The organism is Pseudomonas sp. FW300-N1A1 (genome assembly GCF_058789115.1).
The window spans coordinates 54,153-267,695 of sequence record NZ_JBYTBK010000002.1 but is presented as its reverse complement, the minus strand read 5'-3'; the positions used below and the strand labels follow the sequence as shown (position 1 = coordinate 267,695).

The window sequence follows — 213,543 nt, the reverse complement described above, 5'->3', positions numbered from 1 at the left end:
GCTGATAATCTTGTTGACTATCAGTCTGACTGCACAAGCACCCACACGAATTGCTTGATTCAGTTGTTAAAGAGCGGCTGGTTAAGATCTTTCGTCTCAACCGAGGGGCGCATTCTACAGCAGCCTCTGTTGCTGTCAAGCGGTTATTTTCAGAAGTTTTCAAGGTTTCCCTTGTAACTTCAACCACTTGCGCTTTCGATCTCTCGTCAGCGGGAGGCGAATTCTACAGCGTTACACGCTGCTGTCAACACCTCTTTTTCAACTTCCTTTTGGCTTCGATGACCTGAAGCAACCTGCTGCCGAAAACTGCGTAACTCTTTGTTTACCAAGGAGTTTTCCGTTTCGACTGCGCCGGAAGTGGGGCGAATTATAGACAGATAAAATTCGCCGTCAACTGCTAATTCAGGGTTTCTATCAATAAACTGCACAAACGGGCAAAAGCGATGCTTTCCCTCCCGGACAAGCAAGGAAAAACATCGCTTCTATATAGAAGAACCCCTCAGAGCACACCGGCCTCTTTGAAAGCAGCAACGGCCGCCCCATCAAGCCCCAGCACCCGCTGCAACACCTCAAGCGTATGCTCGCCCAGTAGAGGAGGAGCGCTGCGGTACTCAACCGGGGTCTCGGACAAGCGAATCGGGCTGGCAACCTGCGGCACCAACCCTGCCAAAGCATGAGGCAACTCTATCGCCAGGCCACGAGCCTGCACCTGCGGATCGGCGAATACCTGCGACAGGTCGTTGATCGGCCCGCACGGCACACCGGCCAGTTCCAACTGCGCCACCCACTCGGCAGTGGTCTTGAAGACCGTCGCCTGGCGAATCAACGGAATCAGCACCGCACGATTGGCCACCCGCAGCTTGTTAGTCGCAAACCGCGGATCATCCGCCCACTGCGGCTGGCCAGCCACTTCAGCGAACTTGCGAAACTGCCCGTCATTACCCACTGTCAGGATGAAGTTGCCATCCGCCGTCGGGAAATCCTGGTAAGGGACGATGTTCGGGTGTGCATTGCCCAAGCGCTTGGGCGCCACACCCGTCGTCAGGTAGTTCATCGCCTGGTTAGCCAGGCACGCGACCTGCACATCCAGCAACGCCATATCGATGTGCTGGCCGCCACCGTCATGATCCCGGTGAGCCAAGGCCGCCAGGATCGCCACTGTCGAGTAGAGGCCCGTCAGAATATCCGTCAGCGCCACACCGACTTTCACCGGCCCGGCACCGTCATCCCCCTCGGGTCGCCCCGTCAGGCTCATCAGGCCGCCCAGCCCCTGAATCATGAAGTCATAGCCAGCGCGCTTTGCATAAGGACCGGTTTGACCGAAACCGGTGATCGAGCAATAGATCAGGTCAGGATTGATCGCCTTCAGCGACGCATAGTCCAACCCGTAAGCCGCCAGACCGCCGACCTTGAAGTTTTCGATCAGGATGTCGGACTTCGCCGCCAACTCACGCACCAGGCGCTGACCTTCAGCCTGGGTAAAGTCGATGGTCACCGATTGCTTGTTGCGATTGGCCGACAGGTAATAGGCGGCCTCGCTGGTGTTTTCGCCGTAGGCATCCTTCAGGAAGGGCGGCCCCCAGGCGCGAGTGTCATCGCCATTACCGGGACGCTCGACCTTGATTACCTCGGCGCCAAGGTCCGCAAGGATCTGACCGGCCCAAGGCCCGGCCAGTACCCGCGACAAATCCAGTACCCGCAAATGCGATAACGCACCCATGGCCGCTCTCCTATTAATAGAACGCCTGGAGACCGGTCTGCGCACGACCCAGGATCAGCGCATGGACGTCATGGGTGCCTTCATAGGTGTTAACCACCTCAAGGTTGACCAGGTGACGGGCAACACCGAACTCATCGGAGATGCCGTTGCCGCCCAACATGTCACGGGCCATACGGACGATATCCAGCGACTTGCCACACGAGTTGCGCTTCATCATCGAGGTGATTTCGACAGCCGCCGTGCCCTCATCCTTCATACGCCCCAGACGCAGGCAGCCTTGCAGGGCGAGGGTGATTTCAGTCTGCATGTCGGCCAGTTTCTTCTGGATCAACTGAGTGGCAGCCAGTGGGCGACCAAACTGCTGACGATCCAGGGTGTACTGACGAGCGGTGTGCCAGCAGAACTCGGCCGCACCCAATGCGCCCCAGGAGATGCCATAACGGGCAGAGTTGAGGCAGGTGAACGGACCTTTCAAGCCGCGCACGTCCGGGAAGATGTTCTCTTCGGGAACAAACACGTTGTCCATCACGATCTCACCGGTGATGGAGGCACGCAGGCCTACTTTGCCGTGGATGACTGGGGCACTCAGCCCTTTCCAGCCTTTTTCCAGCACGAAACCACGAATGTCGCCGGCATCGTCCTTAGCCCATACCACGAACACATCAGCGATCGGGCTGTTGGTGATCCACATCTTGCTGCCGGTCAGGCTGTAGCCGCCTTCCACTTTGCGTGCACGGGTAATCATCGAGCCTGGATCGGAACCATGGTTTGGCTCGGTCAGACCGAAGCAGCCAATCCACTCACCGGTTGCCAGTTTCGGCAGGTACTTCTGCTTCTGGGCTTCAGTACCAAACTCATTGATCGGCACCATGACCAGGGAGGACTGCACACTCATCATCGAGCGATAGCCAGAGTCGACACGCTCGACTTCACGGGCAATCAGGCCGTAGCTCACATAGTTCAGGCCGCTGCCGCCGTACTGCTCGGGAATGGTCGCGCCCAGCAGGCCGATCTCGCCCATTTCGCGGAAGATGGCCGGGTCGGTTTTCTCATGGCGGAACGCTTCAAGAATGCGTGGCGCCAGCTTGTCCTGCGCAAACTGAGCAGCGCTATCGCGCACCATGCGCTCTTCTTCAGTGAGCTGTTGATCCAGCAGCAGGGGATCGATCCAGTTGAAGCTAGCTTTACCGGCCATGAGAGTGTCCTCGCGAGTAAGTCAAATATCGTGGACTGATCCTAGGCGCCGTTTAGGCATTGGGCAAACGAGGATTTTGCATGCTGTTGTGCTAATTTCTCACTCCTTAACAGCCTGAAACCCTGAAAGCACCAATAACGTGTGAGGTTGCCGTACATGCGCCGCAAGATACCCAGCACTGCCGCACTGATCAGCTTCGAAGCCGCCGCCCGCCACGAGAGCTTTACCAAGGCGGCCCAGGAGCTTTCGCTGACTCAAGGCGCCATCTGCCGACAGATCGCCAGCCTGGAGGAATTCCTCAGCGTCGAACTGTTCCGACGCTCGCGGCGCGGAGTGAAGCTGACGGAAGCCGGTCTTTCCTACAGCCGACGCGTCGCCACCCAACTGGACGCCGTTGAACGCGACACGCTGTCGGTGATGGGCCAGCAGGGCGCCAATGTCATCGAACTGGCGGTTGTCCCCACTTTCGGCACTCAATGGCTGCTGCCACGACTCAAGGACTTTCAGCAGCAACACCCGGAAGTGACGGTCAACCTCACCAACCGCACGCGGCCCTTTCTGTTTGCCGACACCGAATTCGACGCGGCGATCTACTTTGGCGATGCCGACTGGTCCGGCACCGAATCCCACAGGCTGATGGGGGAGAACCCAATGCCGGTGTGCAGCCCGACCTTGCTGGGTGATCGCACTCACCTGAGTGCCGAGATGATTGCCGACCTGCCCCTGCTGCAGCAGACCACGCGCCCCTATGCCTGGCGTCAATGGTTCAACTCACAGCACCTGAACATCCCCCGCGACATGACAGGCCCCCGTTACGAGCTATTCTCCATGCTCGCCCAAGCAGCCATGCATGACATGGGTATCGCCTTGATCCCACCCTTCCTGATTCAACGCGAACTGGCAGAGAAACGACTGGTCATTGCCAACACCCAGGCACTGTCGAGTATCAAGGCCTATTACCTGATGATTCCTGATCGAAAGGTCGAATCAGCCTCTTTACGCGCATTTCGAGACTGGCTGATCAAGCAGGCTCACAGCTACAACGTAGAAGGACAGGGGCTGCCCGACATTAGCTGACCCCGTAGTCAAATAACCAAAAGCCCTACAGATATAACTATTTGTCGCATATCCGTAGACTGTACCCACAACCGGTACAATCGTGCCACACGCGCCTAACGACGCGGCTTTGCGGCCTTGAAACGGGGTCATGGCGCATCATTCATACGGCCGATGTGTAAATTCTTGAATTTCGGCCAGAATCCTTGAGAGGCACGGCCTGCAAGGGATTGAACAGTTCAGTTGCGACATTCGGTCACGGGGTGACTTGTAGTTAATTTTCCGTCACCCGTCATAATCCCTTGAAGGGCACAAAGTTCGCCTGCAAAATGCCGCGCCCCGCCCGAAATACGGCGGAGTCGTGCTGATCGGCCGCCCCAGTGCACCCTCCGCAGTGCGCTGGACTTCCAAGAAAGATCAAAGCAATAAGATCAAGCAGGAGATTTGACGTGCACATTGGTGTTCCTCTCGAAACCCAGACCGGTGAAACGCGGGTTGCTGCAACCCCGGAAACCATCAAGAAGCTGATCGGCCAGGGTCATACAGTCACTGTGCAAAGCGGCGCCGGCGTCAATGCCAGCGTTGTGGACAGTGCTTATGAAGCGGCAGGTGCGGTGATTGGCAGCGCCCAAGATGCATTTGGCGCGGAGCTGATTCTGAAGGTGGTCGCCCCCAGCGACACCGAACTGACCCTGATCAAAAGTGGAACCGTGCTGGTTGGCATGCTCAACCCGTTCAGCAATGAAACCATTGCCAAACTGGCCGAGCGCGGCATTACCGCGTTCTCCCTGGAAGCCGCGCCGCGTACATCCCGCGCACAAAGCCTCGACGTGCTCTCCTCGCAAGCCAACATTGCCGGCTATAAAGCCGTGCTGCTGGCCGCGCATCACTATCCGCGCTTCATGCCGATGCTGATGACCGCAGCGGGCACCGTGAAAGCCGCGCGCGTGCTGATTCTGGGCGCCGGTGTCGCGGGCTTGCAGGCCATCGCCACCGCCAAGCGCCTGGGTGCCGTGATTGAAGCGTCCGACGTACGTCCGGCCGTGAAGGAACAGATTGAATCCCTGGGTGCGAAGTTCGTCGACGTCCCGTACGAAACCGACGAAGAGCGTGAGTGCGCGGTCGGTGTGGGCGGTTACGCTCGCCCGATGCCGGCCAGCTGGATGCAACGTCAGGCCCAGGCCGTGCATGAGCGTGCCAAGCAGGCCGACATCGTCATCACCACCGCACTGATCCCGGGTCGCAAGGCGCCAGTCCTGCTGAGCGCGGAAACCGTCGCGCAAATGAAACCGGGCTCGGTAGTCATCGACCTGGCGGCGGCGCAAGGCGGTAACTGCCCGCTGACCGTGGCCGATCAAGTGATCGTCGCGCATGGCGTGACGATTGCCGGCCCGACCAACCTGGCCGCACAGGTCGGTGCAGACGCCTCGGCGCTGTACGCCCGCAACCTGCTGGACTTCCTGAAACTGGTCTTCACCAAAGAAGGCCAGTTCGAGATCAACCTAGAAGACGACATCGTCGCCGCGTGCCTGATGTGCCGCGATGGCCAAGTCATCCGCAAAAACGCCTAAGCAGGGATTCAGACGATGGAAGAGCTTATCTCCCCCGGTATCTACAACCTGATCATCTTCGTGCTGGCGATCTATGTCGGTTATCACGTGGTCTGGAACGTTACACCCGCCTTGCACACGCCGCTGATGGCGGTGACCAACGCCATTTCCGCAATCGTGATCGTCGGCGCCATGCTGGCGGCCGCCCTGACCGTGACACCGCTGGGCAAGACCATGGGCACCCTCGCCGTGGCACTGGCTGCGGTCAACGTGTTCGGTGGCTTCCTGGTCACCCGCCGCATGCTTGAGATGTTCAAGAAAAAAGCCCCGAAAGCCGTAAAAGAAGAGGCGCCCAAGTAATGAGCATGAACCTCGTAACGACGCTCTACTTGATCGCGTCGATCTGCTTCATCCAGGCCCTCAAAGGCCTGTCGCATCCAACCACTTCGCGACGCGGCAACCTTTTCGGCATGCTCGGCATGGCGCTGGCAATCGTCACCACCATCGGTCTCATCTATAAGCTGGGCGCGCTCTCTTTTGAGCAAGGCGGGGCCACCGCGGGTATCGGCTATGTGATCGTCGGCCTGCTGGTGGGCGGCACGGCCGGTTCGATCATGGCCAAGCGCGTTGAAATGACCAAGATGCCGGAACTGGTCGCGTTCATGCACAGCATGATCGGTATGGCCGCCGTGTTCATCGCCATCGCCGCCGTGGTCGAGCCGCAGTCGCTGGGCATCGTCAAACAGCTGGGTGATTCGATCCCGGCCGGTAACCGCATGGAACTGTTCCTTGGCGCGGCGATTGGTGCCATCACCTTCTCCGGTTCGGTAATTGCCTTCGGCAAGCTGTCGGGCAAGTACAAGTTCCGCCTGTTCCAGGGCGCACCGGTACAGTTTGGCGGCCAGCACAAGTTGAACCTGGTGCTGGGCCTGGCGACGCTCGGTCTGGGCATCACCTTCATGCTGACCGGCAACCTCGGCGCTTTCGCCTTGATGCTGGCCCTGGCCTTCGTGATGGGCGTGCTGATCATCATCCCGATCGGCGGTGCCGATATGCCGGTGGTGGTGTCAATGCTCAATAGCTATTCCGGTTGGGCAGCAGCGGGTATCGGCTTCTCGCTGAACAACTCGATGCTGATCATCGCAGGCTCCTTGGTGGGTTCTTCCGGTGCCATCCTCTCGTACATCATGTGCAAAGCGATGAACCGCTCGTTCTTCAACGTACTGCTTGGCGGTTTCGGCGGTGCAACGGATACCGCAGGCCCGGCTGGCGCCCAGGAAGCTCGTCCGGTGAAGTCCGGCTCGTCCGACGATGCCGCGTTCCTGCTGACCAACGCCGACACCGTGATCATCGTGCCGGGCTACGGTCTGGCGGTGGCACGTGCCCAGCATTCGCTGATGGAGCTGGCGGAGAAGCTGACTCACCGTGGTGTCACTGTGAAGTTTGCGATCCACCCGGTCGCCGGGCGGATGCCAGGCCATATGAACGTCCTGCTGGCCGAGGCCGAAGTGCCTTATGAGCAAGTGTTCGAGATGGAAGACATCAACTCCGAGTTCGGCCAGACCGACGTGGTGCTGGTGCTTGGCGCCAACGACGTGGTCAACCCCGCGGCGAAGAACGATCCGAAGTCGCCGATTGCCGGCATGCCGATCCTCGAGGCCTATAAAGCCAAGACCGTAATCGTCAACAAGCGTTCGATGGCCAGCGGTTATGCCGGTCTGGACAACGAACTGTTCTACCTGGACAAAACCATGATGGTCTTCGGCGACGCCAAGAAAGTCATCGAGGATATGGTTAAAGCAGTCGATTAAACCTGCGCCAGCGCAATACCCCAAACCCCAGCCTCTAGTAGGCTGGGGTTTTTTATTACCCGCTAAAACCCGACCAAAGGCTCTAAATCAACGGTCGGCATTCGACCATGGTAGCGGGACGAATTTTTTTGAAATCACTAGACTGCGCTCCTTGCTTTCGTTGCCCGAGATAACCATCCATGTACCGTGACCGTATTCGCTTGCCTTCGTTGTTGGATAAGGTGATGAGCGCCGCCGATGCTGCCGCTCTGATTCAGGACGGCATGACCGTCGGCATGAGCGGCTTCACCCGCGCCGGCGAAGCCAAGGCCGTGCCCCATGCACTCGCTGAGCGCGCCAAGGTCACGCCGCTGAAGATCAGCCTGATGACCGGCGCAAGCCTGGGCAACGACCTCGACAAAGAGCTCACCGAGGCCGGCGTGCTGGCCCGTCGCATGCCGTTCCAGGTCGACAGCACACTGCGCAAGGCGATCAACGCCGGCGAAGTCATGTTCATTGACCAGCATCTGTCGGAAACCGTGGAGCAACTGCGCAACCAGCAACTCAAGCTGCCGGACATCGCGGTGATTGAAGCCGTGGCAATCACGGAACAAGGCCATATCGTGCCCACGACCTCAGTCGGCAACTCCGCCAGTTTCGCGATTTTCGCCCAGCAGGTGATCATCGAGATCAACCTGGCGCACAACCCGAACCTGGAAGGTCTGCACGACATCTATATCCCGACCTACCGCCCGACCCGCACCCCGATCCCGCTGGTCAAGGTCGATGATCGCATTGGCAGCACCGCCATCCCGATCCCGCCGGAAAAGATCGTCGCGATCGTCATCACCAATCAGTCCGACTCACCGTCCACGGTGTTGCCGCCCGACAGCGAGACCCAGGCGATTGCCGACCACCTGATCGACTTCTTCAAGCAGGAAGTGGACGCCGGGCGCATGACCAACAAGCTCGGGCCGCTGCAAGCCGGTATTGGCAACATCGCCAACTCCGTGATGTGCGGGTTGATCGACTCGCCATTCGAAGACCTGACCATGTACTCCGAAGTGCTGCAGGACTCGACCTTCGACCTGATCGACGCCGGCAAACTGAGCTTTGCCTCGGGCAGTTCGATTACCCTGTCGAGCCGACGCAATGCCGATGTGTTCGGCAATCTGGAGCGCTACAAGGACAAGCTGGTGCTGCGCCCGCAGGAGATCTCCAACCACCCTGAAGTGGTTCGTCGCCTGGGCATCATCGGCATCAACACCGCCCTGGAGTTCGACCTGTACGGCAACGTCAACTCCACCCACGTTTGCGGCACGCGGATGATGAACGGCATCGGCGGTTCGGGAGACTTTGCCCGTAACGCGCACCTGTCGATCTTCGTCACCAAGTCGATTGCCAAGGGCGGGGCGATTTCCAGCGTGGTGCCGATGGTCAGCCACGTTGACCACACCGAACATGATGTGGACATCCTGGTCACCGAGATCGGCCTTGCCGACCTGCGCGGCCTGGCACCTCGTGAGCGGGCCCGGGTGGTCATCGACAACTGTGTGCACCCGGACTACCGCCAGGCGCTGAATGACTACTTCGACAAGGCTTGCGCCCTCGGCGGACACACGCCACACATCCTGCGCGAGGCCCTCAGCTGGCACATGAACCTGGAAGAAACCGGTCGCATGCTCGCCGTGTGATTGATACAGAAGGCGGCTGGCGCAAACACAGTTTCGTCAGCTCGCCCTCACTCCATCAGCATTCAGCAAAAACTGTACTACTGTACCGGCCTTTTCCTACCCTATTTGCCTACCTCTCAAGACAAAAACCCTAAAAATGCACTACTACAGTGCAGATAGGTACAGTTGCCTCAATTTAGACCAGTACACCCCCTATTAACAGTTAACTGGTCCCTCACAATACAGGTGAACTGTATCTAGAGAGACTGGCCAAACGAGAGGATCATGGGCACCAGTTAAACCACTACCTAATCCCGCCACAAGCGGAAGGATGTCAATCATGGAACGTACACTCAGTTCCGAACTGTTCTTCGAAGACAAAGCTGAAAAAATCCAGGCTTCCATGCCTCTGCGCGTTCTCGCCAACCTGATGCTGTGGCAACGCCGCATCTCCAGCCGCCACCAACTGGCTCGCCTGGATTCGCGTCTGCTGGCTGACGCAGGGATTAGCGAAGCACAGCGTTACGAAGAGCTGAGCAAGCCGTTCTGGCGCTAAGTTAGCGTCGCTGGCCCTGACCCACCGGGTCCACCGCCAGCACCCTGAATTGCATACACAAAACCCGTCGCGGGCAATCGCGACGGGTTTTGTCGTTTCAGGGCTGAAAAAACGTCGGTACAGAAGCGTTGATGCCAGACAGGTACAGTTTCAAACATAAAACAACTGAACCAGTACAATTAAATGCGGCTGTAGCTGCTCCAGTGCCACAGAAAAGCTCACCCTGTTCTCCCAAGGCTGCTTTACCAGCCTCTGCGCGAGGACTTCATCATGGACCGCTCACTCGATATTTCGCTCCCACGCCCCCGGCGCTTTAGCACTCTCACGCTGATGGCCCGCCTGTTTGCGGCTACCGGTCGATGCATGGAGAGGGCACGGACCCGGCGTCTGCTGGCGCAACTCAATGACCAGCAACTGCACGACATAGGCCTGAGCCACTCGGACCGAGCAGCCGAACTGGATAGGCCATTCTGGCGATAGGAGGTGTGACAAAGTGCGATGGGACTATTCGAACCCTTGGACAACGGCCTAATATCCAAGAACACGTGGCGAACACTGCGTATGACGCGTCTGATTCACAGCTTCAACGCGACACACAGTGGTTGCCCGGCGTATTCAGCACCACTTTTTGGTTTTTGTTCATCAACAGGAGTTACCCCCATGTCCCGTCTTCGTCTGCTCAGCGCTGCGGCCCTGCTGGCCGTTGCCGCCAACTCGCACGCGACCAGCCTGATCGCTACCACTGACGCAATTGTCGGCGCACTCAAAGCCACTTCCGACGCGACCTCCGATGTCACCTCTTCGTTCCGCGACGACAAGATCGTCCGAGCGGCTCGCGACGATGCAGCCAGCTTCGTGGCCAGCGAAGGCGCCATCCGTGGCGTTCGCCTGGAAAGCGCTCTGGAGCACATCCGCAAGCAGGTTCCACAGCTGAGCGCGACCGATGCACAGCTGGCTCAGGCCATCCTGACCATCTGATTGCACGTCAACGGGGTCGGCCTGACCGGCCCCGCTTCCTCCGCGCAGGCTCTGTCCCGAGCCGTGCGCCTGGAGCCTGCCCTGGTTTACCTGCGCCAGGCTCCGCCAAAACTTCGTGTCAGCGAGCTTGAACTGGCACAGACAATTCTCGTCCAATAGTTATCCCTGTTCTTCCGGAGTCGTTCCATGCGTAACCCGCTGATTGCTGCCACCCTTGGCCTGCTGTTATTGGCCGATGTGGCCCAGGCACACACCCTGGTAGCCACCAGCAACATATTGATCCGCGCGACCCAGCGCACCCTGGATTTCACATCCGATACCACCACCTCGATCCGCGACATGAAAGTCATCCGTGAAGCCCGGGACGATGCCGCCAGTTTCGTTGCCAGCAACGGTGATATCCGTGGCGCGCACCTGGAAGCCGCCTTCGACACCTTGCGCACCCGCGTGCCTGAAGCTCGCGACGCCAGTGATCAGGTCCTCGCCGAAGCTATCCTCGCACTGTGAGGTCGCTCGTCACCTGGCTGCTGAGTGCATGCCTGTTGCTGCTCGGCGGTACAGCGCAAGCCAGCCTGCAACTACACCTCAAGACCGAAGGCTTGAGCCCGGCAGAGCAACAGGCCAGCCAGGCACTGCTGGATGAAGCGATGCAGGCACTGCCGCCACGCTTCATCGAGCAACTGGACCGCCGCATCGATGTCGGCTGGACCGACAACATGCCGAGCAACGCTTACGGCCAGGCATCGCTGGTGTCGGAGCTCGATCTCAATCGCAAGCTGCTGGCCAGCCTGACCGACGGCAGCGCCGCGACGAAAAAAACCCATCGTCCGCACGGCACCGTACGCCGGGAAATGCTCGCCACGGTGCTGCACGAACTCACCCACATCTACGACCGTGCGCGCCTGTGGTCAGGCCCCGAGCGTGTGCTGATCCAGCGCTGCACGCGACAGAACAACAGTTCGGGACTGGTCGGCATCCCCGATCAGTGCCGTGGCCAGACGGGGCGCCGCTTTACCCTGAGTGACGACCCACGCCTGCTGGACCTGGCCGGCTGGCAGCAGTACGTCGGTCGTCGGGGTGAACGTGAGCAACACAACCGCCAGATCGTCCGCAGCCCGGATCTCTACGAGACCAGCAGCCCCAAGGAATTCGTCGCGGTCAACATGGAGTACTTCCTTCTCGACCCGAGTTACGCCTGCCGCCGACCGGCGTTGTATCGCTATTACCAGGAGCACTTTGGATGGGCACCCGCCACCAAAGACACCTGCGCCACGTCCTACGCCTTCCTGAACGCCGGCAACGACTTCGCCAGGCAGCCGCTGGGGCAGGTCGATCCTGAACGGGTCTACGCCGTTGACTACCTGTTGGCCGAAGCCAACCAGAACCTGGTCAGTCGCTGGGGCCACAGCATGTTGCGCCTGGTGATCTGTGCACCAGGGCGCCCACGCGGGCCGGACTGTCGCCTGGACCTGGAATACTCATTGGTATTGTCCTACCGCGCGTTCGTCGGTGACGTACAGCTCTCGAGCTGGGACGGTCTGGTCGGCAAGTACCCGTCGCGGCTTTTCGTGTTGCCGCTGTCCCAGGTCATCGACGAGTACACCAAGACCGAACTGCGCAGCCTGGCCTCGGTACCGCTCAATCTGTCGCGCAGCGAAATCGAAGAGGTGGTTGAGCACGCGGCGGAGATGCACTGGAGTTACGACGGTAACTACTTCTTCCTGTCCAACAACTGCGCGGTCGAAAGCCTGAAGCTGTTGCGCAGCGGCAGCCACAATCCGCAGTTGACCGGACTGGACAGCATCATGCCCAACGGCTTGCTGGAAGTGCTCAAGGCCCGGGGACTGGCGGACACCAGCGTGCTTGATGACCCACGTGAAGCCTTGCGCCTTGGCTATCGCTTCGACTCGTTCCGTGACCGTTACCAAGCCATGTTCGAGGTACTGAAAAAACACCTGCCGATCAGACAGGACAAGGTTGAAGACTGGCTGGCCTTGAGCGCCGCAGAACGCCGCCCGTGGTTTGACCAGGCCGACCTGCGGACCAGCGCCGCTCTGCTGTTGCTGGAGCAGGCCAGTTTCCGCCAGCAACTGATGCTGGCCCAGAATGAAGTGAAACAACGTTACCTGGACGCCCGCGAGCTGACGAACGGCGGCATGGACAAAGCCAACCAGACCTTGCAGCAGATTCTCGCTAACAGCGGCTTCCTCAGCCGCCCCGCGGAATTGCTCGACCGGGGAGGCTATGGACTGCCGCAAGCCAATGAATGGCAACGTCTGGAATCGGAGAGCAGCACCCGGCAGAAGAAACTGCTGGCGCTGACCGGCGATCTGGACAAAGAGGTGAGGGCGCTGCTGGAACCCGCGCGCGCAGCAGAAATTGCAGCCAGCGAGGCCAACCTCAAGCAATTGGGTGAACACCTGCGAGCCCTGCACAAGGCAGCCGGAGGCCTGGAGCTGCCTTGAGGCCTGGGTTACAGGCTTTCCTGTGCCTCTTCAGGCAACTGCTCATCCAGGTGCAGCCAGGGCAAGCGGCTGTCGGTCCAGATGTGCCGGTCGGCCGGAGCTTGCTCAGGATGGTCGAGGGTGGCAATGGTCACGTCGATGGTGTCCGGGCTCAGCTGAGTGATCAGCGCCAGGTGTGCGCCACAATGGGCGCAGAAATATCGCGCACAGTTCTCAGAAGAGTCGTACCGCGCTGCAGTCCCGGCCAGCCATCGGAATGCAGAGCGGGGCAGGGTGATCCAGGTGGTCACCAGGCCTCCGCTGACCCGTCGGCATATCGAACAGTGACAATGGGCGATGTCGCGCAATGGCCCACTGAATTCATAACGCAGTTGCCCGCAATGGCATCCGCCGGCGTGAAGTTCGCTCATGTGCAGATCTCCCTACTCAGGCTTCGGGCCGTTCGGTCGGCGTCCAGCCCATTACTTTAGGCGTCAACCTGCGACCTTGAACATCTCGTCCGCTGTTTGTACTGCGAAAGGTAGCTGAAAGGTTGGCCGATTAGGATCGCCTCACTACCGGCAATAGACCGGTTGGCCGACGCGAACGTTGCATCGTTTGCCCGGCCCATTTAACAACAACAATGGTGATTCTGATGTTCGCTCCTACCCGCCTGTTCGCCCCGACTCCCTTCGTACGCCTCGTGCCTCCCGTTCTGCGCTGACCCCATCCGGTCCGCCATTCCCTAGTCGCGCTACGCCTGGAGTATTCCCATGCTGACTTTCCTTGGCTTTGCCATGGTCATCACGTTCATGTACCTGATCATGACCAAGCGCCTGTCGGCGCTGATCGCCCTGATCATCGTTCCGATCCTGTTTGCCCTGTTCGGTGGCTTTGCGCCGAAGATCGGCCCGATGATGCTCGAAGGCATCACCAAGCTGGCCCCGACCGGGGTGATGCTGATGTTCGCCATCCTCTATTTCGCGCTGATGATCGACTCCGGCCTGTTTGACCCGGCGGTGCGCAAGATCCTCAAGCTGGTCAAGGGCGACCCGCTGAAGGTGTCCGTCGGCACCGCCGTGCTGGCCCTGGTCGTGTCCCTGGACGGTGACGGCGCGACCACCTACATGATCTGCGTGGCCGCCATGCTGCCGTTGTACAGCCGCATCGGCATGAGCCCGCGGATCATGGCCGGCCTGATCATCCTCGCCGGTGGCGTGATGAACATGACCCCCTGGGGCGGCCCGACCGCCCGTGCCGCCAGCGCATTGCATGTCGACCCGTCGGACATTTTCGTGCCGATGATCCCGGCCATGCTTGCCGGCGTGCTGGCGATCCTGGCGATTGCCTACCTGTACGGTAAGCGTGAGCGTGCACGCCTGGGTGAATTGCACCTGGCAGGCGATGAGATCGACCACAGCGAAATCAGCGTTTCCCAGTTCCCGGACGCCCGTCGTCCGAAGCTGATCTGGTTCAACGGTGCCCTGACGCTGGTCCTGATGTGCGCCCTGATCGCCGGCCTGCTGCCACTGCCCGTGCTGTTCATGGTCGCGTTCAGTATCGCGATGATCGTCAACTACCCATGCCTGCAACAACAGAAGGACCGCGTGGCGGCGCACGCCGGCAGCGTACTCGCAGTCGTCGGGTTGATCTTTGCCGCGGGTATCTTCACCGGTATCCTGTCCGGCACCGGCATGGTCGATGCCATGTCCAAAAGCTTGCTGGCCGTGATTCCGGAGTTCCTGGGGCCGTACCTGGCCGTGATCACCGCACTGGTGAGCATGCCGTTCACGTTCTTCATGTCCAACGATGCATTTTATTACGGCGTGTTACCGGTTCTCGCCGAAGCCGCCAGCCACTATGGCATCACCGCCGTGGAAATGGCCCGTGCCTCGATCGTTGGCCAGCCCGTACACTTGCTGAGCCCGCTGGTACCTTCGACCTACCTGCTGGTGGCGCTGGCCGGGATCGAATTCGGCGATCACCAGCGCTTCACCCTCAAGTGGGCAGTGCTGGTTTGCTTGTGCATACTGGTCGCCGCGTTGCTGATGGGTATTTTTCCATTGTTCAGCACCCTGTAACATCCCCACATCACTGCGCCGCCAGCCTGACTTCGATGTTTGAAGCGGCTGGCGTCGTGGTTTAACACTCGCTCAAAGGAATACACATGGAATGGCTGACCAACCCGGAGATCTGGGTTGCCTTCTTCACACTTACGGCCCTGGAAATCGTTCTGGGCATCGACAACATCATCATGATCTCGATCCTGGTCAGCCGCATGCCCAAGCATATGCAGGCACGTACCCGGATCTTTGGCCTGGCCCTGGCCATGATCACCCGGATCCTGTTACTGCTGTCGATCACCTGGGTCATGCGCCTGACCGCGGACCTGTTTGTAATCTTCGGCCAGGGTATTTCCGGGCGGGACCTGATCCTGTTCTTCGGTGGCCTGTTCCTGCTGTGGAAAAGCTCCCAGGAGATGTACCACGCGCTGGAAGGTGAAGACGAAACAGCCGACGAGCCAAGCGGTAAGGGCGGCAATTTCCTCTACACGATCATCCAGATCGCGATCATCGACATCGTGTTCTCCCTGGACTCGGTCATTACCGCCGTCGGCATGGTGTCCCATGTCCCGGTCATGGTCGCCGCGATCGTCGTTGCAGTGCTGGTGATGATGCTGGCAGCCGGCAAAATCAGTGAGTTCATCGACAAGCACCCGTCGCTGAAAATGCTGGCGCTGTCGTTCCTGCTGGTGGTGGGTACCGTGCTGATCGCCGAAGCCTTCGAAGTGCATGTGCCAAAAGGCTACGTCTACTTCGCCATGGCGTTCTCGCTGGCGGTCGAAGCGTTCAACATCAAAATGCGCTCGGCAATGGCGAAAAAGAAGAACCTGGCTCACGAGCCGGTAAAACTGCGCAAGGACATTCCGGGTCAATAACCCGAGTGCGCTGTAGGAAAAGGGGCTTTCGAGCCCCTTTTTCATGTCTGCAGAACGCTGTTTTCATGACGGTTTTGTTTCAATCACCTCTTTAGCTATGCGATGCTGGCGTCAGGACCATTCGCCAACTACAGCTTAAGTACAGAATCCATAACGTTACGCAGCACCGTCAACTTGCCCCTTTGGGGCGCTATGTACCCAGGGGCCCACTATGCTGACCCTGCTCAATCTACTGTCTGCGGTGGCTCTGCTGATCTGGGGCACGCACATCGTCCGAACCGGCATCCTGCGGGTCTACGGTTCCAACCTGCGCCACGTCATTGGCCGCAACATGTCCAAGCGCTGGCTGGCCTTCATCGCCGGGATCCTGGTGACCGCCATGGTCCAGAGCAGCAACGCCACCGCGATGCTGGTGACTTCATTCGTCGGCCAGGGCCTGATGGCACTGACGCCGGCCCTGGCGACCATGCTCGGTGCCGATGTCGGTACCGCGCTGATGGCCCGGGTCCTGACCCTGGATCTGTCCTGGCTGTCGCCGCTGCTGATTTTCCTGGGGGTGATTCTCTTTCTCTCGCGCAAGCAAACTCGCGCAGGCCAACTCGGCCGGGTAGGGATTGGCCTGGGGCTGATTATCCTGGCCCTGCAACTGATCGTCGAAGCCGCGGCTCCCATCACCCATGCCCAAGGCGTCAAGGTGCTGTTTGCTTCGCTGACCGGCGACATCCTGCTCGATGCCCTGATCGGCGCACTGTTCGCGATGATTTCCTACTCCAGCCTGGCAGCAGTGCTGCTCACCGCGACCCTTGCCGGCGCCGGAGTGATCAGCCTGCCAGTGGCCATTGGCCTGGTCATTGGCGCCAACATCGGCAGCGGGGTGCTGGCATTTCTCAGCACCAGCATGCAAAACGCCGCGGGGCGGCAAGTCGCGCTGGGTAGCCTGCTGTACAAAATGATCGGCCTGCTGTTGATCATTCCGGTACTCGACCCGCTGGTGCACTGGATGGACAGCCTTGATTTCAGCCCGCAGGGCCTGGTGATCGGTTTTCATCTGCTCTACAACACTCTTCGCTGCTTGATCCTGCTGCCCACCGTCAGCCCGATGGCACGGCTCTGCGCCTGGCTGCTACCGGAGCGGCCGGAAACCAACGGTCAAGCCAAACCCCGACATCTGGACCCAACAGCCCTCACCACCCCGAGCCTGGCCCTGGCCAACGCCTCCCGGGAAACCCTGCGCATCGGCGACCTGATCGATAACATGCTCGAAGCCATGCTCGACGTGCTGCGCGGCAAGCAGACCGCCGTCACCCAGGAGGTGCGCCGCTTGAGCGATGACGTTGAAGCCCTCTATAGCGCGATCAAGCTCTACCTGGCGCAGATGCCCCGCGAAGACCTCAGCGACCAGGACAGCCGGCGCTGGGCGGAAACCATCGAGCTGGCGATCAACCTGAAGCTCGCGTCGGACCTGATCGAACGTATGCTGCGCAAGGTTCAGCAGCAAAAGACCTCACAGCGTCGCTCCTTTTCCGACGTCGGCCTGGAAGAACTGGCCGGGCTGCACCATCAATTGATCGCCAACCTGCGCCTGGGGCTGTCGGTGTTTCTCAGCGCCGACAAGGAAAGTGCCCGGCAGCTGTTGCGCGAGAAACGCCGCTTTCGGGCTCAGGAGAGACGCCTGGCCCATGCCCACGTCAGCCGCCTGCAACGGAAAATCGTACAAAGCATCGAGACCAGCTCGCTGCACCTGGAGCTGATTGCCGACATGAAGCGCTTGAACTCACTATTCTGCGGCAGCGCCTACGTGGTGCTGGAAACCTCCGAAACCGGAGCCTTGGCTGTCGAGGACATGGCTGACATTACCCATTCACCCTGAACGTCTAGCGTTGTAGAAAGTCCCTACAAAAGCTGAATGAAAATCCTCGCTCCCGCCTCTACCCGCCAGGAAGGTTGTTATGCGTTGTCTGTTGTTCGCGTGTCTGCTGCTCGGCTCCACCTGCTCATGGGCCATGGACCGCTTTCAGGTTGAAGGTTACGTGCTGCCAAACGGCCTGCAGATCCTGCTCAAACCCGGCAGTGAACGCGGCCATGTCGCCATTCGTCTGGTGGTTGGGGTTGGCCTTGATGATTTCGCCTGCGCCGACAAAGAACTGCCTCACCTGCTTGAGCATGTGCTGTTCAGCGGCATCGACGCCGGGGGCGAGGGTGGGCTTGAAGAGCGCATGCAGGGGCTGGGGGGTGAATGGAACGCCTACACCAGCAATGCCGACACCACGTTCGTCATCGAAGCCCCGGCGAAAAACCAGCGTAAGGTCCTGGACGTCCTGTTGGCACTGCTGACCGAAACCCGCATCTACGACACGGCCATCCGCGCCGCCAAACAGGTGGTTGAACGCGAAGAGGGTGGCCACTACACCCACCTGCAACGCTGGCTCGACCGCCAGGACCTGGGCCACACGGCCAGTAATCAACTGGCCGTGGAGTTGGGCCTCAAGTGCCCGGAGCGGGCCGAAGTCCATCATCTGACCCGCGAACAATTGAAGCGGGTGCGCAAGGACTGGTATGCGCCCAATAACATGACGCTGATTGTCGTGGGCGACCTCGATCGCCTGCTGCCGGCTTACCTGGAACGCACTTTCGGTCAACTCAAGCCGATCGAGCCCACTGCGCATCCGCCCCTGCCGCAGATCCAGAACACCGCCCAGGCCCGGCGCAACCTGATCCACGGATGGGTGGGCGACGGTGCCAGGCTGCACTGGCTGCTCCCGGAGCCGGTGCTCGACGATCAGTACGACGAGACCTTCGATCTGCTCAAGGACTACCTCGACTGGGCGCTTTACCGTCAGCTACGGCTGGCGCATGGTTTGTCCTATGGCCCCTCCGCCGAACGCGAAGTGTTCGGCGGCGTAGGCTTCATGAGCCTCAATGCGGATCTTGAGCGCGATGACCTGCCACAAGCGCAGCAGGTCCTGGATGAGCTCAAGGCCGACCTGCTGAAAAACGGCCTCGACCCTGTCGGCTTCGAGCGCCTGAAACAGGCGGCCATTGCCCGGCAGGCCTGGGCCGTGCAAGGCAACAGCGCATTGGCCGACTACTACTGGAGCGCCCTGTCAGACTATGAAGACGGGCTCTTCGACAACCCCGCCAGACGCTTGCGCGCGGTGACGCTCAAACAGGCCAACCTGGCCCTGCATGCACTGCTCGACCAGCCGGGTTACCTGCGAATCGAGAAGCCACTGCTCAGCGATGACCAGGTGCTGTGGTTGTTGGGTGGCGTATTGGGGGTGTTGGTGTTCGGGGTGCTGGGCTGGCGTTGGCATCGCAGGCACCCGTAACGATCGCGAGGGCACTGGCTCCCTCGCCACGGGCTTCTCGCAACATCAGTGTGCCAGCGGTATCCTGTGCGGGTTTTTCCCTTGAGCACTGTGAACCGTCCAATGCCTAATCTCCCCCAGACCCTACAGCGCATTCTCGAACTGATGAAGCGCTACCCCGGGGTCATTGCCCTGGGTGGTTTCATCTCGGGGGTCGGCAGCTTCATCCTGGTTGACCGCCAACAAGGCCTGGCGACCTGGATTGCAATCATCATGCTGGTCAGTTGGGTCTGGCTGATGCTGGAAAACAGCCTGACAGAGCTGTTCGCCAAGGTGTTCAAGCGCGAAATCCCGCAACCTCTGCTGCGCTATGCCACGCAGATGATCCACCAGGAAAGCCTGTTCTTCGTCCTGCCGTTCTTTTTCATCACGACCGCCTGGAACAGCGGGCAACTGGTGTTCACCGGGCTGCTCGGCGCCGCGGCGCTGATCTCGATCATCGACCCCCTGTACTACAAGTGGCTGGCGCCGCGTCGCTGGTTGTTCCTGGCCATGCACACCCTGACGCTGTTCGCCGCCCTGCTGACTGCATTGCCGATCATCCTGCACCTGACCACTGCGCAGAGCTTCAAGCTGGCACTGGGCACCGCCATGCTGCTGTCGTTCCCAAGCCTGGCCTCGATCTTTCCGATTCGCACAGTGCGCGGCGGGCTGAGCGTGCTGTGCATCACCCTGGTCATCGGCGCTACCGGCTGGTTCATGCGCTCGTGGGTACCGCCGGCCACCTTGTGGATGACCGAGGTGGCCATCAGCACCCAACTGCAGGACCGTACGCCAGGCGACAGCCTGCATCAGGTCAGCGTTGCCCAACTGAGCCGCGATGGCCTGTACGCCTACACCGCGATCAACGCCCCGCGCGGGCTGGACGAGCGGATTTATCACGTCTGGAAATTCAACGGCAAAGAGGTCGACCGCATTGCCCTGGATATCCACGGCGGGCGCAAGGAAGGCTACCGGGCCTGGACCCACAAGCAGAACTTCCCCGGCAATCCGGTGGGCAAATGGCAGGTTCAGGTACTGACCGAAGACGGTCAGGTGATTGGTGTCCTGCGCTTCGTCGTGAGCGACGCAGGTCAAAACAATCAGGCGCCGAACGAGGCAAAGTAACGGCGATCATGCTATTACGTAGCACTTCGCATTAGCCGAACAAGCAAGGAGCTTATGAGCAATACGATAGCCGGCAGTGCCCGACTCGATACCTCGCAGACCCCCGCGCTGCTGAGGATCACGGGGGACTGGACGCTCGCCCATTACGCCGACCTCAAGCGCCTGCGTGAAACCCTCAAAGGTCAGTACGACGAGCGCGCCACCATTGACCTTAACGGACTGGGTGCACTCGACACGGCAGGCGCTTCCTTGCTGGTCGAACTGCTGGGGGCCGAGCGCCTCGGCAAATCGGCCGAACACCCCGACTGCAGCCTGTCAGCCGCCGACCGCGCGCTGCTGCAAACGGTCTATTGCTCAATGGCCGACTTCTGTATCCCCGTCAAAGAGCCCGACATCAGCGTCGGCGTCCAGTTGCTGACCCGGATTGGTCGCGCTGTCGATACCGTCTGGCAAGACACCCTGCAACTGCTGGGTTTTGTCGGCCTGATCCTGGAAACCATCGCCCGTGGGCTGTTTCGCCCCAAGCGCTGGCGGATCACCCCGATGGTGGCACACATCGAACAAACCGGGCTCGACGCCGCCCCCATCGTCGCCTTGCTGACCTTCCTGGTGGGCGCGGTGGTGGCGTTCCTCGGGGCGACGGTACTCGCCAGCTTTGGCGCGAGCATTTTTACCGTGGACCTGGTGGCTTTCTCGTTTTTACGTGAATTTGGCGTATTGCTGACCGCGATCCTCATGGCTGGCCGCACCGCCAGTGCCTTCACCGCGCAAATCGGCTCCATGAAGGCCAATGAAGAAATCGATGCCATCCGCACCTTGGGCCTGGACCCGACCGAATTGCTGGTGGTGCCACGAGTGCTGGCACTGCTGGTGGCTCTGCCCATGCTGACGTTCCTGGCCATGCTCTCGGGGATTGTTGGCGGCGGGGTGGTCTGCGCCCTCTCGCTGGATATCTCGCCGGCGATGTTCCTGTCCTTGCTGCAATCGGACATTGGCGTTCAGCACTTTCTGGTGGGCATGGTCAAAGCACCGATCTTCGCCTTCCTGATCGCCGCCATCGGCTGCCTGGAAGGCTTCAAGGTCAGCGGCAGCGCCGAGTCCGTGGGCGCACACACGACCTCAAGCGTGGTGCAGTCGATTTTTGTGGTGATCGTGCTGGATGCGGTGGCCGCGCTGTTCTTTATGGAGATGGGCTGGTGAGTCGCTTACCCCGTGCACCCACCGAAGCGGTGATCGAAGTCCGTGGACTGTGCAACCGCTTCGGCAAGCAAAGCGTGCATGAGAACCTCGATCTGGATCTGTACAAGGGCGAGATCCTCGCCGTAGTGGGTGGTTCCGGCAGCGGCAAGTCGGTGTTGCTGCGCAGCATCGTCGGCCTGCGCCAGCCCAGCGAAGGCAACGTGACAGTATTTGGCAAGAACCTGCCCAACTTGTCGGAGCATGAGCGCTCAATGGTCGAGCGACGCTTCGGCGTGCTGTTCCAGAAGGGCGCATTGTTCTCGTCGCTGACCGTGACGGAAAACGTCGCGCTGCCGCTGATCGAACACGCGGGGCTAAGTCGCGACGATGCCGAGCACCTGGCCGCCGTGAAACTGGCCCTCGCCGGCTTGCCCCTGTCGGCGGCCGACAAGTACCCGGCCTCGCTGTCCGGCGGCATGATCAAACGTGCTGCACTGGCCCGGGCACTGGCGCTGGACCCGGACATCCTGTTTCTCGATGAACCGACCGCGGGCCTCGACCCTATCGGTGCAGCCGCATTCGATCAGTTGATCCTGACGCTGCGCGATGCATTGGGACTGAGTGTGTTCCTGGTGACCCACGACCTCGACACGCTCTACACCATCACCGACCGGGTGGCGGTGCTGGCGCAGAAAAAGGTGCTGGTGGCCGATGCGATCGACGTCGTGTCCGAGACCAACGACCCGTGGATTCACGAATACTTCCATGGCCCACGCGGCCGCGCGGCGCTGACAGCCGCTTCACAGCTCAACGAGGTATGACATGGAAACCCGAGCCCATCATGTATTGATCGGCCTGTTCACTGTAATCGTCGTAGCCGGCGCCTTGCTGTTCGGCCTGTGGCTGGCCAAGTCCAGTGTCGACACGGAGTTCAAGGATTATGAAGTCGTCTTCAACGAGGCCGTGAGCGGCTTGTCCAAAGGCAGTGCCGTGCAATACAGCGGGATCAAGGTCGGCGATGTGGTGAGCTTGCGCCTGGACCCCGACGATCCCCGCCGGGTGCTGGCACGGATTCGCCTGGGCGGCGACACCCCGGTCAAGGAAGACACTCAGGCCAAACTGACACTGACCGGTATTACGGGCACCTCGATCATCCAGCTCAGCGGCGGCACCCCTAAAAGCCCGGAACTGCGAGGCGAGGACGGTAAATTGCCGACTATCGTCGCCTCGCCGTCGCCCATCGCACGGTTGCTGAACAACAGCGACGACGTGATGAGCAGCATCAACCAACTGCTGTACAACGCCAACCAGATGCTATCGCCGGAAAACGTCGAGCGCCTGAGCAAGACTCTCGATCATCTGGAACAAACCACCGGGGCCATTGCCGACCAGCGCGGCGATATCCGCCAGGCCCTGCAACAACTGGCGGTTGTCGGCAAGCAGGCCGGTGCCGCCATAGAGCAGACCGCCGCGTTGATGCGTAACGCCAACGGCCTGCTCAATGACCAGGGCAAACAGATGTTCGGCAGTGCCGAGCACGCCATGAAATCCCTGGAGCAGAGCACGGCGACTATCAACACGCTGCTGAGCAGCAATCAGGCCGCATTGAACAACGGCATGCAGGGACTCAACGGCCTGGCACCGGCCGTGCGCGAACTGCGCGACACCCTGAGTTCGCTGCGAGCCATTTCACGTCGCCTCGAAGCCAACCCCGGCGGCTACCTGCTGGGCGGCGACAATGACAAGGAGTTCACACCATGAAAGGTGTCTACCGCACTTTCGCCCACGGCACGCTGCTGGCAAGCCTGGCACTGACCGGCGCCTGCTCGATCCTCCCCAAACCGGAGCCACAGGATATCTATCGCCTTCCCGCAGCCCAGGGTAGCGAGCCGTCGACCCACGCCAGTTCGGTACGCTGGTCGCTGAAGGTCGCCAAACCGCAGGCGGGTGACGTGCTGAACAGCGCCAAGATCGCCGTGATCCCGCAAGGTGACCTGATCAGCAGCTACAAGGCTTCGCGCTGGAGCGACGCGACGCCAATCCTGCTGCGCAACCGTCTGCTCGATGGTTTTACCCAGGACGGCCGCGTAGGCCTGCTGAGCACCGACGACAGTAACTTTCAGACCGACCTGGAACTGGGCGGCAACCTGCAGGCCTTCCAGACCGAGTATCAGGGCAACCGTGCACAGGTGGTGATTCGCCTGGATGCATTGCTGGTGCGCGGCACCGACCAGCGCATCCTCGCCAGCCGGCGCTTTGAAGTGCGCCAGCCATTGAACGATGTGAAAGTGCCCGCCGTGGTGACCGGGTTCGGCCAGGCTGGCGATTCGCTGACCAGGCAGGTGATTGCGTGGACGGTGGAGCAGGGGCAGCAGAACGCTTCCACGAAACCTTCAGTCAGCACCCTCGCCACAGAGATAGCGGACTACCCAAAGAACCAGTAGCACACCCCGATCGCGCCCAGCACCCCGGCGAGTTCCGCCAGCAGGGCGCAGCCCACGGCGTGCCGCGCGCGCTGGATGCCCACGGCGCCGAAGTACACCGCCAGTACGTAGAAGGTGGTTTCGGTGCTGCCCTGGATCGTTGCCGCGACCAGCGCCGGGAAGCTGTCCACCCCCGACGTCTTCATGGTTTCAATCAACATGGCGCGCGCTGCGCTGCCCGAGAACGGTTTGACCATCGCCGTCGGCAGGGCGTCGACGAAACGGGTGTCCCAGCCAGCCCACTCCACCAGATGACGAATCCCGTCCAGGCCGAAGTCCAGCGCGCCGGAGGCTCGCAGCACACCCACCGCACAGAGCATCGCCACCAGGTACGGCAGCAGGTTCTTGGCCACGTCGAAGCCTTCCTTGGCGCCCTCGACGAATGTTTCGTAGACCTTGACCTGGCGCAGCGCACCAATCACCAGGAACAGCATGATCAGCCCAAACAGCGTCAGGTTGCCAAGGATCGACGACAGGCCGGCCAGCGCGGTGGCCGAGAGCGTCGCCAGCAAGGCCATGAAGGCACCCAGTACCAGCGCACCCGGAATCAGATAAGCCAGCACCACCGGGTCCCACAGGCGCAGACGCTGCATGAACGCCACCGACAACAGGCCGACCAGGGTCGAGCAACTGGTCGCCAGCAGGATGGGCAGGAACACCAGGGTCGGATCGGGCGCGCCTTGCTGGGCGCGGTACATGAAGATGGTCACCGGCAACAGGGTCAGTGACGACGCGTTGAGCACCAGGAACAGAATCTGCGCGTTACTGGCCACTGTTGCGCTGGGGTTGAGCTCCTGCAACGCCTTCATGGCCTTGAGACCGATCGGCGTGGCGGCGTTGTCCAGGCCCAGGCCGTTGGCCGCAAAGTTGAGGGTGATCAGGCCGATGGCCGGATGGCCGGCCGGTACTTCCGGCATCAGGCGCAGGAACAGTGGCCCCAGGGCCTTGGCCAGCCATTCGACGATACCGGCCTTCTCGGCGATTTTCAGAAAGCCCAGCCACAGGGTCAAGGTGCCGAACAACAGCACCATCACTTCGACCGACAGCTTGGCCATGGCGAAGATGCTTTCCACCATCGCCGCGAAGATCCCGGCATTGCCACCGATCAACCACTGCGCCAGTGCCGAAACGGCCGCCACGACGAAAAAGCCAAGCCACAGGCCATTGAGCATCAGTCAAATTCCCCCAAAAGATGCGCGAATGATAGCGGGGTGGGCAGAAACGACAAACCCCGGATTTCTCCGGGGTTTGTGGGCCGGACGCAAAGCGTCCGGGGATGCATTCCCACGCAGGGCGCGGGAACGATCATGTCGGCGAACTCAGTTGCTGGAAGTCTCGCCGACCGGCAGCTTCTCTTTGCTGCGCCAGTGCGGCAGGGAGTTCCAGTAGCGCTGGCCCTTGGCATCGTCGTACATGCCTTCCCAACGCGCGATAACCAGTACGGCCAGGGCGTTGCCGATCACGTTCAGTGCGGTACGGGCCATGTCCATGATGCGGTCGACACCGGCGATGAACGCCAGGCCTTCCAACGGAATACCCACGCTGCCCAGGGTGGCCAGCAGCACCACGAAGGACACACCCGGTACGCCGGCGATACCTTTGGAGGTGACCATCAGGGTCAGTACCAGCAGCAGTTGCTGGCTGATCGACAGGTCGATGCCGTACAGCTGGGCAATGAAGATTGCCGCGATGCTCTGGTACAGGGTCGAACCGTCGAGGTTGAACGAGTAACCGGTCGGCACCACGAAGCTGCAAATGGCTTTCGGCGCGCCGTAGGCTTCCATCTTCTCGATCACGCGCGGCAGCACGGTTTCCGAGCTCGCGGTGGAGTAGGCCAGCACCAGCTCATCCTTGAAGATGCGTATCAGCTTGAGCACCGAGAAACCGAACAGGCGTGCGATCAGGCCCAGAACGACAAAGCCGAAGAAGGCAATGGCGGCGTAAACCAGGATCACCAGCTTGGCCAGCGGCAGCAGGGACGCGAAGCCGAAGTTGGCAACGGTCACCGCGATCAGTGCGAACACACCGATCGGTGCGTAGTTCATGATCATGTGAGTGACCTTGAACATGCTTTCCGATACGCCCTGGAACATCTTCACCAGCGGATCGCGCAGGTCGGACTGCAGGCTCGACAGACCGAGGCCGAACAGGACCGAGAAGAAGATGATCGGCAGCATCTCGCCACGCGCCATGGCAGCAAAGATGTTCGACGGAATCAGGTTGAGGATGGTTTCGACGAACGCATGTTCATGCTGAACCTCGGCCGCCGTCGCCTGGTACTTGGAAATATCCACAGTCCCCAGGGTGCTCATGTCGATGCCCGAGCCCGGGTGGAACAGGTTGGCCAGCACCAGACCCACCAGAATGGCGATGGTGGTGACGATTTCGAAGTAAATGATGGTCTTCAGACCAATGCGCCCAAGCTTCTTCGCATCACCCACGCCAGCGATACCGACGATCAACGAGGAGATCACGATCGGGATCACGATCATCTTGATGAGACGGATAAAGATATCGCCCGCCGGTTGCAGGACGTTGCTGATCCACCAGGCTTTTTCAGCACTGAAATGGTTGAGCACTGCGCCGATTGCTATACCCAGGACCAGACCGATGAGGATCTGCCAGGCGAGGCTAAGCTTTGCCTTCTTCATATCATTACCCTTACTTGCGTTTGACTCGGGCAGATGCACGAACTGGAACGCTCAATGGCGGAAAAGTTTGAGCATCTACCCCCGTATAAGGTGCCCCGGAACGCGTGTATACGGCTCTCTGGCAGGCGAAAAAAGGCGCAACTATTCCGATGCAAGGACACCGCGTCTAATGCCGTAAACGCCTACCCTATGCCGAATCGGCATGAGTTTTTTCAAACAAAACGGCCGTCCCAACCGGTTCGAATACGACATTTCGGCAGGCATAAGTGCCGTGAACCGGCCATCGCAGAGGACAGTGGTTGTTTTTTGATCAGTCAATACGGGGCAAAAAAAACAGAATTTCCCTACTCGCAGCGACGAAAAATGACCGGAAATTAATCTTAAAAATCTCGATATACGGTCACTTGGAAACACTGCGAAATGCTTTGCCAGGCAGAAGCAGGAACAATTACCCGATAAAAATCACGGGATCGCTCTAGGACAATGCTTTGCACTTGTGAGCGCGCCGCCTGTTCACCACCTTGCAAGCGATTGGCGAACAGACGGCGCAGCTTTGCGTTGCCTGACCCGGTCCTTTCGCGGGCACTCCCTGTACCCGTAGGTCACTCCGATCCTGAAACAATCAGAACGTCCCGGCCCCCTGGTCATGCACGCACCCTCCTCGGGTGGGCGCAAAGGAAAGAGACCCTGTTGATCCCTTTCGGTTTTCAAACTGGCTGCATGTTCCTGGCAGTGTCGCCCCGCGGGGCGGCAGGCTGCGCTGGCAGCAAGTCCTCGCGATCAGCCTCGACCACCGCGACGGCCAAAGAAGAAGGACGCGATGAACATCACCAGGAACACGACAAAGAGAATCTTGGCGATACCCGTGGCGGTGCCCGCGATACCACCGAAGCCAAGTACGGCAGCGACAATGGCAATAATCAGGAATGTGATTGCCCAGCTCAACATGATGATTCTCCTTACACGTCTATTTAGTGGTGCTGCCTTACCCGATGTGCGAAACGCACGTCCGGCCTGTTGCCTAGAACACCCAACGCTCCTGAGGCGGCCCCTTGAACTCAGGCCGGGCCTGATCAATGTCCATCATTCGCCTGGAAGTCGCGTCAGGTAGGTGGCTGCTGACGGCGCTGGAACGGGGCGGGGCGATATGCAGGGTTGGTGCGATGCCTGCGTCCGGCTGCTGACTGTGCTCCCAGCGCAAGAACTGCTGGCCTCCGATCAGGGTGACCACCAACGCCAGCACGATGGACAGTCCCTGTTGGACACACAGCGGCAAGAGTCGCAATGGGGCGCCGCGTTGGCGATTCATCCTGATGCTCCTCCCACACGGGTGGTGATGGGTTTGCGGGCGCGGTGTCATGAGCGACCCGGATCAACCAGAGCATTGCAGCCGGCATGCCAGCTTCTTTTCAGTTAAAACACCAATAAAATCAGATAGTTATAAATAAACCCAGAATCCGTTTGAGCGCATCCTGCACGATGCGCGAGGGTCGCTCGTGCGATATGCACGATCGGCCTGAGGCAAATGGAAAATTTTTGGAATGTATGGGGCACTGCAGATGTCAGAAAAGGAGGCAGGACAACCCAACACCCGTGAATGGGCAGCAATACCTGATAAAAACCCACGTTTATTGATGAATTGCGCAGATATCGGCTTCGTTTTGATCAGAAGCGACCAGAATGAATCATGCAACTTGCCTGATTTCTCCGGGACTAAATCAAGATCACTCATTCAAGGAGCGCAGGAAAAATGGAATTCGCCAACGAGCATCAAGGCCGCATCCTGCTGGTGGACGATGAGGCCGCCATCCTGCGCACCTTTCGCTACTGCCTCGAAGACGAAGGCTACAGCGTCGCCACTGCCAACAGCGCCGCCCAGGCCGACCTCCTGCTGCAGCGCCAGGTCTTCGATCTGTGCTTCCTTGACCTGCGGCTGGGCGAAGACAACGGTCTCGACGTGCTGGCGCAAATGCGCATCCAGGCACCGTGGATGCGCGTGGTCATCGTCACCGCACACTCAGCCGTGGACACCGCCGTCGACGCCATCCAGGCCGGTGCCGCTGATTATCTGGTCAAGCCTTGCAGCCCGGATCAACTGCGACTGGCCACCGCCAAACAGTTGGAGGTTCGCCAGCTTTCGGCACGCCTTGAAGCCCTCGAAGGCGAACTGCGCAAACCCGGCAACGGCCTGGATTCCCACAGCCCGGCGATGAAAGTCGTCCTGGAAACTGCGCGCCAAGTTGCCAGCACCGACGCCAATATCTTGCTTCTCGGCGAGTCAGGCACGGGTAAAGGCGAGCTGGCACGGGCCATCCATGGCTGGAGCAAGCGCGCGAAGAAGTCCTGCGTCACCGTCAACTGCCCGTCCTTGACGGCCGAGCTGATGGAAAGCGAGCTGTTCGGTCATAGCCGGGGAGCGTTCACCGGGGCCAGCGAAAGCACCCTGGGCCGGGTCAATCAGGCCGATGGCGGCACACTGTTCCTCGATGAAATCGGTGATTTTCCATTGACCCTGCAGTCCAAACTGCTGCGCTTCATTCAGGACAAGGAATACGAGCGAGTCGGTGACCCGGTGACCCGGCGCGCCGATGTGCGGATTCTTGCCGCCACCAACCTCAACCTCGAAGACATGGTCCGCGACGGGCGTTTCCGTGAAGACCTGCTGTACCGGTTGAATGTCATCACCTTGCACCTGCCACCGCTACGCGAACGGGCAGAGGATATTCTGGCCCTGGCCGACCGCTTCCTCGCCGGCTTCGTCACAGAGTACGCCCGGCCGGCCAGAGGGTTCAGCGACGAGGCACGCGAGGCGCTACTGGGATACCGATGGCCCGGCAACATCCGCGAACTGCGTAACGCGGTCGAGCGGGCGAGCATCATTTGCCCACAGGAGCGGGTGGAAATCAGTCATTTGGGCATGGCTGAACAGCCCACCAACAACGCTCCACGTATCGGTGCCGCGTTGAGCCTGGATGAACTGGAGAAAGCCCACATCGGCGCGGTACTGGCCAGCTCCGGCACCCTGGACCAAGCAGCCAGGACCCTGGGCATCGACGCCTCGACGCTGTATCGCAAACGCAAACAGTACAATTTGTGAGCAGTACCTTATGAAGCTGGCGATAAAGTTGCGCACGCGACTGTTTCTGAGCATCTCGGCATTGATGACCGTCGCCTTGCTCGGGCTGGTACTCGGACTGGTCAGTGTGATGCAGATGGCCAGCGATCAGGAGGGGCTGGCTCGCGACAATTTCATCACCCTGGACCTGGGCCTGAAGCTGCAACAGACCTTGGGTGATCAACGGGCCATCATGCTCAACGAAACGCCCGACCTTGAAGCGCTGCACGCATCGGAGCGGCACTCCTTCGAGCTACTGGACCAAGGCATCGCCCATGAGGACAGCCTCGATACCGACCACCACGGCTTCCAGCAGGCTCGCAATGACTACCGGACGCTCCTCGAAGCCTTCCGTCACGCACAGGAACCTCCCGCCACACTCAGCGGCAATCAGGCACTCACCGAAAAACTCGACATCCTGCGCAACGGCCTGATTGCCGAACAGCAACGGGCACTGGAGAACATCGGCAGCACTCAGCACGATGTCCGTCAACGTGCGTTGCTGGTCGCCGGCCTGCTTGGCCTAGTGGCGCTGGCGGTGCTGATCGTCGGCTTTGTCACCGCACACGGTATCGCGCAACGCTTTGGTGCCCCCATCGAAGCGCTGGCCAAGGCGGCGGACGACATCGGCCAAGGCAACTTTGACGTTACCCTGCCGATTTCCCCGGCCGCGGAGATGATCCAGCTGACTCGGCGCTTCGGCCTCATGGCCGAAGCCTTGCGCGAACATCAGGCAACCAACGTCGACGAACTGCTTGCCGGCCAGCAACGCTTGCAGGCGGTGCTCGACAGCATCGACGACGGCTTGTTGATGATCGACCGCCAAGGGCATCTGGAGCACTTTAACCCGGTCGCGCAGCGCCAGCTGGGCTGGGACGACGATCGCCTGGGCCAGGGCCTGGGCACCTCGCTGCAACGTCCGGAGCTTGATGAGCAACTGCAACGGGTGCTGCAGGGCGGTTCGCTGGAGCGCGCACCTGAAGACCTGAGCATCGAAGTCGATGGCCAATCGCGCCTGCTGTCCTACAGCCTGACCCCCGTCAGCCGTACCGAAGGTCATATTCTCGGCGCGGTGATGGTGCTGCACGACGTCACCGAACAGCGAGCCTTTGAGCGGGTGCGCAGCGAGTTCGTACTGCGCGCCTCCCACGAACTGCGCACGCCGGTCACCGGCATGCACATGGCCTTCGGTTTGTTCCGCGAACGAGCGCACTTTGCCGAAGAGACGCGCGAAACGGATTTGCTGAACACGGTCAATGACGAAATGCAGCGTTTAGTGCAGTTGATCAACGACCTGCTGAACTTCTCGCGCTATCAAAACGGCCTGCAAAAGCTCTCCCTGGCGGCCTGCAACGTCGATGACCTGCTGGCGCAAGCGCAAGGGCGCTTTGCCGAACGGGCCAATGAACACAACATCGAGCTGCGGGTGGAGGTACAGGCCCCGATGCCACGCTTGCAGGCCGATCAGGCGCAACTGGACCGCGTGCTGGACAACCTGATCGACAATGCCCTGCGCCACACCCGCCCCAACGGGCAAATACGCTTGCAGGCCCGTCGTCACGGCGAACGGGTGATCATCAGCGTCGAAGACAACGGCGAAGGCATCGCCTATGGCCAGCAGGGGCGAATCTTCGAGCCGTTTGTTCAGGTCGGACGCAAGAAAGGGGGCGCAGGGCTTGGCCTGGCCCTGTGCAAGGAGATCGTGCAACTGCACGGTGGCCGCATCGGCGTTTACTCACGGCCGGGGCAGGGGGCTCAGTTTTACATGGCGTTGCCGTTGTGACTGCCCCCCGCGGTTAGAGCTTCAGACCACAGCGCGTTCTACTGCTACCAACTCCCATAGGGGATACCAAAACGTTCGACGTAGCGCTTGGATGAGGCGGATTGCGGGGTGTAGCGCCCCTGGAATTTCCCCTGGTCCGGTCCTAAAGGCTCGATATCCACCTGCACTCGGTCGGTTTTAATGGGGCGTCCACATTCATCCCGCACCCAGACTTGAATAATCCCACCTGGGGCCAACCCCACATTCATCAACGACAGGGAGTACGCCGGCTCGTCCGGTCGCTCCGGGCAACGGCGCATTGTGGCCCGGCGCATAATGCGCCGGGTTTCTTCCGAGATCTCGATCCAGCCCTTGTAGGTGGTTTGATTGGCGTTGGATTGCCAGCGAACATAAATGCGCCTGGGCAAATCTGCGCCGGTCACCGGCCTGAGAGACACCCCTAGACCGCTCCAACCTTTTGCCACCTCGGTACCGTCCTCCCGATCACTGCCCGCGGCAGTATTACCTGCGATATTGCGAAACAACATTCCTTGTATGTCCTCTACGGCAGACATCTCCACCCACACTTTCATATGGGCCGGCTCGACGAAATCGATATGCCATGAATCGTCCTTCGGATCGTTGGCCCCGGAAAGCGGATCAATGGGCTGACAGCCGCTGAGCATCATGAATAACCCCAGCAGTACAAAAAGCTGTTTCATCAGTGTGTTTCCTTCAAGGCGTATGGGGGTGTTGCACCCGATTACGGTCTGGTGTCGGGGCATTGAGATAGGTCAGCGCGAACGTTCCAATGCGCGGTCCAGCCAACGGATCGGGGTTCCAGTGAGCCGAAGCATGGATGTAACTGCGCTTGAGCAGCGTTTCCTCAGCGGGTGTAGTGCTGTAATCGCCAGCGATAAAGCGCTCACCCAGTGCTTGAAGTGGTGGTGGTAATTCGTAGATGGCCTGGTGAACATCCAGATCGTCGAAGTCCACTCCACGTGCACGCGCCAACCCATACATCACCCGCAAGTACACCCGCGACAAACCAGCGCTGACCGTGCGCTTGAGCCGCAACCCGGCGTACACCCGCTTCTGCCGAGGGGCTAGACGGTCCTGCGGGTCCGCCGGCAGCAGGACCGGCTCGGGAGTCACGATGAACAACATCGCCAACGGCCAGCCCTGGGCCTGCCATCGGGCCTGCGCCTGCAAGGCATCGCGGTAAATGGAGGTGTTTTTAACATCGACGTACACAGGCACATCCAGCGCTTGCATCGGGCCAAGCATGACCTGCTCTTCGACTTCATCCCGATAGCCGCCTCCCACATCCGAATGGGCACCGGGCAATAGTATTTCCGAGTGCTCCGGGCCGACTCGCTGCAAGGGAAAGTTACTGCGGTACTCATCTCGAGCGGCCAGTTGCACCACCCGAGGAAACAACTCCAGGGGCAAGTGCAGTTGCAAGCCGGGAGCAGAAGCACTGCGTACATAGCCCAGGTTACGCAATCCACCCACTGCCGAAACCGTATCGAACAGGCCGATAAAACCCACCTGCACGCCATGACCGTATTGCCTGGTGAACCCGGCCGTGAATACATTCGGTACATTCAGGGCCGCTCGCAGGGGGCCATTGGCGGCTTTCGCCAACAGGTTGGCAAAGTGCCGCGCTGCGGCGGCGCCACGACTAAAGCCGAATATATCGAAGGTCAACTGACCAATTCGCATGGAGGGAAAGTCATCACGGAATAGTTGAACCGCTATTCGAGCCTGGTTAAATGCGTAATCCACCCGCGCCTCGACGCCAGTTTCTCCTCGGCCGATGCCCGAGCCGACAACACTGTCCTTGGCGCCTGCCTGAGTACCAATCCCCTCTACAAGGATCTTCTGGAATGCTGTTCTTTTCTCCTCGATAACTACCGGATCATTGGAGCGTTTATAGAGATCAAACAGCTTTTTGATGTTAGTGAAGTCATTGCCATAACTACTGTTCGCATCGCGCATGTACGGTTTGCAACTACCATCCAGATCCTCTGGAGCAATCGGGTGGTGCGCACCGCAGCGAATGCCCTGCTCTACATTGGCAGGGTTGTTGCCGGTGCCATCGAAAAACACCCCAATGCGCAAGGTGACCTTCACCCGCTGCCGCTCTTCCTCCCTCTGCTCCCAGGCTGCTTGACGGCTACGCGCTTCCTCATGTTCCCGGACCTTCTGCCTGGCGAGCTGTTTAGCCTCAATACGAAGTTCAGCGGCGGCGTTTCCAGCTTCACGGACTAAACACTGCTGACAAAAACAACTTTGTATTCTCACAACGGTTTTCCTTCCCCGATTAACCATCCATTCACGAGCGCTCAACCATGAAGCGATTCATACGTGACGGGGGGAAGTTGCTCCTATGGGCATGAGCATAGATATCAGTCGCGGACTGTTTTCATGTAAGAAAAAACTGTGTTTTACGTATGTATGACTATTCTGAAAGCCAGGTTCAGGCCTCGTCATCGATACGCCGCGGCGCCCGTCGGCGGCCGCGGGTCACCAACTCGATCAATTGCATCGCACTCAGGGCCTGGGCAAACAGCCAGCCCTGACCGTAATTCACCCCTTCACTCATCAGCAACATGGCCTGGGCTTCATGTTCGATGCCTTCGGCGATGACGGTGAGCTGCAGGGCATGCGCCATGCGGATGATATGGGGAGCCACGCCGCTGCTCGCGGCGTCATGACCCAGTGCATCGATGAACGCCTTGTCGATTTTCAGGCAGTCCACCGGCAGGGTTTGCAGGTAGGCCAGACTGCAGTAACCCGTGCCAAAGTCGTCGATCAGCACCTGATGCCCGGCATCGCGCAAGGCTTTCAGGTTCTGGCGTGCGACCGCCACGTCGATCAAGCCACGCTCGGTGACCTCAAACGCGATCTGCCGCGCCGCCACACGATGCAACGCCAGCAGGCGGGCCATGACTTCGCCGACTCTGGGCACCATCACATCACAAGCTGCCAGGTTCACCGAGATATACAGCTGCGGGTTGGCGCGCAGCAACTGGCCGAGCTGCTCAAGCAGGCGCTGCAAGACAAAATCGGTGATCTGGCGTATCTGCCCGGTGTTCTCCGCCATGGGAATGAACAGGTCCGGACTGGTCAGCGTGCCGTCCGGTCGACGCCAGCGCAACAAGGCCTCGGCGCCGACACAATGGCGATTGCGCAGGTCAAAGATCGGTTGATACAACACCTGCAGTTCGCCGCGTTTGAGCGCGCCCTGCAACTCACCGCCCATTGACTGTCGCTGCCGGGCCAAAAGATACACCACCGTGCCGATGCTCAGTCCCGCCAGCAGGCTTGCCGACACCAACCACCACCACAGTGCCGGCAAGCTTATGCGGGTGCGCGGAGAGATCAGTACCAATTGGTACTCGGGATTGTTGGTCGGCATCCGATAGATCAGCCGGCTCCGGGTGATCTGCAACGGCTCGTTGCTGAACGGTGACCAGGGCTCAGTCAGTGGCCAGGCTTGCGGTGCGCCGAGCACCGGAACCGCCCGGGTACCATGATCGAGGATCACCAGCAAACTGCTGCCCGGCGACAAATCGACCATGTCGGTCAAATGCCCGCGCGACGTCGCGACCCGAAAATTGCCGCGTCCGAGCATCAATGCCGCACGGTTTTCATCGGGTTCGGTCGACGTGTTGAGCCAATAGCTGTAGGTCGGGCCCTTGATGTCGGGTGGGCGGATGGCCGAAAGCGTTTCCTGATGAGGGCGGTTGGAGCAGAACTGTGTCTTGTCGATGTAGGCGGCTTCATACACGAAACGGTAGTTGAAACTGACCTGTTGCAAGGTCGTGAACATTTTCATGTCACAGCCACGCAGCGGTTGCGCCTCCAGGTCATCCAGGCCTTCGCGTAATTGGCCGAACAGTTGCTCCAGTCGCTCCAGGAAGCGCTCACCCTGGGCGTTCATCTGTTCGCTTTCACGCAGTTGGACCTGACGCAGCGCCAACCCCAGGCTACCGGCCAACAAAAAGGCCGCGCTGAGCGCAGCCGCCAGCATCGCCAAAGACCAAGGGCGATGAAACCAGTTACGCAGGGTCTCTCGAGCAGCCGCCATCATTGAACATCCGAAGGATTACCAATGAGTTATAGCTACTGATTGAGGGTTAGCCCCTACCGTCGAGCGGGCGTCATTATTTTGTCTGATTGAGTACTTGCAGGATCGCAGCACTTTGCGCGTCTGGCGTACCGTCGAAACGCGATGGCCGGAAGCGCATCTGGAAGGCTGCCAGTACATGCCGGGTGGCGACATCTAGCTCGCCGGTCTGCGGCGTCGTGTAGCCCAGGCGCGTCAGTTGCTCCTGAAACCAACCGATGTTCGGCAATCGTGTCGCAAACACCGCTTGCTGACGGGCGACTGCCTGCTCGTTTGGCCAGAGCGCCACACCGGCTTCGGCCAGGCGCTTCCATGGGAACAACGGGCCGGGGTCGAGTTTGCGCAGAGGGGCGATGTCACTGTGGCCGATCACCTGGCGAGGGCTGATGCCATGACGCTTGTTGATGTCCTTGAGCAGGACAATCAGCGACTGCACCTGGGCTTCGCTGTAGGGATACCAGACACGTCCGGTCGGCGTATCGCTGAAGCCTGGGTTGACGATCTCGATGCCGATGGAGCTCGAGTTCAGCCAGGTACGCCCTTGCCACTCGCTTTCACCGGCATGCCAGGCGCGATAGTTCTCATCCACCAGTTTGTAGATGGTCGCGTTTTTATCATCACCGACCAGGTAATGACTGCTGACCTCGCCATGGGTCAACAACGCCAGCGACTGCGCCAGCGACGCGGAGGTGTAATGCATGACGACGAACTGCACACGGTTGTCGTAATTGGCCGAAGGGTGGCTGGTATCGTAACGAGGACCACTGGCGCAACCTGCCAGGACAAGAAAGGACACGAGCAAAGTAATGAATTTCATGGCAGTGACAGTACGCTGAAGACAGTAATGCAACAGTGTAACGTACCGCCTTGTACCTGAGCCGCTAAAAGCGCCGGATTAAATAAAATGGAACAATTGCCGTCAGGCCGGCTCAACGCGATTTCGTCCGGCATTTTTTGCCCGATATAGCGCCTGATCGGCTCTCTTAAGCACCAGATCGCTGCGTTCTCCCGGCTTGAACGCCGTCACACCGATGGAAACCGTAATGGTCACCGGCTCGCCCTTGAAGTGAAACGGGCAGGCTTCGATGGCCGCTCGCAAGGTTTCCAGCAGGTTCACACCCGCTGCCAGCGAGGTGTCGGGCACCAGCAATACAAACTCTTCGCCACCAAAGCGGGCAATGAAGTCTGAGCCTCGCAGGCGCTTGCGCAGCACCGTTGCGATGATTTTCAGCACCTTGTCGCCGGCCAGGTGGCCGTAGTTATCGTTGATGCGCTTGAAGTGATCCAGGTCGAGCATCGCCAGTAACAAGGTCGTGCCGTGCTGTTGCCACTGGGCCACTTCATGCTCCAGGCGTTCGCTCCAGGCGGCCCGGTTCGGCAAGCCGGTGAGCGGGTCGACCAAGGCCTTCTGGCGCTGCTCTTCCAGATGCTCGCGATAGCCTTGGGCTTCCTGCTCCATGCTCGCCACCCTTTGCGCCAGGCCTTGCAGGCGCGCTGCGACTTCCTGCTCGCGCTCGTCGCGCTGCTGCTGGTGCTGGTCCAGGGTGCCAAGCAGGCCCTCGAGGTGGTTCTCCAATACACGCTTGAGATCCTCCAGGTCCGCAGCGTCCTGCATGCTGCTGTGCAAGCCGTCGACCTGCTCACGCAGCTGCGTGTCCATCTCGCGAGCGGCCGAACGGTTGTCCGCGTGCCCGTCACTGGCCGCTTGCAGGTTGCTCTGGAAGGATTCCAGGCGCTCATTGAGCTGCTTGAGATAGACCTCGAACTCGTGCTGGCCACTGTCGGTGATTGCCAGCATCAACACCGCAAGATCATCGAGGATCGGTAGCAGTTCGTACCAATTCAACCCGTTTCTCAGCCGTACGCGCATGGCCTCGGCTTGCGGGCGATGGCGCTCGGGCAACGACAGATCGTCCAGCAGCCCCAGCAGCGTGCCTTCGATGTGCTTGGCCACCGAGCTGTAGGACGGCTCGGGCGAATCCGGGAGCGCATACAGCGCGTCCGGTTCGCAATACTCAGGATCCATTTCGGTGTGGATGTGTGCCATGGCTGGAGACAAGGGAAGGCTGTCGACCAATGGCGTGGTTTCGACCTCGGGTTGCGGGGCAAGCGGCGCTTCCCACTCCTCCAGGACTGCCAGGTCCTGATCCGCAGCTTGGGTCGAGTCGTGCCGAGCCTGCTGCACCGGCGGTTCAAAAGCGGCTACTGCGAGCGCTGATGACTCCTCGATCGGCTCAGGCTCGGACTCCACTACGACGGCTGTCGATGCTGCCTGAGTCTGCTGCGCGATCGGCACTGTCACAGGCTCAGGCGTCATGCCAACAGCAGGCACTGGCTGGGTCGAACCGACCGGCTGCTCTTCGACGTTCTCGTCACGCCCCCCAAACAGACGCTGCAACAACCCTGGGCGGTCAGGTTCATCAGGGCTCTCCAGCACACTGAGTGCCTGGCTCTGTAACTGACTCAGTTCACCGAGCAGCAAGGGAATCTCGCGGGCCTGGCTGACGCGTCCATCCAGTTGCTTGGCAAAGGTCTTGAGCGGTCGACTGACCTCTCGTGGCAATGGCAAGGCCTGGAGTTGCGCGACCAGTGCGGTAAGCGCCGAGCCGATCTGATCAACCCGGGTTTCGCGCCGCTGCTCGGAATCCAGCACGGCTTTTTCCAGGCGCGGCAACAACGCAGCCAACCCGGCATCCATTTCATTGGTGCGGATGACTTCGCGCATTTCCTTCATGCATTGGTCTACCGCACGGTCGGTCCCCTCGGCAGCCAGCGTACTGCGCACCAGCCCACGACGCAGCAAATCGAGGCGGGCATCCCAGCGACGTTCGAGTTTTTCCTGCTGTTCGATACTTTTGAGGTACTTCTCTTTCCAGCGGTTGGCTTCGTCGCTCATTCAGGGGTTCCGCGAAGGGCAGGACTCAACGCGGGCAATGCATCGGCCGTGAGCGAACCCGGCAGACGAATCTCTACCGCGACCGGCAGGTGATCGGAGATAGGTTGCGCCAGCACTTCGACCCGTTCGAGCGTCAGGGTCGGACTGAGCAGAATATGGTCCAGGCAACGCTGCGGGCGCCAGCTGGGGAATGTGGCTTCGACTTGCGGTGCAAGCAGGCCCAGGTCGCGCAAAGGCGAGCTTTGCAGCAGATCGCTGGCATGGGTGTTCATGTCGCCCATCAGCACCTGGTGCTTGTAGCCACCGATCAACTCGCGAATGTAGGCCAGTTGCAGACTGCGAACCCGGGCACCGAGCGCCAGGTGCATCATCACGACGACCAGCGCCTCGGGCCCCTCGCCAAACCGCACGAGAATCGCACCCCGGCCCTTGGGCCCAGGCAGCGGGTGATCCTCGATCTGCCAGGGCCGCATCCGGCTGAGCACACCATTGCTGTGCTGGCCGAGACGGCCCAGGTTTCGATTGAGTTGCTGATACCAGTAGGGGAAGGCGCCGAGCTGGGCCAGGTGTTCGACTTGATTGACGTAGCCGGAACGAAGGCTGCCGCCGTCCGCTTCCTGCAAGGCGACCAGATCGTAGTCGCCCAGCAGGTTGCCGATCTTTTGCAGGTTGTCGGCACGCCCGGTGTGCGGCAGCAGGTGCTGCCAGCCACGGGTCAGGTAGTGCCGATAACGCTCGGTACTGATGCCCACCTGGATATTGAAACTAAGCAGGCGCAGACGACTGTCTGCGGGCAAGCCCGAGGGTTCCAGATGATGCTCGTTGACCCGCGGATCATGCAGGCCGACGACGCGCTCAGTGCCCCAGCGACGCATGGCGTGCGCCGCTTACTTAGCGGCGCGCTCCTTGGCGATCAGCTGGTCGGCCACGCTCAGAGCGCCTTCAGGACCACCAGCGGTGCCGAGGTCAAAGCGGTACTTGCCGTTGACGACCATGCTCGGTACGCCGGAGATCTGATAGGCCTGGGCCTTCTTCTTGGCGTCTTCAACCTTGCCTTTGACGGCGAACGAGTTGTAGGTGCTCAGGAACTTGTCCTTGTCGACACCTTCGCCGGCCAGGAACTCGGCCATCTCTTCCGGGGTAGCGAGCTTCTTGCCATCGTGGACGGCTTCGAACACGGCCTTATGAACCTTTTGCTCCACACCCATCGCTTCCAGGGTGATGAACAGCTGGCCGTGCACGTTCCAGATACCACCGAACATGGCCGGGATACGCACGAAGTTCACATCGGCCGGCAGTTTTTCAGCCCACGGGTTGATGGTGGGCTCGAACGCATAGCAATGCGGGCAGCCATACCAGAACAGCTCGACCACTTCGATCTTGCCGGGCACAGCCACCGGAACGGCGCTGCTCAGTTCGACATATTGTTTACCGGCTTCAAGCGGTTCAGCAGCCTGGGCGGTGACGCCGAACAGGCTGGCAGTGACGAGTGCGGCGCTGAGAATCAGATTACGCATGCTTTACTCCTGGGCAAATTGGCTCGCCTCGCGCGACCTGCTTTCTGGCAGGCCTTGGCGGGCATCAGTTCTCTAGTGTAACGGCAGCGGCCACAAAAAAGGGCGGCCTAAGCCACCCTTTTTATGCTTGCATCGAAGGATTAATCGAGCGTTAACGTTGTGCGGGTTCAACCTCCCGCGTAACGCCCGCTCGACGGACCTTAGTGCAGGCCCTGAATGTAGCTGGACACCGCTTCGATGTCTTTGTTGCTCAGCTTGGCTGCAACGCTTTGCATGATTTTCGCGTCACCGTCGTTGGTACGGTTGCCTTCACGGAAATCGGTCAGTTGCTTGGCGGTGTATTGAGCGTGCTGGCCACCCAGGTGCGGGAAAGCAGCTGCCGCGTTGCCGGCGCCGTTAGGCGAGTGGCAACCGGTGCACGATGGCATGCCCTGCTCCAGTTTGCCGCCGCGGAACAACTCTTCACCGCGAGCCACGACTTTCGGATCTGCCGCGCCGACGCTGCCTTTCTGGCTGGCGAAGTAGGCTGAAATGTCAGCCAGGTCCTGATCGCTCAGGTTGGTCAGCAGGCCGGTCATCTCCAGAACGGTGCGCTTGCCCGACTTGATGTCGTGCAGTTGCTTGTTCAGGTAACGCTCACCCTGACCCGCCAGTTTTGGAAAGTTTGGCGCCATGCTGTTGCCATCCGGGCCATGGCAAGCACCACATACTGCGGCTTTCGCCTGACCAGCAGCAGCGTCGCCCGCAGCATGGGCGCCACCTGCGATGCCCAGGGTCAACAGCAGACTCACGACTAATTTGTTCATCAGCTAATCCAACTACGGCTAAGGGTTAAAGAGTTATGGACCGGGATCACTCGCTCATCCACTGGATGATTGCCTGGTAATCCTCGGCACTGCAGTCCATGCACAAACCACGCGGCGGCATCGCCTTGAAACCCTGGGTCACGTGTTGCACCAGCGTCTCCATACCTTGCGCCAGTCTTGGCGCCCAAGCTTCCTGATCGCCCTTTTGAGGCGCCGTCGGGAGTTGGCCGGAATGACAGGCTCCACAAACACGGTTGTACACAGCTTCCGGATCCTGTGTAGCCTGCGCGCCATAAAGCGGCATCAAGACACCGGCAGCTAGCAGCCATTTCGTCATAAAACGACCTTTTCAGGGTTGAGAGCGTGCTGCGTTCTTATGCGCAATCAAGGTCAATCGCTCTCGTGAACTTCATCCTACGCTGGGACAAAGCGCACACAAAATCTGCGGCATTATATACTGGCGTCACTGAAACGGAAACGACGCAGCTCTTTGCGACCATTCTCGGCACCGCCCACATCGGAAATCCCATGCAACTCAAGAACCCCATCCTTGGTCTGTGCCAACAGTCCACCTTCATGCTCAGCGCTGCCAAAGTCGATCAATGCCCTGACGACGAAGGCTTTGAAGTGGCCTTCGCCGGGCGTTCCAACGCCGGCAAGTCCAGCGCGCTGAACACCCTGACCCACGCCAGCCTGGCGCGCACCTCGAAGACTCCGGGTCGCACACAGCTGTTGAACTTCTTCAAGCTAGACGAAGATCGGCGTCTGGTCGACCTGCCGGGCTACGGTTACGCGAAAGTGCCGATCCCGTTGAAGCAGCACTGGCAGCGCCACCTGGAAGCCTACCTGGGTAGCCGCGAGAGCTTGAAGGGCCTGATTCTGATGATGGACATCCGTCATCCAATGACCGACTTCGACCTGTTGATGCTCGACTGGGCTGTCGCCAGCGGCATGCCGATGCACATTCTGCTGACCAAGGCCGACAAACTGACCTACGGCGCGGCGAAGAACTCACTGCTCAAGGTGCAGGCAGAGATTCGCAAAGGCTGGGGCGAAGCCGTGACCATCCAGCTGTTCTCGGCCCCCAAGCGCCTGGGTCTGGAAGAGGCCTACACGGTATTGGCGGACTGGATGGAGCTGGCGGACAAGGGCGCTGAAGAGGCCGCCGAGTAACCGGGAAACTCACCGCGCGACGCTCAAGCGAGCCTGCTTTAAGGCCGCAGGAGCGACGCGCAGACAGTTTTCAGGCAAAAAAAACCCCGGACTACATATGGGGAGGGAGTAGTTCGGGGTCTAAGTTCCGGACCGCTAGGGCGGGGTCCAGATATCTGCCAACACTTAACACAACATTAGGAGCATCGAAGGGCTTCACCACCCATTCAGTAACTCTGAGTGGGGGTTCTCGGATTTAGTTCCAGTCAGTTTCAAAATCGATTGGAATAAACCAAGATTTTTTCGAGCTAACGGCCCTTCGCCTGCGATGGCCGCGACACTATGCCGCGGCCAATTGCGCCTCAAAACGGCTTAATGAGCCTCATCCCAGTTGTTTCCGACACCGACTTCCACCAGAAGTGGCACATCCAGGGCCGCCGCGCCGCTCATGTGCACGCGGATTTCCTCACGAACCTGGTCGACCAGGTCCTCGCGAACCTCCAGCACCAGTTCATCGTGTACCTGCAGGATGACTTTGGCGTCCAGGCCGGAAGCCATCAGCCAGTTATCCACCGCCACCATGGCTTTCTTGATGATGTCTGCCGCCGTGCCCTGCATCGGCGCGTTGATTGCCGTGCGTTCGGCACCAGCGCGCTCCTGGGGTTTATTGGAGTGGATCTCGGGCAGGTACAGGCGACGCCCGAACAGCGTTTCTACATACCCCTGGTCCGCTGCCTGGGCGCGGGTGCGCTCCATGTACTCGCGAACACCGGGGTAACGGGCAAAATAGGTGTCGATGTAGGCCTTGGCCTGCTTGGTATCGACGCCAATGTCCTTGCCGAGCTTCTGTGCCCCCATGCCGTAGATCAGGCCGAAGTTAATCGCCTTGGCACTGCGACGCTGGTCGGACGTGACGTCCTGGAGCTCAACCTTGAACACTTCGGCGGCCGTGGCCGCATGCACGTCCAGGTTGTTGCGGAAAGCATTGAGCAGGCCTTCGTCCCGGGACAGGTGCGCCATGATCCGCAGCTCGATCTGCGAATAGTCCGCCGCCAGCAGTTTGTAGCCGCTCGGGGCGATAAAGGCCTGGCGGATGCGCCGACCCTCGGCGGTACGCACCGGAATGTTCTGCAGGTTCGGATCGCTGGAGGACAGGCGCCCGGTGGACGCCACCGCCTGGTGATAAGAGGTGTGAATCCGCTCGGTGCGCGGGTTGATCTGCTCCGGCAGGCGGTCGGTGTAGGTGCTCTTGAGCTTGCTCATGGAGCGGTACTGCATCAGCACCTTGGGCAGTTGGTAGTCATCTTCCGCCAGCTTGGCCAGCACCTCTTCGGCAGTGGACGGCTGGCCCTTGGCGGTTTTCTTCAGCACCGGATAGCCGAGTTTTTCGTAGAGGATCGCACCCAACTGCTTGGGCGAACCGAGATTGAACTCCTCACCGGCAATGTGAATGGCTTCACGCTCCAGGGCTGCCATCTTGTCGCCCAGCTCGATGCTCTGCACCCCCAGCAGCTCGGCATCCACCAGCGCGCCCTGGCGCTCGATACGCGCCAGCACCGGCACCAACGGCATTTCGATATCGGTCAGCACGCTGGCCAGGCTCGGGATGGCGGTCAGCTGCTGGTGCAGGGTCTGGTGCAGCCGCAGGGTCACATCGGCGTCTTCAGCAGCATAAGGCCCGGCCTGCTCAAGGGCGATCTGATCGAAGGTCAATTGCTTGGCCCCCTTGCCCGCGATGTCCTGGAAGCTCACGGTGGTGTAATCCAGGTACTTCTGCGCCAGGCTGTCCATGTCATGGCGAGTGGCGGTGGAGTTGAGCACATAGGACTCAAGCATGGTGTCGAAGGCAATGCCGCGTACGGTAATGCCGCAGGCTGGATCGCCACCGATGGCGCAGTTGGCCAGGATATTCATGTCGAACTTGGCGTGCTGGCCAACCTTGAGCTTGTCCGGGTCCTCCAGCAGCGGCTTCAGGGCACGCAGGACGCTGTCGCGATCAAGCTGGTCCGGCACACCTTCGTAGGCGTGAGTCAGCGGAATGTAGGCCGCTTCAAAAGGCTGCACGGCGAAGGACAGCCCCACCAGTTGCGCCTGCTGGGCGTCGATACCGGTGGTTTCCGTGTCGAAGGCAAACAGCTTGGCGCCATTGAGTTTCTTCAGCCAGGCGTCGAAACGGGCCTGATCGAGGATGGTTTCGTAGCGCGCTTCAACGATCACAGGCGCGCTGGCTTCGGTCTCGGTGGCACTCAACAGATCAGCCACCGGCTCAGGCTGGGGAGCGGCACTCAGCTCAAGACGCTTGGCATCGCGTTGCAGTTCATCGAACCAGCTCTTGAATTCAAGCAAGGTGTAGAGCTCCGCCAGTTTTTCGCGGTCCGGCTCGCGCAGGTGCAAATCGTCCAGCCCCACTTCCAGCGGCACGTCGACCTTGATGGTCGCCAGTCGATAGGAGAGGAACGCCATCTCCTTGTGCTCTTCGAGCTTGGCCGGCAGGGTCTTGGCCCCGCGAATCGGCAGGGTCGGCACGATATCGAGCTGTGCATACAGCTCGGTCAGGCCGCCATTGACGCCCACCAACAGGCCGGACGCAGTCTTCGGGCCAATCCCCGGAACGCCCGGAATGTTGTCGGAGGAGTCGCCCATCAACGCCAGATAGTCGATGATCTGCTCGGGAGCGACGCCGAATTTCTCCTTCACGCCAGCCACGTCCATCGCGCTACCGGTCATGGTATTGACCAAGGTAATGTGCCCGTCGACCAGCTGCGCCATGTCCTTGTCGCCCGTGGAGATCACCACCGGGCGGTCAGCAGCCGCGCTGCTGCGGGCCAGCGTGCCGATCACGTCGTCCGCTTCAACGCCTTCCACGCATAACAGCGGGAAGCCCAGGGCAATCACGCTGGCATGCAGGGGCTCGATCTGCACACGCATATCGTCGGGCATGCTCGGGCGATTGGCCTTGTATTCGGCGTACATGTCATCGCGGAATGTCCCGCCCTTGGCGTCGAACACAACGGCGAACGGGCTGTTCGGGTACTGCTTGCGCAGACTCTTGAGCATGTTCAGCACGCCCTTGACCGCACCGGTCGGCAGGCCTTTGGAGGTAGTCAAAGGGGGCAGCGCGTGAAAGGCGCGGTACAGGTATGAAGAACCGTCCACCAGGACGAGGGGGGCTTGGCTCATGAGCAGGATCAACCTTTTCGGCGGGTCCGGCGCTAGAATAGCGGGACCGTTGACGACAAAGGGACAAGGTTATCATGCGTACACTCAATCGCCTGTTGCTGGCTGGCTTGTTTACCAGCATTCCGCTGGCCACCATGGCAGCGGATGACGCACCGACCCCGGAGCCGGAAGTCACCATTCGCACTGAAGGTGACAAGACCATCCAGGAATACCGCCAGAATGGCTTCCTGTATGCGATCAAGATCACTCCGAAGGGCGGAAAACCGTATTTCCTGGTGCGCTCGGACGGAACGGAAGCCAATTTTATCCGCTCGGATCAGCCGGATATGCTGATCCCGGCATGGGAAATTTTTTCGTGGAAGTAGTTTCTTAACTTTAATCGGTGCTGGCTCGATAGCGGCACCCGAACTGAGCAGTTTTTAACCATGTCTGTGTTCACCCCCCTGGCTCGGCCCGAGCTGGAAACCTTTCTCGCCCCTTATGGGCTCGGCCGCCTGCTTGATTTCCAGGGGATTGCCGCGGGCAGTGAAAACACCAACTACTTCATCAGCCTGGAGCAGGGCGAGTTTGTCCTGACCCTGATTGAGCGTGGCCCGGCGCAGGAAATGCCGTTCTTCATCGAACTGCTCGACGTGTTGCACAACGCCGACCTGCCGGTGCCCTATGCCCTGCGCACCACCGAGGGTGTCGCCCTGCGTGAGCTGGCGGGCAAGCCTGCGCTGTTGCAGCCACGCCTGGCCGGCAAGCACATCAAAGTCGCCAACGCGCAGCACTGTGTACAGGTAGGGGAACTGCTGGGGCATCTGCACCTGGCGACCAAAGACAACATGATCAAGCGCAAGACCGATCGGGGCCTGGACTGGATGCTCGAAGAGGGCACACAGCTTCTGTCACACCTGGGGGTTGAGTCACGCGCGTTGCTACAGCGCGCACTGGATGAAATCACCGCCCGCAAAAACAGCATCCTGGCATTGCCACGGGCCAACATCCACGCCGACCTGTTCCGCGACAATGCCATGTTTGAAGGCACGCACCTGACCGGGCTGATCGATTTCTACAACGCCTGCTCGGGGCCGATGCTCTACGACGTGGCCATCGCCCTGAATGACTGGTGTTCGGACGATGACGGTTTGATTGACGGCCCACGGGCGCGGGCATTGCTCGGCGCCTACGCCGCGCTGCGGCCGTTCACCGCGGCCGAGGCCGAACTGTGGCCGACCCTGTTGCGGGTAGCCTGCGTGCGCTTCTGGTTGTCACGCTTGATCGCTGCCGAGTCCTTTGCCGGACAGGACGTGCTGATTCACGACCCGAAGGAGTTCGAGCATCGCCTGGCGCAGCGTCAACAGGTCAGCACGCCACTGCCGTTCGCCATTTAAAGGCATCGCGGGCGGCATTCTGCTTGCCCCCGAATGGAATGGCGCCTGTTCCCCCGGTTACAGCGACTCCAGGCACCCCGCCAGATCATTCCCCAACTTCTCCAGCACCTGCTCATAACCCTGCGCGGTGGCCGGCGTGTAGCCACCCAGCGCATCCAGCTCCGCCAGTTTCACCGGCAGGCCGGCCACCAGCGTCTCGGCCAGGCGAGGGCGCAGCGGCGGCTCGCTGAACACGCAGGTCTTGCCGACCGCTTGCAGGCGCGTGCGCATCGCGGCGACGTGCTGGGCACCGGGCTGAACTTCCGCGGCCACGCTGAACACGCCCGCATGTTTGAGGCCGTAGGCGTCCTCAAAGTAGTCGAACGCTTCATGGAACACGAAATAGGGCTTGCCCTCGACAACCGCCAGGCGGGCTTTCAATCGCAGATCCAGCGCATCCAGTCGCTCATCGAATGCCTTGAGGTTGCTCTGGTAGCGCCCGGCATTGGCTGGATCGACTGCACTCAGGTCAGCGGCGATTTTAGCGGCGATGACACGCGCATTGACCGGCGACAGCCACAAATGGGCATCGAGACTGCCGGGGCGGTGATCATGGTCATGCTCGTCGGGCTCGTCGGCGTGGGCGTGGTTGTCTTCGCCAAAATGACGCAGCTTCAAGCCTGGCAAGTCCTGCACGGCCACCGATGGCAGGGCGCGTCCCTTGAGTACGCGGGGCAGGAAGCCCTCCATGTCCGGACCGATCCAGTACAGCAGGTCCGCCGACTGCACGCGCCGTACGTCGGAAGGCCGCAAGGCATAGTTATGCGGCGATGCACCCGGTGGCAGCAGGACTTCCGGCACCCCCGCGCCATCCTGTACCGCAGCGGCAATCAGTTGCAGCGGCTTGATGCTGGTAAGCACGTTGACTTCGGCATGAGCGCTGCTGAAAGCGAACAAACTGGCAGTAAATGTGACAAGGATGGCAAAAAGTCTGGGCACGATAACCACTCAAAGGGGCGAGAACGAGTAACATAATAACGTCTCTCACAAAACTCGTCGCCGCTCATGCCTATAACACCGCTCGCCAGCCGTCCCCACGACCACTCACATTGCGTCCACAGCGCCCTGTCCGAGGCCGATGCCATCTGCGCACGCCAAGGGCTGCGCCTGACCGCATTGCGCCGGCGGGTACTGGAACTGGTGTGGCAAAGCCACAAGCCGCTGGGTGCCTACGACATTCTGGCGGTACTCAGTGAGCAAGACGGTCGCCGCGCAGCACCGCCGACGGTCTACCGCGCCCTGGATTTCCTGCTGGATAACGGCCTGGTGCATCGGATCTCGTCGCTCAACGCCTTTGTCGGCTGTAACCATCCGGGGCACGCCCACCAGGGGCAGTTCCTGATTTGCCGCGAGTGCCATGCCGCCATCGAGCTGGAGCAAACCTCCATCAGCGACGCCATCATCCACAGCGCCAGCGACGTCGGGTTCGTGGTTGAAGGCCAGACCGTCGAAGTGGTCGGCCTCTGCGCCGGTTGCCAGGGGGCTTGATGAGCACAGCGTTGATCCGTCTTGAGCAAGTTGCGGTGACCTTTGCCGGGCAAACCGTGCTGGACAACATCGAACTGAGTGTCGAGCCGGGGCAGATTGTCACCCTGATCGGCCCCAACGGCGCCGGCAAGACCACCCTGGTGCGTGCCGTGCTCGGCCTGCTCAAGCCCGACAGCGGCAGCGTATGGCGCAAGCCGAAGCTGAGAGTCGGCTACATGCCGCAGAAACTGCACGTCGACCCGACCCTCCCGCTGTCGGTACTGCGCTTTCTGCGCCTGGTTCCCGGGGTCGACCGCGCCCGGGCCCTGGCCGCGCTCAAGGAAGTCGGTGCCGAACAGGTCATCGACAGCCCGGTACAGAGCGTCTCAGGCGGTGAAATGCAGCGCGTTCTGTTGGCCCGTGCCTTGCTGCGCGAGCCGGAGTTGCTGGTCCTCGACGAACCGGTGCAAGGCGTCGACGTGGCCGGGCAAGCCGAGCTCTACAGCCTGATCACGCGCCTGCGCGATCGCCATGGTTGCGGCGTGCTGATGGTTTCCCACGACCTGCACCTGGTGATGAGCACCACCGACCAGGTGGTCTGCCTCAATCGCCACGTCTGCTGCTCCGGACATCCCGAGCAGGTCAGCGGCGATCCGGCATTCGTCGAACTGTTTGGCAAGAACGCACAAAGCCTGGCGATCTATCACCACCATCACGACCATGCCCACGACCTGCATGGCTCGGTGGTCAGCGCGGCACCGTCCGCTCATACCCACGTTCACGGAGATGGCTGCAAGCATGGCTGATTTTCTGTTGTATGCCCTGCTTGCAGGCCTGGCCCTGGCCGTCGTCGCAGGCCCCCTGGGATCCTTCGTGGTCTGGCGGCGCATGGCTTACTTTGGCGACACCTTGTCCCACGCGGCCTTGCTCGGCGTGGCACTGGGCTTTTTGCTGGATGTCAGCCCGACCATCGCGGTCACGGTCGGCTGCCTGTTGCTGGCCGTGCTCCTGGTGACCCTGCAACAGCGCCAGCCACTGGCTTCCGACACCTTGCTGGGGATTCTTGCACCGAGCACGCTCTCTCTGGGCCTGGTGGTACTAAGCTTCATGCATGAAGTGCGGATCGACCTGATGGCTTACCTGTTCGGCGACCTGCTGGCGATCAGCCCTAGCGATCTTGCGTGGATTCTCGGCGGCAGCGCAGCGGTTCTGCTGTTACTGGTGGCGCTGTGGCGACCGCTGCTGGCGATTACCGTGCATGAAGAGCTGGCCAGGGTCGAAGGCTTGCCTGTAGCCGGGCTGCGCCTGGCCTTGATGCTGTTGATTGCGGTCGTGATCGCGGTGGCGATGAAAATCGTCGGCGTGCTGCTGATTACTTCGTTGCTGATCATTCCGGCGGCTGCGGCACAACGTCACGCGCGATCGCCCGAGCAGATGGCCTTGGGCGCGAGCTTGCTGGGTATACTCGCGGTCTGCGGTGGCCTGGCGCTGTCGTGGTTCAAGGACACGCCGGCCGGCCCGTCGATTGTGGTCGCCGCCGCCGCGCTGTTTTTGCTGAGTTTTGTCCTGCCCCGTCGAGGGGTGTAGACTTGCTCGTTTTTTGCGCAATCAGAGAGTCGCAGGAATGAAGCCGTTCGCCTCCCGTTATCTGCTCCTTGTTGCATTCATGCTGCTGGGTGCCTGCCAGAGCACACCGCCCCCCGAGGCCCCGGACGCGCGGGCGCCGGCGATCGCGCAGCTGGAGCAAAGCCTGGCCAGCAGTGAGCTGGCCACTGCTGAAGATCAATTGGCCGCCCTACAGGCGCAATCACCCAATGATCCGTCGCTGGAGCCCTACCAACGACAACTCGCCGAAGCCTATCTGCAACGCAGCCAGATCATGCTGCAAAAAGGTGATGTCAATGCCGCAGCTACAGCCCTGAGCCGGGCTCGCGTCCTGATGCCCAAGGCCCCGGCACTGACCGGTGGTGTCAACGGTGCGATCACCCAGGCCCGTAAAGCCGAGCTGGAAAAAGCCGAGGCCGCCCTCCAGGCAGCCGCCGCCAAACCGGTCGCCAAAGTCATCGACCCGACAGCTGAAAGCACCACCGTTGCGCTGAACATCACCGATAGTAAGCAACTACGCCGACAACTCGACGCGATTGCCGCCGATGTGGTGAATTACCAATGCGACGTGAGCATCCAGGCCCCGCGCACCGAGGATTACCCTTGGCTGGCCACGTTGCTGACCAAACGTGTGCAAAAGCTGGACCCAGGCTTCGACCTGGACATCGAGCGACAAATCCTGCGGCACGTCCCGGCGCAAATGGTGTTGTCACCGCGCAGACCGTAAGTGAGATCGCCGCTTCGCCAGCGTCTTCATCGAGACGATCACGCTGGCGAAGCGGCGATCTTGTGCATTTGCGGCTGTTTCGTTATCGCCAAATGGCATGACGAACGCAAAATAAATGCTAAGAACCTCTATACGGACACGCTAAAATGCCCGCCCGGCTAACCGCTGATCCTTTTCCAACGCGCCCCACAAGGTTCGCTACGTGATCGAGTTTCAAAACGTCCATAAAACCTACCGCGTTGCCGGTAAGGATATTCCCGCACTGAACCCGACCAGTCTGACGATTGAGAACGGCCAAGTGTTTGGCCTGATCGGCCATTCCGGCGCGGGAAAAAGTACCCTGTTGCGCCTGATCAACCGCCTGGAAGATGCCAGCGGCGGCAAGATCACCGTGGATGGCGAGGAAGTCACCGCGCTGGACGCCAATGCGTTGCGCCGCTTCCGCCAACAAGTCGGGATGATCTTTCAACACTTCAACCTGCTGGCCTCCAAGACCGTTGCGGACAACGTGGCCCTGCCGTTGAATCTGGCCGGCGAGCTGTCGCGCAGCGAGATCGACCAGCGTGTGGCCGAGTTGCTGGCGCGGGTTGGCTTGTCCGACCACGCCAAGAAGTACCCGGCGCAGTTGTCCGGTGGCCAGAAGCAGCGCGTCGGCATCGCCCGCGCCCTGGCAACCAAGCCGAAAATCCTGCTGTGCGACGAAGCCACCAGCGCCCTGGACCCGCAAACCACTGCGTCGGTCCTGCAACTGTTGGCCGAGATCAACCGCGAGCTGAAGCTGACCATCGTGCTGATCACCCACGAAATGGACGTGATTCGTCGCGTTTGCGATCAGGTGGCCGTGATGGATGCCGGCTCGATCGTCGAACACGGTCCGGTGGCCGAGGTGTTCCTGCACCCCAAGCACCCGACCACCAAGCGGTTTGTTCAGGAAGACGAGCACATCGACGAAAGCGAGCAGCGTGATGACTTCGCGCACGTGCCGGGCCGTATCGTGCGCCTGACCTTCCAGGGTGATTCGACCTACGCACCATTGCTGGGCACCGTCGCCCGCGAAACGGGGGTGGACTACAGCATCCTCGCCGGCCGTATCGACCGCATCAAAGACGTCCCTTACGGGCAACTGACCCTGGCCATCACCGGCGGTGACATGGAAGCGGCCTTTGCCCACTTCACCGCAGCGGATGTCCACATGGAGGTGCTGCGCTAATGGAACTGCTGACAAGTTTCTTCGCCAATATCGACTGGTATGAAATCTGGCTGGCCACCGGCGACACCATGCTGATGCTTGGTGGCTCGCTGCTGTTCACCGTATTGCTCGGCCTGCCGCTGGGCGTCTTGCTGTTCCTTTGCAGCCCACGCCAATTGCTGGAAGCCAAAGGTATTTACGCGCTGCTGTCGCTGATCGTGAACATCCTGCGTTCGCTGCCATTCATCATTCTGTTGATCGTGATGATCCCGTTCACCGTACTGATCACCGGCACCTCGCTGGGTGTCGGTGGCGCGATTCCGCCTCTGGTGGTTGGCGCGACGCCATTCTTCGCCCGCCTGGTGGAAACCGCCCTGCGTGAGGTCGATCGCGGCATCATCGAAGCGACCCAGGCCATGGGCGCGACCACGCGCCAGATCATCACCAACGCCTTGCTGCCGGAAGCTCGTCCGGGCATCTTCGCGGCGATCACGGTGACAGCGATCACACTGGTGTCCTACACGGCCATGGCCGGTGTGGTGGGCGCCGGTGGCCTGGGTGACCTGGCGATCCGCTTCGGTTACCAGCGCTTCCAGACGGATGTGATGGTGGTGACCGTGGTGTTGCTGCTGGTGCTGGTCCAGGTTCTGCAAACCGTCGGCGATAAGCTGGTGGTGCACTTTTCCCGAAAATAAATGCAATCGCCGGCATCACGCTGGCAGGCGCCCGAAAAGGGCGCCTCAAAAGGAGTTTGCTGAATGAAAAAACTACTCGTCGCGTTCGCTGCCGTTGCCTCGTTCGCCGCCAATGCCGCTGAAACCCTGACGGTCGCCGCAACTCCGGTACCGCATGCGGAAATCCTCGAATTCGTGAAGCCGGCCCTGGCCAAGGAAGGCGTGGACCTCAAGGTCAAGGTCTTCACCGACTACGTACAGCCGAACGTGCAAGTGGCCGAAAAACGCCTGGATGCCAACTTCTTCCAGCACCAGCCGTACCTCAATGAGTTCAACAAGGCCAAGGGCACTCACCTGGTGAGCGTGGCCGGTGTGCACATCGAGCCGCTGGGCGCTTACTCCAGCAAGTTCAAGGCTCTGGCTGACCTGCCAGGCGGCGCCACCGTGGTCATCCCGAACGACGCCACCAACGGCGGCCGCGCGCTGCTGTTGCTGGACAAGGCTGGCCTGATCAAGCTGAAGGACTCGAACAACATCCTGTCGACCGTCAAGGACATCACCGAGAACGCCAAGGACCTGAAGTTCCGTGAACTGGAAGCCGCGACCATCCCGCGCGTGCTGACCCAGGTCGACCTGGCGCTGATCAACACCAACTATGCGCTGGAAGCCAAGCTTGACCCGTCCAAGGACGCGCTGACCATCGAAGGCAAAGACTCGCCTTACGTGAACATCCTGGTTGCCCGCCCGGACAACAAGGACAGCGAGGCCATGAAGAAGCTGATTGCAGCCCTGCATACGCCAGAAGTGAAAGCGTTCATTCTCGAGAAGTACAAAGGCGCGGTATTGCCAGCGTTCTGATCTGACGCTTTAACAAAAAATGGGGCGCATTCATTGCGCCCCATTTTTTTGCTATCCATTGTGGCGAGGGAGCTTGCTCCCGCTCGGCTGCGCAGCAGTCGTAAACCAATCAACGCGGTCCCTCTGAACCAACGCACTGGACGATATTGGGGCCACTTCGTGGCCCAGCGGGAGCAAGCTCCCTCGCCACAAAAAGCCCCACTCTCTCCCTACAACCCCTACTGACGCTTGAGCATCTCCGGCAACTGCGCCACCAGCTTCTGGTTGTTCAGCGGCGCACGAATGAAGCCACGCTGGGTGCCATCCGGCCCGATCACGGCCAGGTTGCCACTATGGTCGACCGTGTAGTTGGGTTTGCTGGTGTCCGCCGGGATGAACGGAATGCTCATCGCGTTGGCGACTTTTTGCAGTTCCTCTACAGAGTTCGGCGTCAGGCCGATGAACTGCGGGTCGAAATAGCCCAGGTACTGTTTGAGCTGCTTGGGCGTGTCGCGGTTCGGGTCGACGCTGACCAGGACGATCTGCAGTTTGTCGGCTGCATCGGCCGGCAGTTCGCCTTTGATCTGGCGCAACTGCGCCAGGGTGGTCGGGCAGATGTCCGGGCAGAAGGTGTAGCCGAAAAACACCAGGCTCCATTTACCCTTCAATTCGTTGACCGTGACCGGCTGGCCATCCTGGTTGGTCATCTGCACGTCCGGCAGGTTACGGCTTTGCGGCAACAGGATGATCCCGGCATCGATCAACGCAGTGGGATCGCCCTGCCCCTTGCCATTCAGCACTTTGTTGATGGTCAGCCCCAGCACCAGCGCAATCAGGGCAACAAGTATGAAGACGGTTTTCTGGGTTCGTGTCATAGGTTCAACATTAGGTAGTGGTCTACGAGCAGGGCGATGAACAGCAGGAACAAGTAGTAAATAGAGTACTTGAAGGTATTGATCGCCGCATGCGGCCGAGTGCCACGGTACAGCACCACGGCCCATTGCAGAAACCTCGCGCCCAGGCCCAGGGCACAGGCCAGATAAAGCAGGCCGCTCATGTGGATCACATAGGGCATCAGGCTCACCGCCAGCAGGACGAAGGTGTAGAGCAGGATGTGGACCTTGGTGTAGTGCTCGCCATGGGTCACTGGCAGCATGGGTATGTCGGCCTTGGCATACTCCTCCTTGCGATGAATCGCCAGCGCCCAGAAATGCGGCGGGGTCCAGGCGAAGATGATCAGCACCAGCAGCAAGGGCTCAGCGCTGACATGCCCGGTGATCGCCACCCAGCCGAGCAGAGGTGGCGCCGCGCCGGCCAGCCCGCCGATCACGATGTTCTGCGGCGTCGCACGCTTGAGGAAACCGGTATAGACCACCGCATACCCCAGCAAAGACGCGAGGGTCAGCCACGCCGTCAGCGGATTGGTGAACACCAGCAGCACGGCCTGCCCGCTCACCGCCAGGATCAACGCAAACGTCAGCGCGGCCGCGGGTGACACCCGGCCTTCGGCCAATGGCCGCTTGTGGGTGCGGGCCATGACCGCGTCGATCCGCCGATCCACCACATGGTTGACCGCCGCCGCGCCACCGGCGCAGAGGGCGATCCCAAGGTTGCCGAACACCAGCACCGTCCACGGCACTCCCGCGCGCGTGGCGAGAAACATGCCCACCAGCGAGGTGATCAACATCAACACCACCACTTTGGGTTTGGTCAGCTCCAGATAGTCACGCCAGGTTGCCTGACTGTGACGTTCCCCGATCAGAGTCGCCATGGCATTTCTCCTTTTATGGTGATGGGTCCAGCGGTGTGCCTACGAGGGCTCAGGCGCCAGCGCCCGAGCGTCTGTTGCTTGACCCGGACCAGGCTGGTTCGTGCGTGATAATTGACCAGCACCATGCTCAGCAGCAGCGCCGCGCCACCGGCGTTATGCGCAACGGCCACTGGCAAGGGCAGGTGAAACAGTACGTTGCTGATGCCCAGGGTGATTTGCGCCGCCAGCGCCACCAGCACCAGCCCGGCGAGCCGGGTCATGCCGACGCTCCGCAGTTGCCAGGCCAGGCCCAACAACACCAGGGTGACCAGCAAGGCACCGATCCGGTGCGTCAGGTGAATGGCCGTGCGCGCATCACTGTCCAGCTGCCCGCCCAGGTAGTTGGGGCCGATGTGCTGGGTCAGGTGAAAACCGTTGGCGAAATCAGCCGGTGGCAGCCATTGTCCGTGGCAGGTGGGGAAGTCGATACAGGCCACCGCCGCGTAGTTGGAACTGACCCAGCCCCCCAGGGCAATCTGTCCGATCACCAGCAGCAAGCCGGCCGTCGCCCAATACTGCAGGCGTCGCGGCACGATCAACGCCGGCAAGACGCCAGACAGGCGCAAGGTCAGCAAGAACAACAGGCTCAAGGTGGCAAAACCACCCAGCAGATGCCCCGTCACCACCTGTGGCCAGAGCTTGAGCGTCACGGTCCACATGCCGAAGGCGGCTTGGGCGACCACCACCACCAGCAAGAACAACGGCAGCTTCAGGGGTTGGTCCTGATGATGGCGATGAGTCCAGGCGCGTGCTGCCAGTAACACGATCAGCAGCCCCAGGGTGCCGGCGAAGTAGCGATGGATCATCTCGTTCCAGCCCTTGTGGGCCTCAACCGGTGTATCGGGAAAATGCCGTTCGGCATGGGCCAGTTGGGCTTCGCTTTGCGGCACGCTGACAAAGCCGTAGCAACCCGGCCAGTCGGGACAGCCCAGGCCGGCGTGGGTCAGCCGGGTATAGGCGCCCAGCAAGACGACAATCAGTGCCAGCAAGGTGGCGAACAGCGCAAGGCGAAATCCAGGTTTGGCCATGACGAAGCCCTTATCCGATATTCGACAGTTTCAACAGATGACGCAGATCGTTGAGCAGGTCCTTGCCTTTGACGGTGGGACCGTAGCGCAGTACCAGGTTGCCGTGCGGGTCGATGATCCACAGCTGCGCCGGACCTTTGCCCTGAACAGTTTTAGTGTAGGTCGAAAGGTCCAGTGGATAACGCTGCAATTGCGGGTATTCACGACTCAGCTTGGCGTCGTATTCGGTGCTCAGCGGGTGCGCGACGGCCAGTGCATGGCTGGCGCGCGAGGCCTCGCGCCCCAGGCCGACCTGGATCTGCCGGGCCAGGTACACCAGTTGCTGGCAATCCACCGAGCACTCCTGCGGCGCGGTGACCAGTAGCTGCCAGCGAACCTCGTCCGCCTGCACGCCCAACTCGGCACGATTCTGACCGTTACCAATGAGCTCGCCGTGATAACTGCGACCTTCCGGTACCCAGAACTGCAACTTGTACATGCCCGTGGCGAGGATCATCGGACCGACCACCATCAGTACAATCAGGATCAACTGCCAGCGCCCGCGACGACGCTGTGGCGCACCTGTTTCAGACATGTTGGGTGGATTCATGGCCGCTCCCATGGTGTTTCTCCCTTGCGTTGTGCCATCCGAGGTACAGATAGAGACCGAACAGGGCGAACGCCAGGGCGAACCACTGCACGGCATAACCGAGGTGCTTTTCCGGCCCCATGGCCACCACGGGCCAATCCGCCAGGTAGGACGCAGGACCTGTTTGAGCCCGTAGTTCATAGGTAAAACCACGGCGACCAAGCTCACGCCACAGCTTGCCCGGCTCGATCGCCGTCACCAGCCGGGGCCAGTTCGCACCCGCCGGATCGGCCTGCAATTGAAAGGTTGCACCGGGCGCGACATAGACCCACGCGACCAGGTCCAACTCATGTGCCGGGGTGCTGAACACAGGCGGCACCCGCCGGTCCGGCCACGGCAGCCAGCCACGATTGACCAGCAGCCACTGGCCGCTGGCCTGGTCGAGAAAAGGTTGCAGCAACTCGATACCCACCCTGCCGTCACGTTGACGGTTATCCAGCAGCACGCTGTGTTCGGCGTCGAAATGACCGTGCAGCCGTACCCGCTGGAAGGCAGGGTCCGGGTTGTCCAGCAACCGAGCGACAGGCACCGGCTCGGCTGTCCGACGCTCGGCGTAGCTTTCGAGCAATTGTTGCTTCTGCTCGCCACGGCCCAATTGCCAGAAGCCCAGCGACACCAGCAAGGGCAGCAACAACGCCACCACCAGTGTCGGTACGAACCCCGGCCGGAAACCTTTCATGACCGCGCCGCAAAGTCAGCGGGTGAGCTCGCTATACTCAAATACATCGCGTTTCCCCCGGAGTCCCAGAATGCTCAAAGCAGCCATCGTCCTGATGCTGATTGCCACGGTTGTCAGCCTGTTCAGCGGCCTGTTTTTTCTGGTCAAGGACGACAGCCACTCCAATCGCCTGGTCATCGCCCTGAGTGTTCGCGTCAGCCTGGCCGCCATTACCCTTGGCCTGATCGCCTGGGGCTTCTTCAGTGGCCAGCTGGTTTCTCACGTCCCCTGGTAGCCGGTGTCAAAGCACATAGACAAAGACAAACAAGCAGATCCACACCACGTCCACGAAGTGCCAATACCAGCTCGCAGCCTCGAAGCCGAACTGATGGTCGGCATCGAAATGCCCGCGCATGATCCGCATCAGCATCACGAACAGAATGATCGTGCCGATGGTCACGTGGGCGCCGTGGAAGCCGGTCAGCATGAAGAAGGTGGCCCCGTAGATGCCCGAACCCAGGGTCAGTCCCAGTTCGTGATAGGCGTGGATGTATTCCTCGGCCTGGAAGCCCAGGAATGCGCACCCCAGCAGTACCGTCAGCGCCAGCCAGATTTTCAGCGCGCCGCGATGGCCCTTTTTCAAGGCATGGTGGGCAATGGTCACCGTGACGCTGGAGCTCACCAGAATGACGGTATTGAGCAGCGGCAGCCCCCATGGACTGATGACTTCCCTGGGAGGTGGGAACAGTGTCGAGTCGGGGTTGCTGAGCAGCGGCCAGGTGAATTCGAAGTTCGGCCAGAGCATGTGGGCAATGCCTTTGGTGCCTTCGCCACCGAGCGCCGGACCGGCAATGGTGCGCACATAAAACAGCGCACCGAAGAACGCGATGAAGAACATCACCTCGGAAAAGATGAACCAGCTCATGCCCCAACGGAACGAGCGATCCAGCTGGGCGCTGTACAACCCCGCACGGCTTTCCTTGATCACGGTGCCGAACCAGCCGAACAGCATGTAGGCCAGCAACAGGCTGCCCACGAAGAAGATCAGCGGGCCATGGGACTCGGGGCGCACAGCCTTCAGGTCGTTGAACCAGGTACCGAGACCGAACATGGTGACGAACATGCCGACCGTGGCGATGATCGGCCATTTGCTCTGGGCGGGAACGTAATAATGCTCATGAGTTGCCATTTATTGTTCTCCTTATCGGGCACGCTTGAACGTCTAGCCACCGGTCTTTTCAGTTACAGCCACGGGCGGATGACGCGCGGTGATATCGAACAGCGTGTAAGCCAGCGTCAGGTGCTTCACATCCTTGGGCATGTCGCGGTCAACGATGAAACGTACCGGCATCTCGATCTGTTGACCGGGCTGCAGCACTTGCTGGGTGAAACAGAAGCATTCGGTCTTGTGGAAGTACATCGCCGCACTGCTCGGTGAAATGCTCGGGACCGCCTGGGCACTCATCGGGTGCTGGCTGGGGTTGCGTGCGATGAAGATCATCTCGTTCACCGCACCGGGGTTGACCACAATGTCGTCGGACTTGGGATAAAACTCCCACACCATGTCGATGGCATTGGTCGACAGAAACTGCACCCGCACCTGCCGCGACGCGTCGACCTGTTGCTCGCCCTGATACTGCCCACCCGTCTTTCCGTTGATACCCAGCGCCTTGCACATCACGTCATAGATCGGCACCAGCGCAAAGCCAAAGACAAACATCGCCACCACTACCATCAACAAGCGGGTGACCAGTTTCTTCATCGAGATCGAGTCAGCCATGGTGCACGTCCTCCACACAAAACCCTGTGGAAGAAGCGGGCGAGCCCGTCACCACAAGGCCAACGCTGTTCATTTCACTTCCGGCGGTGTGGTGAAGGTGTGGTACGGGGCCGGTGACGGAATGCTCCACTCCAGTCCTTCGGCACCTTCCCAGGGTTTCGCCGGGGCCGCAGGACCGCCGCGAATGGTCTTGATCACGATGAACAGGAAGAAGATCTGCGTGGCCCCGAAGGTAAAGGCACCGATGGACGACACCATGTTGAAGTCGGCGAATTGCAGGTTGTAGTCGGGAATCCGCCGCGGCATCCCCGCCAGCCCGACAAAGTGCATCGGGAAGAACGCCATGTTCATGCCGATGAAAGACAACCAGAAATGCAGCTTGCCGAGGGTTTCGTCGTACATGTGGCCGGTCCATTTCGGCAGCCAGTAATACGCCGAAGCGAAGATCCCGAAGATCGCCCCTGGTACCAGCACGTAGTGGAAATGCGCGACCACAAAATAAGTGTCCTGGTACTGGAAGTCCGCCGGGGCAATGGCGAGCATCAACCCGGAGAAACCGCCGATCGAGAACAGAATCACGAACGCCACCGCAAACAGCATCGGTGTCTCGAAGGTCAGCGAGCCTTGCCACATGGTACTGGCCCAGTTGAACACCTTGACCCCGGTGGGCACCGCGATCAGCAACGTCGCATACATGAAGAACAATTCGCCCACCAGCGGGATACCGACCACGAACATGTGGTGGGCCCAGACGATAAACGACAGGAAGGCGATACTCGCCGTTGCGTAGACCATCGAGGTGTAGCCGAACAGCGGCTTGCGCGAGAAGGTCGGAATGATCGCGCTGACGGCACCGAAGGCCGGCAGGATCATGATGTACACCTCCGGGTGGCCGAAGAACCAGAACACGTGCTGGAACAGCACCGGATCACCACCACCGGCCGCACTGAAGAAGCTGGTGCCGAAATGGATGTCCATCAGCATCATGGTCACGCAGCCGGCCAATACCGGCATCACCGCAATCAACAGGAACGCGGTGATCAGCCAGGTCCAGACGAACAGCGGCATTTTCATCAAGGTCATGCCCGGCGCACGCAGGTTGAGAATGGTGGCAATCACATTGATCGCCCCCATGATCGAACTGATCCCCATCATGTGAATGGCAAAGATGAAGAAGGTCACGCTTTCCGGCGCATAGGTCGTGGAGAGCGGCGCGTAGAAGGTCCAGCCGAAGTTCGGTCCGCCACCCGGCGTGAACAGCGTCGAGATCAGCAGCAAGAACGCCGCCGGCAGCAGCCAGAAACTGAAGTTGTTCATCCGCGGCAACGCCATGTCCGGCGCGCCGACCATCAGCGGAATCATCCAGTTGGCCAGCCCGACAAAGGCGGGCATCACCGCACCGAAGACCATCACCAGGCCATGCATGGTGGTCATCTGGTTGAAGAACTCCGGCTGGACAATCTGCAGGCCGGGCTGGAACAACTCGGCGCGGATCACCATGGCAAACGAGCCGCCCAGCAGGAACATGATGAAACTGAACCACAGGTACAATGTGCCGATGTCCTTGTGGTTGGTGGTCAGTACCCAACGCATCAAGCCCTTGGCGGGACCATGGGCGTGGTCCGCATGGCCATGGTCATCGATCACTGCACTCATGTCCTGACTCCTGGAATCGGATGGGCTGGGCGGCTCGGGCGCATTGCGCCCCAAACCTTCACGGGAACGCGCAATAGACCGGGTCATTTGCTTTGCGCCTGTTTGAGGGCCAGCACGTCTTTCGGGGTGACCATGTCGCCTTTGTTGTTGCCCCACGCATTTCGTTCGTAGGTCACGACGGCCGCGATATCGACTTCAGACAACTGCTTGCCGAATGCGGCCATGGCGGTGCCGGGTTTGCCGTGGAACACGATTCCCAGGTGATCCTCTTTCGGCCCGGTGGCGATTTTCGAGCCCTTGAGCGCCGGGAACATCGGCGGCAAGCCCTGACCTTCGGCCTGGTGACAGGCCACGCAGGAGGTGTGGTACACCTTGTCGCCACGTGCCTTGAGCTCGTCCAGGGTCCATTCCTTGCTGGTCAGCTCCTTGAGCTGGGCGGCTTCGGCTTTGCGTTCGGCCAGCCAGGTGTCGTAGTCGGCCTTGCTTCTGACATCGACCACAATCGGCATGAAGCCGTGATCCTTGCCACACAACTCCGCACACTGTCCCCGGTAGATGCCGGGCTTCTCGACACGGGTCCAGGCCTCGTTGACGAACCCGGGAATCGCATCGCGCTTGACCGCAAACGCCGGCACCCACCAGGAGTGGATAACGTCGGCGGACGTCACCAGGAAGCGCACCTTGGCCCCCGTCGGCAGCACCAGCGGCTGGTCGACTTCCAGCAGGTAGTGTTCGCCCTTGGCGCTCTTGTTGTTGATCTGATCTTGCGGTGTGGCCAGGTTGCTGAAGAACTCGACGTCCTGGCCCAGGTACTTGTACTGCCACTTCCACTGATACCCGGTGACCTGGATATCGATATCCGACTCACTGGCGTCGTACATTTTGATCAGGGTGGCGGTCGCCGGAACGGCCATGGCGACGAGAATGATGAAAGGCACGATGGTCCAGAGGATCTCGACCGTCGTACTTTCATGGAACTTGGCAGCTTCCTGCCCGGTGGAGCGCCGGTGCATCATCATCGACCAGAACATGGCGCCAAAAACGATGATGCCGATCACCACACAGATCCAGAAGATGGTCATGTGCAGGTCAAATACTGCGTGACTGATTTCAGTCGCTCCAGGCGCCATATTCACAGTCCAGGCCGCTTGCGCCTGACTGAAAATCGACCACAACAGGAGGCCCATCCAGACATGTGGATGTCGCATCATTGCGGGTTCCCCTTATCGTTCTTGTTATCCCGCCGGCTTTCACCTGCGGCAAGGGAGCGGCACTTTTCAGACTACGAACTTGAATCGCCGGGCCTTGCTGCCTATGCAGTCGGGCGTCATCAGCTAACTCCATTCAAGACCGAGTATAGACAGCGAGTCCGACCTCGCAACGCGATGTCGTAAATCAGCTGAAACACCCGGGGCTTGCACTACAGGCCACGGATGGAGAAGGATGAGGGATAGGTGATGGCAAATCGATATAACGTAGTCGCATCAAAGGTGAAATAATTATGACAAATACGTCTTAGCGGCTTTCATAAGCAAGCTAACTTATGTCTTCCCCTATTTCCTTGCCTTCGTTTACTGGAGTTTTCATGAACACCGCCGCATTGCGCGAGCAGATCAAACTTGCCCAACAACATGAAGCCGAAACCGGTCAGCTGACCCGTCAGCTGGAAGTCCAACTGCCACACCTGCACTCTGCCATCCAGATACCGGACGTCGACGCCAAGGGCGTGATGACCCGTTTTGTTGCCGCCTATATAGACCAGGTACCGGACCTGCTCGACGCCGCCAACGCGGTCGCACGCGAAGCCGGTATCGAGTCCCAGATCAAACCGGTGCTGAAGATCGCCGAGCAATTCTTCATCCAGCCACCGGCAATCATGACCGGTCACGTAGGCCTGGATAGCCTGCTGGACGAGTCCTACCTGGCCCATCGCCTGGTAGAAGAGGTGAACGACCTCTACATCAAGCATTTCGGCCAGCCACTGATCCCATTGGACATGACTGTCGCCAACCTGATTGCCCACCAACTGATCGGCGAAACGTTCGCCAACCAACTGGATGAGGCTGTTCATCACGCCGTTGACGAAATGCTCAGCGAAGAAAGCTTCGCACTGGAATCCGTCGAGGCCTACCGGGAAAAACTCAATAGCCCGGACACCGGTGCTGCCTGGAAGCGCTGGCCATGCCTGTCACGCCAGCTTGGCGTAGGACTGGATCTGGATCAGCCGGCCGCCTGAGCCCCTCCAATATTTGTGGGAGCAGCCTTGCTTGCTCCCACAAGGACATTTAACCGGCTGAACCTCAGCCAGAAACATCACCCTGCAAGCCAGCAGTTCCCTTGGCTGAACCGCTTTCAGTCGCCCACCATGAGACTTCCCCCGGATTGATTCCGGTGTGGCGAAGCCTGGACGCTTTTTCAGCAGCCTCGACCAGCCACGGAAGATCTAGAAGCGCGCCTTGGGCGTCGCCATGGGGATCGGAAGGCTACCATCCAAAGGCAGGAAGCAGCCCTTGTCCGCGTCGTAGGCTTTTATTTCACTGGTTTCGATGCTGTAGACCCAGCCATGGATGAACAGCTGACCGTTGGCCATGCGCGAAGCCACAGAGGGGTGAGTACGCAAATGCTGCAACTGGGCGATCACGTTTTCTTCGGTCAGCACCTGCATGCTTTCGTTTTCATCAGCGCAATTGCAGTTTTCCTGGACCATGGTTTTCGCGACCTCGGCGTGGCGCAACCAAGCCTTTACCGTGGGCATTTTTTCCAGGCTCTGCGGGTTCAGGACCGCCCTCATGGCACCGCAATCGGAATGTCCGCAAATGATGATGTGCTGCACACCCAACGCCAGTACCGCGTACTCGATGGCCGTGGAAACACCGCCATTCATTTGCCCGTAAGGGGGTACGACGTTGCCCACATTACGCGTGACGAACAGGTCGCCTGGGGCGCTTTGGGTGATGAGCTCAGGGACGATTCGCGAATCGGCACACGCGATAAACATTGCCCGTGGCCGCTGGGCCGTAGCGAGCTTCTTGAAGAGTTCTTCCTGTTGCGGGAAGACCTCATGATGAAAATGCAGAAAGCCGTCAACAATGTGCTGCAGCGCTGCATCGGCGCTTTCGGCTTCCGGAAGGGCTGAAGCCGACGCAGCCAACGGTGGCTTGTCTTTGTCACTCATCACTCATCCTCGTTGGCACATTAGGGGGGTACCCCAGAGTTTACATCACTCAAGGCCTAAACTTTTACTCAGGTGCAATGCAAACGACGAGGACGTCACCCACAAAAAACAAGCCCGACGCCACAGTAACCTATCGAATTTAATTGAAGCCGAACAAAGGCCATTGAGCAGCCTATCTGATAGCTCAACGTTTCCGGCACGAACAATCGCTACGGATACATTAACAGCAACACCTAATCCGGATAGGGCAGCGAAAAACTTTGATGTCAGTCCAAAGAAACAAAGCGAAAGGCTTTAAGACTGTTTTATTCTGAAATCTTCATTAATCTAATCGGCAAGTGCACCAGCACTTGCAAACTACAAACACATTCAAAGGAATGAACCCAATGACCGTTTTTGTCGAAAACATGAACGAACTTCGCACCCACCACAAATCCTTGTTGGCGGGTGGTAAACAACAAGCCGCTCGTAGTTTCTCCATGCCAAGCGCTACCGCACTGGATGACGTTTCCCCAGATGAAGCAATCGCACTGGAAGAACTGAAATCGACAGCAAAAATGCTGGCTACCACCCAGAATCAGAGCATGGAGCTCAGCATTACCAAAGATGCCCAAAACTTGAGCAACGCTGCGGGTAATGCCGATGCCACTGCGACATTCAAACAGCAAATGAATGAAAGACGGCTCTACGAAAAAGAGCAATCCGAAAAAAATATTGACCGAATTTTCGACAAGGCCATTGAAATCGGTGAACGGCACCCGAACGCACAAAAAGCAATAATGTCCACGACTGATATAATTTTCAATCTGTTTCGAGTAATGTCGGAAAAATTCAATATCTACATTACAAAAGTTATAGCCGAAACTATCACGTGGGTTAAAAATGCCTTCGCCGATATCAAGTCGACTTTTAATAATATTGGCGGCTGGATTCAAGGCTGGTTTACCAGCTGATTAATTACGCTAAAAACTCTAAGCGCCCGACGTTCCAGTGCTGCAGTCCAAGACCAAAGACAGGCTTGGTGAGTTACGGTCAACCTGGGGCGTCGGTACATTATCTGTCTACCGACACCCCATTAATACCTGAGTAGTTAGCCTAAGGTCTGGCTGACCGAAGCCGACGCAACCAGCGGCTGGTTGAAACGTATCCAGGCAATATGCCAGTGACTAACCAATCACTTTATGATCACCGTCACCATCGAAACTTAACTCAATCGGAATCAACCACTCTGTAACAAGCGCTCCAAACCAAAAACCGACAATAACGTACCGTCACGCATATTATGTACCACGCCAAAACATGCCCGATCGTCATCTACAACAACGACATCTGAGCACCGGGAGGGCAAAAGGCAGTGCAGTCCAGGTTGAACCCTTCTCGCTGATTCAGCCCCAGCCGCTTGATTGCCTTGGCAAAACGTTGCGCCAGCAAATCGGCAAACGGCCCTTCACCGCGCATGCGCGTCCCGAAACGACTGTCATACAACTCCCCACCACGGCTCTGGCGAATCAGGCTTAGCACATGGGCAGCCCTTTGCGGGTAGTGGGCCGCCAGCCACTCCTCGAACAGCGGTGCGACCTCCAGCGGCAGGCGCAACATCATGTAAGCCGCACTCTGGGCACCGGCCGCGTGGGCTTCGGTCAGCAGGCTTTCCAGTTCGCTGTCGTTGATCATCGGGATCATCGGCGAACACAACACCCCAACCGGAATGCCAGCTTCTCGCATGACCCTAATCGCCCTCAAGCGTGCCTTGGGTGCCGCGGTTCGCGGTTCAAGAATGCGTTTGAGTTCGTCGTCCAGGCTCGTCAGGCTGATCATCACCGCCACCAAGCGCCGCTCGGCCAATTCGGTCAGCAGATCCAGGTCGCGAAGAATCAGCGAGCCCTTGGTGATAATGGTCACCGGATGCCGGTAGCGCAGCAGCACTTCAAGGATGCGACGGGTAATCCTGTGCTCACGCTCGATCGGCTGATAAGGGTCGGTGTTGGAACCGAGATTGATCGGTGCACACTGATAACCACGCCTGGATAACTGTTGCTCAAGCACATCGGCGGCATTGCTCTTGGCAATCAGCCGGGTCTCGAAATCGATCCCGGGCGACAGGTCCCAATAAGCATGACTGGGCCGCGCATAACAGTAGATGCAACCGTGCTCGCAGCCCCGATAGGGATTGATCGAGCGATCGAAGGGCAGATCGGGTGAGTTGTTGCGGGTGATGATGGTTTTCGCCGTTTCGATGCGCACTTCGGTGCCCTGGGTCAGCGGTACTTCCTGATACCAGCCATCGTCTTCGGCGACCGAACGGTTCGGTGCAAAGCGGTTGTGCGGGTTGGTCGCGGTACCGCGGCCACGCGGGGGCAGGGGCGTGATCATCGTAAGAGCTCTCGATCTGTATATTTATACAGTACTCGAGAATGCACAGGCCAGCCAGTACCGTTCGGCCTGCCATTGAGGGGTATTAACGCTTCGGGTACGGCACGTGGCACGCCGCTGATAGAGGACTGTCGAGCCATGCCTGAATTTGTTTCAAGCTCTAGCCAATCGATTGAGCAAGCCGACCCCAATAAGGGCCGGTTGCGTTTACGGGAGGGGATTACGCGTCGTCGGTTTTTTTCTTCAGCTTCGGGTTCACAAAGAACTGCACGGTCTGGACCTTGGCGTCCGGTACCTTCAATGCGCTGGTATTCACTCGCGTACCCAACTCCTTGGGCACTGACAACCCTTGTTCATTGAGCGTATCGGAGTAACCGCAGGCCACGCACTCGCGATGCGGCACATCGTCTTCGCTCCACATCATCAACTTGTCCGGCTCGCTGCACGCCGGGCAGACCGCGCCGGCGATAAAGCGTTTCTTGGTTTTGCTCACAGGCCCGTCACTCATGCTGCCGCGTCCTCGTCGAGGCCGCTGTGGCGCAAGAGTGCGTCAATCGACGGCGCACGTCCGCGGAAGTCGACGAACAGCACCATAGGCTCCTGGGAACCGCCGCGGGCCAGGATCGCCTCGCGGAATGCACGACCGGTGGCGGCGTTGAGCACGCCTTCCTCTTCGAACCTGGAGAACGCGTCGGCCGACAGTACTTCAGCCCACTTGTAGCTGTAGTAACCCGCCGCGTAACCGCCGGCAAAAATGTGCGCGAAGCTGTTCGGGAAACGGTTGTAGGCCGGTGGCCGCATGACCGAGACCTCGTCGCGCACGCCTTCGAGCACCTGCAGCACGCTACGGCCATCGCCATGCGTGGCGTGCAGTTCAAAGTCGAACAACGAGAACTCCAGTTGACGCACCATCATCAGGCCGGACTGGAAATTTTTCGCCGCGAGCATCTTCTGCAGCAGGTCCTGAGGCAGCGGCTCGCCGGTTTCGTAATGGCCGGAGATCAGCGCCAGGCCTTCCGGCTCCCAGCACCAGTTCTCCATGAACTGGCTCGGCAACTCGACCGCATCCCAGGCAACACCATTGATACCGGACACACCCGCATGCTCGACGCGGGTCAGCAGGTGATGCAGGCCATGACCAAACTCGTGGAACAGCGTGGTGACTTCATCGTGAGTCAGCAACGCGGGCTTGCCGCTGTCGGCCGGGGTGAAGTTGCACACCAGGTTGGCCACCGGGCTTTGCAGCACGCCTGCGGCGGTACGGCGACGGTCGCGAGCGCCGTCCATCCAGGCACCGCCGCGCTTGTTGGCGCGCGCATAGAGGTCGAAGAAGAAACGACCGACGTGCTCACCGTTTTCCTTGATTTCGAACAGGCGAACATCCGGGTGCCAGGTGTCGAACCCCTTCTGCTCGGCGATTTCGATGCCGTACAGGCGCTGTACGATGGCGAACAGGCCGCTCAGCACCTTGTCGATCGGGAAGTATGCACGCAGTGCTTCCTGGGCAACGCTGTAACGCTGCTCACGGAGTTTTTCCCCATAGAAACCGCTGTCCCAGCTTTGCAGGTCCGGGCAGCCCTGTTCGGCGGCGTACGCCTTCAACTGCTCCAGATCCTGTGCGGCAAACGGCTTGCTGCGTTTGGCCAGGTCGCGCAGGAAGCTCAGCACCTGATCGCTGGATTCGGCCATTTTGGTGGCCAGGCTCAGTTGCGCGAAACTGCTGTAGCCCAGGAGTTTTGCGAGCTCCTGACGCAGGTCGAGGATTTCTTCCATCACGGGGCCGTTATCGTTCTGACCGGCGTTCGGGCCTTGGTCCGACGCACGGGTGCAGTAAGCGGCGTAGACTTCTTCGCGCAGCGCGCGGTCATGAGCGTAGGTCATCACCGCGAAATAGCTCGGGAATTCCAGGCTGATCAGCCAACCGTCCAGGCCCTTGGCTTGCGCCGCGGCAGCCATCTGCGCCTTGGCCGAATCGGTCAGGCCGGCGAGGGCGGCGTCATCAGTGATGTGTTTGGTCCAGGCCTGGGTGGCATCGAGCAGTTGGTTCGAGAAACGGCTGCCCAGTTCGGACAGTTTGCTCTGCACCTCGGCGTAACGCTTCTGTTCGGCTTCCGGCAGGTCGATACCCGACAGGCGGAAGTCACGCAACGAATGTTCGAGGATGGTTTTCTGGGCAACGTCAAAACCGCCGGCTTCCGGGCTGGTGGCCAAGGCTTCGAACGCCTGGAACAGCTCACGATTCTGGCCCATCTCGGTGGAGTAGGCGCTCAGGGCCGGCAGGCAGGACTCGTACGCTTCACGCAACTCAGCGCTGTTGCACACCGCATTGAGGTGGCTGACGGGGCTCCAGGCGGCGCCCAGACGGTCATTGAGCTCGTCCATCGCCAGCACCAGGCCGGCCCAGGTCGGTTGTTTGCCCTGGGTCTCGAGGATCCCGACAATGGCGGCGCGGTTGTCGGCGAGGATCTGTTCAATGGCCGGTTGTACGTGCTCGGCGCGGATCGCCGAGAACGGCGGCAGGTCGTAGGACTGCAAAAGAGGGTTGTTCACGCTCACGGTTGGCACCTTGGCTGGAAGAAACATCGCACCATCTTAATTACAATCGACGCCCACCGCAGCTATCAGCAACAGAGAGAGAGCCTATCGTGTCCCTTCGCAAGTACCAGAACCACACCCCCGTGCTCGGCAACGGCGCCTTTGTCGACGGCTCGGCGGTGGTGATCGGCGACGTCGAAATAGGCGCGGACAGCTCGGTCTGGCCGTTGACCGTGATTCGCGGTGACATGCACCGTATCCGGATTGGCCAGCGCACCAGCGTGCAGGATGGCTGTGTGCTGCACATCACCCACGCCGGCCCGTTCAACCCGGACGGCTTCCCGTTGCTGATCGGCGATGACGTGACCATTGCGCACAAGGTCATGTTGCACGGATGCACGGCGGGCAACCGGATTCTGATCGGCATGGGCAGCATCGTCATGGACGGTGCCGTTATCGAAGACGATGTGATCGTCGGCGCCGGCAGCCTGGTGCCACCGGGCAAACGCCTGGAAAGCGGCTACCTGTATGTGGGCAGCCCGGTGAAGCAGGCTCGCCCTTTAACTGACAAGGAACGGGCCTTTTTTACCTACAGCGCTGCCAACTACGTCAAGCTCAAAGACCTGCATCTGGCCGAAGGCTACGACCAGCTCTGACTCTCACCCAGGAATTTTCATGCATTACCAAAGCGTTTTATTCGACCTTGATGGCACCCTGACCGACCCGCGAGAGGGCATCACCCGTTCCATCCAGTTCGCCCTGAGCAAGCTGGGGATCGACGAACCGGACCTGACCAGGCTCGAACACTTCATCGGCCCACCCTTGCTGCAGGCCTTCATGCAGTTCTACGACTTCGACGAGGCCAAGGCCTGGGAAGCGGTCAATTTTTATCGCGAACGTTTCAAGGTCACGGGACTGTATGAGAACCGTGTGTTTGACGGCGTGACGCCCCTGCTGGAAACCCTCGGCGGGCAGGGTCGGCAGCTGTACATCGCGACATCGAAACCGTGGATTTTCGCCCGGGAAATTGCCCGGCACTTCGACTTCGCCCGGCACTTCAAGGTGATCTACGGCAGCGAACTGGACGGCACCCGCACCGACAAGGTCGAGCTGATTGCCCACCTGATGGCCGAAGAAGGCCTGGACCCGAGTACCACCCTGATGATCGGCGACCGCAAACACGACCTGATCGGCGCTCGACGCAACGGACTGGACGCCGCGGCCGTGGGTTATGGCTTTGGCAGCCATGAAGAGCTAAGCGCTGAACAACCGGCGTATCACTTCGAGACCCTGAGCCAGTTGCATCAGGCATTTTTGCCTCGCTAACTCAATCGCGGGCACGCCAGCAGCACCCAGCGTGGGGCTGGCGTGCCGCACAAGGGCCCGTTCAGCCACCCGTCTTTTCTGGCGCTGCCAAGGCTTTCAACGCCGCCTTGCGCTGTTCGATCGGCAACCTTCCCAGCCTCTCGACCGCCGCATAAAACGTCGTCCAATCACCCCCCGACCGCTTGAACAGTTCGGCAAACGCCGGCACCCATTGGTCATACAGCCCGAACGGCAGCAACCGGGCGTTGTTCATCGGAGCGTTGATCCAGGCATCGAAGCGCTTGTTACCGGCCCAAAGGCTGTCGCGCAGGGTCCGATAGTCGCTGCGCATGCGTTCGAATTCGGCCGCTTTGCGCTGGCGCATCGGCTCCGGCGCCAAGGGCAGCGCATAGAGTTTTTCCAGGCGGGTGCGGGTATCCATAACCAGTCGGACAAACTGTTCGCGTTGCTGCTCCTGGACCTTACTGGCCGGCGGCAAGCCCCGTGCCGTGCGCCATTGGCGGGTGCCTTCCTGTTCGACAAACGTGGAGAAAGACTCGTTGAACTCGGTGTCGTCCTTCACATAGCAACGCTGATGCGCCAGCTCGTGAAAAATCAGGGTCGCCAGGCGTTCATCGCCCCAGCCCAGCATCGAATTCATGATCGGATCATTGAACCAGCCCAGGGTTGAATAGGCCTCCACCCCGCCGACCGAGACATCCATACCTTGCAGACGCTGCAACGCCGCTTCACCCCTCGCGGCACTCTGGTTGTAGTACCCGCGGTAAGCCACGCACCCGGCGATGGGAAAGCAATAGTTCTGCGCACTGAGGGAAAATTCCGGCGTGACGAACACATTCCACACCACATAAGGCCGGCCGATATCGGCGTAGAGGCGATAGCTCTGGTTATCCGGCAAGTGCAGGTGCTGGCTGGCGAAGTCCCGGGCTTTTTGTGATTGCCTGAGATGCGCGCGCAGTGTTGCATCGCTGGCCGGGTCACTGATCACCGTGCTCACAGGCTCGCGCGCCCGCAACAATTGCAGCTGGCCACTGGCCAACTGGCCGTAGTAACTGACACTCGCACAACCGTTCAGCCATAAAAACAACACAGCCGGAAACAAAACGCGCAAAACGCGATCAAGTAACCGATGGCTTGGAAGCAGCCTGATCACATCGAATCATCCTTGGGGAGTCTGCCCGCAAGACTATCTCGCCTGACTGGAGCTTCGCTATGCGTGTGTTACTGCTAACTGGAGGCCTGCTGATGCTGGCCGGCTGTGCTGGACTGCCCCAACCCGACCCTACACAAGCCTGGATCGACCTGGCCCCTCATCCGGAAGACACCACACTGCATGCGCTGGAAGTCGACGATAAGGCGACCCTTGATAAACGCTACTTCGAAGTCTCGCCGGGCCGTCACGAATTGAAAGTGCGCTATCAGTTTGCGGTGCAGCCGACCAATATTGGCCCCGATGCCCAGCCGCTGTGGCGCAATTGCCAACTGAGCGTGAAGTTCAGCGAGTTCAATGCTGGCCAACGCTATCAGCTGCAAGCAGGGAATATCGGTTTTCGGCCGTGGGCAAAACTCTACGATCAGCAGCGAAAAGTCGTAGGCCAGGCGCAACCGGCAGGCTGCCAGGGCACTTGATCGGCGCTATGCTTAGCCAATTACCGCCCGGGAATTGAGCATGCGAAGGTATTTGTTGTTATTTGCCGTCAGTTCGCTGGCCGCCTGTGCCAGCCCCTTGCCGGACGTCAACCCGGCGATGGCCTGGGTCGACTTCGCCATGCCCACACCCGGTGGAAAAGTGCTGATGGCTGAGCGCCTGGACAACCAGCCGCAGCGTGACGGACGGTTCTTCCAGGTCCCGCCTGGCAGTCATGAGCTCATGGTTCGCTTTGATTTCGAGGTATTCGGTGGCGGGATGAGCATGAACACCGACCCACAGGAACGGCTGTGCTATCTGACCATTAGCTATGATCATTTTGAAGCGGGCCAACGCTATCGGCTCGAAGCCCGTTCGCTGGCCTTCACGCCCAGCGCCCGGCTGTACAACGCCCAGCGCAAGATCGTCGCCGAAGAACGTCAGGTCAACTGTGTGCCATAAGGCTTATCAGTTGTCGTTCTTCTGATAGATGATTTTCTTGGTGCCATTTTCGCAGGTACCGACCACCATGTTCTGGTCATGCACTTCGTCATTGCTGACAATTTCCAGCGTATAAGAGGACACGTTGTTGGCCTGGATCTTGGCTTCGATCTCGGCCTTGAGTTCTTCGCAGGGTTTCGGCGCGGCCATGGCCGATGTGGCCAACGCACCGCAGAAAACCGCCAAGGCAAAACGTTTCATGGTTGAAGCTCCCTTGAAGCAGCGCGTACGAACATACACTTAAGCCGCTGCCATTCATTCGACCACAGTTTTGCCCGGCGAGTTCTGATTTGTGGCAACTCCACAAAGGCGCTGTCAGCTGACGAGTGTGCCATCAAGGGTAATGGTGGCATTCAGCACCTTGGACACCGGACAGCCTTCCTTGGCCTTTTTGCTCAGCTCTTCAAATTGCTGCTGGCTGGCGCCGGGGATTTTCGCCTTGAGAATCAGGTGCACCGCCGTGATCGCAAAACCACCCTCGATCTGATCCAGCGTGACTTCGGCGCTGGTATCAATGGTGGTGGCCTTGAGGCCAGCCTCGCCGAGGATCATCGAAAAGGCCATGGAGAAACAGCCTGCGTGAGCGGCGCCGATCAGTTCTTCCGGGTTGGTGCCTGGGCCACCTTCGAAGCGTGCCTTGAAACCATAGGGGGCGTTTTTCAGGACGCCGGTTTCGGTCGAGATAGAACCCAGGCCGGTTTTCAGATCGCCGACCCAATGCGCCGATGCTCTCTTCTTGATGCTCATCTTTGCCTCCTCACTGGCGCGAGCGATCGCGCCTTGATGGTTTTCGGTTGTCAGGGATTCTGAGAATAGAAGGCCGGGCAAGGTTCGCCCTGTCGAATCGAGCCGTTGATCGGGTAGGCAATTTCAGCTCGGCTATTGAAACTCGGGTATATGCCCACATTGCATGGAACACGCCTTCACATTCGGCAGGTTTTCATTCGAGAGAAAAGCCTGCGCCCCCCCATTGGAGAAGCAGGCCATGAAACAGCTGTCCGAGATCAAGTTCTCAACCCTGGACCTGGTGCCCGTTCGCGAGAACGGCAGCCCCGCCCAATCGCTGCGCAACTCGCTGGACCTGGCGCAACACGTTGAAAAATGGGGCTACAACCGCTTCTGGGTGGCTGAACACCACAACATGGACGGTATCGCCAGCTCCGCGACCTCGGTACTGCTGGGTTACCTGGCCGGCGGGACATCGAGCATCAGGGTCGGCTCAGGTGGCGTCATGCTGCCCAACCACGCACCGCTGGTGATCGCCGAGCAGTTCGGCACCCTGGAAAGCCTGTACCCGGGCCGCATCGACCTTGGACTAGGGCGCGCCCCGGGTTCTGACCAAATGACCGCTCGTGCCTTGCGCCGCGAACGCTCTGGCAGCGCCGACGACTTTCCAGAAGATGTCGCCGAACTGGTCCGTTACCTCGGCCCACGTACACCGGATCAACGCATCATCGCCATGCCCGGTACCGGCACCAACGTCCCGGTCTGGTTATTGGGCTCCAGCCTGTTCAGCGCACAACTGGCGGGCGAACGGGGCCTGCCCTACGCCTTTGCCTCGCATTTCGCACCGCGCTACCTGCACGAAGCGATTCGCGTCTACCGCAATCACTTCAAGCCTTCCGCCGTACTGGATAAACCCTACGTCATGCTCGGCGTGCCGTTGGTCGCCGCCGATACCGACGAGCAGGCGGACTACCTGGCCACCTCGGTCTACCAACGGATTCTGGCGCTGATGCGCGGGCAAAGCCTGGTTCAGCGCCCCCCGGTGCACAGCATGGACGGCCTGTGGCTGCCTCATGAGAAACAAGCCGTAGGCGAATTCCTGGGGCTGGCGATGGTTGGAAGCCCGGCGAAGATTCGCGGCAAGCTTGAGGTACTGATCGAACAGACCCAGGCCGATGAGCTGATCTTCACCTGCGACCTGTACGAACACGCCGACCGTCTGCATTCCTACGAGTTACTGGCGCAGGTAATGAAGGGCTAAGGCTCAGACAGCGGCCAGAAAAAAGCCGACGCGCTGGCGTCGGCTTTCAACTGTAGCGTGTACTCGGTCTACTTCTTGTAGACGATTTCCTTGGCGCCGCCTTCACAGGTACCTACGACTTTTCCGCCAGCGGCAGTACCTTTGTCGACGATCTCCAGCGAATAACCGGAAACACCCTTGGCATCCAGTTTCGCGGCAATTTCGGCTTTCAGCTCTTCACACGGCTTGCCTGCCGCAAAGACTGTTCCCGCCATGCTCAGCAAACCTACAGCCAGAATCAACTTCTTCATCGGTCACGTTCCCTGGTCAGATCAAAAGGATAAGCCTCGGTGCTCGGGCGATGAACGCCCAAGACTAAATAGCGCTTTGCCATCTCCTATGGCAATCGGCCAGCGCATAAGTTCAGAAGCCTAGTTCAACCTCAGCTATTGGCAATCCGGAAACCGACCTTTAGCGTCACTTGAAAATGCGCCGCCTTGCCGTCCTTGATGTGGCCCCGGGTTTCAGTCACCTCGAACCACTCCAGATGCTTGATGCTCTTACTGGCCTCGGCCAGTGCGTTATTGATGGCCTCTTCTATGCTGGTGGGGGACGAGCCAACCAGTTCGACTTTCTTGTAAGTGTGATGGTCAGTCATGGCGTTCTCCTTGAAGGTACCTACAGCCTAGCAGTGATTTTTTGTATTTCTTCTGTAGGCCACGGCCATGGACCGGTTCAGATTTTCTGCACTTTCAGGAACGGCTGGAGTCCCAACCCACACACGCCACTCAATCAATGCAGGAGAGTCACCATGGCCAACACCTCGCTACGTAAAGCCTCATTGCAAAGCATGGAAGCCGAGATCGAGAGTCTGCTCAAGTCGCTGGAAAACCTGAAGAGTGATGCCTCGGACGAGTCGCTGAAAACCCTCAAAAGCCTGAAAGGCAACGCCGAGAACGCGCTGAGACACTCGCGCAGCCTGCTCAGCGATGCGTACGAAGAAGTCAAAGTCAAAACCCGTGAAACCGGGATCGCGACCCGCGATTATGCTCAGCAACACCCATGGACCACGACCGGTGTCGCGGTCGGCGCACTGGGTTTGCTGGCGGCTTATCTGCTGTGCAAACGCAGTCGCTAAAGCGTCTGCTGCAGCTCGTTCTTGAGCCATTGCGCCAACTGCCGAGCGCGCCCGTCCGCGGCGCGCTTGGGTAGCCACAATGCCAGTTGCGCCGGGGTTTCGGAAAAACCCCAGGGCGCCACCAGGCGACCGGCCTTCAAATCCTCGGCCACCAGCGGCTGCGGGGCAATCGCCACCCCCAGACCGGCCACCGCTGCCTCCAACAGGTAGTACAAATGCTCGAAACCCTGCCCGTACTTCAGCGCCCTGGCGTCAAGGTCATTACGTTGCGCCCAGCTGGGCCAGGCCTGCGGGCGTGAGGTGGTGTGCAGCAAGGGTTCGTTGAGCAGGGCACTGGCCGGTGCCTGGCGCAACGCTTCGTAACCGGCAAAGCGGGGGCTCAGCACCGGGCCGATGCGCTCGCTGGTCAGCTCATACACGTGCATGTCCGCCGGCCAGGGCGGCTCGGCAAACACCAGCAAGGCATCCAGCCCCGGTCGACGCGGGTCGAGATCGCCTTCCCCCGCCGACAGGTGCAAGCGCAGATCCGGCAGGTCGGCATTCAGCCGGCCCAGGCGCGGTATGAACCAGCGCGCCAGCAAGCTGCCGGAACACCCCAGCACGAACGGCGCATCGGCATGGCCTTGGGTCAGTTCGCTGCACACCGTGCGCAAGCGCTCAAAGGCCTCGCCGCTGGCATCGCGTAAACGCACACCCGCATCTGTGAGTTTCAGGCCGCGCCCGTCCTTGACGAACAGGCTGACCCCCAGATGCGCCTCCAGCACTTTCAATTGCCGGCTGACCGCACCATGGGTGACGTGCAATTGCTCCGCCGCCTGACTGACGCTGTTCAAGCGGGCCGTCGCCTCAAAGGCGCGCAAGGCGTTGAGCGGGGGAAGGTCGTGGCTCATTTGATCTGTGAGTTTTCCTGACAGGTTGTGGCGATCTTATCGGTTTTCAGCGCAGAACGTCAGGGGTAGAGTGAACCCCATTGTCACTTCATGCATTCACCTGGAGCGCCCCATGACCCAGACTAATCTGCGCAACGGCCCTGATGCCAACGGCCTGTTTGGCGCGTTCGGCGGCCGCTACGTTGCCGAAACCCTGATGCCGTTGATCCTCGACCTGGCCCGCGAATACGAAGCCGCCAAGGAAGATCCTGCATTCAAGGAAGAACTGGCCTACTTCCAGCGCGATTACGTCGGACGCCCAAGCCCGCTGTACTTTGCCGAACGCCTGACCGAGTTCTGCGGTGGCGCCAAGATTTACCTCAAGCGCGAAGAGCTGAACCACACTGGCGCGCACAAGATCAACAACTGCATCGGCCAGATTCTGCTGGCGCGACGCATGGGCAAGAAACGCATCATCGCCGAGACCGGCGCCGGCATGCACGGCGTGGCCACGGCCACCGTGGCCGCGCGCTTTGGCCTGGACTGCGTGATCTACATGGGCACCACGGACATCGAACGCCAACAGGCCAACGTGTTCCGCATGAAACTGCTGGGCGCCGAAGTCATCCCGGTGGTGGCGGGTACCGGCACCCTGAAAGACGCGATGAATGAAGCCCTGCGCGACTGGGTCACCAACGTCGACAGCACGTTCTACCTGATCGGCACTGTGGCCGGTCCGCACCCGTACCCGGCAATGGTCCGCGACTTCCAGGCCGTGATCGGCAAGGAAACCCGCGAGCAGCTGCAAGCCCAGGAAGGCCGCCTGCCGGACAGCCTGGTGGCGTGCATCGGCGGTGGCTCCAATGCCATGGGCCTGTTCCACCCGTTCCTTGATGACAAGAGCGTCGAGATCATCGGTGTCGAAGCCGCTGGCTACGGCATTGAAACCGGCAAGCACGCTGCCAGCCTGAACGGCGGCGTACCCGGTGTACTGCACGGCAACCGTACCTTCCTGCTGCAGGACGACGATGGCCAGATCATCGACGCCCACTCGATCTCCGCTGGCCTCGACTACCCGGGCATCGGCCCTGAACACGCCTGGTTGCATGACATCGGCCGCGTTCAGTACACCTCGGTGACCGACGACGAAGCCCTCGCAGCCTTCCACCAATGCTGCCGCCTGGAAGGGATTATTCCTGCATTGGAAAGCGCCCACGCCCTGGCCGAGGTGTTCAAACGCGCACCGACCTTGCCCAAGGATCATCTGATGGTGGTCAACCTGTCCGGTCGTGGCGACAAAGACATGCAAACTGTGATGCACCATATGGAACAGTCCCAGCAGGAGAAACACTGATGAGCCGCCTGCAAAAGCGCTTTGCCGAACTCAAGGAACAGAACCGCGCGGCCCTGGTGACCTTCGTCACCGCTGGTGATCCGAGCTACGACACCTCCCTGGCAATCCTCAAGGGCCTGCCAGCAGCGGGTGCCGATGTGATCGAGTTGGGCATGCCCTTCACCGACCCGATGGCCGATGGCCCGGCGATCCAGCTCGCCAACATCCGCGCCTTGGGCGCCAAACAGAACCTGGCGAAAACCCTGCAAATGGTTCGCGAGTTCCGTGAAGGCAACAACGACACGCCACTGGTGCTGATGGGTTACTTCAACCCGATCCACCATTACGGCGTTCCGCGCTTCATCGCGGATGCCAAGGAAGCCGGCGTTGATGGCCTGATCGTGGTCGACATGCCACCCGAGCATAACGGCGAGCTGTGCGACCCGGCACAAGCGGCAGGCATCGATTTCATCCGCCTGACCACCCCGACCACCGACGACGTGCGCCTGCCGACCGTGCTCAACGGCAGCTCCGGATTCGTTTACTACGTATCGGTGGCGGGCGTGACGGGCGCAGGTGCAGCCACCCTGGAACACGTCGAAGAAGCGGTGACCCGTCTGCGTCGCCATACCGACCTGCCGATCAGCATCGGCTTCGGTATCCGTACCCCAGAGCAAGCGGCTTCCATCGCCCGCCTGGCGGACGGTGTAGTTGTAGGCTCGGCGCTGATCGACCACATCGCCAATGCGGCCACGCCGCAGCAAGCCATCGATGACGTATTGCGCCTGTGTTCAGCGTTGTCCGAGGGCGTGCGCAACGCTCGCGTCGGTTGACACCTGCCGGATCGTTCCCGCGTTCCCGCGTTCGCGCGCGGGAGCGATCCAGATCGCTCAAAAAATCGACAAATCCAGCGGCCGGATCGCCCCCATCCAGACCGCGTGGTCGGTGTGATCGGCCAGGTCATCACCGGTATCGGGGTGCAAGAACACCACCAAACCTTTGCGATTGAGCGCGAGCCACGGCAACACCATGCCCAGGTACTGCGGCTCAAACGCCAACTGACAACTCCAGTCTGGATGCGGGCCGACAGGCCGTTCGTGAACCCGCCCCATCTTCAGCGGAAACAGCTGCGCAGCCTGCTCACACAAGGCCCGCGCCTGGTCGATCGTGTTCGCGTCGAAATAAACGTGGGCATGGTAGCCCTTGATCCTTTGCATAGTGCTCTCGTGTATCGGAATTCATTTCCCCGACACAACGCTACACCGCAATCGCCGGCAGGGCCAAGCCCGTCAGCGAGTCCGCGCGCGCGGTGAAAAAACAGAAATTCGTGACCTTCCTCGGCTGGACCCCGCACCCGATGAACGTGCAACTGAATATGCGCTACCTCAAGGGTGGCGAGAAATACTTCGGTGACACCGGCAGCGTCCACACCCTGACCCGCAAAGGTTATGCACAGGCCTGCCCGAATGTCGGCAAACTGCTGACCAACCTGAGCTTCACCCAGGCAATGGAAAACAGCATCATGGCCGAGGTGGTGAACAGGAAGATCAGTAACGCCGACGCTGCGAAAACCTGGATCAAGGCCAACCCGGCGGTCCTGGACAAGTGGCTGGATGGCGTGAAGGCCGTGGATGGCAAAGATGCATTGCCGGCCGTCAAAGCCAAGCTCTGAAAGCCGTCGGATCACCTGTGGCGAGGGAGCTTGCTCCCGCTCGAGCGCGAAGCGGTCGCAAACCCGAACACCGCATTGCACCCGAGAGAGCCGGGGTTGGCGGTTTTGGGTTGCTTTGCAACCCAGCGGGAGCAAGCTCCCTCGCCACAATGCTTTATCCTGTCGCCTTTGAACGATTCCGACCAAGAGGCCCCATGGCAATCCCCAGTCGCCATTCGCTCTTTCCCTTCCTTCGCTGGCTGCCCCGGCAAACCCGCGCCAGCGTTGGTCGTGACCTGGTTGTAGGCCTGAATGGGGCGATTCTTGCGTTACCGCAATCCATTGCCTACGCCCTGATCGCTGGCCTGCCGCCGGAATATGGCCTTTATGCGGCCATCGTCCCGGTCCTGATCGCCTGTCTGTGGGGCTCGTCCTGGCATTTGATCTGTGGCCCTACGGCAGCCATCTCCATTGTTCTGTACGCCAGTGTCAGTCCTCTGGCTGTGCCCGAGTCACAGGACTACATCACACTGATCCTGTTGCTGACGTTCCTCGCTGGCGTTTTCCAGTGGCTGCTCGGCCTGCTGCGCTTCGGCGCCCTGGTGAACTTCGTCTCCCATTCCGTAGTGCTGGGGTTCACCCTGGGCGCGGCGGTGGTGATCGCCCTCGGGCAGTTGCCCAACCTGCTGGGGCTGGACCTGCCGAATCAGGCGACTGCGCTCAACAGCCTGGTGTCGTTGGTCAACCATGTCGATGCGCTGGATAAACCGTCGCTGGTGCTGGGGCTCGGCACACTGGCTGTGGGCATCGCCCTGAAACTGCTGCTGCCTCGCTGGCCGAGCCTGCTGATCACGCTGGTACTCAGCGCAGTCGTCGTGTGGCTGTGGCCCTCGATGTTTGGCCATGTGCATCTGGTCAGTTCGTTCGTCGGCCGCTGGCCACCCCTGAGTCCATTGCCACTGGACCTGGACCTGGTGTTGCGTCTGCTGCCCAGCGCGGTGGCCGTCGGCATGCTCGGGCTGGTGACCAGTCTGTCGATCGCCCGCTCGTTGTCGGCACGCTCACAACAGTTGCTCGATGCGAACCAGGAGGTTCGCGCGCAGGGCCTTTCCAATATCGTTGGCAGTTTTTTCTCAGGTTCCTTGTCGGCCGGCTCCTTCACCCGTTCGGGCTTGAGTTATGAGGCGGGGGCCTGCTCCCCCCTGGCCGGGGTGTTCTCCGCGCTGTGGGTAGCGTTGTTCGCCATGGCCGGCGCGTCTCTCATCGCGCAGATCCCGATCCCCGCCATGGCCGGCAGCATTTTGCTGATTTGTTGGGGGTTGGTGGATCATCGCGGCATTCGGGCATTGTTCCGGGTCAGCCGGGCCGAATTCGTGGTGATGGCACTGACTTGCGTCGCCACGCTGTTGCTGGAGCTGCAAACAGCGATCTACGCCGGGGTTCTGGTGTCGCTGTTTTTCTACCTCAAGCGCACTTCGCAGCCCCGCGTGCAGCAATGGCACGAAGGCGATGAAGAGATTCTGCGGGTAGGCGGCTCGATTTTTTTCGGCGCCAGCCATTACCTGCAAGTACGCCTGCAACGCACGAAAGGCCTGAAGGTGGTGATTGAGGCCCAGTACATCAACTTCATCGACTATTCTGGCGTGGAAATGCTGCACCAGGAAGCACGCAGGTTGCTCAGGCAGGACCGCAGCCTGACCCTGCGTCGAGCACGTGGGCATGTGGTCGAGGAACTGAGAAAACTCGAAGGGGCGCAGAAGTGCCCGATCCGGTTTGAGGACTGATCCAGCATTGGCGTCTTGGCCATTCGCGGGCTTGCCCGCGAAGTCATTACAGCGCCAGCTGGCGTCGCAACTCGGCCAGCACCGGCGCCGTATCCGGACGCACACCACGCCACAGGAAAAAGGCCTCAGCCGCCTGCTCGGCGAGCATGCCCAAGCCATCCATCGCCACGGCGGCGCCCTGTTCGCTGGCCCAACGGCAGAACGAGGTGGGATCCTTGCCGTACATCATGTCGTAGCACACCGTCTTGCCGGGTTCGATCAGGCTGCTGGCAATGGGCGGTACATCACCTGACAGGCTGGCCGACGTCGCATTGATGATCAGGTCCACCGGCTCACGCAGCCAGTCGAAACCACTGGCAGACACAGGCCCCAGATCGGCGAACAGCTCAGCCAGCCGTTCAGCCTTTTCCACCGTACGATTGGCGATGATCACCGACGATGGCTGCTCGGCCAGTAGCGGTTCCAGTGCGCCCCGTACCGCGCCGCCAGCGCCCAGCAGCAGAATGCGTTTACCGCGCAAGCTGAACCCGGCGTTGACTGTCAGGTCCCGCACCAGCCCGGCACCATCGGTGTTGTCTCCCAACAGACTGCCATCGGCCAGTTTACTCAGGGTGTTGACCGCCCCGGCCCGCTGCGCCCGCGCTGTCAGGCTATCGGCCAGGCGATAGGCCTCTTCCTTGAACGGCACCGTGACATTGGCACCGCACCCGTCGCTGAAAAACGCCCGGGCACAGCCTGCAAAGTCATCCAGTGGCGCCAACAGAGTGTTGTAGTCCAGGTGCTGAGCGGTCTGTTTGGCGAACAGGCGATGGATCAATGGCGATTTGCTGTGACCAATCGGGTTACCGAAAACGACATAACGGTCCATCGGGATTCCTCGTTCAGGCCTCAGCCAGCCAGTCGCGGTCTTGCAGGAAATACTCGGTCAGGCGCGCTTCTTCGCTGCCAGGCTCGGGCTTCCAGTCATAGCCCCAACGGACTTGCGGCGGCAACGACATCAGGATCGACTCGGTACGCCCGCCCGATTGCAGGCCGAACAGGGTGCCTCGGTCGTAAACCAGATTGAACTCGACGTAACGCCCACGGCGGAATTCCTGGAACTCGCGCTGTTGCTCGGTGAAGGCCTGGGCCTTGCGCATTTGCATGATCGGCAGGTAGGCGTCGATGTAGGCATCGCCAATGGCGCGCATAAAGGCGAAGCAGGTGTCGAAGTCCCACTCGTTCAGGTCATCGAAGAACAAGCCGCCGATGCCCCGGGGTTCATTGCGATGCTTGATGTGAAAGTAGCTATCGCACCAGTCCTTGTACCGACTGTAGACGTCCGGCCCGAACGGCGCGCACGCCTCGGCAGCCACGCGATGCCAGTGCACGCAGTCTTCTTCATTGCCGTAGTAAGGCGTCAGGTCGAAGCCTCCGCCAAACCACCAGACCGGCTCTTCACCTTCTTTTTCAGCGATGAAAAAGCGCACATTGGCGTGGGAAGTCGGCACATGAGGATTGTGCGGGTGAATCACCAGCGACACGCCGAGGGCTTCGAAGCCGCGTCCGGCCAATTCTGGCCGATGAGCACTGGCGGACGGCGGAAGACCACTGCCAAAGACGTGGGAAAAATTGACGCCGCCTTTCTCGATCACTGCGCCGTTCTCGATCACCCGCGTTCGACCGCCACCGCCGGCTGGCCGGGTCCAGGCGTCTTCGACGAAGTGCGTGCCACCGTCTTCGGTTTCCAGCGCAGCACAAATGCGGTCTTGCAGGTCGAGCAGGTAGGCTTTAACGGCTTCGGTGCGGGTAGTCATGGCATCACCTTGAATCGGGCAAAGCTACGCGGCGCTCGATCAGAACGGCGGCCAGCGCAAATGGGTGCGTAGCATACCACTGCACCCGTGCCCGCCGCAGTTGACGAAGATCAAGCTTAGGAGTCCGATAGGGCGCTACGCAACACCACCCAAGGAGAGTGCAGATGGCCAAACGTATCCAGTTCCGCGCCCATGGCGGCCCCGAAGTGCTTGAGTATGTGGATTATCAGCCGACCGAACCGGGCCCGCAGCAGGTGCGTGTCAGTAACAAGGCCATCGGCCTGAACTTCATCGACACCTACTTCCGGAGCGGGCTCTATGCTCCGCCAGCCCTGCCATCGGGCCTTGGCGCAGAAGGTGCTGGCGTGGTCGATGCGGTGGGCCGTGACGTGACGCGCTTCAAGGTCGGTGACCGCGTGGCGTATGGCAGCGGCCCGCTGGGGGCCTACAGCGACCTGCATACCTTGCCGCAAGACAACCTGGTGCACCTGCCGGATGCCATCAGCTTCGAACAGGCCGCAGGCGTCATGCTCAAAGGGCTGACCGTGCAGTACCTGTTGCGTCAGACCTACGAATTCAAGGGTGGCGAAACCATCCTGTTCCACGCCGCTGCCGGGGGTGTCGGTTCGTTGGCCTGCCAATGGGCCAAGGCCTTGGGTGTGAAGCTGATAGGCACCGTCAGCTCCCCCGAAAAAGCTGCACTGGCCAAGGCCAACGGTGCCTGGGCGACGATCGACTACAGCCATGAAGACGTCGCTCAACGGGTGCTGGAGCTGACAGACGGCAAGAAGTGTCCGGTGGTCTACGACGGCGTCGGCAAGGACACCTGGCTGACCTCGCTCGATTGCACGGCACCACGCGGGTTGGTAGTGAGCTTCGGCAACGCCTCGGGAGCGGTGGACGGAGTGAACCTGGGGATTCTGGCGGCGAAGGGCTCGCTGTATGTCACCCGTCCCACCCTGGGGACTTACGCCAACAACGCTGAAAACCTGCAAACCATGGCCGATGAGCTGTTTGCAATGATCATCGACGGCAAGCTCAGGGTCGACATCAGCCAGCGTTACTCACTGGCTGACGCGGCGAAGGCGCAGACCGAGTTGTCGGCACGACGCACTACTGGGTCGACAGTGTTGCTGCCTTAAACCTGAAGGGCGGCGAGGGGACATCCCCCTCGTCGCAGGGCCTCAGCCCGCGCGCACCACCTGGCCGGTCGCAAGGTCGCGTATCACGCTCGGATTTTTACGGCCGCCCAGATTCCCGCCGAGCACCAGGTCGACTTGCCCGCGGAAATACTGCTCGACGCGAATCCGCGTGCGCGCCGCCGGCCGCCCCTGAGGGTTGGCGGAGGTCGACACCAGTGGCCCGATCAACGCGCACAAATCCCGAACCAGCGGGTGATCGCTGACACGCAACGCCACGGTCTCATGGACCCCGGTGATCCATTGCGGCAGCAGGTTCTGATGGGGGACCAGCCAGGTGTTCGGCCCCGGCCAGGTACTGGCCATGCGATCGAGCCACAGTTCCGGGAAATCTTCGAACAAGAAGTCGAACTGGCGAATATTGTCGGCAATCAGGATCAGGCCCTTGTCCACCGAGCGCCCCTTGATCGCCAGCAAGCGATACACCGCCTCTTCGTCCCACGGGTCGCACCCCAGGCCCCACACAGCTTCGGTTGGATAGGCAATCACCGCGCCTGCGCGAACTGCTTGTGCGGCTTGTTGCACACGCCAACTGTTGACCATGACCGACTCTCCAAAAATAAGCTGCGCGCAGTTTACCGATCTTCCTTACAAAACCCAGCTCATGAAACTAGCTTAGGCGTGCAAACCAGCGTCCGCCTTCGCACACCGCTCGCCCATCCATTTCCAGCTCGGTCAGTGCGACCAGGACCTTGGGCAAGGGCCAACCGGCTGCATCGGCCAGGGCTTCGCTGGTATGTGCCGCCGCAAACAGCAGGCACAGCAGCGGGTGCTCGACAGGTTCCGGTGCCTCTGTGGATAACGGCAGATGTTGCCAACCGCGCAGGCCTTCGAGAATGTGCTCGATGGTTTCCACCAGCACCGCGCCATCGCGAATCAATTGATGACAGCCACGGGCAGCGGGGTGATGGATCGACCCTGGAATCGCGTAGACCTCGCGCCCTTGCTCCGCCGCCAGCCTTGCCGTGATCAACGAGCCGCTGGCGACGCTGGCCTCGACCACCAGCACGCCGAGGGACAAGCCACTGATGATCCGGTTGCGGCGCGGGAAGTTGCTGGCGTGCGGACCGGCATCCAGCGGGAACTCGGAAACCACCGCACTGCCGTGCGCGATCATTGCGTCAAAAATTCGTCGATTACGCTGTGGATAAAATTTTTCCAGGCCCGTGCCGAGCACCCCGACCGTTTGCCCTCCGACATCCAGAGCGGCTTGATGGGCGACGGCATCGATACCCAGCGCCAGGCCGCTGGTGATGACAAAACCGGCGCCCGCCAGGCTCCGTGAAAATGCTACGGCGGTGTCCATTCCCGGTCTCGATGCGCGCCGGCTGCCGACGATCGCCAATTGCGGTTTGTCCAGGATCGCGGGGGCACCCGCGACAAACAACAGCGGTGGCGGATCACTGATCTCGGCCAGCAATGCCGGGTAGCCTGGCTGGCCAAGCATCAATAAATGCTGGTCCTCATGCTCTAGCCAGGTCAATGCGTGATAGGCAGCATCACGAATCAGCGGACTGCGCCGGGCCTCGGCACACGCCACTGGCAACCCCAGGGCGCGCCAGGCACTGGCCGGCGCACTGATGGCTTTGGAGGCCGAGCCAAAGGCTTCCAGCAGCTTTTGAAACCGTCGCGGGCCGAGCTCCGGCAGGCGATGCAAACGTAAACGGGCTTCCAGTTCCGCCGGTGAAACCGACGCGCATGCGGACTGCGACATAAGATCATCCTTGATCGTGAGCGGCCCTGTAGGGCCAGGAACAAGCTGTGGATAAGTCTGTTGGTAACTTGTTGAGCCTTTTACGGATTACGCACCTTGTCCATCACCGCCAGGGAACGCGAAGCACTGAGCACCAGGCCATAGCTGAGCTTTTCGTAGGTCCGGAAAACCATCAACAGACCGGCGCGCTCATCGGGCATTTTCACTTCATCGCCGGCCACTTGGTCGCGCACGGTCTCACCGGTCTTCATCACCGCCAACACGTTGCCCTCGGTCAACCCGTCGCGACGCCCCTTGTTGAGGGTCACCACATCCAGCACACCGATCTGGGTCACGCCCCGCGGCACGTCGATGATCAAGCCCTGAACCTCGGAAGCGGGGGCAGCGGGCATGAAGGTCGAATTGATCGCCCGTTCCTCGCCACTCAACAGCCGATCACCGAGTCGAACCTCTTGGGTAGTACGCTGCAAGGCGAGGGTGGTGATATCACCCTGGGTATCGATGATCTCGCCCGTGCCGATGTCATCGGCGTTGATGCCTAATAGCTCCTGGCTCTGCGGATCGGTGTACACCTTGCCCTGACGGAAGATGCCGTACACCGACTGAGCTGGATCAAAGGTGCCGCGGGCGAACACCCGGTCACCGCCGCCACTGAGCACCCGCTCGTCGTCACCGGCCACGACGTAGGGCGCGCGGTCGAAATCCTGCGCCTTGTCGACGATGCGGTTGCCCAGCAGGAAGCTGTTGATCGCATGCAGCGGAATGCTGGCGATGGCGTCGACCATGGGCACGCGGCGAATCTGTGGTGAAAGCTTGACGGTGCCCCGCGAGGTGCCACGATTGAGGGTCAGGCGTGGCTGCCCGTCGATGTAGACCAGCGACAGTGTGTCGCCGGGGTAGATGAGGTTGGGGTTTTCAATGTGCGGGTTGACCTGCCAGATCTCGGGCCATTTCCAGGGCTCATGCAGGTATTTGCCGGAGATGTCCCAGAGTGTGTCACCGACCAAGACGGTGTATTGCGCAGGAAAACCCTCGCGAAGTTGTACTTGCCCGTGCGCGAAACCGGCCGAGACCAGAAGCAGCAGGGCGAGTAGTGATTTCCTCATGCGGTGAATCCCTTTATTATGTAGGTTCGCGTAAAACGCCAGAGCCTCTGTGGCTCGCTCCCCAGGGGGCGACGTTTTACAGCCGTCGCCGGCCTCATCGCAGCCACCAGGCGATCGGCCCTGACCTTACTTCACACGTGCAGCAATTACGCTTATGGCCATTTTGAACATCCTCGAATTCCCCGACCCGCGCCTGCGTACGATCGCCAAACCGGTGACCGTAGTGGACGACGAAGTGCGGCAGTTGGTCGATGACATGTTTGAAACAATGTATGAAGCCCCAGGCATCGGCCTCGCAGCGACCCAGGTCAACGTGCATAAACGTATCGTGGTCATGGACCTGTCCGAAGACCGTAGCGAACCCCGGGTGTTCATCAACCCCGAATTCGAAACCCTGACCGACGAGATGGATCAGTATCAGGAAGGCTGCCTCTCGGTACCGGGCTTCTATGAAAACGTCGATCGCCCGCAGAAGGTCAAGATCAAGGCCCTGGATCGCGACGGCAAGCCGTACGAGCTCATCGCCGAAGGCCTGCTGGCGGTGTGCATCCAGCATGAATGCGACCACCTGAACGGCAAATTGTTCGTCGACTACCTGTCCACGCTCAAACGCGACCGGATCAAGAAGAAGCTGGAAAAGCTCCATCGCCAGAACGCTTGATTCCTTTCTTCCAAAGGCTTGCTGCGGCAAGCCTTTTTCTTTTGTGACCGTTTTGTAATCGAGAGTTTCAATGACTGAGCCACTGCGCATCGTCTTTGCCGGCACCCCCGAATTTGCCGCCGAACACCTCAAGGCCCTGCTCGACAGCCCTTACGAGATCGTCGCGGTCTACACCCAGCCGGACCGTCCGGCAGGTCGCGGGCAAAAACTGATGCCCAGCCCGGTCAAGCAATTGGCTCTGGAACACAACATCCCGGTGCTGCAACCGCCGACCTTGCGCAATGCCGAGGCTCAGGCAGAACTGGCGGCGCTGAAGCCGGACTTGATGGTGGTGGTCGCCTATGGCTTGATCCTGCCGCAAGTGGTGCTGGATATCCCGCGCCTGGGTTGCATCAACAGTCACGCCTCCCTGCTGCCACGCTGGCGCGGTGCGGCGCCGATCCAGCGCGCCGTCGAAGCGGGCGATGGTGAAAGCGGCGTGACCGTGATGCGCATGGAAGCCGGCCTGGACACCGGGCCGATGCTGCTCAAGGTCAGCACACCGATCAGCGCCCAGGACACCGGCGGCATGCTGCACGACCGCCTGGCCGAAATGGGTCCGCCCGCCGTGATCCAGGCCATTGCCGGGCTGGCGGCGGGGACGCTGGAGGGTGAAGTGCAGGACGACAGCCTCGCCACCTACGCCCACAAGTTGAACAAGGATGAGGCACGCATCGACTGGAGTCGCCCGGCCGTTGAGCTGGAACGCCTGGTTCGTGCGTTCAACCCGTGGCCGATCTGCCACAGCACGCTCAATGGCGAAGCCTTGAAAGTCCTCGCCGCCAGCCTGGCCGACGGCAAAGGCGCACCGGGCGAAGTCCTGGGCGCCAGCAAGGACGGCTTGATCGTTGCGTGCGGTGAGCAGGCGCTGTGCCTGACCCGCCTGCAATTGCCCGGTGGCAAGGCGCTTAACTTCAGCGACTTGTTCAATAGCCGTCGCGAGAAGTTCGCCATCGGTACCGTGCTCGGTCAAGCGGTAGACGCCCAATGAACCCACGTCTGGCCGCCGCCAAGGCATTGGCTGCCGTTCTCAGCGGAAAAGCCTCGCTCAACAGTTCTTTGCCGACGCAAATGGACAAGGTCGAAGACCGCGACCGCGGCTTCACCCAGGACCTGGCCTTTGGCACTGCACGCTGGCAGCCACGTTTGTCGGCGCTGGCGAGCACGCTGCTGCAAAAACCGTTCAAGGCCGCCGATGCCGATGTCGAGGCGCTGCTGCTGGTGGGGTTGTATCAGCTGCTTTACACCCGAGTCCCGGCCCACGCGGCCATCGGCGAAACCGTGGGGTGCGCCGACAAGCTGAAAAAACCATGGGCCAAGGCCCTGCTGAATGCTGTGTTGCGCCGCGCCCAGCGTGAGAGCGAAGCGCTGCTGGCCGAGCTTGAACACGACCCGGTGGTTCGCACCGCCCATCCGCGCTGGCTGCAAAAGTCCCTCAAGGCCTTCTGGCCTCAGCAGTGGGAAGCCATTTGCGCCGCGAACAACGCGCACCCGCCAATGATTCTGCGGGTCAACCGCCGCCATCATGCCCGCGATGCCTACCTCGCGTTGCTGGGCGATGCGGGGGTAGCGGCCCAGCCGTGCCCGTTCAGCCAGGACGGTATCGTGCTCGAGGAGCCAGGTGACGTGCGCAAGCTACCCGGCTTTGCCGAAGGCTGGATCAGCGTGCAGGACGAAGCCGCACAACTGGCCGCGGACCTGCTGGACCTGGCGCCAGGCCAACGGGTGCTCGATGCCTGCTGCGCACCGGGCGGCAAGACCTGCCACATTCTCGAAGTCGAGCCTGCACTCGCGGGCGTGGTGGCGGTGGACCTGGAAGCCAAACGCCTGGTACGGGTGAAGGAAAACCTTGAGCGACTGGGGCTGAACGCCGAACTGATCGCCGCCGATGGCCGCGACACCCAAGCCTGGTGGGACGGCAAGCCGTTCCAGCGCATCCTGCTCGATGCGCCATGCTCGGCCACTGGCGTGATTCGCCGCCATCCGGACATCAAGCTGACCCGTCAACCGGATGACATCGCGGCGTTGGCGGTGCTTCAGGGCGAACTGCTCGATGCCTTGTGGCCGACCCTGGAAGTCGGTGGCATTCTGCTTTACGCCACCTGCTCCACATTGCCCACCGAGAACACCGAAGTCATCGAAGCTTTCCTGGGCCGCACCCCGGGTGCTCGCGAACTGGACATCGCCAGCCAGGCCGGCATCAAGCAACCCCACGGCCGCCAGTTGCTCGCGCAAGAAGGTGGGCACGACGGGTTCTATTACGCCAAGCTGATCAAGATCGCCGCCACACGCGGCTAAACGGTTTTAAGGGAGTGACTGGATGAAGATCATCATCCTCGGCGCAGGTCAGGTTGGCGGTACGCTGGCAGAACACCTGGCCAGCGAAGCGAATGACATCACCGTGGTCGACACCGACGGCGAACGCCTGCGCGACCTCGGTGATCGCCTCGACATTCGGACGGTACAAGGGCGCGGCTCGTTGCCGACCGTGCTCCGTCAGGCGGGCGCCGATGACGCCGACATGCTGGTCGCGGTGACCAACAGCGACGAAACAAACATGGTCGCCTGCCAGGTCGCCCACACCCTGTTCCACACGCCGACCAAGATTGCCCGGGTTCGCGAAGCCGCGTACCTGACCCGCGCCGGCCTGTTCGACAACGATGCGATTCCGGTGGACGTGTTGATCAGCCCGGAACAAGTGGTGACCAACTACATCAAGCGCCTGATCGAACACCCCGGTGCCCTGCAGGTGATCGACTTCGCCGAGGGCAAGGCCCAACTGGTGGCGGTCAAGGCGTACTACGGCGGGCCACTGGTGGGTCATCAACTGCGTCAATTGCGCGAGCACATGCCCAACGTCGACACTCGCGTCGCGGCGATCTTCCGACGCGATCGCCCCCTCCTGCCGCAAGGCGATACGGTGATCGAAGCCGACGACGAAGTATTTTTCATCGCCGCCAAAGAGAACATTCGTGCGGTGATGAGCGAAATGCGCCGCCTCGATGAAAGCTACAAACGCATTGTGATCGCTGGTGGCGGGCAGATCGGCGAGCGCCTGGCCGAAGCCATCGAAAGCCGTTACCAAGTGAAGATCATCGAAATGAACCCGGCGCGCTGCCGCTACCTGTCGGACACCCTCGACAGCACGGTCGTATTGCAGGGCAGTGCCTCGGACCGCGACTTGCTGATGGAAGAGAACATCGCCGACGCCGATATCTTCTTGGCCCTGACCAACGACGACGAAGCCAACATCATGTCGTCGCTGCTGGCCAAGCGCCTGGGCGCGAAAAAGGTGATGACCATCATCAACAACCCGGCCTATGTCGACCTGATCCAGGGCGGTGACATCGACATTGCCATCAGCCCCCAGCTGGCGACCATCGGTACCTTGCTGGCGCACGTACGTCGCGGCGATATCGTCAGCGTGCATTCCCTGCGACGTGGCGCGGCAGAAGCCATCGAGGCCATTGCCCATGGCGATATGAAGTCGAGCAAGGTCATCGGCAAGGCCATCGAAAACATCGCCTTGCCGCCTGGCACCACCATCGGCGCGATCATTCGCGACGAAAAAGTGCTGATCGCCCACGACGACACCGTGATCGAAGCGGGCGACCACGTGATTCTGTTCCTTGTGGATAAAAAGCACATTCGCGATGTGGAGAAGTTATTCCACGTGGGGCTGAGCTTCTTCTGACCCACCGACTGACGCTCATTTGTGGCGAGGGAGCTTGCTCCCGCTCGGCTGCGAAGCAGTCGTAAAACCTTTGATCGCGGATTGTCAGGTACAACCCGGATTGCGGATTGCGACCGCTTCGCGCTCAAGCGGGAGCAAGCTCCCTCGCCACAGAAGCCTTTCACTTCCAATTGAAGGACATTACCCATGCTCGAATCCCTGGAAAAAATGCTCGCCAAGGGTGTGGATAACTCGCTGCTGCGGTTCGGGCTGGGCAAGGGCTATCTGGATCTTGGGGAAAATGCCAAGGCTGCCGAACATTTCCAGCGCTGCGTCGAATTCGATCCGAAATACTCCGCGGCCTGGAAGCTATTGGGCAAGGCCCATCTGGCGCTGAAGGATTATCCAGCCGCGCGCCAGGCCTGGGAGCAAGGGCTTGAAGCCGCCCGCGTCCATGGCGACAAGCAGGCGGAAAAGGAAATGACCGTATTTCTGAAGAAGCTCGAACGCCAGGCGCAGTGACTATGCTGCACCTGACCGGCCTGCGCCAGGTTATCCACAGGTCGGCCTGGCCAACTCAGTACCAGCGTGCTTCACCCGGTGGGCGTTTCTTGAAGCGCTTCATGCTCCACATGTACTGGCTCGGATAAGCGCGCACGTACCGCTCGACCACCTGGCTCATGGCCGCGCAGGAGGTCTCGGTATCGGTGCTGTACATGGCCTCTGGCGCCGCTTCCAGGATCACTTTGTAGCCTGAGCCATCCGGCAGGCGCAGGGCATGCAGGAACACACCAACGGCTTTGCCGCCGGCCAGCATGTTCGGCACAAACTTGCTGGTCAGGGCCTTGGTGGCGAAAAAGGGCACGAAGATACCGGCGGATTCGGCCGGCTCCGGGTCGGCCGGAATGCCAACAGCCCCGCCTTTGCGGACTTCCTTGATGACACTGAGGATGCCTTCCTTGGTCGAAGCGGCAACCCGGTTGCCCAATTGCACCCGTTGCTTGCGCAGCAACTCGTCCACGGCCTTGAGCTTGGGCGGACGGTAGAAAATGATCGGTTTGCACTGGCTGCAGTAAAAATGGTTCAGCACTTCCCAGTTGCCCAGATGGCTGGTGATGCCGACCACGCCCTTGCCCGAGGCCAGCGCCGCCTTGAGCACATCGAGGCCTTCGACTTCACGCACCAGGTCGATGGAGCGCTGGGCCGGCCAGATCCATGCGCAGGCGCTTTCAGTCAGGGATTTACCGATGTCCTTGAGGCTCTGCCCGACCAGGCGTTCGCGCTCGGCGGCGTCCATTTCAGGGAAGCACTTGGCGAGGTTGATCCGCACCACGTCGCGGGAGCGGTTGGGGATTTTCCACATCATCCAGCCAATCGCTGAACCTACCGTTTGTACTGCCCCCCACGGAAGCAGGGCAAACAACCGCAGAGCGCCTACCAGCAAGGCGCCTTTCAACTTATCCACAGGTCACTCCTGATCTCTTGTGCTGTGTGCGAACCGCACATTCTAACCGCGCGCCGCCAATGTGGCGTAACGATCACAATCGGTGGTGTGATCCATGACCATGCCCGATGCCTGCATCAGGGCATAGCAAATGGTCGGCCCGACAAAGGTGAACCCGGCTTTTTTCAAGCCTTTGCTCATCTCCACGGCGACCGGCGTCACGGCCGGAACCTGACTGCGATCCTTGAAATGGTTGATCGCAGGCGCGTCCCCGACGAACGACCAGAGAAACGCCACCGGGTCTTCCAGCGCCAGCCAGGCCTGGGCATTGCGCCGGGCGGCGTTGAGCTTCAGACGGTTGCGAATGATCCCCGGATCGAGCATCAGATCGTCTATTTCGGCGTCGCTCATCTGCGCCACGCGCTGCACGTCGAAGCCGAACAGCACCTCACGGTACCGCTCACGCTTCTTCAGTACGGTGATCCACGACAGGCCCGCCTGGAACCCTTCGAGCAAAAGCAACTCGAACAAGCGCTGCGCATCGCGTAGCGGTACGCCCCACTCCTGATCGTGATAAGCCATGTACAACGGATCGTCGGAACACCAAAAGCAGCGTGGCATAAGGCTCCAGGGGGCGTGCGCACGAACGAATCGGGTATACTCCCGCTCTTTAAATCGCAGCCCAAGAAACAGGTGAATTTCGTGAGCCAGCCTACGCCAGCCGTGCGTACCTTCCAAGACTTGATCCTCGCCCTCCAGCAATACTGGGCCGAGCAAGGTTGTGTGGTACTTCAGCCCTACGATATGGAAGTAGGCGCCGGCACTTTCCATACTGCCACGTTCCTGCGCGCCATCGGCCCGGAAACCTGGAACGCCGCTTATGTGCAGCCCAGTCGTCGCCCGACTGACGGCCGCTACGGCGAGAACCCGAACCGTCTGCAGCACTACTACCAATTCCAGGTAGTCCTGAAGCCGAACCCGGACAACTTCCAGGAACTGTACCTGGGCTCCCTCAAGCACGTGGGCCTGGACCCGCTGGTGCATGACATCCGTTTCGTCGAAGACAACTGGGAATCGCCGACCCTCGGCGCCTGGGGTCTGGGCTGGGAAGTCTGGCTCAACGGCATGGAAGTGACCCAGTTCACCTATTTCCAGCAAGCAGGCGGCATCGAGTGCTACCCGGTGACCGGCGAGATCACCTACGGTCTCGAGCGTCTGGCCATGTACCTGCAAGGCGTGGACTCGGTCTACGACCTGGTCTGGGCTGACGGCCCGATGGGCAAAGTGACCTACGGCGACGTGTTCCACCAGAACGAAGTGGAGCAGTCGACCTACAACTTCGAACACGCCAACGTCGAGAAGCTGTTCGAACTGTTCGATTTCTATGAAAGCGAAGCCAAGCGCCTGATCGAGCTGGATCAACCGCTGCCGCTGCCAAGCTATGAAATGGTCCTGAAGGCCTCGCACACCTTCAACCTGCTGGATGCACGCCGGGCAATCTCGGTGACCGCTCGTCAGCAATACATTCTGCGTGTGCGCACCCTGGCCCGTTCCGTTGCCCAGGCCTACCTGCTGGCTCGTGCCAAGCTGGGCTTCCCGATGGCAACCCCGGATCTGCGTGATGAAGTGTTGGCTAAGCTGGAGGCTGCACAATGAGTGCTCAAGATTTCCTGGTTGAACTGGGCACCGAAGAGCTGCCACCCAAGGCCCTGAACACCCTCGCCGAGGCATTCCTGGCCGGTATCGACAAGGGCCTGCAAGCCGCTGGCCTGAATTACGAGAGCAAAACCGTATACGCCGCGCCGCGTCGCCTGGCCGTGCTGATCACCGCGCTGGCCACCCAGCAGCCGGATCGCAGCATCAACCTCGATGGCCCGCCACGCCAGGCGGCCTTCGATGCCGAAGGCAACCCGACTCAAGCGGCCCTGGGCTTCGCCAAGAAATGTGGCGTGGACCTGAGCGAAATCGACCAGAGCGGGCCCAAGCTGCGTTACAGCCAAAGCATCGCCGGCAAGCCGACCGCCAGCCTGTTGCCGACCATCGTCGAAGACTCGCTGAACGACCTGCCGATTCCCAAGCGCATGCGCTGGGGCGCTCGCAAGGAAGAGTTCGTGCGTCCGACCCAATGGCTGGTGATGCTGCTCGGCGACCAAGTGGTCGACTGCACCATCCTCGCCCAGAAGGCCGGTCGCGACTCCCGTGGTCACCGCTTCCATCACCCGGACAGCGTGCGTATCACCTCGCCTGCCAACTACCTCAGTGACCTGCGCGCCGCCTATGTACTGGCCGATGCCAACGAGCGTCGCGAGCTGATCAGCAAACGTACCGCCGAGCTTGCCACGCTGCAGGAAGGCACCGCGATCGTGCCGCCGGCCTTGCTCGACGAAGTGACCGCCCTGGTTGAATGGCCGGTGCCGCTGGTCTGCTCATTCGAAGAACGCTTCCTCGATGTGCCGCAAGAAGCGCTGATCACCACCATGCAGGACAACCAGAAATACTTCTGCCTGCTGGATGTCGACGGCAAGTTGCTGCCACGTTTCATTACCGTGGCCAACATCGAGAGCAAAGACCCGCAGCAGATCATCGACGGTAACGAGAAAGTGGTTCGCCCACGCCTGACCGACGCCGAATTCTTCTTCAAGCAAGACAAGAAGCAGAAACTCGAAGACTTCAACCTGCGCCTGCAGAACGTGGTGTTCCAGGAAAAACTCGGCAGCGTCTACGACAAGGCCGAGCGTGTTTCCAAACTCGCCGCCTTCATTGCCCCGCACATTGGCGGCAACGCACAGTGGGCGGCCCGTGCTGGCCTGTTGTCCAAGTGCGACCTGGCGACCGAGATGGTCGGTGAGTTCCCGGAGATGCAAGGCGTTGCCGGTTACTACTACGCCCTCAACGATGGCGAGCCGGAAGATGTCGCGCTGGCGCTGAACGAGCAGTACATGCCGCGCGGTGCCGGTGCTGAACTGCCAGTCACCCTGACCGGGGCGGCGGTGGCTATCGCCGACAAACTCGACACCCTGGTCGGTATCTTCGGTATCGGCATGCTGCCTACCGGCAGCAAGGACCCCTATGCCTTGCGCCGTGCCGCGCTGGGCGTGCTGCGGATCCTGATCGACAAGAAACTCGACCTGGACCTGACCGATGCCGTGGCTTTCGCCGTCGCTGCGTTCGGCACCAAGGTCAAGGGCGCCGGCCTGGCCGATTCGGTCCTGGAGTTCATCTTCGACCGTCTGCGTGCCCGTTATGAAGACGAAGGCGTGGATGTGGCCACCTACCTGTCGGTACGTGCCCTGAAGCCGGGTTCTGCCCTGGACTTCGACCAGCGCGTACAAGCGGTGCAAGCGTTCCGCCAGTTGCCGGAAGCAGCTGCACTGGCTGCCGTGAACAAGCGTGTGTCGAACCTGCTGAGCAAACTCGAAGGCAGCGTGCCGACTACTGTCGAAGCCAAGTATTTCGACAATGCCAACGAGTTCTCCCTGTACTCGGCGATCCAGCAAGCGGATCAAGCGGTGCAGCCAATGGCCGCGGCCCGTCAGTACAGCGAGTCGCTGGCACGCCTGGCCGCCTTGCGCGAGCCGGTGGATGCCTTCTTCGAAGCCGTGATGGTCAACGCAGAAGACGCCAAGGTGCGTGCCAACCGTTATGCGCTGCTGGCACGTCTGCGTGGCCTGTTCCTGGGCGTTGCCGACATTTCGTTGCTGGGGTAAGACGGCTTGAAACTGCTGATACTCGATCGGGACGGGGTGATCAACTACGACTCCGACGCTTACATCAAGTCGGTGGAGGAGTGGAATCCTCTGCCCGGCTCGATCGAAGCCATCGCGCGGTTGAGCAAGGCCGGCTGGACGGTAGCGGTCGCTACCAACCAGTCGGGCATTGCTCGAGGCTACTACGATGTCGCCACCCTCGACGCCATGCACGCGCGCCTGCGCCAGCTTGTGGCCGAGCAGGGTGGTGAACTCGGCCTGATCGTCTATTGCCCCCACGGGCCTGACGAAGGCTGTGAATGTCGCAAGCCCAAACCCGGCATGCTTAAAACCATTGCCGCACATTACGACGTGGCTCTGACGGGCCTGTGGTTCGTCGGCGACAGTCTCGGTGACCTGAAGGCGGCAGAAGCCGTCGACTGTCAGCCAGTTTTGGTAAAAACCGGGAAAGGCGAGAAGACTCAGGGCTTGACCCTGCCGGCAGGCACTTTGATTTTTGACGATCTGGCGGCGATTGCCGCAGAACTTATCAACAACTAGGGCGATTCTGACATCCTGATCAAGGACTGTTCGGGAGCGCGCTTTTTAGAAGGCGGGCATTGCCCCGCAACGGTAAACGCGACCATGTCGATCTTGCAGGCAATCAGAACCTTTCTTTTTTACCTGCTGCTGGGCACCAGCTCGTTGCTGTGGTGCAGCCTGAGCTTTTTTATCGCGCCGTTCCTGCCGTTCAAGGCGCGTTATCGCTTCATCAACGTCTATTGGTGCCGTTGCGCACTGTGGCTGAGCAAGGTGTTCCTGGGCATCCGCTTTGAAGTCAAAGGCGCTGAAAACGTCCCTGAACAGCCCTGTGTGATTCTGTCGAACCACCAGAGCACCTGGGAAACGTTCTTCCTCTCGGCCTATTTCGAGCCCCTGAGCCAGGTGCTCAAGCGCGAACTGCTGTATGTGCCGTTCTTTGGTTGGGCGATGGCCATGCTGCGACCGATCGCCATCGATCGTGACAACCCGAAAGCCGCACTCAAGCACGTGGCGAAGAAGGGCGATGAGCTGCTCAAGGATAACGTCTGGGTGTTGATCTTCCCGGAAGGCACCCGCGTTCCGTTCGGTACGGTGGGCAAGTTCTCTCGCGGCGGGACGGCATTGGCAGTCAATGCCCAGTTGCCGGTGCTGCCAATCGCCCACAACGCCGGCAAGTTCTGGCCAAAGACCGGTTGGGCGAAAACCCCCGGCACGATCACGGTGGTCATTGGTGCGCCGATGTATGCCGAGGGTAGCGGGCCACGGGCGATTGCCGAGCTCAACGACCGCGCCGCAGCCTGGAATGAACAGACCCAACGCGACATGGGTTCGCTGCCGCCTCTGTCCGCCGTAACGGACAAGGAAGCGATTTGAGATTCTGTGGATAACCTGTGCACCGTTTCATTGGAAAAAGACGTAATTGATATCTAAATCCATGATTTACATACATATTTCTTAAGCTAATAAAACGCCGTAAAAGGTGCATAAGTTTTCGCAGTCATAAAAAAACCGGCACTGGATGCCGGTTTTTTTATGCCCGTCTTAATCATCCAGCAATGGCAGCTGGACACTGAAGGTCGTGCCTTGCCCGATCTGGCTTTGGCAAAGGATCCGTCCGCCATGACGATCCAGTACGGCTTTGACCATCGACAACCCCAGGCCCAATCCGTCACTGCCCTGCGACGAGGCAAAACGTCGGTACTGGCTGAACAACTCCGGCAACTCCGCCGCCGATATGCCTTTGCCCTGATCGCTGATGTCACAGGTCAACCAGCCCTGTGTACAACTCACCCGCACCGTGACCCTTGAGCCAGACGGGCTGTACTTGATGGCGTTTTCCAGCAAGTTGAACAGCGCCCGGGTCAGCAATGACTGATCCGCCAACACCATGCCTTCGGCATCGTCATCCAGGTCATGCTGCAACTCGATCTGCTTGAGCTGCGCGATGCTCATCGCTTGATCGAAGGCATCGAGCACCAGCATCGCGAACATGCTCGGCTCGAACTGGTAGGCCTCGGACTCGGCCTTGGCCAGCTGTACAAACGCCTCGGTCAGGCCCAGGGCCTTGCGTACCTGCAACTCGATCTGGGCGAACAACTGCGCGTCTCCCGCACCCTGGCAATGCTGTACGTCGAGCAGCGCCAGAATCGCTGAATGCGGCGCGCGCAGGTCGTGGGAGAGAAAGCGCATCAGCACTGCGCGTTGTTCCTCGGCCTCACGTTCGACACTCAAATCCGTGAAACTGAGCAGCCAGCCAATCGCCGTTCCGCCTTCGGCCGGAAACAGCGATGCCACGTCCAGGCGCAGGCTCCGGCCATGGATATCGCGGAACTCATTGCTTTCAAGGGCCGATAGCGCGGGACGTGCCCCTTCAAGCAGGCCTGGATAACCCAGGGCCGCAAGCTGCGACAGTAAGTCTTCACCGACCAGGTCACCGGCAAACAGACTCCGGGCATTTCGATTGGCCAGCAGAATACGCCCATCCGGTCCACTGATCAGGGTGGCCACGGGCAAGTACTCAAGACCGTCCGAGATAAAGCGCCGGGTATCGCGGGTCCGGCTCATCGCCTGCTCCAGCGCAACGATCTGCCCCTGCAGCACATCACCGGCCGGAGAAGCCGTGCGACGACGTTCGGGGAACACTTTGGGCTCGCTGTCGAGCCGTGCCAGTTCCCAGCCGAAGTAGGCGAGCACAGCGCTCAGCCGGCGCCAGTTCCAGATCAGGTACCCCAGCAACATCCCCAGCACACTCGCGGCCGGTGACCACCACCAGCCCGCCCTGAGCATGAGTGCCGAAGTGAGCAGGGCCGTTGCCATGCCACCCAGGGTCAGCCACAAGGCTCGTCGTGGGCGGAACAACAGCAAGGCCAGCAACAGGGCGACCATGGCCGTCGACAGCGAAACCCTCCAGCCATCGCCCAGCACCACAATGCTGCGCTGCTGGAGCAGACCATTCAGCAGGTTGGCCTGAATCTCGATACCCGCTGTCGTGCCGACACTCGCTGATTGCGGTGTGACGTAGCGATCGCCTAACCCTGGGGCGGTGGAACCGATCAGGATCAGGCGATCGCGCAGCAATTGCGCCGGTACTTCACCGCGCAGCACGCTGACGTACGGAACGCTGGGAAACCCTGCATTCATGCTGATAAAGGGAATTCGAATGCGCTGGGTTCGCTGCCAACCTTGCACCGTCGACACCGCGGACGAGCCGGGGAGGGTATCCGGGCCGTCGGTGGTCGTCTCGTAGAGCAACCACGCCAATTGTGATCTTGGGGCGCGCTCAGGGCCCTCACGCAGGTACACGCTGCGCACGATGCCATCCGCGTCTGCCTCGGCATTGATATGCCCGACCCCCTTGGCGCAGCGGCTCAACGGTGCCACAGGTTCGATTTCACCCAGCGGCTGGCCATAACGGGCGACCCCTTCGCGCAGCAACGGAATAAACACATTGCCAGCCTGGCAGATTGCCTGGGCCAGGCGAAGATCATGCTCGGGGGTTTTGGCCGGCTCGCTGAAGATAACGTCAAACAGAATGCCCCGGGGCCCGGCGGCCGACAACCGATCAAGCAGGTCGGCGTGCATCGTCCGCGGCCAGGGCCATTGCCCTAACTGCTGCAAGCTGTAGTCGTCGATGGTGATGATGAGAATGCGCGGGTCAACCGGTAGCGGACTCAGGCGCCGCAGGTTGTCATACAGCAGGTTGCTCAGCGTCAGTCCCTGGCTCAAGGACAGTACGGCCGTTAGCGGCAACAGGATCAGGCTGACCCAGAGCCATTCACGGACCAACCGGCGAAACAGTCGCTGCGCCTGAGTGGGCTCGCGACCTTCCTTCCTTGGCCAGCGCCTCATCGGCAAAGCGCCGGACGCTTATTGAACCCGCGTGGTCCGAGGGTAATAGAAGATGTCATATACCCCGGTTTCTCCTTCAAGCCCCTGCGCGTCAAATGCAGAGAGCCGAACATGGTAGTAGAACGCCTTCAACCCGATGAAGTTTATCTCAGGCGTACTGGAAAACTGTTCCTGCTTGATGTTCATGAACGAGGTGTCCGTGGCGACTTGCGCCCGATAGCGCGTGGCGCCTTGCACAGGTTGCATGATCAGTTGCCAGGCCGGTGCCGGTCCGGTCTGGCCTGCCTGTCCGAGCAATCGGGGAGGGGGCAGCAGGTCGGTTGGTATCAACGTGCCTTCCTTCTGGATCCGTAATCCCTGGCGGGCCATCACCTGCACGTCAGCATCCGTATCGGCCTGGGCCGACGGTTTTCCCGGTGTTTTTTTCAGCGGCGCGTCACCCTCATCGCGGTCAACGGCAACCTGGCCATTGAGCACTTCAATCAATGAGTGCCCATTGTCTTCATTGCGTACCCGGAAGTGCGTGCCACGAACACCGAGCACGCCCACCGGCGTCACGATCTGGAAACGATCATAGTCGCTGGCGCGCTTGATGACATAGGACTCGACCTGGCCTTGATCAAGAGTCACCTGCGCCACCTTGAGTTCTTCGTTAAGGCTCAAGGTTACCTGGGAACTGGATGGCAGGACGATGCGCGACCCATCGCCCAGCGACAGGCTGACAAATGCCGAAGGGGAGGTCTTCACACCTTCGTGTTCATCCACCGTCATCCCTTCTTCCAGGGCAACCTGCTTGCCTTTGCGGTCAAGCTTCCAGGCCTCGCCCGTCAGGTGTTCGATCGTGGCAGGCAGGGGTTGTCCGCGACATTGCTGATTATCATCAATGTACGGCAGGCGCTTGGCGGTGAAAAAAGCGGCCAATGCACTCTGGGTCAACGAACCCGACAAGCCCGCGACCAGCAACAATAAGGTGCCGAAACGGCGGCAGTGCAAAGAAGTGATCGAGTTCATAGGATTCGCTGTTCACGCTTTTTCTGAAGACCTGGCGGACCCACTGATTCGTCAGCCTTGCGCACCATACCTGACAGGGCTCTGCTACAGATAGCCCACGCCTATGCAAAACGCCATCATCTATATAAAAAGCTGTCGCGATTTTCCTTGAACGCGCGCCCCTCGAAAGGGGAAAGTGACACGTCCCTGTGTCGGATCGAATCCGAATCGACCCGGTGGAAAGTGAGAAGGCACTCCATTTTTTCCCCTGAACTGCAGACCGCAAGCGAACCGGCGATCGGCGGTCCCGCCAGGCTGGCGATGACACTCCCTGTGTCGGGGCACATCCCAATGCCCCTGTGCCTCTCAACACTTGAGAAGTTACCAACACCAACACGCGGTGAGGCAATTCTCAATATTTCTTCAGAATTGCCCGTTCAGCATTTCAGAACACCCAGCGTGGTTGGTCCCCCTGCGTGTGCAGCGGTGCCGAATACGCTTCATCCCCGGACGTACTCACCGGTGCGAATCCCCGTGAGTCGCTGAAGCCTGCATACGCCACAACGGGGCTGTAGTAACGCGGCGACACGGGTTTATCCGGCGCGGCATGACTTGAGTTCACCGCGGGCGAAGCGGCTCCGAGGCAGGCAATGAGTACCAACGACATACAAGCTTTCATCGCGATGCCTCGGTTCACCGTCGCCATCACTGCACGAGGATTCAGCCTGTTCCCCATTGTTCCTTCCTTGCACCTTCGAGCGGATACCTGCCGATTACCGGCTAATTGATATCAGCCTACCCAGCCCTGAAGCATCTGCAGCAAATCGCCATAATTGTTCAGATTCGAACAATCAGCCTAAACTCGGCACTGTAGGACTATTTACCCACAGCACTCTACGAGATGAAGGAAGCACTCCGCATGCGTGTCGCAATACTGGATGATGAACCCGCCGAGCTACGCCGGGTGGAACAGACACTGCGACAAATGCCGGAAGCCGGGGAAGACGCCTGGGGCTTGCACTGTTTCGAGCGAGGAGAGGACCTGCTGCGTCAGCTTCGCCGCGAAACCTTCGACTTGCTGATACTCGACTGGCAACTGCCCGACATCAGTGGGCTGGCGCTGCTGCGCTGGACCCGTGAGCACATGGAGGCGCCTCCGGCCGCCATCATGCTCACCAGCCGGGACGCTGAAAGCGACATCGTTCAGGCGCTCAACGCCGGAGCGGACGATTACGTCAGCAAGCCATTTCGCCCCAACGAACTCAAAGCCCGCGTTAACGCCGTGCTGCGTCGCCATGGTTTGCAACGCGGCACCGCCAGCGAAGTATTGAGCTTCAATGACCTGGTGTTCGATGACGCAGAGCTGACCGTCACCCGTGCCGGCAATCCCATCAGCTTCACCGAACGCGAGTACCGCCTGGCGCGCTGCCTGTTTGCCAACCTCGGCCGACCGCTGTCGCGGGAGTACCTCTATGAGCGTTTCTGGTCCCATGAAGAGATGGTGTCTTCCAGGCCCCTGGATACCCACATCTATCGCCTGCGCAACAAGCTCGGCCTGACCGCTGATCGTGGCTGGCAGTTGCTGACCATCTATGGCTACGGCTATCGCCTGGAAAGCGTCACGACGACGAGTGAGTAACGAGCCTTCACGGTTAGACGCGAACGAAAAAAAAGGCCAACGCTAAACGTTGGCCTTTTTCGTTACTGCAGATCGAACCGGATCAGAAGTCCAGATTGGACACTGCCAGGGCGTTGCTTTCGATGAAGTCACGACGTGGCTCGACCGCATCACCCATCAGGGTGTTGAAGATCTGGTCAGCGCCAATGGCGTCTTCGATGGTCACTTTGAGCATCCGGCGCGAGCTTGGGTCCATGGTGGTTTCCCACAGCTGATCCGGGTTCATCTCACCCAGACCTTTGTAGCGCTGGATGGTATGGCGCTTGGTGCTTTCGGCCATCAGCCACTCAAGAGCTTCCTTGAACTCGGTGACGGCTTTCTTGCGCTCGCCGCGCTGGATGTACGCACCGTCGTCCAACAGGGTGCTCAGTTGAGCGCCCAGGGACACAACGGTCTTGTAGTCATTACTGCCGAAGAAGTCGCGGTTGAAGGTGACGTAGTTCGACAGGCCATGGGAGATCAGCTCGACCTCTGGCAGCCAGACGTTACGTTCACGGTCTTCACGCAGGCTGGCCTTGTAGACCAGACCCGATTTCTCGACGGTACGCAGACGTACTTCGAACTGAGCCAGCCAATCCTGCATCGCTGCGTGATCGGACAGTTGCTCCAGGCTGACGGCCGGCAGGTAGATGAAGTGCTCGGTCAGCTCCTGTGGATACAGGCGCGACAGACGCTTGAGGGTCTTCATCACAAGACGGAAGTCATTGACCAGACGCTCAAGGGCTTCACCCGAGATACCCGGTGCATCTTCGTTCAAGTGCAGGCTCGCGTCTTCCAGGGCCGACTGCGTCATGTACTCTTCCATGGCGTCGTCGTCTTTGATGTATTGCTCTTGCTTGCCTTTCTTCACTTTGTACAACGGCGGCTGCGCGATGTAGATGTAGCCGCGCTCGATCAGCTCCGGCAACTGACGGAAGAAGAAGGTCAGCAGCAGGGTACGGATGTGCGAACCGTCGACGTCAGCATCGGTCATGATGATGATGTTGTGATAACGCAACTTGTCGATGTTGTACTCGTCGCGGCCGATGCCGCAACCCAGTGCGGTGATCAAGGTGCCCACTTCCTGGGAAGAGATCATCTTGTCGAAGCGCGCCTTCTCGACGTTCAGGATTTTACCCTTGAGGGGCAGAATGGCCTGGGTCCGACGGTTACGACCCTGCTTGGCGGAACCGCCAGCAGAGTCACCTTCCACAAGGTACAGTTCGGAGAGGGCAGGGTCTTTTTCCTGGCAGTCCGCCAGTTTGCCCGGCAGGCCGGCGATATCCAGCGCGCCTTTACGACGAGTCATCTCACGGGCTTTACGCGCCGCTTCACGGGCACGGGCCGCGTCGATCATCTTGCCAACGACCAGCTTGGCTTCGTTCGGGTTTTCCAGCAGGAAGTCCGAGAAGTACTTGCCCATTTCCTGTTCGACAGCGGTCTTCACTTCGGAAGACACCAGCTTGTCCTTGGTCTGGGAGCTGAACTTCGGATCCGGCACTTTCACCGAAATGATCGCGGTCAGGCCTTCACGCGCATCGTCACCCGTGGTGGCGACTTTGTGCTTCTTGGCCAGGCCTTCGGCTTCGATGTAGGTGTTCAGGTTACGCGTCAGTGCGGAACGGAAACCCACCAGGTGAGTACCGCCATCGCGCTGAGGAATGTTGTTGGTGAAGCACAACAGGTTCTCGTTGAAGCTGTCGTTCCACTGCAGGGCGATCTCTACGCCGATGCCGTCTTCACGCTGGACGTTGAAGTGGAACACCTGGTTGACCGGGGTCTTGTTGGTGTTCAGGTACTCAACAAACGCACGCAGGCCGCCTTCGTACTTGAACAGCTCTTCCTTGCCGCTGCGCTCATCCTTGAGGACGATGCCGACACCGGAGTTGAGGAAGGACAGTTCGCGAATCCGCTTGGCCAGGATGTCCCAGCTGAAGTGGATATTCTTGAAGGTTTCAGCCGAAGGCTTGAAGTGGATCTGGGTACCGGTGGACTCACTGTCGCCAACGATCTTCATCGGCTCTTGTGGTACGCCGTGGACGTAGGTCTGTTCCCAGATCTTGCCGCTACGGCGAACGGTCAGCACCAGCTCTTCGGACAGGGCGTTCACTACCGACACACCTACACCGTGCAAGCCGCCGGATACTTTGTAGGAGTTGTCGTCGAACTTACCGCCGGCGTGCAGCACGGTCATGATGACCTCGGCTGCCGAAACGCCTTCTTCTTTATGCACGTCTACCGGAATGCCGCGACCGTTGTCGCGCACGGTAATGGATTCGTCCGGGTGGATGATGATGCTGATGTCGTCGCAGTGGCCGGCCAAAGCTTCGTCGATCGAGTTATCGACCACCTCGAACACCATGTGGTGCAGACCGCTGCCATCGTCTGTGTCACCAATGTACATACCGGGACGTTTGCGTACGGCATCCAGGCCTTTCAGCACTTTAATGCTCGTTGAGTCGTACGTATTTTCTTCGCTCATGCCTTCACTCCCGATGGTCGTGGGTCTGGGTGATACGGCCCTGTTCCACGTGGAACAAAGCGACTGGCGTTTCCGTCTGCCAGCCTTCCCTCAATAATTCGTGATCTACACAAGTGATAAACACTTGGCAGCGTAAGTCTTCCAGCAAACGGCAAAGCGCGCGGCGGTGCTGCTCATCCAGCTCGGACGGCAAGTCATCCACCAGATAAATACATTGGCCGCGCCGGGCCTGGCTGACCAGATGCCCTTGGGCGATGCGCAGCGCACAGACCACCAACTTCTGCTGTCCACGGGACAAGATGTCCGCGGCATTATGTGCGCCCAATCTAAGACGCAAATCAGCGCGTTGTGGTCCGGCCTGGGTATGCCCCATTTGCTGATCCCGGTGAACGGACGCAGCGAGCACTGCACTCAGCTCTCGCTCTTTGTCCCAACCCCGGTAATAGCTAAGCGTTAAACCCTCGAGTTCGACGAGTTCACTCAAGGTCTGTTCAAAGACAGGTTTCAAGGCTTTGATGTAAGCGCGGCGGTATTCATCAATTTCAGCGCTGGCCTGGCACAGTTCTCTGTCCCAAACCGCTTGCGAAACGGCGTCAAGTGTACCATGCCGCAGCCAAGAGTTTCTCTGACGCAGGGCCTTCTGCAGGCGCTGCCAGGTGGACATGAAACGCGGTTCCACGTGGAACACCCCCCAATCCAGAAACTGTCGGCGAATCTTCGGCGCACCTTCCAACAGGCGAAAGCTGTCCGGGTTGATCAGTTGCAGTGGCAGGATCTCTGCCAGCTGAGCGGCACTACGAGCATTCTGCCCATCGATACGGATCTGAAACTCTCCCTGGCGATCCCGGGAAATTCCCAGCGCACTGTGCCCACCTTCGGCCAATTCGACCTGGCCGAATACCGTGCACGCCAACTGCTCGTACTGGATCACTGGTAACAGACGGGTACTGCGAAAGGAACGGGCGAGCCCCAGCAGATGGATGGCTTCCAGAACACTGGTTTTGCCGCTGCCGTTGGCGCCGTACAGGATGTTGATGCGGGGAGAGGGGGAGAAGGTCACCGGGTGCAGATTGCGCACCGCGGTGACCGAGACGCGACTGAGGGACATCTAGCGGCTGCTAAGCATGTTTACAGGCGCATCGGCATGACAACGTAAGCCGAGTCGTCGTTGTCGGACTCTTGCACCAGCGCACTGCTGTTGGAGTCAGACAGGATCAAGCGCACTTGCTCGGTGGTCATCACGCCCAGCACGTCGAGCAGGTAGCTCACGTTAAAGCCGATTTCCAGCGAGCCACCGTTGTACTCAACGCCGACTTCTTCTTCCGCTTCTTCCTGCTCCGGGTTGTTGGCCTGGATCTTCAGTTGACCGTTGGCCAGCTGCAGGCGAATACCGCGGTACTTCTCGTTGGACAGGATCGCGGTACGGCTGAACGCTTCACGCAGCGCCTGGCGATCGCCCAGCACCAGCTTGTCGCCGCCTTTCGGCAGAACGCGCTCGTAGTCCGGGAACTTACCGTCGACCAGTTTCGAGGTGAAGGTGAACTCGCCGGTGGTAGCGCGAATATGGTGCTGGCCGAGAACGATGCTGACATTGCCATCCGGCTCTGTGAGCAAGCGTGCCAGTTCCAGGATACCTTTGCGCGGAACGATAACCTGGTGGCGATCCGGCTGGCCGATGTCGGCCTGCATCGAGCACATGGCCAGGCGGTGACCGTCGGTGGCTACGGCACGGATGATCCCGGCGGACACTTCCAGCAGCATGCCGTTGAGGTAGTAACGAACGTCCTGCTGGGCCATGGCAAAGCTGGTGCGCTCGATCAAACGGCGCAGCTTGCTTTGATCCAGGCTGCAGGTCAGCGAACCCGGGCCTTCTTCCACGGTCGGGAAATCATTGGCCGGCAACGTCGACAAGGTGAAACGGCTACGGCCGGCTTTCACCACAAGCTTCTGCTCATCGACCTTGATGTCGATCAGCGCGTCGTTCGGCAGGCTTTTGCAGATGTCCATCAGCTTGCGTGCCGGGACAGTGATTTCGCCCGGCTCGGCCGGCTCTTCGAGTTGCACACGACCGACCAGCTCGACTTCCAGGTCGGTACCGGTCAGCGACAGCTGCTGGCCTTCGACAACCAGCAGCACGTTGGAAAGCACCGGCAAGGTCTGTCGGCGCTCGACGACGCCTGCGACCAGTTGCAGGGGTTTCAACAGGGCTTCGCGTTGAATGGTGAAATGCATGGTCTAGTCCCTTGCCTTAATAAGCTGCGCTGGTGTTCATCAAGTGGTCAGTGTACGCAGCAGGTTCTTGTAGTCCTCGCGGATGTCCGCGTCGGATTCCTTAAGTTCATTGATCTTGCGGCAGGCGTGCAAAACCGTGGTGTGGTCGCGTCCGCCAAACACATCGCCGATTTCCGGCAGGCTGTGGTTGGTCAGCTCCTTGGACAGGGCCATAGCCACTTGCCGCGGACGTGCGACCGAACGCGAACGGCGTTTGGAGAGCAAATCGGAGATCTTGATCTTGTAGTACTCGGCGACAGTGCGCTGAATGTTATCCACAGAGACCAGTTTATCCTGAAGCGCCAACAGGTCCTTCAAGGATTCGCGAATCAGCTCGATGGTGATATCGCGCCCCATGAAGTGCGAGTGGGCGATGACGCGCTTGAGTGCGCCTTCGAGTTCACGGACGTTGGAGCGAATGCGCTGGGCGATGAAAAACGCGGCGTCGTGCGGCAGGTCCACTTTGGCCTGGTCGGCTTTCTTCATCAGAATGGCGACGCGGGTTTCCAGTTCCGGAGGCTCTACGGCAACCGTCAGGCCCCAGCCGAAGCGCGACTTCAAGCGCTCTTCAAGACCCTCGATTTCTTTCGGGTAACGGTCACTGGTGAGAATGACCTGTTGGCCACCTTCAAGCAGTGCGTTGAACGTGTGGAAGAATTCTTCCTGGGAACGTTCCTTGCGGGCGAAGAACTGAATGTCATCGATGAGCAACGCGTCGACCGAACGGTAGAAGCGCTTGAACTCGTTGATCGCATTCAACTGCAACGCCTTGACCATGTCGGCCACGAAGCGCTCGGAATGCAGGTACACGACCTTGGCATTCGGGTTCTTCTTTAATAGGTGGTTACCCACAGCGTGCATCAAGTGGGTTTTACCCAAGCCAACGCCGCCATACAGGAACAGCGGGTTGTAACCGTGCTTGGGATTGTCCGCAACCTGCCAGGCCGCAGCGCGCGCCAGTTGGTTGGACTTACCTTCGACGAAGTTCTCGAAGGTGAATGTGCGGTTCAGGTAACTGGTGTGCTTGAGCGCACCTTCTACCTGCACGGTACGTTGTTCCGCACGTACCGGGGCCTGTTGCGAGCTGGCGCCAGCCATCGGGTCAAAGCTGTCACGGGAGGGCTCTTCACTCTCCTCGACGACTTTTTGCGTTGTCCGCTTGCTCGGCGCGGCAGGCGCGGGCGCACTGACCGGTGCCGGAGAAGCGGCCGCCTGGGCTTGCGACGCTGCCGCAGCCAACGGTGCATTCGGTGCAGCCCGAGGGGCTGAACTGCGTTTGCTGCCTATTAATAAGGAAAGCGCGGGCGCCATGCCGTTGCCATGCTCATCCAGCAGTTCGAGCACGCGGCTCAGATACTTTTCGTTAACCCAGTCGAGAACAAAGCGATTAGGTGCGTAGACACGCAACTCGTCGCCTTCGGCTTCGACCTGTAGTGGACGGATCCAAGTGTTGAATTGTTGGGCAGGCAGCTCATCGCGCAAAAGCTCCACGCACTGCTGCCAAAGTTCCACTGACACGGATATCCCCTAAGTTGAAAGCCGGTGAGGCAAAAACAAGCGCCCATTGTAACGGCCGGACGCAGACTTATCCACACGTAGCGTGCCCACAGGTGCAGATGAATCAACGTTTTATACGTAAAAAAGATGACCAACGGTCTGTGCATAAGCCCTGTGGATAAACCGCCCTGAGCTCGTTGTACAAGTGGGGGGGAAACTCGGTGGATAACCGGCCTGTGGATAACCATCGATTCCACACACAGCTTATCCGACAGTGCAGCACAGGCTGAACACCGTTTTCCCTTGTAGTTGTCATTCTCTGTACAGCACGGGATAGAAGGGCTAAAGGTAGTTATCCACAGATAGATGCCGCCCTAGCTTTTATAAGCTTTACAGAAAAGCTTTAAATCATTTCCTTCTTTATTTTTATATTTGACTGTCTACCTTTCAAGGCCGAACCGGCTGGATGACCATTTAAAGGAAACGCTGGTTGGAAATTGACCTAGAGGCTTGCTTTCTCTAGAATCCCCGGTCTCTTAAAACGGGGGCCATTCCGGCCCGTTGTGGACGAACCAGGTAACACGACATGAAACGTACTTTCCAACCAAGCACTATCAAACGCGCTCGTACTCACGGTTTCCGTGCTCGCATGGCTACCAAGAACGGCCGTGCCGTCCTGTCGCGTCGTCGCGCCAAAGGTCGTGCGCGTCTGGCAGTTTGATAATCCGGTACTGGAGGTGAGTCAGGACTTCAGTCGGGAAAAGCGTTTGCTGACCCCCCGGCATTTCAAGGCAGTCTTTGACTCCCCTACCGGCAAGGTTCCGGGGAAAAATCTCCTGCTCCTTGCACGCACCAACGATCTCGATCACCCCCGTCTAGGGCTGGTTATCGGGAAAAAGAGTGTGAAACTCTCCGTTGAGCGCAATCGCCTCAAACGTCTGATGCGCGAATCGTTTCGCCTCCACCAGGATTCTCTGGTTGGTTGGGATATCGTGATCGTCGCGCGCAAAGGTTTGGGCGACGTAGAAAACCCCGAATTGATTCAGCATTTCGGCAAACTCTGGAAGCGTCTGGCACGTAGCTCGCCGGTACCAGCAGTCAAAACCGAAACTGTAGGGGTAGACAGCACCGATGCGTAAACTGGCACTCGTTCCGATCCAGTTTTATCGCTATGCCATTAGTCCCCTGATGGCCAGCCACTGTCGTTTCTACCCCAGTTGTTCCTGCTACGCGTATGAAGCCATTGAAAATCATGGCCTTCTGCGCGGTGGCTGGCTGACCTTTCGTCGTTTAGGTCGCTGTCATCCGTGGAATCCCGGTGGTTATGACCCGGTTCCACCTATCCCTACCTCCCGTTCTTCTTCGATGGCCGAGTAATCATGGATATTAAACGCACGATCCTGATCGTCGCCCTGGCAATCGTGTCCTACGTCATGGTCCTGAAATGGAACCAGGACTATGGTCAGGCTGCCCTGCCGACTCAGAATGTTGCTGCCAATCAGGCTGCCCCGGCAATTGCGGACACCCCACTTGGTACCAATGCTTCCGCCAGTGCCGATGTACCCAGCGCGAATGCCGATACCAGCACCCCTACCGAAACTCCGGTAGTGACCAACAAAGACCTCATCCGCGTTAAAACGGATGTGCTCGAACTGGCTATCGATCCTCAAGGTGGTGATGTCGCCCAGCTGATGCTGCCGCTGTATCCACGTCGCCAGGACCATCCGGAAATTCCGTTCCAGCTGTTTGATAACGGTGGCGAACGTACTTATCTGGCCCAAAGCGGCCTGACCGGCACTAACGGTCCGGATGCTCGACCTACCGGTCGTCCGGTTTACTCGACCGAACAGAAGACTTATCAACTGGCTGATGGCCAGAACCAGCTCAACGTTGACCTGAAATTCAGCGATGCTGGCGTCAACTACATCAAGCGCTTCACCTTTACCCGTGGTTTGTACGATCTGAAGGTGACTTACCTGATCGACAACACCAGCGACAAGGCCTGGACAGGCAACCTGTTTGCCCAGCTCAAGCGTGATGCCAGTGCCGATCCTTCTTCGACTACCGCCACCGGTACCGCTACTTACCTGGGCGCCGCCCTGTGGACAAGTGCCGAGCCGTATAAAAAAGTGTCGATGAAAGATATCGACAAGGCGTCATTGAAAGAAAGCGTTAACGGTGGCTGGGTTGCCTGGCTGCAACACTACTTCGTGACGGCCTGGATTCCAGCCAAGAACGACAGCAACGTGGTGCAGACCCGTAAAGACAGCCAAGGCAACTACATCATCGGTTTCACTGGCCCGGCGTTGACCGTTGCGCCAGGTGCCAAGGCTGAAACCAGCGCCACGTTGTACGCAGGTCCGAAAAGCCAGGCGATACTGAAAGAGTTGTCCCCAGGCCTGGAACTGACTGTCGACTACGGCATCCTGTGGTTCATTGCCCAGCCGATCTTCTGGCTGCTGCAACATATCCATGAGCTCGTCGGTAACTGGGGCTGGTCGATCATCTTCTTGACCATGCTGATCAAAGGGATCTTCTTCCCACTGTCGGCTGCCAGCTACAAATCCATGGCGCGCATGCGTGCAGTGGCACCGAAACTGGCTGCGCTGAAAGAGCAGCATGGCGATGACCGGCAGAAAATGTCGCAAGCCATGATGGAGCTGTACAAGAAAGAGAAGATCAATCCGCTGGGTGGTTGCTTGCCAATCCTCGTGCAGATGCCGGTTTTCCTTTCGCTGTACTGGGTACTCCTGGAAAGCGTTGAAATGCGCCAAGCGCCGTTCATGCTGTGGATTACCGACCTGTCGATCAAGGATCCGTTCTTCATTCTGCCGATCATCATGGGCGCAACCATGTTCATCCAGCAGCAGCTGAACCCGACTCCTCCGGATCCGATGCAGGCCAAAGTGATGAAAATGATGCCAATCATCTTCACCTTCTTCTTCCTGTGGTTCCCGGCGGGCCTGGTGCTGTATTGGGTTGTGAACAACGTCCTGTCGATCGCTCAACAGTGGTACATCACACGTAAAATTGAAGCGGCGGCGAAAAAAGCCGAGGCATAACTTACGCTGTATGTAACCATTCAAAACGCCCCCTAGTGGGGCGTTTTGCTATCTGCCATTTTTATCGGGATATCGGTTTATGAGCGCTCCTCGTGAAACCATCGCCGCAGTCGCCACCGCCCAGGGCCGTGGAGGCGTCGGTATCGTGCGTATTTCCGGGCCGTTGGCCAGCAGCGCGGCGAAAGCCATCAGTGGTCGCGAACTCAAACCGCGCTACGCCCATTACGGTCCTTTTTTCAGCGCCGAAGAAGACGTGCTGGATGAAGGTATTGCCTTGTATTTCCCCGGTCCGAACTCATTTACCGGCGAGGATGTGCTGGAACTACAGGGCCACGGTGGTCCCGTAGTCCTGGATATGTTGCTGCAGCGCTGCCTGCAACTGGGCTGCCGATTGGCCCGGCCGGGTGAGTTCAGCGAACGCGCGTTCCTCAACGATAAGCTCGACCTGGCGCAGGCCGAGGCCATCGCCGACCTTATCGAGGCTAGTTCTGCACAAGCCGCGCGCAACGCACTGCGCTCGCTGCAAGGCGCGTTTTCCCAACGTGTGCATAACCTGACCGAGCAACTGATTGCGCTGCGCATCTACGTCGAAGCCGCCATCGACTTCCCGGAAGAAGAAATCGACTTTCTGGCCGATGGCCACGTGTTGACCATGCTCGATGCCGTGCGCGAAGCGCTATCCACTGTGTTGCGTGAAGCCGGCCAGGGTGCGTTGCTGCGTGATGGCATGACCGTGGTGATCGCCGGTCGTCCGAATGCCGGCAAATCCAGCCTGCTCAATGCACTGGCTGGCCGGGAAGCGGCCATCGTCACCGAGATCGCCGGCACCACCCGGGACATCCTGCGTGAACATATCCACATCGACGGCATGCCGCTGCATGTGGTCGACACCGCGGGCTTGCGCGATACCGATGACCAGGTCGAGAAGATCGGTGTGGAACGGGCATTGAAGGCTATCAGCGAGGCTGACCGGGTGCTGTTGGTGGTCGATGCCACCGCCCCTGAAGCCCTCGATCCGTTTGCCTTGTGGCCTGAATTCCTCGAGCAGCGCCCGGATCCGGCCAAAGTCACCCTGATCCGTAACAAGGCAGACCTCACTGGCGAGGCCATTGAGCTGCAAGTCTGTGACGATGGCCACGTCACCATCAGCTTGAGCGCCAAGTCGGCAGGCGAAGGTCTGGAGCTACTGCGCGAGCATCTCAAGGCCTGCATGGGCTATGAGCAGACCTCGGAAAGCAGCTTCAGCGCCCGCCGACGCCACTTGGAGGCTCTGCGTCATGCCAGTACGTCCCTCGAACACGGTCGTTCGCAGCTGACCCTGGCCGGTGCTGGCGAACTGTTGGCTGAAGATTTACGTCAGGCGCAGCAGTCGCTGGGTGAAATTACCGGCGAATTCAGCTCTGACGACCTGTTGGGCAGGATCTTTTCCAGCTTCTGTATCGGTAAATAGCCTCAACTCCTGATTCAATTGGAGGCCTGGCTTGCTCGCTACACGGTGTTTCCGACACGCCGTGTAGCCTGATTTGCTGACAAGCCAGCTCCTCTCCCTCTGCATCCCCCTCATTTTTCTGCATTGCCGGGCGGCATCGACCGCGTCGGTGGTTTTTTCGTGTCCGGGATTTGTGCCTTTCTGCGCTTTTCTGTGGATTAAGCCCTGTGAATAACCGCGACTGAGCTCGGTTGATAACAGGGCTCCAAAACGGAGGATAACCACCTCTGTGGATAACAACCCCATTCATCCACAGGCTTAAAGCGGTTATCCAAGGGCCTCATGGGCACATGACCACAGACTTTTGAACCTCTGTACACATTGAAAATAAAGGTCTGTAGTAATCTATCCACAGAAAGGTAGCTGTATAGAAATAAACATAAAAACAAAGATTTAATAAATTTCTTTCTTTTTAATTTCTATTGTTCGTGACTTACCCACAGCTGGTTAAATTTTGTGCAAAGGGTTCTTTAGGAAGGGCGAAGTCCCTATACTTGTCGACCAGGTCCAGAAACCTGAGCTCAAACTATTCCTGATTACCTAACTGAAGCAGGCACGAGGTGCGTGGTGGATTTCCCTTCCCGTTTTGAAGTGATCGTCATCGGCGGCGGTCATGCCGGTACCGAGGCAGCACTGGCCTCAGCACGCATGGGTGCAAAAACCCTGTTGCTGACGCATAACGTGGAAACCCTCGGAGCAATGAGCTGCAACCCCGCGATCGGCGGGATTGGCAAAAGCCACCTGGTCAAGGAAATCGACGCCCTGGGCGGCGCGATGGCCATGGCCACCGATAAAGGTGGTATCCAGTTTCGCGTGCTCAACAGCCGTAAAGGTCCAGCCGTGCGCGCAACACGCGCCCAGGCGGATCGCGTGCTGTACAAGGCCGCTGTTCGCGAGATTCTCGAAAACCAGCCGAACCTGTGGATATTTCAACAGGCCGCCGACGATCTGATCGTCGAGCAGGAACAAGTACGCGGTGTCGTCACCCAGATGGGCCTGCGTTTCTTTGCCGACTCCGTGGTGTTGACCACCGGTACGTTCCTAGGCGGACTTATCCACATCGGTATGCAGAACTTTTCCGGCGGTCGTGCCGGCGATCCGCCGTCGATCGCCCTGGCTCACCGTCTGCGTGAGTTGCCTTTGCGTGTGGGTCGCCTGAAAACCGGTACGCCTCCACGTATCGACGGTCGTTCTGTGGATTTCTCGGTGATGACCGAGCAACCGGGCGACACGCCGATCCCGGTCATGTCGTTCATGGGCTCGAAAGAGCAGCACCCGCCGCAGGTCAGTTGCTGGATCACGCATACCAACGCCCGTACCCACGAAATCATCGCCTCGAACCTCGATCGTTCGCCGATGTATTCCGGGGTGATTGAAGGTATTGGCCCGCGTTATTGCCCTTCGATCGAAGACAAGATCCACCGCTTTGCCGACAAGGAAAGCCATCAGGTCTTCATCGAACCGGAAGGCCTGACCACTCACGAGCTGTACCCGAACGGGATATCCACATCCTTGCCGTTCGACGTGCAATTGCAGATCGTGCAGTCGATCCGCGGCATGGAAAATGCGCATATCGTTCGCCCGGGCTACGCCATCGAGTACGACTACTTCGACCCGCGTGACCTGAAGTACAGCCTGGAAACCAAAGTTATTGCCGGCCTGTTCTTTGCCGGGCAAATCAACGGTACTACCGGTTATGAAGAGGCCGGCGCCCAGGGTTTGCTGGCCGGGGCCAACGCCGCCTTGCGCGCGCAGGGCAAAGACAGTTGGTGCCCGCGCCGCGACGAGGCGTACATCGGTGTGCTGGTCGATGACCTGATTACCCTGGGTACCCAGGAACCGTATCGGATGTTCACATCGCGTGCCGAATACCGGTTGATCCTGCGCGAAGACAATGCCGACCTGCGTTTGACCGAGAAAGGTCGCGAACTGGGTCTGGTGGACGACGTACGTTGGGCGGCGTTCTGCAAAAAACGCGAGAGCATTGCCCTGGAAGAGCAGCGTCTGAAAAGTACCTGGGTCCGCCCGGGCACCGAGCAGGGGGATGCGATCGCCGAAAAGTTCGGCACGCCACTGACCCACGAATACAACTTGTTGAACCTGCTGAGCCGTCCGGAAATCGACTACGCTGGTCTGGTCGAAGTGACCGGGCATGGCGCGCAGGATCCACAGGTCGCCGAGCAGGTCGAAATCAAGACCAAATATGCCGGCTACATCGATCGTCAGCAGGATGAAATCGCACGCCTGCGGGCCAGTGAAGACACCAAATTGCCTGTGGATATCGATTACACGAATATCTCCGGTCTCTCGAAAGAGATCCAGAGCAAGCTCGGCGCAACTCGCCCCGAGACGTTGGGCCAGGCTTCGCGGATCCCGGGCGTGACCCCGGCAGCGATATCGCTGTTGATGATTCATCTGAAAAAACGCGGCGCGGGCCGTCAGTTGGAGCAAAGCGCTTGAGTTCGTTGGTTACCTCGCAACACGCCGAAGAGTTATCAACAGGTGCGCGCCAGCTCGGTGTAAACCTGACCGAAGCCCAGCATGCACAGCTGCTGGGTTATCTGGCCCTGTTGATAAAATGGAACAAGGCTTACAACCTCACTGCCGTACGTGATCCCGACGAAATGGTTTCGCGGCATCTGCTCGACAGTCTGAGTGTGATGTCCTTCATCGAGAACGGTCGCTGGCTGGATGTCGGCAGCGGCGGTGGCATGCCCGGTATTCCGCTGGCGATCCTGTTTCCCGAATCGCAAGTGACCTGCCTGGACTCCAACGGCAAGAAAACCCGCTTCCTGACCCAGGTCAAACTCGAGCTCAAACTGGATAACCTGCAAGTTATCCACAGTCGTGTCGAAGCGTTCCAGCCTGAAAAGCCATTCAACGGGATCATCTCCCGGGCGTTCAGCAGCATGGAGAACTTCAGCAACTGGACTCGCCACCTGGGCGATCACGACACACGTTGGCTGGCAATGAAGGGCGTTCATCCCGCGGATGAGCTGGTAGCATTGCCGGCAGACTTCCACCTCGATAGCGAACACGCCTTGGCTGTACCCGGTTGCCAAGGCCAACGTCATCTGCTGATACTGCGCCGCACGGCATGATTGGGAACACAAGCAAGAATGGCTAAGGTATTCGCGATTGCGAACCAAAAAGGTGGTGTGGGCAAGACCACCACCTGTATCAACCTCGCAGCATCCCTGGTCGCCACCAAGCGTCGGGTGTTGTTGATCGATCTTGATCCACAGGGCAACGCCACCATGGGTAGCGGTGTGGATAAACACGGCCTGGAAAACTCGGTCTACGACCTGTTGATCGGTGAATGCGACCTGGCCCAGGCCATGCATTTCTCCGAGCACGGTGGTTACCAGTTGCTGCCAGCCAACCGCGACCTCACCGCGGCTGAAGTCGTTCTGCTGGAAATGCAGATGAAGGAAAGCCGCCTGCGCAGCGCTTTGGCGCCGATCCGCGAGAATTACGATTACATTTTGATCGACTGCCCGCCGTCGCTGTCGATGCTGACCTTGAACGCACTGGTTGCCGCCGACGGGGTGATTATCCCCATGCAGTGCGAGTACTTCGCACTCGAAGGCTTGAGTGACCTTGTGGATAACATCAAGCGTATCGCCGAACTGCTGAACCCGAACCTGAAAGTCGAAGGCCTGTTGCGGACCATGTTCGACCCGCGCCTGAGCCTGATGAACGATGTGTCGGCGCAGCTCAAGGAGCACTTCGGCGAGCAGTTGTACGACACGGTCATTCCACGCAACATTCGCCTGGCCGAAGCACCAAGCTATGGCATGCCGGCGCTGGCGTACGACAAATCATCGCGGGGCGCCATTGCCTATCTGGCCCTGGCCGGCGAGATGGTTCGCCGTCAACGCAAAAACTCACGCATCGCCGCTGCTCAGGCAACTTAAGGAATCCCCATGGCCGTCAAGAAACGAGGTCTCGGACGTGGACTGGATGCACTGCTGAGTGGTCCGACCGTCAGCTTGCTGGAAGAACAAGCGGTGCAAGCCGACCAGCGTGAGCTGCAACATCTGCCCCTGGACCTGATCCAGCGTGGCAAATACCAGCCACGCCGGGACATGGACCCACAGGCACTGGAAGAGCTGGCTTCATCGATCAAGGTACAGGGCGTGATGCAGCCGATCGTGGTGCGTCCCATCGGTGACGGCCGCTTTGAAATCATCGCGGGTGAACGCCGCTGGCGCGCCAGCCAGCAAGCGGGCCAGGAAACCATCCCGGCGATGGTGCGCGATGTGCCGGATGAAACCGCGATTGCCATGGCGCTGATCGAGAACATCCAGCGTGAAGACCTCAATCCGGTCGAGGAAGCGGTTGCCCTGCAGCGATTGCAGCAGGAATTCCAGCTGACTCAGCAGCAGGTTGCCGAAGCGGTGGGCAAATCCCGCGTGACGGTGGCCAACCTGTTGCGCCTGATTGCCCTGCCGGAGGTGATCAAGACCATGCTCTCGCACGGCGACCTGGAAATGGGTCATGCGCGTGCCTTGCTCGGGTTGCCGGAAAATCAACAGGTTGAGGGGGCGCGACACGTTGTCGCACGGGGTCTCACCGTACGCCAGACTGAAGCACTGGTTCGCCAGTGGTTGAATGGCAAACCGCAGGCGACGGAACCTGCCAAACCCGACCCGGATATCGCTCGCCTCGAGCAGCGCCTGGCTGAGCGCCTAGGCTCTGCGGTGCAGATTCGCCACGGAAAGAAGGGCAAAGGGCAGTTGGTGATTGGTTACAACTCCCTGGATGAGCTGCAAGGTGTCCTTGCACATATCCGCTGAAACATTTCCTCATGTAGCGTGCAGACGGAAATCACTACCTGACAGTTGAATAGGGGCTGAACCGCCCCTATACTCTGCGCGCATTTTGTCGGCACAAATTATGCCAAGTTATTGAATTCTGGCAGCCGACCTTTGAGGAGCAAATGTGATGGAAACACGCACGCCAAACCGCTTGCCGTTCCATCGCCTGGCAGTTTTTCCGGTGTTAGTGGCTCAATTTGTCGTTTTGCTGGTGGCTGCTTTGGCGCTCTGGCACTGGCATGGAGTCGTTGCCGGGTACTCAGGACTCTGCGGGGGCCTGATAGCCTTGCTTCCCAATGTTTATTTCGCTCACAGGGCATTTCGGTTTTCCGGCGCCCGAGCAGCTCAAGCCATCGTCCGGTCTTTTTATGCCGGCGAGGCGGGCAAACTGATTTTGACGGCAGTGCTCTTTGCATTGACGTTTGCAGGTGTGAAGCCACTGGCGCCGTTAGCAGTCTTCGGCGTCTTTGTGTTGACCCAACTGGTCAGCTGGTTCGCTCCCCTGCTGATGAGAACAAGACTTTCGAGACCTTAGGGCGTTTGAGGCAACCATGGCAGAAACAACCGCTTCGGGCTATATCCAGCACCACTTGCAGAACCTGACCTTCGGTCAGCTCCCTAACGGCGGCTGGGGCTTTGCCCACACCGCAGCAGAAGCCAAAGAAATGGGCTTCTGGGCTTTCCACGTCGATACCCTCGGCTGGTCGGTCGCGTTGGGCCTGTTTTTCGTTCTTCTTTTCCGCATGGCGGCAAAAAAGGCGACTTCCGGTCAACCAGGTGCTTTGCAGAACTTCGTTGAAGTATTGGTCGAATTCGTCGATGGCAGCGTGAAAGACAGCTTCCATGGCCGTAGCCCGGTGATTGCACCGTTGGCACTGACCATCTTCGTCTGGGTCTTCCTGATGAACGCCGTCGACCTGATCCCGGTTGACTGGATTCCTCAAGTGGCCATGTGGATCTCCGGCGACCCGCACATTCCGTTCCGCGCCGTATCGACCACTGACCCGAACGCTACCCTGGGCATGGCCCTGTCGGTGTTCGCGTTGATCATTTTCTACAGCATCAAGGTCAAGGGCATCGGCGGCTTCCTCGGCGAACTGACCCTGCACCCGTTTGGCAGCAAGAACATCTTTGTTCAAGCCCTGCTGATTCCGGTGAACTTCCTGCTGGAGTTCGTGACGCTGATTGCCAAGCCAATCTCGCTGGCACTGCGTCTGTTCGGCAACATGTATGCCGGCGAGCTGGTGTTCATTCTGATCGCTGTGATGTTCGGCAGTGGTCTGCTCTGGCTTAGCGGCCTGGGCGTAGTTCTGCAGTGGGCGTGGGCTGTGTTCCACATCCTGATCATCACCCTGCAGGCGTTTATCTTCATGATGCTGACCATCGTCTACCTGTCGATGGCGCACGAAGAGAACCATTAAGACCGGCTTAGGCTAGTCTGATGTCCCTCTCGTCTCGGCGGGAGGGGGCCCATAACGGGCTCGATGAAACGATTTGTTTTACCGCTTTAATCTAAAAAACCTAAACCATACGACGTAAAAGTCGGGAGGAAAGATGGAAACTGTAGTTGGTCTAACCGCTATCGCTGTTGCACTGTTGATCGGCCTGGGCGCACTGGGTACTGCAATTGGTTTCGGCCTGTTGGGCGGCAAGTTCCTGGAAGGCGCAGCGCGTCAGCCAGAAATGGTTCCAATGCTGCAAGTTAAAATGTTCATCGTTGCCGGTCTGCTCGACGCCGTAACCATGATCGGTGTTGGTATTGCTCTGTTCTTCACTTTCGCGAACCCATTCGTTGGTCAACTCGCTGGCTAATCACTCGAACCTTCGAGTGATTGGTGTGATGTGCAACGAACGAGCGAGGTGTTGGCGTGAACATTAATGCAACCCTGATTGGCCAGTCCGTTGCGTTCTTAATTTTTGTACTTTTTTGCATGAAGTTCGTGTGGCCTCCGGTCATCGCGGCTTTGCACGAACGTCAGAAGAAGATCGCGGATGGACTGGACGCTGCCGCCCGAGCAGCTCGCGACCTGGAGTTGGCCCAAGATAAAGCGGGTCAACAACTGCGCGAAGCAAAAACTCAGGCAGCCGAAATCATTGAGCAAGCCAAGAAGCGCGGTAATCAGATCGTTGAAGAGGCTGTTGAAAAAGCCCGTATCGACGCTGAACGCGTAAAGGTTCAGGCTCAGGCCGAGATCGAGCAGGAAATCAACAGTGTCAAAGACGCGCTGCGTACCCAACTGGGTGCACTGGCCGTTGGCGGCGCCGAGAAGATCCTGGGTGCCACAATCGATCAAAACGCGCACGCGGAGCTGGTTAACAAACTGGCTGCTGAAATTTAAGCGAGGGCGATCATGGCAGAATTGACCACGTTGGCCCGACCTTACGCTAAGGCAGCCTTCGAGCACGCCCAGGCCCACCAGCAACTGGCCTCTTGGTCAGCCATGCTCGGCCTGGCTGCAGCAGTGTCGCAAGACGACACCATGCAGCGCGTGCTCAAGGCCCCGCGACTGACGAGCGCAGACAAGGCCGCCACGTTTATTGACGTGTGCGGCGACAAGTTTGATGCCAAGGCACAGAACTTCATTAACGTCGTTGCCGAAAACGACCGTCTCCCGCTGTTGCCGGAGATCGCCGCTCTGTTTGACCTGTACAAGGCCGAACAAGAGAAGTCGGTAGACGTTGAAGTCACCAGTGCTTTTGCATTGAACCAAGAACAGCAAGACAAACTCGCCAAGGTTCTCAGTGCACGACTCAACCGGGAAGTGCGCCTGCAAGTTGCGGAGGATGCCGCCCTGATTGGTGGTGTCATCATCCGCGCCGGCGACCTGGTAATCGATGGCTCGATTCGCGGAAAACTCGCGAGTCTTGCCGAAGCATTGAAATCTTGAGTTTGAAGGGGCAGCAGAGCAATGCAGCAACTCAATCCTTCCGAAATAAGTGAAATTATCAAGGGCCGCATCGAAAAACTCGATGTGACCTCCCAAGCCCGTAACGAAGGCACTGTCGTCAGCGTATCTGACGGTATCGTGCGGATTCACGGTCTGGCCGACGTCATGTACGGCGAGATGATCGAGTTTCCGGGCGGCGTCTTCGGTATGGCCCTCAACCTGGAGCAAGACTCCGTAGGTGCCGTTGTATTGGGTGCTTACCAGTCTCTGGCTGAAGGCATGAGCGCCAAGTGCACCGGCCGCATCCTCGAGGTTCCGGTTGGTAAGGAACTGCTGGGTCGCGTAGTCGACGCACTGGGTAACCCAGTTGACGGCAAAGGTCCGCTGAACAACACCGAGACCGATGCGGTCGAGAAAGTTGCTCCAGGCGTGATCTGGCGTAAGTCGGTAGACCAGCCTGTACAGACTGGCTACAAGGCTGTCGATGCCATGATCCCTGTCGGCCGTGGCCAGCGTGAGCTGATCATCGGTGACCGTCAGATCGGTAAAACCGCTCTGGCGATCGACGCGATCATCAACCAGAAAGACAGCGGCATCTTCTGTGTCTACGTAGCGATCGGTCAGAAACAATCGACCATTGCCAACGTGGTTCGCAAGCTGGAAGAAAACGGCGCACTGGCTAACACCATCGTCGTAGCAGCGAGCGCTTCGGAATCTGCAGCACTGCAATTCCTGGCACCGTACTCCGGTTGCACCATGGGCGAATACTTCCGCGACCGCGGTGAAGACGCGCTGATCGTTTATGACGATCTGTCCAAGCAAGCAGTGGCTTACCGCCAGATTTCCCTGCTGCTGCGCCGTCCACCAGGCCGTGAAGCTTACCCAGGCGACGTGTTCTATCTCCACTCCCGTCTGCTGGAGCGCGCATCCCGCGTTTCGGAAGAGTACGTAGAGAAGTTCACCAACGGCGCAGTGACCGGCAAAACCGGTTCCCTGACCGCACTGCCGATCATCGAAACCCAGGCTGGCGACGTTTCCGCGTTCGTTCCGACCAACGTGATCTCCATCACCGACGGTCAGATCTTCCTGGAATCGGCCATGTTCAACTCCGGGATCCGTCCTGCAGTGAACGCCGGTGTTTCGGTATCCCGTGTGGGTGGTGCCGCTCAGACCAAGATCATCAAGAAGCTGTCCGGTGGTATCCGTACCGCTCTGGCTCAGTACCGTGAACTGGCGGCATTCGCCCAGTTCGCTTCTGACCTGGACGAAGCGACCCGTAAGCAACTTGAGCATGGTCAGCGCGTTACCGAGCTGATGAAGCAGAAGCAATACGCACCAATGTCGATCGCCGACATGGCGCTGTCGCTGTATGCCGCTGAGCGTGGGTTCCTGACTGACGTTGAAATCGCCAAGATCGGCAGCTTCGAACAAGCGCTGATCGGTTTCTTCAACCGCGATCACGCCGAATTGATGGCGAAGATCAACGTGAAGGGTGACTTCAATGACGAAATCGACGCTGGCATGAAAGCCGGTATCGAGAAGTTCAAGGCCACCCAAACCTGGTAAGCCGCAGCGGGAGCCGCAAGGCTCCCGCTTGCTAACCTGATAGGTGTTACATGGCAGGCGCAAAAGAGATTCGCAGTAAGATTGCGAGCATCAAAAGCACGCAAAAGATTACCAGCGCCATGGAAAAAGTGGCGGTCAGCAAAATGCGCAAGGCACAAATGCGCATGGCTGCTAGCCGTCCTTACGCGGAGCGCATCCGCCAGGTTATTGGTCATCTGGCCAACGCTAACCCGGAATATCGCCACCCCTTCATGATCGACCGTGAAATCAAGCGCGTCGGTTACGTTGTGGTGAGCAGTGACCGTGGTCTGTGTGGTGGCTTGAACACCAACCTGTTCAAGGCCCTGGTCAAGGACATGGCGGTAAACCGCGAAAACGGCGTCGAGATCGATCTGTGTGTTGTTGGTAGCAAGGGTGCGGCTTTCTTCCGTAACTTCGGCGGTAACGTCGTTGCAGCTATCAGCCACCTGGGTGAAGAGCCGTCGATCAATGACCTGATCGGCAGCGTCAAGGTGATGCTGGATGCCTACCTGGACGGCCGTATCGACCGTCTGTGCGTGGTGTCCAACAAGTTCATCAATACCATGACGCAACAGCCTACCGTGGAGCAGTTGATTCCATTGGTGGCGACCCCGGATCAAGAACTCAAGCACCACTGGGACTATCTCTACGAACCGGATGCCAAGGAGCTGCTGGACGGCTTGATGGTCCGTTACGTTGAGTCGCAGGTCTACCAGGCGGTGGTCGAGAACAACGCTGCTGAACAAGCGGCGCGGATGATCGCAATGAAGAACGCTACCGACAACGCCGGTGATTTGATCAGCGATTTGCAGCTGATCTACAACAAGGCGCGTCAGGCTGCGATCACCCAAGAGATCTCGGAAATCGTCGGCGGCGCTGCCGCGGTTTAACGGTTCAAATATTCAGAGGATCCAGCTATGAGTAGCGGACGTATCGTTCAAATCATCGGCGCCGTTATCGACGTGGAATTTCCACGCGACAGCGTACCGAGCATCTACAACGCGCTGACAGTTCAAAGCGCGGCCGCAACCACTCTGGAAGTTCAGCAACAGCTGGGCGACGGCGTGGTTCGTACCATTGCGATGGGCTCCACCGAGGGCTTGAAGCGTGGTCTGGACGTCATCGACTCCGGCGCAGCCATTTCCGTACCAGTCGGTAAAGCGACCCTGGGCCGGATCATGGACGTTCTGGGCAACCCGATCGACGAAGCTGGCCCGATCGACACCGAAGAGCGCTGGGGCATTCACCGTCCTGCGCCAACCTTCGCTGAACAAGCGGGCGGCAACGACCTGCTGGAAACCGGCATCAAGGTTATCGACCTGGTTTGCCCGTTCGCCAAGGGCGGTAAAGTCGGTCTGTTCGGTGGTGCCGGTGTAGGCAAAACCGTAAACATGATGGAACTGATCCGTAACATCGCCATCGAGCACAGCGGTTATTCCGTGTTCGCCGGTGTGGGTGAGCGTACTCGTGAGGGTAACGACTTCTACCACGAGATGAAGGATTCCAACGTTCTGGACAAAGTGGCACTGGTTTACGGTCAGATGAACGAGCCGCCGGGTAACCGTCTGCGCGTAGCACTGACCGGCCTGACCATGGCCGAGAAGTTCCGTGACGAAGGTAACGACGTTCTGTTGTTCGTCGACAACATCTATCGTTACACCCTGGCCGGTACTGAAGTATCCGCACTGCTGGGCCGTATGCCTTCGGCAGTAGGTTACCAGCCGACCCTGGCTGAAGAGATGGGCACTCTGCAAGAGCGCATCACTTCGACCAAGAACGGTTCGATCACCTCGATCCAGGCGGTATACGTACCTGCGGACGACTTGACCGACCCGTCGCCAGCGACCACCTTCGCCCACTTGGACGCCACCGTCGTTCTGTCCCGTGACATCGCTTCCCTGGGTATCTACCCAGCGGTAGACCCACTGGACTCGACTTCGCGTCAGCTTGACCCGAACGTGATCGGTCAGGACCACTACGACACCGCTCGCGGCGTACAGTATGTTCTGCAGCGTTACAAAGAACTGAAGGACATCATTGCGATCCTGGGTATGGACGAGCTGTCGGAAGCCGACAAGCAGTTGGTAAACCGTGCTCGTAAGATCCAGCGTTTCTTGTCGCAGCCGTTCTTCGTGGCTGAAGTCTTCACTGGTGCTTCGGGTAAATACGTTTCCCTGAAAGACACCATTGCTGGCTTCAAAGGCATCCTCAACGGTGACTACGACCACCTGCCAGAACAAGCGTTCTACATGGTCGGCGGCATCGAAGAAGCGATCGAGAAAGCCAAGAAACTGTAATCCAGGCGCCCGGCGACGGGCGCTAATTTAGGTTGAGGCAAGCAGATGGCTATGACAGTCCATTGCGACATCGTCAGTGCGGAAGGGGAAATCTTCTCCGGTCTGGTCGAGATGGTGGTAGCGCACGGTGAGCTGGGTGATCTTGGTATCGCTCTGGGTCACGCGCCGCTGATCACCAATCTCAAGCCGGGCCCGATCCGCCTGATCAAGCAGGGCGGGGAAGCCGAGGTGTATTACATCTCGGGTGGTTTCCTCGAGGTTCAGCCGAACATGGTCAAGGTGCTTGCCGACACTGTGCAACGTGCTGCCGACCTGGACGAAGCCTCCGCTCAGGAAGCCGTCAAGGCTGCCGAGAAGGCTCTGCACGACAGAGGCGGCGAGTTCGACTACGGTGCTGCTGCCGCACGTCTGGCCGAGGCGACAGCTCAGCTGCGCACCGTCCAGCAGATCCGCAAGAAGTTCGGCGGCTAATCAGCCTCCCGCTTGTTGTGCGATTGATTAAAAAGGGTAGCCTCGGCTACCCTTTTTCTTTTTCTGCAATTCATCTCTTGGTCGCAGCCGCCGACCACCCAGGATTGGTAGCCAGTCATGTCTCTAGAAATCGTTATTCTCGCTGCCGGTCAAGGCACCCGCATGCGTTCGGCGTTGCCGAAAGTACTTCACCCGGTTGCGGGCAACTCGATGCTGGGCCATGTTATCCACAGCGCCCGGCAACTTGATCCACAGCGCATTCATGTGGTGATCGGCCACGGCGCCGAAGCCGTGCGTGACCGTTTGGCCGCCGACGACTTGAATTTCGTGTTGCAGGACAAGCAACTCGGTACCGGCCACGCGGTGGCCCAGGCAGTGCCGTTCATCGAGGCCGATACCGTGCTGGTGCTGTACGGCGACGTGCCGTTGATCGAGGTCGAAACCCTGGAGCGTCTGCTCAAGCACGTCGTGCCCGGGCAAATGGGCTTGCTGACTGTCGAACTGGATGACCCGACCGGTTACGGCCGTATCGTTCGCAACGGCGAAGGCAAGGTAGCCGCTATCGTCGAGCACAAAGATGCCAACGAAGCCGAGCGAACTATCACCGAAGGCAATACCGGTATTCTCGCTGTCCCGGCTAATCGCTTGAGTGACTGGATGAGCCGCTTGTCCAATAACAACGTTCAGGGCGAGTACTACCTGACCGACGTGATCGCCATGGCGGTCAGCGACGGCTTGGTGGTGGCCACCGAACACCCCCATGACGCCATGGAAGTGCAGGGCGCCAATGACCGTAAGCAACTTGCGGAGTTGGAGCGTCATTATCAGTTGCGTGAAGGTCGTCGCCTGATGGCCCAGGGTGTGACGTTGCGCGATCCGGCCCGCTTTGATGTGCGGGGCGAAGTGACCGTTGGTCGTGACGTGTTGATCGACATCAACGTGATTCTTGAAGGCAAGGTGGTCATCGAAGACGACGTGGTCATCGGCCCGAACTGTGTGATCAAGGACAGTACCCTGCGCAAAGGCGTGGTGATCAAGGCCAATAGTCACATTGAAGGTGCGGTACTGGGTGAGGGCAGCGATGCCGGTCCGTTCGCCCGCCTGCGCCCGGGTACCGTGTTGGAAGCACGCGCCCATGTGGGTAACTTTGTCGAGCTGAAGAACGCCCATCTGGGGGAAGGCGCCAAGGCCGGTCACCTGACGTATCTGGGGGACGCCCACATCGGAGCACGCAGCAACATCGGCGCTGGTACGATCACCTGTAACTACGATGGCGCCAACAAGTGGAAAACCGTGCTGGGTGAAGACGTGTTCATCGGCTCCAACAACTCCTTGGTCGCGCCTGTGGATATCTCCGCGGGAGCAACCACCGCGGCCGGTTCGACTATCACCTCCAATGTGGATAAGTCTCAGTTGGCTGTTGGCCGGGCTCGCCAGAAGAACATCGATGGCTGGAAGCGGCCGGAGAAAATCAAGAAGGCTTGAGTTATCCACAATCCCTTGATCGGGACTAGATATCCACAGCCGGATCAAATGAATCCACAGGCAAGTTCGTCCCCATCTGGATTCGTAGTCCGGTGGGCGCGAGCTTGCCCACGATGCATTTATCCACAGATCATTTTATCGCCCCACGCTTGACGAAGTTTCGTTGATAGGTTTTGATTGCTTTCGTTATCTTTCGAATCGAAACTTAATCAGCCATGTCAAAACGCAACACTCCCCAGCGTCGCCACAATATCCTCGCCTTGCTCAACGAGCAGGGTGAAGTCAGTGTGGATGAATTGGCCAAGCGTTTCGAAACCTCGGAAGTGACCATCCGCAAGGATCTGGCCGCACTCGAAAGCAATGGGCTGCTGCTGCGTCGTTATGGCGGTGCAATCACCATGCCTCAAGAGCTGGTGAACGACCCGAGCCAACCGGTTTCCCAGTACAAGCAAGCCATTGCCCGGGCGGCCGTGATGCGGATTCGCGAGCATGCGCGGATCATCATCGACAGTGGCAGTACCACGGCAGCGATGATTCCCGAACTCGGCAAGTTGCCAGGGTTGGTGGTCATGACCAACTCGCTGAACGTTGCCAATGCCTTGAATGAATTGGAACACGAGCCGGTGCTGTTGATGACGGGCGGCACCTGGGACCCGCACTCCGAGTCCTTCCAGGGGCAGGTTGCCGAGCAGGTACTACGCTCATACGACTTCGACCAACTGTTTATCGGTGCCGATGGCATCGACCTGGTTCGAGGTACCACGACCTTCAACGAACTGCTTGGCTTGAGCCGAGTAATGGCCGAAGTCGCCCGTGAAGTGATCGTGATGGTCGAGTCTGACAAGATCGGCCGGAAAATCCCCAACCTGGAGCTGCCATGGAGCAGCGTCCATACCCTTATTACGGATGATCGCCTGCCCATCGATGCGCGCGATCAGATTCAGGCCCGCGGCATCACCTTGATTTGCGCGGCAGTCAGCCAGGAGAAATAGCATGTGTGGAATTGTCGGCGCGGTAGCAGAACGTAACGTCACCGCCATTTTGCTCGAAGGCCTCAAGCGCCTTGAGTACCGGGGCTACGACAGTGCGGGTGTTGCGGTATTTACCAACGACAAAACGCTGGAGCGTATGCGTCGTCCGGGCAAGGTCAGCGAATTGGAGCAGGCCCTGGAAGCCGAGCCGCTGGTTGGTCGCCTGGGGATCGCCCACACCCGCTGGGCTACCCACGGCGCACCGTGCGAACGTAACGCTCACCCGCATTTCTCCGGTGACCTGGCTGTGGTGCACAACGGCATCATCGAAAACCACGAAGCCCTGCGCGAACAGCTCAAGGCACTGGGTTATGTGTTCACCTCCGACACCGATACCGAAGTGATCGCTCACCTGCTCGATCACAAGCTCAAAGATCTGGTCGACCTGACTGTTGCTCTTAAGGCCACCGTCAAAGAACTGCACGGTGCTTACGGTCTGGCGGTGATCAGTGCTCTGCAGCCTGATCGTCTGGTTGCGGCTCGCAGTGGCAGCCCGTTGGTGATTGGCCTGGGCCTGGGTGAGAACTTCCTCGCCTCCGACCAGTTGGCGCTGCGTCAGGTCACCGACCGCTTCATGTACCTGGAAGAGGGCGACATCGCCGAAATCGGCCGTGACACCGTGCAGATCTGGGATATCGACGGCAAGGCGGTGGAGCGTGAATCGGTGCAGTACCGTGATGGTGCTGAAGCGGCCGAGAAGGGCGAGTTCCGTCACTTCATGCTCAAGGAAATCCACGAACAACCGTCGGTTGTGCAACGCACCCTGGAAGGCCGCTTGAGCCAGAACCAGGTACTGGTGCAGGCGTTCGGTCCGCAAGCGGCCGAACTGTTCGCCAAAGTGCGCAATGTGCAGATCGTAGCCTGTGGCACCAGTTATCACGCCGGTATGGTTGCCCGTTACTGGCTCGAAGAACTGGCCGGTATTCCGTGCCAGGTCGAAGTCGCCAGCGAGTTTCGTTACCGCAAGGTGGTGGTTCAGCCCGACACCCTGTTTGTGACCATTTCCCAGTCCGGCGAAACCGCCGACACCCTGGCGGCCCTGCGCAATGCCAAGGAGTTGGGTTTCCTCGCCAGCCTGGCCATCTGCAACGTCGGCATCAGCTCGCTGGTGCGTGAATCCGACCTGACCCTGCTGACCCAGGCGGGTCGAGAAATCGGTGTGGCTTCCACCAAAGCCTTTACCACTCAATTGGTCGGCCTGCTGCTGTTGACCCTGAGCCTGGGCCAGGTGCAAGGCACCTTGGCTGACGGTGTGGAAGCCCGGCTGGTCGAAGAACTGCGTCGCTTGCCCGCTCGCCTGGGTGAAGCGCTGGCCATGGACAGCACCGTGGAAAAAATCGCCGAGTTGTTCGCCGACAAGAACCACACCCTGTTCCTGGGGCGTGGTGCGCAGTTCCCGGTCGCGATGGAAGGTGCGCTCAAGCTCAAGGAGATTTCCTATATCCACGCCGAAGCCTACCCGGCAGGCGAGCTGAAGCACGGCCCGCTGGCACTGGTCGATGACGACATGCCGGTGGTGACAGTGGCACCGAACAATGAGCTGTTGGAGAAGTTGAAGTCCAACCTGCAGGAAGTTCGCGCCCGTGGGGGTCAGCTGATCGTGTTTGCTGACGAGAAAGCCGGTATGCGCAATGGCGAAGGCACCCATGTCATCAACATGCCGCATATCCACGACATCCTGTCGCCGATTCTCTACACCATTCCGCTGCAACTGCTCTCGTACTATGTCGCGGTGCTCAAAGGCACTGACGTTGACCAGCCACGCAACCTGGCGAAGTCGGTCACAGTGGAATAAGTTATCCACAGCGATGTAAATCCCAAAAAAATCGCAGCCCTGGCTGCGATTTTTTATGCATGTCGAGGAAACGCCATGGACCGCTTTCAGGAAATGCAGGTGTTCGTTGCGGTTGCCCAAGACCAGGGTTTCTCGGCGGCCTCCCGGCGATTGGGCTTGTCGGCGGCCAGCGTGACCCGGGCGGTGGCTGCGGTGGAAACACGCATTGGCGCGCAACTGCTGACGCGAACCACGCGCAGTGTGTACCTGACCGAAGCGGGGCAACGTTACCTGGATGACTGCCGACGCATACTGGCGGACATACAGGAAGCCGAAGCCTCTGCCGCCGGCAGCCATGCCCAGCCTCGCGGGCAACTGACCATCACCGCGCCGGTGCTGTTTGGCGAGCTGTTCGTCACCCCGGTGATGGTAGGTTTTCTTGAGCGGTTTGCGGATGTCAGCATCAATGCATTGTTGGTCGACCGGGTGGTGAGCATGGTCGAGGAGGGCATTGATGTGGCGGTGCGCATCGGTGAACTGCCTGACAGCAATCAGCATGCGATCCGGGTGGGCGAGGTGCGTCGAGTGGTCTGTGGCTCTCCCGGGTATCTGCAGCGTCACGGTCGGCCTTTGCATCCGAATGATCTGGGGTGTGCACGGATTGTCGCGACGTCGTCGATTGGACAGCAGCGAAGCTGGTCGTTTACGGCGGCGGGTGAGCCGGTGAGCGTTCGCCTTGAGCCGCGCCTGGTGGTCACGGCCAATCAATCGGCAATCACTGCGGCTGCCTTGGGGTTGGGATTGACCCGGGTGCTGTCCTATCAGGTCGCCGCCAAGGTGGCTGCCGGTGAGCTGGAAATCATCCTGCAAGACTTCGAACTGCCACCTTTGCCCATCCACGTGGTGTATCAGGGGGGGCGCAAGGCGCCGACGCGGGTCCGCAGTTTTGTCGACTATGCCGTGCAGGCCTTGCGTGAACATCCTGCCTTGCGCAGCTGAGGCTTTATTGCGCCAGATGAAATGATGGATTGTATTTTCTGGTCATTCTGTTGTTTTGGGGAGCGATGGAAGATAGGGCTCCTCGGCGCAGATCTCTTCTGAACTGCGCGATTGATCCGCGGAGTCGGTCATGCACACCATCAAACTCTACAACTTTCCACGTTCCGGCCACGCCCACCGCGTGGAGCTGATGCTTTCGCTCCTGGAGCTGCCAACGGAGCTTATCTTCGTCGATCTGGTAAAGGGCGAGCATAAAAAACCGGATTTTCTTGCGCTCAATGCCTTTGGTCAGGTCCCGGTGATCGACGATCAGGGCGTGGTGCTGGCTGACTCCAATGCGATTCTGGTGTACCTGGCGCAACAGTATGGCAACGGCCATTGGCTACCCGCCGATCCGATAGGGGCGGCCAGGGTCCAGCGCTGGTTGTCGGTAGCGGCAGGGCCGATTGCCTATGGCCCGGCGACAGCACGACTGATCACCGTGTTTGGAGCGCCATGCAACGCTGAAGAGGTGATCGCTCGCTCCCATGCCCTGCTCAAGGTGATGGATCAGGAACTGGCCAACGATCCCTACCTGGTCGGTGACCAGCCGACCATTGCCGATGTCGCCGCCTACAGCTATATCGCCCACGCGCCGGAAGGCAATGTATCGCTGGCGAACTATGCCAACGTACAGGCCTGGCTGGCGCGGATCGAGGCCTTGCCAGGCTTTGTCGGCATGCCTCGCACCGCGGTGGGTCTGCAATCCGCTTGAAGCATCAGGCCCGCCAATGTCGTAATGCTGTTCAGTTAAGAAAGGCTTGAAGCGGGTGAGAGACCCGTGACGAGCGAGCTTGCTCGTGCTGGTGCGCGAAGCGCACCCAACAAAGCGACTGCGGTCTTTCAGAACGAGCTCGACGATAGTTTTTGGGGCTGCTCTGCAGCCCAGCGCGAGCAAGCTCGCTCGCCACGGGGATGTATTGAGCAACCCTATCCTTAACTGAACAGCATTACGCCAATGACGGGCCCTTCACACTGCGTCAGGTGCGCAGAGGAGTCGCATGATGGAGCGTTCACCCTGGCATGCCGGCGAGCAACGGTTGCAGGCTCACGTGGGGGTTGCCGAGCGGATGGAAGCATTCGGACGCAAGGTGATCCGCAGCGAAATGCCGGATCAACATCGCCAGTTCTATCGCCAGCTACCCTTCATGTTGTTGGGGGCGGTGGATGCCGAGGGAAACCCTTGGGCGAGCATCCTTGAAGGTCCACCGGGTTTCGCCCATTCCCCCGAACCTGCGAGTCTGCAACTCGACAGCCTGCCCAGCGCCGATGACCCGGTCCAGTTGCAGGTCGGAGCGGCCATCGGGTTGCTCGGGATCGAGTTACACACAAGGCGGCGGAACCGGATCAATGGCCGAACCAGTGAAGTCGGCGCGCACGGGTTGAGCGTCACGGTTGACCAGGCCTTTGGCAATTGCCCGAAGTACATTCAGTTACGTCAGTTCCACTCAGTGCCCTTGGCGGATCCTTCAACCCGTATTGCCCAGCGTTTCAATGCCCTGGATGACGCCGCCACAGCGATGATTCGGAGTGCCGACACCTTCTTTGTCGCCAGTTACGTGGATGTGGATAACTCACGGGCTGTGGATATCTCTCATCGTGGCGGTCAGGCAGGTTTCGTCAGGGTCGAGGGCAATTGCCTGACCATTCCGGATTTTGCCGGCAACCAGCATTTCAATACCTTGGGCAACTTGCTGCTCAATCCCCGTGCCGGGTTGCTGTTTATCGATTTCACCACGGGCGACCTTTTGCAGCTCAGCGGGAGCACCGAACTCCTCCTCGACGGCCCGCAAGTGGAGACCTTTCAAGGCGCTGAACGCTTGTGGAAGCTGCATGTGCAGCAGGCCGTACACAGGCCTGCCGCACTAGCGCTACGTTGGCGCCAGATGAGTTGATCAGGGTGGTCAGGCGTAGGACAACGCTTTCTCTGCCAGCAGCTCCTGATACAGCTCGTTCCACTGGCGGCCCATTTCGTCGGCGGTAAACAACTGCCGATAACGGGCTTCTGCCTTGGCGCCCATGGCGGCAGCCTGAACCGGGTTTTCCCAGAGGGTGCGCATGGCTTCACGCAAAGCCGGTGGGTTACTCGGCGGCACCACCAGGCCGGTCTCGCCGTGGATATTGATGTAGCTGGTACCGGTGCCGATTTCGCTGGAGATCATCGGCTTGCCGTACATCGCCCCTTCCAGCAGCGAGATGCCAAATGCTTCAGAGCGCAGGTGGGATGGAAAGACGATCGCGTAGCTCAGTTCCAGCACGGCGGCTTTGTCTTCATCATCCAGGCGCCCGACGAAGTGAAGGTTACGCAGTCCCAGCGCGGCGGCCTGGGCGTGCAGTTCGGCTTCCAGGGGGCCTGCGCCGACGATCACCACCGGGTAATCGATGTCTTTGAGCGCCTCGATCAGGATATGCAGCCCCTTGTAGTAACGCATCACCCCCACGAACAGGAAAAAGCGCTCGCCCAGGCGCTCACGCCAACGGGCCATGCGTTCGGTGTCCGTTTTTGGATAGGCGGCCTTGTTCAGGCCGTAGGGAATGACCCGGGTCTTTTCCGGGAATTTTTTCAGAACGTCGCTGGTGTGCAGGTAGTTCGGCGAGGCCACGACGATCCGGTCAGCACTGGCCAGAAAACGGCTCATCAGCGGCTGATAGAGTTTGAGCAGGAGCTTTTGCCGGATGATGTCCGAGTGATACGTGACGACACTGGGTTTGTTCAATCCACTGAGGAAATGCACCACGTCCATGAACGGCCAGGGGAAGTGATAATTGACCACATCGGCTTCGGCAGCCAATTCACGAAACTGTTTGAAGACGCTGTAGGAGAAACCGGTGGATGCCAATTGCACATCAAGTCTGGCGCGATGAACCTCGTGCGTCCCGAACGGGATGACTGCGGGTATCGGGTTGGCGCTTAACGTCAGCACCTGGCTTTCGATACCGTGTTGTGCGCCGCTTTCGCAGAGTTCGAACATGACGTGTTCGATGCCGCCGACGGTTTCCGACAAATAGGTTTTATAGAAATGAAGAACGCGCATTCAACCTCCCAGAGCCTGGCGATAGGCGCGAGCCGTGAGCGTCGCGCAACGATCCCAGGAAAAAAGCTTCGCCTGTTGCAGCCCAGCTTCTCGGCATACCTGCCAATGCGTTTGATCGTCGACCAGACGGGTCATGACGTTGCACAAATCGTGCAGGTCCTCGGGTTCAAAGTAGTTACCTGCAGCTCCCGCGACTTCCGGCATGGCCGAACGTCGAGTCAGGATCACCGGTGTACCGCTGGCCATGGCCTCCAGGACCGGCAGGCCAAAACCTTCATAAATCGACGGAAAAATCAGCGCCCGGGCGCCAGCCATCAGCTGGGCAACCTGTTCATCGGGCAGATACCCCAGCAGGCAGACATGACCACTGGCCAAGCCCTTGCGCAGCTCATCGTTAAGCTGCTGCGCCTTCCAGCCAGCCATTCCGACAACCAGTAACGGAAATTGCTGGCGCACCGGTTCAGGCAGCTCGGCGTGGGCGCGCAATGCCAGAGTGAGGTTCTTGCGCGGCTCCAGGGTTCCGACACACAGGAAATAACCTCGTGGCTCGACCCCGTGAGCTTGCAGTACCGGTTGCAACGATTCGTCGGAACGCGGATGGAATCGCGCAGCCATCCCCAGGGGGGCAACCACAAAGCGTTCAGGTCCCAGGCCGAAGTACGCCTGAGCCTCATCGGCAATGAACTGCGAGTCAGTCAGAATCAGGCTCGCCTGTTTCACGCCCTGTTCCAGCCGGCGCTCGATCTCTTTCAAGCGGGCGGCCGGTTGGGTCAAGGGGTAGTGCACGTGGGTCAGGTCGTGCAGGGTAACGATGGTCGGGCCCTTGAACGCCAGTGGCCACAGACTCGGTTCGTGATACAGGTCGATGGTACGGGCACGTCCTTGGTCGAAGCGCCGCTGCTCCAGCCAGCGTCGCGCCTGATAGGCACCGGGGATCTGTCGCAGCACGGGGCTGATACGCGAGTAGCCGGGCATCGCAGCCTCTGGCAGGTTTGCGCTCCAACCCCAGCCGTGGAACAACGACAGTTCAACGCCCGGCTGATGGCCAAGCGCATTGACCAGCTCAGCCAGATAATGGCCGATGCCGGTGCGTGGGGCCTGCAGGATCCGGGCATTAAGGGCAATCTGCATGTTGCCTCTCAATCGCCGCTGGGGGGGTGTTCACATGGCCCAGAATGCGCTCGATCAGCTGCGCACTGGCCTCGCGCCAACCGAGCCACTGCCATTCGCTGACGTTACGCGGTGCCGGAAATGTCCCGGTGGTTTCCAGCTGGGTGATCAGGTCGACCAGGCTTTGTGGGGAGGCCAGGTCGAAGTACGCCATGAACGGGCCCCCGATCTCGCGGAACACCGGAATGTCGCTGCCCATGGCCGGCAAACCGCGTTGCATGGCCTCCACCAGTGGCAAGCCGAAACCTTCGACATACGAGGGGAACACCAGCGACGTGGCGTGGGAATAGGCGTACTCCAGGCTCTTGTCGGTGAGTGAGTTGAACATGAATAGGCGTTTGTCGAGTTCCGGATGTTTGCGGATACGTTCGATCAGCGCGTCGCATTTCCAGCCAATACGGCCGGCAATGCACAGCCGAGCGCGCGAGCCCCTGGCCCAGGCAAGCTCGAAGGCATCAAGCAGGTAGGCGTGGTTCTTGCGCGGTTCGATGGTGCTGACCATCAGGAACACCGGCTCCTTGCTCTTGAATACCTGCTTGAGCTGCGGCTCGACACTGGAGGCGTCGTCGCACAGGTCCAGTTCACTGCCCAGGTGGAAGTAGTCGAACCAGCGCTGGGCGACCTGTTCGGGCCCGACTCGACGCAGCATTTCATTACGCACCTGATCGCGGATGGTCGCGGAGATCGCGACGTAGCCATCGGCCGTTTTGGCGATCCAGTCGAACCAGTCGTTGAACACCCGGACCAGTCCCGCATCGCAAAATTGTGGATGGGTCAGGGGGATCAAGTCGTAGATGACCGACACGATTCCCACGCCATCGCGCTTGAGTTGCTCGGCCAGCGGGAAAAAATCGGCATGCCAGGACGAGTCCAGCAACACCAGTTGATCGCCCGGTTGATGCTGAAGCGGTTTGCAGCGCGTAGGAATTTCCTGCCGTTTCAGGCAGTAATTGAGAACCCTGATTGGCACACTCAAGGCAGCAAATGCCGCAAGCCGGCAACCGACATACAGCACGCGGCGAGCGAAACGGGACTGGCGAAACGGTTGGCGTCGTTCCAGCGTGCGGTGCATCAGCCAGAATTTGTTGGCGATTTGTTCAAGGCGTACGCGCAAGCCCATCAGGTCCAGCTTGGGCACCGACAGTGGCGCCAGGCTGGTGACTTCGTACAGCCTTCCATTGAGCATCACCACCGGAATGCACTCCAGTGCCGCATTCTTTTCCGGCAGCTCGGTAATGACATTGCGAACGACACGCTGGATACCGGAGTTTGCCTCCGGATGTTCGAATACATAGGTGCATTCAACCAGCATTCGCATCATGGGGCGGTCTCCGGCGCAATGGGTGCTACAGGTGTCTGTGACGAACGGGTAATGCTGGTCTGCGCCTCCAGCCACGAGCAACCGACGAAGTCTTCCTGGCGGTTGTTGATGACGTGGAACACCAGTCCGTAGTCGCGCCATTCGAAATTGCGGTCCAGGTGCGAGTCCAGGCGAGACAGGCTCAGGGCGACGGAGTAGTTGCCCTTGCCCAGGCGCATGGGGAACGCAAAGCGGTAGGTGACCCGCTCGCCAGCGTGCAGGTCGGTCAGGGCCTGATCCAGACGATGGGTATTGATGCCGTACATGGCCTGGCCGAGTCGGTCCTTGATCAGGAAACCCAGCACCAGGCGCTCGATGTCCTGCCGTACGTCAACCTGCACTTCCAGCACCATGGGCTGGCCGACCTCGGCGACTTCCACCGGGCGCTGGTGCTGGTCCAGCAGGCGCACGCTGTGAATGGTTGCTTCACCGGTACCGGAGATGGTCTGTACCTGGCCATTGGCGAGCATCTCTTGGCGCACGATCTGGCCTTCACGTTCGGCGAGCATGGCGTTGTAGTAGTCCATCACCTCTTCCGGCTTGCCATGCATGGCCATGCGGCCCTTTTCCAGAAGAATGGCGGTGTCGCAGATCGACTGAATGGCCGAACGATCGTGAGACACGATCAGCAAGGTGGTTCCAGCCCGACGGAAGCTGCGAATGCGCTCGAAACTCTTGTGCTGGAAGTAGGCATCGCCCACCGACAGTGCTTCGTCGACGATCAGGATGTCGGGTCTGCGGGCGGTGGCGACACTGAAGGCCAGGCGCATCTGCATGCCGCTGGAGTAAGTGCGCACCGGGTGGTCGATGGCTTCGCCAATCTCGGCAAAGCCTTCGATTTCCGGCATCAGGGCTTCGATTTCTTCGACCTGCATGCCCAACAGCTGGCCGGCCATGAAGGCGTTCTGGCGGCCCGTGAAATCCGGGTGAAAGCCCATGCCCAGCTCCAGCAACGCCGCTACGCGCCCTTGCAGCTGGATCTGCCCGCAGCTGGGTTGGGTCGTGCCGGTGATCATTTTCAGCAGGGTACTTTTGCCTGCGCCGTTGACGCCGACAATGCCGACCGCTTCACCGGGCTGGATTTCAAAGTCGACGCCTTGCAGCACCCAATGCAACTGGTGGCGGGCGCGGGTAAATGGCACCAGCCATTCGAACAACCGGCTCCAGCGATTGGGGTATTGCTTGTAGGCCTTGCCCAGGCCACTGACGCGTATGTGTCCCATCAGAGCTCATCCACCATTTCACCGACACGCTGGCGGAATAGCCGCAGCCCTATCACACAGAACAGCAGGCCGATCACCAGCAAGGGAGTCAGCGAACTCCAGGCCGGCCACTGGTTGTAGAGAAATACGTTCTGGTAACTGTGCATCAATGCGGTCAGTGGATTGAGCGCCAGAACACGCTGGATGCCTTCGGGAAGGATCGACATCGGGTAAACGATGGGCGTCAGCCAGAACCAGAATTGCAGGAAAATCCCGAAGAACTGCCCGACATCGCGGAAGAACACGTTCAGTACGCCGAGAACCATCCCCAGCCCCGCCGAGAACATCACTTGCAGCATCAGCAGCGGTACCAGGGCCAGCAAGGCCATGCCAGGCAAGCGCCCGCTGATCAGCAGAAACCCCAGGAACAAACCGAGGATGATCGCAAAGTTGATCCCGGCATTGAGCAACACGATCACCGGCAGGCAGATCCTGGGGAAACTGATCTTCTTCAGCAGGTTGGCGTTTTCCAGAAACATGCTCTGGCTACGCAGGGTGATCTCGGAGAACAGGCCCCAGGTCAGCAGACCGGCACACAGGTAAACGCTATAGGCCAATCCATCATCCACCCCCGGCAGGCGGGCACGCATGATCTGGGAGAAGATCACCGTGTAGACGACGATCATCGACAGGGGGTTGAGCACGGTCCACAGGGCACCGAACAGTGAGTTGCGATAACGCGACTGGAACTCGCGCTTGACGCTACCGAGGATGAACCCCCGGTAGCTGCGCAGCGAGCGATACAGGTTGAGTAGCATTCAGACCGTCCTGCCGTACTGATCTTCGAAGCGGACAATATCGTCCTCCCCCAGATATTCACCGCTTTGCACTTCAATGATGACCAGGTCGATCACCCCCGGGTTTTCCAGGCGATGCTTGTGTCCGGCGGCAATGAAGGTGGACTCGTTCTTGGCGACCAGGTGCGAGCCCGAGCCGTTGTTGGTGACCTTGGCCATGCCTTCGACCACTACCCAGTGTTCGTTGCGGTGGTGATGCATTTGCAGGGACAGTTTGGCTCCGGGCTTGACCACGATGCGTTTGATCTTGAAACGCGGACCTTCCTCCAGCACGGTGTAGGTGCCCCAAGGGCGGCTGACAGTGCGGTGCAGGCGGTAGCTTTCGTGTTCTTTGTCTTTGAGTTGCTTGACCACTTTGCGCACATCTTGTGCTCGGTCGGCATGGGCGACCAACACGGCGTCAGCGGTGTCGATGACGATCAGGTTATCCACACCCACGGTCGCGACCATGCGCCCGTCGCTCTGCACGAAGTTGTTGTGGCTGTCGATGAACAGCGCTTCGCCGCTGGCGCGGTTGTTCTGCAGGTCGGCGGGAATCAGTGCGCTGACGGCACCCCATGAACCGATGTCACTCCAGTCGAACGCGGCGGGTATCACCACCACTTTGTCGGAGCATTCCATCAAGGCGTAGTCGATGGAGATATCCGTCATCTCGGCGAAATGCGCCAGCGACAACTCCTGTTGCAGGCAGCCGCCGGTCTCGACCGGGGCGCTCACTGCCAGGCATGCATCGGCTTGTTCCAGTAGCTGCGGGGCATGGGTTTGTAATTCCGACAGCAAGGTGCCGACCGAGAAGCAAAACATGCCTGAGTTCCACAGGAAGTTGCCGCTTTCCAGGTAGTCGGTGGCCGTCTGCAGGTCGGGCTTTTCAACGAAGCGTGCCACCTTGGTGGCGCCCTGGTCATCCAGGTGATCGCCGCGCTCGATGTAGCCGAAGCCGGTTTCCGGGGCGGTCGGGATCACGCCGAAGGTCACCAGATGGCCGGCTTCGGCCAGCTTCACTGCATGCTTTACGGCGTCTCTGAAGGCGTTTTCGTTCTGGATCAAATGGTCGGCAGGCATCACCACCATGATGGCTTCATTACCGTGCAGCGCTTGCAGGGACAGGGCGGCGGCCGCGATGGCAGGGGCTGTGTTGCGCCCTACCGGTTCAAGCACGAAGTGGCCGCGATGATGGCCCAGATGGGCATCCTGATAGTGATCCTTGCTTTGAAAGTAGTAGTCACGATTGGTCACGGTGACGATATCGCCGTGGGTGCCCAGCAACGAAGCCGCTCGTCGATAGGTCTTGCCCAGGAGGCTCTCGCCATCGGGCAGGACCATGAACGGCTTGGGATGACCTTCACGCGAAACCGGCCACAGCCGTGTACCGGCACCGCCGGAAAGAATCACAGGTATCAGCATGGCCTACTCCTTGGCGACGCGTTTCATGTCCGCATCCATCATCATGCGGATCAGGGTCTGCAAATCGGTTTTTGGTTTCCAGCCCAACAGCCGCTGTGCCTTGGCCGGATTACCCAGCAGCACGTCGACTTCGGCCGGGCGGAGGAACGCCGGGTCGATCTTCACGAAGTCGCGGTAGTTGAGGTCGACATGTTCGAAGGCAATCTGGCACATCTCGCGCACCGTCGTGGTGACGCCTGTGGCGACCACAAAGTCGTCGGCCTTGTCCTGTTGCAGCATCAACCACATGGCCTCGACATAGTCGCCGGCAAAGCCCCAGTCGCGCTTGGCATCGATGTTACCCAGGCGCAGTTCCTGCTGTTTTCCCTGCTTGATCCGGGCGGCGGCGTCGGTGACTTTGCGGGTCACGAACTCGATCCCGCGCAGAGGCGACTCGTGATTGAACAGGATGCCGCTGCTGGCATGCAGGTTGAAACTCTCGCGGTAGTTCACGGTGATCCAGTGGCCATAGAGCTTGGCGACACCGTAAGGGCTGCGCGGATAGAAGGGGGTATTTTCGTCCTGCTGTTCGGCCTGGATCAGGCCAAACATTTCGCTGGTCGAGGCTTGGTAGAAACGGGTGTGCGGGCTGAATTGACGGATGGCTTCGAGCAGGTGGGTCACACCCAGGCCATCGACGATGCCGGTGGTCACGGGTTGATTCCAGGAGGCCGCGACAAAACTTTGTGCCGCCAGGTTGTAGACCTCGTCAGGTGCTGACTTGATCACCGCGCGCTGCACCGAGCAGGCATCGGCCATGTCGCCGTCCAGATAATGAATATCGCCTTCGACGCCCATTTCGCGCAATCGCCAACGCGAGTCGGTGCTGCGCCGTGCGACCAGGCCGTAGACCTGATAACCCTTGTCGAGCAGCAACTTGGCCAGGTAGGCGCCGTCTTGACCGGTGATCCCTGTGATCAATGCACTTTTTGTCATTCTTGTAGTACCCGTGACTCCCAGTCGGACAGGATCGCCCGCAAGGATTGTTGTGTTGTAAGTTCAGGTGCCCATCCAGTGGCCTGGTACAGCTTGGCATGGCTGCCACAGACACGACGCTGCTCTGCGCGGCGAAGACGCGCAGGGTCTTGAATCAGTTGCACATCGACCTGGGCCAGATCGGCCAGTTGCTTGATCAGGCCACGGATACTCTGCTCGACCCCGGAGCAGATGTTGTAGACCTGCCCGGGGACACCGCGTGCCAGCAATGCAAAGTAGGCAGACACCACGTCGCTGACATCGAGAAAGTCGCGTGTCACATCGATGTCGCCGACTTCCAGCTCAGGCACTTGCAGGCCCTGTCTGATCCGGCAGATCTGTCGCGCGGCGCTGGCGATCACGAAGCTGTCCGCCTGCCCGGCGCCGATGTGGTTGAAGGGGCGGGCGATCATTACCGGCCAGCCTTCGGTCATGCCCCATTGCAGGCACAGCATTTCCGCCGAGAGCTTGCTCACGGCATAGGGGTTGCGCGGGCAGGGTGGCTGATGTTCGTCGATCGGCAGGGCGCTCTCGCTGACCTGGCCGTAGACATCGCCGGAACTGACATACAGGAAGGTACCGTTGAAGCCGCGTGCCTTGAGCGCTTGCAACAGGTTCAGCGTACCCAGCAGGTTGACCTCGAAGGTGTTGGCCGGGTCACGAAAGGCTTCGGGAACAAAAGTCTGCCCCGCAAGATGGATCACCGCGTCAGGGAGTTCTGGCCACAAGCCCTCGAGGCTCTTTGGCTCGCGCAGGTCATAGCGAGAGGCAACGGGCAGCAGTTCCCAATCCGAATCGGTCGCCTTCAGGCGCGATTGGATGTGACGGCCTACAAATCCACTCAGACCTGTAACGAACAGACGCTTTTTCAAGCAATAGCCCCCAAGTAGGCAAACTTCGGCAACCCCCAGTCTTTGCTGGCTAAAACCGGAAAACAGCGCTGCTTTCTCGGAGAAATCGGGTATGCGAAGATTTTGTTGTAGTTGTTTGGACGTCAATCTGTGCCAATTGCGCGGCAATTTCAACAGGTCCGAACGTGACTGGTGAGTTCTCGTCAGAGTAGCCCGATTTATTCTCGTGCAGCTGTTCACGAATCCCCAACGGATGTGTTTAGAATGCCCCTCAGCACGATTGCCCAGCGATCAGCTCGCGGGTTATCCGACCCTGCGAAGCTGACCACAAAAACAAGAACGTAGACGGGCATGCAGACGATGGACGAATACCGGTATGCCGGGTTCGATCCATGGCTGGACCGTCATAAGAATGAGGCTGCCGGGATGGCGGTTTCATCGTGGGATGCCATGAATTTCATTCTTTATTCAGACGTGAACGACCGCTCGATCAGCCAGAGTCTCGGCCGTCCCGAATACAGCTATTACTTCGTCCTCAAGGCCTATCGTCCGGTCCTTGAGAGCCTTGGACGGGTTCATGTGGTTGATTCGATCGGCGAGGTCGACCCGCTCTATCGACGCCTTCAAGACGAGGGCGAAGAAAGCCTGTTCCTTTCATTTGCACCGCCCCACAAGACGCCCGCCGACCTGCATTGCCCAACGCTCTGCGTGGTTGCCTGGGAGTTCGACTCGATCCCCGACGAGCACTGGGATAACGACCTGCGGCAGAACTGGAGCCGTACACTGGCCAGGCAAGGCCGCGTCATCACCTTGTCCAGCCATACCGCACAGGCCGTACGCAAAGCGCTGGGGGAGGACTTCCCTGTACTGGTCTTGCCCACACCCCTGTGGGAAACCTTCGCCAGCGTGCGCGACCAGTACCCGAGTACTCCCATCAGTCCGGGCGCGACCTTGCAGACCATCGGTTGCATCATCGACAGCCGTGCACTCGGTCTTTCAGCAGATGGCCTGGTTGCACCGATCATCCCGGAACCAGAACCCCGACCATTGGCGGAGTCGGAAACCATCGCCCAGGCACCACACCTGACCTGGCGCCGCCGGCTTTTCATTGGCAAACACTATCTGCGCGAGAGTTTACGCGAGTCCGCTGGCCAGTCGTTGCCTCGGCGGTTGTTCATTTTTCGGCATTACCTGCACCAGGCCTACGGTGAAGGCTTTCGTGATCTGGTGCCCGAGCGCCTGCGGGGTCTGATTGCCCGGGTTCGGCGTGAGCGACCGCAGGCGGTCGAGCCGGTGATCGAGGCGCTGTCTGCGCAACCGCATCCCCAAGCCAACCTGCCGGACACCACCGAACGGGTGGAGACCCAGGTCAATGGCGTGGTCTACGTCAGCGTGTTCAATCCTGACGACGGCCGCAAGAACTGGCACCAACTGATCACGGCCTTTTGCTGGGCCATGCGTGAGGTCGAGGACGCCACACTGGTGTTGAAGATGACCCAGAGCGACCTGTCCACCTATTACGTCGAAATGCTGACCCTGTTGTCGCAGTTGTCGCCTTTCTCCTGCCGAGTGGTGGTCATGCACGGATACCTGGACGACCAGCAGTTCGCCCGCTTGTATGGCGCGGCCAGTTTCTACGTCAACGCGTCCCGCTGCGAAGGCTTGTGCCTGCCGCTGATGGAGTTCATGGCCTGTGGCAAACCGGTGATTGCGCCCGCGCACACGGCCATGCAGGACTACATTGATGAGCGCGTGGCCTTTATCGTCGAGTCCAGCCAGGAGCCTGCGGTATGGCCGCAGGACACGCGCATCCTGTACCGCACCTTGCGTCATCGCCCCGATTGGGGCTCGCTGAAAAACGCTTACCAGAACAGCTACCGGGTCGCCAAAGAGCAGCCGGAGCGCTACCAGGCGATGTCTGCCGCGGCCAGCCAGCGCATGGCTGACTACTGCAGTTTCAACGTCGTGCAACAACGGTTGAAGGAATTCTTCGAGCCGACCCCGACAACCCAGAGTAGGCCGGCACCTGCTGCCGCCGTGGCGGGCACAGCACCATGCTGATCATCATTCATTCGGAAACCAACAAAAGTAACATCGTGCAGAACCTTGGGCGCCCGGAGTACAGCTACTACTTTGTGCTCAAGGAGTTCCGCCCGGTATTGGAGCGCCTGGGGCAAGTCATCGAGGTCAGCAATCCGGACGAACTGGTCGACCGCTTGTATGTGGATTGCCAACGGCGTGGCGAGGCGTGCATTTTCCTGTCCTTCTCGCCCCCCCATCGCACGCCGATGCACTACGCCTGTCCGACCATTCCGGTGTTTGCCTGGGAGTTCAGCACCATTCCCACCGACACCTGGCACGACGAGCCACGCCACGATTGGCGTGTGGTACTGGCGGCATCGGGTGCGGCGATCACTCACTCCAGCTTTACGGTCAAGGCCGTACGCGATGCGATGGGCGCGGACTATCCCGTCAGTGCCATCCCGGCGCCGGTGTGGGACCGGTTTTCCGGACGTCGCCAGGGCCTGGACCAAAAGCCCCGGGCCGAACAGGTCACGCTCAACTTGCGCGGGTTGTTGATCGACAGCCGTACCCTCGACTTGCGCCCCTATGGCCCCGAGGCGTTGCGTGACGGTCAGGCGGTAGTGTTCGACGGACCGGTGCGCGACTGTCAGCTGGTGCTCGATGGCGTGATCTATACCTCGGTGTTCAACCCTTACGATGGCCGAAAAAACTGGCAGGACATGCTCAGCGCGTTCTGCACTACGTTCCGCGATACGCCGGACGCCACCCTGGTGTTGAAGTTGACGCACCACGATATCGCCGATGCGTTGAATGACATGCTGCATCACCTCTATAAAAACCAGTCCTATCGCTGCCGGATTGTCCTGATTCACGGATTTCTCGCCGACGCGGACTACGAACGCCTGGTGGAAGCCACCAGTTATGTGGTCAACAGTTCGTTTGGCGAAGGGCAGTGCCTGCCCCTGATGGAGTTCATGTCGTGCGGTAAACCGGCCATTGCACCCTGCAATACGGCGATGGCCGACTACATCGACAGTGAGAACAGCTTCATCGTCGATTCGACGGACGAACTCACTGCCTGGCCTCACGATCCGCGTGCGGCTTACCGGACGCTACGCTACATCACGAATTGGGATTCATTGTGCTCGGCCTACAAGGCCAGCTTTGATGTGGCCTGGAACGATGAAGCGCGTTATGCGCGCATGTCGGTCCATGCGGTGAACAAGCTTGAGCAGTTCTGCAGCCAGGCCGGTACCGAACAACGGCTTCGGGAGTTTTTCACGACAGTGCTGGCCCGGGAAACCACCCCGGCATGATGGCTCGATTGCTTCGCTGGTTGCGTCCGGTGCCCGTGCCCGCCCCGGTGACTGTTCCGGTCAGCGCAGTGTCGCCCCGCGATTGCGGGCTGACCGACGCGGTGCTCGATGGCTGGTTCCAGGGCGATACGGGTGAGTTGCTCAAGGGGTTTGCCATTACCGCTGAGGACACGCTGCTGGACGTCGGTTGTGGTGAAGGCGTGGCGACCCTGTTTGCCGTGCGCCAGGGCGCATCCGTGATCTTTACCGACAGTGAACACGACAAGGTGCGTGATCTGGCCAGTCAGGTGAATGCCCAGACCCAGGCGCCGTCTCTCGGCCTGGTCAGCAACAGCCTGCCGCTGCCGTTGGCCGACGGTTGTGCGAGCAAAGTGGTGTGCATGGAGGTGCTGGAGCACGTCGATACACCTGAGCAGTTCATGGCGGAGCTGGTGCGCATGGGACGTCCTGGTGCCCAGTATCTGCTCAGCGTGCCCGCCCCGGTGGGTGAACACTTGCAACAGGGCATCGCGCCGGCAGGCTACTTTCAGTCGCCCAATCATGTGCAGATCTTTTCCCATGAGCGTTTCGCCGCGTTGGTCGAAGACGCCGGCCTGGTAATCGAGCACCGGCAGGCCACCGGTTTTTTCTGGGTCATGGGCATGATCTTCTTCTGGGCCAGCGAACGAGCGGCCGGTCGCGACCTGGGCGGTGCGGTGCGTGACAGGATCCAGCCGCCATACCCGCCGTTGATGGAAAGCTGGGCGCGTACCTGGCAGGACTTGCTGGCACAGCCCGACGGGCTGGCGATCAAGCAACTGCTGGACCGGTTCATGCCCAAGAGCCAAGTGATCATTGCGCGCAAACCGGCGACTTCGCAGGAGCGATCATGACCCACAAGCGGATCATGGACATTGAACTGCTGCGTGCCATCGCCGTGCTCGGTGTGTTGTTTCATCACCTGCAAGGCAGCCTGTTTCCGGGTTCGCAGCCTCTGTTTGAGCATCTCGCGCTGCGTGGGCAGCTCTGGTGGGGCGTGGACCTGTTCTTCGCCATCTCGGGCTTTGTCATTGCCCGTAGCCTGATACCGGCGTTGCGAGGTTGCCGCTCGCGCCAGGAATACTGGGAACAGACCCGCAACTTCTGGATTCGCCGGGCCTTTCGTTTGCTGCCGTCGGGCTGGCTGTGGCTGCTGCTGATCTTGTTGTGCAGCCTGTATCTCAACCAGTCCGGGGTGTTTGGTACCTTGCATGCCAACCTGATGGCAACGCTGGCGGGCTTCCTGCAGATTGCCAATTTCAGGTTCGCCGACAGCTTCTTCACCTACGAGTACGGGGCCAGTTTCGTCTACTGGAGCCTGTCCCTCGAAGAGCAGTTCTATCTGCTGTTGCCATTGCTGGCGCTGATCTTTCGACGTCATTTGGCATGGGCATTACTGGCGCTGGTCGCGGCACAGTTGCTGACCTTTCGCGACCCGTTGCTGATGGTGATCAGAACCGATGCACTGGCACTCGGGGTGTTGCTGGCCTTGTGGAGTGCGCGGCCTGGTTATGGGCGATGGGAGCCGACGTTTCTGCGGCGTGCGTGGCTTGGCCCATTGGTGTTACTCGGTATCGGGGCGGCCTTGAGCGTGCTGGCGACGGATCAATTCTCCCTGACCCGTTACCGCATTGGGGCAATCGCGGTGCTCTGTGCGGTGCTGGTCTGGATTGCATCTTACAACCGCGATTACCTGTGGCCACGGGGCCGGCTGAAGACGCTGCTGACCTGGGTTGGCAGTCGCTCCTATGCGATGTACTTGACGCACATTCCGGCGTACCTGTTGGTCCGCGAGTGCGGGTTCCGTCTTGAACCCTTGGGGTTGTCGCCTGCGTTGAGCCATCCAGTGTTGATCCTGGCCTGCGCGGTGACACTGGTCATTGTGCTCAGCGAACTTAACTACCGATTCATCGAGCTACCTATGCGTAATCGCGGTGCACACCTGATTGCACGCCTGAACGCTTCCCGAACGGCTGTCACGGCCCCTGGAGTCACCACATGCTGAGCCTGTTGAAGAAACTCACTGCGGGTGCTCCCGCCCCCACGCCCGTACCGCCAGAGGCGCCCGCAGCCAAGGCTGACCCCTACATGCTGGGCCTGCGCGACGCAGTCCTGAGCGGTTGGTTCAATCAGCAAACCGGCGAGTTGTTCACCGGCTTCCCGGTGACCGCCGACGACACCTTGCTGGATGTCGGCTGCGGTGACGGCGGCAACGTGCATTTCTGCGCCACTCGTGGGGCGAAGATCATCATCGCCGACATCGATGCGGCCAAGGTCGAGGCGACCCGCCTGCGGCTGGCGGATACCATCGCCCCCAGCGTCGAGTGCCACGTCACCGATTGCGCACCGCTGCCGATTGCCGATGGTACGGCGACACGGGTGGTGTCCACCGAGGTGATCGAGCACGTCGATGACCCGGCACAGTTCCTCGCCGAACTGGTGCGCGTGGGCAAGCCTGGTGCGTTGTATCTGCTCAGCGTCCCGCATCCAAGTTCCGAAGATCTGCAGAAAGATATCGCCGCTGCCGAGTATTTCCAGAAGCCCAACCACATCCGCATCATCAGCGAAGATCAGTTCAAGCAGATGGTCGGCGATGCCGGTCTCGACGTGATCAGCCACAGCCAGTACGGCTTTTACTGGTCGCTGTGGATGTTGCTGTTCTGGGAGGCCAAGGTCGATTTCAGCAACCCCGACCACCCGCTGCTCAATCACTGGGCCGAGACCTGGCAGGCGGTTCTGGACTCGCCGCGCGGTGCACAGATCAAGCAGGCACTGGATGGCGTCGTGGCGAAAAGTCAGGTGATCATTGCCCGCAAGCCATTGGCTGAGTAGGCTGATGCGCTGAGCAACAAGGGCCCTGAGAGGCTAATGCCAGTCAGTTAAGGAGAGGGGTCGCATTTGTAGGAGCGAGCGTGCTCGCGATGGACGTTAACGATAACGCGTGTTTTCTGATTAAACGCGCTGTCCTTGAGTCCATCGCGAGCGCGCTCGCTCCTACAAGGGTTGAGTTCGCTTAACTGACTGGCATTACCCTCAGAGGCCCTTTTTGCGTTTAGGGATGACCTCAGCCACAGGCCTTTATGTCAGCGACTTTTTTGCGCCGTTGCGCGCTAGTGTTCACCGCCGCGCTGCTCGGCGGTTGCCAGCAACAGGACGCACCGCCCCTCGATCAACAGCTCTACATCTGGCAGCGTCAATGGACGACGGCCCATGAAGATGCCCTGGTTCAATCGCGCCCGGACTTTTCCACCCTGCGGGTGCTGGCCCTGCAGGCATACCCGCAAACGGGCTGGCACCGGGCGCAGATCAATCCAGTGTTGCTGAAGGATGATGGCCGTCCGCTGATCGCGGTCATCCGGCTCGATGGTCAGCTCAAGCATCTGGATCAAGCCGAAGCCATGGCGCAGATCCAGCGCGTGCTCGCCCGATGGCAGGCTCAGGGGCTGACGCTGGCCGGCGTTGAGATAGACCACGATGCGGGTACGGCGCGTTTACCTGCCTATCGCGAGTTCCTCGTTGGCTTGCGCAATGTCCTGCCGGTGTCATTGAAGCTGAGTATCACCGCCTTGCCGGCCTGGCTGGACAGCCCTGAGCTTGCGCCGCTGCTGGCGGCGGTCGACAGCAGTGTGTTGCAGGTGCATGCCGTCAGCCGTCCTGAGCGGGGACTGTTCGACCCAGTGCAGGCCAGGGAATGGGCCGAGCGCTGGAGCCGAATTACTACTAAACCGTTCTACCTGGCACTGCCGGCCTACGGCATCGCATTGCTACCGGGTGACGGCGGGGCGCCGTTGATTGAAAGCGAAGTGCCAATCGAGCGCGTTGGCCAGCGTCGCGAACTGTTGGCCGACCCGCGCCAACTGTCGACCCTCGCCAGTCAGTTGCGTGCCGAGCCACCGTCCCATCTGGCCGGGTTGATCTGGTTTCGCTTGCCGCTCAAGGGCGACCGGCGCGCCTGGAGCCTTTCGACATTGGGTGCGGTGGCGCGGGGTGATCGACTGCAGAGTGAGTTGACGCTGAACCTTTCCAGCAACGACGGTCTGTACGACATCGTCGTGAGCAACACCGGCAACCTCGACGCTGCGTTGCCGGAGCGTGTGACGCTGCCGGCGACCCAGTGCGACGGGGTTGATGCACTCAACGGCTACACCGTGCAACTGACGTCGGGTGTGCTCGGTTTTACCCGTCTCAAGGACGGCCGATTGCCAGCCGGTGCCGAACGCACCCTGGGATGGGCCCGCTGCGTAACTATTGATCAAGGAGGCTCACATGTATTCCCGTAACTGGCCGCGTCATTTGCTTGCTTTCAGCCTTTGCCTGCCTTTGGGTACGGCCATGGCCTGTGGGCCGGATTTCCCGCTGCGTTTGCTCAGTGACCGGGCGCAGACCCTGGGAGAGTTGCCGGAGGGCAGTTTCCAGTTCGAGGTCAATCGCCTGGGTAAAGCCATTGCTGGCCTCAAGCCGGCGGTGGAAGGCACCGTCAACACCGATTACAGCAGTGATGAAGATCCTCATGTACAAGCGCGAAACCTGGCCGAACAGCAGGGTTTGAGCGACGTTCAGCGTGCACAAGTGGCGCAGCTGCGCAGACTGCAAAGCGCGCAACAGGTACAGGCCGAAGGAGCCGGCTTGCCGCCGGAACTGAGCCTGTACACCGCGGGTGCCGTGGCGTTCAACGCGGGCGAGCCAGGCGTGGCTGCGGAGTATTTTCGTCAGGTGCTGGCATTGCCCGCCGACCAGCGTGCGCTGCGCAGCACATGGGCTGCGTACTCGCTGGGCCGGGCCCTGTTTGCCGTCAGCCAGGAGGCTGGCGACCTTGACGCGGCTGTTCACCAAGACCTTCTGCAACAGGCACGACAGGCCTTTGTACAAGCGCGTCAGTTGAGCATCGACGGCTTCAGCGATCCGCTGGAGCTGGGTATCGCCAGCCTCGGCGAAGAGGCACGACTGGTGCGTCAGGCAGGGGACTGGAACAGCGCCATCGAGTTGTACGCGGCCCAGAGCCGGCAAGGTTCGCCCGTGGGCTACAGCTCCCTCAAGCAGTTGGTGGAAGAGCTCAATGCAATGCCTGAGGCGCAACTGAGCGAACTGCTCAAGGGCAAAGCCGTTCAGCACCTGGTCACCGCAGCCCTGATCAGCCATGTCGGCTGGTCTTACGGTGAACAACCGCCGGCGGAGCAGAAGATGATCAAGACGCTGGTGCGCAGCACCACGGGCAGCCTGGAGAACGCGGATCGCCTGGCCGCGCTCAATTATCAGATTGGCGACTACGCCAGCACCAAGACTCTGCTTGAGCACGCAGGTGACGGCGGCCTGGCCTGGTGGCTGAGGGCTAAAATGGCGCTGCGCAATGGCGACAAAGCGGCTGCCGTGAATGCTTACGCCAACGCTGCCAAAGCCTTTCCGCAGGACGAAGACTGGGGTTATCGCGGCACCTCGGATGGCGACTATGAAACTTTGAAACCTGGCTGCCGGGTTGACGGTGAGCGTGCGTTGTTGGCGCTGGAGCGCGGTGATTATCTGCAAGCTTTCGAGCAGCTGTATCGCAGCCAGGACCTGTATTGGCTGGATGCGGCGATGGTGGCCGAACGAGTGCTGACAGTCGACGAGCTCAAGCAGTTCGTCGATCAACAGGTACCGGCATCTGCGCCGCTGACCCAGCAGGAGCGCGATGATTACGTACCGCTGTCCGTTGCTGCACGCTTGCGGGATTTGCTCGGACGACGGTTACTGCGTGAGCAACGCTACGACGAGGCGCCTCAGTACTTTGCGGATCCACTGATGCAAGGGCTGGCCAGGGAGTATGGTCGCTTGCGTGAAGCCGCCGAGACGGGGTGGTGGCCGAGCCGTCGGGCGGAGAACTATTTCAACGCAGCGTTGATAGCGCGCAACAATGGAATGGAGTTGCTGGGTTACGAAATGGCTCCGGATTACACCACGTTTGACGGCAACTTCAGCCTCGCAACACCTGAGCTCAAGGTCGGGCCGCTGATCAGCGAGGCGGAGGTGAAACGTCAGCAGGCCAGCGCCGCCAAACCGGATGAACGCTTCCACTATCGCTACGTCGCAACGGGCTTGGCCAGCCAGGCGGCCGACTTGCTACCCCACAGCAGTCAGGCGTTCGCCGCGGTGTTGTGTGCTGCAGCCGGTTGGGGCACCAGCCTTGAGGAAGAGAAGGCCTTCTATCAACGCTACGTGAAGGAAGGGCCGTATGTGGATTGGGCAGTGAACTTCGGTCATCAATGCCCTTATCCCGATTTCCAGAGCGCCGATAAACGTTATGTGACCCAGGCTCTGGCACCGGTACGCAGTGCATTACGGCCTTACAAGCTGTGGCTGCAGATAGGTGCTTTGCTGGCGTTTACCGGGCTGGGCCTATGGCTGATCAACCGCCATAAGCGCAAGGCCAGGTAGGTTCACGCCTGCTGGGCAAAGGTCAGGCGCAGCGCAAAACCGATCAGCAGGCTGCCAAACAGCCATTGCTGAACGCGCTGCGCCGACGGGCTGCGTGTCAGCCAGCGGCCGAGCCCGGCGCCGATCAGCGCGTAGGCACTGTCGAATAGCAAACCGACCAGCACCAGTACGAGGCCCAAGGCTGCGAACTGCGTCAGCACCGGGCCGGCTTGCGGGTCGATGAACTGGGGTAACAGCACGGAACAGAACAGCAGGGCCTTGGGGTTGAGCAGGTTGGTCAACAAACCGCGCTGGATTGTCTCGCGCCAGTCCACTCTCGACGCGCGGGTGCCATCGGCGTTCAGGTTCGGCAGCATGTTCGAGCGCAGGCATTGAATCCCCAGCCATAACAGGTACGCAGCACCTGCCAGGCGCACGATGTCGAAGGTCCAGGGCGCGGCTTTGAACAAGGCCGCCAGGCCCAGCGCGGCGAGCGCTACGTGACACCCCCGGGCGATCGCCAGGCCGATGGCGGTGGCCAATGCGGCGGCCTTGCCCTGTCTGGCGCCGGTTTGCAGGAGCAGGATCATGTCGGGGCCTGGCAGCAGATAGACCACGGCCAACGCCAGGAAAAACAGCCAGAGCTGCGTCATGTCACACCCCATTCGATTGCGATTACGTGAGCAAAGTCTAGGGCCGAAGGGCAGGGCAGGTGGTTGCGTAATGAAGCGTACAAGCCGCTAGAATTGGCAGCTTCTGCCATTCGATGCAAAAAAACCGTCAGGAACTGCCAAATCATGAAACTGGATGCTTATGACCGCCGAATTCTTGCCGCGCTGCAACGCGACGGACGCCTGAGCAACGTGCAATTGGCGGACGAGATCGGCCTGTCGGCTTCGCCATGTTTGCGCCGGGTACGGATGCTGGAAGAGGCCGGGGTGATTCGCGGCTACCAGGCCAACCTGGACCGTGACGAAGTCGGGTTGGGGCTGACGGTGTTTGTCGGGGTCAAGGTCGTACGGCACAACGATGAAGAAGCCGAGGCTTTTCGCCTGGCGGTGACCGCGCTGCCGGAAGTGATTTCGGCGTTTCTGGTGTCGGGTGAGTCGGACTTTCTGTTGCAAGTGGTGGTACCTGACTTGCGCGCATACGAGAGCTTTCTCACCGGCAGCCTGCTCAAGCTGCCGGGGGTGAGTGACATCCGCAGCAACTTCGCAATCCACACGGTGAAAACCCCAGGGCCATTGCCGCTGGGGCATTTACCGAGCTGAAGTCTGGTTAAAACTGTGTCGCCATACCTTCGACATTCATCGCCGCCTGACGTAATGCCTCGGAGCGCGTCGGGTGTGGGTGGCAGGTCAGGGCGATATCTTCAGCCGAGGCTGAAAACGCCATGGCGACACAGTATTCGCCGATCAATTCACTGACGCTCGGTCCCACAAGGTGTACGCCCAGGCCTTTGGTAAATGGCCGCCGGCCGATAGCCACCAACCCGTAGTCGGTGTCGATCAATTGCGTCGCGCCACCAGTAGTCGGTTCTACACTTAATTGCACCCCGGTGGGGGAGGTGGTGGTGCCCGTGATTTTCAAACCGAGCTTGAGTGTGATGCCCTGTTTGCCGAGGGAACGTTGCAGGATCTTACCCGCCTCAGCATCAACACCCGGACAAATGCGCTCCAGGTATTCAACCACCGTGACCTGGGCACTTCACTGAGTAACAGGGCGCCGGTGGAATCGAGAGTACGCTGGTTATCGAGGGTCACACCGGGCAGTGGTGTTGGCTGCGAACCGGTAGCAATGATGATGTCCTTGGCGCTCATTTCCGTCCGGGCCCCCAGGCTGGTAGTGCTCAGGCAATATTATGATCGTGGTATTTGTCCTTCAAAAGTATTGAGTCAAGACATCGGTACCTGCGAAATCTTGGTCGGGAGGTCTGCCCTCAACAAAATATTCACGCACACCGTTATATCGTAACGATATACGCTGCGTGCAGCGGTCTGATGTCGTTTTCACAGGCCCGGTTCAAGCCATCAAAAGTACTGAGGTGCTATGCAAGTCGATCTGGAAGCCGAAGGGACGAGCGTCGAAGGACTGCCGCGTTTTCAGCAGGCTGTGTTTCATGCAAGGCGATTGAGGCTGGCGGCCATCGGTCTGATGGCATTGGCGGCAATGGGATTGTTGCTGGCAGCGTTTGTCGGGCTGTTTACAGCGCAATCGCTGTGGGTACCCCTGCTGGTCAATCAGGCCTGCGCATTGATCATTGTCGTGGCCGGCTTGCAGTCGGCGTTGTGGGTGGCGCAGTGGCGAACACGGGCAATGGTCGCGCCGATGACGGCAGCGCTGGAGGAGGGCCCTGCCCCCTCCAATGAGCTGCTGGGCTGGTATGAGCGCCTGTTGGTCCGTCTGGGGGACCGATGGCTGAACTTGATGCGGCAGATCGGCGCGCCAACCCTGTGGCTGGCCGGGTGGGCGTTGCTGGTGTTGTTCTGCATCGACCTGGCCTGGAGCCTGACGTTGCCCACTGCAGCACTGGGCCTCTCGGCCAGCGTCGGCGCATCGATCTCCTTGCTACTGGCCTTTGGTTTACTGGTCGGCGAACGGCAACTGGCACAGGAAGGTTCTGAGCAATGGCCAGAGGCCGGGCAGTTGGCGCAGCTCGTACGGGTGGCGATCATCTGCCTGGTGATCAGTGCGGCTTGCCTGCTGTTCAGCAGTGACGGGCTCGTATGGCCTGTACGACTGGCTGTCTTGATCGGTGCGCTACCGGTATTGGTCGCGGCGGAGTTTTTATTGCGCGCGGTGTTGTCGCTGTTCAGTCCCGTTCGTGATTCGCTTGAACCCAGGCTGTTGGCTCGCAGTTTTGTCGCGCAGATGTTGCGCTGGCCACCGCGGCCGTTGCTGGCGTTGGAGCATGAATTGCACAACCGGTTTGGCATCGACTTGCGACAGATCTGGGCCTTCAGCTATATGCGCCGAGCGTTTATACCGGTGCTGGCGGTGGTGGCTTTTGTGGGGTGGTTGTTGACCGGGATTCATGAAATTCCGCTGCAAGGACGGGGCATCTACGAGCGCTTTGGTAAGCCGGTCGAGGTTTTCGGGCCGGGGTTGCACATAGGCTTGCCTTGGCCACTGGGGCGGGTGTTGAGTGTTGAAAATGGTGTGGTTCACGAGTTGGCCACCAGTGTGGGAGACGCGCCGGTATCCACGGTGCCTGACCCTGCCGAAGGCCCGGCACCGATGATCGCCAACCGTTTATGGGACGCCAGCCATGTCAATGACAAGTCCCAGGTGATTGCCAGCAACCGTAACGATAAACAGAGCTTTCAGGTCGTCAACATGGACGTGCGTTTCGTCTATCGCATCGGTCTGACCGATCAAGCTGCTCTGGCTGCGACCTACAACCATGCCGATGTGCCGACTCTGATTCGCAGCACGGCTAGCCGGATCCTGGTGCATGATTTCGCCTCACGTACTCTTGATGGGCTGCTCGGCGAAGACCGCGTCAGTCTGGCGCAAGATATTGGCCAAGCTGTGCAGGCTGACTTACATGCACTCGACAGCGGTGTGGAAATCCTCGCCACGGTGGTTGAAGCCATTCACCCGCCAGCGGGCGCGGCCAACGCCTACCACGGAGTGCAAGCGGCGCAGATTGCTGCGCGCGCACTGATCTCCCGGGAGCGCGGTGCGGCTATGGAGCAGGCTAACGAGGCGCAGCTGCAGGCCAGTCTTGCCCATGATCAGGCATCGGCCACAGCCTACGAAATCAACGCCACAGCCCGGGCTGCTGACCTGCGATTTGTGGCCGAGCGCAAAGCCTATGCGGCTGCGGGTCAGGCCTTTGTTCTGGAACAGTACCTAGCCCAATTGATCCAGGGTCTGGCGAACACCAAAGTGCTGGTGCTTGATCACCGTCTGGGTGGTAACACTGCGCCGACCATCGATTTAAGAAGCTTCACGTTACCGGCAGATCCGTCGCCGTCTCGTCAAACTGTTCAGCCAGGAGTTGCCCATTGAGCCCGTCTCATTCCCACGAGTCCCATGATCATCACGACCACGCGGGCCATGATCACAGTCATGGTGGACATTCCCACCACCATCATCACCATGGCGAACCAGGCGAGGCGGGACCGTTTCCGTGGCGACGCATGGGATGGGCGGCGGTGCTGGTGTTGTTTGTCGTGGCGGCAGCCAGCCTGGTGCAAGTGCGTTCTGGCGAAGCAACAGTGATCACCCGCTTTGGCAACCCGGCCCGGGTGTTGCTGGAACCTGGCCTCAGTTGGCGTTGGCCGGCACCCTTCGAGGCGGCGACCCCGGTGGACTTGCGGTTACGCACCACTTCCAGCGGCCTGCAGGATGTAGGCACGCGTGATGGTTTGCGGATCATCGTACAAGCCTATGTGGCATGGCAGGTGCAAAGTGACCCGGACAACGTGCAGCGCTTCATGCGCGCGGTGCAGAACCAGCCTGACGAGGCGGCGCGGCAGATTCGCACCTTCGTCGGATCGGCGCTGGAAACCAGCGCCAGCAGTTTCGACCTGGCCAACCTGGTGAACACTGATGCCAGCCAAGTGCGCATCGCCGATTTCGAGGCACAACTGCGTAAGCAGATCGAGCAGCAGTTGCTATCGACTTATGGTGTGCGCGTGCTGCAAGTCGGCATTGAGCGGCTGACACTGCCATCGGTGACCCTCACGGCCACGGTCGACCGGATGCGCGCCGAGCGTGAAACCATCGCCACTGAACGCACGGCCATTGGTAAGCGCGAAGCGGCGCAGGTCCGCTCCGCCGCCGAGCGCGATGCACGGATTGTTCAGGCCGACGCCGCAGTGAAGGCGGCGGATATCGAAGCCCAGTCGCGGGTCGAAGCGGCAGACATTTATGGCAAGGCCTACGCCAGCTCGCCGCAGCTGTACAACTTACTGCGCTCGCTGGACACGCTGGGCACGGTCGTCACTCCCGGCACCAAGCTGATTTTGCGCACCGATGCTGCGCCTTTCCGGGTGTTGGTTGATGGTCCGCCGACTCTGGAAAGCAAGGCCGGGTCGCAGCCATGAGTGAGGTTCCACGTGGAACACAGGAACTTAACAGCCCATGGATTCAAGCGGGGCGTCTGACCTTTCTCGCGCTCTATGGGGTCACGGTGCTCGCGGCGCTGGTTTGGGGATTTTCCAATGTGCGGCAGATCGACCCCCAGGATCGCGCGGTGGTGCTGCACTTCGGCGCACTGGATCGGATTCAGAATGCCGGGCTGTTGTTGGCCTGGCCGCGACCGTTTGAGCAGGTGGTTTTGTTACCCGCGGCGGATCGAGTGATTGAGCGGCGGGTGGACAACTTGCTGCGCTCCGACGCGGCCCTGAAAGCAGAACGGGCTGCCAGTTTCGCCACACCCATGAGCGATGCGTATGCCGGCTCCGGGTACTTGCTCACGGGCGATGCTGGTGTGGTTCAACTGGACGTAAGGGTGTTTTACAAAGTGACGGAGCCCTACGCGTTCGTATTGCAGGCCGATCATGTACTGCCGGCGCTGGACCGTCTGGTTACACGCAGCGCGGTGGCGCTGACAGCTGCGCGGGATCTGGACACCATTCTGGTGGCTCGACCGGAGTTGCTCGGCAGTGACAGTCAGGCCGCCGAGCGCCGTGAGCGCCTGCGGGGTGATCTGGTTCAGGGCATCAACCAGCGCTTGGCGGAGTTGGCGGAAACGGGGCAGGGGTTGGGTATCGAGGTGGCCAGGGTCGATGTGCAGTCAAGTCTGCCGACGCCGGCCGTGAACGCGTTTAATGCGGTACTGACGGCCAGTCAGCAAGCGGACAAAACTGTGGCCAATGCCCGTACCGAAGCCGAAAAGCTCACTCAGACCGCAACCCAGCAAGCCGACCGAACGCTGCAAGTCGCTTATGCCAAGGCCAGTGAGCGACTGGCCAAAGCCTCAACGGATACCGCCACGGTATCGAGTCTGGCGCAGGCACAACAGCAGGGCACCGATCCGCAAATGCTCCTGCGGATCTACCGCGAGCGATTGCCAAAAATTCTTGGCCAGGCCGGTTCGGTCACGACGATCAACCCTAAAGATGATTCCCACCTGATCATTCAGGGAGCTGAACAATGACTGCACATACTGCCCCGCTGCCAAGCATGCTGACCACAGTCGAGCAACGTAGTGCCGCCCGCCAACTGACGTTGGCCATGCTTGCATTGGGCTTGCTTGGCCTGGGGTTGATCTGGCGCTGGCTTTCACCGCAGCAAACCGGCGTCAGCCAACTGCTGCTCGGTGTCGCTTCGCTGTTGGTGGCGGTGCCGGTCATGCGTTCGGCTTGGTACAGCCTGCGTTACCCGAGCCTGCACGGCATCACCGATCAATTGATCGCCTTGGCGATGATGGGCGCTTGGGCCACTGGTGATCTGCTGACCGCCGCGTTACTGCCGATCATCATGATCTTCGGCCATGTGCTCGAAGAGCGTAGCGTGATTGGCTCTCAGGAGGCAATCCACGCACTCGGCCGGCTGACTCGCAGTCACGCGCGTCAGATTCAGGCCGATGGCTCAATCGTGGAAATCGACAATGGCAAACTGAAAGCCGGTGACAGGGTTGAGGTTCGCGCCGGGGATAGGGTGCCGGCCGATGGCCTGGTGCTGTCCGGGCAAGCGAGCCTGGACACTGCACCGATTACCGGTGAATCGGTGCCACTTGAGGCCAGTGTCGGCATGCAGGTGTTCGGTGGTGCGATCAACCTCGATGGTTTGTTGCATCTGGAAGTGACTCGCACCGGCAGCGAGTCCACGCTGGGCAAAGTCATTGCGCTGATGCAAAGTGCCGAACGCGCCAAACCGCCGATCACCCGTTTGCTGGAGCGCTATGCCGGTAGTTATATGGTGTTGGTGTTGTTGCTGGCGGCGGTGACCTGGTTCATCACCAACGATGCGCAAGCCATGCTTGCGGTGCTGGTGGCCGCGTGTCCCTGTGCGTTGGTGTTGTCCGCTCCGGCGACGGCGATCGCCGGAATCGCGGTAGCGGCACGCCACGGTATTCTGATTCGCAGTTCGGCATTCCTCGAAGAGTTGGCGGACCTGACTTCTCTGGTGGTCGACAAGACCGGTACGTTGACCTTCGGCACCCTGCGCCTGCAATCAATCGACAGTCCGGTCGAGGACCGAGGCACCCTGTTGACCCTGGCCGCCAGCCTTGGCTCGGCCAGCAGTCACCCTGTCAGCCGGGCGTTGGCCGGAATGGTGGAAACGAAGCAATTTCTACCGCTGACGGAAATTCGTGAACGTCAGGGCCTGGGGGTAGTGGCGATGACGGAGCAGGGGGAAGCCGCGCTCGGTCGCCCAGAGTTGTTCGCACAGTTGGGGATTGCCACCTCAAAGGTACCGGAACACGATGGCCCGATCGCCGGTCTGGCGCTGGACGGGCGGTTCCTGGCCTGGTTGCTGCTGGCCGACAGCGTCAAGCCTGAAGCCCGTTTTGCCTTGCATGAGTTGCGTGAACTGGGGCTGGGTCGACAGTTGTTGCTGACCGGTGATCGACACAGTGTCGCCCATAGCCTGGCCAAGGATATCGGCATCAGTCACGTCGAAGCGCAGGCGCTGCCCGAGGACAAACTCAACCGCGTCCTTGCGGAAATCGATACCGGCTTCCGGCCTATGGTGGTAGGTGATGGCATCAACGACTCCTTGGCACTCAAGGCGGGTGTGGTTGGTGTGGCCATGGGGGCGGGCGGTGCAGACATCGCGCTGGCGTCGGCTGATATCGTGTTGATCGGTAGTGACCTGCGTCGGTTGGGAACCTGTGTCCGTTTGAGTCGCCAGTGCCGACGGACCTTGCAAGTGAACGTGATCATCGGCTTGGGCTGGACCTTGGCGATCGTGGCCTTCGCTGCTTTTGGTTGGCTGGGCGCGGCGGGTGCGATGATCGCCGCCATTTTGCACAACCTGAGTACCTTGCTGGTGTTGGGTAATGCCGGGCGTTTGCTGCGCTTTCAAGAACCACTGCTCAAACTGTAGGGCTTGACCGTCTCGGGGGATGCCGGTCTGTCATCTTCCGATTTCTTTTCTTTTTTCGATACGACTGTAACGCCGCCGGGGCGGTGCTCTCTAGTGCTATGTCGGGACTGAACACCTTTCCAGCCGACACCCCTGTCGATTATCGAGGATAAGAAAAATGACCATGAAATCCGCTGCCGCCGGTGCCGCCCTCGCGTTGGCCGCCGCCACCCTGTTTGCGGGCGTCGCCACTACGGCTTCGGCCGCCGATGCCAATGTTCACTGCTACGGAGTGAACGCCTGCAAAGGTCAGAACGACTGCAAGACCAAAGACCACGCGTGTAAAGGCATGGGTACCTGCAAAGGCCAGGGCTTCAAGGCGATGACCCAGGCAGTCTGTGAAAAGGCGGGTGGCAAAGTCGGCGAGTAACCGAGGACCGAGTGCTACCGCAGTGGTGCCTTGTTCACCACTGCGGCCACGTTGCGAGGAGTCTGCAATGCCCGCTTCCATCTCCAGCCTCGGCTACGGCCTGGGTTTGCGCAGTGCCTACTATCAACAGATTCTGGAACAGTCGCCGGCAGTGGACTGGTTTGAAGTCGTCTCCGAGAATTTCATGGTGCAGGGCGGCAAGGCCCTGTATTACCTGGATGCCATTGCCGAGCGTTATCCGCTGGTGATGCATGGCGTATCGCTGTCCATCGGTGGGCCCCATGCCCTTGACCCTGAGTATCTGCAGCAACTCAAGGCATTGGCCGAGCGGGTCAGGCCCGCGTGGATTTCCGATCATTTGTGCTGGAGCCGGGGCAACGCCCATCAGTTGCATGACTTGCTGCCGCTGCCCTACACCGAAGAAAGCCTGAGTTACGTGGCCGAGCGGGTGAGGCAGGTACAGGATGTGTTGCAACGTCCTTTGGTGTTGGAGAACGTCTCCAGTTATGTGCGTGCAGCCGGTGATGAGTTCAGTGAATGGGAGTTTCTGGCGGCGTTGAGTGCGGCCAGCGGTTGTGAGCTACTGCTGGATGTGAACAACGTCTACGTCAGCTCCCGTAACCATGGCTTCGATGCCTGGACATTCATCGAGGCGTTGCCGGCACACCGTATCCGGCAATTGCACCTGGCGGGCCATCACGATTACGGCGACTACGTGATCGACACCCACGACCACACGGTCAGTGATCCGGTCTGGGCGCTGTACCAACGAACCCTCGACCACCTCGGTCCCGTTGCGACCTTGCTTGAGCGTGATGACCATTTCCCGCCGTTTGAAGAGCTGCTCGCCGAGTTGCAAAAAGCCCGCGAGTTGGGTGACGCCACGCTGGCTCGGAGACTGGAATGCGCCTGAACGAGTGGCAACGGGCTTTTGAAAACTACCTGCTCGGGGAGCAGGCCGCAGTCAATTCCGCCTTGGCTTGCACGTTGATCGGTGGTCCGACCCTGGACGTCGAGACGGGGTTGGCGATTTACCACAACGCTTATCAGGCCAGGTTGCAGGACGTCCTGCGTGATGACTTTCCGGCGATCCGGCACTGGCTGGGTGACGCAGAGTTCGATCAATTGACGGCGCAATATTTGCGGCAGAATCCGTCGGCACACTTTAGCTTGCGTTGGCTGGGCAGTGGATTCGAGGTGTTCATCCGTACTCATCTGGTTGAGGCGAAGGGCGCACCCTTGGCCGAGTTGGCACAGCTGGAGTGGGCGTTCACCCAGGCCTTCGATGCCGCCGAGCGCGAGCCGCTGACGATGGAGAACATGGCCTGCCTGTCGCCGGAGGAGTGGCCGGCGCTGCAACTCGGGTTACGGCCGTGCGTACAGTGGCTGGAATGCGGCTTCAACAGTGTTGCGCTGTGGCGCTCGGTTAAGGATAAAAGTGGGTTCCCGGGCAGCCGGAAGCTGGATGCGCCGCAGGTGGTCGTGGTCTGGCGTGCAGGCCTGATCTGTCATTACCGCAGCCTGCCGCCCGATGAGGCGTGGGCGCTCAGTGGCATGGCCAAGGAAGGCTGGAATTTCGCCGAACTGTGCGCACAAATGACAGTCAATTATGGAGAGGGCGCACCTCTTCAGGCCGTGACCTGGCTGAAGCAGTGGGTTTACGACAGCTTATTGCTCCGTCGTGATTCATAGAAAAAGGCTATTTATTCGGTAGCCAGCTTATTTTTCACGATGGTCTACCCTCAGTTCAGACGTCTGAAACAAGGGGGATTATTCATGCTCGTGCAACTTCCGCCGGCCTTACAGAATCTGCAATTGCCGCTTCGCTTGCGACTCTGGGACGGCCATGAATTCAATCTGGGCCCTGCGCCCAGCGTCACGATTGTGGTCAAGGATCCGCAACTGGTGCCGCAATTCATCCATCCCAGCCTTGACCTGCTCGGTGCGGCCTTTGTTGAAGGCAAGCTTGAGCTCGAGGGTTCGATCAGCGATGTGATCCGGGTCTGTGATGAGTGGACCCAGGCACTGCTGGAGGACGCTGACGGCAATCAACCAGTGCGCACGGCCCATGACAAAGCCACTGACGCGGCGGCCATTTCCTATCACTACGACCTCTCTAACGCGTTCTATCAGCTCTGGCTCGACAGTGACATGGCGTACTCCTGCGCCTACTTCGAGACCGGAAGTGAGTCCCTGGAACAAGCCCAGCAAGCAAAATTCCGTCACCTTTGTCGCAAACTACGGCTGCAACCCGGCGAGTACCTGCTGGATGTAGGGTGCGGTTGGGGAGGGTTGGCGCGTTATGCCGCGCGGGAGTTCGGGGCCAGGGTGTTTGGCATCACCCTGAGCAAGGAGCAGTTGGCGCTGGCCCGTGAACGGGTAGCCGATGAGGGGTTGCAGGATCTGGTTGAGCTGCAGTTGCTCGACTACCGTGATCTGCCCCAGGACGGTCGGTTCGACAAGGTGGTGAGTGTCGGCATGTTCGAGCATGTCGGCCACGCCAACCTGCCTGAGTACTGCCAGACCCTGTTCGGCGCGGTGCGTGAAGGCGGCCTGGTGATGAACCATGGAATTACCGCCAAGCACACCGATGGCCGGCCGGTCGGGCGCGGGGCAGGGGACTTCATCGGGCGCTATGTTTTCCCGAATGGCGAGTTACCGCACCTGGCGATGATGTGTGCCCAGATCAGTGAGGTCGGGCTGGAAATCGTCGATGTCGAAAGCCTGCGCCTGCACTACGCACGTACGCTGGATCACTGGAGCGAGCGGCTGGAGGACAACCTTGAGGCCGCCGCCAAAGAAGTGCCGGAACAAGCCCTGCGGATCTGGCGGCTGTACCTGGCAGGTTGCGCCTACGCGTTCGCACGGGGCTGGATCAACCTGCACCAGATCCTCGCGGTCAAGGCCCATCCCGACGGCAGTCACGAGCTCCCCTGGACCCGTGACGACATCTACAACCCTTGAATTAAAGTATCGGTGAAATAAGCCGGGCGACCCGCATGCCAAGCTGTTGCAGGCGGTGGGTCTCCTGGCCTTCGTCCTTGTCGATCTCGCTGGCCAGGGCGAAGTCATCGTTGAGCATGCGCTCCACTTCACCGGCAAATACGCTGTCGACGGTTAGCAACATCACTTCGAAGTTCAGCCTGAATGAACGGTTGTCCAGATTGGCACTGCCAATGGCGCTGATTTCGCTGTCGATCAACACAACTTTCTGATGCAGGAAACCTGGGCGATAGCGGTACACCCGGACCCCCGCGCGAACGGCTTCGAAGGCATAGAGACTGGAAGCGGCGTAGACAATCCGGTGATCCGGTCGTGACGGCAGCAGAATCCGCACATCGACACCGCGCAGCACCGCCAGGCGCAGCGCGGCAAACACGGCTTCGTCAGGAATGAAATACGGACTGGTGATCCACACGCGTTCGGTCGCGGCATGGATGGCCTCGACGAAAAACAACGAACAGGTTTCGTAAGGGTCGGCCGGGCCGCTGGCGAGCAATTGGCAGAGTACGCCCTCGTCGGGATAGCTCTGCGGCAGGATCAGGGGCGGGAGCGCTCGTGCTGCCCAGAACCAGTCTTCGGCAAACGACTCCTGCATGCACGCCACCACCGGGCCGCAGACGCCAACGTGCGTGTCGCGCCAGGGTGACAGCGGCGCCTTGGCGCCCATGTATTCGTCCCCGACGTTGTGCCCGCCAACGAAGCCCTGCACGCCGTCGACCACGACGATCTTGCGGTGGTTGCGGAAGTTGACCTGGAACCGGTTGAGCCAGCCACTGCGGGTGGCGAACGCCTCGACGTTCACCCCCGCGTCACGCAATGCCTGCACATAGCTGCGGGGCAGGGAGTGGCTGCCAACACGGTCGTAGAGCAAGTAGACAGCCACACCTTGCGCGGCTTTCTCCAGCAGCAGTGTGTGCAGGCGTCGGCCCAGATGGTCGTCATGAATGATGAAGAACTGAATCAACACCGCTTCGCGTGCGTGACGGATGGCCTCGAAAATCGCCTCGAAGGTGGCCTGGCCATTGATCAGCAGGCGCAGTTGATTGTTGGCCAGGCACGGCATGCGTCCCAGTTTGGGCATCGCCCGCAATGAGGTGTAGGCTTTCGAGGCGCGGGCAGTCAACGCTTCCTCGATCCACGGGCGCCAGTTCAGGTCGGTGATGGCCTTGCGCATTTCTTCGTTGGCCTGGCGGCGGGCCTTGATGTAGGCGTCGAACGTGCTGCGACCGAACACCAGATAGGGGATGAGCGTCAGGTAAGGGATGAACACCAACGACAGTGCCCAGGCGATCGAGCCTTGGGCCGTCCTGACGGTCAGTACGGCATGAATGGCCGCGATCGTGCCCAGGGAGTGAATGAGCGCGATCAGGTAAGCGAAAAGGTGGGGTCCAAAAAAATCCATGGGGCGACCTTGCTCCTGAGAGTTCAACCCTTAACAGACCATGTTCCACGACGAATGTCGCTATTTAATTGAGCATGCAACCGAAGTCGCTTGGCGACGTCTAACGGCCATTAATGAACGGGAGTTACTCGATGAACGTACGTCTGCTGGGTTTGGCCATGGCTGCTGGATTGTCACTACCGTTGGCTGCTCAGGCGCAGATGCTGCAGCCGGGCTTGTGGGAGCTGACATCAAGCAACATGAAGGTCGATAACCAGAACCTGCCGGATCTGCAACTGATCCTCAGCCAGTTGGGCAATCAAATCACCCCGGAACAAAAGGCGGCGCTGGAGAAACAGGGCATCAACATGGGCGGTAAAGGTATACGCGTGTGCCTGACACAGGCGCAGGTTCAAACCGACAGTATTCCGCTGCAAGATCCCCAGTCGGGTTGTAAGCAGGAGATTACCGACCGCACTGGCAACCAGTGGAAATTCCGCTTCAGTTGCCCGAAAGCCCAGGGCGCCGGCGTTGCTACCTTCCTTAACGACCGAGAGTTCAACACCACCGTCAACGGTACCTTCAACGCGACCGGCATCCAGCAAACGGGCAGCATGGACACTCGCGCCGTGTGGTTGGGGCAGGATTGCGGAACCATCAAACCTCGCGCCTGAATGCTTCGCTGGCGAGCCCGTGCCTACTCGATCGAAGTTGCAGGCACGGGCTCGTCAGCGAAGGCCTGGTCATGGCCCACCCCCAATCGCAATCGCTCGCACACCGCCTCGACGCTCATCTGCCCCAGATCCTCCCCCACGCTGCTGCGCAAGCTGACAAATCCACCGTCCAGTTCCTTGTCTCCGATCACTAACAGATAGGGCACTGCCTGCTGGCGGTGCAGACGAATCTTGCTGCTGATGTGCTCGTTGCGTACGTCGGAGTTGGCACGCAATCCGGCACGACGCAGCGCGTCGGTGACGGCTTGCGCGTAGTCGGTCTGGCGCTCGTCAATGTTCATCACCATGACGTGTTGCGGTGCCCGCCATTCATCGAGCTCATGCGGGCTGGCCCAGCACACGCCATAAATTCGTTGCCGTGATGTACCGCCGAGGTGGTTGAGGGTGAACGCCTGAATCACGCTGGTCGAGGGCACGTGCGGCCCTTCACTCAGCCTGAGGGGGTTCGATGGGTACCGCGACAGCAGGTGAGACATGGAATGGTTGGTCGCTGCCAGGATGTGCATGCGGGTTTCGATGTTTTGCAGGTCATAGGCAGATAACGCGTGCTCATGGGCAAGCTCGCAGTAGAAGCCATCACCGACCACTGCGCCGTCTAGTACCTGTGCATGGGGATAAAGCTGCCTGATCGTCATCGCCAGCAACAGTGCGCACGAGCGGCGCAGGATTTCCAGTCCATCCGGTTCACGCACCGTGACGATGCTGACCCGCGTGTCACGAGAAATCAGAAATCCACAATCGACCAGCGAGCCATTCACCCGTCCGGCCACAGCGGCTTTGGCCAGGCCGAGACTGATGCTCGCGGCGATTTCGAAAATGGAAAGCGCTTGGTCGTACTCGCGCCGTGAGCCGTCAGGCAAAGTGATGTGAATCATCGTCAGCGATCCTTGTGTTGCACGCATAACGGGATTTAACGCATAAACCGTAATGGCAAACGCTGACATCTGTCATTAAGACGTTCGGTGTATCTGGCAATGTGTCCCGATACCCTCGTTGTACTGAGCGAGAATCGACAATCACTCAACGCACTGTTCATGCATGCTCAGAATTCGTTCTGCAGGGCTTTGTATCCGCGCACCAGATCGACGTTGGTGCGCGCGACGTCTTCGGAAAACTCCGAGGCGCTGACACTGACTGACGGGAACCTGGACAAGTCGGTACCGGGGCCGATGCGGGTGGTGGAGGGGACGTAGAAGTCACTCGGCAAGTCCCGCCCATCCACCACCGAATTGTGCCGCACCACGCAACCATCGCCCACCACGCAGTTGAACAGCACGCTGTTGAAGCCGATGAACACCCGATCGCCGACAGTGCACGGGCCATGGACGATGGAGCGGTGGGCTATCGAGCTGTACTCACCGATGGTCACCGCCGCTCCGGATTTGGAGTGGATTACCACGCCATCCTGAATGTTCGAATTGGCGCCGATGGTGATTGGCTCCATCTGCCCCGAGTCGTCGACTTCATCGGCGCGGATCACCGCATAGGGGCCGACGAATACGTTTTCTCCGATCACCACTTTGCCGCAAATGATCGCGGTTTTATCGACATAGGCCGACTCGGCAATCCACGGCAAGTCGCCGGAGGGGTTCTTGCGAATCATGCGGTCTCTCCGTTCCAGTGACTCTCTGCCACCGCATCGTGAGCGTGAAGACTTTCAGCGTGCACGACCCGTAGACGGAACGACTTGATGCCAGGAGAGCGTTTTAACGCCCGATTCAGACGGCGTGCGGCGTCTTCGCAGAACATCAGGTTTTGGCCATTGGCCAGGGCAAACGCCTGTTCGTCTGCGCGCTTTACCGCCGTTTGAACGGCGGTTCCCAGTGCCGCTTCGGCGTCGTTGATCGCCGCTATCAGTGGCAGGTCATCCAGGTAGTCATCCAGGCACAATTGCAACTGTGCGCTGCTGCGTTGGCTGTGGGGGGTTGCAAGGATGCCGCTGGAAGAGCCGAGCCAGGCCAGAACGTCGGTGTGCTGCAACGGCTTATTGGCAAAGTCATCGACAAACTGCTGCTGAATCAGTTGCCGTGAAAGCGCTGCCGAACAGGGGCAGGTGGACGAATAGGTCACCTCAATATTCAGTTCCACGTGGAACACTTGGTTTTCCAACCGCGCTTCAATGCTGATCGGATAGCTTTTCCAGCCGGCCAACGGGCTGATCAAGGCGGGACGTTTGAGCAGCAGATCGGCGTGAATGCGCAGGTAAGCCGAAGTGGATAAGCCCGCATGGCTGTCGAGAAAACGTTGCAGCACGCCGCGCATTAGCGCCGGAGTGAGGCGCTCTTGCTCAAGCATGTCCAGCGCCAGATACAGGCGCGACATATGAATGCCACGGGCTTCGTCGTCATCAAGACTGACACCCGCATCGGCTTTTGCGCTCACGCGCTGGCCATCGAGCACCACGGGAAGAGCAATACCGCACATGCCCACCCAGTCGAGTGGCAAGGCTTGGCGTGAGGCCTGCGCGGCGATATCCGGCAGAGTCAGCGCATTCATGGGCAGGTCCATCGTTGGAAATGATTTGTCATGTTATATAATAACATTTGAATCGACGATAGTTTTTTCGAGCTCGCAAGCAGCCCGATCTAGCAGCCCGTGAGCCGGTTACAGGTAAATTTGCCGCTGGATCCGCCGGAGCTGGAAAACCGATTAAGGGTGGTCCAGCCGACACGGCGGCTGTAGCCGACCCAGGCTTCGCCGTCGGACGCCAGCCCGGTGAAGAAGGTCAGTTGCCCGTAGCGGCTGCTGGTCTGCACCCAATGGCGTTTACCGCTGACTTCAAACCCCCGCATATAGGTCGTGTTGCCCGCCGTGGCGACGCTGTAGGCATTACCGTCCCGGTCCATACAGGCCAGCAGATTGGCACTGCGTGTGCAGGTGGCCAGGTCAGGGGCCTGGGCGAAGGCGTTGGTCGTGAGCATGAGGGCAAGGCTCAGCAGTGTGCACTTGAACGCGATGTACATCGGGTTTCTCCAGGTAGGAACAGGGCCAGGATTGCGCCCTTCATCGCTGGGGGGCAAGGGGAGGATTGGCGTATTTGCATTGTTATACTATAACATGACTCGCTAGACTGGCCGCTCCTGATGAGGAACACCTGATGCCCAATCGTCTCCCCGTTACCGTGCTCTCCGGCTTTCTCGGTGCCGGAAAAAGTACCCTGCTGAACTACGTTTTGCGTAACCGCGACAACCTTCGGGTGGCGGTGATCGTCAATGACATGAGTGAAATCAACATCGACGGCAGTGAGGTTCAGCGGGATGTCAGCCTGAATCGTGCCGAAGAAAAACTGGTCGAGATGAGTAATGGCTGCATCTGCTGCACGCTGCGCGAAGACCTGCTCGAAGAGGTTGGCAAGCTGGCCCGGGATGGTCGCTTTGATTACTTGCTGATCGAGTCCACCGGCATTTCCGAGCCGTTGCCGGTGGCGGAAACCTTCACCTTTCGTGATGACCAGGGGCAAAGCCTGGCCGACATCGCACGGCTCGACACCATGGTCACTGTGGTCGATGGCATGAACTTCCTGGTCGACTACCAGGCGGCCGAAAGCCTGGCCTCGCGCGGGGAAACCCTGGGTGACGAGGATGAGCGTTCGATCACCGACTTGCTGATCGAGCAGATCGAATTCGCCGACGTGCTGCTGATCAGCAGCGCCGACCGGGAGGAGTTGATGGCGATCCTCGAACGCCTCAACTCACAGGCGCAGATTATCCCGATGGTGATGGGCGAGGTGCCACTGAACAAGATCCTCAACACGGGCCGCTTCGACTTTGAGCGGGCCGCTCAGGCCCCAGGCTGGTTGACGGAACTGCGCGGCGAACATGTGCCGGAAACCACCGAATACGGCATCGCCTCAACGGCATACCGGGCACGCCGGCCTTTTCACCCCCAGCGTTTTTTCAGCTTCATCAACCGCCCTTGGGTGAACGGAAAACTGCTGCGCTCCAAGGGTTTTTTCTGGCTGGCCAGCAAACACCAGGACGCCGGTAGCTGGTCCCAGGCCGGTGGTTTGATGCGTCACGGGTTCGCCGGCCGCTGGTGGCGGTTTGTGCCGAAAACCCAGTGGCCACAGGATCAGGAGAGCACCGCAGCGATCATGGAGAACTGGACGGCCGCAACCGGAGATTGTCGTCAGGAACTGGTGTTCATCGGTCAGAATGTCGATTTTCCCCGGCTTACGGCGGACCTTGATGAGTGCCTGCTCAGCGATGACGAAATGGCGCTGGGCGTTGAGGGGTGGCGGCTGATGGCCGATCCGTTTGGTCCCTGGTTCGACGAGGAGGCCGCGTGATGCTGGCGTCGGTGTTCAAGGCTGGCCCGATGATCCGTCAGGTAGCGGGCAGCTCCCCTGAAATCCTCACGCACATACTCGAAGACGATACCAACCTTGCCCTCTGGCAGCGCCGGTTGCCGGTCCATATCGCTGATTTCGGCGCACTGGTGTTATCTCGGAACCCACCGCTGGCCGAGTCGCCGGTGGTGGAGTTGGCGACGGACGAGGAGGAGCCTGACCTGCGCAGTCTGGCGGCCTGCTTCAGTGATCTTGAGGGCTACACAGGCTTTATCGCCGATGTCTCATGGCTGGTCAGCGCGTTTGCCTGTTTGCTCGGGGCCCGGCGCATCGGAGTGCGTGTGCGGGTGCTGGATAAAGCCATGTGCCCGCGCTTCCACGTCGATCACGTGCCGGTTCGGCTGATCACCACATACGCCGGCGTCGGCAGCCAGTGGCTCAAGGAGGGCGTGATGAGTCGCAAGCAACTGGGTAACGCCCAGGCCGAGCCCGAGGATTACCAGCAAATGCTGTGTGGCGAAGTGGCGTTGCTCAAGGGCGAGAAGTGGCAGGGAAATGAAGGTTTTGGGCTGATCCACCGGTCGCCGCAACCGGCTCCCGGTGAGCGCCGCTTGATCCTGACGCTCGACTGGCTCGCCTGAGCCAGGGTGTGAGCGAGGTCTTGATAGTGAATCGCCAGGGGCTCAGGCATATTGGTGTCATTCTCTTGTGACGCTCCCTCTGTTGTGAAAACGCCAACCATGCTGCAGAACATTCCCACTCATGTCATTGCCGGTCCCTTGGGGGCTGGCAAGACCAGCCTGATCAAGCACCTGCTGGCACAGCGTCCGGAAACAGAGCGCTGGGCGGTGTTGATCAACGAGTTCGGCCAGATTGGACTCGATGCCGCGCTGTTGAGCACGGGCGCCGACGGTATCGCCCTGGGTGAAGTGGCCGGCGGTTGCTTGTGTTGTGTCAACGGTGCGCCGTTCCAGGTCGGCCTTGGGCGGTTGCTGCGTCAGTCACGGCCGGATCGCTTGTTTATCGAACCCTCCGGGCTGGGGCATCCGGCGCAGTTGCTCAGGCAGTTGAGCCAAGCGCCGTGGCAGGGTGTACTGGCGGTCCAGCCATGCATCCTGGTGCTCGATGCCCAGGCGCTGGCCGCTGGCAAGCCATTGCCACCCGCGCAGCAGGACGCACTGCCGAGCGTTGGATTATTGCTGTTGAACAAGGCGGAGTCGCTCAGCCAGGGCGATCGCCAACGGATCGTCGGCCAGTTGCCCCAGCGCCCGATGCTGTGGACGCAGCAGGGGCAGTTGGCGTTGAGTGAGCTGCCGGGTGTGGGGAGCCGGGCGACTACCGGTGTGGATAACGTCCCTGTACCCAACGGCCTAGGGCAGATGCCGGCGGTCTGGACGGATCCGGCACAGCCGATTTGCCTGAGTCAGCAGCAGGACGGTGGCTGGAGCATCGGCTGGCGCTGGCATCCGGGCCAGAGGTTCGATCTCGAACGGGTCCAGGCATGCCTGCAGGCATTGAATTGGCGTCGGGCCAAGCTGGTTATCCACAGCGACGAGGGCTGGGTTTCAGCCAATGCACTGGATAACGCAGCGCTGCTGTGGAAGCCCAGTGAATGGCGCCAGGATTCGCGCCTTGAATTGATTTTCGAGGCACCGCAGGACGTCAACGGCCTGCAGGAGAGCTTGGCCAGCTGTCGGGTGAGCTCCGAGTAATGCAGTGCAGGCGTCAGTTACGCCACTTGTTGTGGTCCTGGCGCCACTGGCTCAGCTCGATGACCTCGGCACTGATGGGCGGCTCCGGTTTTTCTTCGAACGGAACCGGGTAGGGTGCCAGTTCGATTTGCGCGCTATGGGCACCGAACTGGGTGATGGTGCCGCAATGGCGGGTTTCACCCGTCACGGTGAACTCAAAGTTGTACACCCGGGCCAGGCGTCGTCGCCCATTGGCATCCTTGACCAAACCAATCTTTTTCAACGCAACATTGCCATCGAGCAATTCGATGTCGAGTTTGCTGCAATGCCGCTTGACCCGTTCCAGGGCCCGCTCGCGCAAGCCGTGGTTGTGCCACAGCCACGCGGCACCGGTCGCCAGCAGCATCAGCACGAAGATATTTCCCAGGGTCAGCATCAACAGAACTCCACTAATTAGCGTCAGCTTAACTGCGACATTGGTCTGTCGTACAGGCTGCGTTTAGTCGCATACTGCGCGGCTCGAATTTCAATCGGTTTACGGAAATCCCGCATGAAACGTACACCTCATCTGCTCGCCATCCAGTCCCATGTGGTTTTTGGCCACGCCGGCAATAGCGCCGCGGTATTCCCGATGCAGCGGGTCGGGGTGAATGTCTGGCCGCTCAACACGGTGCAGTTCTCCAACCACACCCAGTATGGCCAGTGGACCGGTGAAATACTGGCGCCACAGCAGATTCCGGAACTGGTGGAGGGGATTGCCGCCATTGGCGAGCTGGGCAACTGCGATGGGGTATTGTCGGGTTACCTGGGCAGCGCGGCACAAGGGCGGGCGATCCTCAGCGGTGTGGCGCGGATCAAGGCCATCAACCCCCATGCGTTGTACCTGTGCGATCCGGTGATGGGGCATGCGGAGAAGGGCTGCATCGTGCTTGCAGAGGTCAGCGACTTCCTGTTGGATGAAGCGGCCGCCGTGGCGGATTTCATGTGCCCGAACCAGCTTGAGCTGGACAGCTTTTCCGGGCGCAAACCACAGTCGTTGTTCGATTGCCTGGCGATGGCGCGTGCGCTGCTGGCCCGTGGCCCGAAGGCGGTACTGGTCAAGCATCTGGACTACCCCGGTAAATTGTCGGACAGCTTCGAGATGTTGTTGGTGTCGGCCGAAGGCAGTTGGCACCTGCGTCGCCCGTTGTTGGCGTTTCCGAGGCAGCCGGTGGGTGTGGGTGACCTGACGTCGGGTCTGTTCCTGGCCCGTGTGCTGCTGGGCGATAGCCTGGTCGCCGCGTTTGAGTTCGCGGCGTCCGCGGTGCATGAAGTGCTGCTGGAGACCCAGGCCTGCGCCAGCTACGAGCTGGAACTGGTGCGGGCCCAGGACCGCATTGCCCACCCTCGAGTGAAGTTCGAGGCGACGGCGATCAGCTTTTAAGGACAATCCTGGGAAAATCCGCTTCCCTAGGGTTTCTGTGATGCACACATGTGTCGCGCAACACAGAAATCCACAGTTGGAACGGGTTTTCCCGCGAAGACTGCCTGAAGAGCGACGTTATTCTGAAGATGCGGCTAAAGCGTCGGCTTTTATTTCTCGATAACGCAGTTCCATCTCTTGTCGTATCTGGCGGCGCTGCCTGCCCTGGACAAACCGGCGTTTGTCTTCACTGTTTTGCGGTTGCAGGGGGGGGACTTGCGCGGGTTTGCGCTGATCGTCGACCGCCACCATGGTGAAGAAACAGCTGTTGGTGTGGCGCACCGAGCGTTCGCGGATGTTTTCGGTCACCACTTTGATGCCCACCTCCATCGAGGTATTGCCGGTGTAGTTGACCGATGCCAGAAAGGTCACTAACTCTCCGACATGGATAGGCTCGCGGAAGATCACCTGATCCACCGACAGGGTCACCACATAACGGCCGGCGTAACGGCTGGCGCAGGCATAGGCGACTTCATCGAGGTATTTGAGCAGGGTGCCACCGTGGACATTGCCAGAGAAGTTGGCCATGTCGGGGGTCATCAATACCGTCATCGACAGTTGGGCGGTTCCGGGTTCCATAGCACACTCACGGTTCTAGGCAGGGATTACGGGAGCGCCTCTACGGGCACTTGAACAGTTTTCAAACCATCCTTAACGGGACGCCGCGCCAGTGCTGGCCGTCACGCCCAAATCCATCTGTTTCCATATATTGCACCGCCTTTCTGCCAGAAGTCGCGGTGTTACGCTGCAAAAGCCCGCTCAAAGGGCCTTTTCTCGCGATCCGGTCATCACGAAACGGCTTTAGTCGCCCGTCATCAAGGAGCCTTCGCCATGCATGCCGTCAGTTTCATTCAGGATTTGGCAGTGATCATGTTGGTGGCGGGCGTGGTGACCGTACTGTTTCATCGGCTCAAACAACCGGTGGTCCTGGGCTATATCGTCGCGGGTTTCATCATCGGTCCGCACACTCCGCCGTTCGGGTTCATTCACGACGAAGACACCATCAAGACCCTGGCCGAGCTCGGGGTGATTTTCCTGATGTTCTGCCTTGGCCTGGAGTTCAGCCTGCGCAAGCTGTTCAAGGTCGGCGCGACCGCGTTCATTGCCGCCTTTCTGGAAATCGTGCTGATGATCTGGATCGGTTACGAAATTGGCCGCTGGTTCGACTGGAACACCATGGATTCGCTGTTCCTCGGCGCGATTCTGGCGATTTCCTCGACCACCATCATCGTCAAGGCGCTGAATGACCTGAAGATGAAAAACCAGCGCTTTGCCCAACTGATTTTTGGTGTGCTGATCGTCGAGGACATACTCGGCATCGGCATCATTGCCTTGTTATCGAGCATCGCGGTCAGTGGCACCGTGAGTTCGGGCGAGGTGTTTTCCACCGTTGGTAAACTCTCATTGTTCATGGTCGTGGCCTTGGTGATCGGGATTCTGCTGGTGCCGCGCCTGCTGGCTTACGTGGACAGCTTCGACAGCAACGAAATGCTGTTGATCACTGTACTGGGCCTGTGCTTTGGTTTTTGCCTGCTGGTGGTCAAGCTCGAATACAGCATGGTGCTCGGTGCGTTCCTGATTGGCGCGATCATGGCCGAGTCCCGGCAACTGCTGAAAATCGAACGTCTGATCGAGCCGGTTCGCGACCTGTTCAGTGCGATCTTCTTTGTTGCCATCGGCCTCATGCTCGACCCGGCCATCCTCCTGCAGTATGCCTGGCCGATTGTGGTGATCACCGTGGCGGTTGTGCTCGGCAAGATACTGTCCTGTGGCCTTGGGGCCTTTATCGCCGGTAATGACGGACGTACTTCACTGCGGGTCGGCATGGGCCTGTCACAAATTGGCGAGTTCTCGTTCATCATCGCGGCGCTGGGCATGACCCTGCAGGTGACCAGTCACTTTCTCTACCCGGTTGCCGTTGCCGTCTCGGTGATCACCACCTTGATGACGCCCTACCTGATTAGGGCAGCCGACCCGTTGTCGATCAGGCTCGCAGCTGTCATACCGCAACGTCTGGGCCGTGTGCTGGGGATGTATGGCGAATGGTTGCGCAGTATCCAGCCCCAGGGCGAGGGTGCGCTGCTGGCATCGATGATCCGGCGGATTCTGTTGCAGGTGGGGGTCAATTTGGCGCTGGTGGTGGCGATCTTTTTGTCAGGGGCCTTTTTCGCCGAGCGCATGTCCGCTTACCTGCAAGACTGGATCAGCGACCCGAGCTGGCAGAAAGCGTTGGTCTGGGGGGGCGCGTTGCTGTTGTCGCTGCCGTTCCTGATTGCGGCATACCGCAAGCTCAAGGCGCTCTCGATGATGCTGGCGGAAATGGGGGTGAAGCCGGAGATGGCCGGCCGCCACACTCAGCGAGTGCGTCGGGTGATCGCCGAAGTGATCCCGATTCTCTCGCTGCTGGTGATCTTCCTGCTGCTGGCAGCCTTGTCGGCCAGTATTTTGCCGACCAACAAGTTGCTGGTGCTGGTTGCTGTCGTGGCCGCTGCGGTGGCCGCGTTGCTGTGGCGTTGGTTCATCCGTGTGCACACGCGGATGCAGATCGCCCTGCTGGAAACCCTGGACAACCACAAGGATTCGTCCGGGCATTGATCAAGCAGGGCGTCCGGCCAATCAGCTCTCCAGCCAGACGTCCCGCGCCCAGTGCCACACCGATTCCCAGGTTTCTTCGGCGAGCAGTTCTTCTTCGGCCAGCCACAGCACTACGGTGCCGTCTTCTTCGACGCAGTAGTAGTTGTCGCCATCCTGGCAGATCGGGATCAGGCTGCGCTCCACGCCCGCGTCCCAGGCGTTGGCGGCAACGTCCGGCAGGTAGGTGTGGGATTGCGGGTCGGTGACGGTCACCGGCTCCAGGCTGCCGTAAACCACGTCACTGACCGTCAGCAGGAATTCTCTGAAGACAAACGGGATGTCGATGAACAGCTGTTCTTCGATTTCCACCAGCAGGTCTTCGTCAGGCAATTCCAAGGGCACCGGTACCGGTTCGTTGGCTTCACGCAGTTGTTCGATGATTTCTTCCACGTCCGGGATCCTCTTGCTCATTGGCGCGGTTTGGTTGGGCCGGTTTATACAGTAGCTTGCTATAGATGCAACCGCGAAATAGAAAACCCCAGCCGAGGCTGGGGTTTTATGTGCTGCAGGCAACCGCGGGAGGGTATTAGCCGTTCTGGCGGATACCGGCCACCAGCCAAGGCTGGTTCTCGCCTTGCGGACGTTCCATGTTCCAGCTTTCGCTGAACACTTCGCCCTGGTCGAAACGCGAGGTTTTCGACACGCCGCTGAATGTCAGGGTGGCGATGGTCTTGTCGGCACGATCATCCACGCCGTCCAGCTGAACGGTGAGGTTGTCGATGTAGGTCGACTGGAAGCCGTCACCCAGGTCAGCACGCTCGCGCTTGAGGAACTCCAGCAATTGCGGGGTCACGAACTCGCTGATCTTGTCCATTTCGTTGGCGTCCCAGTGCTGCTGCAGGGACTGGAAGTGGTTGCGCGCCGCTTCAATGAAGCGCTCTTCGTTGAACCAGGCAGGAGCGTTGATCACCGGACGAGCGGCAGCAGGTGCAGCCGAACCACCGAAGATCGACCCCATGGATGGCTTCTGTTCGAAAGCTTCACGCTGCATTGGCGCGTGGCCGGCAGGGGCCATGTGCGCTTGTTGCTTGCGGCGACGAGCGGCGATGAAACGGAAGATAACGAAGGCCAGGACGGCCATGATCAGGATGTCGAGGATCTGCATGCCCTCGAAGCCACCACCCATGAACATGGAGGCCAGCAGGCCACCTGCCGCGATACCGGCCAGAGGGCCGAGCCAGCGCGAAGCACCGCCGGCCTTGGCGGCAGCGCCAGCGGCACCGGCCGCGCCGGCAGTCGCGGCTGCGCCGCCCACGCCAGGAGAAGAAGGAGCCATTTGGCTGGTCTGGTGCGTCGGCGCAGCGCCGGAGCTTTTGCCGCCACCAAAGCGCTTGGCGTTGGCGTCCAGGCTCATCGTCAGGCCGATGCACAACGCCATGGCGATGCTAAGAAAACGTTTCATAAAGGGAATTCCCATTTGTGGATGGCACGCGCGCCATGTTGCACAGGTGAAGTGTTACTGGCTAGCGGCAGAGTGTTTCGGGCTTTTGCCTGACAGGCTACATTCAGCCCCGTCGGCATGAGACGGTGTATGTACTTTTGTCCGTAGGACAATTGGTTTGGTTCAGCAGGAAAGTCGCTCAGCGTCTTAACACCAACAGGACCACGCCTGTAGTAATCAGGCCGATTGCACCCCATTGGCGCAGGTCGAGCTTCTCGCCCAGCAGGATCACGCCCAGTACCGCCACCAGCACGACGCTGAGCTTGTCCACCGGGGCTACCAGCGCGGCGGGTCCGAGTTTCAGCGCCCGGAAGTAGCATATCCACGAAGCACCGGTTGCCAGCCCGGACAGCAGGAGAAACAGGTAGCTTTTGGCGGATATCGATCCCAGGGACTGATATTGGCCCGTGGCGTACAAAATCAAGGCCAGGCTGACCAGGACCACCACGGTGCGCAGTAGTGTCGCGAAGTCGGAGTTGACGTTCTCGATGCCTACTTTGGCGAAAATCGCGGTCAGGGCGGCAAACACCGCCGATAACAGGGCCCAGAATGTCCAGGAAGAAAAGAAGCCCGAGCCCATGTCTTGTGCCTTCTACTGGGGTTGATCGTTCCCGGCCAGAGCGCGGGAACGATCAGTCATGCAGGACTAGACCGCTTCCAGCTTGGCGTAGCCGAGCATCAGCCATTTGCTGCCTTCGCTGAAGTTCACTTGCACCCGGGCCTGCGCGCCGGCGCCTTCAAAGTTGAGAATAACCCCTTCGCCGAAGACCGCATGCTGGACTTGCTGGCCGAGGCTGAACGCGGTTTCCGGAATTTCCGTACCCGCGAACAGACTGCTCGAGCTCTGCTTCTGGCCACCGCCAAACGGACGGCTGACGCTGTTGGACAGCCGCACTTCCTGGATCAGGCCCTTCGGCACTTCGCGGACGAAGCGCGACACCTTGTTGTAGGTCTCGCTGCCATACAAGCGTCGGGTTTCAGCGTAGGTCATCACCAGGTTTTGCATGGCGCGAGTGATGCCCACATAGGCCAGGCGACGCTCCTCTTCAAGGCGGCCGGGCTCTTCCAGGCTCATCTTGTGCGGGAACAGGCCTTCTTCCATGCCCACCAGGAACACGTAAGGGAATTCCAGGCCCTTGGCGCTGTGCAAGGTCATCAGTTGGATGCTGTCTTCATGCTCGTCGGCCTGGGTGTCGCCGGCTTCCAGTGAGGCATGGCCGAGGAAGGCGGCCAATGGCGTCAGGTCTTCGTCTTCTTCGGCGCTTTCAAAGTTGCGCGCCGCGCTGACCAGTTCCTCAAGGTTTTCTACCCGTGCCTGGCCTTTCTCGCCTTTTTCCGCTTCGTGGTAGGCAATCAGGCCGGACTGCTCGATGACCGTTTGGGTCATCAGGTGCAGGGGCATTTCGCTGGTCTTGGCCGCCAGGTTCTCGATCAACTCGATGAACGCGCCCAAGGCACCGGCCGCGCGACCGGTGAGGCCCTTGTTGGCGATCAACTGGCGCATGGCTTCCCACATCGACACATCGCTGTGGCGGGCGTGGTCACGGATGGCCTCGACGGTTTTTTCGCCAATGCCACGGGCCGGAACGTTGATCACCCGCTCCAGTGCCGCATCATTGCCGCGCCCTTCGAGCAAGCGCAGGTACGCCATGGCGTTCTTGATCTCCGCCCGCTCGAAGAAGCGTTGGCCACCATAGATGCGGTACGGAATGCGCTCGCGCAGCAGCGCTTCTTCCAAAACCCGTGATTGGGCGTTGGAGCGGTACAAAATCGCGATATCGCTGCGGGCCATGCCGGTTTTCAACGCGCTTTCGATGGTTTCCACCACGTAGCGTGCTTCGTCATGTTCGTTGAACGCAGCGTAGAGATTGATGGCTTCGCCTTCGCCACCGTCGGTCCACAGCTCTTTGCCCAGGCGCCCGGTGTTATTGGCGATCAAGGCGTTGGCGGCCTTGAGAATCCCGGCGGTGGAGCGGTAGTTCTGTTCCAGGCGGATGACTTCCGCGTCCGGGAAGTCGGCCGAATACTGATGAATGTTCTCGATTTTCGCGCCGCGCCAGCCGTAGATCGACTGGTCGTCGTCACCCACCACCATCAGGCTGTCGCCGCCTTTGGCCAGCAATCGCAACCAGGCGTACTGCACGGCGTTGGTGTCCTGGAACTCGTCGACCAGTACGTGGCGGAAGCGCTTTTGATAATGCGCCAACAGGCCCGGGTGGTCGCGCCACAGGTCGAGGGCGCGCAGCAGCAGTTCGGAGAAGTCGATGACGCCCGCGCGCAGGCACGCGGCCTCGTAGGCCTCATAGATGCTGCGCATGGTGGCCAGGTACAGATCGCCGCTGGCTTGAATGTGTTGTGGGCGCAGACCTTCGTCTTTCTGCCCGTTGATGAACCACTGGGCCTGACGGGCCGGCCAGCGTTGCTCGTCCAGTCCCAGTTCGCGGATCACCCGTTTGACCAAGCGTTGCTGGTCGTCGCTGTCGAGGATCTGGAAGGTCTGGCTCAGGCCGGCTTCCTGCCAGTGTGCCCGCAACAGGCGGTGCGCCAGGCCGTGGAAGGTGCCGACCCACATGCCGGCCGGGTTGATACCCATCAACTGCTCGATGCGGTGGCGCATCTCGGCAGCGGCCTTGTTGGTGAAAGTCACCGACAGGATTGAGTGTGGCGAGGCGTTTTCGACCTGGATCAACCAGGCGATACGGTGCACCAGCACACGGGTTTTACCGGAACCAGCACCGGCCAGGACCAACTGACGACCCACGGAGGCAGCTACGGCCTGGCGTTGGGCATCGTTGAGGGAGTTCAGCAGAAGGGAGAGATCATCGCGCATCAGCGCATTCTAGGGTGCTGCGCCACACCGGGCAAACCGAGCGTTGCATTAACCGATGAAAGATACGCCCAGGGCGACCGGCCGGTCACTCGCCAGCAGCCCTGACAGGCCGTGGCTCTGGGGTTTCGAGCGGTTTCCCAAGCCCATTGGTTTCGTCGATTTTGTGTGCAGGATCAGTTTGGTCCGGGGCGTTGCTTGTGTATGCTCCGTCGACGTTTCGGGCCTGCACGGCCAGCCTTATAAAAACAAGAATATTGCCTATGACCCTCAGCTCCAGTCTGCCGGGGCCCATTGTGGAACCGCAGGTTATCCGCAAGCAGTACGCCATGGAGATGGCGGTCGAGCGCACGCGTCTGCTGTATCAGGGCTCGTTGCTGCCTACGCTGTTCATGTTGATCAATGGGCTGGTCTGCGCCGGATTGCTCTGGAGTCCGCAGCGCTATTTATTGGTGAGCGTCTGGCTGGTGTGGTTGCTGGCACTGGTGGCGTTGCGGGTGATTCAGGTCGCCGCATTCGATTCGGCGATACCCGGTCGCCAGGCGCAACCCATCTGGCACCGCATGTTTTTGCTGGGCTCGGCCATGAGCGGCCTGACCCTGGCTGCCGCCGGCATCGCGTTGGTGCCCACCGACAGTTTTCTGCATCAAGCCTGGGTATTCGGCCTGATTGGCGCCGCGACACTGTCGGCCAGCGTCGCCTATGCGGTAAGCCTGCCGGCCTTCCTGTCCTTTACCTTGCCATGTCTGTTACCCGCCATTGGCTATCTGTTCTGGGGCGGTGATGAGCGGCAGCAGGGCTGGGGCTGGCTCGGGCTGATTCTGTTGGGCTCCCTGAGCGTGGTGGCCTGGCAGGTCAATCGGTTGATCCAGCGTGGCATGATGCGGCGCTTCCAGAATCAGGCGCTGATCGAGCATCTGCAGCAGTCGCAAAGTCGCAGTGAACGGCTTAATCAGGCGCTGGCGCGGGAGGTTGAGCAGCGCCGCCAGGCCGAAGAAGAGCTGCGGGAGGCCCAGGTCGGGCTTGAAAGTCGCGTGGCTCAACGCAGCCTCGATCTGGATGCCGCCAATCAGGCCTTGAGCAAGAGCGAGGCGCGGCTGGCGCTGGCGTTGAAGGCCAGTGAGCTGGGGCTCTGGGACTGGAACCTGCAGACCGACGAAGTGCATCACACCCAACTCAAGGAGCTGTTCGGGTTGGAGCCGGAATTCATCACGGCCATGCTCCGGCACCTGAAACCGCGCCTGCACCCCAAGGACCTGCCCGCGCTACGACGGGCGCTGGTGGAGCATTTGAAGGGCCGCACCGAGGATTATCAGATCGAATACCGTGTGCGTCATGGTGATGGCCACTGGGTGTGGATCGAAGACCGTGGGCGAGCTGTGGAGCGCAGCGCCAGCGGGCGGGTCCTGCGAATGGTCGGCACTCGGCGCGACATCAGCGCCAGCAAGGACCTGGAAGAGCAACGGCAATTGGCGGCGACGGTGTTTGAGGCGGCCAGTGAAGGGATCGTGATTTTTGACCCCGATTACGCGCTGATTGCAGTCAATCAGGCGTTCACCCGGGTGACCGGTTATCAGCTCGAGGACCTGCTGGGGCGCAATGTGGTCGAGTTGCCGTGTAGCCGCGACGCGCGCCGGCACTACCCGGTCATTCATCAGGCACTGGAAACCCAGGGTACCTGGCAGGGCGAACTGGTGGAGGCGCGCAAGAACGGCGAGCTCTATCCGCAATGGCTACAGCTGAACGTGGTGCGCGATTCTCGAGGAAACGTCAGTCATATTGTGGGTTTCTTCGCTGACCTGTCCGCGCGTCGCGAAGCCGAAGAGCGCATGCGTTACTTGACGCATTACGACGATCTTACCGGCCTGGCCAATCGCTCCTTGTTTCGCGAACGCCTGCATGACGCCCACCAACGAGTGCAGCAGGGCGGTCGCAGCCTAGCGTTGCTGCATATCAATATCGACCGCTTCAAATTACTCAACGACAGCCTGGGCCATGATGTAGCCGACCAACTGTTGCAGAAAATGGCGCGGCGACTGGTCAACGCACTCCCGGAAGCGGACACCATCGCCCGCTTGTCCGGCGATGAGTTCGCGGTGCTGTTCGATGCCTATGGCAATTTGTCGAGCCTGGCACGGGTGGCTACCCGGCTGTCGACCAAGCTGCGCGTGCCGCTGACCATCGAGGGCCATGAGTTGGTGGTGAGTGCCTCGATGGGCATCAGCATGCTGCCGGACAATGCACGGCAAATTTCGACGCTGATCAGCCAGTCGAATATGGCCATGCAGCATGCCAAGCACTTGGGCGGCAACAATTTCCAGTTCTACACAGACAGTCTTCAGGCCAGCACCCTTGAGCGTTTACAGCTGGAAAACCAGCTGCGAAAGGCCATCGAGGAAAAGCAACTGAAGGTGTATTACCAGCCCAAGCTGTGCCTGGCCAGCGGTCGACTGAACGCTGCGGAAGCGCTGGTGCGTTGGGATCATCCAACGATGGGCCGTGTGCCACCGGTGGATTTTATTGGCTTGGCGGAGGAAACCGGGCTGATCGGATCGATTGGTGAGTTCGTGCTGCGCCAAGCCTGCTGGCAAGCCTGCGAGTGGCAGCGCCAGGGGCTGGAGCCGATTCGGGTTTCGGTCAATCTGTCAGTTCACCAGTTGCGCCAGGGCAAGTTGGTCAGCCTGGTGCGTCAGGTCCTTGAGGAAACCGGCCTGGCGCCGCACTACCTGGAATTGGAGCTGACCGAAAGCCAGTTGCTCGACAGCGTCGAACACATCATTGCTACCTTTCAGCAACTGCGAGACCTGGGGGTGAAGTTGGCCATCGATGATTTTGGCACCGGTTACTCGTCGTTGAGTTACCTCAAGCGCATTCCCGTGGACTACGTGAAGATTGATCAGGCATTTATCCGCGGGCTGGGCGAGGGCAGCGCCGACACGGCGATCACCCGGGCAATCATTGCCATGGCTCATGGGTTGTCGCTCAAGGTGGTGGCCGAAGGTGTCGAGCGCCAGGAGCAGCTGGAGTTTCTCAAGGCCGAGCGGTGTGATGAGGTGCAGGGCTACCTGATCAGTCGACCGGTGGAGGCCGGTGGACTGGCTGGCCTGTTGCGCAGGCAGGATGTTGAATGAGAGGGCGATAAACCGATGGGATTCCTGCCGGATCAGTTCACTGTCCGGCAGGAAGTAACGCTGCGCCCGAGCAAGAGACTGTGGGCGCTTAATGGGTGGTCAGAATTTCATCAATCTGCTGCAGCAGCTGGCCTTTGTAGAAAATGCCGACTTTTGTGACATCCAAGTCGCTCGATGTCTCGAACCTGACGGCTTTGTCTGTTACGACCTGCAAAAAATTTCCGTCGGCGCTTTCAAGTGTCAGGTCCAGCGTCACCTCGCATGCCCTGATGCCGCCGGCCATTTCACGATGTTGAACGGCTGACTGGGTCAATTTCGGCGTGATGCCAGGGTGTGCGACGGTGACGGTGCCGGTGACGCGGAAAGATGGAGCACCCGGCATCAGATCTCTTTGGGCTTTCCAGTCGCGTGTTGTAATGCTCATGGTTGTTAACTCCTGTAATAAGTAGTGTGCGTCCTGCCCGGCCACTATCCTTCCGGCAATGGGTGGGGGTGCGATACACATGTAGTGCATCTGTACGTTCCTGAGTTTTTTCGGGCCTGATGGGGCGACGAATGAGGCAGGCCATTTCGGATAGAGGTGGCCGACGGATCATTGTCCTGGCGAATTTCCCACAGGGCTGCGCTTGGGGGGCGGTTACGGAGGGCTACATGAAGCGCGCATGGCGCAGGGCGGGGACATGGAGTTACGCATTGAGCAGGCAAAAAGCGGATTCTTGTAGTATAACTACAAGCTTGCTACATCCCCGGCGCCTGCCCATAACAATGAGTCCTGCCCTTTGAACCTGTTGCAACATATCGCCCAGTCTCGCCACCTGTTACGCAAATCGGAACTCAAGGTTGCCGACCACGTGCTGCTTGACCCTGCGGCAGTGATGCACAGCTCCATGGCTGATCTTGCCCACAGCGTTGGCATCAGCGAACCGACCATCGTGCGCTTTTGTCGTGCCATCGGCTGTTCGGGGTTCCAGGACTTGAAGCTGAAGCTGGCGCAAAGCCTGGCGGCGGGTGCGAGTTTCGGCCAGTTCGCGATCCATGAAGACGACTCGGTCGCCGACTACAGCCTGAAGATCTTCGACACCACCCTGCACACCCTGATGGAGGTTCGCGAGAAGCTCGATCCGGTGGAGTTGCAGAGGGCGGTGACGCTCATGTCACAGGCTCAGCGCGTCGAGTTCTATGGCTTTGGCGCCTCCGGTGCCGTGGCCGCGGATGCCCAGCATAAATTCTTTCGGTTGCTGCTGACGGCGGCGGCCTATTCTGACCCGCACATGCAGGCGATGTCGGCGGTCACGCTGAAACCCTCTGACGTGGCGATCTGCATCTCCCAGTCCGGGCGTTCCAAGGACCTGTTGATCACCGCCAACCTGGTGCGTGAAAGCGGCGCGTCGTTGATTACCTTGTGCCCGAGCCAGACCCCCCTGGCCGAGCTGTCGACCGTCAACCTGGCGATCGATGTGCATGAAGACACCGAAATCTATACGCCGTTGACCTCGCGTATCGCGCACCTGGTGGTGATCGATGTCTTGGCCATGGGCGTGGCCATGGCGCGCGGCCCGAGCCTGGTGAACCACCTCAAGAGCGTCAAGCGCAGCCTTCGCAGCCTGCGCCTGTCGCCCAAGTCGGTGAAAGCGCTGGACGATTGATGTGGCGATGGGCTCTTTGTGGTGAGGGCGCTTGCTTCCGTCGGCCGGTTCGCGCTCGGGTACAGCAGTCGCAAACCCTGCTGACACGATCCTCCTGAATCACCGCGTCGCATGATTTTGGGGCCGCTTCGCTGCCCAGCGGGAGCAAGCTCCCTCGCCACAGGTGCGGTGTCACCCTGTGGATTTCATCAGTCTGTAACCCGCCCGCCGCCAAACCGTCATCCCCCGCGCCTATCTTGAAACTCCCGTACTCGCCTTGGGAGACTCGAAATGGCCCAGCCCTACGAAGAACGCAACAGCGCCGTCAAAACCCGTCGTCAGCAGGAAGACCAGCGCCGCATGGAGTTCCGCCGTGCGATCGAAGATCGCTGCGAACGCCGGCAACTTCTGGCCGAGATCGGCGATTTTCCTGACTGTGGTGAGCTCAATTACTGGCAGGCAACACCGGCAGCTTCGCGTCGAAGCGCTCAACCAGCGCGCTGATCTGCACGCGTTCGCTGCGGATAAATCCCAGGAACGCATGCGCAACCGGTGACAGGCGCTTGGCTTTGGCCTGCACCAGGCACCAGCTGCGAAACAGCGGCAGCTCTTCGACCGGCAGCTCCTTGAGTCCGCCGGTCGCCAACTCAAGGTTCAGGGCGTGGCGCGTCAACAGGGCCACGCCCAGACCCGCCACCACGCATTCGCGCTGGGCTTCGGCTGACGAGACTTCCTGGGTCTGGTTGAAGTGCACGCGCTTCTCTTTGAAGTACTCCTCGCATGCCAGGCGCGTCCCGGAGCCGGGTTCGCGCAGCAGCAGGGTGTAAGGCTCAAGGTCCTGCAGGCGCAGTGGGCCCATGTGGCACAGTGGATGGTCCGGTGGCGCCACGGCGACGATCGGATTGTTGAGGAACGGCAAAAATTCCAGCCCCATGTCCTGCGGCACCATGGACATGATCACCAGATCGTCACGGTTATCGGACAGGCGCCGGATCACTTGCCCACGGTTGACCACCGTCAATTGCAGGTTCACTTCCGGGTGTTGGCGCTTGAACGCGGCAAACAAGTGCGGTACGAAATACTTGGCGCTGGATTCCACCGCCAGTTTCAGTTGGCCTTGCAAGGAACCTTGCATGTCCGAGAGTTGCATATCGAGGTTTTCGAGGCGCCCGAAAATGTCTCGACTGGCACGCTGTAACGCTTCAGCAGCCTCGGTCATGTAGAGCTTTTTGCCGACGTAATCGAACAAAGGTTGACCAATCAGCTCTTCCAGCTGACGCATCTGTAGGCTAACAGCCGGTTGTGTGAGCGACATTTCGTCGGCTGCGCGGCTGTAAGAACGCAAATCACAGACTTCATTGAAGATCTGTAGCTGACGTAATGTCATACGCATCAAGGACTTACGCATTTTATGCTGACTCTGGTCGCAGGCTGGTGGCTCAACTATAAGTCTTTGCTTATGCCTGACCCAATAATTATTGATTTTTGTTAATCCCTTGAGCGGGATAGTGTGACTGTGCGACTGGCTTGAAGCATTTAGTCACGCGCCGACCCAGTCTAGGGGTCGTGGGTAGCAACCGGCTCAAGGGAAACTCCAAGTGATAACAAAGATCCTGATCGCCAACCGTGGTGAAATTGCCGTACGAATCGTACGTGCCTGCGCCGAGATGGGCATTCGTTCGGTCGCGATCTATTCCGACGCCGATCGCCATGCGTTGCACGTCAAGCGCGCCGATGAAGCCCACAGCATTGGTGCCGAGCCACTGGCCGGCTACCTGAACCCGCGCAAGCTGGTGAACCTGGCCGTGGAAACCGGTTGCGATGCGTTGCACCCAGGCTATGGCTTTCTGTCGGAAAACGCCGAACTGGCCGATATCTGCGCCGAGCGCGGTATCAAGTTCATCGGCCCATCGGCCGAAGTCATCCGCCGCATGGGCGACAAGACCGAAGCACGTCGCAGCATGATCAAGGCTGGCGTGCCGGTCACGCCGGGTACCGAAGGCAACGTCGCGGGCATCGAAGAGGCCCTGGTCGAAGGCGATCGCATCGGCTATCCGGTGATGCTCAAGGCCACCTCCGGTGGCGGCGGCCGTGGCATTCGTCGCTGCAACAGCCGTGAAGAACTGGAGCAGGCATTCCCGCGGGTGATTTCCGAAGCGACCAAGGCCTTTGGTTCGGCGGAAGTCTTCCTGGAAAAATGCATCGTCAATCCCAAGCACATTGAAGCGCAGATCCTCGGCGACAGCTTCGGCAACGTGGTGCACCTGTTCGAGCGTGACTGCTCGATCCAGCGTCGCAACCAGAAACTGATCGAGATCGCGCCAAGCCCGCAACTCACCCCTGAACAGCGCGCCTACATCGGCGACCTGTCGGTGCGTGCGGCCAAGGCTGTGGGTTACGAGAACGCCGGTACCGTGGAGTTCCTGCTCGCCGAGGGCGAGGTGTACTTCATGGAGATGAACACCCGGGTGCAGGTGGAACACACCATCACCGAAGAAATCACCGGCATCGACATCGTCCGTGAGCAGATCCGCATCGCATCCGGCCTGCCCCTGTCGGTCAAGCAGGAAGACATCCAGCATCGCGGTTTCGCGCTGCAGTTCCGGATCAACGCCGAAGACCCGAAAAACAACTTCCTGCCCAGCTTCGGCAAGATTACCCGTTACTACGCGCCCGGCGGTCCCGGCGTGCGCACCGACACGGCGATCTATACCGGCTACACCATTCCGCCGTTCTACGACTCCATGTGCCTTAAGCTTGTGGTGTGGGCGCTGACGTGGGAAGAGGCGATGGACCGTGGCTTGCGAGCCCTGGACGACATGCGTCTGCAAGGGGTCAAGACCACGGCCGCGTACTACCAGGAAATCCTGCGTAACCCTGAATTCCGTAGCGGCCAGTTCAATACCAGCTTCGTTGAAAGCCACCCTGAGCTGACCAACTACTCGATCAAGCGCAAACCCGAAGAGCTGGCCCTGGCCATCGCCGCCGCCATCGCCGCCCACGCAGGCCTGTGAGGAATATTCCAATGTCCAAGAAAATTCATGTAACTGACACGATCCTGCGCGACGCTCATCAATCGCTGCTCGCGACCCGCATGCGCACTGACGACATGCTGCCGATCTGCGACAAACTCGACAAAGTCGGCTACTGGTCGCTGGAGTGCTGGGGTGGCGCGACGTTCGACGCCTGCGTGCGCTTCCTCAAGGAAGACCCGTGGGAGCGCCTGCGCAAACTGCGCGCGGCGCTGCCTAACACGCGCCTGCAAATGCTTCTGCGCGGCCAGAACCTGCTGGGCTACCGCCACTACAGCGACGACGTGGTCAAAGCCTTCGTCGCCAAGGCTGCGGTGAATGGCATCGACGTGTTCCGCATCTTCGACGCCATGAACGACGTGCGTAACCTGCGGGTGGCCATCGAAGCGGTAAAAGCCGCCGGCAAGCACGCCCAGGGCACCATCGCCTACACCACCAGCCCGGTGCACACCATCGATGCGTTTGTGGCCCAGGCCAAGCAAATGGAAGCCATGGGTTGCGACTCGGTGGCGATCAAGGACATGGCCGGCCTGCTGACGCCGTACGCCACGGGCGAGCTGGTCAAGGCATTGAAAGCCGAGCAATCGCTGCCGGTCTTCATCCACAGCCACGACACCGCCGGCCTGGCTGCGATGTGCCAGCTCAAGGCCATCGAAAACGGTGCCGACCACATCGACACCGCGATCTCCAGCTTTGCCTGGGGCACCAGCCACCCAGGTACCGAATCGATGGTTGCCGCCCTCAAGGGCAGCGAGTTCGATACCGGTCTGAACCTGGAACTGCTGCAAGAGATCGGCCTGTACTTCTACGCCGTACGCAAGAAGTACCACCAGTTCGAAAGCGAATTCACGGCGGTCGACACCCGTGTCCAAGTCAACCAGGTGCCGGGCGGGATGATTTCCAACCTGGCCAACCAGTTGAAAGAGCAGGGCGCCCTGAACCGCATGAGTGAAGTACTCGCGGAAATCCCGCGGGTTCGCGAAGACCTTGGCTACCCACCGCTGGTGACCCCGACCTCGCAGATCGTCGGCACCCAGGCGTTCTTCAACGTACTGGCCGGCGAGCGCTACAAGACCATCACCAACGAAGTGAAGCTGTACCTGCAGGGCGGCTACGGCAAGGCGCCGGGTACCGTCGACGAAAAACTGCGCCGCCAGGCCATCGGCAGCGAAGAAGTCATCGACGTGCGTCCTGCTGACCTGCTCAAGCCGGAAATGACCAAGCTGCGCGGTGAAATCGGCGCGTTGGCCAAATCCGAAGAAGACGTGCTGACCTATGCGATGTTCCCGGACATCGGGCGCAAGTTCCTCGAAGAGCGCGAGGCAGGCACCCTGACTCCCGAAGTGCTGCTGCCGATTCCTGAAGCCGGCGGCGTGGCCTCGGCCGGTGGCGAAGGTGTACCGACCGAGTTCGTCATCGACGTGCACGGCGAAACCTACCGGGTCGACATCACGGGTGTCGGCGTCAAGGCTGAAGGCAAGCGTCACTTCTACCTGTCCATCGACGGCATGCCGGAAGAAGTGGTGTTCGAACCGCTCAACGAATTTGTCGGCGGTGGCAGCAGCAAACGCAAGCAGGCCAGTGCGCCAGGCCATGTCAGCACCACCATGCCGGGCAACATCGTCGATGTGCTGGTCAAGGAGGGCGACACCGTGAAAGCCGGCCAGGCCGTGCTGATCACCGAAGCGATGAAGATGGAAACCGAAGTCCAATCGGCCATCGCCGGCAAGGTCACCGCCATTCACGTGGCCAAGGGCGACCGGGTCAACCCGGGCGAGATCCTGATCGAGATCGAAGACTGATACAACGCCTTCATCTGCAACGTTTTACCTCGGGGGGGCATGTGCTCCCCTTTTTTTGTCTGTCGTTTTACCCGATAGGTATCGCGTTATCGTCGATCGCGAGCAAGCCTTGCCCTTGCAGGTGCAAGGCTTGCCCGTGGTGACTACCGCTCAGACTTGGCAGATTAGCCGCGGCAGTCCACCAAGGACTTTAACTGTCCCGAAGCGGTCTGGTTCTCATCCGCCAGCCACTTCTCAAACCCCGCGCCAATCACCGACCACTCCGAATCCAGGATCGAATACCACGCTGTATCGCGGTTCTGGCCCTTGACCACCATGTGCTGGCGGAACACGCCCTCGAAGCTGAAACCCAGGCGTTCGGCGGCGTATTTGGAGCGGGCGTTGGCGTTGTTGCACTTCCATTCCAGTCGACGATAGCCCAGGGCGAACGACTCCTTGGCCAGCAGGTAAACCGCTTCGGTGCTTTTCGGCGAGCGTTGCATGGGTGCGCCGAAGGTGACGTGGCCGATTTCGATGCGGCCCTGGGCCGGGACGATCGACATCAGGCTGAGCATGCCCTGGACGTCGCCGCTGGCGCGGTCGATGACGCAGAAGAAATACGGGTCGCTGTTGGCCGCATGGTTGTTCAGCCAGTCACTGAAGGCGCTACGCTGCGGGAATGGACCGTAAGGCAGGTAGTCCCAGAGTTTCGGGTCGGCGCCAGGGCCTTGCAGGGCATTGAACAAACCCTCGGCGTGACGCGCCGGGTCGAGCTTTTCAAGGCGGATGAAGCGGCCTTCGAGCGATTGGGCCGAGGGTGGCGGGACGCCTTTCCAGTCGGCGAGTGAAATCGACATGCTGTTCTCCTTGAACGTTAGAGACCTTTGCGAAACTGGATGAAACCCGGGCGCTCGGCAATGCGCTCGTAGAGCTGGATTGCTGTCACGTTGGTCTCGTGGGTCAGCCAATGCACCTTGCAGCAGCCGTCGGCCTTGGCGGTACTGTAGACGTACTCGATCAGCTTGCGGCCGATACCGGTGCCACGGGTTTCGGGCGTCACCAGCAAGTCTTGCAGGTAGCAGGAGTTTTCGATGCTCCAGTTCGAGCGATGGTAGATGAAATGCACCATGCCCACCGCTTTACCGTCAGCCCAGGCGAGGGCGGCGTGGGTTGGTTCACTGGGGTCGAGAAAGCGTTGCCAGGTGCTGTGGGTGACCGCCTCTGGCAGTTCTGTGTTGTAGAAGCGCAGATAGGCTTGCCATAACGGCAGCCAGGCGGCCTGGTCGTCGGCGGTGACGCGGCGTATCTCGATCTGGCTCATGTTCATTCCTTGGGCATCAAGTGGGCGAGCGCCTGGTCATGCGGGTCGTGGCTGGCGACCAATCCTTCGCGCACGCCGGCGATGTCTGCGGTACTGCGGTTCTGGCTGAGCTTGCGTTTGCCTTCCAGGCGCTGGATGGGCAATGCGAAACCGACGATGGCCTTGAGCATGCTGTCGATGTAATGAGCGGGTGCGTCGTCGACTTTCCAGGGTTGGGCACGACCATTTTCGTGGCGATCGGTCAGGGCACTGACCAGGTCGCGCAAGCGCTGGGCGTCGCTGAACACTTCGGCGCGGCCATAGGCGTGCACGGCGATGTAGTTCCAGGTCGGTACGACTTTGCCGTGTTCGGCTTTGGCGGGGTAGAAAGACGGGCTGACGTAAGCCTCGGCACCGGGGAATATCACCAGCGCCTCGGCACCGCCTTCCAGTTCCCGCCATTGTGGGTTGGCGCGGGCCAGGTGGCCGTAGAGCGTGCCGTTGGGGCCTTGCTCGGGGCTCAGCAACAGGGGCAGATGACTCGCTTGCAAGCCGTTGTCGCCATGGGTAACGAGCATGGCCAGGCGCGTGTCGAGGATCTGCCGATGCAGGGTGGTGAGGTCGTCGATGGCAAAAGCGCTGGGGGTATACATGGAAATTTTCCTTGGCGAATGCCTGCATCCTAGGCAGGCTATTGGTCTGTTGTAAGAGCCATTAATGGTTAATTTCATAGATCCATTGCCAGGGTGTCGCGCCATGAGCAACCCGTCACTGTCGCTGTCGTTCAATCCCGCCGGCATCGAGCTTGATCGCCGTCAGGGCCTGAGTCGCCAGCTTTATCAGGCATTGCGCCTGCGCGTGCTCGACGGTCGACTGGTCAGTGGCACCCGTTTACCGGCCAGCCGCGATCTGGCGGCAGCGTTATCGATTTCGCGCAACAGTGTGGTGCGTGCCTACGACCAACTCTACGCCGAAGGCTTTATCGAGGGGCGGGTGGGCGATGGCACCTATGTGGCGCAATTACCGGCAAACTCTTGGTCCGCGGAAAAACTATCCACAAAAGTATCCACAGGGTTTTCAACAGGCTTACCCACAGGGTTATCCACAAAATGCCTGGATTTAGCTGTGGTTTCATCCAGTAAAGTTATCCACAGTGATGCGCTTCAACGAGTCGAGAAGCACCATTTGCCCAAGCCGCCGAGTGGGCCGCCGAGGGCGTTTCGGGTGGGGGTGCCGGCGTTTGACCTGTTCCCGTTCGAGGTCTGGGCCAAGCTGAATGCGGCTTTCTGGCGCAAGCCGGATTTACAGCAATTGTGTTATGGCGCGCCGGAGGGAGATGCGCGGTTGCGCGGGATGATCGCGGCCTATTTGCGCAGTTCCCGAGGCATGCAGTGCAGCGCTGAGCAAATTGTGATCACCAGTGGCGCGCAGCAGGGGATTAGCCTTTGTGCACAGCTGCTGGTGGCGCCCGGTGACGGGGTGGCTGTGGAAAACCCCGGTTACCGTGCGGCGGGTCATGCGTTCGCGCTGGCAGGCGCTAAGTTGCACGGTGTTTCGGTGGACAGCGATGGTATCGATTGCGCCGAACTGGCCGGTCTAAGCGACTGCCGACTGGCCTATGTCACACCGTCCCATCAGTACCCGACCGGCGTAATCATGAGCTTGGCCCGGCGTCTGGAGTTGCTGGCGTGGGCCGAGCGGACAGACGGCTGGATCATCGAGGACGACTACGACGGCGAGTACCGCTACAGCGGTGCCCCGTTGGCCCCCTTGGCGGCGTTGGACCGGCAAGGGCGGGTGCTCTATGTCGGCACGTTCGGCAAGGTGGCGTTTCCAGCATTGCGTCTGGGCTACTTGGTGCTGCCCGTCGACCTGGTGGAAGCATTCGCCCAGCGTCGTGCCGTGGATGTGCGTCATTCCGAGGTGAGCACCCAGGCGGTAATGGCCGAGTTCATGGCGGCCGGGCATTTCCAGCGGCATATACGGCGCATGCGCCGCGCCGCCCTGAGTCGACGCAATAGGTTACTGGCAGGCTGGCCTGCAGATATCCCCGGGGTGGGCAGCCTGCCGAACGTCATGGCCGGACTGCATATGACGGTGCCGGTGCAAAGCCTGGTCCGTGAGCGTGAGCTGGTGGCAATGGCGGCCAGCGTGGGGGTGGAGATCAACGGGCTGAGCAGCTACTGGCTACCGGACTCAACGACCCCCGAAGACCAGCGTGCAGGCCTGGTACTGGGGTTTGCGGCGGTGCCTGAAGCGGCCATCGAGGCCGCCCTCGCGCGGCTGGATGAGGTCTGGCGCAAGGGCTGAGGCGGGCAGGCCAGTCGGCCTGCCCGCTATCCGGGTGACGGGGTAAACGAGGCCGTCATCAGGTCCCGGACTTGATCTTGGTCCAGGCCCGGGTCCGCGCACGCTCGGCATCCCGCGGCAATGGTTGCAGGGTGTACAGCGTGCTCATCGCGGTCTCGGTCGGGTACAGGTTGGGATTGTTGCGAATGGCCGGATCGACCAGCTCGGTGGCATCCTTGTTCGGGTTCGGGTAACCGACAAAGTCACTGACGGGTGCGATGACCTGCGGTTGCAGCAGGTAGTTGATGAAGGTGTAGGCGTCTTCCGTATTCTTCGCCCCTTTCGGGATCGCGAGCATGTCGAACCAGATCGGCGCGCCTTCCTTGGGCAGGCGCATGTCGACGATCACACCGTTCTTGGCTTCCTTGGCGCGGTTGGCGGCCTGGGAGAAGCTGCCGGAGTAACCGACCGCGACGCAGATGTCACCGTTGGCAATGTCGGCCATGTACTTGGACGAGTGGAAGTAGGTGACAGACGGGCGGATCTTCATCAGCAGTGCTTCAGCCTTGGCATAGTCCGCCGGCTGCTTGCTGTTGGGGTCAAGGCCCAGGTGTTGCAAGGCCAGCGGCAGGATCTCCGATGGCGAGTCGAGCAGGGCGACGCCGCACTGCTTGAGCTTGCTGATGTTCTCTTCCTTGAAGATCAGGTCCCAGCTGTCCACCGGCGCGTTGTCACCCAGCACCGCCTTGACCTTGTCCGGGTTGAATCCGATCAGGATGGTGCCGTACATGTACGGCACGGCAAATTTGTTGCCCGGGTCATTGGCCTCGATCAGCTTCATCAGCTTGGGATCGAGGTGGTTCCAGTTCGGCAGTTTGCTGCGATCCAGGGGTTGGAACACGCCCGCTTCGATCTGCTTGGCGAGAAACACGTTGGACGGCACCACCACGTCATAACCGGAGTTGCCGGTCAGCAGCTTGGCTTCCAGTGCTTCGTTGGTGTCGAAGATGTCATAGACCAGCTTGGTCTGGGCGTTCTGTGCCTTGAAATCTTCCAGGGCCTTGGGGGTGATGTAGTCGAACCAGTTGTACACCCGCAAGGTGCGCTCTTCGGCCTGCACGGCACTGCCGAGCGCCATGGCGCACAGGGTTGGAACGATGAAACGCTTGATTCTGTTCATGGTGCCAATTCCTCATTGGGCGCGTTCAAAACCTTCCAGAACGTTCACGGCATTGATGCCGATTTCTTCCACCGCGTAACCCCCTTCCATCACGAACAGGGTCGGTTTGCCCAAGGCCGCGATGCGCTCGCCCATGGCCAGGTAGTCCGGGCTGTCGAGCTTGAACTGGGAGATCGGGTCGTCCTTGAAGGTGTCCACGCCCAGGGATACGACGATGATGTCGGCGCCGTATTTCTCGATCTCTGAGCAGGCCTGTTCCAGGGCCGCACTCCAGCGGTCCCAGCCTGAGCCTGCTGGCAGTGGGTAGTTGAAGTTGAATCCTTCACCTGCGCCTTCACCGTGCTCGTCTGCGTAGCCCAGGAAGAACGGGAATTCGGCTTCCGGGTCGCCGTGGATCGAGGTGAACAGCACGTCGCTGCGCCCATAGAAAATCGATTGAGTGCCATTGCCGTGATGGTAGTCGACGTCGAGGATCGCGACTTTTTTGTGGCCTTGATCGAGGAATGCCTGGGCGGCGATGGCGGCGTTGTTGAGGTAGCAGTAACCGCCCATCAAGTCGCTGGCGGCATGGTGTCCCGGTGGGCGGCACAGGGCGAATGCACTGTGGGCGCCGTTCTGGATCGCGGCTTGTGCGGTGAGTGCCACTTGCGCTGCGCTGTACGCCGCTTGCCAGGTGCCGGCGGTGATCGGTGCGCCGCCGTCGAAGCTGTAGTAACCGAGCTGGCCGTGCAGGCTGGTGGGTAGCACGCGGCGCAGGGTGCGCGCCGGCCAGGTGTAGGGCAGCAGATCGCCGTCGGTGCCGAACTCGGTCCAACGCGCCCAGGCGCCTTTGAAGAAGTCGAGGTAGTCGCGGCTGTGAATGCGCTCCACTGGCCCCAGGCCGAAATCCTGCGGCGCTTGCACCGGGCCCAGGTCGCGGGATTGAACGCGCGCCAGAACGTGGTCGGCCCGCGAGGGCATTTCGAAGCAAGGCTTGAGCTGCCCGTCTATCAATTCGCAGCGGCCATGGTGCAGATGGTGATCGTCCGAGTAAATCGTCAGCATGTTCTTGTTCTCCGCAGGGCTGGTTCGGTTGAACACAGTCTTGCGGCGGACGCTGATTCAGAGAACGGCAGGAAAGGCCAGAAGGGGATCAATACGGCCAAAATATTTGACCGTAATTCGCCCATTGTTGACGCAACATACCCCCGGTTCAGAGCACGGAATGCTCAACCTGTGGAAGCGGGCTTGCCCGCGAAGGCATCTTCGAAGGCGCTAAAAGTATCGCCGGCAAGCCCGCTTCCACAGGGTTATCCGTGTGGCCTGAACTGGCTCGGCGCCACACCGCTCCAGCGTACAAAGGCATGGCGAAAGCTTGCGGTCTCGCTGAAGCCCAGTGCTTCGGCAATGCGGTAGATCGGTAGTTGGTCCTCGCAGAGCATTTGCTTGGCTTGTTCGAAGCGTAGTTCGTCGAGCAACTCCTGATAGCTGCAACCCAGGTCTTTGAGGTGCCGGCGCAGGGTGCGCGGCGAACAGTTCATCTGCTGCGCCAGTCCGTCCAGCCCCGGGGCCGCATTCAGCTGTGCACTGAGCAATTGACGAATCCGTCCCAGCCACGCCTGACGTCCGGTGAACTCGATGTTCTGCTTGCGGCAGCGTTCGGCCATGGCCTGATGGGTGATGACATCGGCCAATGGCAGCGGTTGATCGAGCCAGCGTCGGTCAAAGGCGAAGGCGTTGTCCTTGGCCTCGAAGTGCAGTGGGCAAGCGAAGTGTTCGGCGTACCGGTCGCGGTAATCCGGCGCCACATGCTCAAGCCGGGCGGCGAGCAGGGGCAGGGAATGGCCGAGCAAGTCATCGCAGATAACCCTCAGCGACACCAGGCAGAACTCGGCATTGAACACGGCCAGTGCCGGGTTCTCCCGGTAATCGGCGGCCACAAACCAGACTTGCTCGCCGTCCTCTTCCAGGCGGAGTTCGTAAAGTGTTCCCAACAGCGCCGGATACCGCATCGCCAGACGCAAAGCGTCACCGAAGGTGGCACTGGTGAGCAGGGCATAGCCGAGCATGCCGTAGGACGATACGTGCATCCGTCTGCCCAATTCCAGGCCGATATCGTGCTTGAGGGCGACGGCATTGGCGCAAACCTGCATTTCCTGGTGGGTGGTGATGCGTGTGTCCGCCCGGCTCAAGTCCGCGGTATTGATACCGCTGCCGGCCAGCAGTGCGTCACTCGACAAGCCTTCGGCCTTGAAGACATTGAGCACCAGCGAGACAGCGTTGAGGGTGGTGAGGTGGGAGTGGAGCATGGGCGGTTCCAGCCTTGGGGTGTTGGAACAAGAGCAAGTTGTGTGCCTAACGACGATCTTGTGGGGGGAGCTGTTTTGATCACAGGGCGGATGCCTGACACATACCCTGTGGCGAGCGAGCTTGCTCGCGCTGGACTGCGCAGCAGTCGCAAAACCGGTCACCGGGTTTTATCTGAAAACCTGCAATAGTCATGTTGGGGGCGCTTCGCACCCCAGCGCGAGCAAGCTCGCTCGCCACGGGCCGGGTTCACGCTTGATTGAACGGCATGAGTGCAAGCGCGGCCGGGTCTTGGCGGGCAAGCCTGTTCCCTCCGGTTTTTGTCTCAGGTTTGAACGTCAGCCCAGTTCGCCGCAGAGGTCGAGTTCCACCAACCGCCGCACTTCAGCCGTTTCAAGGCCCGCACCCAGCAGCGCGTGCAGCTTGCCGAACGCGGCCTCACGGGTCATGCCGCCGCCCGAAAGCACTCCGACGCCCCGCAGCCGACTGCCTGCTTCGTACACGTCCAGCTCGACGCCCCCTTCATGGCATTGCGTAACCGCCACCACCACAATGCCCCTGTCCCGTGCCCGTGCCAGGCTCGCCAGGAAGGCGGGGTTGTCGCTGGGACCGGTGCCACTGCCGTAGCACTCCAGCACCAGGCCTTGAATGCCGCTGTCGATCAGGCCATCGAGTATCTCGGCGCCGATTCCGGGAAAAAGCGGCAGTACCGCGACGTTCGCCAGTTGCCTGGGTTGGTTGTGATTCAGTTGCGCGGGTATTGAAGATGCTTTCACACCACCACCCTGACGCTCCAGGTGTTTGAACGGATGCCGGCCGAAACTGCGCACTTTCGCGCAACGGGTCGGCGCCAGCAGCTCGCCGTGGAAATACAGATGCACGCCTGGTGCCAGGCCCTGGCCCAACGCAACCAGCGCACCACTGAGGTTTTCCCAGGCATCGCTGTCGGTCACGCCGGCCGGCAGCATCGAGCCGGTAAACACCACGCGGGCGTGCAGGCCCAGGAGCTGGAAACTCATGGCCGCCGAGCTGTAGGCCAAGGTATCGGTGCCATGCAGGATCAGCACGCTGTCACAGCCCTGGACATCCACCGCCTCCACCACCGCCTCGCGCAGTTGCTGCCAATAGGCCGGGGTCATGTTGGCGCTGTCGATCAGCGGCGACATCTCGCGAAAGCGCCACTGTGGCACCACCAGTTCAGGTTGGCTGTGCAGGTAGTCGCGCATCCGCGCTTCGAAACCGGATGCCGGGGCCAGGCCATGGGCGCTGGATTGCATGCCGATGGTGCCGCCGGTGTAGAGCACCATGACGTGCTGGGCGGCAGGGTAGGTCGAGGAATTCATGGAGGTTCTCCGAAACGATGACGGCTTGCAGTCGAGCATGACGCTGACTGCAAGCCGTGTCACGTCGGGCGCAGGGGATGCGCCCGGTTTTATACCGATCAGCGTTGCGCTGCGGTGTCGCCTTGCGGTTCAGCTTGAGCCTTGGCCTGAGTATTAGCGGCGGCTGGCGGGTTGGCCGGCCAGGCTTTGCGGTCCAGGTCCAGGTCCGGGAATTTGCTGGAATCGAACACCGGGGTCTTGATGCCGGCTGCACGCTGGTCATCGTAGTCACGCAGGATGCGCATGCCGATGTTGAACAGCAGGAACAGCGCGATCAGGTTGACGAACGCCAGCATCGTCATGGTGATGTCGGCGAAGGCAAACACCGTGCCGAGGTTCTCGATGGCACCCCAGAAGATCAGCACCAGTACCAGGGCGCGGTAGCCAATCAGCGCCTTGCGGTTGTCGCCGATCAGGAAGCGCAGGTTGCTCTCGCCCAGGTAGTAGTTGTAGAGGATCGAGGTGAATACGAACAACGCCAGTGCCACCGAGATGAACATCCGGCCCCACTCGCCGACCACGGCAGCCAGGGAGTTCTGGGTCAGGGCAATGCCGTCACCTTCGAAGCCCGGGGTGTAGAAGCCCGAGAGCAGAATCAGCAACGCGGTGCAGGTGCAGATCACGAAGGTGTCGAGGAACACGCTGAACGCCTGGACCACGCCCTGTGCAACCGGGTGCTCGACCTGTGCCACGGCGGCCACGTTCGGCGCACTGCCAAGGCCGGCTTCGTTGGCGAACACGCCGCGTTTCACGCCCATGATGATGGCACTGCCGATCAGGCCACCGAAGGCCTGGTCCAGGCCGAAGGCGCTTTTGACGATGGTCATCAGCATGCCCGGCACCTGGTCGAATTGCAGCACGATCACGTAGATGGTCACGGCGATGTAGGCCAGGGTCTTGACCGGGACCAGCAGGTCAGCGATGCCCGCGATGCGCTTGATGCCGCCGATGAATACCAGCCCCAGCAACACCGCTAGGCCGATACCGGTGTAGGTGGTGTCCAGGCCGAAGGCATTGTTCAGTGAGTGGGTCACGGCGTGGGCTTGCAGGCCGTTGAAGGCGAAGCCGAAGGTGATCAGCAGCAGGAACGCCATGATCATGCCCAGCCAGCGTTTCTGCAGGCCGTGCTGGATGTAATAGGACGGGCCGCCACGGTACAGGCCTTCGGAATCGCAGCGCTTGTAGAGCTGGCCGAGGGAGCACTCGAAGAAGCTGCTGGACATGCCGACCAGCGCGGTCACCCACATCCAGAATACGGCGCCCGGGCCACCGAGGGTCACGGCGATGCCGACCCCGGCAATGTTGCCCGCACCCACTCGCCCGGCGAGGCTGAGCATCAGGGCCTGGAAGGAGCTGAGTTGATCGGTGCTGCTCTTGAGGCTGTCGCGGAACACCGTGAACATGTGGAAGAAGTGGCGAAATTGAACGAAGCGCGAGCGGATCGTGAAGTAGCTACCGAGCCCGACAATGAGCACAATCAGTACTTTCCCTGAGAGGAAGTCGTTAATGACTTCAAGCATGGAGTATTCCTCGCTGTTTTTTGTGTAGGCGAATACCGGCCAGTCAGACACATCGCGTTACACCTATTTGCGCGCAGCACAATAGGCGAGGCGGAGGTCGTCCCGGTTTCCTTTCGCGGGTTTGTTATTAGTTCGGGTTTCGCATGGGTTGGGGTCTCGCTACCGACGACCGCTCATGCGAAGAGGGGCGGCACTATACCTATCGGGACGCCGCTCGTCTGCACTGTTGTGGTGCGGGTGCCGAAACGAGTCCTTTGAAGCACCTGACCTTTTCGGGGCCAGGCTCTTGTCGGAGCGGGCGAACTCGCTCCCACAGCGCCTGTGTCGTTGCAAAAAACCCAAAAAAAAGGGCCTGGAGAATGATCTCCAGGCCCTCAAAAGGTGAGAGGTGTCTAGTCCCTCGACCTGGTGAGCGGTGGCTCTTCGTTGAAAGAGCGGGCGTCAGGCCTTCAAAGGCACCAGACGCGGGGCAATCATGTTTTCCGGACGCAGGATGTCGGCGAGCATTTCTTCGTCGAGCAAGCCTTCTTCGCGTACCAGTTCCAGCACGCCGCGGCCGCTTTCAAGGGCGATACGGGCGATGCGGGTGGCGTTTTCATAGCCGATGTACGGGTTCAGCGCAGTGACCAGGCCGATCGAGTGCTCGACCAGTTCGCGGCAGCGGGCTTCGTTGGCGGTGATGCCGACGATGCAGTGCTCGCGCAGCATGTCCATGGCGCGTTGCAGCAGGCGGATCGAGTCGAAGATCTTGAAGGCGATCAACGGTTCCATCACGTTCAGTTGCAGCTGGCCGCCTTCGGCCGCGATGGTCAGGGCCAGGTCGTTACCGATGATCTGGAAGGCCACCTGGTTAACGGCTTCCGGAATAACCGGGTTGACCTTGCCTGGCATGATCGAGCTGCCTGGCTGACGCGCTGGCAGGTTGATTTCATTGATGCCGGTACGTGGGCCGCTGGACAGCAGGCGCAAGTCGTTGCAGATCTTCGACAGCTTGACCGCAGTGCGCTTGAGCATGCCGGAGAACAGTACGAAGGCGCCCATGTCGGAAGTGGCTTCGATCAGGTCGGCAGCCGGAACCAGCGGTTGACCGCTGATCAGTGCCAGGCGCTCAACGGCCAGGTGCTGGTAACGCGGGTCGGCGTTGATGCCGGTGCCGATCGCGGTGCCGCCCAGGTTGACTTCGGTCAGCAGCTCCGGAGCCAGGGTCTTCAGGCGTGCCAGGTCTTCGCCCAGAGTAGTGGCGAAGGCGCGGAATTCCTGGCCAAGGGTCATCGGTACGGCGTCTTGCAGCTGGGTACGGCCCATCTTCAGGACGTGGTTGAACTCTTCACCTTTGGCCGCGAACGACTGGATCAGGCTGTCGAGGCTGGCGAGCAGGGCGTCGTGACCCAACAGCAGACCCAGGCGGATGGCCGTCGGGTAGGCGTCGTTGGTCGACTGCGCCATGTTTACGTCGTTGTTCGGGTGCAGGTACTGGTATTCGCCTTTCTGGTGACCCATGGCCTCCAGCGCGATGTTGGCGATAACTTCGTTGGCATTCATGTTGGTTGAAGTGCCAGCGCCGCCTTGAATCATGTCCACCACGAACTCTTCGTGGAAATCGCCGCGGATCAGACGGGCACAAGCTTCGCTGATGGCTGCGTGCTTGGCTTCGCTGAGGTGACCCAGCTCACGGTTGGCGTCGGCAGCAGCCTGCTTGACCATCGCCAGGCCCACTACCAGCTTCGGGTAATGCGAAATCGGAACGCCGGAGAGACGGAAGTTATTCACCGCTCGCAGGGTCTGGATGCCGTAATACGCTTGAGCTGGTACGTCGAGTACGCCAAGCAGGTCTTTTTCTGTGCGGAAAGATGCAGCGGAGGACATGATAGAAATCATCTCGATATGGACCCGGTCTGTGCCGGAACGCTGTGAATGCTAGGCTTGTGGAGAATTTTGGGCCAATGCTGTTAAGCACTGGCCTATGCATATTCGGCATAATGCCCATGTGACGCCGTGTGCGCGACGAACGTGTGACCTAAATTGGTGCGTGTCCGGGAGGACGTGATGAATCTGGAAAGCAAATGGCTTGAGGACTTTAGTGCCCTGGCCGCCACCCGTAGTTTCTCGCAGGCCGCCGAACGGCGCTTCGTGACCCAGCCGGCCTTCAGCCGGCGGATCCGTAGCCTCGAGGCTGCGTTGGGGCTGACGCTGGTCAACCGTTCACGCACGCCCATCGAACTCACGGCCGCCGGGCAACTGTTCCTGGTAACGGCACGCACGGTGGTCGAACAGCTGGGCGAAGTGTTGCGCCACCTGCATCACCTGGAAGGCGGGCAAGGGGAGGTGATGCAAGTTGCGGCCGCCCACTCGCTGGCCTTGGGCTTTTTTCCACGCTGGATCGCGCAACTGCGCAACGAAGGCCTGAACATCGCCACGCGATTGGTCGCCACCAACGTGGGCGACGCCGTGCATGCGCTGCGCGAAGGCGGATGCGACCTGATGCTGGCGTTCTATGACCCGGATGCCGCCCTGCAAATGGACCCGGAGATTTTCCCGTCGCTGCACCTGGGCCATACCGAAATGCTCCCGGTGTGCGCAGCCGATGCCGACGGCAAGCCGCTGTTTGACCTCGAAGGCGAGGCCAGCGTGCCCTTGCTGGCCTACAGCGCCGGCGCCTTTCTGGGGCGCTCGGTGAACATGCTGCTGCGCCAGCGCGCCCTGCGCTTCACCACTGTCTATGAGACGGCGATGGCCGACAGCCTGAAGAGCATGGCGCTGGAAGGGCTGGGGATCGCATGGGTGCCACAACTGAGTGCGCGGGCTGAACTGGCGCGCGGTGAGCTGGTGGTCTGTGGCGGACCGCAGTGGCATGTGCCGCTGGAGATCCGCCTGTATCGCTGTGCACTGGTGCGCAAGGCCAATGTGCGGTTGTTGTGGCGCAAGTTGGAAGGTGGCGCCGCGCAGGGCACCCCAAGTACATGAGTATTACGCGACCCTTTGTGGCGAGGGAGCTTGCTCCCGCTGGACGGTGTAGCCGTCCCGAAACCGGCGAATCAATTCCACCTGACACACCGCCTGTATTGAATTGACGACCGCTGCGCGGCCGAGCGGGAGCAAGCTCCCTCGCCACGGAGATCTGCTGCGCAATTGGAGAGTATTTCTACTGACCTTGAAGTCAATAAAACCGGCACTTGGAGCCGTATGACAGATGGTCGCGCAGGGGGCTGTTTATCTGCGGTATTACGGTATACTGCGCGGCCTTCGGCCGGCTTGTCTGGCCATAATTCGTACAATCAAGCCACGCATTCTGCGTGGCTTGTTGTTTTTTGACGCGCCTGCGGGCGCCCAGAGAGAAGAGGCGCGACGATGAGTGCACTGGTTGGCGTGATCATGGGCTCCAAGTCCGATTGGTCCACCCTTAGCCACACCGCCGATATGCTGGAAAAGCTCGGCATCCCTTACGAGGTGAAAGTGGTCTCGGCCCACCGCACCCCGGACCTGCTGTTCCAGTACGCCGAAGAGGCCGAGTCGCGTGGCATCGAGGTGATCATCGCCGGTGCCGGTGGCGCGGCCCACCTGCCAGGCATGTGTGCGGCCAAGACCCACCTGCCGGTACTGGGCGTTCCGGTGCAGTCGTCGATGCTCTCGGGTGTCGATTCGCTGCTCTCTATCGTGCAGATGCCTGCGGGCATTCCGGTTGCCACCCTGGCCATCGGCAAGGCCGGCGCGATCAACGCCGCCCTGCTGTCGGCGAGTATCCTGGGTGCCAAGCATCCGCAGTTCCACGCGGTGCTCAAGACCTTCCGTGCTGAACAGACAGACAGCGTTCTGGACAATCCAGACCCACGCATCGCCTGAGGTTGTTGACGATGAAGATCGGTGTAATCGGTGGCGGCCAGTTAGGTCGCATGCTGGCTTTGGCGGGGACTCCGCTGGGCATGAACTTCGCTTTCCTGGACCCCGCGCCGGATGCCTGCGCAGCGGCGCTGGGTGAACACCTGCGGGCCGATTACGGCGATCAGGATCACCTGCGTCAACTGGCGGACGAAGTCGACCTGGTGACCTTCGAATTCGAAAGCGTCCCGGCTGAAACCGTGGCCTTTCTGTCGCAGTTCGTCCCGGTGTACCCGAGCGCCGAAGCGCTGCGCATCGCTCGCGATCGCTGGTTCGAGAAGAGCATGTTCAAGGACCTGGGCATTCCGACCCCGGCCTTCGCCGACATCCAGTCGCAAGCCGACCTGGACGAAGCCGTTGCCTCCATCGGTCTGCCGGCCGTGCTGAAAACCCGTACCCTGGGTTACGACGGCAAGGGCCAGAAGGTTCTACGCAGCGCAGAAGACGTTGTGGGCACCTTCGCCGAGCTGGGCAGTGTCGCCTGCTTGCTGGAAGGCTTCGTGCCCTTCACCGGTGAAGTGTCGCTGATTGCCGTGCGCGCTCGCGATGGCGAGACGAAGTTCTACCCTCTGGTGCACAACACCCACGACAGCGGCATTCTCAAGCTGTCCGTGGCCAGCACTGACCACCCGTTGCAAGCCCTGGCCGAAGATTACTCCAGCCGCGTGCTCAAGCAGCTGGAGTACGTGGGCGTGATGGCGTTCGAGTTCTTTGAAGTCGACGGTGGCCTCAAGGCCAACGAAATCGCCCCGCGTGTCCACAACTCCGGACACTGGACCACCGAAGGCGCCGAGTGCAGCCAGTTCGAAAACCACCTGCGCGCCGTTGCCGGCCTGCCGTTGGGTTCGACTGCCAAGGTGGGCGAGAGCGCCATGCTCAACTTCATCGGTGTGGTGCCGCCGGTTGAGCAGGTCGTCGCCATCAGCGATTGCCATCTGCACCACTATGGCAAGGCGTTCAAGGTCGGCCGCAAGGTCGGTCACGCCAACTTGCGCTGTGCCGACAAGGCCACGCTGGAGCGGCAGATCCTCAAGGTCGAAGCGCTCATCGCCGAGCAATAATCCACAGGCCCGGTGGGAACCTTCGGTGACCACCACCCTCTGATGGCAGGATGCCAAAGTCTGGCTAGGCTTTGAGCAATCCATTTCATTCAGAGGGAAGCGCCATGGGAATTATCGGAACCATCTTCATCGGATTGATCGTGGGCCTGCTGGCTCGTTTCCTGAAACCGGGTGACGACAACATGGGCTGGATCATGACCATCCTGCTCGGTATCGGTGGCTCTCTGGCGGCTACCTATGGCGGTCAGGCGCTCGGCATCTACCAGGCGGGTCAAGGCGCAGGCTTTATCGGTGCCCTGGTGGGCGCGGTGGTGTTGCTGGTGATCTACGGCCTGGTGAAAAAGAACTGATTCAAGCGACAAAGCCCTCTCTGCCGCGCAGGCGGAGCGGGCTAGAATGCTCGGCGATTGACCGTCCCTTCTTACCGAGCACCTTCATGCGCCGTCTTCTGCTGACTCTTGTATTGCTGGGCACAGGCCTTGCCCACGCTGGCGAACTGCCAGAAACCGACTGGCTTGAGCTGATGCCCAAGTCGGACCAGAAGGCTCTCGAAGCCATGCCCGAGATCGACCACGACTCCCCTGAAGCCACTGGCACCTTTACCGACAAGGGAGGCCTGAAGCAAAGCAACGGCCTGCCGGCGGTGATGTATTCAAGCAAAACCGTGGCCTCGATGAACGACAAGCACATTCGTCTCGGCGGTTATCCCGTGCCGCTGGAAACCGATGGCAAGGGCCGCAGCACGCTGTTCTTCCTGGTGCCGTACCCGGGCGCCTGCATCCATGTACCGCCACCACCCCCCAATCAGCTGGTGCTGGTGCGCTATCCCAAGGGGTTGAAGCTGGACGACATCTACACGCCGTTGTGGGTGACAGGGACGCTGAAGATCGAGACGGTCAGCAACGACCTGGCCGATGCGGCCTATGCGCTGGATGCGGCGCAGGTGCGGGTGGTGCAGGAAGCGGATCTGTAGGCATGCAGATGTGGGGATGCCGAACACGTGCCCTGTGGCGAGCGAGCTTGCTCGCGCTGGGCTGCACAGCAGCCCAAAAACCGGTCCAGGGGTTTAGCTGAAAGCTTGAAATAGTCGTGTTGGGGGCTCTTCGCACCCCAGCGCGAGCAAGCTCGCTCACCACGGGACAGCGTTCACGCCTGATTCAGCGACATGAGTGTATGCGCACGCAGTGTGGGAGATACCGTCTTGATCACATGGCGTGCTCCCACATGGCTGTTGCGCTGTCAGAGCGGCTGGCTGCCGATGCTCACGCCCAGGGTATGACTCGCTCCCGGTGCCAGGGTCACGATGTCATCCATCACATTGGCGGTCTCGATGCACAGCATGCGCTGCCAGCCATCATCCGCCATGTCGCTGAATGCCGCCGCGCGCTCGGTCCACGGGTTCCAGATCACCGCCGAGCGCGAACCGTTGCTGGTCAGCTCGATGCGCCGCTCCCAAGCGGGGTCGACGATGCTCAGCGTCGGCGGGGTATCGAGGTAGATACGGTCAGTCTCGCCGGTAAAATGCAGGTCGCCGGATTGAGTGACAGTGTTCCAGTTATCCAGGGTTTCGATGTAGCTCAGCCCGTCCAGCCCTTCGACGTGCACGTTGCGCACATCGCTGACCGCGAAGTAGCTGTGCAGCGCCTGGCTGATGCTCACTTGGTCGGCGCCGCGATTGAGACTGGTCAGGTTGATGTGCAACTGTTCATCCAGACGAATGCTCAGCGTCAAATCAACCTGGTGGGGCCAGCCCGGCAAGCCGCCTTCGGGGCAGGGCAGGAGGAATTCGACGTTCAGGGCTTCGCCTTCGGCTTCTATGGCGCCCAGCTCCCAGTCCATCGCCCGCACCAGCCCGTGGGCCGTAGCAGGTTGCTCGCTCACGCGCATCGCCTGCACGCTGGGCGGGTTGCGGTCCAGATTGCCAAACCACGGCCAGCACACCGGCACGCCGGCCCGGATGCTTTTGCCAGTCTTGAACACGGCCTCGTCATTGAGCCAGATCAGTGGCGGTTGCCCGGCCAGTTGATAGCTAAGGATGTGCGCGCCTTGCTGTGCCACCAGTAATTCGGCCTGACCGTGGCGAATGCGCCAGCAATTCAGATCGTCCAGTTTCACCGTTTCAACATTGGGCGTAGGCATGATGCACATCTCGTTCAGGATCAATGACGGCAATGGACCGCAAAACGGCTGCCGGGTTTAACGCTTCCCAGGTTCAACGAGCCCTGGGCGGAACCGAACGGGTACGGCCGCTGCCATCAATGGCGACGAACACAAACACCGCTTCCGTTACTTTGCGCCACTCGCTGGACAACGGATCGTCGCTCCAGACCTCGACCATCATCTGAATCGAGCTGCGACCGATGTCCAGTGCCTGAGTATAAAAGGATAGCTGAGCGCCCACGGCGACAGGGACCAGGAAGGCCATGCGATCAATCGCGACCGTGGCCACGCGACCACCGGCCACTTTGCTGGCCATTGCCGTGCCGGCCAGGTCCATCTGTGATACCAGCCAGCCGCCGAAAATATCGCCAAAGCCGTTGGTTTCACGAGGAAGTGCGGTGATTTGCAGGGCCAGGTCGCCTTGCGGAATCGGATCTTCTTGTTCGAGTTCTATCATGCCGGGGGTGCCTCTGACCCGTGACTCTTCGTTGGTACTTCAGGTGAATAGCCGTCTCCAGGAAAAACGATTCAGCCCCGAACATACTACGTTCGTCACGTTTTCCATAAGGCGAACTAGGGGGAAACTCTGCGAAATCGGCTGGTAGAGCCAGCAGCGTCTTCGCACAGCAACCCCTTCCGAGGTATTACAGACTGCGAGTATATCGAGCGGTAGACCGCGCGACGACCGTCCGGTTCTCATTTTGACTGTCAAATACGCGCTTCCATGTGCTTTTTCGAACAATTTGCTATCGTGCCAAACCTGCCCAAGCCCCTACCAGCGTTGTTGGGGTTGCAGATCTGACTATAAGAAGAGAAGCCCTTGCCATGACCACAGCGCCATCGAGCATAGCGACACCCGCGCAACCCGCACGTCCCTTGACCCGCAACGATTACAAGACTCTGTCGCTCTCCGCCCTGGGCGGTGCGCTGGAGTTTTACGACTTTATTATCTTCGTGTTCTTCGCCACGGTCGTCGGGAAGCTGTTCTTTCCGGCGGATATGCCTGAGTGGCTGCGCTTGATGCAGACCTTCGGCATTTTTGCCGCCGGTTACCTGGCGCGCCCATTGGGCGGCATCGTCATGGCGCACTTCGGCGACCTGCTGGGGCGCAAGAAAATGTTCACGCTGAGCATTTTCATGATGGCCGTTCCGACCTTGATCATGGGCCTGCTGCCCACGTACGCGCAGATTGGCATGTGGGCTCCCATCCTGCTGTTGCTGATGCGGGTGATTCAGGGCGCGGCCATTGGCGGTGAAGTGCCGGGTGCCTGGGTATTCGTTTCCGAACACGTGCCCGGGCGGCACATCGGTTACGCCTGCGGCACGCTGACGTCGGGCCTCACGGCGGGCATCCTGCTGGGCTCGCTGGTCGCCACGGCGATCAACAGCATTTATACCCCGGAGCAGGTGTCCGATTACGCCTGGCGGATCCCGTTCCTGTTGGGCGGTGTATTTGGCCTGTTTTCGGTCTACCTGCGCCGCTGGCTGCACGAAACCCCGGTGTTCGCCGAGCTGCAACTGCGCAAGGCGCTGGCCGAAGAGGTGCCGCTGCGGGCGGTGCTGCGCGACCATCGCGGTGCTATCGCCATCTCGATGCTGCTGACCTGGCTGCTGTCGGCGGGGATCATCGTGGTCATTCTGATGACGCCCACGGTGCTGCAGACGGTCTACCATTTCCCGGCGACCACGGCGCTGCAGGCCAACAGCCTGGCGATCGTGTTCCTGAGCCTGGGTTGCGTGGCGTCTGGTGCCTTGGCCGACCGTTTCGGTGCCGGTCGGGTATTCGTGTTCGGTAGCGGCTTGCTGCTGTTGAGCTCGTGGACCTTTTACCACAGCCTGTTCAATCACCCTGACTGGCTGTTCCCGATGTACTCCCTGACCGGCCTGCTGGTCGGCACCATCGGTGCCGTGCCCTATGTCATGGTCAAGGCGTTCCCGGCGGTGGTGCGTTTCAGCGGCCTGTCGTTCTCCTACAACCTGGCCTATGCGATCTTCGGTGGCCTGACCCCGATGGTCGTCACCTTGCTACTCAAGGAGAGCCCGATGGGGCCTGCCTACTATGTCGCGATCATCTGCGGCGTGGGGATCGTGGTGGGTGGCTATCTCTGGAAGAAGGGTCGCTGACTTTCCAAAGATTGCAGTGACGGTATGTCCCTCTCTGAAGGCCAGCATTCTTGTCGAGTGCTGGCCTTTCATCTAATTGTCATATTCAAGTCATAGAGTGTTCACACGGCCTGCCGATACTTGGCCCCGACTTAACACACCCTATTACCAGGAGTAAGGCATGAAACTGAAGCGTTTGATGGCGGCAATGACCTTTGTCGCTGCTGGCGTTGCGACTGCCAACGCAGTTGCCGCTGTTGATCCTGCGATCCCGAGCTACACCAAGACCACTGGTGTGTCGGGCAACCTGTCCAGCGTCGGCTCCGATACCCTGGCCAACCTCATGACCCTGTGGGCTGAGCACTACAAAAAAGAATACCCGAACGTAAACATCCAGATTCAGGCGGCCGGTTCCTCCACCGCGCCACCCGCGCTGACTGAAGGCACCGCTAACCTGGGCCCGATGAGCCGTAAAATGAAGGACAACGAGCTGCAGGCCTTCGAAACCAAGTACGGCTACAAGCCGACCGCCATTCCGGTTGCCGTGGATGCCCTGGCCGTGTTCGTGCACAAGGACAACCCGATCAAGCACATGACCATGGAACAGGTCGACGCGATCTTCTCCTCGACCCGCCTGTGCGGCAGCAAAGCCGACGTCAAGACCTGGGGTGACCTGGGTGTGACCGGCGACCTGGCCAACAAGCCGGTCCAGCTGTTCGGTCGTAACTCGGTATCCGGCACCTACGGCTACTTCAAGGAAGAAGCCCTGTGCAAAGGCGACTTCAAGCCAAACGTCAACGAACAACCAGGCTCGGCCTCGGTGGTGCAGTCGATCAGCTCTTCGCTGAACGGCGTTGGCTACTCGGGCATCGGTTACAAGACCGCTAGCGTCAAGACCGTCGCCCTGGCCAAGAAAGGCAGCACCGAGTTCGTCGAAGACACCGAAGAAAACGCACTGAACGGCAAGTACCCGCTGTCGCGTTTCCTCTACGTGTACGTCAACAAGGCCCCGAACAAGCCTTTGGCCCCGCTGGAAGCCGAGTTCGTGAAGCTGGTTCTGTCCAAGCAAGGCCAGGAAGTTGTAGTAAAAGACGGCTACATCCCACTGCCAGCCAAAGTCGCCGCCAAGGCACTGGCTGACCTGGGTCTGCAAGAAGGTGGTACTGAAGTCGCAAAAAAGTAAAACCCTGAGTCCGGTTTGATATCTCCGGACTCACGTGAGGGGTGGCAGGCGCCGCCCCTCACACACCTCTAATTCTCTATCCACCGCCAGTACCCGCTGGAGGCGGATTTGTCGCGTCACTGCATTGTCATCTTTCTGTCATACAGGATCGCTAGGGTGTGCGCATGAATGATCTGGCCAATTCCAACATGACTACTAATCCCCCCAAGCGAATTGATTTCAATACGCCTGAGCTGCAACGCAAGCGTCGCATTCGCGCGCTCAAGGATCGCCTGACCCGCTGGTATGTCCTCATCGGCGGTCTTGCCGTACTCGGCGCCATCACCCTGATCTTTTTCTTCCTTGCCTACGTCGTCGCGCCCCTGTTCCAAGGCGCCGAGCTGACCAGCAAGGACGCGATCACCCCGGCCTGGATGCAAGACGCCGGCAAGCCGCTGATGATCTCCCTCGAAGAGCAGAACCAGGTCGCCCTGCGGGTTTCCGACAAGGGCCAGGCGTTGTTCTTCGATATCGACAGTGGCGCCGAACTGCGCCGTGTTGACCTGGCGATCCCGGCCGGTGTCAGCGTGACGTCCATTGGCAAGGATCAGCCAGGTCATCCGCTGGTTGCCGTGGGCCTGTCCAACGGTCAGGCGCTGGTGTTCCGCCATACCTATAAAGTCAGCTATCCGGATGGCAAGAAAACCATTTCGCCGGCCATCGAGTATCCGTACGGCGAAACGCCGATCGTGTTGAACGAGCAGGGCGGTGCGCTGGAGCACGTCAGCCTCAACGCCACGGATTCGACCCTGTTGCTTGCCGGCTCTACCGGCGCCCAGTTGCATGTGCTGTCGCTGACCAGCGAAGAGAACATGATGACCGGCGAGGTCACCAACGAGCAGAAGCGCATCGAGCTGCCGCAGATGACCGAGCCGGTGAAGAACATCTTCGTCGACCCGCGTCAGCAGTGGCTGTACGTGGTTAACGGGCGTGCCCAGGCCGACGTATTCAACCTGCGCGACAATAGCCTCAACGGCCGCTACAAACTGCTCGAAAACGGCGAGACTGAAATCACGGCCAGCACCCAGTTGGTGGGCGGCATCTCGCTGATCTTCGGTGACTCCAAAGGTGGTCTGGCCCAGTGGTTCATGGCCCGCGACCCTGATGGCGAACAACGCCTGAAGCAGATCCGCACCTTCCAGATGGGTTCTGCGCCGATCGTTGAAATCACCGCCGAAGAGCGCCGCAAAGGTTTTGTTGCCCTCGATGCGTCCGGCAAGTTCGGCGTGTTCCACAGTACCGCCCACCGCACCTTGCTGGTGGACCAGGTAGTCGACGGCCAGGGTCTGTTCGGTCTGTCGCCACGGGCCAACCGTGTGATCGTGGAACAGGGTGGCAAGCTGCAACCGCTGCTGCTGGACAACCCGCACCCGGAAGTTTCGTGGAGCGCGTTGTGGAGCAAGGTCTGGTACGAAAACTACGACGAGCCTAAATACGTCTGGCAATCGACCGCTGCCAACACGGACTTCGAACCCAAGCTGAGCTTGTCTCCGCTGACCTTCGGTACCTTGAAGGCTGCGTTCTACGCCATGCTGCTGGCCGCGCCGCTGGCCGTTGCCGCCGCGATCTACACCGCTTACTTCATGGCGCCGGGCATGCGCCGCAAGGTCAAGCCGGTGATCGAGCTGATGGAAGCGATGCCGACGGTGATCCTCGGTTTCTTCGCCGGCCTGTTCCTGGCTCCGTATGTCGAAGGGCACCTGCCGGGGATCTTCAGCCTGCTGTTGCTGATGCCGGTGGGCATCCTGGTGGCCGGGTTCACCTTCAGTCGCCTGCCTGAGTCCCTGCGCCTGAAAGTGCCGGACGGCTGGGAGAGCGCGATCCTGATCCCGGTGATCCTGTTTGTGGGCTGGTTGTCGCTGTACATGAGCCCGTACATGGAAACCTGGTTCTTCGGCGGCGACATGCGCATGTGGATCTCCCATGACCTGGGTATCACCTACGACCAGCGCAACGCCCTGGTGGTTGGCCTGGCCATGGGCTTCGCGGTTATCCCGAACATCTACTCGATCGCTGAAGATGCCGTGTTCAGTGTGCCCCGCGGCCTCACCCTGGGCTCCCTGGCCCTTGGCGCCACCCCGTGGCAAACCATGACTCGCGTGGTGATCCTCACCGCCAGCCCGGGCATCTTCTCGGCACTGATGATCGGCATGGGCCGTGCGGTCGGGGAAACCATGATCGTGTTGATGGCCACCGGTAACACCCCGGTCATGGAAATGAACCTGTTCGAAGGCCTGCGTACCCTGGCTGCCAACGTTGCGGTGGAAATGCCGGAGTCGGAAGTCGGCGGCAGTCACTACCGAGTGCTGTTCCTCTCGGCGCTGGTACTGCTGTTGTTCACCTTCGTCATGAACACCCTCGCGGAGCTGATTCGTCAGCGTCTGCGCAAGAAATACTCGTCGCTTTAAGAAAGGTAGAAGTCTGTGAAACAGAACTCCCTGAAAGGATGGTTCAAGAGCGGCGCCCCGGGCGTCTGGATCAGCGGTGGCGCGGTGGCCATCGCGGTCATCATGACCATTGGCTTGCTGGCAGTGATTGCCGTGCGCGGTCTGGGCCATTTCTGGCCGGCAGACCTGATACATGCCCAGTACCAGGTGCCGGGCCAGGCCAACCACGTGGTGGTTGGCGAAGTGGTGCAGAAAGAAGAAGTGCCACGCGAGCGCCTGAAAAGCGCTGGCCTGCCGGTACCCGACGAGGGTCCGGAGTTCATGACGCGCGAGCTGATCAAGGTTGGCAACCGTGACTTGAATGGCAGTGACTTCACCTGGATCGTCGGCGAGTGGCTGACCAACCAGACCACGCCGCGGGAACTGATGGTTATCGAGCGCCGTGAGTGGGGCAATTTCTACGGTTATCTGGTCAACATCAAACAGGACGGCAAGGTCATCGCCGAAGGCGAGGCGGCATGGCCTGAGTTGCAAGCGCGGATCACGCGGGTCAGCCAGCTGGCGGCCCAACTCAAGACCCTGGAAAAAGTCGACATCGGCGCGATCAACGCCGGTCTGGAGCGCGTTCGTCTGCACGGTCGCAAACTGGAACTCGACGGCAACCTCGATGCTGCCGCCCAGGCAGACATGGAGTCTGAGCGCGCTGAACTGAATGCCCGCTATCAGGACATCGAAAAACGCCTTGGCGAACTGCATGCGCAGGTCAATCGCGACAGCCTCACGGCCCGTGATGCCAATGGTAAGGAACTCGAAATCGAGCTGGGCAAGGTGGTGCATGCCTTCCAGCCGAACGCGATGGGGACCTTCACCAAGATCGGCTTCTACTTCAGCAAGATCTGGGAGTTCCTGAGCGACGATCCGCGTGAAGCCAACACCGAAGGCGGGATCTTCCCGGCGATTTTCGGTACGGTGATGATGACCCTGATCATGGCGATGATCGTCACGCCGTTTGGCGTGCTGGCAGCGGTCTACCTGCGTGAGTACGCCAAGCAGAACACTCTGACCCGGGTGATCCGCATCGCGGTGAACAACCTGGCGGGTGTTCCGGCCATCGTTTACGGGGTCTTCGGCCTGGGCTTCTTCGTCTATGTACTGGGCGGTTCGGTTGACCGCCTGTTCTTCCCGGAAGCCTTGCCGGCGCCGACCTTCGGCACCCCGGGCCTGCTCTGGGCCTCGTTGACCCTGGCACTGCTGGCGGTGCCGGTGGTGATCGTGGCCACCGAAGAAGGCCTGGCGCGGATCCCTCGCACCGTGCGTGAAGGTTCCCTGGCCTTGGGCGCGACCAAGGCTGAGACCCTGTGGAAAATTGTCCTGCCGATGGCCAGCCCGGCAATGATGACCGGCATGATCCTCGCCGTGGCCCGCGCCGCGGGTGAAGTGGCGCCGCTGATGCTGGTGGGGGTGGTGAAACTGGCACCGTCGCTGCCGCTGGACGGCAACTACCCGTACCTGCACCTGGATCAGAAGATCATGCACCTGGGCTTCCACATTTATGACGTCGGTTTCCAGAGCCCGAACGTCGAAGCCGCGCGACCGCTGGTGTACGCCACGGCGCTGCTGCTGGTGCTGGTGATTGCCACC

The 213,543-nt window shown here is 60.0% G+C and carries 200 protein-coding genes and 3 pseudogenes (1 of these 203 cut by a window edge); 118 read left to right on the top strand and 85 right to left on the bottom strand.

Features of this window, described 5'->3' with window-relative positions; all coding sequences use genetic code 11:
• Positions 1-499: 499 nt before the first annotated feature.
• Together AC3WQN_RS03575 and AC3WQN_RS03570 are read right to left on the bottom strand one after the other, a co-directional pair.
• Positions 500-1,720, bottom strand: coding sequence for a CaiB/BaiF CoA transferase family protein (locus AC3WQN_RS03575; protein WP_103398692.1), 1,221 nt, complete (start codon positions 1,718-1,720; stop codon positions 500-502).
• 13 nt (positions 1,721-1,733) lie between these two features.
• Entirely contained in the window at positions 1,734-2,915 is a 1,182-nt protein-coding gene (locus AC3WQN_RS03570; RefSeq protein WP_103398691.1) for an acyl-CoA dehydrogenase, read from the bottom strand.
• A 156-nt stretch (positions 2,916-3,071) separates the two neighbouring features.
• On the opposite strand from AC3WQN_RS03570, the gene AC3WQN_RS03565 reads away from it, so the two are divergent.
• The 11 genes from AC3WQN_RS03565 to AC3WQN_RS03515 all read left to right on the top strand — a co-directional run bounded on the left by AC3WQN_RS03565 (position 3,072) and on the right by AC3WQN_RS03515 (position 12,983).
• On the top strand, positions 3,072-3,992 hold the full coding sequence (locus AC3WQN_RS03565; protein ID WP_103398690.1) for a LysR family transcriptional regulator: 921 nt from the start codon (positions 3,072-3,074) through the stop codon (positions 3,990-3,992).
• Between the two features lie 428 nt (positions 3,993-4,420).
• Complete coding sequence (locus tag AC3WQN_RS03560; protein ID WP_103398689.1) at positions 4,421-5,542, top strand: Re/Si-specific NAD(P)(+) transhydrogenase subunit alpha; 1,122 nt, start codon at positions 4,421-4,423, stop codon at positions 5,540-5,542.
• Between the two features lie 15 nt (positions 5,543-5,557).
• Positions 5,558-5,881, top strand: coding sequence for an NAD(P) transhydrogenase subunit alpha part 2 (locus tag AC3WQN_RS03555; protein WP_003187010.1), 324 nt, complete (start codon positions 5,558-5,560; stop codon positions 5,879-5,881).
• Positions 5,881-7,332, top strand: coding sequence for an NAD(P)(+) transhydrogenase (Re/Si-specific) subunit beta (locus AC3WQN_RS03550; protein ID WP_095083387.1), 1,452 nt, complete (start codon positions 5,881-5,883; stop codon positions 7,330-7,332). Before AC3WQN_RS03555 ends, AC3WQN_RS03550 begins: the two co-directional genes overlap by 1 nt.
• Positions 7,333-7,511: 179 nt before the next feature.
• Positions 7,512-9,005: a succinyl-CoA:acetate CoA-transferase ScpC gene (gene scpC, locus AC3WQN_RS03545; protein WP_103398688.1), complete on the top strand. Its 1,494-nt coding sequence runs from the start codon at positions 7,512-7,514 to the stop codon at positions 9,003-9,005.
• A gap of 319 nt (positions 9,006-9,324) precedes the next feature.
• Positions 9,325-9,540: a DUF1127 domain-containing protein gene (locus tag AC3WQN_RS03540; protein ID WP_103398687.1), complete on the top strand. Its 216-nt coding sequence runs from the start codon at positions 9,325-9,327 to the stop codon at positions 9,538-9,540.
• Positions 9,541-9,810: 270 nt separating this feature from the next.
• Positions 9,811-10,020, top strand: coding sequence for a DUF1127 domain-containing protein (locus tag AC3WQN_RS03535; protein ID WP_103398686.1), 210 nt, complete (start codon positions 9,811-9,813; stop codon positions 10,018-10,020).
• 180 nt (positions 10,021-10,200) lie between these two features.
• On the top strand, positions 10,201-10,518 hold the full coding sequence (locus AC3WQN_RS03530; protein ID WP_095083393.1) for a DUF2388 domain-containing protein: 318 nt from the start codon (positions 10,201-10,203) through the stop codon (positions 10,516-10,518).
• Between the two features lie 63 nt (positions 10,519-10,581).
• The gene (locus tag AC3WQN_RS03525; RefSeq protein ID WP_371850668.1) at positions 10,582-10,677 is read left to right on the top strand and encodes a DUF2388 domain-containing protein; all 96 of its coding nucleotides are present in this window, start codon (positions 10,582-10,584) and stop codon (positions 10,675-10,677) included.
• Positions 10,678-10,704: 27 nt separating this feature from the next.
• On the top strand, positions 10,705-11,025 hold the full coding sequence (locus tag AC3WQN_RS03520) for a DUF2388 domain-containing protein (RefSeq protein ID WP_095083395.1): 321 nt from the start codon (positions 10,705-10,707) through the stop codon (positions 11,023-11,025).
• Positions 11,022-12,983, top strand: a complete 1,962-nt coding sequence (locus tag AC3WQN_RS03515) for a DUF7844 domain-containing protein (protein WP_103398685.1) — start codon at positions 11,022-11,024, stop codon at positions 12,981-12,983. The genes AC3WQN_RS03520 and AC3WQN_RS03515 overlap by 4 nt, the downstream gene beginning before the upstream one ends.
• An 8-nt stretch (positions 12,984-12,991) precedes the next feature.
• On the opposite strand, the gene AC3WQN_RS03510 is transcribed toward AC3WQN_RS03515, so the two are convergent.
• Complete coding sequence (locus AC3WQN_RS03510; protein ID WP_103398684.1) at positions 12,992-13,393, bottom strand: GFA family protein; 402 nt, start codon at positions 13,391-13,393, stop codon at positions 12,992-12,994.
• Positions 13,394-13,735: 342 nt separating this feature from the next.
• Here AC3WQN_RS03510 and AC3WQN_RS03505 point away from each other — a divergent pair, with 342 nt between their 5' ends.
• From AC3WQN_RS03505 to AC3WQN_RS03465, 9 genes are all read left to right on the top strand, one after another.
• Positions 13,736-15,043 carry a CitMHS family transporter gene (locus AC3WQN_RS03505; RefSeq protein WP_103398683.1) on the top strand — a complete coding sequence of 436 codons (1,308 nt, stop codon included), beginning with the start codon at positions 13,736-13,738 and terminating at the stop codon, positions 15,041-15,043.
• Positions 15,044-15,129: 86 nt separating this feature from the next.
• Positions 15,130-15,900 (top strand): TerC family protein, encoded by a 771-nt coding sequence (locus tag AC3WQN_RS03500; RefSeq protein WP_103398682.1) that lies wholly within the window; start codon positions 15,130-15,132, stop codon positions 15,898-15,900.
• Positions 15,901-16,111: 211 nt separating this feature from the next.
• Positions 16,112-17,770, top strand: coding sequence for a Na/Pi cotransporter family protein (locus AC3WQN_RS03495; protein WP_103398681.1), 1,659 nt, complete (start codon positions 16,112-16,114; stop codon positions 17,768-17,770).
• A gap of 79 nt (positions 17,771-17,849) precedes the next feature.
• Complete coding sequence (locus AC3WQN_RS03490; protein WP_103398680.1) at positions 17,850-19,229, top strand: M16 family metallopeptidase; 1,380 nt, start codon at positions 17,850-17,852, stop codon at positions 19,227-19,229.
• Between the two features lie 102 nt (positions 19,230-19,331).
• Positions 19,332-20,375: a DUF5924 family protein gene (locus AC3WQN_RS03485; RefSeq protein ID WP_103398679.1), complete on the top strand. Its 1,044-nt coding sequence runs from the start codon at positions 19,332-19,334 to the stop codon at positions 20,373-20,375.
• A 54-nt stretch (positions 20,376-20,429) separates the two neighbouring features.
• A complete protein-coding gene (locus tag AC3WQN_RS03480) occupies positions 20,430-21,575 on the top strand; it encodes an ABC transporter permease (RefSeq protein ID WP_103398678.1) in 1,146 nt (381 codons plus the stop codon).
• Complete coding sequence (locus tag AC3WQN_RS03475; RefSeq protein WP_103398677.1) at positions 21,572-22,375, top strand: ABC transporter ATP-binding protein; 804 nt, start codon at positions 21,572-21,574, stop codon at positions 22,373-22,375. The genes AC3WQN_RS03480 and AC3WQN_RS03475 overlap by 4 nt, the downstream gene beginning before the upstream one ends.
• A 1-nt stretch (position 22,376) precedes the next feature.
• Complete coding sequence (locus tag AC3WQN_RS03470; RefSeq protein WP_103398676.1) at positions 22,377-23,315, top strand: MlaD family protein; 939 nt, start codon at positions 22,377-22,379, stop codon at positions 23,313-23,315.
• A complete protein-coding gene (locus AC3WQN_RS03465; protein WP_103398675.1) occupies positions 23,312-23,998 on the top strand; it encodes an ABC-type transport auxiliary lipoprotein family protein in 687 nt (228 codons plus the stop codon). Before AC3WQN_RS03470 ends, AC3WQN_RS03465 begins: the two co-directional genes overlap by 4 nt.
• On the opposite strand, the gene AC3WQN_RS03460 is transcribed toward AC3WQN_RS03465, so the two are convergent.
• From AC3WQN_RS03460 to AC3WQN_RS03445, 4 genes are all read right to left on the bottom strand, one after another.
• Positions 23,980-25,209 carry a nucleoside recognition domain-containing protein gene (locus tag AC3WQN_RS03460; RefSeq protein WP_103398674.1) on the bottom strand — a complete coding sequence of 410 codons (1,230 nt, stop codon included), beginning with the start codon at positions 25,207-25,209 and terminating at the stop codon, positions 23,980-23,982. The two genes, AC3WQN_RS03465 and AC3WQN_RS03460, sit on opposite strands and share 19 nt — an antisense overlap.
• 147 nt (positions 25,210-25,356) lie before the next feature.
• On the bottom strand, positions 25,357-26,688 hold the full coding sequence (gltP, locus tag AC3WQN_RS03455) for a glutamate/aspartate:proton symporter GltP (RefSeq protein WP_103398673.1): 1,332 nt from the start codon (positions 26,686-26,688) through the stop codon (positions 25,357-25,359).
• Between the two features lie 780 nt (positions 26,689-27,468).
• On the bottom strand, positions 27,469-27,636 hold the full coding sequence (locus AC3WQN_RS03450) for a DUF1328 domain-containing protein (protein WP_095147059.1): 168 nt from the start codon (positions 27,634-27,636) through the stop codon (positions 27,469-27,471).
• Between the two features lie 73 nt (positions 27,637-27,709).
• Entirely contained in the window at positions 27,710-27,997 is a 288-nt protein-coding gene (locus tag AC3WQN_RS03445; protein ID WP_103398672.1) for a hypothetical protein, read from the bottom strand.
• A 441-nt stretch (positions 27,998-28,438) separates the two neighbouring features.
• Between AC3WQN_RS03445 and algB the strand changes: the two genes are divergently transcribed.
• Together algB and AC3WQN_RS03435 are read left to right on the top strand one after the other, a co-directional pair.
• The gene (gene algB, locus AC3WQN_RS03440; protein ID WP_103398671.1) at positions 28,439-29,785 is read left to right on the top strand and encodes a sigma-54-dependent response regulator transcription factor AlgB; all 1,347 of its coding nucleotides are present in this window, start codon (positions 28,439-28,441) and stop codon (positions 29,783-29,785) included.
• A 10-nt stretch (positions 29,786-29,795) separates the two neighbouring features.
• A complete protein-coding gene (locus AC3WQN_RS03435; RefSeq protein WP_103398670.1) occupies positions 29,796-31,586 on the top strand; it encodes an ATP-binding protein in 1,791 nt (596 codons plus the stop codon).
• A 44-nt stretch (positions 31,587-31,630) separates the two neighbouring features.
• Here AC3WQN_RS03435 and AC3WQN_RS03430 read toward each other — a convergent pair whose 3' ends face one another.
• Entirely contained in the window at positions 31,631-32,287 is a 657-nt protein-coding gene (locus AC3WQN_RS03430) for a DUF2931 family protein (RefSeq protein WP_103398669.1), read from the bottom strand.
• Between the two features lie 13 nt (positions 32,288-32,300).
• On the bottom strand, positions 32,301-33,290 hold the full coding sequence (locus AC3WQN_RS03425) for a phospholipase effector Tle1 domain-containing protein (protein ID WP_371918468.1): 990 nt from the start codon (positions 33,288-33,290) through the stop codon (positions 32,301-32,303).
• A 24-nt stretch (positions 33,291-33,314) separates the two neighbouring features.
• Between AC3WQN_RS03425 and AC3WQN_RS03420 the strand changes: the two genes are divergently transcribed.
• The gene (locus AC3WQN_RS03420) at positions 33,315-33,839 is read left to right on the top strand and encodes a hypothetical protein (protein ID WP_371918467.1); all 525 of its coding nucleotides are present in this window, start codon (positions 33,315-33,317) and stop codon (positions 33,837-33,839) included.
• A 208-nt stretch (positions 33,840-34,047) separates the two neighbouring features.
• Here the strand turns inward: AC3WQN_RS03420 and AC3WQN_RS03415 are convergent, their stop codons facing one another.
• From AC3WQN_RS03415 to AC3WQN_RS03385, 7 genes are all read right to left on the bottom strand, one after another.
• A complete protein-coding gene (locus AC3WQN_RS03415) occupies positions 34,048-35,664 on the bottom strand; it encodes an EAL domain-containing protein (protein ID WP_103398667.1) in 1,617 nt (538 codons plus the stop codon).
• Between the two features lie 73 nt (positions 35,665-35,737).
• Positions 35,738-36,517 (bottom strand): N-acetylmuramoyl-L-alanine amidase, encoded by a 780-nt coding sequence (locus tag AC3WQN_RS03410; protein ID WP_103398666.1) that lies wholly within the window; start codon positions 36,515-36,517, stop codon positions 35,738-35,740.
• 102 nt (positions 36,518-36,619) lie between these two features.
• Complete coding sequence (locus tag AC3WQN_RS03405) at positions 36,620-38,596, bottom strand: GGDEF domain-containing protein (protein WP_103398665.1); 1,977 nt, start codon at positions 38,594-38,596, stop codon at positions 36,620-36,622.
• Positions 38,593-39,471: an endonuclease/exonuclease/phosphatase family protein gene (locus AC3WQN_RS03400; protein ID WP_103398664.1), complete on the bottom strand. Its 879-nt coding sequence runs from the start codon at positions 39,469-39,471 to the stop codon at positions 38,593-38,595. The genes AC3WQN_RS03405 and AC3WQN_RS03400 overlap by 4 nt, the downstream gene beginning before the upstream one ends.
• 12 nt (positions 39,472-39,483) lie before the next feature.
• A complete protein-coding gene (locus AC3WQN_RS03395) occupies positions 39,484-40,113 on the bottom strand; it encodes a thiol:disulfide interchange protein DsbA/DsbL (RefSeq protein ID WP_095147052.1) in 630 nt (209 codons plus the stop codon).
• A gap of 200 nt (positions 40,114-40,313) precedes the next feature.
• On the bottom strand, positions 40,314-40,919 hold the full coding sequence (locus tag AC3WQN_RS03390) for a c-type cytochrome (RefSeq protein WP_095083446.1): 606 nt from the start codon (positions 40,917-40,919) through the stop codon (positions 40,314-40,316).
• Positions 40,920-40,965: 46 nt separating this feature from the next.
• Entirely contained in the window at positions 40,966-41,256 is a 291-nt protein-coding gene (locus tag AC3WQN_RS03385) for a c-type cytochrome (RefSeq protein WP_095083448.1), read from the bottom strand.
• Between the two features lie 191 nt (positions 41,257-41,447).
• Here AC3WQN_RS03385 and yihA point away from each other — a divergent pair, with 191 nt between their 5' ends.
• Positions 41,448-42,092 carry a ribosome biogenesis GTP-binding protein YihA/YsxC gene (gene yihA, locus AC3WQN_RS03380; protein WP_095083450.1) on the top strand — a complete coding sequence of 215 codons (645 nt, stop codon included), beginning with the start codon at positions 41,448-41,450 and terminating at the stop codon, positions 42,090-42,092.
• A 351-nt stretch (positions 42,093-42,443) separates the two neighbouring features.
• On the opposite strand, the gene polA is transcribed toward yihA, so the two are convergent.
• Positions 42,444-45,251, bottom strand: coding sequence for a DNA polymerase I (gene polA, locus AC3WQN_RS03375; protein ID WP_103398663.1), 2,808 nt, complete (start codon positions 45,249-45,251; stop codon positions 42,444-42,446).
• A 74-nt stretch (positions 45,252-45,325) separates the two neighbouring features.
• Between polA and AC3WQN_RS03370 the strand changes: the two genes are divergently transcribed.
• Both AC3WQN_RS03370 and AC3WQN_RS03365 read left to right on the top strand, forming a co-directional pair.
• Positions 45,326-45,616, top strand: a complete 291-nt coding sequence (locus AC3WQN_RS03370) for a DUF2782 domain-containing protein (RefSeq protein ID WP_103398662.1) — start codon at positions 45,326-45,328, stop codon at positions 45,614-45,616.
• 60 nt (positions 45,617-45,676) lie between these two features.
• Positions 45,677-46,627, top strand: a complete 951-nt coding sequence (locus AC3WQN_RS03365; protein WP_103398661.1) for a homoserine kinase — start codon at positions 45,677-45,679, stop codon at positions 46,625-46,627.
• A gap of 57 nt (positions 46,628-46,684) precedes the next feature.
• On the opposite strand, the gene AC3WQN_RS03360 is transcribed toward AC3WQN_RS03365, so the two are convergent.
• Positions 46,685-47,614 (bottom strand): zinc ABC transporter substrate-binding protein ZnuA, encoded by a 930-nt coding sequence (locus tag AC3WQN_RS03360; RefSeq protein WP_103398660.1) that lies wholly within the window; start codon positions 47,612-47,614, stop codon positions 46,685-46,687.
• Positions 47,615-47,671: 57 nt separating this feature from the next.
• On the opposite strand from AC3WQN_RS03360, the gene AC3WQN_RS03355 reads away from it, so the two are divergent.
• From AC3WQN_RS03355 to AC3WQN_RS03325, 7 genes are all read left to right on the top strand, one after another.
• Complete coding sequence (locus AC3WQN_RS03355; protein WP_095083460.1) at positions 47,672-48,154, top strand: Fur family transcriptional regulator; 483 nt, start codon at positions 47,672-47,674, stop codon at positions 48,152-48,154.
• A complete protein-coding gene (znuC, locus tag AC3WQN_RS03350) occupies positions 48,154-48,939 on the top strand; it encodes a zinc ABC transporter ATP-binding protein ZnuC (protein WP_095083462.1) in 786 nt (261 codons plus the stop codon). The genes AC3WQN_RS03355 and znuC overlap by 1 nt, the downstream gene beginning before the upstream one ends.
• Positions 48,932-49,720, top strand: coding sequence for a zinc ABC transporter permease subunit ZnuB (znuB, locus tag AC3WQN_RS03345; protein ID WP_095147047.1), 789 nt, complete (start codon positions 48,932-48,934; stop codon positions 49,718-49,720). The genes znuC and znuB overlap by 8 nt, the downstream gene beginning before the upstream one ends.
• Before the next feature lie 37 nt (positions 49,721-49,757).
• Positions 49,758-50,465 (top strand): PA5502 family lipoprotein, encoded by a 708-nt coding sequence (locus tag AC3WQN_RS03340; protein WP_103398659.1) that lies wholly within the window; start codon positions 49,758-49,760, stop codon positions 50,463-50,465.
• Between the two features lie 202 nt (positions 50,466-50,667).
• Positions 50,668-51,675 (top strand): methionine ABC transporter ATP-binding protein, encoded by a 1,008-nt coding sequence (locus AC3WQN_RS03335; protein ID WP_103398658.1) that lies wholly within the window; start codon positions 50,668-50,670, stop codon positions 51,673-51,675.
• Complete coding sequence (locus tag AC3WQN_RS03330; RefSeq protein ID WP_095083470.1) at positions 51,675-52,349, top strand: methionine ABC transporter permease; 675 nt, start codon at positions 51,675-51,677, stop codon at positions 52,347-52,349. The genes AC3WQN_RS03335 and AC3WQN_RS03330 overlap by 1 nt, the downstream gene beginning before the upstream one ends.
• 63 nt (positions 52,350-52,412) lie before the next feature.
• Entirely contained in the window at positions 52,413-53,186 is a 774-nt protein-coding gene (locus tag AC3WQN_RS03325) for a MetQ/NlpA family ABC transporter substrate-binding protein (protein ID WP_103398657.1), read from the top strand.
• A gap of 218 nt (positions 53,187-53,404) precedes the next feature.
• Here the strand turns inward: AC3WQN_RS03325 and AC3WQN_RS03320 are convergent, their stop codons facing one another.
• The 5 genes from AC3WQN_RS03320 to AC3WQN_RS03300 are packed head-to-tail and all read right to left on the bottom strand — an operon-like array spanning position 53,405 to position 57,310.
• Complete coding sequence (locus tag AC3WQN_RS03320; RefSeq protein ID WP_103398656.1) at positions 53,405-54,040, bottom strand: SCO family protein; 636 nt, start codon at positions 54,038-54,040, stop codon at positions 53,405-53,407.
• Entirely contained in the window at positions 54,037-54,936 is a 900-nt protein-coding gene (gene cyoE / locus AC3WQN_RS03315; RefSeq protein WP_095147042.1) for a heme o synthase, read from the bottom strand. Before cyoE ends, AC3WQN_RS03320 begins: the two co-directional genes overlap by 4 nt.
• Positions 54,924-56,003 carry a COX15/CtaA family protein gene (locus tag AC3WQN_RS03310; RefSeq protein WP_103398655.1) on the bottom strand — a complete coding sequence of 360 codons (1,080 nt, stop codon included), beginning with the start codon at positions 56,001-56,003 and terminating at the stop codon, positions 54,924-54,926. Before AC3WQN_RS03310 ends, cyoE begins: the two co-directional genes overlap by 13 nt.
• 10 nt (positions 56,004-56,013) lie before the next feature.
• Positions 56,014-56,604 (bottom strand): PA_0111/PP_0108 family redox-active disulfide protein, encoded by a 591-nt coding sequence (locus AC3WQN_RS03305; protein WP_103398697.1) that lies wholly within the window; start codon positions 56,602-56,604, stop codon positions 56,014-56,016.
• Positions 56,570-57,310 carry an SURF1 family protein gene (locus tag AC3WQN_RS03300; protein WP_103398654.1) on the bottom strand — a complete coding sequence of 247 codons (741 nt, stop codon included), beginning with the start codon at positions 57,308-57,310 and terminating at the stop codon, positions 56,570-56,572. The genes AC3WQN_RS03305 and AC3WQN_RS03300 overlap by 35 nt, the downstream gene beginning before the upstream one ends.
• A 70-nt stretch (positions 57,311-57,380) precedes the next feature.
• Here AC3WQN_RS03300 and AC3WQN_RS03295 point away from each other — a divergent pair, with 70 nt between their 5' ends.
• A complete protein-coding gene (locus AC3WQN_RS03295) occupies positions 57,381-57,584 on the top strand; it encodes a twin transmembrane helix small protein (RefSeq protein WP_095080895.1) in 204 nt (67 codons plus the stop codon).
• Positions 57,585-57,590: 6 nt separating this feature from the next.
• Here the strand turns inward: AC3WQN_RS03295 and AC3WQN_RS03290 are convergent, their stop codons facing one another.
• The 4 genes from AC3WQN_RS03290 to coxB all read right to left on the bottom strand — a co-directional run bounded on the left by AC3WQN_RS03290 (position 57,591) and on the right by coxB (position 61,936).
• Positions 57,591-58,478, bottom strand: a complete 888-nt coding sequence (locus AC3WQN_RS03290) for a cytochrome c oxidase subunit 3 (RefSeq protein WP_103398653.1) — start codon at positions 58,476-58,478, stop codon at positions 57,591-57,593.
• A gap of 33 nt (positions 58,479-58,511) precedes the next feature.
• Positions 58,512-59,069, bottom strand: coding sequence for a cytochrome c oxidase assembly protein (locus AC3WQN_RS03285; RefSeq protein WP_095080898.1), 558 nt, complete (start codon positions 59,067-59,069; stop codon positions 58,512-58,514).
• Positions 59,070-59,138: 69 nt separating this feature from the next.
• On the bottom strand, positions 59,139-60,725 hold the full coding sequence (ctaD, locus tag AC3WQN_RS03280; protein WP_103398652.1) for a cytochrome c oxidase subunit I: 1,587 nt from the start codon (positions 60,723-60,725) through the stop codon (positions 59,139-59,141).
• Positions 60,726-60,808: 83 nt separating this feature from the next.
• The gene (gene coxB, locus AC3WQN_RS03275; protein ID WP_103398651.1) at positions 60,809-61,936 is read right to left on the bottom strand and encodes a cytochrome c oxidase subunit II; all 1,128 of its coding nucleotides are present in this window, start codon (positions 61,934-61,936) and stop codon (positions 60,809-60,811) included.
• A gap of 374 nt (positions 61,937-62,310) precedes the next feature.
• On the opposite strand from coxB, the gene AC3WQN_RS03270 reads away from it, so the two are divergent.
• Positions 62,311-62,961, top strand: coding sequence for a hypothetical protein (locus AC3WQN_RS03270; protein ID WP_103398650.1), 651 nt, complete (start codon positions 62,311-62,313; stop codon positions 62,959-62,961).
• 207 nt (positions 62,962-63,168) lie between these two features.
• On the opposite strand, the gene AC3WQN_RS03265 is transcribed toward AC3WQN_RS03270, so the two are convergent.
• Positions 63,169-63,900: a carbonic anhydrase gene (locus AC3WQN_RS03265; RefSeq protein WP_103398649.1), complete on the bottom strand. Its 732-nt coding sequence runs from the start codon at positions 63,898-63,900 to the stop codon at positions 63,169-63,171.
• A gap of 386 nt (positions 63,901-64,286) precedes the next feature.
• Here AC3WQN_RS03265 and AC3WQN_RS03260 point away from each other — a divergent pair, with 386 nt between their 5' ends.
• Entirely contained in the window at positions 64,287-64,853 is a 567-nt protein-coding gene (locus AC3WQN_RS03260) for a hypothetical protein (RefSeq protein ID WP_103398648.1), read from the top strand.
• A 361-nt stretch (positions 64,854-65,214) separates the two neighbouring features.
• On the opposite strand, the gene AC3WQN_RS03255 is transcribed toward AC3WQN_RS03260, so the two are convergent.
• The 3 genes from AC3WQN_RS03255 to prlC form a co-directional block, all read right to left on the bottom strand.
• Positions 65,215-66,273: a PA0069 family radical SAM protein gene (locus AC3WQN_RS03255; RefSeq protein WP_103398647.1), complete on the bottom strand. Its 1,059-nt coding sequence runs from the start codon at positions 66,271-66,273 to the stop codon at positions 65,215-65,217.
• Positions 66,274-66,493: 220 nt separating this feature from the next.
• Positions 66,494-66,781, bottom strand: coding sequence for a YheV family putative zinc ribbon protein (locus AC3WQN_RS03250; RefSeq protein WP_095147034.1), 288 nt, complete (start codon positions 66,779-66,781; stop codon positions 66,494-66,496).
• Entirely contained in the window at positions 66,778-68,856 is a 2,079-nt protein-coding gene (gene prlC / locus AC3WQN_RS03245; RefSeq protein ID WP_178081871.1) for an oligopeptidase A, read from the bottom strand. Before prlC ends, AC3WQN_RS03250 begins: the two co-directional genes overlap by 4 nt.
• Before the next feature lie 62 nt (positions 68,857-68,918).
• Between prlC and AC3WQN_RS03240 the strand changes: the two genes are divergently transcribed.
• Entirely contained in the window at positions 68,919-69,464 is a 546-nt protein-coding gene (locus AC3WQN_RS03240; RefSeq protein ID WP_103398646.1) for a gamma carbonic anhydrase family protein, read from the top strand.
• 19 nt (positions 69,465-69,483) lie between these two features.
• Positions 69,484-70,134 carry an HAD family hydrolase gene (locus AC3WQN_RS03235; RefSeq protein ID WP_103398645.1) on the top strand — a complete coding sequence of 217 codons (651 nt, stop codon included), beginning with the start codon at positions 69,484-69,486 and terminating at the stop codon, positions 70,132-70,134.
• A 61-nt stretch (positions 70,135-70,195) separates the two neighbouring features.
• Here AC3WQN_RS03235 and AC3WQN_RS03230 read toward each other — a convergent pair whose 3' ends face one another.
• Positions 70,196-71,287, bottom strand: coding sequence for an aminopeptidase (locus AC3WQN_RS03230; RefSeq protein WP_103398644.1), 1,092 nt, complete (start codon positions 71,285-71,287; stop codon positions 70,196-70,198).
• A gap of 59 nt (positions 71,288-71,346) precedes the next feature.
• Between AC3WQN_RS03230 and AC3WQN_RS03225 the strand changes: the two genes are divergently transcribed.
• Complete coding sequence (locus AC3WQN_RS03225) at positions 71,347-71,763, top strand: PA0061/PA0062 family lipoprotein (protein WP_103398643.1); 417 nt, start codon at positions 71,347-71,349, stop codon at positions 71,761-71,763.
• 40 nt (positions 71,764-71,803) lie between these two features.
• Positions 71,804-72,223 (top strand): PA0061/PA0062 family lipoprotein, encoded by a 420-nt coding sequence (locus AC3WQN_RS03220; protein ID WP_103398642.1) that lies wholly within the window; start codon positions 71,804-71,806, stop codon positions 72,221-72,223.
• 6 nt (positions 72,224-72,229) lie between these two features.
• Here AC3WQN_RS03220 and AC3WQN_RS03215 read toward each other — a convergent pair whose 3' ends face one another.
• Both AC3WQN_RS03215 and AC3WQN_RS03210 read right to left on the bottom strand, forming a co-directional pair.
• The gene (locus tag AC3WQN_RS03215; RefSeq protein WP_095080959.1) at positions 72,230-72,463 is read right to left on the bottom strand and encodes a DUF1161 domain-containing protein; all 234 of its coding nucleotides are present in this window, start codon (positions 72,461-72,463) and stop codon (positions 72,230-72,232) included.
• Positions 72,464-72,577: 114 nt separating this feature from the next.
• Complete coding sequence (locus AC3WQN_RS03210; RefSeq protein ID WP_103398641.1) at positions 72,578-73,009, bottom strand: OsmC family protein; 432 nt, start codon at positions 73,007-73,009, stop codon at positions 72,578-72,580.
• 238 nt (positions 73,010-73,247) lie between these two features.
• Between AC3WQN_RS03210 and AC3WQN_RS03205 the strand changes: the two genes are divergently transcribed.
• Positions 73,248-74,249 (top strand): LLM class flavin-dependent oxidoreductase, encoded by a 1,002-nt coding sequence (locus AC3WQN_RS03205; RefSeq protein WP_103398640.1) that lies wholly within the window; start codon positions 73,248-73,250, stop codon positions 74,247-74,249.
• A gap of 68 nt (positions 74,250-74,317) precedes the next feature.
• Here AC3WQN_RS03205 and AC3WQN_RS03200 read toward each other — a convergent pair whose 3' ends face one another.
• Together AC3WQN_RS03200 and AC3WQN_RS03195 are read right to left on the bottom strand one after the other, a co-directional pair.
• Entirely contained in the window at positions 74,318-74,539 is a 222-nt protein-coding gene (locus AC3WQN_RS03200) for a DUF1161 domain-containing protein (protein ID WP_095147027.1), read from the bottom strand.
• A 131-nt stretch (positions 74,540-74,670) separates the two neighbouring features.
• Complete coding sequence (locus AC3WQN_RS03195) at positions 74,671-74,886, bottom strand: dodecin (RefSeq protein ID WP_103398639.1); 216 nt, start codon at positions 74,884-74,886, stop codon at positions 74,671-74,673.
• Positions 74,887-75,039: 153 nt separating this feature from the next.
• Between AC3WQN_RS03195 and AC3WQN_RS03190 the strand changes: the two genes are divergently transcribed.
• Complete coding sequence (locus AC3WQN_RS03190) at positions 75,040-75,366, top strand: ElaB/YgaM/YqjD family protein (protein WP_103398638.1); 327 nt, start codon at positions 75,040-75,042, stop codon at positions 75,364-75,366.
• Here AC3WQN_RS03190 and AC3WQN_RS03185 read toward each other — a convergent pair.
• A complete protein-coding gene (locus AC3WQN_RS03185; RefSeq protein WP_095147024.1) occupies positions 75,363-76,256 on the bottom strand; it encodes a LysR family transcriptional regulator in 894 nt (297 codons plus the stop codon). The two genes, AC3WQN_RS03190 and AC3WQN_RS03185, sit on opposite strands and share 4 nt — an antisense overlap.
• Positions 76,257-76,368: 112 nt before the next feature.
• On the opposite strand from AC3WQN_RS03185, the gene trpB reads away from it, so the two are divergent.
• Positions 76,369-77,589 (top strand): tryptophan synthase subunit beta, encoded by a 1,221-nt coding sequence (trpB, locus tag AC3WQN_RS03180; RefSeq protein ID WP_095147023.1) that lies wholly within the window; start codon positions 76,369-76,371, stop codon positions 77,587-77,589.
• Positions 77,589-78,401 carry a tryptophan synthase subunit alpha gene (gene trpA / locus AC3WQN_RS03175; protein ID WP_103398637.1) on the top strand — a complete coding sequence of 271 codons (813 nt, stop codon included), beginning with the start codon at positions 77,589-77,591 and terminating at the stop codon, positions 78,399-78,401. Before trpB ends, trpA begins: the two co-directional genes overlap by 1 nt.
• Before the next feature lie 57 nt (positions 78,402-78,458).
• On the opposite strand, the gene AC3WQN_RS03170 is transcribed toward trpA, so the two are convergent.
• Complete coding sequence (locus AC3WQN_RS03170; protein ID WP_103398636.1) at positions 78,459-78,785, bottom strand: DOPA 4,5-dioxygenase family protein; 327 nt, start codon at positions 78,783-78,785, stop codon at positions 78,459-78,461.
• A 71-nt stretch (positions 78,786-78,856) separates the two neighbouring features.
• Here AC3WQN_RS03170 and AC3WQN_RS03165 point away from each other — a divergent pair.
• Positions 78,857-79,240, top strand: a pseudogene (locus tag AC3WQN_RS03165) (glycine betaine ABC transporter substrate-binding protein); the annotation flags it as partial.
• 194 nt (positions 79,241-79,434) lie between these two features.
• Complete coding sequence (locus AC3WQN_RS03160; protein ID WP_103398635.1) at positions 79,435-81,003, top strand: SulP family inorganic anion transporter; 1,569 nt, start codon at positions 79,435-79,437, stop codon at positions 81,001-81,003.
• A gap of 46 nt (positions 81,004-81,049) precedes the next feature.
• Here AC3WQN_RS03160 and aroE read toward each other — a convergent pair whose 3' ends face one another.
• Complete coding sequence (aroE, locus tag AC3WQN_RS03155) at positions 81,050-81,871, bottom strand: shikimate dehydrogenase (protein ID WP_103398634.1); 822 nt, start codon at positions 81,869-81,871, stop codon at positions 81,050-81,052.
• 13 nt (positions 81,872-81,884) lie between these two features.
• Positions 81,885-82,799, bottom strand: a complete 915-nt coding sequence (gene hemF / locus AC3WQN_RS03150; RefSeq protein WP_103398633.1) for an oxygen-dependent coproporphyrinogen oxidase — start codon at positions 82,797-82,799, stop codon at positions 81,885-81,887.
• 164 nt (positions 82,800-82,963) lie between these two features.
• Between hemF and AC3WQN_RS03145 the strand changes: the two genes are divergently transcribed.
• On the top strand, positions 82,964-83,941 hold the full coding sequence (locus AC3WQN_RS03145) for an NADPH:quinone reductase (RefSeq protein WP_103398632.1): 978 nt from the start codon (positions 82,964-82,966) through the stop codon (positions 83,939-83,941).
• Positions 83,942-83,983: 42 nt separating this feature from the next.
• On the opposite strand, the gene tsaC is transcribed toward AC3WQN_RS03145, so the two are convergent.
• The 3 genes from tsaC to AC3WQN_RS03130 all read right to left on the bottom strand — a co-directional run bounded on the left by tsaC (position 83,984) and on the right by AC3WQN_RS03130 (position 86,818).
• On the bottom strand, positions 83,984-84,541 hold the full coding sequence (tsaC, locus tag AC3WQN_RS03140) for an L-threonylcarbamoyladenylate synthase type 1 TsaC (RefSeq protein WP_103398631.1): 558 nt from the start codon (positions 84,539-84,541) through the stop codon (positions 83,984-83,986).
• Positions 84,542-84,608: 67 nt separating this feature from the next.
• Positions 84,609-85,712 (bottom strand): DNA-processing protein DprA, encoded by a 1,104-nt coding sequence (gene dprA / locus AC3WQN_RS03135; RefSeq protein ID WP_103398630.1) that lies wholly within the window; start codon positions 85,710-85,712, stop codon positions 84,609-84,611.
• An 80-nt stretch (positions 85,713-85,792) separates the two neighbouring features.
• Positions 85,793-86,818 carry a LysM peptidoglycan-binding domain-containing protein gene (locus AC3WQN_RS03130; protein WP_103398629.1) on the bottom strand — a complete coding sequence of 342 codons (1,026 nt, stop codon included), beginning with the start codon at positions 86,816-86,818 and terminating at the stop codon, positions 85,793-85,795.
• Positions 86,819-86,972: 154 nt separating this feature from the next.
• Between AC3WQN_RS03130 and def the strand changes: the two genes are divergently transcribed.
• The 5 genes from def (at position 86,973) to AC3WQN_RS03105 (ending at position 91,713) form a co-directional block, all read left to right on the top strand.
• Entirely contained in the window at positions 86,973-87,479 is a 507-nt protein-coding gene (gene def, locus AC3WQN_RS03125) for a peptide deformylase (protein ID WP_095080986.1), read from the top strand.
• Positions 87,480-87,549: 70 nt separating this feature from the next.
• Positions 87,550-88,509, top strand: a complete 960-nt coding sequence (gene fmt / locus AC3WQN_RS03120; RefSeq protein ID WP_103398628.1) for a methionyl-tRNA formyltransferase — start codon at positions 87,550-87,552, stop codon at positions 88,507-88,509.
• A complete protein-coding gene (gene rsmB / locus AC3WQN_RS03115; protein WP_095080988.1) occupies positions 88,506-89,816 on the top strand; it encodes a 16S rRNA (cytosine(967)-C(5))-methyltransferase RsmB in 1,311 nt (436 codons plus the stop codon). The genes fmt and rsmB overlap by 4 nt, the downstream gene beginning before the upstream one ends.
• Before the next feature lie 22 nt (positions 89,817-89,838).
• Positions 89,839-91,212 (top strand): Trk system potassium transporter TrkA, encoded by a 1,374-nt coding sequence (trkA, locus tag AC3WQN_RS03110; protein ID WP_103398627.1) that lies wholly within the window; start codon positions 89,839-89,841, stop codon positions 91,210-91,212.
• A gap of 186 nt (positions 91,213-91,398) precedes the next feature.
• Positions 91,399-91,713, top strand: a complete 315-nt coding sequence (locus AC3WQN_RS03105; RefSeq protein WP_095080990.1) for a tetratricopeptide repeat protein — start codon at positions 91,399-91,401, stop codon at positions 91,711-91,713.
• A 55-nt stretch (positions 91,714-91,768) separates the two neighbouring features.
• On the opposite strand, the gene AC3WQN_RS03100 is transcribed toward AC3WQN_RS03105, so the two are convergent.
• Both AC3WQN_RS03100 and AC3WQN_RS03095 read right to left on the bottom strand, forming a co-directional pair.
• Complete coding sequence (locus AC3WQN_RS03100; protein WP_103398626.1) at positions 91,769-92,656, bottom strand: lysophospholipid acyltransferase; 888 nt, start codon at positions 92,654-92,656, stop codon at positions 91,769-91,771.
• Between the two features lie 42 nt (positions 92,657-92,698).
• Positions 92,699-93,256 (bottom strand): DNA-3-methyladenine glycosylase I, encoded by a 558-nt coding sequence (locus AC3WQN_RS03095; protein WP_095080994.1) that lies wholly within the window; start codon positions 93,254-93,256, stop codon positions 92,699-92,701.
• 81 nt (positions 93,257-93,337) lie between these two features.
• Here AC3WQN_RS03095 and glyQ point away from each other — a divergent pair, with 81 nt between their 5' ends.
• The 4 genes from glyQ to AC3WQN_RS03075 all read left to right on the top strand — a co-directional run bounded on the left by glyQ (position 93,338) and on the right by AC3WQN_RS03075 (position 97,737).
• A complete protein-coding gene (gene glyQ / locus AC3WQN_RS03090; RefSeq protein ID WP_008155694.1) occupies positions 93,338-94,291 on the top strand; it encodes a glycine--tRNA ligase subunit alpha in 954 nt (317 codons plus the stop codon).
• Complete coding sequence (gene glyS, locus AC3WQN_RS03085) at positions 94,288-96,342, top strand: glycine--tRNA ligase subunit beta (protein ID WP_103398625.1); 2,055 nt, start codon at positions 94,288-94,290, stop codon at positions 96,340-96,342. Before glyQ ends, glyS begins: the two co-directional genes overlap by 4 nt.
• Before the next feature lie 6 nt (positions 96,343-96,348).
• The gene (gmhB, locus tag AC3WQN_RS03080) at positions 96,349-96,882 is read left to right on the top strand and encodes a D-glycero-beta-D-manno-heptose 1,7-bisphosphate 7-phosphatase (RefSeq protein ID WP_103398624.1); all 534 of its coding nucleotides are present in this window, start codon (positions 96,349-96,351) and stop codon (positions 96,880-96,882) included.
• An 84-nt stretch (positions 96,883-96,966) separates the two neighbouring features.
• Positions 96,967-97,737 carry a lysophospholipid acyltransferase family protein gene (locus AC3WQN_RS03075; RefSeq protein ID WP_103398623.1) on the top strand — a complete coding sequence of 257 codons (771 nt, stop codon included), beginning with the start codon at positions 96,967-96,969 and terminating at the stop codon, positions 97,735-97,737.
• A gap of 168 nt (positions 97,738-97,905) precedes the next feature.
• On the opposite strand, the gene AC3WQN_RS03070 is transcribed toward AC3WQN_RS03075, so the two are convergent.
• Positions 97,906-100,212: a CHASE2 domain-containing protein gene (locus AC3WQN_RS03070; RefSeq protein ID WP_103398622.1), complete on the bottom strand. Its 2,307-nt coding sequence runs from the start codon at positions 100,210-100,212 to the stop codon at positions 97,906-97,908.
• An 18-nt stretch (positions 100,213-100,230) separates the two neighbouring features.
• A complete protein-coding gene (locus AC3WQN_RS03065; RefSeq protein ID WP_103398621.1) occupies positions 100,231-101,223 on the bottom strand; it encodes a FecR family protein in 993 nt (330 codons plus the stop codon).
• A gap of 898 nt (positions 101,224-102,121) precedes the next feature.
• Here AC3WQN_RS03065 and AC3WQN_RS03060 point away from each other — a divergent pair.
• Positions 102,122-102,841 (top strand): response regulator transcription factor, encoded by a 720-nt coding sequence (locus AC3WQN_RS03060; protein ID WP_103398620.1) that lies wholly within the window; start codon positions 102,122-102,124, stop codon positions 102,839-102,841.
• Positions 102,842-102,923: 82 nt separating this feature from the next.
• On the opposite strand, the gene gyrB is transcribed toward AC3WQN_RS03060, so the two are convergent.
• The 4 genes from gyrB to dnaA are packed head-to-tail and all read right to left on the bottom strand — an operon-like array spanning position 102,924 to position 109,130.
• Positions 102,924-105,341 carry a DNA topoisomerase (ATP-hydrolyzing) subunit B gene (gyrB, locus tag AC3WQN_RS03055; RefSeq protein ID WP_103398619.1) on the bottom strand — a complete coding sequence of 806 codons (2,418 nt, stop codon included), beginning with the start codon at positions 105,339-105,341 and terminating at the stop codon, positions 102,924-102,926.
• Positions 105,342-105,345: 4 nt separating this feature from the next.
• Positions 105,346-106,449 (bottom strand): DNA replication/repair protein RecF, encoded by a 1,104-nt coding sequence (recF, locus tag AC3WQN_RS03050; RefSeq protein WP_019694407.1) that lies wholly within the window; start codon positions 106,447-106,449, stop codon positions 105,346-105,348.
• A gap of 20 nt (positions 106,450-106,469) precedes the next feature.
• Positions 106,470-107,573, bottom strand: coding sequence for a DNA polymerase III subunit beta (dnaN, locus tag AC3WQN_RS03045; RefSeq protein ID WP_095146173.1), 1,104 nt, complete (start codon positions 107,571-107,573; stop codon positions 106,470-106,472).
• A 39-nt stretch (positions 107,574-107,612) separates the two neighbouring features.
• Positions 107,613-109,130 (bottom strand): chromosomal replication initiator protein DnaA, encoded by a 1,518-nt coding sequence (gene dnaA, locus AC3WQN_RS03040; protein ID WP_103398618.1) that lies wholly within the window; start codon positions 109,128-109,130, stop codon positions 107,613-107,615.
• A gap of 565 nt (positions 109,131-109,695) precedes the next feature.
• On the opposite strand from dnaA, the gene rpmH reads away from it, so the two are divergent.
• From rpmH to AC3WQN_RS02920, 24 genes and pseudogenes are all read left to right on the top strand, one after another.
• A complete protein-coding gene (gene rpmH, locus AC3WQN_RS03035; RefSeq protein WP_003213577.1) occupies positions 109,696-109,830 on the top strand; it encodes a 50S ribosomal protein L34 in 135 nt (44 codons plus the stop codon).
• A 16-nt stretch (positions 109,831-109,846) separates the two neighbouring features.
• Complete coding sequence (rnpA, locus tag AC3WQN_RS03030) at positions 109,847-110,248, top strand: ribonuclease P protein component (protein WP_218192034.1); 402 nt, start codon at positions 109,847-109,849, stop codon at positions 110,246-110,248.
• Positions 110,241-110,486 (top strand): membrane protein insertion efficiency factor YidD, encoded by a 246-nt coding sequence (yidD, locus tag AC3WQN_RS03025; protein ID WP_010465488.1) that lies wholly within the window; start codon positions 110,241-110,243, stop codon positions 110,484-110,486. The genes rnpA and yidD overlap by 8 nt, the downstream gene beginning before the upstream one ends.
• Before the next feature lie 2 nt (positions 110,487-110,488).
• Positions 110,489-112,171, top strand: a complete 1,683-nt coding sequence (gene yidC, locus AC3WQN_RS03020) for a membrane protein insertase YidC (RefSeq protein ID WP_103398617.1) — start codon at positions 110,489-110,491, stop codon at positions 112,169-112,171.
• Between the two features lie 79 nt (positions 112,172-112,250).
• Entirely contained in the window at positions 112,251-113,621 is a 1,371-nt protein-coding gene (gene mnmE, locus AC3WQN_RS03015) for a tRNA uridine-5-carboxymethylaminomethyl(34) synthesis GTPase MnmE (protein ID WP_103398616.1), read from the top strand.
• Positions 113,622-114,227: 606 nt separating this feature from the next.
• On the top strand, positions 114,228-116,120 hold the full coding sequence (gene mnmG / locus AC3WQN_RS03010) for a tRNA uridine-5-carboxymethylaminomethyl(34) synthesis enzyme MnmG (RefSeq protein WP_103398615.1): 1,893 nt from the start codon (positions 114,228-114,230) through the stop codon (positions 116,118-116,120).
• A complete protein-coding gene (gene rsmG, locus AC3WQN_RS03005; RefSeq protein ID WP_095146183.1) occupies positions 116,117-116,761 on the top strand; it encodes a 16S rRNA (guanine(527)-N(7))-methyltransferase RsmG in 645 nt (214 codons plus the stop codon). The genes mnmG and rsmG overlap by 4 nt, the downstream gene beginning before the upstream one ends.
• Before the next feature lie 18 nt (positions 116,762-116,779).
• Entirely contained in the window at positions 116,780-117,577 is a 798-nt protein-coding gene (locus tag AC3WQN_RS03000; protein WP_095081064.1) for a ParA family protein, read from the top strand.
• 9 nt (positions 117,578-117,586) lie between these two features.
• Positions 117,587-118,459, top strand: a complete 873-nt coding sequence (locus AC3WQN_RS02995; RefSeq protein WP_103398614.1) for a ParB/RepB/Spo0J family partition protein — start codon at positions 117,587-117,589, stop codon at positions 118,457-118,459.
• Between the two features lie 148 nt (positions 118,460-118,607).
• A complete protein-coding gene (locus tag AC3WQN_RS02990; RefSeq protein WP_095146189.1) occupies positions 118,608-119,015 on the top strand; it encodes a F0F1 ATP synthase subunit I in 408 nt (135 codons plus the stop codon).
• 16 nt (positions 119,016-119,031) lie between these two features.
• The gene (atpB, locus tag AC3WQN_RS02985; protein ID WP_103398613.1) at positions 119,032-119,901 is read left to right on the top strand and encodes a F0F1 ATP synthase subunit A; all 870 of its coding nucleotides are present in this window, start codon (positions 119,032-119,034) and stop codon (positions 119,899-119,901) included.
• A 133-nt stretch (positions 119,902-120,034) separates the two neighbouring features.
• A complete protein-coding gene (gene atpE / locus AC3WQN_RS02980) occupies positions 120,035-120,292 on the top strand; it encodes a F0F1 ATP synthase subunit C (RefSeq protein ID WP_002555987.1) in 258 nt (85 codons plus the stop codon).
• A gap of 56 nt (positions 120,293-120,348) precedes the next feature.
• A complete protein-coding gene (locus tag AC3WQN_RS02975; protein ID WP_095146191.1) occupies positions 120,349-120,819 on the top strand; it encodes a F0F1 ATP synthase subunit B in 471 nt (156 codons plus the stop codon).
• Positions 120,820-120,831: 12 nt separating this feature from the next.
• The gene (locus AC3WQN_RS02970) at positions 120,832-121,368 is read left to right on the top strand and encodes a F0F1 ATP synthase subunit delta (RefSeq protein ID WP_103398612.1); all 537 of its coding nucleotides are present in this window, start codon (positions 120,832-120,834) and stop codon (positions 121,366-121,368) included.
• A 21-nt stretch (positions 121,369-121,389) separates the two neighbouring features.
• A complete protein-coding gene (gene atpA, locus AC3WQN_RS02965) occupies positions 121,390-122,934 on the top strand; it encodes a F0F1 ATP synthase subunit alpha (RefSeq protein WP_103398611.1) in 1,545 nt (514 codons plus the stop codon).
• Positions 122,935-122,984: 50 nt separating this feature from the next.
• A complete protein-coding gene (gene atpG / locus AC3WQN_RS02960; RefSeq protein WP_103398610.1) occupies positions 122,985-123,845 on the top strand; it encodes a F0F1 ATP synthase subunit gamma in 861 nt (286 codons plus the stop codon).
• Positions 123,846-123,872: 27 nt separating this feature from the next.
• On the top strand, positions 123,873-125,252 hold the full coding sequence (gene atpD, locus AC3WQN_RS02955) for a F0F1 ATP synthase subunit beta (RefSeq protein ID WP_095165062.1): 1,380 nt from the start codon (positions 123,873-123,875) through the stop codon (positions 125,250-125,252).
• Positions 125,253-125,297: 45 nt separating this feature from the next.
• Positions 125,298-125,723 carry a F0F1 ATP synthase subunit epsilon gene (locus AC3WQN_RS02950; protein ID WP_103398609.1) on the top strand — a complete coding sequence of 142 codons (426 nt, stop codon included), beginning with the start codon at positions 125,298-125,300 and terminating at the stop codon, positions 125,721-125,723.
• Positions 125,724-125,840: 117 nt separating this feature from the next.
• Positions 125,841-127,208, top strand: coding sequence for a bifunctional UDP-N-acetylglucosamine diphosphorylase/glucosamine-1-phosphate N-acetyltransferase GlmU (glmU, locus tag AC3WQN_RS02945; protein ID WP_103398608.1), 1,368 nt, complete (start codon positions 125,841-125,843; stop codon positions 127,206-127,208).
• A gap of 215 nt (positions 127,209-127,423) precedes the next feature.
• A complete protein-coding gene (locus tag AC3WQN_RS02940) occupies positions 127,424-128,200 on the top strand; it encodes a DeoR/GlpR family DNA-binding transcription regulator (RefSeq protein WP_103398607.1) in 777 nt (258 codons plus the stop codon).
• A gap of 1 nt (position 128,201) precedes the next feature.
• Positions 128,202-130,034, top strand: a complete 1,833-nt coding sequence (glmS, locus tag AC3WQN_RS02935) for a glutamine--fructose-6-phosphate transaminase (isomerizing) (protein WP_103398606.1) — start codon at positions 128,202-128,204, stop codon at positions 130,032-130,034.
• A gap of 75 nt (positions 130,035-130,109) precedes the next feature.
• Entirely contained in the window at positions 130,110-131,012 is a 903-nt protein-coding gene (locus AC3WQN_RS02930) for a LysR family transcriptional regulator (protein WP_103398605.1), read from the top strand.
• A gap of 130 nt (positions 131,013-131,142) precedes the next feature.
• On the top strand, positions 131,143-131,766 hold the full coding sequence (locus AC3WQN_RS02925) for a glutathione S-transferase family protein (protein ID WP_103398604.1): 624 nt from the start codon (positions 131,143-131,145) through the stop codon (positions 131,764-131,766).
• Positions 131,767-132,055: 289 nt separating this feature from the next.
• Positions 132,056-132,934, top strand: a pseudogene (locus AC3WQN_RS02920) (FAD-binding oxidoreductase); the annotation flags it as partial.
• A gap of 21 nt (positions 132,935-132,955) precedes the next feature.
• Here the strand turns inward: AC3WQN_RS02920 and AC3WQN_RS02915 are convergent.
• Genes AC3WQN_RS02915 through AC3WQN_RS02880 form a run of 8 tightly spaced genes read right to left on the bottom strand, consistent with a single transcriptional unit; the run spans position 132,956 to position 141,965 of the window.
• Positions 132,956-134,086 (bottom strand): glycosyltransferase family 4 protein, encoded by a 1,131-nt coding sequence (locus tag AC3WQN_RS02915; protein ID WP_103398602.1) that lies wholly within the window; start codon positions 134,084-134,086, stop codon positions 132,956-132,958.
• Complete coding sequence (locus tag AC3WQN_RS02910; RefSeq protein WP_103398601.1) at positions 134,087-135,217, bottom strand: glycosyltransferase family 4 protein; 1,131 nt, start codon at positions 135,215-135,217, stop codon at positions 134,087-134,089.
• Entirely contained in the window at positions 135,201-136,577 is a 1,377-nt protein-coding gene (locus AC3WQN_RS02905) for a glycosyltransferase family 4 protein (protein WP_103398600.1), read from the bottom strand. The genes AC3WQN_RS02910 and AC3WQN_RS02905 overlap by 17 nt, the downstream gene beginning before the upstream one ends.
• Complete coding sequence (locus AC3WQN_RS02900; protein WP_103398599.1) at positions 136,574-137,839, bottom strand: ABC transporter ATP-binding protein; 1,266 nt, start codon at positions 137,837-137,839, stop codon at positions 136,574-136,576. Before AC3WQN_RS02900 ends, AC3WQN_RS02905 begins: the two co-directional genes overlap by 4 nt.
• On the bottom strand, positions 137,839-138,636 hold the full coding sequence (locus AC3WQN_RS02895) for an ABC transporter permease (RefSeq protein ID WP_103398598.1): 798 nt from the start codon (positions 138,634-138,636) through the stop codon (positions 137,839-137,841). Before AC3WQN_RS02895 ends, AC3WQN_RS02900 begins: the two co-directional genes overlap by 1 nt.
• Positions 138,637-140,079 carry a mannose-1-phosphate guanylyltransferase/mannose-6-phosphate isomerase gene (locus AC3WQN_RS02890; RefSeq protein ID WP_103398597.1) on the bottom strand — a complete coding sequence of 481 codons (1,443 nt, stop codon included), beginning with the start codon at positions 140,077-140,079 and terminating at the stop codon, positions 138,637-138,639.
• 3 nt (positions 140,080-140,082) lie between these two features.
• Positions 140,083-141,054 (bottom strand): GDP-mannose 4,6-dehydratase, encoded by a 972-nt coding sequence (locus AC3WQN_RS02885; RefSeq protein ID WP_103398596.1) that lies wholly within the window; start codon positions 141,052-141,054, stop codon positions 140,083-140,085.
• A complete protein-coding gene (locus AC3WQN_RS02880) occupies positions 141,051-141,965 on the bottom strand; it encodes a GDP-mannose 4,6-dehydratase (RefSeq protein WP_103398595.1) in 915 nt (304 codons plus the stop codon). Before AC3WQN_RS02880 ends, AC3WQN_RS02885 begins: the two co-directional genes overlap by 4 nt.
• 429 nt (positions 141,966-142,394) lie before the next feature.
• Between AC3WQN_RS02880 and AC3WQN_RS02875 the strand changes: the two genes are divergently transcribed.
• The 7 genes from AC3WQN_RS02875 to AC3WQN_RS02845 all read left to right on the top strand — a co-directional run bounded on the left by AC3WQN_RS02875 (position 142,395) and on the right by AC3WQN_RS02845 (position 151,714).
• Positions 142,395-144,005 (top strand): glycosyltransferase, encoded by a 1,611-nt coding sequence (locus tag AC3WQN_RS02875; protein WP_103398695.1) that lies wholly within the window; start codon positions 142,395-142,397, stop codon positions 144,003-144,005.
• Positions 143,999-145,285, top strand: a complete 1,287-nt coding sequence (locus AC3WQN_RS02870; RefSeq protein ID WP_103398594.1) for a glycosyltransferase — start codon at positions 143,999-144,001, stop codon at positions 145,283-145,285. Before AC3WQN_RS02875 ends, AC3WQN_RS02870 begins: the two co-directional genes overlap by 7 nt.
• On the top strand, positions 145,282-146,157 hold the full coding sequence (locus AC3WQN_RS02865) for a class I SAM-dependent methyltransferase (protein ID WP_103398593.1): 876 nt from the start codon (positions 145,282-145,284) through the stop codon (positions 146,155-146,157). The genes AC3WQN_RS02870 and AC3WQN_RS02865 overlap by 4 nt, the downstream gene beginning before the upstream one ends.
• Positions 146,154-147,308 (top strand): acyltransferase family protein, encoded by a 1,155-nt coding sequence (locus tag AC3WQN_RS02860; RefSeq protein WP_103398592.1) that lies wholly within the window; start codon positions 146,154-146,156, stop codon positions 147,306-147,308. Before AC3WQN_RS02865 ends, AC3WQN_RS02860 begins: the two co-directional genes overlap by 4 nt.
• Positions 147,302-148,135, top strand: a complete 834-nt coding sequence (locus AC3WQN_RS02855; protein ID WP_103398591.1) for a class I SAM-dependent methyltransferase — start codon at positions 147,302-147,304, stop codon at positions 148,133-148,135. The genes AC3WQN_RS02860 and AC3WQN_RS02855 overlap by 7 nt, the downstream gene beginning before the upstream one ends.
• Positions 148,136-148,383: 248 nt before the next feature.
• Positions 148,384-149,583 (top strand): DUF3142 domain-containing protein, encoded by a 1,200-nt coding sequence (locus AC3WQN_RS02850; RefSeq protein ID WP_103398590.1) that lies wholly within the window; start codon positions 148,384-148,386, stop codon positions 149,581-149,583.
• Positions 149,570-151,714, top strand: a complete 2,145-nt coding sequence (locus AC3WQN_RS02845) for a hypothetical protein (RefSeq protein ID WP_103398589.1) — start codon at positions 149,570-149,572, stop codon at positions 151,712-151,714. The genes AC3WQN_RS02850 and AC3WQN_RS02845 overlap by 14 nt, the downstream gene beginning before the upstream one ends.
• A 2-nt stretch (positions 151,715-151,716) precedes the next feature.
• Here the strand turns inward: AC3WQN_RS02845 and AC3WQN_RS02840 are convergent, their stop codons facing one another.
• Positions 151,717-152,346 (bottom strand): LysE family translocator, encoded by a 630-nt coding sequence (locus AC3WQN_RS02840; protein ID WP_103398588.1) that lies wholly within the window; start codon positions 152,344-152,346, stop codon positions 151,717-151,719.
• Between the two features lie 144 nt (positions 152,347-152,490).
• Between AC3WQN_RS02840 and AC3WQN_RS02835 the strand changes: the two genes are divergently transcribed.
• Positions 152,491-152,964 (top strand): Lrp/AsnC family transcriptional regulator, encoded by a 474-nt coding sequence (locus AC3WQN_RS02835; protein WP_103398587.1) that lies wholly within the window; start codon positions 152,491-152,493, stop codon positions 152,962-152,964.
• Between the two features lie 7 nt (positions 152,965-152,971).
• On the opposite strand, the pseudogene AC3WQN_RS02830 reads toward AC3WQN_RS02835, so the two are convergent.
• A pseudogene (locus AC3WQN_RS02830) lies at positions 152,972-153,528 on the bottom strand (FAD-dependent oxidoreductase); the annotation flags it as partial.
• A 214-nt stretch (positions 153,529-153,742) separates the two neighbouring features.
• Here AC3WQN_RS02830 and hflK (AC3WQN_RS02825) point away from each other — a divergent pair.
• The 8 genes from hflK (AC3WQN_RS02825) to cfaB all read left to right on the top strand — a co-directional run bounded on the left by hflK (AC3WQN_RS02825) (position 153,743) and on the right by cfaB (position 163,070).
• Positions 153,743-155,707 (top strand): protease modulator HflK, encoded by a 1,965-nt coding sequence (gene hflK, locus AC3WQN_RS02825; RefSeq protein WP_103398586.1) that lies wholly within the window; start codon positions 153,743-153,745, stop codon positions 155,705-155,707.
• On the top strand, positions 155,704-156,747 hold the full coding sequence (hflC, locus tag AC3WQN_RS02820) for a protease modulator HflC (RefSeq protein WP_103398585.1): 1,044 nt from the start codon (positions 155,704-155,706) through the stop codon (positions 156,745-156,747). The genes hflK (AC3WQN_RS02825) and hflC overlap by 4 nt, the downstream gene beginning before the upstream one ends.
• Positions 156,744-157,802, top strand: coding sequence for a protease modulator HflK (hflK, locus tag AC3WQN_RS02815; RefSeq protein WP_103398584.1), 1,059 nt, complete (start codon positions 156,744-156,746; stop codon positions 157,800-157,802). Before hflC ends, hflK (AC3WQN_RS02815) begins: the two co-directional genes overlap by 4 nt.
• Positions 157,799-159,697 carry a heavy metal translocating P-type ATPase gene (locus AC3WQN_RS02810; RefSeq protein WP_103398583.1) on the top strand — a complete coding sequence of 633 codons (1,899 nt, stop codon included), beginning with the start codon at positions 157,799-157,801 and terminating at the stop codon, positions 159,695-159,697. The genes hflK (AC3WQN_RS02815) and AC3WQN_RS02810 overlap by 4 nt, the downstream gene beginning before the upstream one ends.
• 157 nt (positions 159,698-159,854) lie before the next feature.
• On the top strand, positions 159,855-160,106 hold the full coding sequence (gene bufA2 / locus AC3WQN_RS02805; RefSeq protein WP_103398582.1) for a BufA2 family periplasmic bufferin-type metallophore: 252 nt from the start codon (positions 159,855-159,857) through the stop codon (positions 160,104-160,106).
• A gap of 67 nt (positions 160,107-160,173) precedes the next feature.
• Positions 160,174-161,019 (top strand): MNIO family bufferin maturase, encoded by an 846-nt coding sequence (gene bufB, locus AC3WQN_RS02800; RefSeq protein ID WP_103398581.1) that lies wholly within the window; start codon positions 160,174-160,176, stop codon positions 161,017-161,019.
• Positions 161,010-161,798, top strand: a complete 789-nt coding sequence (locus AC3WQN_RS02795) for an HvfC/BufC N-terminal domain-containing protein (protein ID WP_103398580.1) — start codon at positions 161,010-161,012, stop codon at positions 161,796-161,798. Before bufB ends, AC3WQN_RS02795 begins: the two co-directional genes overlap by 10 nt.
• Before the next feature lie 84 nt (positions 161,799-161,882).
• Positions 161,883-163,070, top strand: coding sequence for a C17 cyclopropane fatty acid synthase CfaB (gene cfaB, locus AC3WQN_RS02790; RefSeq protein ID WP_103398579.1), 1,188 nt, complete (start codon positions 161,883-161,885; stop codon positions 163,068-163,070).
• 1 nt (position 163,071) lies between these two features.
• Here cfaB and cls read toward each other — a convergent pair whose 3' ends face one another.
• Complete coding sequence (cls, locus tag AC3WQN_RS02785) at positions 163,072-164,511, bottom strand: cardiolipin synthase (protein WP_103398578.1); 1,440 nt, start codon at positions 164,509-164,511, stop codon at positions 163,072-163,074.
• A 131-nt stretch (positions 164,512-164,642) separates the two neighbouring features.
• On the opposite strand from cls, the gene AC3WQN_RS02780 reads away from it, so the two are divergent.
• Positions 164,643-165,164, top strand: a complete 522-nt coding sequence (locus AC3WQN_RS02780; protein WP_103398577.1) for a DUF3617 domain-containing protein — start codon at positions 164,643-164,645, stop codon at positions 165,162-165,164.
• Positions 165,165-165,187: 23 nt separating this feature from the next.
• On the opposite strand, the gene AC3WQN_RS02775 is transcribed toward AC3WQN_RS02780, so the two are convergent.
• The 4 genes from AC3WQN_RS02775 to AC3WQN_RS02760 form a co-directional block, all read right to left on the bottom strand.
• The gene (locus AC3WQN_RS02775; protein ID WP_103398576.1) at positions 165,188-166,099 is read right to left on the bottom strand and encodes a His/Gly/Thr/Pro-type tRNA ligase C-terminal domain-containing protein; all 912 of its coding nucleotides are present in this window, start codon (positions 166,097-166,099) and stop codon (positions 165,188-165,190) included.
• A gap of 167 nt (positions 166,100-166,266) precedes the next feature.
• Positions 166,267-166,827: a gamma carbonic anhydrase family protein gene (locus AC3WQN_RS02770; protein WP_103398575.1), complete on the bottom strand. Its 561-nt coding sequence runs from the start codon at positions 166,825-166,827 to the stop codon at positions 166,267-166,269.
• Positions 166,824-167,720, bottom strand: coding sequence for a GTP cyclohydrolase FolE2 (folE2, locus tag AC3WQN_RS02765; protein ID WP_103398574.1), 897 nt, complete (start codon positions 167,718-167,720; stop codon positions 166,824-166,826). The genes AC3WQN_RS02770 and folE2 overlap by 4 nt, the downstream gene beginning before the upstream one ends.
• Positions 167,721-167,809: 89 nt before the next feature.
• A complete protein-coding gene (locus tag AC3WQN_RS02760) occupies positions 167,810-168,187 on the bottom strand; it encodes a glutamine synthetase (protein WP_103398573.1) in 378 nt (125 codons plus the stop codon).
• A gap of 134 nt (positions 168,188-168,321) precedes the next feature.
• Between AC3WQN_RS02760 and zigA the strand changes: the two genes are divergently transcribed.
• The 3 genes from zigA (at position 168,322) to AC3WQN_RS02745 (ending at position 171,224) form a co-directional block, all read left to right on the top strand.
• Positions 168,322-169,512 carry a zinc metallochaperone GTPase ZigA gene (gene zigA / locus AC3WQN_RS02755; RefSeq protein WP_103398572.1) on the top strand — a complete coding sequence of 397 codons (1,191 nt, stop codon included), beginning with the start codon at positions 168,322-168,324 and terminating at the stop codon, positions 169,510-169,512.
• Positions 169,512-170,153, top strand: a complete 642-nt coding sequence (locus AC3WQN_RS02750) for a DUF1826 domain-containing protein (protein ID WP_103398571.1) — start codon at positions 169,512-169,514, stop codon at positions 170,151-170,153. Before zigA ends, AC3WQN_RS02750 begins: the two co-directional genes overlap by 1 nt.
• A 99-nt stretch (positions 170,154-170,252) precedes the next feature.
• The gene (locus AC3WQN_RS02745) at positions 170,253-171,224 is read left to right on the top strand and encodes a CobW family GTP-binding protein (RefSeq protein WP_103398570.1); all 972 of its coding nucleotides are present in this window, start codon (positions 170,253-170,255) and stop codon (positions 171,222-171,224) included.
• A 13-nt stretch (positions 171,225-171,237) separates the two neighbouring features.
• Here AC3WQN_RS02745 and AC3WQN_RS02740 read toward each other — a convergent pair whose 3' ends face one another.
• Entirely contained in the window at positions 171,238-171,639 is a 402-nt protein-coding gene (locus AC3WQN_RS02740; RefSeq protein WP_103398569.1) for a DUF3301 domain-containing protein, read from the bottom strand.
• 114 nt (positions 171,640-171,753) lie between these two features.
• Here AC3WQN_RS02740 and pdxY point away from each other — a divergent pair, with 114 nt between their 5' ends.
• Positions 171,754-172,626 (top strand): pyridoxal kinase PdxY, encoded by an 873-nt coding sequence (pdxY, locus tag AC3WQN_RS02735; RefSeq protein ID WP_103398568.1) that lies wholly within the window; start codon positions 171,754-171,756, stop codon positions 172,624-172,626.
• Between the two features lie 117 nt (positions 172,627-172,743).
• On the opposite strand, the gene AC3WQN_RS02730 is transcribed toward pdxY, so the two are convergent.
• Positions 172,744-173,244, bottom strand: coding sequence for an acyl-CoA thioesterase (locus tag AC3WQN_RS02730; RefSeq protein ID WP_095146261.1), 501 nt, complete (start codon positions 173,242-173,244; stop codon positions 172,744-172,746).
• Positions 173,245-173,496: 252 nt separating this feature from the next.
• On the opposite strand from AC3WQN_RS02730, the gene AC3WQN_RS02725 reads away from it, so the two are divergent.
• Positions 173,497-175,260: a cation:proton antiporter gene (locus AC3WQN_RS02725; RefSeq protein WP_103398567.1), complete on the top strand. Its 1,764-nt coding sequence runs from the start codon at positions 173,497-173,499 to the stop codon at positions 175,258-175,260.
• 21 nt (positions 175,261-175,281) lie between these two features.
• On the opposite strand, the gene AC3WQN_RS02720 is transcribed toward AC3WQN_RS02725, so the two are convergent.
• The 4 genes from AC3WQN_RS02720 to uvrD all read right to left on the bottom strand — a co-directional run bounded on the left by AC3WQN_RS02720 (position 175,282) and on the right by uvrD (position 179,570).
• Entirely contained in the window at positions 175,282-175,689 is a 408-nt protein-coding gene (locus AC3WQN_RS02720; protein ID WP_095081169.1) for an SMI1/KNR4 family protein, read from the bottom strand.
• A 136-nt stretch (positions 175,690-175,825) separates the two neighbouring features.
• The gene (locus AC3WQN_RS02715; RefSeq protein ID WP_103398566.1) at positions 175,826-176,701 is read right to left on the bottom strand and encodes a Tim44 domain-containing protein; all 876 of its coding nucleotides are present in this window, start codon (positions 176,699-176,701) and stop codon (positions 175,826-175,828) included.
• Positions 176,702-176,879: 178 nt separating this feature from the next.
• Entirely contained in the window at positions 176,880-177,320 is a 441-nt protein-coding gene (locus AC3WQN_RS02710) for an EamA family transporter (RefSeq protein ID WP_103398565.1), read from the bottom strand.
• Between the two features lie 66 nt (positions 177,321-177,386).
• Positions 177,387-179,570 (bottom strand): DNA helicase II, encoded by a 2,184-nt coding sequence (gene uvrD / locus AC3WQN_RS02705; protein WP_103398564.1) that lies wholly within the window; start codon positions 179,568-179,570, stop codon positions 177,387-177,389.
• Between the two features lie 260 nt (positions 179,571-179,830).
• Here uvrD and AC3WQN_RS02700 point away from each other — a divergent pair, with 260 nt between their 5' ends.
• On the top strand, positions 179,831-182,698 hold the full coding sequence (locus AC3WQN_RS02700) for an EAL domain-containing protein (RefSeq protein ID WP_103398563.1): 2,868 nt from the start codon (positions 179,831-179,833) through the stop codon (positions 182,696-182,698).
• Between the two features lie 88 nt (positions 182,699-182,786).
• Here the strand turns inward: AC3WQN_RS02700 and AC3WQN_RS02695 are convergent, their stop codons facing one another.
• Positions 182,787-183,122 carry a hypothetical protein gene (locus tag AC3WQN_RS02695; protein ID WP_103398694.1) on the bottom strand — a complete coding sequence of 112 codons (336 nt, stop codon included), beginning with the start codon at positions 183,120-183,122 and terminating at the stop codon, positions 182,787-182,789.
• 355 nt (positions 183,123-183,477) lie between these two features.
• Here AC3WQN_RS02695 and hexR point away from each other — a divergent pair, with 355 nt between their 5' ends.
• Both hexR and AC3WQN_RS02685 read left to right on the top strand, forming a co-directional pair.
• A complete protein-coding gene (gene hexR, locus AC3WQN_RS02690) occupies positions 183,478-184,344 on the top strand; it encodes a transcriptional regulator HexR (RefSeq protein ID WP_025131545.1) in 867 nt (288 codons plus the stop codon).
• Positions 184,345-184,614: 270 nt separating this feature from the next.
• On the top strand, positions 184,615-184,827 hold the full coding sequence (locus tag AC3WQN_RS02685; protein ID WP_103398562.1) for a PA3496 family putative envelope integrity protein: 213 nt from the start codon (positions 184,615-184,617) through the stop codon (positions 184,825-184,827).
• On the opposite strand, the gene AC3WQN_RS02680 is transcribed toward AC3WQN_RS02685, so the two are convergent.
• Complete coding sequence (locus AC3WQN_RS02680; protein ID WP_103398561.1) at positions 184,769-185,731, bottom strand: LysR family transcriptional regulator; 963 nt, start codon at positions 185,729-185,731, stop codon at positions 184,769-184,771. The two genes, AC3WQN_RS02685 and AC3WQN_RS02680, sit on opposite strands and share 59 nt — an antisense overlap.
• Before the next feature lie 190 nt (positions 185,732-185,921).
• Between AC3WQN_RS02680 and AC3WQN_RS02675 the strand changes: the two genes are divergently transcribed.
• Both AC3WQN_RS02675 and oadA read left to right on the top strand, forming a co-directional pair.
• Entirely contained in the window at positions 185,922-187,337 is a 1,416-nt protein-coding gene (locus AC3WQN_RS02675; RefSeq protein ID WP_095146269.1) for an acetyl-CoA carboxylase biotin carboxylase subunit, read from the top strand.
• Between the two features lie 11 nt (positions 187,338-187,348).
• Entirely contained in the window at positions 187,349-189,157 is a 1,809-nt protein-coding gene (oadA, locus tag AC3WQN_RS02670) for a sodium-extruding oxaloacetate decarboxylase subunit alpha (RefSeq protein ID WP_103398560.1), read from the top strand.
• Positions 189,158-189,321: 164 nt separating this feature from the next.
• Here the strand turns inward: oadA and AC3WQN_RS02665 are convergent, their stop codons facing one another.
• From AC3WQN_RS02665 to AC3WQN_RS02655, 3 genes are read right to left on the bottom strand one after another with little or no spacing between them, the layout of a single operon-like run.
• The gene (locus AC3WQN_RS02665) at positions 189,322-189,993 is read right to left on the bottom strand and encodes a GNAT family N-acetyltransferase (protein WP_103398559.1); all 672 of its coding nucleotides are present in this window, start codon (positions 189,991-189,993) and stop codon (positions 189,322-189,324) included.
• Positions 189,994-190,010: 17 nt separating this feature from the next.
• A complete protein-coding gene (locus AC3WQN_RS02660; protein ID WP_103398558.1) occupies positions 190,011-190,457 on the bottom strand; it encodes a GNAT family N-acetyltransferase in 447 nt (148 codons plus the stop codon).
• A 2-nt stretch (positions 190,458-190,459) separates the two neighbouring features.
• On the bottom strand, positions 190,460-191,089 hold the full coding sequence (locus tag AC3WQN_RS02655; RefSeq protein WP_103398557.1) for an FMN-binding negative transcriptional regulator: 630 nt from the start codon (positions 191,087-191,089) through the stop codon (positions 190,460-190,462).
• A gap of 103 nt (positions 191,090-191,192) precedes the next feature.
• On the opposite strand from AC3WQN_RS02655, the gene pdxR reads away from it, so the two are divergent.
• Positions 191,193-192,746, top strand: a complete 1,554-nt coding sequence (gene pdxR, locus AC3WQN_RS02650; protein WP_103398556.1) for a MocR-like pyridoxine biosynthesis transcription factor PdxR — start codon at positions 191,193-191,195, stop codon at positions 192,744-192,746.
• Between the two features lie 58 nt (positions 192,747-192,804).
• Here the strand turns inward: pdxR and AC3WQN_RS02645 are convergent, their stop codons facing one another.
• The 6 genes from AC3WQN_RS02645 to aspA all read right to left on the bottom strand — a co-directional run bounded on the left by AC3WQN_RS02645 (position 192,805) and on the right by aspA (position 200,959).
• Positions 192,805-193,905: a polyamine ABC transporter substrate-binding protein gene (locus tag AC3WQN_RS02645; protein ID WP_103398555.1), complete on the bottom strand. Its 1,101-nt coding sequence runs from the start codon at positions 193,903-193,905 to the stop codon at positions 192,805-192,807.
• Positions 193,906-193,917: 12 nt separating this feature from the next.
• On the bottom strand, positions 193,918-194,949 hold the full coding sequence (locus AC3WQN_RS02640) for a histone deacetylase family protein (protein WP_103398554.1): 1,032 nt from the start codon (positions 194,947-194,949) through the stop codon (positions 193,918-193,920).
• Positions 194,950-195,194: 245 nt separating this feature from the next.
• Positions 195,195-196,193: an AraC family transcriptional regulator gene (locus AC3WQN_RS02635; protein WP_103398553.1), complete on the bottom strand. Its 999-nt coding sequence runs from the start codon at positions 196,191-196,193 to the stop codon at positions 195,195-195,197.
• 336 nt (positions 196,194-196,529) lie between these two features.
• The gene (locus AC3WQN_RS02630; RefSeq protein WP_103398552.1) at positions 196,530-197,534 is read right to left on the bottom strand and encodes an asparaginase; all 1,005 of its coding nucleotides are present in this window, start codon (positions 197,532-197,534) and stop codon (positions 196,530-196,532) included.
• 98 nt (positions 197,535-197,632) lie between these two features.
• Positions 197,633-199,093: an alanine/glycine:cation symporter family protein gene (locus tag AC3WQN_RS02625; RefSeq protein ID WP_103398551.1), complete on the bottom strand. Its 1,461-nt coding sequence runs from the start codon at positions 199,091-199,093 to the stop codon at positions 197,633-197,635.
• 441 nt (positions 199,094-199,534) lie between these two features.
• Positions 199,535-200,959, bottom strand: coding sequence for an aspartate ammonia-lyase (gene aspA / locus AC3WQN_RS02620; RefSeq protein ID WP_103398550.1), 1,425 nt, complete (start codon positions 200,957-200,959; stop codon positions 199,535-199,537).
• Positions 200,960-201,139: 180 nt separating this feature from the next.
• Between aspA and AC3WQN_RS02615 the strand changes: the two genes are divergently transcribed.
• The 5 genes from AC3WQN_RS02615 (at position 201,140) to AC3WQN_RS02595 (ending at position 205,003) form a co-directional block, all read left to right on the top strand.
• Positions 201,140-202,057 (top strand): LysR substrate-binding domain-containing protein, encoded by a 918-nt coding sequence (locus AC3WQN_RS02615; RefSeq protein WP_103398549.1) that lies wholly within the window; start codon positions 201,140-201,142, stop codon positions 202,055-202,057.
• Positions 202,058-202,441: 384 nt separating this feature from the next.
• Positions 202,442-202,933 (top strand): 5-(carboxyamino)imidazole ribonucleotide mutase, encoded by a 492-nt coding sequence (gene purE, locus AC3WQN_RS02610; RefSeq protein ID WP_095081226.1) that lies wholly within the window; start codon positions 202,442-202,444, stop codon positions 202,931-202,933.
• An 11-nt stretch (positions 202,934-202,944) separates the two neighbouring features.
• Positions 202,945-204,030 carry a 5-(carboxyamino)imidazole ribonucleotide synthase gene (locus AC3WQN_RS02605; protein WP_103398548.1) on the top strand — a complete coding sequence of 362 codons (1,086 nt, stop codon included), beginning with the start codon at positions 202,945-202,947 and terminating at the stop codon, positions 204,028-204,030.
• A 104-nt stretch (positions 204,031-204,134) separates the two neighbouring features.
• Positions 204,135-204,380, top strand: coding sequence for a GlsB/YeaQ/YmgE family stress response membrane protein (locus tag AC3WQN_RS02600; protein ID WP_103398547.1), 246 nt, complete (start codon positions 204,135-204,137; stop codon positions 204,378-204,380).
• A gap of 86 nt (positions 204,381-204,466) precedes the next feature.
• Positions 204,467-205,003 carry a DUF3299 domain-containing protein gene (locus AC3WQN_RS02595; RefSeq protein WP_103398546.1) on the top strand — a complete coding sequence of 179 codons (537 nt, stop codon included), beginning with the start codon at positions 204,467-204,469 and terminating at the stop codon, positions 205,001-205,003.
• 266 nt (positions 205,004-205,269) lie between these two features.
• On the opposite strand, the gene AC3WQN_RS02590 is transcribed toward AC3WQN_RS02595, so the two are convergent.
• The gene (locus AC3WQN_RS02590) at positions 205,270-206,169 is read right to left on the bottom strand and encodes a D-hexose-6-phosphate mutarotase (protein WP_095146325.1); all 900 of its coding nucleotides are present in this window, start codon (positions 206,167-206,169) and stop codon (positions 205,270-205,272) included.
• Between the two features lie 73 nt (positions 206,170-206,242).
• Entirely contained in the window at positions 206,243-206,647 is a 405-nt protein-coding gene (locus AC3WQN_RS02585; protein WP_095146287.1) for an acyl-CoA thioesterase, read from the bottom strand.
• A gap of 368 nt (positions 206,648-207,015) precedes the next feature.
• Here AC3WQN_RS02585 and AC3WQN_RS02580 point away from each other — a divergent pair, with 368 nt between their 5' ends.
• The 4 genes from AC3WQN_RS02580 to pstA form a co-directional block, all read left to right on the top strand.
• Complete coding sequence (locus tag AC3WQN_RS02580; RefSeq protein ID WP_103398545.1) at positions 207,016-208,314, top strand: MFS transporter; 1,299 nt, start codon at positions 207,016-207,018, stop codon at positions 208,312-208,314.
• A gap of 160 nt (positions 208,315-208,474) precedes the next feature.
• Positions 208,475-209,476, top strand: a complete 1,002-nt coding sequence (locus tag AC3WQN_RS02575) for a phosphate ABC transporter substrate-binding protein PstS (RefSeq protein ID WP_103398544.1) — start codon at positions 208,475-208,477, stop codon at positions 209,474-209,476.
• 413 nt (positions 209,477-209,889) lie between these two features.
• Entirely contained in the window at positions 209,890-211,923 is a 2,034-nt protein-coding gene (locus AC3WQN_RS02570) for an ABC transporter permease subunit (protein WP_178081873.1), read from the top strand.
• Positions 211,924-211,938: 15 nt separating this feature from the next.
• Positions 211,939-213,543, top strand: partial view of a phosphate ABC transporter permease PstA gene (pstA, locus tag AC3WQN_RS02565; protein WP_103398542.1) — the 5' portion only. Its footprint extends 66 nt past the window's final position; 1,605 of the gene's 1,671 nt are visible here — the first part of the coding sequence; it begins with the start codon at positions 211,939-211,941; the stop codon falls past the right edge of the window.

What these genes read in the sequence shown, in the direction of transcription:
- AC3WQN_RS02810 (WP_103398583.1), top strand. Translation starts at nt 157,799, where the DNA reads ATGACTGCACATACTGCCCCGCTGCCAAGCATGCTGACCACAGTCGAG.
- AC3WQN_RS02875 (WP_103398695.1), top strand. Translation starts at nt 142,395, where the DNA reads ATGAATTTCATTCTTTATTCAGACGTGAACGACCGCTCGATCAGCCAG.
- AC3WQN_RS03485 (WP_103398679.1), top strand. Translation starts at nt 19,332, where the DNA reads ATGCCTAATCTCCCCCAGACCCTACAGCGCATTCTCGAACTGATGAAG.
- glyS (WP_103398625.1), top strand. Translation starts at nt 94,288, where the DNA reads ATGAGTGCTCAAGATTTCCTGGTTGAACTGGGCACCGAAGAGCTGCCA.
- AC3WQN_RS03310 (WP_103398655.1), bottom strand. Translation starts at nt 56,003, where the DNA reads ATGGCCAAACCTGGATTTCGCCTTGCGCTGTTCGCCACCTTGCTGGCA.
- AC3WQN_RS02995 (WP_103398614.1), top strand. Translation starts at nt 117,587, where the DNA reads ATGGCCGTCAAGAAACGAGGTCTCGGACGTGGACTGGATGCACTGCTG.
- AC3WQN_RS03385 (WP_095083448.1), bottom strand. Translation starts at nt 41,256, where the DNA reads ATGACGAAATGGCTGCTAGCTGCCGGTGTCTTGATGCCGCTTTATGGC.
- uvrD (WP_103398564.1), bottom strand. Translation starts at nt 179,570, where the DNA reads ATGCGCGATGATCTCTCCCTTCTGCTGAACTCCCTCAACGATGCCCAA.
- AC3WQN_RS03340 (WP_103398659.1), top strand. Translation starts at nt 49,758, where the DNA reads ATGAAGCCGTTCGCCTCCCGTTATCTGCTCCTTGTTGCATTCATGCTG.
- AC3WQN_RS03435 (WP_103398670.1), top strand. Translation starts at nt 29,796, where the DNA reads ATGAAGCTGGCGATAAAGTTGCGCACGCGACTGTTTCTGAGCATCTCG.
- AC3WQN_RS02775 (WP_103398576.1), bottom strand. Translation starts at nt 166,099, where the DNA reads ATGATTCACATCACTTTGCCTGACGGCTCACGGCGCGAGTACGACCAA.
- AC3WQN_RS03395 (WP_095147052.1), bottom strand. Translation starts at nt 40,113, where the DNA reads ATGCGTAATCTGATTCTCAGCGCCGCACTCGTCACTGCCAGCCTGTTC.
- pdxY (WP_103398568.1), top strand. Translation starts at nt 171,754, where the DNA reads ATGAAACGTACACCTCATCTGCTCGCCATCCAGTCCCATGTGGTTTTT.
- def (WP_095080986.1), top strand. Translation starts at nt 86,973, where the DNA reads ATGGCCATTTTGAACATCCTCGAATTCCCCGACCCGCGCCTGCGTACG.
- bufB (WP_103398581.1), top strand. Translation starts at nt 160,174, where the DNA reads ATGCCCGCTTCCATCTCCAGCCTCGGCTACGGCCTGGGTTTGCGCAGT.
- folE2 (WP_103398574.1), bottom strand. Translation starts at nt 167,720, where the DNA reads ATGAATGCGCTGACTCTGCCGGATATCGCCGCGCAGGCCTCACGCCAA.
- dprA (WP_103398630.1), bottom strand. Translation starts at nt 85,712, where the DNA reads ATGTCGCAGTCCGCATGCGCGTCGGTTTCACCGGCGGAACTGGAAGCC.
- hflK (WP_103398584.1), top strand. Translation starts at nt 156,744, where the DNA reads ATGAGTGAGGTTCCACGTGGAACACAGGAACTTAACAGCCCATGGATT.
- AC3WQN_RS03355 (WP_095083460.1), top strand. Translation starts at nt 47,672, where the DNA reads ATGCCTATAACACCGCTCGCCAGCCGTCCCCACGACCACTCACATTGC.
- AC3WQN_RS02630 (WP_103398552.1), bottom strand. Translation starts at nt 197,534, where the DNA reads ATGAATTCCTCGACCTACCCTGCCGCCCAGCACGTCATGGTGCTCTAC.
- AC3WQN_RS03235 (WP_103398645.1), top strand. Translation starts at nt 69,484, where the DNA reads ATGCATTACCAAAGCGTTTTATTCGACCTTGATGGCACCCTGACCGAC.
- AC3WQN_RS02615 (WP_103398549.1), top strand. Translation starts at nt 201,140, where the DNA reads ATGAATCTGGAAAGCAAATGGCTTGAGGACTTTAGTGCCCTGGCCGCC.
- AC3WQN_RS03195 (WP_103398639.1), bottom strand. Translation starts at nt 74,886, where the DNA reads ATGACTGACCATCACACTTACAAGAAAGTCGAACTGGTTGGCTCGTCC.
- AC3WQN_RS02730 (WP_095146261.1), bottom strand. Translation starts at nt 173,244, where the DNA reads ATGGAACCCGGAACCGCCCAACTGTCGATGACGGTATTGATGACCCCC.
- AC3WQN_RS03555 (WP_003187010.1), top strand. Translation starts at nt 5,558, where the DNA reads ATGGAAGAGCTTATCTCCCCCGGTATCTACAACCTGATCATCTTCGTG.
- AC3WQN_RS02585 (WP_095146287.1), bottom strand. Translation starts at nt 206,647, where the DNA reads ATGATAGAACTCGAACAAGAAGATCCGATTCCGCAAGGCGACCTGGCC.
- gyrB (WP_103398619.1), bottom strand. Translation starts at nt 105,341, where the DNA reads ATGAGCGAAGAAAATACGTACGACTCAACGAGCATTAAAGTGCTGAAA.
- AC3WQN_RS03505 (WP_103398683.1), top strand. Translation starts at nt 13,736, where the DNA reads ATGCTGACTTTCCTTGGCTTTGCCATGGTCATCACGTTCATGTACCTG.
- AC3WQN_RS02840 (WP_103398588.1), bottom strand. Translation starts at nt 152,346, where the DNA reads ATGACGCAGCTCTGGCTGTTTTTCCTGGCGTTGGCCGTGGTCTATCTG.
- zigA (WP_103398572.1), top strand. Translation starts at nt 168,322, where the DNA reads ATGCCCAATCGTCTCCCCGTTACCGTGCTCTCCGGCTTTCTCGGTGCC.
- AC3WQN_RS03330 (WP_095083470.1), top strand. Translation starts at nt 51,675, where the DNA reads ATGGAACTGCTGACAAGTTTCTTCGCCAATATCGACTGGTATGAAATC.
- atpE (WP_002555987.1), top strand. Translation starts at nt 120,035, where the DNA reads ATGGAAACTGTAGTTGGTCTAACCGCTATCGCTGTTGCACTGTTGATC.
- AC3WQN_RS03250 (WP_095147034.1), bottom strand. Translation starts at nt 66,781, where the DNA reads ATGAGTGACGGGCCTGTGAGCAAAACCAAGAAACGCTTTATCGCCGGC.
- cyoE (WP_095147042.1), bottom strand. Translation starts at nt 54,936, where the DNA reads ATGGCGACTCTGATCGGGGAACGTCACAGTCAGGCAACCTGGCGTGAC.
- oadA (WP_103398560.1), top strand. Translation starts at nt 187,349, where the DNA reads ATGTCCAAGAAAATTCATGTAACTGACACGATCCTGCGCGACGCTCAT.
- aroE (WP_103398634.1), bottom strand. Translation starts at nt 81,871, where the DNA reads ATGGACCGTTATGTCGTTTTCGGTAACCCGATTGGTCACAGCAAATCG.
- AC3WQN_RS02740 (WP_103398569.1), bottom strand. Translation starts at nt 171,639, where the DNA reads ATGCTGACCCTGGGAAATATCTTCGTGCTGATGCTGCTGGCGACCGGT.
- atpB (WP_103398613.1), top strand. Translation starts at nt 119,032, where the DNA reads ATGGCAGAAACAACCGCTTCGGGCTATATCCAGCACCACTTGCAGAAC.
- AC3WQN_RS03200 (WP_095147027.1), bottom strand. Translation starts at nt 74,539, where the DNA reads ATGAAGAAGTTGATTCTGGCTGTAGGTTTGCTGAGCATGGCGGGAACA.
- cls (WP_103398578.1), bottom strand. Translation starts at nt 164,511, where the DNA reads ATGGATTTTTTTGGACCCCACCTTTTCGCTTACCTGATCGCGCTCATT.
- AC3WQN_RS03510 (WP_103398684.1), bottom strand. Translation starts at nt 13,393, where the DNA reads ATGAGCGAACTTCACGCCGGCGGATGCCATTGCGGGCAACTGCGTTAT.
- AC3WQN_RS02665 (WP_103398559.1), bottom strand. Translation starts at nt 189,993, where the DNA reads ATGTCGATTTCACTCGCCGACTGGAAAGGCGTCCCGCCACCCTCGGCC.
- AC3WQN_RS03565 (WP_103398690.1), top strand. Translation starts at nt 3,072, where the DNA reads ATGCGCCGCAAGATACCCAGCACTGCCGCACTGATCAGCTTCGAAGCC.
- algB (WP_103398671.1), top strand. Translation starts at nt 28,439, where the DNA reads ATGGAATTCGCCAACGAGCATCAAGGCCGCATCCTGCTGGTGGACGAT.
- AC3WQN_RS02635 (WP_103398553.1), bottom strand. Translation starts at nt 196,193, where the DNA reads ATGCTCCACTCCCACCTCACCACCCTCAACGCTGTCTCGCTGGTGCTC.
- AC3WQN_RS02640 (WP_103398554.1), bottom strand. Translation starts at nt 194,949, where the DNA reads ATGCTGACGATTTACTCGGACGATCACCATCTGCACCATGGCCGCTGC.
- mnmE (WP_103398616.1), top strand. Translation starts at nt 112,251, where the DNA reads ATGAGCGCTCCTCGTGAAACCATCGCCGCAGTCGCCACCGCCCAGGGC.
- fmt (WP_103398628.1), top strand. Translation starts at nt 87,550, where the DNA reads ATGACTGAGCCACTGCGCATCGTCTTTGCCGGCACCCCCGAATTTGCC.
- rpmH (WP_003213577.1), top strand. Translation starts at nt 109,696, where the DNA reads ATGAAACGTACTTTCCAACCAAGCACTATCAAACGCGCTCGTACTCAC.
- AC3WQN_RS02865 (WP_103398593.1), top strand. Translation starts at nt 145,282, where the DNA reads ATGATGGCTCGATTGCTTCGCTGGTTGCGTCCGGTGCCCGTGCCCGCC.
- AC3WQN_RS03225 (WP_103398643.1), top strand. Translation starts at nt 71,347, where the DNA reads ATGCGTGTGTTACTGCTAACTGGAGGCCTGCTGATGCTGGCCGGCTGT.
- yidD (WP_010465488.1), top strand. Translation starts at nt 110,241, where the DNA reads ATGCGTAAACTGGCACTCGTTCCGATCCAGTTTTATCGCTATGCCATT.
- AC3WQN_RS02745 (WP_103398570.1), top strand. Translation starts at nt 170,253, where the DNA reads ATGCTGCAGAACATTCCCACTCATGTCATTGCCGGTCCCTTGGGGGCT.
- AC3WQN_RS03160 (WP_103398635.1), top strand. Translation starts at nt 79,435, where the DNA reads ATGGCAATCCCCAGTCGCCATTCGCTCTTTCCCTTCCTTCGCTGGCTG.
- polA (WP_103398663.1), bottom strand. Translation starts at nt 45,251, where the DNA reads ATGAGCCAAGCCCCCCTCGTCCTGGTGGACGGTTCTTCATACCTGTAC.
- AC3WQN_RS02715 (WP_103398566.1), bottom strand. Translation starts at nt 176,701, where the DNA reads ATGAAACGTTTTCTTAGCATCGCCATGGCGTTGTGCATCGGCCTGACG.
- AC3WQN_RS03270 (WP_103398650.1), top strand. Translation starts at nt 62,311, where the DNA reads ATGAACACCGCCGCATTGCGCGAGCAGATCAAACTTGCCCAACAACAT.
- atpG (WP_103398610.1), top strand. Translation starts at nt 122,985, where the DNA reads ATGGCAGGCGCAAAAGAGATTCGCAGTAAGATTGCGAGCATCAAAAGC.
- AC3WQN_RS03465 (WP_103398675.1), top strand. Translation starts at nt 23,312, where the DNA reads ATGAAAGGTGTCTACCGCACTTTCGCCCACGGCACGCTGCTGGCAAGC.
- AC3WQN_RS03460 (WP_103398674.1), bottom strand. Translation starts at nt 25,209, where the DNA reads ATGCTCAATGGCCTGTGGCTTGGCTTTTTCGTCGTGGCGGCCGTTTCG.
- AC3WQN_RS03430 (WP_103398669.1), bottom strand. Translation starts at nt 32,287, where the DNA reads ATGAAACAGCTTTTTGTACTGCTGGGGTTATTCATGATGCTCAGCGGC.
- aspA (WP_103398550.1), bottom strand. Translation starts at nt 200,959, where the DNA reads ATGTCCTCCGCTGCATCTTTCCGCACAGAAAAAGACCTGCTTGGCGTA.
- AC3WQN_RS03415 (WP_103398667.1), bottom strand. Translation starts at nt 35,664, where the DNA reads ATGATGGCGGCTGCTCGAGAGACCCTGCGTAACTGGTTTCATCGCCCT.
- AC3WQN_RS02895 (WP_103398598.1), bottom strand. Translation starts at nt 138,636, where the DNA reads ATGCTACTCAACCTGTATCGCTCGCTGCGCAGCTACCGGGGGTTCATC.
- bufA2 (WP_103398582.1), top strand. Translation starts at nt 159,855, where the DNA reads ATGACCATGAAATCCGCTGCCGCCGGTGCCGCCCTCGCGTTGGCCGCC.
- AC3WQN_RS03495 (WP_103398681.1), top strand. Translation starts at nt 16,112, where the DNA reads ATGCTGACCCTGCTCAATCTACTGTCTGCGGTGGCTCTGCTGATCTGG.
- AC3WQN_RS02925 (WP_103398604.1), top strand. Translation starts at nt 131,143, where the DNA reads ATGCACACCATCAAACTCTACAACTTTCCACGTTCCGGCCACGCCCAC.
- AC3WQN_RS03205 (WP_103398640.1), top strand. Translation starts at nt 73,248, where the DNA reads ATGAAACAGCTGTCCGAGATCAAGTTCTCAACCCTGGACCTGGTGCCC.
- AC3WQN_RS03425 (WP_371918468.1), bottom strand. Translation starts at nt 33,290, where the DNA reads ATGCGAATTGGTCAGTTGACCTTCGATATATTCGGCTTTAGTCGTGGC.
- AC3WQN_RS03325 (WP_103398657.1), top strand. Translation starts at nt 52,413, where the DNA reads ATGAAAAAACTACTCGTCGCGTTCGCTGCCGTTGCCTCGTTCGCCGCC.
- AC3WQN_RS02850 (WP_103398590.1), top strand. Translation starts at nt 148,384, where the DNA reads ATGTCAGCGACTTTTTTGCGCCGTTGCGCGCTAGTGTTCACCGCCGCG.
- AC3WQN_RS03265 (WP_103398649.1), bottom strand. Translation starts at nt 63,900, where the DNA reads ATGAGTGACAAAGACAAGCCACCGTTGGCTGCGTCGGCTTCAGCCCTT.
- AC3WQN_RS03290 (WP_103398653.1), bottom strand. Translation starts at nt 58,478, where the DNA reads ATGGCAACTCATGAGCATTATTACGTTCCCGCCCAGAGCAAATGGCCG.
- AC3WQN_RS03535 (WP_103398686.1), top strand. Translation starts at nt 9,811, where the DNA reads ATGGACCGCTCACTCGATATTTCGCTCCCACGCCCCCGGCGCTTTAGC.
- trpA (WP_103398637.1), top strand. Translation starts at nt 77,589, where the DNA reads ATGAGCCGCCTGCAAAAGCGCTTTGCCGAACTCAAGGAACAGAACCGC.
- AC3WQN_RS03530 (WP_095083393.1), top strand. Translation starts at nt 10,201, where the DNA reads ATGTCCCGTCTTCGTCTGCTCAGCGCTGCGGCCCTGCTGGCCGTTGCC.
- recF (WP_019694407.1), bottom strand. Translation starts at nt 106,449, where the DNA reads ATGTCCCTCAGTCGCGTCTCGGTCACCGCGGTGCGCAATCTGCACCCG.
- AC3WQN_RS02660 (WP_103398558.1), bottom strand. Translation starts at nt 190,457, where the DNA reads ATGAGCCAGATCGAGATACGCCGCGTCACCGCCGACGACCAGGCCGCC.
- AC3WQN_RS03210 (WP_103398641.1), bottom strand. Translation starts at nt 73,009, where the DNA reads ATGAGCATCAAGAAGAGAGCATCGGCGCATTGGGTCGGCGATCTGAAA.
- yidC (WP_103398617.1), top strand. Translation starts at nt 110,489, where the DNA reads ATGGATATTAAACGCACGATCCTGATCGTCGCCCTGGCAATCGTGTCC.
- ctaD (WP_103398652.1), bottom strand. Translation starts at nt 60,725, where the DNA reads ATGAGTGCAGTGATCGATGACCATGGCCATGCGGACCACGCCCATGGT.
- AC3WQN_RS03145 (WP_103398632.1), top strand. Translation starts at nt 82,964, where the DNA reads ATGGCCAAACGTATCCAGTTCCGCGCCCATGGCGGCCCCGAAGTGCTT.
- AC3WQN_RS03365 (WP_103398661.1), top strand. Translation starts at nt 45,677, where the DNA reads ATGTCTGTGTTCACCCCCCTGGCTCGGCCCGAGCTGGAAACCTTTCTC.
- AC3WQN_RS02590 (WP_095146325.1), bottom strand. Translation starts at nt 206,169, where the DNA reads ATGCCTACGCCCAATGTTGAAACGGTGAAACTGGACGATCTGAATTGC.
- AC3WQN_RS03075 (WP_103398623.1), top strand. Translation starts at nt 96,967, where the DNA reads ATGTCGATCTTGCAGGCAATCAGAACCTTTCTTTTTTACCTGCTGCTG.
- AC3WQN_RS02905 (WP_103398600.1), bottom strand. Translation starts at nt 136,577, where the DNA reads ATGATGCGAATGCTGGTTGAATGCACCTATGTATTCGAACATCCGGAG.
- AC3WQN_RS02570 (WP_178081873.1), top strand. Translation starts at nt 209,890, where the DNA reads ATGCAAGACGCCGGCAAGCCGCTGATGATCTCCCTCGAAGAGCAGAAC.
- AC3WQN_RS02695 (WP_103398694.1), bottom strand. Translation starts at nt 183,122, where the DNA reads ATGAGCATTACAACACGCGACTGGAAAGCCCAAAGAGATCTGATGCCG.
- cfaB (WP_103398579.1), top strand. Translation starts at nt 161,883, where the DNA reads ATGCTCGTGCAACTTCCGCCGGCCTTACAGAATCTGCAATTGCCGCTT.
- AC3WQN_RS03065 (WP_103398621.1), bottom strand. Translation starts at nt 101,223, where the DNA reads ATGAACTCGATCACTTCTTTGCACTGCCGCCGTTTCGGCACCTTATTG.
- AC3WQN_RS02760 (WP_103398573.1), bottom strand. Translation starts at nt 168,187, where the DNA reads ATGTACATCGCGTTCAAGTGCACACTGCTGAGCCTTGCCCTCATGCTC.
- AC3WQN_RS02885 (WP_103398596.1), bottom strand. Translation starts at nt 141,054, where the DNA reads ATGACAAAAAGTGCATTGATCACAGGGATCACCGGTCAAGACGGCGCC.
- dnaN (WP_095146173.1), bottom strand. Translation starts at nt 107,573, where the DNA reads ATGCATTTCACCATTCAACGCGAAGCCCTGTTGAAACCCCTGCAACTG.
- AC3WQN_RS03570 (WP_103398691.1), bottom strand. Translation starts at nt 2,915, where the DNA reads ATGGCCGGTAAAGCTAGCTTCAACTGGATCGATCCCCTGCTGCTGGAT.
- AC3WQN_RS03500 (WP_103398682.1), top strand. Translation starts at nt 15,130, where the DNA reads ATGGAATGGCTGACCAACCCGGAGATCTGGGTTGCCTTCTTCACACTT.
- AC3WQN_RS03255 (WP_103398647.1), bottom strand. Translation starts at nt 66,273, where the DNA reads ATGATCACGCCCCTGCCCCCGCGTGGCCGCGGTACCGCGACCAACCCG.
- AC3WQN_RS02990 (WP_095146189.1), top strand. Translation starts at nt 118,608, where the DNA reads ATGGAAACACGCACGCCAAACCGCTTGCCGTTCCATCGCCTGGCAGTT.
- AC3WQN_RS02845 (WP_103398589.1), top strand. Translation starts at nt 149,570, where the DNA reads ATGTATTCCCGTAACTGGCCGCGTCATTTGCTTGCTTTCAGCCTTTGC.
- AC3WQN_RS02930 (WP_103398605.1), top strand. Translation starts at nt 130,110, where the DNA reads ATGGACCGCTTTCAGGAAATGCAGGTGTTCGTTGCGGTTGCCCAAGAC.
- AC3WQN_RS02950 (WP_103398609.1), top strand. Translation starts at nt 125,298, where the DNA reads ATGGCTATGACAGTCCATTGCGACATCGTCAGTGCGGAAGGGGAAATC.
- AC3WQN_RS03185 (WP_095147024.1), bottom strand. Translation starts at nt 76,256, where the DNA reads ATGAGCCACGACCTTCCCCCGCTCAACGCCTTGCGCGCCTTTGAGGCG.
- AC3WQN_RS02575 (WP_103398544.1), top strand. Translation starts at nt 208,475, where the DNA reads ATGAAACTGAAGCGTTTGATGGCGGCAATGACCTTTGTCGCTGCTGGC.
- AC3WQN_RS03190 (WP_103398638.1), top strand. Translation starts at nt 75,040, where the DNA reads ATGGCCAACACCTCGCTACGTAAAGCCTCATTGCAAAGCATGGAAGCC.
- AC3WQN_RS02915 (WP_103398602.1), bottom strand. Translation starts at nt 134,086, where the DNA reads ATGCGCGTTCTTCATTTCTATAAAACCTATTTGTCGGAAACCGTCGGC.
- AC3WQN_RS02940 (WP_103398607.1), top strand. Translation starts at nt 127,424, where the DNA reads ATGTCAAAACGCAACACTCCCCAGCGTCGCCACAATATCCTCGCCTTG.
- AC3WQN_RS02625 (WP_103398551.1), bottom strand. Translation starts at nt 199,093, where the DNA reads ATGCTTGAAGTCATTAACGACTTCCTCTCAGGGAAAGTACTGATTGTG.
- AC3WQN_RS03550 (WP_095083387.1), top strand. Translation starts at nt 5,881, where the DNA reads ATGAGCATGAACCTCGTAACGACGCTCTACTTGATCGCGTCGATCTGC.
- yihA (WP_095083450.1), top strand. Translation starts at nt 41,448, where the DNA reads ATGCAACTCAAGAACCCCATCCTTGGTCTGTGCCAACAGTCCACCTTC.
- AC3WQN_RS02725 (WP_103398567.1), top strand. Translation starts at nt 173,497, where the DNA reads ATGCATGCCGTCAGTTTCATTCAGGATTTGGCAGTGATCATGTTGGTG.
- AC3WQN_RS03220 (WP_103398642.1), top strand. Translation starts at nt 71,804, where the DNA reads ATGCGAAGGTATTTGTTGTTATTTGCCGTCAGTTCGCTGGCCGCCTGT.
- AC3WQN_RS03520 (WP_095083395.1), top strand. Translation starts at nt 10,705, where the DNA reads ATGCGTAACCCGCTGATTGCTGCCACCCTTGGCCTGCTGTTATTGGCC.
- AC3WQN_RS02870 (WP_103398594.1), top strand. Translation starts at nt 143,999, where the DNA reads ATGCTGATCATCATTCATTCGGAAACCAACAAAAGTAACATCGTGCAG.
- AC3WQN_RS03215 (WP_095080959.1), bottom strand. Translation starts at nt 72,463, where the DNA reads ATGAAACGTTTTGCCTTGGCGGTTTTCTGCGGTGCGTTGGCCACATCG.
- AC3WQN_RS02860 (WP_103398592.1), top strand. Translation starts at nt 146,154, where the DNA reads ATGACCCACAAGCGGATCATGGACATTGAACTGCTGCGTGCCATCGCC.
- AC3WQN_RS03070 (WP_103398622.1), bottom strand. Translation starts at nt 100,212, where the DNA reads ATGAGGCGCTGGCCAAGGAAGGAAGGTCGCGAGCCCACTCAGGCGCAG.
- glmS (WP_103398606.1), top strand. Translation starts at nt 128,202, where the DNA reads ATGTGTGGAATTGTCGGCGCGGTAGCAGAACGTAACGTCACCGCCATT.
- gltP (WP_103398673.1), bottom strand. Translation starts at nt 26,688, where the DNA reads ATGAAGAAGGCAAAGCTTAGCCTCGCCTGGCAGATCCTCATCGGTCTG.
- AC3WQN_RS02910 (WP_103398601.1), bottom strand. Translation starts at nt 135,217, where the DNA reads ATGCAGATTGCCCTTAATGCCCGGATCCTGCAGGCCCCACGCACCGGC.
- AC3WQN_RS03000 (WP_095081064.1), top strand. Translation starts at nt 116,780, where the DNA reads ATGGCTAAGGTATTCGCGATTGCGAACCAAAAAGGTGGTGTGGGCAAG.
- AC3WQN_RS03105 (WP_095080990.1), top strand. Translation starts at nt 91,399, where the DNA reads ATGCTCGAATCCCTGGAAAAAATGCTCGCCAAGGGTGTGGATAACTCG.
- AC3WQN_RS02970 (WP_103398612.1), top strand. Translation starts at nt 120,832, where the DNA reads ATGGCAGAATTGACCACGTTGGCCCGACCTTACGCTAAGGCAGCCTTC.
- purE (WP_095081226.1), top strand. Translation starts at nt 202,442, where the DNA reads ATGAGTGCACTGGTTGGCGTGATCATGGGCTCCAAGTCCGATTGGTCC.
- AC3WQN_RS03295 (WP_095080895.1), top strand. Translation starts at nt 57,381, where the DNA reads ATGCTCAAAGCAGCCATCGTCCTGATGCTGATTGCCACGGTTGTCAGC.
- AC3WQN_RS03410 (WP_103398666.1), bottom strand. Translation starts at nt 36,517, where the DNA reads ATGAAATTCATTACTTTGCTCGTGTCCTTTCTTGTCCTGGCAGGTTGC.
- AC3WQN_RS02645 (WP_103398555.1), bottom strand. Translation starts at nt 193,905, where the DNA reads ATGAACAGAATCAAGCGTTTCATCGTTCCAACCCTGTGCGCCATGGCG.
- AC3WQN_RS03405 (WP_103398665.1), bottom strand. Translation starts at nt 38,596, where the DNA reads ATGAGCGACGAAGCCAACCGCTGGAAAGAGAAGTACCTCAAAAGTATC.
- AC3WQN_RS02600 (WP_103398547.1), top strand. Translation starts at nt 204,135, where the DNA reads ATGGGAATTATCGGAACCATCTTCATCGGATTGATCGTGGGCCTGCTG.
- AC3WQN_RS03575 (WP_103398692.1), bottom strand. Translation starts at nt 1,720, where the DNA reads ATGGGTGCGTTATCGCATTTGCGGGTACTGGATTTGTCGCGGGTACTG.
- AC3WQN_RS03480 (WP_103398678.1), top strand. Translation starts at nt 20,430, where the DNA reads ATGAGCAATACGATAGCCGGCAGTGCCCGACTCGATACCTCGCAGACC.
- AC3WQN_RS03170 (WP_103398636.1), bottom strand. Translation starts at nt 78,785, where the DNA reads ATGCAAAGGATCAAGGGCTACCATGCCCACGTTTATTTCGACGCGAAC.
- AC3WQN_RS02700 (WP_103398563.1), top strand. Translation starts at nt 179,831, where the DNA reads ATGACCCTCAGCTCCAGTCTGCCGGGGCCCATTGTGGAACCGCAGGTT.
- AC3WQN_RS03095 (WP_095080994.1), bottom strand. Translation starts at nt 93,256, where the DNA reads ATGCCACGCTGCTTTTGGTGTTCCGACGATCCGTTGTACATGGCTTAT.
- hemF (WP_103398633.1), bottom strand. Translation starts at nt 82,799, where the DNA reads ATGACTACCCGCACCGAAGCCGTTAAAGCCTACCTGCTCGACCTGCAA.
- AC3WQN_RS03060 (WP_103398620.1), top strand. Translation starts at nt 102,122, where the DNA reads ATGCGTGTCGCAATACTGGATGATGAACCCGCCGAGCTACGCCGGGTG.
- AC3WQN_RS02680 (WP_103398561.1), bottom strand. Translation starts at nt 185,731, where the DNA reads ATGCGTAAGTCCTTGATGCGTATGACATTACGTCAGCTACAGATCTTC.
- hflK (WP_103398586.1), top strand. Translation starts at nt 153,743, where the DNA reads ATGCAAGTCGATCTGGAAGCCGAAGGGACGAGCGTCGAAGGACTGCCG.
- AC3WQN_RS03390 (WP_095083446.1), bottom strand. Translation starts at nt 40,919, where the DNA reads ATGAACAAATTAGTCGTGAGTCTGCTGTTGACCCTGGGCATCGCAGGT.
- coxB (WP_103398651.1), bottom strand. Translation starts at nt 61,936, where the DNA reads ATGATGCGACATCCACATGTCTGGATGGGCCTCCTGTTGTGGTCGATT.
- AC3WQN_RS02580 (WP_103398545.1), top strand. Translation starts at nt 207,016, where the DNA reads ATGACCACAGCGCCATCGAGCATAGCGACACCCGCGCAACCCGCACGT.
- trpB (WP_095147023.1), top strand. Translation starts at nt 76,369, where the DNA reads ATGACCCAGACTAATCTGCGCAACGGCCCTGATGCCAACGGCCTGTTT.
- AC3WQN_RS02855 (WP_103398591.1), top strand. Translation starts at nt 147,302, where the DNA reads ATGCTGAGCCTGTTGAAGAAACTCACTGCGGGTGCTCCCGCCCCCACG.
- AC3WQN_RS02685 (WP_103398562.1), top strand. Translation starts at nt 184,615, where the DNA reads ATGGCCCAGCCCTACGAAGAACGCAACAGCGCCGTCAAAACCCGTCGT.
- AC3WQN_RS02900 (WP_103398599.1), bottom strand. Translation starts at nt 137,839, where the DNA reads ATGGGACACATACGCGTCAGTGGCCTGGGCAAGGCCTACAAGCAATAC.
- prlC (WP_178081871.1), bottom strand. Translation starts at nt 68,856, where the DNA reads ATGTTTCTTCCAGCCAAGGTGCCAACCGTGAGCGTGAACAACCCTCTT.
- rsmB (WP_095080988.1), top strand. Translation starts at nt 88,506, where the DNA reads ATGAACCCACGTCTGGCCGCCGCCAAGGCATTGGCTGCCGTTCTCAGC.
- znuB (WP_095147047.1), top strand. Translation starts at nt 48,932, where the DNA reads ATGGCTGATTTTCTGTTGTATGCCCTGCTTGCAGGCCTGGCCCTGGCC.
- trkA (WP_103398627.1), top strand. Translation starts at nt 89,839, where the DNA reads ATGAAGATCATCATCCTCGGCGCAGGTCAGGTTGGCGGTACGCTGGCA.
- AC3WQN_RS02835 (WP_103398587.1), top strand. Translation starts at nt 152,491, where the DNA reads ATGAAACTGGATGCTTATGACCGCCGAATTCTTGCCGCGCTGCAACGC.
- AC3WQN_RS03305 (WP_103398697.1), bottom strand. Translation starts at nt 56,604, where the DNA reads ATGGGAGCGGCCATGAATCCACCCAACATGTCTGAAACAGGTGCGCCA.
- AC3WQN_RS03470 (WP_103398676.1), top strand. Translation starts at nt 22,377, where the DNA reads ATGGAAACCCGAGCCCATCATGTATTGATCGGCCTGTTCACTGTAATC.
- AC3WQN_RS02655 (WP_103398557.1), bottom strand. Translation starts at nt 191,089, where the DNA reads ATGTATACCCCCAGCGCTTTTGCCATCGACGACCTCACCACCCTGCAT.
- AC3WQN_RS03370 (WP_103398662.1), top strand. Translation starts at nt 45,326, where the DNA reads ATGCGTACACTCAATCGCCTGTTGCTGGCTGGCTTGTTTACCAGCATT.
- AC3WQN_RS03260 (WP_103398648.1), top strand. Translation starts at nt 64,287, where the DNA reads ATGACCGTTTTTGTCGAAAACATGAACGAACTTCGCACCCACCACAAA.
- AC3WQN_RS03300 (WP_103398654.1), bottom strand. Translation starts at nt 57,310, where the DNA reads ATGAAAGGTTTCCGGCCGGGGTTCGTACCGACACTGGTGGTGGCGTTG.
- AC3WQN_RS03285 (WP_095080898.1), bottom strand. Translation starts at nt 59,069, where the DNA reads ATGGCTGACTCGATCTCGATGAAGAAACTGGTCACCCGCTTGTTGATG.
- AC3WQN_RS03540 (WP_103398687.1), top strand. Translation starts at nt 9,325, where the DNA reads ATGGAACGTACACTCAGTTCCGAACTGTTCTTCGAAGACAAAGCTGAA.
- AC3WQN_RS02780 (WP_103398577.1), top strand. Translation starts at nt 164,643, where the DNA reads ATGAACGTACGTCTGCTGGGTTTGGCCATGGCTGCTGGATTGTCACTA.
- AC3WQN_RS03445 (WP_103398672.1), bottom strand. Translation starts at nt 27,997, where the DNA reads ATGAATCGCCAACGCGGCGCCCCATTGCGACTCTTGCCGCTGTGTGTC.
- tsaC (WP_103398631.1), bottom strand. Translation starts at nt 84,541, where the DNA reads ATGGTCAACAGTTGGCGTGTGCAACAAGCCGCACAAGCAGTTCGCGCA.
- AC3WQN_RS02710 (WP_103398565.1), bottom strand. Translation starts at nt 177,320, where the DNA reads ATGGGCTCGGGCTTCTTTTCTTCCTGGACATTCTGGGCCCTGTTATCG.
- pdxR (WP_103398556.1), top strand. Translation starts at nt 191,193, where the DNA reads ATGAGCAACCCGTCACTGTCGCTGTCGTTCAATCCCGCCGGCATCGAG.
- AC3WQN_RS03130 (WP_103398629.1), bottom strand. Translation starts at nt 86,818, where the DNA reads ATGAGGAAATCACTACTCGCCCTGCTGCTTCTGGTCTCGGCCGGTTTC.
- scpC (WP_103398688.1), top strand. Translation starts at nt 7,512, where the DNA reads ATGTACCGTGACCGTATTCGCTTGCCTTCGTTGTTGGATAAGGTGATG.
- AC3WQN_RS02770 (WP_103398575.1), bottom strand. Translation starts at nt 166,827, where the DNA reads ATGATTCGCAAGAACCCCTCCGGCGACTTGCCGTGGATTGCCGAGTCG.
- AC3WQN_RS02750 (WP_103398571.1), top strand. Translation starts at nt 169,512, where the DNA reads ATGCTGGCGTCGGTGTTCAAGGCTGGCCCGATGATCCGTCAGGTAGCG.
- AC3WQN_RS03320 (WP_103398656.1), bottom strand. Translation starts at nt 54,040, where the DNA reads ATGACACGAACCCAGAAAACCGTCTTCATACTTGTTGCCCTGATTGCG.
- AC3WQN_RS03400 (WP_103398664.1), bottom strand. Translation starts at nt 39,471, where the DNA reads ATGCGTCGCTGGGGCACTGAGCGCGTCGTCGGCCTGCATGATCCGCGG.
- glmU (WP_103398608.1), top strand. Translation starts at nt 125,841, where the DNA reads ATGTCTCTAGAAATCGTTATTCTCGCTGCCGGTCAAGGCACCCGCATG.
- AC3WQN_RS03490 (WP_103398680.1), top strand. Translation starts at nt 17,850, where the DNA reads ATGCGTTGTCTGTTGTTCGCGTGTCTGCTGCTCGGCTCCACCTGCTCA.
- AC3WQN_RS02795 (WP_103398580.1), top strand. Translation starts at nt 161,010, where the DNA reads ATGCGCCTGAACGAGTGGCAACGGGCTTTTGAAAACTACCTGCTCGGG.
- AC3WQN_RS02605 (WP_103398548.1), top strand. Translation starts at nt 202,945, where the DNA reads ATGAAGATCGGTGTAATCGGTGGCGGCCAGTTAGGTCGCATGCTGGCT.
- AC3WQN_RS03450 (WP_095147059.1), bottom strand. Translation starts at nt 27,636, where the DNA reads ATGTTGAGCTGGGCAATCACATTCCTGATTATTGCCATTGTCGCTGCC.
- znuC (WP_095083462.1), top strand. Translation starts at nt 48,154, where the DNA reads ATGAGCACAGCGTTGATCCGTCTTGAGCAAGTTGCGGTGACCTTTGCC.
- AC3WQN_RS02595 (WP_103398546.1), top strand. Translation starts at nt 204,467, where the DNA reads ATGCGCCGTCTTCTGCTGACTCTTGTATTGCTGGGCACAGGCCTTGCC.
- atpD (WP_095165062.1), top strand. Translation starts at nt 123,873, where the DNA reads ATGAGTAGCGGACGTATCGTTCAAATCATCGGCGCCGTTATCGACGTG.
- AC3WQN_RS02890 (WP_103398597.1), bottom strand. Translation starts at nt 140,079, where the DNA reads ATGCTGATACCTGTGATTCTTTCCGGCGGTGCCGGTACACGGCTGTGG.
- atpA (WP_103398611.1), top strand. Translation starts at nt 121,390, where the DNA reads ATGCAGCAACTCAATCCTTCCGAAATAAGTGAAATTATCAAGGGCCGC.